The organism is Commensalibacter sp. M0268, from assembly GCF_016101925.1.
Classification (GTDB): domain Bacteria; phylum Pseudomonadota; class Alphaproteobacteria; order Acetobacterales; family Acetobacteraceae; genus Commensalibacter; species Commensalibacter melissae.
The window spans coordinates 173,015-349,097 of record NZ_JACFPQ010000003.1; the positions used below are offsets into that span (position 1 = coordinate 173,015).

162 protein-coding genes and 3 tRNA genes (1 of these 165 only partly in view) are annotated in these 176,083 nt (G+C 38.8%); 93 read left to right on the plus strand and 72 right to left on the minus strand.

Annotation, left to right across the window (positions count from 1 at the left end):
- The 4 genes in view from H3R28_RS06330 to H3R28_RS06345 are tightly spaced (at most 33 nt apart) and all read left to right on the plus strand, a layout consistent with a single transcriptional unit that may run on beyond the window.
- On the plus strand, positions 1–460 hold the 3' portion of the coding sequence (locus tag H3R28_RS06330; protein ID WP_198210260.1) for a hypothetical protein. 152 nt of this gene lie to the left of the window's left edge; the window shows 460 of its 612 coding nt (coding positions 153–612); its start codon lies beyond the left edge, outside the window; its stop codon occupies positions 458–460.
- A 15-nt stretch (positions 461–475) separates the two neighbouring features.
- Positions 476–985, plus strand: coding sequence for a F0F1 ATP synthase subunit B (gene atpF / locus H3R28_RS06335; RefSeq protein WP_230873476.1), 510 nt, complete (start codon positions 476–478; stop codon positions 983–985).
- Between the two features lie 23 nt (positions 986–1,008).
- Positions 1,009–1,734, plus strand: coding sequence for a glycosyltransferase family 2 protein (locus tag H3R28_RS06340; protein ID WP_122124173.1), 726 nt, complete (start codon positions 1,009–1,011; stop codon positions 1,732–1,734).
- A gap of 33 nt (positions 1,735–1,767) precedes the next feature.
- A complete protein-coding gene (locus H3R28_RS06345) occupies positions 1,768–3,453 on the plus strand; it encodes a glycosyltransferase family 39 protein (protein WP_198210262.1) in 1,686 nt (561 codons plus the stop codon).
- A gap of 95 nt (positions 3,454–3,548) precedes the next feature.
- Here the strand turns inward: H3R28_RS06345 and H3R28_RS06350 are convergent, their stop codons facing one another.
- The gene (locus H3R28_RS06350) at positions 3,549–3,851 is read right to left on the minus strand and encodes a YggT family protein (protein WP_110439173.1); all 303 of its coding nucleotides are present in this window, start codon (positions 3,849–3,851) and stop codon (positions 3,549–3,551) included.
- A gap of 109 nt (positions 3,852–3,960) precedes the next feature.
- On the opposite strand from H3R28_RS06350, the gene H3R28_RS06355 reads away from it, so the two are divergent.
- Positions 3,961–4,036 (plus strand) — tRNA-Ala (locus H3R28_RS06355).
- Between the two features lie 40 nt (positions 4,037–4,076).
- On the opposite strand, the gene H3R28_RS06360 is transcribed toward H3R28_RS06355, so the two are convergent.
- On the minus strand, positions 4,077–4,802 hold the full coding sequence (locus H3R28_RS06360; protein ID WP_122124171.1) for a helix-turn-helix transcriptional regulator: 726 nt from the start codon (positions 4,800–4,802) through the stop codon (positions 4,077–4,079).
- Between the two features lie 379 nt (positions 4,803–5,181).
- On the opposite strand from H3R28_RS06360, the gene H3R28_RS06365 reads away from it, so the two are divergent.
- The 4 genes from H3R28_RS06365 to H3R28_RS06380 all read left to right on the plus strand — a co-directional run bounded on the left by H3R28_RS06365 (position 5,182) and on the right by H3R28_RS06380 (position 12,133).
- The gene (locus H3R28_RS06365) at positions 5,182–6,351 is read left to right on the plus strand and encodes an efflux RND transporter periplasmic adaptor subunit (RefSeq protein WP_122124170.1); all 1,170 of its coding nucleotides are present in this window, start codon (positions 5,182–5,184) and stop codon (positions 6,349–6,351) included.
- Between the two features lie 23 nt (positions 6,352–6,374).
- Positions 6,375–9,536 carry an efflux RND transporter permease subunit gene (locus H3R28_RS06370; RefSeq protein ID WP_155567429.1) on the plus strand — a complete coding sequence of 1,054 codons (3,162 nt, stop codon included), beginning with the start codon at positions 6,375–6,377 and terminating at the stop codon, positions 9,534–9,536.
- A 4-nt stretch (positions 9,537–9,540) separates the two neighbouring features.
- Complete coding sequence (locus H3R28_RS06375; RefSeq protein WP_196424175.1) at positions 9,541–11,070, plus strand: efflux transporter outer membrane subunit; 1,530 nt, start codon at positions 9,541–9,543, stop codon at positions 11,068–11,070.
- Between the two features lie 163 nt (positions 11,071–11,233).
- Positions 11,234–12,133: a DMT family transporter gene (locus H3R28_RS06380; RefSeq protein ID WP_110439168.1), complete on the plus strand. Its 900-nt coding sequence runs from the start codon at positions 11,234–11,236 to the stop codon at positions 12,131–12,133.
- Positions 12,134–12,169: 36 nt separating this feature from the next.
- Here H3R28_RS06380 and glpK read toward each other — a convergent pair whose 3' ends face one another.
- The 7 genes from glpK to trpB form a co-directional block, all read right to left on the minus strand.
- Complete coding sequence (gene glpK / locus H3R28_RS06385; RefSeq protein ID WP_198210272.1) at positions 12,170–13,669, minus strand: glycerol kinase GlpK; 1,500 nt, start codon at positions 13,667–13,669, stop codon at positions 12,170–12,172.
- A 27-nt stretch (positions 13,670–13,696) separates the two neighbouring features.
- On the minus strand, positions 13,697–14,485 hold the full coding sequence (locus H3R28_RS06390; RefSeq protein ID WP_110439166.1) for an MIP/aquaporin family protein: 789 nt from the start codon (positions 14,483–14,485) through the stop codon (positions 13,697–13,699).
- A gap of 25 nt (positions 14,486–14,510) precedes the next feature.
- On the minus strand, positions 14,511–16,019 hold the full coding sequence (gene glpD, locus H3R28_RS06395) for a glycerol-3-phosphate dehydrogenase (RefSeq protein WP_122124166.1): 1,509 nt from the start codon (positions 16,017–16,019) through the stop codon (positions 14,511–14,513).
- A 192-nt stretch (positions 16,020–16,211) separates the two neighbouring features.
- On the minus strand, positions 16,212–17,516 hold the full coding sequence (locus H3R28_RS06400; RefSeq protein WP_198210273.1) for a folylpolyglutamate synthase/dihydrofolate synthase family protein: 1,305 nt from the start codon (positions 17,514–17,516) through the stop codon (positions 16,212–16,214).
- Positions 17,517–17,521: 5 nt separating this feature from the next.
- Entirely contained in the window at positions 17,522–18,382 is an 861-nt protein-coding gene (gene accD / locus H3R28_RS06405) for an acetyl-CoA carboxylase, carboxyltransferase subunit beta (protein ID WP_198185071.1), read from the minus strand.
- A 41-nt stretch (positions 18,383–18,423) separates the two neighbouring features.
- The gene (trpA, locus tag H3R28_RS06410) at positions 18,424–19,236 is read right to left on the minus strand and encodes a tryptophan synthase subunit alpha (protein ID WP_198210274.1); all 813 of its coding nucleotides are present in this window, start codon (positions 19,234–19,236) and stop codon (positions 18,424–18,426) included.
- A complete protein-coding gene (trpB, locus tag H3R28_RS06415) occupies positions 19,233–20,459 on the minus strand; it encodes a tryptophan synthase subunit beta (RefSeq protein WP_198210275.1) in 1,227 nt (408 codons plus the stop codon). The genes trpA and trpB overlap by 4 nt, the downstream gene beginning before the upstream one ends.
- 387 nt (positions 20,460–20,846) lie before the next feature.
- Between trpB and rho the strand changes: the two genes are divergently transcribed.
- Positions 20,847–22,118 carry a transcription termination factor Rho gene (gene rho, locus H3R28_RS06420; RefSeq protein WP_110439160.1) on the plus strand — a complete coding sequence of 424 codons (1,272 nt, stop codon included), beginning with the start codon at positions 20,847–20,849 and terminating at the stop codon, positions 22,116–22,118.
- Positions 22,119–22,196: 78 nt separating this feature from the next.
- Here rho and H3R28_RS06425 read toward each other — a convergent pair whose 3' ends face one another.
- Positions 22,197–22,649 (minus strand): methylated-DNA--[protein]-cysteine S-methyltransferase, encoded by a 453-nt coding sequence (locus H3R28_RS06425; RefSeq protein ID WP_110439159.1) that lies wholly within the window; start codon positions 22,647–22,649, stop codon positions 22,197–22,199.
- 106 nt (positions 22,650–22,755) lie between these two features.
- Entirely contained in the window at positions 22,756–23,073 is a 318-nt protein-coding gene (locus H3R28_RS06430; RefSeq protein WP_198210276.1) for a hypothetical protein, read from the minus strand.
- Between the two features lie 199 nt (positions 23,074–23,272).
- Here H3R28_RS06430 and mnmE point away from each other — a divergent pair, with 199 nt between their 5' ends.
- Genes mnmE through H3R28_RS06455 form a run of 5 tightly spaced genes read left to right on the plus strand, consistent with a single transcriptional unit; the run spans position 23,273 to position 28,843 of the window.
- Entirely contained in the window at positions 23,273–24,607 is a 1,335-nt protein-coding gene (mnmE, locus tag H3R28_RS06435) for a tRNA uridine-5-carboxymethylaminomethyl(34) synthesis GTPase MnmE (protein WP_198210277.1), read from the plus strand.
- Positions 24,608–24,628: 21 nt separating this feature from the next.
- A complete protein-coding gene (gene mnmG / locus H3R28_RS06440; protein WP_232351251.1) occupies positions 24,629–26,524 on the plus strand; it encodes a tRNA uridine-5-carboxymethylaminomethyl(34) synthesis enzyme MnmG in 1,896 nt (631 codons plus the stop codon).
- On the plus strand, positions 26,514–27,134 hold the full coding sequence (rsmG, locus tag H3R28_RS06445) for a 16S rRNA (guanine(527)-N(7))-methyltransferase RsmG (protein ID WP_347400703.1): 621 nt from the start codon (positions 26,514–26,516) through the stop codon (positions 27,132–27,134). The genes mnmG and rsmG overlap by 11 nt, the downstream gene beginning before the upstream one ends.
- A 1-nt stretch (position 27,135) precedes the next feature.
- Positions 27,136–27,924, plus strand: coding sequence for a ParA family protein (locus H3R28_RS06450; RefSeq protein ID WP_155581001.1), 789 nt, complete (start codon positions 27,136–27,138; stop codon positions 27,922–27,924).
- Between the two features lie 16 nt (positions 27,925–27,940).
- Entirely contained in the window at positions 27,941–28,843 is a 903-nt protein-coding gene (locus tag H3R28_RS06455) for a ParB/RepB/Spo0J family partition protein (RefSeq protein WP_198210278.1), read from the plus strand.
- A 96-nt stretch (positions 28,844–28,939) separates the two neighbouring features.
- Here the strand turns inward: H3R28_RS06455 and H3R28_RS06460 are convergent, their stop codons facing one another.
- Positions 28,940–30,640 (minus strand): alginate export family protein, encoded by a 1,701-nt coding sequence (locus tag H3R28_RS06460; protein WP_198210280.1) that lies wholly within the window; start codon positions 30,638–30,640, stop codon positions 28,940–28,942.
- 206 nt (positions 30,641–30,846) lie between these two features.
- On the opposite strand from H3R28_RS06460, the gene H3R28_RS06465 reads away from it, so the two are divergent.
- Positions 30,847–31,599, plus strand: coding sequence for a HesA/MoeB/ThiF family protein (locus tag H3R28_RS06465; RefSeq protein ID WP_198210282.1), 753 nt, complete (start codon positions 30,847–30,849; stop codon positions 31,597–31,599).
- On the opposite strand, the gene H3R28_RS06470 is transcribed toward H3R28_RS06465, so the two are convergent.
- The 3 genes from H3R28_RS06470 to H3R28_RS06480 form a co-directional block, all read right to left on the minus strand.
- Positions 31,596–32,252: a response regulator transcription factor gene (locus H3R28_RS06470; RefSeq protein WP_155566077.1), complete on the minus strand. Its 657-nt coding sequence runs from the start codon at positions 32,250–32,252 to the stop codon at positions 31,596–31,598. The genes H3R28_RS06465 and H3R28_RS06470 overlap by 4 nt on opposite strands.
- Positions 32,253–32,270: 18 nt before the next feature.
- On the minus strand, positions 32,271–34,160 hold the full coding sequence (locus H3R28_RS06475) for a histidine kinase (RefSeq protein ID WP_198210284.1): 1,890 nt from the start codon (positions 34,158–34,160) through the stop codon (positions 32,271–32,273).
- A 62-nt stretch (positions 34,161–34,222) separates the two neighbouring features.
- Positions 34,223–36,403 (minus strand): TonB-dependent siderophore receptor, encoded by a 2,181-nt coding sequence (locus tag H3R28_RS06480; protein ID WP_198210286.1) that lies wholly within the window; start codon positions 36,401–36,403, stop codon positions 34,223–34,225.
- A gap of 276 nt (positions 36,404–36,679) precedes the next feature.
- Between H3R28_RS06480 and H3R28_RS06485 the strand changes: the two genes are divergently transcribed.
- The 9 genes from H3R28_RS06485 (at position 36,680) to moaA (ending at position 47,950) form a co-directional block, all read left to right on the plus strand.
- Positions 36,680–38,062 carry a NarK family nitrate/nitrite MFS transporter gene (locus H3R28_RS06485; RefSeq protein ID WP_198210288.1) on the plus strand — a complete coding sequence of 461 codons (1,383 nt, stop codon included), beginning with the start codon at positions 36,680–36,682 and terminating at the stop codon, positions 38,060–38,062.
- Positions 38,063–38,094: 32 nt separating this feature from the next.
- Complete coding sequence (locus H3R28_RS06490; RefSeq protein ID WP_198210290.1) at positions 38,095–41,793, plus strand: nitrate reductase subunit alpha; 3,699 nt, start codon at positions 38,095–38,097, stop codon at positions 41,791–41,793.
- Between the two features lie 10 nt (positions 41,794–41,803).
- On the plus strand, positions 41,804–43,360 hold the full coding sequence (gene narH, locus H3R28_RS06495; RefSeq protein ID WP_198210292.1) for a nitrate reductase subunit beta: 1,557 nt from the start codon (positions 41,804–41,806) through the stop codon (positions 43,358–43,360).
- A complete protein-coding gene (gene narJ / locus H3R28_RS06500; RefSeq protein ID WP_198210294.1) occupies positions 43,360–44,016 on the plus strand; it encodes a nitrate reductase molybdenum cofactor assembly chaperone in 657 nt (218 codons plus the stop codon). The genes narH and narJ overlap by 1 nt, the downstream gene beginning before the upstream one ends.
- Positions 44,000–44,686: a respiratory nitrate reductase subunit gamma gene (gene narI, locus H3R28_RS06505; protein ID WP_110439144.1), complete on the plus strand. Its 687-nt coding sequence runs from the start codon at positions 44,000–44,002 to the stop codon at positions 44,684–44,686. Before narJ ends, narI begins: the two co-directional genes overlap by 17 nt.
- Positions 44,687–44,704: 18 nt before the next feature.
- Positions 44,705–45,481, plus strand: a complete 777-nt coding sequence (modA, locus tag H3R28_RS06510) for a molybdate ABC transporter substrate-binding protein (protein ID WP_198210297.1) — start codon at positions 44,705–44,707, stop codon at positions 45,479–45,481.
- A 6-nt stretch (positions 45,482–45,487) separates the two neighbouring features.
- On the plus strand, positions 45,488–46,165 hold the full coding sequence (gene modB / locus H3R28_RS06515) for a molybdate ABC transporter permease subunit (protein ID WP_198210305.1): 678 nt from the start codon (positions 45,488–45,490) through the stop codon (positions 46,163–46,165).
- A 32-nt stretch (positions 46,166–46,197) separates the two neighbouring features.
- A complete protein-coding gene (locus tag H3R28_RS06520) occupies positions 46,198–46,830 on the plus strand; it encodes an ABC transporter ATP-binding protein (protein WP_232351252.1) in 633 nt (210 codons plus the stop codon).
- Positions 46,831–46,960: 130 nt separating this feature from the next.
- The gene (gene moaA / locus H3R28_RS06525) at positions 46,961–47,950 is read left to right on the plus strand and encodes a GTP 3',8-cyclase MoaA (protein WP_370552831.1); all 990 of its coding nucleotides are present in this window, start codon (positions 46,961–46,963) and stop codon (positions 47,948–47,950) included.
- 10 nt (positions 47,951–47,960) lie between these two features.
- On the opposite strand, the gene mog is transcribed toward moaA, so the two are convergent.
- The 5 genes from mog to H3R28_RS06550 are packed head-to-tail and all read right to left on the minus strand — an operon-like array spanning position 47,961 to position 51,059.
- On the minus strand, positions 47,961–48,527 hold the full coding sequence (mog, locus tag H3R28_RS06530) for a molybdopterin adenylyltransferase (RefSeq protein ID WP_198210309.1): 567 nt from the start codon (positions 48,525–48,527) through the stop codon (positions 47,961–47,963).
- A 24-nt stretch (positions 48,528–48,551) separates the two neighbouring features.
- Entirely contained in the window at positions 48,552–49,760 is a 1,209-nt protein-coding gene (glp, locus tag H3R28_RS06535; protein ID WP_198210310.1) for a gephyrin-like molybdotransferase Glp, read from the minus strand.
- On the minus strand, positions 49,744–50,358 hold the full coding sequence (gene mobA, locus H3R28_RS06540; protein WP_198210312.1) for a molybdenum cofactor guanylyltransferase MobA: 615 nt from the start codon (positions 50,356–50,358) through the stop codon (positions 49,744–49,746). Before mobA ends, glp begins: the two co-directional genes overlap by 17 nt.
- Positions 50,351–50,809, minus strand: coding sequence for a molybdenum cofactor biosynthesis protein MoaE (locus tag H3R28_RS06545; protein WP_155566063.1), 459 nt, complete (start codon positions 50,807–50,809; stop codon positions 50,351–50,353). Before H3R28_RS06545 ends, mobA begins: the two co-directional genes overlap by 8 nt.
- Before the next feature lies 1 nt (position 50,810).
- The gene (locus tag H3R28_RS06550) at positions 50,811–51,059 is read right to left on the minus strand and encodes a MoaD/ThiS family protein (protein WP_155566062.1); all 249 of its coding nucleotides are present in this window, start codon (positions 51,057–51,059) and stop codon (positions 50,811–50,813) included.
- A gap of 56 nt (positions 51,060–51,115) precedes the next feature.
- Between H3R28_RS06550 and moaC the strand changes: the two genes are divergently transcribed.
- Both moaC and H3R28_RS06560 read left to right on the plus strand, forming a co-directional pair.
- Positions 51,116–51,589, plus strand: coding sequence for a cyclic pyranopterin monophosphate synthase MoaC (moaC, locus tag H3R28_RS06555; RefSeq protein WP_198210314.1), 474 nt, complete (start codon positions 51,116–51,118; stop codon positions 51,587–51,589).
- A gap of 77 nt (positions 51,590–51,666) precedes the next feature.
- Positions 51,667–51,742: transfer RNA gene (locus H3R28_RS06560), tRNA-Lys, on the plus strand.
- Between the two features lie 194 nt (positions 51,743–51,936).
- On the opposite strand, the gene H3R28_RS06565 is transcribed toward H3R28_RS06560, so the two are convergent.
- Positions 51,937–53,265, minus strand: a complete 1,329-nt coding sequence (locus H3R28_RS06565; RefSeq protein ID WP_110439134.1) for a lipopolysaccharide biosynthesis protein — start codon at positions 53,263–53,265, stop codon at positions 51,937–51,939.
- A gap of 128 nt (positions 53,266–53,393) precedes the next feature.
- Complete coding sequence (locus H3R28_RS06570; protein WP_122124140.1) at positions 53,394–54,053, minus strand: histidine phosphatase family protein; 660 nt, start codon at positions 54,051–54,053, stop codon at positions 53,394–53,396.
- Between the two features lie 158 nt (positions 54,054–54,211).
- On the opposite strand from H3R28_RS06570, the gene rfbB reads away from it, so the two are divergent.
- From rfbB to rfbD, 4 genes are read left to right on the plus strand one after another with little or no spacing between them, the layout of a single operon-like run.
- Positions 54,212–55,267, plus strand: a complete 1,056-nt coding sequence (rfbB, locus tag H3R28_RS06575; RefSeq protein ID WP_155568600.1) for a dTDP-glucose 4,6-dehydratase — start codon at positions 54,212–54,214, stop codon at positions 55,265–55,267.
- Positions 55,264–56,169 carry a glucose-1-phosphate thymidylyltransferase RfbA gene (gene rfbA, locus H3R28_RS06580; protein WP_155580988.1) on the plus strand — a complete coding sequence of 302 codons (906 nt, stop codon included), beginning with the start codon at positions 55,264–55,266 and terminating at the stop codon, positions 56,167–56,169. Before rfbB ends, rfbA begins: the two co-directional genes overlap by 4 nt.
- Positions 56,170–56,198: 29 nt before the next feature.
- Positions 56,199–56,759 (plus strand): dTDP-4-dehydrorhamnose 3,5-epimerase, encoded by a 561-nt coding sequence (rfbC, locus tag H3R28_RS06585; protein WP_122124137.1) that lies wholly within the window; start codon positions 56,199–56,201, stop codon positions 56,757–56,759.
- 12 nt (positions 56,760–56,771) lie between these two features.
- Complete coding sequence (gene rfbD, locus H3R28_RS06590) at positions 56,772–57,650, plus strand: dTDP-4-dehydrorhamnose reductase (protein ID WP_198210316.1); 879 nt, start codon at positions 56,772–56,774, stop codon at positions 57,648–57,650.
- A gap of 31 nt (positions 57,651–57,681) precedes the next feature.
- On the opposite strand, the gene H3R28_RS06595 is transcribed toward rfbD, so the two are convergent.
- From H3R28_RS06595 to H3R28_RS06615, 5 genes are all read right to left on the minus strand, one after another.
- The gene (locus tag H3R28_RS06595; protein ID WP_232351253.1) at positions 57,682–58,347 is read right to left on the minus strand and encodes an RluA family pseudouridine synthase; all 666 of its coding nucleotides are present in this window, start codon (positions 58,345–58,347) and stop codon (positions 57,682–57,684) included.
- A gap of 17 nt (positions 58,348–58,364) precedes the next feature.
- Positions 58,365–61,049: a DNA translocase FtsK gene (locus H3R28_RS06600; RefSeq protein WP_370552830.1), complete on the minus strand. Its 2,685-nt coding sequence runs from the start codon at positions 61,047–61,049 to the stop codon at positions 58,365–58,367.
- 70 nt (positions 61,050–61,119) lie between these two features.
- Positions 61,120–61,677, minus strand: coding sequence for a 16S rRNA (guanine(966)-N(2))-methyltransferase RsmD (gene rsmD / locus H3R28_RS06605; protein WP_198210321.1), 558 nt, complete (start codon positions 61,675–61,677; stop codon positions 61,120–61,122).
- Between the two features lie 4 nt (positions 61,678–61,681).
- Positions 61,682–62,458: a pseudouridine synthase gene (locus tag H3R28_RS06610; RefSeq protein ID WP_198210322.1), complete on the minus strand. Its 777-nt coding sequence runs from the start codon at positions 62,456–62,458 to the stop codon at positions 61,682–61,684.
- Positions 62,439–63,140 carry a gamma-glutamyl-gamma-aminobutyrate hydrolase family protein gene (locus tag H3R28_RS06615; RefSeq protein ID WP_198210323.1) on the minus strand — a complete coding sequence of 234 codons (702 nt, stop codon included), beginning with the start codon at positions 63,138–63,140 and terminating at the stop codon, positions 62,439–62,441. Before H3R28_RS06615 ends, H3R28_RS06610 begins: the two co-directional genes overlap by 20 nt.
- A gap of 234 nt (positions 63,141–63,374) precedes the next feature.
- Here H3R28_RS06615 and H3R28_RS06620 point away from each other — a divergent pair, with 234 nt between their 5' ends.
- Both H3R28_RS06620 and H3R28_RS06625 read left to right on the plus strand, forming a co-directional pair.
- Positions 63,375–63,806 (plus strand): nucleoside deaminase, encoded by a 432-nt coding sequence (locus tag H3R28_RS06620; protein ID WP_155567400.1) that lies wholly within the window; start codon positions 63,375–63,377, stop codon positions 63,804–63,806.
- An 89-nt stretch (positions 63,807–63,895) separates the two neighbouring features.
- Positions 63,896–65,449 carry a trypsin-like peptidase domain-containing protein gene (locus tag H3R28_RS06625; protein ID WP_232351254.1) on the plus strand — a complete coding sequence of 518 codons (1,554 nt, stop codon included), beginning with the start codon at positions 63,896–63,898 and terminating at the stop codon, positions 65,447–65,449.
- 142 nt (positions 65,450–65,591) lie between these two features.
- Here H3R28_RS06625 and H3R28_RS06630 read toward each other — a convergent pair whose 3' ends face one another.
- Complete coding sequence (locus H3R28_RS06630) at positions 65,592–65,900, minus strand: TRL-like family protein (RefSeq protein WP_198210324.1); 309 nt, start codon at positions 65,898–65,900, stop codon at positions 65,592–65,594.
- 331 nt (positions 65,901–66,231) lie between these two features.
- Between H3R28_RS06630 and H3R28_RS06635 the strand changes: the two genes are divergently transcribed.
- From H3R28_RS06635 to H3R28_RS06650, 4 genes are all read left to right on the plus strand, one after another.
- Positions 66,232–67,527, plus strand: coding sequence for a radical SAM protein (locus H3R28_RS06635; protein WP_198210326.1), 1,296 nt, complete (start codon positions 66,232–66,234; stop codon positions 67,525–67,527).
- Positions 67,528–67,638: 111 nt separating this feature from the next.
- A complete protein-coding gene (gene crcB / locus H3R28_RS06640) occupies positions 67,639–68,025 on the plus strand; it encodes a fluoride efflux transporter CrcB (RefSeq protein WP_110439121.1) in 387 nt (128 codons plus the stop codon).
- Positions 68,026–68,116: 91 nt separating this feature from the next.
- Positions 68,117–68,563, plus strand: coding sequence for an META domain-containing protein (locus H3R28_RS06645; RefSeq protein ID WP_122124129.1), 447 nt, complete (start codon positions 68,117–68,119; stop codon positions 68,561–68,563).
- A gap of 21 nt (positions 68,564–68,584) precedes the next feature.
- On the plus strand, positions 68,585–69,322 hold the full coding sequence (locus tag H3R28_RS06650; protein WP_198210328.1) for a dienelactone hydrolase family protein: 738 nt from the start codon (positions 68,585–68,587) through the stop codon (positions 69,320–69,322).
- 63 nt (positions 69,323–69,385) lie between these two features.
- On the opposite strand, the gene H3R28_RS06655 is transcribed toward H3R28_RS06650, so the two are convergent.
- Positions 69,386–69,628 carry a DUF3297 family protein gene (locus tag H3R28_RS06655; RefSeq protein ID WP_110439118.1) on the minus strand — a complete coding sequence of 81 codons (243 nt, stop codon included), beginning with the start codon at positions 69,626–69,628 and terminating at the stop codon, positions 69,386–69,388.
- A gap of 133 nt (positions 69,629–69,761) precedes the next feature.
- Between H3R28_RS06655 and H3R28_RS09080 the strand changes: the two genes are divergently transcribed.
- Positions 69,762–73,127: a S41 family peptidase gene (locus H3R28_RS09080; protein ID WP_155572344.1), complete on the plus strand. Its 3,366-nt coding sequence runs from the start codon at positions 69,762–69,764 to the stop codon at positions 73,125–73,127.
- Between the two features lie 125 nt (positions 73,128–73,252).
- On the opposite strand, the gene H3R28_RS06665 is transcribed toward H3R28_RS09080, so the two are convergent.
- Positions 73,253–73,615: a hypothetical protein gene (locus tag H3R28_RS06665; protein ID WP_198210330.1), complete on the minus strand. Its 363-nt coding sequence runs from the start codon at positions 73,613–73,615 to the stop codon at positions 73,253–73,255.
- 129 nt (positions 73,616–73,744) lie between these two features.
- Here H3R28_RS06665 and H3R28_RS06670 point away from each other — a divergent pair, with 129 nt between their 5' ends.
- On the plus strand, positions 73,745–74,110 hold the full coding sequence (locus H3R28_RS06670) for a copper resistance protein CopC (RefSeq protein ID WP_155569686.1): 366 nt from the start codon (positions 73,745–73,747) through the stop codon (positions 74,108–74,110).
- A 6-nt stretch (positions 74,111–74,116) separates the two neighbouring features.
- On the opposite strand, the gene ccmB is transcribed toward H3R28_RS06670, so the two are convergent.
- Positions 74,117–74,779 carry a heme exporter protein CcmB gene (ccmB, locus tag H3R28_RS06675; protein ID WP_232351255.1) on the minus strand — a complete coding sequence of 221 codons (663 nt, stop codon included), beginning with the start codon at positions 74,777–74,779 and terminating at the stop codon, positions 74,117–74,119.
- A 12-nt stretch (positions 74,780–74,791) separates the two neighbouring features.
- A complete protein-coding gene (gene ccmA, locus H3R28_RS06680) occupies positions 74,792–75,412 on the minus strand; it encodes a heme ABC exporter ATP-binding protein CcmA (RefSeq protein WP_155569684.1) in 621 nt (206 codons plus the stop codon).
- Between the two features lie 183 nt (positions 75,413–75,595).
- On the opposite strand from ccmA, the gene acnA reads away from it, so the two are divergent.
- From acnA to rbfA, 6 genes are all read left to right on the plus strand, one after another.
- Positions 75,596–78,280 carry an aconitate hydratase AcnA gene (gene acnA / locus H3R28_RS06685; RefSeq protein WP_155568586.1) on the plus strand — a complete coding sequence of 895 codons (2,685 nt, stop codon included), beginning with the start codon at positions 75,596–75,598 and terminating at the stop codon, positions 78,278–78,280.
- A 213-nt stretch (positions 78,281–78,493) separates the two neighbouring features.
- Complete coding sequence (gene rimP, locus H3R28_RS06690) at positions 78,494–79,036, plus strand: ribosome maturation factor RimP (protein WP_155568585.1); 543 nt, start codon at positions 78,494–78,496, stop codon at positions 79,034–79,036.
- 61 nt (positions 79,037–79,097) lie between these two features.
- A complete protein-coding gene (nusA, locus tag H3R28_RS06695) occupies positions 79,098–80,627 on the plus strand; it encodes a transcription termination factor NusA (protein ID WP_198210332.1) in 1,530 nt (509 codons plus the stop codon).
- A gap of 92 nt (positions 80,628–80,719) precedes the next feature.
- A complete protein-coding gene (locus H3R28_RS06700; protein WP_198210334.1) occupies positions 80,720–81,304 on the plus strand; it encodes an RNA-binding protein in 585 nt (194 codons plus the stop codon).
- A gap of 59 nt (positions 81,305–81,363) precedes the next feature.
- Positions 81,364–84,183 carry a translation initiation factor IF-2 gene (gene infB / locus H3R28_RS06705; RefSeq protein ID WP_198210336.1) on the plus strand — a complete coding sequence of 940 codons (2,820 nt, stop codon included), beginning with the start codon at positions 81,364–81,366 and terminating at the stop codon, positions 84,181–84,183.
- Entirely contained in the window at positions 84,183–84,608 is a 426-nt protein-coding gene (gene rbfA, locus H3R28_RS06710) for a 30S ribosome-binding factor RbfA (protein ID WP_198210338.1), read from the plus strand. The genes infB and rbfA overlap by 1 nt, the downstream gene beginning before the upstream one ends.
- Positions 84,609–84,613: 5 nt before the next feature.
- On the opposite strand, the gene H3R28_RS06715 is transcribed toward rbfA, so the two are convergent.
- From H3R28_RS06715 to H3R28_RS06730, 4 genes are read right to left on the minus strand one after another with little or no spacing between them, the layout of a single operon-like run.
- Positions 84,614–85,207: a membrane integrity-associated transporter subunit PqiC gene (locus H3R28_RS06715; protein ID WP_155569680.1), complete on the minus strand. Its 594-nt coding sequence runs from the start codon at positions 85,205–85,207 to the stop codon at positions 84,614–84,616.
- A complete protein-coding gene (locus H3R28_RS06720) occupies positions 85,204–86,154 on the minus strand; it encodes an MlaD family protein (protein ID WP_198210341.1) in 951 nt (316 codons plus the stop codon). Before H3R28_RS06720 ends, H3R28_RS06715 begins: the two co-directional genes overlap by 4 nt.
- Positions 86,151–86,942, minus strand: a complete 792-nt coding sequence (locus tag H3R28_RS06725) for an ABC transporter ATP-binding protein (RefSeq protein WP_122124115.1) — start codon at positions 86,940–86,942, stop codon at positions 86,151–86,153. The genes H3R28_RS06720 and H3R28_RS06725 overlap by 4 nt, the downstream gene beginning before the upstream one ends.
- A gap of 3 nt (positions 86,943–86,945) precedes the next feature.
- Positions 86,946–88,085 (minus strand): ABC transporter permease, encoded by a 1,140-nt coding sequence (locus tag H3R28_RS06730; RefSeq protein WP_198210342.1) that lies wholly within the window; start codon positions 88,083–88,085, stop codon positions 86,946–86,948.
- Between the two features lie 219 nt (positions 88,086–88,304).
- Here H3R28_RS06730 and truB point away from each other — a divergent pair, with 219 nt between their 5' ends.
- The 4 genes from truB (at position 88,305) to H3R28_RS06750 (ending at position 93,477) form a co-directional block, all read left to right on the plus strand.
- Positions 88,305–89,231, plus strand: coding sequence for a tRNA pseudouridine(55) synthase TruB (gene truB / locus H3R28_RS06735; RefSeq protein WP_198210344.1), 927 nt, complete (start codon positions 88,305–88,307; stop codon positions 89,229–89,231).
- A 19-nt stretch (positions 89,232–89,250) separates the two neighbouring features.
- Positions 89,251–89,520 carry a 30S ribosomal protein S15 gene (gene rpsO, locus H3R28_RS06740; protein WP_110439101.1) on the plus strand — a complete coding sequence of 90 codons (270 nt, stop codon included), beginning with the start codon at positions 89,251–89,253 and terminating at the stop codon, positions 89,518–89,520.
- A gap of 237 nt (positions 89,521–89,757) precedes the next feature.
- Positions 89,758–91,926: a polyribonucleotide nucleotidyltransferase gene (pnp, locus tag H3R28_RS06745; RefSeq protein ID WP_198210346.1), complete on the plus strand. Its 2,169-nt coding sequence runs from the start codon at positions 89,758–89,760 to the stop codon at positions 91,924–91,926.
- 132 nt (positions 91,927–92,058) lie between these two features.
- The gene (locus H3R28_RS06750) at positions 92,059–93,477 is read left to right on the plus strand and encodes a nitronate monooxygenase family protein (RefSeq protein WP_155568576.1); all 1,419 of its coding nucleotides are present in this window, start codon (positions 92,059–92,061) and stop codon (positions 93,475–93,477) included.
- Between the two features lie 110 nt (positions 93,478–93,587).
- Here the strand turns inward: H3R28_RS06750 and H3R28_RS06755 are convergent, their stop codons facing one another.
- On the minus strand, positions 93,588–95,378 hold the full coding sequence (locus tag H3R28_RS06755) for an FAD/NAD(P)-binding protein (protein WP_198210348.1): 1,791 nt from the start codon (positions 95,376–95,378) through the stop codon (positions 93,588–93,590).
- A gap of 183 nt (positions 95,379–95,561) precedes the next feature.
- Here H3R28_RS06755 and H3R28_RS06760 point away from each other — a divergent pair, with 183 nt between their 5' ends.
- The gene (locus H3R28_RS06760; protein WP_198210351.1) at positions 95,562–96,596 is read left to right on the plus strand and encodes a nitronate monooxygenase family protein; all 1,035 of its coding nucleotides are present in this window, start codon (positions 95,562–95,564) and stop codon (positions 96,594–96,596) included.
- A gap of 163 nt (positions 96,597–96,759) precedes the next feature.
- On the opposite strand, the gene purD is transcribed toward H3R28_RS06760, so the two are convergent.
- Positions 96,760–98,034: a phosphoribosylamine--glycine ligase gene (gene purD / locus H3R28_RS06765; RefSeq protein WP_198210353.1), complete on the minus strand. Its 1,275-nt coding sequence runs from the start codon at positions 98,032–98,034 to the stop codon at positions 96,760–96,762.
- Between the two features lie 52 nt (positions 98,035–98,086).
- On the opposite strand from purD, the gene xseA reads away from it, so the two are divergent.
- The 5 genes from xseA (at position 98,087) to H3R28_RS06790 (ending at position 101,796) form a co-directional block, all read left to right on the plus strand.
- Positions 98,087–99,538, plus strand: a complete 1,452-nt coding sequence (xseA, locus tag H3R28_RS06770; RefSeq protein WP_198210355.1) for an exodeoxyribonuclease VII large subunit — start codon at positions 98,087–98,089, stop codon at positions 99,536–99,538.
- A gap of 157 nt (positions 99,539–99,695) precedes the next feature.
- The gene (locus H3R28_RS06775) at positions 99,696–100,133 is read left to right on the plus strand and encodes a YcgN family cysteine cluster protein (RefSeq protein WP_198210357.1); all 438 of its coding nucleotides are present in this window, start codon (positions 99,696–99,698) and stop codon (positions 100,131–100,133) included.
- Positions 100,134–100,296: 163 nt separating this feature from the next.
- A tRNA-Leu gene (locus H3R28_RS06780) sits at positions 100,297–100,383 on the plus strand.
- Between the two features lie 126 nt (positions 100,384–100,509).
- The gene (locus tag H3R28_RS06785) at positions 100,510–101,166 is read left to right on the plus strand and encodes a RelA/SpoT domain-containing protein (protein WP_198210359.1); all 657 of its coding nucleotides are present in this window, start codon (positions 100,510–100,512) and stop codon (positions 101,164–101,166) included.
- 21 nt (positions 101,167–101,187) lie between these two features.
- Complete coding sequence (locus H3R28_RS06790; RefSeq protein ID WP_198210361.1) at positions 101,188–101,796, plus strand: hypothetical protein; 609 nt, start codon at positions 101,188–101,190, stop codon at positions 101,794–101,796.
- A gap of 91 nt (positions 101,797–101,887) precedes the next feature.
- Here H3R28_RS06790 and H3R28_RS06795 read toward each other — a convergent pair whose 3' ends face one another.
- Genes H3R28_RS06795 through H3R28_RS06805 form a run of 3 tightly spaced genes read right to left on the minus strand, consistent with a single transcriptional unit; the run spans position 101,888 to position 104,550 of the window.
- The gene (locus tag H3R28_RS06795; RefSeq protein WP_370552834.1) at positions 101,888–103,402 is read right to left on the minus strand and encodes an efflux transporter outer membrane subunit; all 1,515 of its coding nucleotides are present in this window, start codon (positions 103,400–103,402) and stop codon (positions 101,888–101,890) included.
- Positions 103,403–103,413: 11 nt separating this feature from the next.
- Entirely contained in the window at positions 103,414–104,325 is a 912-nt protein-coding gene (locus tag H3R28_RS06800; protein ID WP_198210370.1) for an HlyD family secretion protein, read from the minus strand.
- A gap of 30 nt (positions 104,326–104,355) precedes the next feature.
- On the minus strand, positions 104,356–104,550 hold the full coding sequence (locus H3R28_RS06805; protein ID WP_110439090.1) for a DUF1656 domain-containing protein: 195 nt from the start codon (positions 104,548–104,550) through the stop codon (positions 104,356–104,358).
- 668 nt (positions 104,551–105,218) lie between these two features.
- On the opposite strand from H3R28_RS06805, the gene H3R28_RS06810 reads away from it, so the two are divergent.
- The 3 genes from H3R28_RS06810 (at position 105,219) to H3R28_RS06820 (ending at position 106,815) form a co-directional block, all read left to right on the plus strand.
- Positions 105,219–105,476 carry a hypothetical protein gene (locus tag H3R28_RS06810; protein WP_155566029.1) on the plus strand — a complete coding sequence of 86 codons (258 nt, stop codon included), beginning with the start codon at positions 105,219–105,221 and terminating at the stop codon, positions 105,474–105,476.
- A 30-nt stretch (positions 105,477–105,506) separates the two neighbouring features.
- Positions 105,507–105,944 (plus strand): hypothetical protein, encoded by a 438-nt coding sequence (locus H3R28_RS06815; RefSeq protein WP_110439088.1) that lies wholly within the window; start codon positions 105,507–105,509, stop codon positions 105,942–105,944.
- A 181-nt stretch (positions 105,945–106,125) separates the two neighbouring features.
- The gene (locus H3R28_RS06820; RefSeq protein WP_155566027.1) at positions 106,126–106,815 is read left to right on the plus strand and encodes a response regulator transcription factor; all 690 of its coding nucleotides are present in this window, start codon (positions 106,126–106,128) and stop codon (positions 106,813–106,815) included.
- A 26-nt stretch (positions 106,816–106,841) separates the two neighbouring features.
- Here the strand turns inward: H3R28_RS06820 and H3R28_RS06825 are convergent, their stop codons facing one another.
- Positions 106,842–107,624, minus strand: coding sequence for an NAD kinase (locus tag H3R28_RS06825; RefSeq protein ID WP_198210372.1), 783 nt, complete (start codon positions 107,622–107,624; stop codon positions 106,842–106,844).
- Between the two features lie 481 nt (positions 107,625–108,105).
- On the opposite strand from H3R28_RS06825, the gene H3R28_RS06830 reads away from it, so the two are divergent.
- Positions 108,106–108,609, plus strand: a complete 504-nt coding sequence (locus H3R28_RS06830) for a helix-turn-helix domain-containing protein (RefSeq protein ID WP_122124102.1) — start codon at positions 108,106–108,108, stop codon at positions 108,607–108,609.
- A 13-nt stretch (positions 108,610–108,622) separates the two neighbouring features.
- On the opposite strand, the gene H3R28_RS06835 is transcribed toward H3R28_RS06830, so the two are convergent.
- From H3R28_RS06835 to H3R28_RS06860, 6 genes are all read right to left on the minus strand, one after another.
- The gene (locus H3R28_RS06835) at positions 108,623–109,285 is read right to left on the minus strand and encodes a tyrosine-protein phosphatase (RefSeq protein WP_370552833.1); all 663 of its coding nucleotides are present in this window, start codon (positions 109,283–109,285) and stop codon (positions 108,623–108,625) included.
- 34 nt (positions 109,286–109,319) lie between these two features.
- Positions 109,320–110,102 (minus strand): succinate dehydrogenase iron-sulfur subunit, encoded by a 783-nt coding sequence (locus H3R28_RS06840; RefSeq protein WP_110439083.1) that lies wholly within the window; start codon positions 110,100–110,102, stop codon positions 109,320–109,322.
- A 19-nt stretch (positions 110,103–110,121) separates the two neighbouring features.
- Entirely contained in the window at positions 110,122–111,933 is a 1,812-nt protein-coding gene (gene sdhA, locus H3R28_RS06845; protein WP_198210375.1) for a succinate dehydrogenase flavoprotein subunit, read from the minus strand.
- A gap of 27 nt (positions 111,934–111,960) precedes the next feature.
- Positions 111,961–112,374: a succinate dehydrogenase, hydrophobic membrane anchor protein gene (sdhD, locus tag H3R28_RS06850; RefSeq protein ID WP_230873110.1), complete on the minus strand. Its 414-nt coding sequence runs from the start codon at positions 112,372–112,374 to the stop codon at positions 111,961–111,963.
- Positions 112,375–112,438: 64 nt separating this feature from the next.
- Positions 112,439–112,891, minus strand: a complete 453-nt coding sequence (gene sdhC, locus H3R28_RS06855; RefSeq protein ID WP_230873109.1) for a succinate dehydrogenase, cytochrome b556 subunit — start codon at positions 112,889–112,891, stop codon at positions 112,439–112,441.
- A gap of 351 nt (positions 112,892–113,242) precedes the next feature.
- Positions 113,243–114,265, minus strand: a complete 1,023-nt coding sequence (locus H3R28_RS06860) for an aspartate-semialdehyde dehydrogenase (protein WP_110439081.1) — start codon at positions 114,263–114,265, stop codon at positions 113,243–113,245.
- 216 nt (positions 114,266–114,481) lie between these two features.
- On the opposite strand from H3R28_RS06860, the gene zapE reads away from it, so the two are divergent.
- From zapE to H3R28_RS06890, 6 genes are all read left to right on the plus strand, one after another.
- On the plus strand, positions 114,482–115,585 hold the full coding sequence (gene zapE, locus H3R28_RS06865) for a cell division protein ZapE (RefSeq protein ID WP_198210377.1): 1,104 nt from the start codon (positions 114,482–114,484) through the stop codon (positions 115,583–115,585).
- Positions 115,586–115,719: 134 nt separating this feature from the next.
- Positions 115,720–118,575 (plus strand): 2-oxoglutarate dehydrogenase E1 component, encoded by a 2,856-nt coding sequence (locus H3R28_RS06870; RefSeq protein WP_198210384.1) that lies wholly within the window; start codon positions 115,720–115,722, stop codon positions 118,573–118,575.
- A gap of 44 nt (positions 118,576–118,619) precedes the next feature.
- The gene (gene odhB, locus H3R28_RS06875) at positions 118,620–119,825 is read left to right on the plus strand and encodes a 2-oxoglutarate dehydrogenase complex dihydrolipoyllysine-residue succinyltransferase (RefSeq protein WP_198210386.1); all 1,206 of its coding nucleotides are present in this window, start codon (positions 118,620–118,622) and stop codon (positions 119,823–119,825) included.
- A 45-nt stretch (positions 119,826–119,870) separates the two neighbouring features.
- The gene (gene lpdA / locus H3R28_RS06880; protein WP_198210388.1) at positions 119,871–121,595 is read left to right on the plus strand and encodes a dihydrolipoyl dehydrogenase; all 1,725 of its coding nucleotides are present in this window, start codon (positions 119,871–119,873) and stop codon (positions 121,593–121,595) included.
- 82 nt (positions 121,596–121,677) lie between these two features.
- Complete coding sequence (locus H3R28_RS06885) at positions 121,678–122,688, plus strand: L,D-transpeptidase (protein WP_146206666.1); 1,011 nt, start codon at positions 121,678–121,680, stop codon at positions 122,686–122,688.
- Between the two features lie 92 nt (positions 122,689–122,780).
- The gene (locus H3R28_RS06890; RefSeq protein ID WP_110439075.1) at positions 122,781–123,008 is read left to right on the plus strand and encodes a DUF3126 family protein; all 228 of its coding nucleotides are present in this window, start codon (positions 122,781–122,783) and stop codon (positions 123,006–123,008) included.
- An 11-nt stretch (positions 123,009–123,019) separates the two neighbouring features.
- Here H3R28_RS06890 and H3R28_RS06895 read toward each other — a convergent pair whose 3' ends face one another.
- On the minus strand, positions 123,020–123,550 hold the full coding sequence (locus H3R28_RS06895; RefSeq protein ID WP_158523886.1) for a DUF2939 domain-containing protein: 531 nt from the start codon (positions 123,548–123,550) through the stop codon (positions 123,020–123,022).
- 454 nt (positions 123,551–124,004) lie between these two features.
- Here H3R28_RS06895 and H3R28_RS06900 point away from each other — a divergent pair, with 454 nt between their 5' ends.
- Together H3R28_RS06900 and pyk are read left to right on the plus strand one after the other, a co-directional pair.
- On the plus strand, positions 124,005–124,685 hold the full coding sequence (locus H3R28_RS06900; RefSeq protein WP_162988616.1) for an SH3 domain-containing protein: 681 nt from the start codon (positions 124,005–124,007) through the stop codon (positions 124,683–124,685).
- Positions 124,686–124,773: 88 nt separating this feature from the next.
- Positions 124,774–126,219 (plus strand): pyruvate kinase, encoded by a 1,446-nt coding sequence (gene pyk / locus H3R28_RS06905; protein ID WP_110439072.1) that lies wholly within the window; start codon positions 124,774–124,776, stop codon positions 126,217–126,219.
- 31 nt (positions 126,220–126,250) lie between these two features.
- Here pyk and H3R28_RS06910 read toward each other — a convergent pair whose 3' ends face one another.
- The 3 genes from H3R28_RS06910 to H3R28_RS06920 form a co-directional block, all read right to left on the minus strand.
- On the minus strand, positions 126,251–127,870 hold the full coding sequence (locus H3R28_RS06910; RefSeq protein WP_198210390.1) for an ATP-binding protein: 1,620 nt from the start codon (positions 127,868–127,870) through the stop codon (positions 126,251–126,253).
- Positions 127,871–127,955: 85 nt separating this feature from the next.
- Entirely contained in the window at positions 127,956–128,858 is a 903-nt protein-coding gene (locus H3R28_RS06915; protein ID WP_155566012.1) for a prephenate dehydrogenase/arogenate dehydrogenase family protein, read from the minus strand.
- Between the two features lie 23 nt (positions 128,859–128,881).
- Positions 128,882–129,949: a flippase-like domain-containing protein gene (locus tag H3R28_RS06920; RefSeq protein WP_198210398.1), complete on the minus strand. Its 1,068-nt coding sequence runs from the start codon at positions 129,947–129,949 to the stop codon at positions 128,882–128,884.
- A gap of 156 nt (positions 129,950–130,105) precedes the next feature.
- Here H3R28_RS06920 and hpnA point away from each other — a divergent pair, with 156 nt between their 5' ends.
- The 7 genes from hpnA (at position 130,106) to H3R28_RS06955 (ending at position 138,308) form a co-directional block, all read left to right on the plus strand.
- Complete coding sequence (gene hpnA, locus H3R28_RS06925; RefSeq protein WP_198210399.1) at positions 130,106–131,098, plus strand: hopanoid-associated sugar epimerase; 993 nt, start codon at positions 130,106–130,108, stop codon at positions 131,096–131,098.
- A gap of 49 nt (positions 131,099–131,147) precedes the next feature.
- The gene (locus H3R28_RS06930; protein WP_232351256.1) at positions 131,148–132,404 is read left to right on the plus strand and encodes a glycosyltransferase; all 1,257 of its coding nucleotides are present in this window, start codon (positions 131,148–131,150) and stop codon (positions 132,402–132,404) included.
- Between the two features lie 3 nt (positions 132,405–132,407).
- Positions 132,408–133,295: a squalene/phytoene synthase family protein gene (locus H3R28_RS06935; RefSeq protein WP_198193523.1), complete on the plus strand. Its 888-nt coding sequence runs from the start codon at positions 132,408–132,410 to the stop codon at positions 133,293–133,295.
- Between the two features lie 128 nt (positions 133,296–133,423).
- Complete coding sequence (gene hpnD / locus H3R28_RS06940) at positions 133,424–134,299, plus strand: presqualene diphosphate synthase HpnD (protein WP_198210405.1); 876 nt, start codon at positions 133,424–133,426, stop codon at positions 134,297–134,299.
- Positions 134,300–134,310: 11 nt separating this feature from the next.
- A complete protein-coding gene (hpnE, locus tag H3R28_RS06945; protein ID WP_198210412.1) occupies positions 134,311–135,600 on the plus strand; it encodes a hydroxysqualene dehydroxylase HpnE in 1,290 nt (429 codons plus the stop codon).
- A gap of 90 nt (positions 135,601–135,690) precedes the next feature.
- On the plus strand, positions 135,691–137,655 hold the full coding sequence (shc, locus tag H3R28_RS06950; RefSeq protein WP_155569657.1) for a squalene--hopene cyclase: 1,965 nt from the start codon (positions 135,691–135,693) through the stop codon (positions 137,653–137,655).
- The gene (locus H3R28_RS06955) at positions 137,655–138,308 is read left to right on the plus strand and encodes a hypothetical protein (RefSeq protein WP_155569656.1); all 654 of its coding nucleotides are present in this window, start codon (positions 137,655–137,657) and stop codon (positions 138,306–138,308) included. The genes shc and H3R28_RS06955 overlap by 1 nt, the downstream gene beginning before the upstream one ends.
- Positions 138,309–138,372: 64 nt before the next feature.
- Here the strand turns inward: H3R28_RS06955 and H3R28_RS06960 are convergent, their stop codons facing one another.
- On the minus strand, positions 138,373–138,933 hold the full coding sequence (locus H3R28_RS06960; protein WP_122124083.1) for a TIGR00730 family Rossman fold protein: 561 nt from the start codon (positions 138,931–138,933) through the stop codon (positions 138,373–138,375).
- Positions 138,934–138,957: 24 nt separating this feature from the next.
- Positions 138,958–140,163, minus strand: coding sequence for an MFS transporter (locus H3R28_RS06965; RefSeq protein ID WP_198210414.1), 1,206 nt, complete (start codon positions 140,161–140,163; stop codon positions 138,958–138,960).
- 63 nt (positions 140,164–140,226) lie between these two features.
- Between H3R28_RS06965 and H3R28_RS06970 the strand changes: the two genes are divergently transcribed.
- The gene (locus H3R28_RS06970; RefSeq protein ID WP_155569654.1) at positions 140,227–141,603 is read left to right on the plus strand and encodes a dipeptidase; all 1,377 of its coding nucleotides are present in this window, start codon (positions 140,227–140,229) and stop codon (positions 141,601–141,603) included.
- Here H3R28_RS06970 and H3R28_RS06975 read toward each other — a convergent pair.
- Complete coding sequence (locus H3R28_RS06975) at positions 141,600–142,346, minus strand: methylenetetrahydrofolate reductase (RefSeq protein ID WP_155569653.1); 747 nt, start codon at positions 142,344–142,346, stop codon at positions 141,600–141,602. The two genes, H3R28_RS06970 and H3R28_RS06975, sit on opposite strands and share 4 nt — an antisense overlap.
- A gap of 108 nt (positions 142,347–142,454) precedes the next feature.
- Between H3R28_RS06975 and H3R28_RS06980 the strand changes: the two genes are divergently transcribed.
- The gene (locus H3R28_RS06980) at positions 142,455–142,958 is read left to right on the plus strand and encodes a lytic transglycosylase domain-containing protein (protein WP_155567355.1); all 504 of its coding nucleotides are present in this window, start codon (positions 142,455–142,457) and stop codon (positions 142,956–142,958) included.
- 36 nt (positions 142,959–142,994) lie between these two features.
- Here the strand turns inward: H3R28_RS06980 and H3R28_RS06985 are convergent, their stop codons facing one another.
- The 5 genes from H3R28_RS06985 to H3R28_RS07005 form a co-directional block, all read right to left on the minus strand.
- Positions 142,995–143,588, minus strand: a complete 594-nt coding sequence (locus H3R28_RS06985) for a hypothetical protein (RefSeq protein WP_110439056.1) — start codon at positions 143,586–143,588, stop codon at positions 142,995–142,997.
- A 174-nt stretch (positions 143,589–143,762) separates the two neighbouring features.
- Positions 143,763–144,632 (minus strand): bifunctional methylenetetrahydrofolate dehydrogenase/methenyltetrahydrofolate cyclohydrolase FolD, encoded by an 870-nt coding sequence (gene folD, locus H3R28_RS06990; RefSeq protein WP_198210416.1) that lies wholly within the window; start codon positions 144,630–144,632, stop codon positions 143,763–143,765.
- A gap of 51 nt (positions 144,633–144,683) precedes the next feature.
- On the minus strand, positions 144,684–145,994 hold the full coding sequence (locus H3R28_RS06995; protein WP_198210418.1) for a dicarboxylate/amino acid:cation symporter: 1,311 nt from the start codon (positions 145,992–145,994) through the stop codon (positions 144,684–144,686).
- A gap of 68 nt (positions 145,995–146,062) precedes the next feature.
- Positions 146,063–146,665 (minus strand): NUDIX hydrolase, encoded by a 603-nt coding sequence (locus H3R28_RS07000; protein WP_198210420.1) that lies wholly within the window; start codon positions 146,663–146,665, stop codon positions 146,063–146,065.
- 27 nt (positions 146,666–146,692) lie between these two features.
- Entirely contained in the window at positions 146,693–147,196 is a 504-nt protein-coding gene (locus tag H3R28_RS07005; protein WP_198185008.1) for a protein-export chaperone SecB, read from the minus strand.
- Between the two features lie 570 nt (positions 147,197–147,766).
- On the opposite strand from H3R28_RS07005, the gene H3R28_RS07010 reads away from it, so the two are divergent.
- The 3 genes from H3R28_RS07010 to H3R28_RS07020 are packed head-to-tail and all read left to right on the plus strand — an operon-like array spanning position 147,767 to position 149,550.
- Entirely contained in the window at positions 147,767–148,159 is a 393-nt protein-coding gene (locus tag H3R28_RS07010) for a LapA family protein (RefSeq protein ID WP_198210421.1), read from the plus strand.
- A 52-nt stretch (positions 148,160–148,211) separates the two neighbouring features.
- Positions 148,212–148,913: an orotidine-5'-phosphate decarboxylase gene (gene pyrF, locus H3R28_RS07015; protein WP_155565991.1), complete on the plus strand. Its 702-nt coding sequence runs from the start codon at positions 148,212–148,214 to the stop codon at positions 148,911–148,913.
- 4 nt (positions 148,914–148,917) lie between these two features.
- Positions 148,918–149,550, plus strand: coding sequence for a phosphoribosylanthranilate isomerase (locus H3R28_RS07020; protein ID WP_198210423.1), 633 nt, complete (start codon positions 148,918–148,920; stop codon positions 149,548–149,550).
- 37 nt (positions 149,551–149,587) lie between these two features.
- Here H3R28_RS07020 and H3R28_RS07025 read toward each other — a convergent pair whose 3' ends face one another.
- The gene (locus H3R28_RS07025; protein ID WP_155565989.1) at positions 149,588–149,779 is read right to left on the minus strand and encodes a heavy-metal-associated domain-containing protein; all 192 of its coding nucleotides are present in this window, start codon (positions 149,777–149,779) and stop codon (positions 149,588–149,590) included.
- A 109-nt stretch (positions 149,780–149,888) separates the two neighbouring features.
- On the opposite strand from H3R28_RS07025, the gene H3R28_RS07030 reads away from it, so the two are divergent.
- Positions 149,889–152,111 carry a cation-translocating P-type ATPase gene (locus tag H3R28_RS07030; RefSeq protein WP_198210425.1) on the plus strand — a complete coding sequence of 741 codons (2,223 nt, stop codon included), beginning with the start codon at positions 149,889–149,891 and terminating at the stop codon, positions 152,109–152,111.
- Positions 152,112–152,158: 47 nt separating this feature from the next.
- Here H3R28_RS07030 and bioB read toward each other — a convergent pair whose 3' ends face one another.
- Positions 152,159–153,166 carry a biotin synthase BioB gene (gene bioB, locus H3R28_RS07035; RefSeq protein WP_198210427.1) on the minus strand — a complete coding sequence of 336 codons (1,008 nt, stop codon included), beginning with the start codon at positions 153,164–153,166 and terminating at the stop codon, positions 152,159–152,161.
- A 209-nt stretch (positions 153,167–153,375) separates the two neighbouring features.
- Between bioB and H3R28_RS07040 the strand changes: the two genes are divergently transcribed.
- The 9 genes from H3R28_RS07040 to mltG all read left to right on the plus strand — a co-directional run bounded on the left by H3R28_RS07040 (position 153,376) and on the right by mltG (position 161,849).
- Complete coding sequence (locus H3R28_RS07040) at positions 153,376–154,365, plus strand: enoyl-CoA hydratase/isomerase family protein (protein ID WP_198210429.1); 990 nt, start codon at positions 153,376–153,378, stop codon at positions 154,363–154,365.
- 101 nt (positions 154,366–154,466) lie between these two features.
- Positions 154,467–155,294 (plus strand): ferritin-like domain-containing protein, encoded by an 828-nt coding sequence (locus H3R28_RS07045; protein WP_198210431.1) that lies wholly within the window; start codon positions 154,467–154,469, stop codon positions 155,292–155,294.
- A gap of 34 nt (positions 155,295–155,328) precedes the next feature.
- On the plus strand, positions 155,329–156,090 hold the full coding sequence (locus H3R28_RS07050; protein WP_198210432.1) for a glycine betaine ABC transporter substrate-binding protein: 762 nt from the start codon (positions 155,329–155,331) through the stop codon (positions 156,088–156,090).
- Complete coding sequence (locus H3R28_RS07055) at positions 156,090–157,343, plus strand: bifunctional 2-polyprenyl-6-hydroxyphenol methylase/3-demethylubiquinol 3-O-methyltransferase UbiG (protein ID WP_198210434.1); 1,254 nt, start codon at positions 156,090–156,092, stop codon at positions 157,341–157,343. Before H3R28_RS07050 ends, H3R28_RS07055 begins: the two co-directional genes overlap by 1 nt.
- 24 nt (positions 157,344–157,367) lie before the next feature.
- Positions 157,368–158,324, plus strand: a complete 957-nt coding sequence (gene fabD / locus H3R28_RS07060; protein ID WP_232351257.1) for an ACP S-malonyltransferase — start codon at positions 157,368–157,370, stop codon at positions 158,322–158,324.
- Between the two features lie 24 nt (positions 158,325–158,348).
- On the plus strand, positions 158,349–159,092 hold the full coding sequence (fabG, locus tag H3R28_RS07065) for a 3-oxoacyl-ACP reductase FabG (RefSeq protein ID WP_110439040.1): 744 nt from the start codon (positions 158,349–158,351) through the stop codon (positions 159,090–159,092).
- A gap of 191 nt (positions 159,093–159,283) precedes the next feature.
- Entirely contained in the window at positions 159,284–159,526 is a 243-nt protein-coding gene (locus H3R28_RS07070; RefSeq protein ID WP_110439039.1) for an acyl carrier protein, read from the plus strand.
- Between the two features lie 48 nt (positions 159,527–159,574).
- Positions 159,575–160,855, plus strand: a complete 1,281-nt coding sequence (fabF, locus tag H3R28_RS07075; RefSeq protein WP_155568531.1) for a beta-ketoacyl-ACP synthase II — start codon at positions 159,575–159,577, stop codon at positions 160,853–160,855.
- A 34-nt stretch (positions 160,856–160,889) separates the two neighbouring features.
- Positions 160,890–161,849 (plus strand): endolytic transglycosylase MltG, encoded by a 960-nt coding sequence (mltG, locus tag H3R28_RS07080; protein WP_198210435.1) that lies wholly within the window; start codon positions 160,890–160,892, stop codon positions 161,847–161,849.
- A 38-nt stretch (positions 161,850–161,887) separates the two neighbouring features.
- On the opposite strand, the gene H3R28_RS07085 is transcribed toward mltG, so the two are convergent.
- Positions 161,888–162,748, minus strand: coding sequence for a lipid-binding SYLF domain-containing protein (locus H3R28_RS07085; RefSeq protein WP_230873108.1), 861 nt, complete (start codon positions 162,746–162,748; stop codon positions 161,888–161,890).
- A 70-nt stretch (positions 162,749–162,818) separates the two neighbouring features.
- The gene (locus H3R28_RS07090) at positions 162,819–163,607 is read right to left on the minus strand and encodes an inositol monophosphatase family protein (protein ID WP_198210436.1); all 789 of its coding nucleotides are present in this window, start codon (positions 163,605–163,607) and stop codon (positions 162,819–162,821) included.
- A 166-nt stretch (positions 163,608–163,773) separates the two neighbouring features.
- Between H3R28_RS07090 and H3R28_RS07095 the strand changes: the two genes are divergently transcribed.
- Both H3R28_RS07095 and H3R28_RS07100 read left to right on the plus strand, forming a co-directional pair.
- Positions 163,774–164,070: a putative quinol monooxygenase gene (locus H3R28_RS07095; protein WP_110439034.1), complete on the plus strand. Its 297-nt coding sequence runs from the start codon at positions 163,774–163,776 to the stop codon at positions 164,068–164,070.
- A gap of 13 nt (positions 164,071–164,083) precedes the next feature.
- Positions 164,084–164,974 (plus strand): formyl transferase, encoded by an 891-nt coding sequence (locus H3R28_RS07100; protein WP_155580887.1) that lies wholly within the window; start codon positions 164,084–164,086, stop codon positions 164,972–164,974.
- 60 nt (positions 164,975–165,034) lie between these two features.
- Here the strand turns inward: H3R28_RS07100 and H3R28_RS07105 are convergent, their stop codons facing one another.
- The 5 genes from H3R28_RS07105 to H3R28_RS07125 all read right to left on the minus strand — a co-directional run bounded on the left by H3R28_RS07105 (position 165,035) and on the right by H3R28_RS07125 (position 169,856).
- Positions 165,035–165,808 carry a nucleotidyltransferase family protein gene (locus H3R28_RS07105; RefSeq protein WP_155580886.1) on the minus strand — a complete coding sequence of 258 codons (774 nt, stop codon included), beginning with the start codon at positions 165,806–165,808 and terminating at the stop codon, positions 165,035–165,037.
- A gap of 17 nt (positions 165,809–165,825) precedes the next feature.
- Entirely contained in the window at positions 165,826–166,650 is an 825-nt protein-coding gene (locus H3R28_RS07110; RefSeq protein ID WP_232351258.1) for a sterol desaturase family protein, read from the minus strand.
- Entirely contained in the window at positions 166,647–167,744 is a 1,098-nt protein-coding gene (locus H3R28_RS07115) for an LptF/LptG family permease (protein ID WP_155565976.1), read from the minus strand. The genes H3R28_RS07110 and H3R28_RS07115 overlap by 4 nt, the downstream gene beginning before the upstream one ends.
- Complete coding sequence (locus H3R28_RS07120; protein ID WP_198197713.1) at positions 167,744–168,901, minus strand: LptF/LptG family permease; 1,158 nt, start codon at positions 168,899–168,901, stop codon at positions 167,744–167,746. Before H3R28_RS07120 ends, H3R28_RS07115 begins: the two co-directional genes overlap by 1 nt.
- A gap of 67 nt (positions 168,902–168,968) precedes the next feature.
- The gene (locus H3R28_RS07125) at positions 168,969–169,856 is read right to left on the minus strand and encodes a metallophosphoesterase (RefSeq protein WP_198210437.1); all 888 of its coding nucleotides are present in this window, start codon (positions 169,854–169,856) and stop codon (positions 168,969–168,971) included.
- 195 nt (positions 169,857–170,051) lie between these two features.
- Here H3R28_RS07125 and H3R28_RS07130 point away from each other — a divergent pair, with 195 nt between their 5' ends.
- Both H3R28_RS07130 and H3R28_RS07135 read left to right on the plus strand, forming a co-directional pair.
- Complete coding sequence (locus H3R28_RS07130) at positions 170,052–171,026, plus strand: diacylglycerol kinase family protein (RefSeq protein WP_122124056.1); 975 nt, start codon at positions 170,052–170,054, stop codon at positions 171,024–171,026.
- Between the two features lie 16 nt (positions 171,027–171,042).
- A complete protein-coding gene (locus tag H3R28_RS07135) occupies positions 171,043–171,981 on the plus strand; it encodes a hypothetical protein (RefSeq protein WP_198210438.1) in 939 nt (312 codons plus the stop codon).
- 5 nt (positions 171,982–171,986) lie between these two features.
- Here the strand turns inward: H3R28_RS07135 and spt are convergent, their stop codons facing one another.
- From spt to H3R28_RS07150, 3 genes are all read right to left on the minus strand, one after another.
- Positions 171,987–173,186: a serine palmitoyltransferase gene (gene spt, locus H3R28_RS07140; protein WP_198210439.1), complete on the minus strand. Its 1,200-nt coding sequence runs from the start codon at positions 173,184–173,186 to the stop codon at positions 171,987–171,989.
- A gap of 12 nt (positions 173,187–173,198) precedes the next feature.
- Positions 173,199–173,441, minus strand: a complete 243-nt coding sequence (locus tag H3R28_RS07145; protein WP_198210440.1) for an acyl carrier protein — start codon at positions 173,439–173,441, stop codon at positions 173,199–173,201.
- A 158-nt stretch (positions 173,442–173,599) separates the two neighbouring features.
- Entirely contained in the window at positions 173,600–175,333 is a 1,734-nt protein-coding gene (locus H3R28_RS07150; protein ID WP_370552829.1) for a fatty acyl-AMP ligase, read from the minus strand.
- Positions 175,334–176,083: the final 750 nt, after the last annotated feature.

Consider the following 176,083-nt stretch of genomic DNA (forward strand, 5'->3'; position numbering starts at 1 on the left):
ATTTTTTTGGGTATTGATTATTTTCTTTTGTTTATTTCTGGTGGTGAAATATTTTTCAATTCCTCAGGTTGAAAATGTCATTTCCCATCGTCGTTCAAAAATTGATCAAGACTTGAATTCCGCACGTCAGGCTAAGGCACAGGCTGATAAAGCTGTCGCTGCATTAAATAAAACACGTCATGATGCCGCCTTGGAAGCGCAAAGACATGTTGATGCTATTTTACAGGAAACCAAAGCGGATTCTGCGAAAAAAATGCAGGAATTGCAAGGTAAGCTTGATCAGGAAATGAAGATTACTGAAAAACGCATCATTGAAGCTCGAAATAAAGCCCTGACCCAGGTTGATCAAATGTCAAAAGAGGTTGCGTATCTTTTGGTAAGGAAAATGCTGAATGAAGAGATAGATAGCGGCGTTATTGATCAAAAGATCAGACAGTTTGTCCCTTCGTCTTCACATTAAACAAGCAGAGAGAGTATGATGCTTTTTTTACAAGAACCACGTTTTTGGGCTGCTATTGCATTTATTTTATTCTTTGTCCTGTTTGGTAAAAAGATTTGGCGTCCCTTGGCTGCAATGATGGATAAACGGTCTGCACAGATACAGGCGGCACTGGAAGAGGCCAGCCGTTTGCGTCGGGAAGCTGAAGAAATATATACGAATGCCAGAAAAGAGCATGAGGCTGCCAAAGAAGAGGCAGAGAGAATGCTGCAAAATTCCAAGGAAATTGCAGCCCGTATTGCTGCCAAAGCAAAAAAGGATGCAGAATTTGCGGCTGAACGTCATGAACAGCTTATTCGTCAAAGAATGGCTGCTTCTGAACAAGAAGCCATTTCAGTTGTTCGTAAAGAGGCTGCTGAAATTGCTGTAAAAGCTGCAAGAGAAGTAATTGCATCTGTTATGACTGAGGAAAAAGATAAGTCCTTAATTGATCATGCAATTGCTGAAGTTCCCAAGATGTTGGCCAAAGACCAATATAATGCCTAATTTTATTCGTCTCGTTCATGCACATGAATTATAAACTTTCAATTGTAGTTGCTGTTTTAAACGAGGCGGATAATATTTTACCTGTCTGTCAGGAAATTGCTTCTGTTTTGCCAAAGTTGCCTGATAGTGAAGTTATTTTTGTTAATGATGGAAGTACTGATCATACGCTGGATCAGTTAATCGAAATAAAAAAAACGATTCTTCCCGGGCTTGTTATTTTATCTCATCCCAAATGTTGCGGTAAATCAGCTGCATTATTGACTGCAATCAAAGTTGCAAAGGGGGAATGGATTGCAACTCTGGATGGGGATGGTCAGGATGATCCCATTGATATTGTTGCAATGTGGGATGTAATGCAGCGACATCAAGGAAAACCCCCGTTAGTTGTAGGGGTAAGATTAAAGAGACATGATAATTTTTCCCGTCGGTTTGCAACGCGGTTTGCAAATGGGTTAAGACGCCGTTTGTTGAATGATGGCTGTCCAGATACGGGTGCGCCAATGAAATTGTTTATGAAAAACGATTTTCTTTCCTTACCGCAGTTTGAAGGGTTACATCGTTTTTTACCGGCTTTATTTGCCCATTATGGCGTTCCTCTATTATGTTATCCTGTCCATCACAGGCAAAGACTGAATGGATTTTCTAAATATACCAATTTAAATCGTGCCCTTGTGGGAATAAGGGATTTACTGGGGGTAATGTGGTTGTTAAATCGTATTCATTTGCCTGGTAATATTAGAAAGTCTTAAGACCGAAACAGATCAAGATAAAAAGGGATAAGCATGAGTATTTCTCATCTCTCGGAACCGTCTTTTCGTTTGAAGGCAAGTCATTATTTGTGGCTTGCCTTGTTTGTTTTTGTGTTGTTTTTACCTGGTAGAGCAAGCCTTCCACCACTGGATAGGGATGAGGCCCGGTATATGCAGGCAACATCTCAAATGCTGGAGAGCGGTAATTATGTTGATGTTCGGTTTCAGGACAAGCCTCGTTATCTGCAACCTGCCGGAATTTACTGGTTGGAAGCGTTTTCTGTTAAGGCGGCATATTCCATCAGTCATAAAGAGGTTTGGCCATATCGCATTCCTTCCCTCTTTGCTGCGGTTGGATCTGTTTTACTGACTGTATGGATAGGCAGTCTATTATTTGATTCATGTGTTGGTTTATTGGCGGGTATTTTTCTGGCAGTTTCGGTAATACTTACTGCGGAAGGTCGTATGGCCACAATAGATACGACTTTACTGTTTTTCATTTTGCTTGCCCAAACGAGTGTTGCAAAAGCGTGGTTATCCCGTTCATCTGTGGAAAAATCACCTTTTCACATTGCCGCAATCTATTGGGGCGCAATTGGGTGTGGATTGATGTTGAAGGGGCCAGTTATTCTCATCCCAACCTTATTGACTCCCTTGACTCTAGCCTGGGTTCAAAAGGATAAATCATGGTGGAAACAATTAAGGCCCGGCTATGGCTGGTTAATTTCTGTAATGATTGCCCTACCCTGGTGTATTGCCATTGCCTTGATAAGTCATGGACAGTTTTTCACAAATGCAGTTGGTACGAATTTTTTAGGGAAGGTTGCGTCAGGACAACAGGCGCACGGATTACCACCAGGGTATTATCTTCTGGTTTTTCTAATTGCATTTTGGCCGGGTTCCCTGTTTACGGCATGGTCGTTACCTTTTATATGGATGGAAAGAAAAACTGAATCAGTAAAATTTTTGTTATGTTGGATTATTCCCCATTGGATGGTCTTTGAGGTTATTGCAACCAAACTTCCCCATTATGTATTGCCTACATATCCTGCGATTGCAATTCTTACATCTGCTGCATTATGGAAAATTTCTGAAAGGTGGTATGGTCCAATTTCTGTCTTAGGAAAGGGGCTGTTTTATTTTTATATGATTTTATGGTGTTTGGTTGGAGTCATTCTGGCTGTTGGAAGTGTTATCTGGGCACATTTCATGACAGGGGAATGGTATTATGCCGCGATGATCGGGGCAGTCACTGTATTATGTCTGATTGGGTATGTTATTTACTGTTTCTGCAAACAAAATGTTCAAAGGGCTTCTCTTTTTTCCATATTGGCCGCTCTAATTGTTTATATTCAACTATTCGTAATCTTGATTCCTTCTTTACAACCAGAATGGTTGAGTTATAAAATCGCACGAACTGTTCATTTTCTTAAACCCTGTCAGGAAACGGTTTTGGCCTCGGCCTCTTATTCAGAACCAAGCCTGGTTTTTTTAGTTGGGAAAGAGACACAGCTGATCAACGTGATGAAAACAGCTGCATTTCTTGAAAAGAATAAGGTGTGTGGAATGGCTTTGGTTGATCGGAAAGATCAGAAAGCATTTAAAGAGTATTTGGATAAAGATAATATTTCCGTCGATTTATTGGGAGAAATCAAAGGATTAAATTATTCGACTGGAAAAAAATTGAATTTGGGTCTGTATAAAGTTCATTCATGGTAATTAAAAGAGATTGATACGAAATGCTGTTTTTGAAAAGCAAAGATAATGATTCATTATTGGGTATTGTTTAATTTTGAATAACGGCATTTTTTAATTTAATGGGTAAAAATTGATAAGTTAAAAAAAATACGAAACAATAATGGACGAATAAGATAATCAATAATTAAAAACACAATGATAGGACTGATATCTATACCACCAAGATCCGGTAAAATTCTTTGAATGGGTCGTAAAATCGGCTCGCAAAGCCTGCTTAGGAAAGTGCCGATTACATAAACGGCCCGTGCGTTAGGATTAATGATGTTAAGTGCAAATAAAAAACTGAAAATACAATAGGCAAGCAGGATGAAAGAATAAAGGCTTAATAAGGTTTGAAGTAATTGATATAGTTCAAACATATCTAATTCCTTGATAACGGATTCTGATGGTAAATTATGGTATAAATTATATAATTCTTTCTTGACAGTTTTTCTAGGAATAGTATCAATGAATTAGATTTTACTTTAGGGGGTTATAGCTCAGTTGGGAGAGCGTCTCGTTCGCAATGAGAAGGTCAGGGGTTCGATTCCCCTTGGCTCCACCATAGATGTTAAGACCTGAATTGATTCTCTGGTTTCAATGAATTAAAGAAATCTTGCAACGACGGTAAAATAATTCTGCCACGTTTTTTTACAGATTTTTCTTTCCTTTTCAGGATTGTAATATTTTATTAACCAGAAATTCTGGTGATCCTCTATTAGTTCTCCCATTGTATAGATGTGGAGATTATTATCCACCTTTAAAAAAAGACAGATATTTCCTTTCTTGGCAATTTTACGGGGATGTAAAATTATAATGTCGCCAATTTTAAAGATAGGTTCAATATTACGGTTTGCGATTGAAATACCGAAAGCATCTTTTTCAAATGTTACAACATGGGGACGTTTAACATACTCAATGGGCGTATCCGTCAGAATAAAATCATCATGGATCAAGTTCATTGTACCGAAAACAGGTATTTCTTCATCCAGTTTAAAGTTATCAAAAGAATGATCACTAAAATCAGAGTTATCTTTTTTTGAGTTAACTTTAAAATTTGAATTGAAAAATTGAGTTATTTTTGGGGTAAGTTTAATCTGACTTTTTAATTTCCCCTTGCCGATATTTGGGTTTAGATGGTCGAGTTTAACATTCAGAGCAAGTGCAACATAAGGTAAAAGAGAGCTTTCACGAATATTGCCATTTTCAATATTCGCTATGGTTTGTTGGGAGCATCGACCCGTTAGCTTTCTGACTCTTTCTGCTAATTGGGACTGAGAAAGTTTTAAATATTTTCTAATTTTTTTGACGTTGTTACCAATGGTGGTCATTCTTTTTTTTAAAATAAAATGTTGGAGTTGTATATTTTTACTTTATAAGTTTTAATATTAAAATCAAAACTGGCTATATAGCTTATAAAAATATACGGTAAATAAGATTATTTTTAATAGTTAAATTTATTGGTTAAGTTTTCCAATAATTTGCTGAAAATGAAAAATTTGGATTCAATTTTTTTGTTTGTTGAAAAATAACTGTTGTTTATTCGAAGCATACCGATATTATGGGAAGGCTTTTAATAAGAATATACAATATTATGTATATTATTAAGTGAATAAGCTTAAATTGTTCATATTATAATTTAAAATTTACTTTATTTATAGATAATCAACAGTAAATTTATCTTGATTTTTAAGGAAATAGGGAAGAGAAGTGACAATAACAGATTCTTTCTTTACAAAATGGCATAAAGAATATGCTTTATTATTTGCTTTATTATTGCCACTTAATGCATGTAAAAAACAGCAACCTGCTCGACCCATACCTAGTGCGAATTTTGTAACGGTTCATACTCAAGAAGTTGAGAATTTAGTTGAGCTGACTGGACGTGTTTCTCCGATGCGCGTTTCACAGGTTCGTCCTCAGGTAAATGGATATCTTTATAAAAGGTTATTTGAAGAAGGTACGGATGTTATTAAGGGACAACAGCTTTATGAGGTTGATCCTCGACCCTATCAAGCCGCTTTAAATGAGGCGCGGGGTAAGCTTAACCGTGATTTGGCGACATTACGCACCCAGACTTTGAAGTTAAAAAGATATGGCCCATTGAAAAATATGGATGCTGTCAGTCGTCAGGATTATGATGATACACTTGCTGCACAAGAAGCAACTAAGGCTGATATTGAAAGTGATAAAGCAACAGTAAGACAGGCTGAACTGAATCTTGAATATACGGGAATTAATGCCACCATTTCAGGAAGGATAAGTCGTTCTATCCAAACGCAGGGCGCATTAATGTCTGTTAATCAGGCCGATCCAGTCGCTGTCATTACGCAACTTGATCCAATTTTTGTTGATATTATTGAACCTACCGCAGAACAGTTGCGTTTACGTTCAAGACAGGAAAATGGAAAATTACAGACCTTACGTGGGGCAGCCCATGTTCCTATTGATTTGATTTTAGAAGATGGTTCTCGTTATCCCTTACAGGCGAATTTATTATTTACCGAAGTTGTGACGGATCAGGAAACAGGATCTGTTATTCAGCGGGCAATCATACGTAATCCTGATAAATTATTGTTATCAGGCATGTATGTTCGTGCTGTTATGCATGAAGGATATGAGAAAGGGGCCTTTTTAATCCCTCAGGAAGCTATTATGCGTGGTTTGGATAATGCTCCCTATATTTATATTATTAACAAGGACAATGTTATTGAAAGACGTAATGTAGAATTACAACGTATTCAGGATACATACTGGGTTGTTACAAAAGGTCCAGTAGATGGTGATCGTCTTCTTGTTAGTAATCCAACTTCATACAGGCCAGGTCAAAAAGTCGTTCCTAAAGAAGGACGGACGATTACGGCAGAGGTCCCTAATTAAAGTGTTATAATTGGAATTTTTACATGTCATTGTCGCGTTTTTTTATTGACAGGCCGATTTTTGCTTGGGTTATTGCTATTCTTGTTTCACTGATTGGAACAATTTCTATTATAAGCCTGCCTATTGCACAATGGCCTTCAATCGCCCCTCCACCAATTACATTAAGTTTTACCTATCCAGGTGCTACCGCAGATACGGTTCAAAGAACGGTTGTTGATCCAATCAGTCAAAATCTATACGGTTTGGATAACCTAGAATATATTTCCACTTCCGCTAATGCTGATGGAACCGCATTAGTTACCCTCACCTTTGCACAGGGTACCAGTCCGGATATTGCACAGGTTCAAGTACTGAACCGTATTGATGTTGCCCGTTCATTGTTACCATCAACGGTTGCGTTGCAAGGAATTCGTATTTCGAAATCCAATAAAAGTTACATGATGTTTTTTGCCGTTCAATCTTCTGATCAATCCATGGATGAGGGAGCTCTGGGAGATTTATTGGCAAGTGATATACAGAACCCCGTTACCCGATTGAACGGGTTGGGAGATTATACAGCCTTTTCATCAGAATATGCGATGCGTGTCTGGTTGGATCCAGATAAGCTGCATGATTATCAGCTTAATGCAACGGATGTGATGAATGAAATTGGTTCGCAGAACTCGGAACAGCCTTTGGGTGAATTTGGAAAATTGCCAGCTTTGCCTAACCAGCGTTCTGATATTTATACAGGTGGTGTAAGACGTTTGGTCACACCAGAGGAATTTCAGAATATAGTTGTTAAAACACAGGTAAACGGTGCACGTATCCGATTGAAAGATGTTGCCAGGGTTGAATTGGGACCAATGACTTATCAGCCAATTGGTATGATTAACAATCAGCCTGTTGCTGCTTTTGGTGTCAAGCTTGCTTCTGGGGCTAACCAGTTGGCGCTGTCAAAAGATATTCATAATAAGATTGCAGAATTATCAAAGTATTTTCCAGCAAATACAACCTATTTATATCCACAAGATACCTCGACATATATTATTGAATCAATGGAGGAGGTTGTTGAAACTCTTGTTATTGCGATTTTGCTGGTTATTGTTGTGATGTATGTTTTCTTGCAAAATTTTAGGGCGACGTTTGTACCTGCAATTGCCGTTCCCGTAGTTTTGTTGGGAACATTCGCAATCCTGTTTTTTGCTGGATTTTCGATCAATACTTTGACAATGTTGGCTATGGTGCTTGCCATCGGGTTGCTTGTGGATGATGCGATTGTGGTCGTGGAAAATGTTGAGCGTGTTATGGAGGAGGAACATTGTTCTCCTAAAAAGGCTACTCAAATTTCCATGGATCAGATTAGTGGGGCCTTGGTTGGTATTGCGCTTGTTCTATCCATTGTTTTTATTCCCATGGCTTTTTTCAGCGGTTCTGCCGGGGTGGTTTATCGGCAATTCTCAATTAGCATTGTTGCAGCGATGGCTCTTTCTGTTGTCATTGCATTGATTTTTACCCCCGCTTTGTGTGCAACAGTTTTAAAACCTAAGGAAAAAAAGGAACAGCACGGTTGGTTCTTTACGAAATTTAATAACGGGTTTGATAAAATGGTCAATGGGTATATTCGAGGGGTGAAGCATATGATTCACCATTCACGTATAACCATGATTATTTATGTATTCATTACGGTTGCCGGATTATGTGTTTTTTATATTTTACCTGAAGGGTTCTTACCTGATGAAGATCAAGGGGTTGTTTACATGCAGGCAACATTGAGTCCTGGATCTTCAGCCGCAATGACGTCGAATGTTACCCGAAAAATGACAGATTACTTTGTTAAGCATGAGAATAAATATATCAAGTTTGTTTTTACGGCGATTGGGTTCAATTTTGGTGGTCAGGCCCAGAGTGCAGCTTTTGGTGTTGCCCGTTTGAAAGAATTTGATGAAAGGGGCAGCGATTCCAGGGCAACCGCTCAAGCTATCGCAACAAGGGCGATGCATGCATTGTCTTCTATCCCCGGCGCCAATGTGTTGGCATTTCTTCCGCCTCCCGTTATGGATTTAGGTTCGTCGACCGGGTTTGACTTTGAATTGCAAAATCGTGGACATCTGGATACCATTACCTTTATGAAGGCAAGGGACGCTTTGTTAAAAAAGGCCAGTGCGGATCATCGTCTCGTTGCCGTTCGCCCGAATGGGTTGCCTATTGCCCCGCAATATTATTTCAATATTGATCGTGATAAAGCACATGCCCAGGGGGTTAGTATTGACAGTATCAATCAAACGTTATCCATTGCTCTGGGATCTTCTGATGCGGGATTATTTAACTTACGTGACCGTGTAAAACACGTGTTTGTACAAGGAGATGTCAAGTCGCGAATGAAGCCTGATGATCTAAGGCGTTGGTTTGTCCGGAACAACAATGGCAAGATGGTTCCCTTAACCTCGTTTGTTGATGGTGAATGGAAAATGGCTCCTCAGAAAGTGGAAACCTATAACGGTTATCCATCTTTTGAAATCATGGGGCAGGGAGCTCCTGGTATCAGTAATGGTACAGCGATGAAAATCATTGAGGGTTATGCAAATGAGCTTGGCAAGGGAATAGGCTATGAATGGACGGGCATGTCATATGAACAGGAAAAGTCCTCTGGACAAGCCGGAAAACTATATGCTGTTTCTATTTTGGCAGTCTTTTTATCATTGGCGGCTTTGTATGAAAGTTGGGCTATACCTTTTTCCGTTATCCTGGTGGTTCCCTTGGGAATTATTGGAGCGGCGGCAGCGGTTTATCTGCGTGGAATAGATAATGATATTTATTTCCAGGTTGGGTTGTTAACAACCGTGGGGCTTGCGGCCAAGAATGCCATCCTGATTGTTGAATTTGCTAAGGAACATTATGATACTGGTACCAAAACATTGGAAGAATCAGCGATAATGGCTGCACGTGAACGTATTCGGCCTATTCTGATGACCTCGCTGGCATTTGTGATCGGAACTGTTCCTCTGGCAATTGCAAAAGGGGCGGGTGCTGCAAGTCACGTGGCCATTGGTACAAGTGTGGTGGGTGGTGTTATTACAGCCACTTTGTTGGCCCTCTATTTTGTACCTGTATTTTTTATTGTCGTTCTGGGATTATTCAAGGTGCGTCCTCATCCATTAAATAATAAGAATGTTGATGCAACCGCTGGACAGACAGGAGAGTAAAATAATGATGAAAATAAGAAAGTCATTTCGGTCACCGCTTATATCCATGACTTTAGCTTTAATGATATTTTCAACGACCTCCTGTAATCTTGTTCCAGATTATAAACGCCCAGATGCATCAATTTCCCAGCAATGGCCGATGGGCCCCGCTTATGGGCCCCCCTTGCCCAAGGATTCAAATTTGCCACAAGCCTATAATGTCGGTTGGAAGGTTTTCTTTCGGGATCCAGTCTTGAGTGAATTGATTTCCATGGCTTTGGCTAATAATCGTGATTTACGTGAGGCAATCGAGAATATTACGGCTTCCCATGCCAGTTACATGCGTCAAAGAGGTGATTTGTTTCCAACGGTAAATTATTCTGCGGGGGCTTCCTATCAAACGAGTCCGGGAAAAACCTTGGGCGGTATGCGGGGCTATACGCATTGGAACCAATTATCAACGGGATTTGGTGTATCAAATTATGAAATTGATATATTCGATCATGTTCGGAGTTTGACCAAAGCGGCCAGGGAAAGTTACTTGCAGCAGGTAGAGAGCACTTTATCTGTGCAAATTTCGTTGATTAGCGAGGTTGCTAATACATATATGGCCTGGCTTGCGGATTGTGACAGTCTTCGTACTGTTCAGGAAAGCTTGCATAATCGTGAAAGGAATTTACAATTAATTCAAGGAATGCATACCTATGGTCAACAAAATGCCCAGGCTGTGGCACAAGCAACAGAATTGTTGCAAGAAGCCCGAAGTCAGGAGCAGGTTTATCAAAAAACGGTTGCCAATGATCTGAACAGCCTTACTTTGTTGATTGGTCAGCCTATTCCACAATCTGTCTTGCAAAAGGCCGGTCCTAACCCCTCTCTGGATAATTTTGTTTCAATGCCAGAGGTGGCGTCGGGTATGCCATCGGATCTTCTCGAACGTCGTCCGGATATTTTATTGGCAGAACATCAGCTCAAAGAAGCCAATGCGAATGTTGGATATGCCAGAGCCGCTTTTTTTCCATCCATTCAGCTAACAACATCAGGCAGTACGGCAGGAGCAACTTTTGCACAAATGTTTGGGCCTTATTCTGCGGCTTATACATTTATGCCGAAAATTACCGTACCTGTAATTGATGAGGGGCAAAATCTGGCACAATTGAGAACAGCAAAAGCTAAAGTACGTGCCGCCGCTGCTCATTATCAGAAAGTGATACAATCTTCTTTTAAGGAAGTTGCTGATGCTTTGGCAGCCAGAACAACATTAAAAGAAAAGTGGAAAGCTGAATCTGACAATGTCAAGGCGAGCCAGACAGATTACCGTTTGTCCTATGCCCGGTTCAGAAATGGAATTGATAGTTATATCAGCACATTAACAGCGCAAAGAACATTATTGACCGCCCAAGTTTCATCTATTCAGGCACGTCTTCAATATATGCAGAGTCTTTCAACTTTGTACAGAACGTTGGGAGGAGGATGGAGTGCAGAAAATGCTTTTCAGACCTATCAATCCAATGGAAAGAAATTGAATACTCAGGTAGATAAGAGCAAACAATAAATTTATTATGAATTAAATCGGTTTGCGATTAGAGATTATCTGAAGAGGATAATCTCTTTTTTTTATCCATATGAATTTTATTTTTATTTTGAAAAATTGTATTGAACAGGTGCCGAATTGCAATGGATAGTAAAATCAATCAGTTATCGGTAAAAAAACGGATATGAATATTGGAAAAAAATATATAGGGATAATCTCTATTTTAATGGCTTCTGTTTTATGGGGGACAACAGGGGTTGCCGCTCAATTTGCACCTGAAGTGAGTGCGCTTGCGATTGGGTCAGGTGCTATGGGTATCGGTGGGTTGTTGCAATCAGTGATTGCCTTGCCATGTCTAAAAAATTATCAGGGGAAATTATATAGTCAAAAAGGTTGGATTATATTGGGTGCCCTTGCCGTTATGTTTTACCCTTTGGCTTTTTATGGTTCGATGCGGGTTGCCAGTATTACGGTTGGAACAGTTGTTTCAATTGGTTCAGCACCATTTTTTTCCGCTGTACTTGAAAACATAATGGATCATTTCAAAGTCACCCTACAATGGGTTATTGGTGCCTTTATGGGAGTATCGGGTATCATCTTGCTCTGTTTTTCTGCCCAACATACCTTATATAGCCCAATATCCTTTGCAAGAATCAGTCTGGGTATTTTATTGGGATTGTTGGCAGGGTTTACCTATGCATTCTATACATGGGTTGCAAGACATTTGATACATCATGAAATTCCATCAAAGGCAGCGATGGGAAGTATTTTCGGGGTTGGTGGTCTTTTGCTATTACCAGTTTTATTGATAACGGGCGGAACATATTTGAATTCATGGAGCAATTTATCTGTTGGAATTTATATGGCGACAATTCCCATGTTTATTGGTTATCTTTGTTTTGGTTACGGCCTGTCCTTTGTTCCAACAAGCATGGCAACTTTGATAACCTTGTTGGAACCTGTTATTGCAACATTTCTTGCAGTAATAATTGTAGGGGAAAAATTTTCAGGTTTTGGCTGGTTAGGAATTGGTTTGATTTTTTTATGTCTGGTTTGTATCTCAATTCCCAATAATAAAAAATGAAAAATGCCTTTATAAGGATAAAGGCATAAGAAAAAATTATTCTTTCAGTAAAGCTTTTTTAAAGGCTAGTCGCCAACCTTTGAGTTTTCTTTCCCGTTCTGCTTGTTCCATTGCCGGTTTGAAAGTGGTACCTTCGGACCAGTTGGTCGTAATATCTTCGATATTGTTCCATATACCGCACCCAAGACCAGCAAGATAGGCAGCCCCCATTGCGGTTGTTTCAATATAAGCGGGTCGTTCGACGGTTGTATTCATAATACTGGCCAGGAATTGACAATACCAGTCATTCGCTGACATTCCGCCATCAACACGGATGGATGAAATTTCTTCAAGACTGTCCTTTTTCATTGCCTCGGCAAGATCATAGGTCTGATAGGCAATGGATTCTAGTGCGGCACGGGCTATATGGGCAGCTGTCGCATTGAAGGTTAATCCAGTAATGATTGCCTTGACATCAGGTTCCCAATGGGGGGCACCCAATCCGACAAAGGCTGGAACCATATATACTTCATGGTTGTCGTTAACCTTGGTTGCCATATCATTGGTTTGTGAGGCATGGGTGATGATTCCGATACCATCCCTTAACCATTTGATTGCAGCACCAGCAACAAAGATGGATCCTTCAAGTGCATAGGTTGGTTTACCATTTAGGCGATAGGCCGTTGTTGTGAGCATGCGGTTTTGTGAGGTTACGATTTTGTCCCCTGTGTTTAACAGCATAAAGCATCCCGTGCCATAGGTTGCCTTAACCATGCCAGGTTCAAAACAGGCTTGGCCGATTAATGCGGCTTGCTGATCCCCCGCCATTCCCATAATGGGAATTGAATTACCAAACAAGGCAGGGTTTGTTGTACCGAACAAAGTACTGTTATCTTTTACCTCAGGTAAAATAGAGGCGGGAATATTAAAAATTTTGAGTAGTTCTGGATCCCATGATTGTGTCTGTATGTTAAACAGCAGGGTTCGACTGGCATTGGTTGCATCGGTTGCGTGAACTTTGCCTCCAGTTAGACGCCATAAAAGGAAACTGTCAATTGTACCAAAAGCCAGTTCACCTCGATCTGCTTCAGCTCTTACATTTGGGATGTTATCCAATACCCAGGCAATTTTTGTCGCGGAGAAGTAGGGGTCAAGAAGTAAGCCTGTTTTCTCATAGATTGTTTTTTCCAGCCCTTCTTCCTTTAAAGCTCTGCATGAATTTGCTGTCCGTCGATCCTGCCATACGATGGCGTTGTAGACAGGTTTGCCCGTCTTACGGTTCCAGATAACAACTGTTTCACGTTGGTTGGTAATGCCTATGGCGGCAATTTCACTGGTTTTACCTTCAAGGGAAGCTTTGGCAATGGCGTTTTTAATTGTATATACAGTATCACTCCAGATGTCCTCCGGATTGTGTTCAACCCATCCAAGTTGAGGATAATGCTGGGTAAATTCATGTCGACTGAGCGATATTTCTTGGCCCCGTGTGTTGAAGATAATTGAACGTGTAGATGTTGTGCCCTGGTCAAGGGCAATAATATAATGAGCTTTATTCATGGAAATTATATCCGCTTTGTAATTAGTTTATGATGTACGAGATAAAAAGGGTTTAATGAATAATTGATAGGCACCTCCACCCATGACACCGCCTAGGAGTGGGCCGAAAATAGGACCCCACCAATAAGAAGGTAAACCAGGAAAGGCAGAAGGTCCCCAGCCAGCCAAATAGATGAATATTCTAGGACCAAGATCACGTGCGGGATTGATCGCCCATCCTTCAAGATATCCTGCCGATGCACCAATAGCAGCAACTACAAAACCGATAATCAGTGCACCACTGTTTGCTTGTGGGGCAATGGTATTGTATTCATCAGTAATGGCAAAAATACTGAAAACCAAAAATGCAGTTAAAAGGATTTCGTTAAAAAAAGCATGGATAGGTGTGACTGTTAATCCGGGTGATGTGACAAAAACACCGGCCCCACCACCCAATGGGCGGGTCAGGTGATGGACAACATTATAATGGTCAATAACTGAATAATACATGCAATAAACAAGAACTGCACCGCAAATCCCGCCAAAAACCTGGGCGATTATATAGGCGGGGACTTTTTTCCAAGAAAAATTCCGGAATAAGGCAAGGGCTAGTGTTACAGCAGGATTGGCATGGGTGCCACTTATGCTGCCAGTAACATAGATCGCGAAAGTTACACTTAATCCCCAGGAAATCGCAACACCCCAATAGGCATTTTGATAAGGACTTGGATCATACATAAGAAGCATTGCTGCTGCTGAACAACCAATAAATATGATAATTGTAACTGCAATCGCTTCAGAAATGAGCTCTCCTATAAGATTTTTTGTATTTTGCATATGTTATTGACTTTCTGGGGGGAGGTTATTGAGACTTTTGCAAATATTGAGCCAGTTTTCCTTGCTCTTCTTGGGTGAAATATAATCCCAGTTTTGTTCTTCTCCATAAAATGTCTTCTACAGTCATGGCCCATTCCTTTTCGACAAGGTAATCAACTTCATGCTGTGTCAGACCATGGCCAAAATCAATACCCATATCCGTCTTGCTTTTGGCATTGTGAATAATGTTTATGGCATCTGTTCCATAACTGTGTGCAATGCGTTTGGCAGTGATTTCATCAAGGAAGGAAACAGTATTGCGAAAATCTTTATAAAATAAATCAAAATTGCCATCGGTAATATTTCCACCTGGCAAAGGTTCTTTGTCCGTCCAATTTTGGCGGGTATATTTGAAAAACTTGGCTAGTTTTTCCATGCTATGTTCTGCAAGACGGCGATAGGTTGTAATTTTCCCGCCAAAGATTGAGAGTAAAGGTGCCTGACTGTTTTCCTCATTCAAATCGAGGTGATAATCTCTGGTTACTGCTGAAGCATTGCTGGAAGCATCGTCATATAATGGACGAACGCCAGAATAATTCCAGATTACATCTTTTGGAGCAATGTTCTTATTGAAATAATCGTTCACCGATTTACATAGATATTCGGTTTCATTTTCATCAATCCCAGGTAAAATATCTGGAGATTGATCCCAGGAAATATCTGTTGTGCCAATCAATGTGAATTCTTCGTGGTAGGGAATGGCAAATACAATCCGTTTGTCATCATTTTGTAGAATATAGGCTTGAGGACCTTCATAAAGTTTTTTGACAACAATATGACTGCCCTTGACAAGCCGAACATTCATTTTACTTTGAACATGCAGTTTGTCTTGTAAAAGTTCTGCAACCCATGGTCCGGCTGCGTTCACAATTACTTTTGCTGTTATGGTTGTTTTTTTCTGGGTTTTATTATCTTGGATTGTTGCACTCCATTCATTTGTTGAGCGTTTGGCATCCACAAATTTTGTTTGAGTACGAATGTCGGCACCCAGCATAGAGGCCCCTTTTGCATTTAATACAACAAGGCGGCTATCATCAACGGCGCAATCTGCATAGGTGAAGCCCTTTTTGATGTCATTTCGTAAAGGTTGTCCATATGGAGAGGTTTGTAATGAGATTAATTTGGAGTTAGGCAATTTTGGGTGGCTTGCCAAGTGATCATATAAAAATAATCCGATTCGAATCATCCAGGCTGGTCGAATGGAATTTCGATGAGGAAGAACAAATTCAAGAGGACGTATAATATGAGAGGCCAGGTTAAGAAGACGTTCACGTTCCTGTAAGGCCTCCCGAACCAGGCGAAATTCATAATATTCAAGATAACGCAATCCGCCATGAATTAGTTTTGTGCTTGCAGAAGAAGTATGGCTTGCCAGATCATCTTTCTCAACGAGTAAAACTTTTAATCCTCGTCCTGCTGCATCGCGAGCAATACCTGTTCCATTGACGCCACCACCAACAATTAAAAGATCATAGGTTGTAGGCTGGGTGTTCATTAGTAATCTCCTGAAAGAATATTTTATTTATTTAATTTTATTTTTTTAATATGGTTTCAGGAGATATGAAATATCAAGCAAGAAATGGCCCTATTTGGGCTATTTCTGGTAAAGTATAGTTGTACTAAAAGTAAAAATCATATCTTTAAAAGAAAATAAAAGTTTAATTATAAATAGTTATATAAATAAACCTTAAACAGGTTTCCATCCATCTTGACGTAAAACACTTCCTGCTAAATAAAGACTTCCACAAATAAGGACTCTGTAAGGTTTTTTTTCTGTTTGTTGAAGATGAATTAAAGCATTCTTAATCGTTCCACCGCTAATGGCATGATTTTTAGAAGCCTGGATAATATTATCAATGGACATGGCCATATGTTGATCAGGTTCAATTACAGCCTGTATAGAGGTGCATAACGGGATAAGAGGGGCAAGAAATGCACTGGAATCTTTATTGTTTTTCATGCCAACAATGAGATGAAGGGGCCTGTCCTGCCATTTAGACTTTATAAATCGGGCAAGGATTTGCCCGGCATCGGCATTATGTCCTCCATCCAGCCACAACTCTGTTTCTGGAGTGATATACCTGGTCAATGTTCCTTGTAAGCGTTGCAAACGTGCCGGCCATTGTGCCTCTGCAATACCTTGCCATGCATATTCTGGCACGGCAAGTTGGGTTGCACGTAAAGTGGCAATCGCCAAACTTGCATTATTAACCTGATGAAATCCCATTAGACTGGGTAGAGGTAATTGAAGCGTTCCCTTGGAATCATTATAGACAAGATGATCCCCTTGTCTTTCAATAGTCCAGTTTTTTCCTTGGATAAATAGTGGGGCATTCTTGGTTTGAGCTTCTTTCTGTAAAACGTTCAATACTTCTGGGGATTGATTATAAGTTATAACAGGTATGGATTTTTTGATGATTCCAGACTTTTCCCTAGCAATTTTTACAAGACTGTTGCCAAGAAAAGTTTCATGATCCATTGAGATGGAGGTGATGGTGCTGGCAATGGGATATATGACATTTGTTGCATCAAAGCGCCCACCCAATCCTACTTCAATAATTGCCAGATCAGCTGGATATTTCGCGAATAGACAAAAAGTGGCGGCTGTTAGAACTTCAAAAACTGTGATGGGTTGTTGATTATTAACTTTTTCAATGTAGGACAAGGTATCTGATAATTCTGCTTCATCAACCAGATGGCCTGAAATTCGAAAACGTTCTGTGACATTGATCAGGTGGGGTGAAGTTGAAACATGAACATTCCATCCCGCTTTTTCGCCTATGGCACGCAAAAAGGAACAGGTGCTGCCTTTTCCATTCGTACCGGCCACATGAATTGTTGGGGGAAGATGCCGCTCTGGATTTCCCAGATCGTTTAGCAACCGTTTCAATCGATTGAGGGATAGATCAATCAAAGAGGGATATAGTTTGTTAAGTCGCTCGAGTATTTGACCTGAGCGTCCAGTAAATTCGGTTAAAACAGGAGAATTCATAAAAGCTAGGATGTTTGTGTATTTGTGTTACATAACAGGCTGATGAGATTGGCAAGCGTTTCTCGCATATCTGTTCTTTTAACAACCATGTCAATCATGCCGTGATCAAGAAGATATTCTGAGCGTTGAAATCCTTCTGGCAATTTTTCATGAACAGTATTTTCAATAACACGTGGACCTGCAAATCCGATTAATGCATTGGGTTCTGCGATGTGGATATCCCCCAACATTGCAAAGGAAGCAGTCACCCCGCCTGTTGTTGGATTGGTAAAGACGACAATATAGGGAATTTTGGCCTCTTTCAGCATTTCTACAGCGATGACGGTACGGGGCATCTGCATAAGGCTAATCATTCCCTCTTGCATTCTGGCCCCCCCTGATGCGGTAAATATGATTAAAGGAGATTGTTGTAAAAGGGCAAGACGGGTTGCCGCAAGGAAACCCTCACCAAAGGCGGCCCCCATTGTGCCAGCCATAAATTCAAAGGCCATAACGGCCACCACTGCTTTTTGTTCCAGAATGGTACCATGTGCGACGGCAATTGATTCTTCAAGTTGTGATTTTGCTCGGTTTTCCTTTAGTCGATCGGTATAACGTTTTTTATCCCTGAAATTTAAGGGGTCTACAGGCATTTTGGGGAGCTCTATGCAAGTATAGGAATCCTGGTCAAAAGTCCATTCCAAACGCTGTTTCACAGATGCACGCATATGATGTCCACAATGTGGACAGATATTCATGTTTTTTTGTAAATCCTTGATTAACAGCATTTGGTCACAGGCATCGCAATTGGTCCACAGATTATCAGGTATATCTTTTTTTAAAAATCCTTGAATTCTGGGACGTACATATTCCGTAAGCCAACTCATAACTGATCTTTCATTGATGATGATTAATTTATAAACCTGTTTTACAGGGTATTCGCTGACAGGAGCGCAACATGCTGGATAACTTTTTCAATGGTTGTATCAGTAGAATGATAGTCCTGATTTAAGGTTGATTCCAGTGTTTTTAATAAAGCTGAGGCAACAACGGCAGCATCTGCATGTTTTATAGCGTTTTGAACATGTTCAGCTGTTGAAATTCCAAACCCGATTGCGATAGGGAGGTCGGAAACGGAACGAATGATGGGAATGGTTTTTTCCAGATCTTTCTGGGACGCGGTTTTGGTGCCTGTCACTCCCGTAATACTGACATAATAGATAAAACCACTGGCATCTTTAAGAATTTTTTCCAAACGGTTTTTGGGAGTGACCGGGGTTACCAGTCGAATAACATCAAGATGATGTTTTCCCGCATATGGTAGAATACAGCCTAATTCCTCATGAGGCATATCAACAATGATTAGACCGTCAACACCAGCCTGTTCGGCATCCTGACAAAAACGTTCGTATCCATAATGTTCGATTGGATTAACATATCCCATTAAAATGATAGGGGTTGTTTGGTTGTCCTGACGAAAATCCCGAACCATCTGCAATGTTTTATGCATATTGGTTCCAGCTTTTAACGAACGGTTGGCAGCTGCCTGAACTGTTGGACCATCTGCCATGGGATCACTAAAGGGGATGCCAATTTCAATCAGATCCGCGCCTGCATGTGGCATGACCTTTAGAATATTTAAGGCGGTTTGGTAATCAGGGTCACCAGATTCTATATAAGGAATAAAAGCTCCACGTTTTTTTTGTCTAACAGTTTTGAAACAGGCGGCAATACGGCTCATAATTTTACTCCTAAATAATTTGCGATATTATCAATATCCTTATCGCCTCGACCCGATAGATTGACAATGATGATATCTTCTGACTTCATGGCAGGAGCAATTTTCAATGCATGAGCAAGAGCGTGAGAGCTTTCTAGGGCCGGGATGATTCCCTCTTTGGTTGTGCATTTCTGAAATGCGTCAACTGCTTCATCATCATTGATGGCAACATATTCCACTCGTTTCAGATCATGTAACCAGGAATGTTCAGGACCCACTCCGGGATAATCCAGTCCGGCACTGATACTGTAAGGTTCAGTAATTTGACCATCATCATCTTGTAACAGATACGTACGGTTACCATGCAATACCCCTGATGATCCCCGTTCAATAGAGGCTGCGGTTTTTCCACTATCCAGCCCCTTTCCTCCCGCTTCAACACCAATTAGGGATACGGTAGGATCATCCAGAAAAGGGTGAAAAATACCAATTGCATTTGATCCGCCGCCTATTGCAGCAATAATTTTATTGGGTAACTTCCCTTCCGCTTCCAAAATCTGTTTTTTGGCTTCATTGCCAATAATGCATTGAAAATCTCTGACCATCATGGGATAAGGATGAGGTCCGGCAGCTGTACCCATAAGATAATAGCTGTTATGAACATTTGTTACCCAGTCTCTTAACCCCTCATTGATGGCGTCTTTTAATGTGGCATTGCCAGCGGTGACAGGAATGATTTTTGCGCCCAACAGTTCCATGCGGAAAACATTTGGTTTCTGACGTTCAATGTCAACCTTGCCCATATAGATTACACATTCCATATTAAATAGTGCACAGACTGTGGCTGTTGCAACACCATGTTGGCCAGCTCCGGTTTCAGCGATTATGCGTGTTTTGCCCATGCGTCTGGCCAGCAAGATTTGACCCATGACATTATTAATTTTATGGGCCCCCGTATGGTTGAGATCCTCACGTTTCAGATAGATTTTTGCACCATTGGCAATGTTTGTTAATTGTTTTGCAAACCATAATGGGCTGGGTCTTCCAACATAGTTTTTTAAATAGTAGGTCAATTCATTTTGGAATCCAGGATCTTTCTGAATGGATTGATAAGCTTTTTGCAAATCAAGGATTAAAGGGATAAGTGTTTCGGCAATAAACATTCCCCCATATTTTCCAAAATGTCCATGTTCATCAGGACCCTGTCTTAAACTATTAAAGGATGAACCAGTTTGGGACCCCACGTTTCTCTCCTAAAAACTTGATTGAAATAAAAAATTAACAAAATTATCGTTTGGTTGAGTTTAAATGATTCTGGATTTTACAGCAAATAAATGGAATTGTAACTTAAATGGCTTTTTGAAAAAAAAATAGTTATTTTTCAATTTTATTTAAAAATTAAAGTTCTTGACGTTTTTGATCTTTTTATCTATAAATCCAATCTTATATTTGATATATATATATATCAAAATTTCCTTCGTATGAAATGTGTATTTTATTTTTACGTTTTTGTTTTGAAATGTATGAATAAAGGATCAATATACAATTTGGTAAATGTTTAAGTATTTGATCGCCATATTTCCTTTCCTTATTTATATGATTTAATTTTCTATTATATAGAGCCTCCATCTATGCAACTTGCCGAACTCAAGGCGCAATCTCCAGCAGAACTGCTCAATTATGCAGAAAGTTTGCAGATTGAAAACGCGTCCTCACTCCGTAAACAAGATATGATGTTTGCCATCCTTAAAAAGCTTGCTGAGAACAATCAAGCTATTTATGGAGAGGGAACTCTGGAAATTCTACCAGATGGTTTTGGATATTTACGTTCCTCTGAATCCAATTATCTGCCAGGACCGGATGATATTTATGTTTCTCCCGCACAGTTACGCCGTTTTAGTTTGCGGACAGGGGATACTGTTTCTGGTGAAATACGCGCTCCAAAAGATGGGGAGCGTTATTTTTCCTTGCTGAAAGTTGATACAATCAATTATCAGGATCCGGAAGTGGTTCGTCATCGTATCAATTTTGATGATTTGACCCCCCTATTTCCAAATGAACGGTTACAGATGGAAATTCCATCATTAATGGAAAGCAAGAATCCAAATAAGGATTTTACACCCAGAGTTATTGATTTGGTAACACCCATTGGTAAGGGGCAGCGTGCGCTTATCGTTGCCCCGCCGAGAACGGGTAAAACCGTGATGTTGCAGAATATAGCAACAGCAATTTCAACCAATCATCCCGAGGTTGTCTTAATTGTTCTTCTGATTGATGAACGTCCGGAAGAGGTTACGGATATGATTCGTTCAGTCAAAGGTGAGGTTGTTTCCTCAACCTTTGACGAACCTGCGCATCGTCATGTTCAGGTTACGGAAATGGTTTTGGAGAAAGCAAAAAGACTGGTTGAACATAAACGCGATGTTGTGATTTTGCTTGATTCCATTACGCGATTGGCTCGGGCTTACAATACTGTTGTTCCTTCATCAGGTAAAGTTCTGACTGGCGGTGTGGATGCCAATGCGTTGCAACGTCCAAAACGTTTCTTTGGTGCGGCGCGTAATGTTGAAGAGGGTGGTTCCTTAACCATTATCGCAACGGCACTGATCGATACGGGTAGTCGTATGGATGAGGTTATTTTTGAGGAATTTAAGGGAACCGGTAACGCTGAACTTGTTCTTGATCGTAAGCTTGCTGATAAACGAACCTTTCCTGCGATTGATATTACTAAAAGCGGTACCCGTAAGGAGGAGCTATTGGTGGATCGTTCGAGCTTGTCAAAAATTTGGGTGCTTCGTCGTATCTTGGCGCCAATGGGAACGATGGATGCAATGGATTTCTTGCTTGATAAGTTGAAATACAGCAAAAACAATCAAGATTTTTTTGATGCTATGAATACTTGATCGTAAAAAGTATTGAACATTAGGAAATAGAATAAATCCTATGTATTTATTCTATTTCCTGAATTATAGAGATATTGATTAAGGTGTGTTAAATAATTTTTCAATATTCAATAAATATTCTTTGGTTTTAATCCCTTCCCCTCCAGAATATCCACCTAAAGTTCGTTTACCAATGACACGATGACATGGAATGATAATGGGAATTGGATTTGCGGCGTTTGCATTTCCAATGGAACGGGCACTTCCTCCTATTATTTTGGCGAGTTCGGAATAGGATTTTGTCGTACCAAAGGGAATAGTTTGCAAAAATTCCCAGACTTGTTGTTGATAGGCTGTTCCAGGCGATAGAATGGGTAAATCAAATTTTTTTAGTTTACCATTGAAATACGCGGCAATCTGGTTTTTTGCCTCCTCCAATAAGGGTGTTTTTTCTTCAAGACTACCCCAGCCCCAATCAATTGAGACGATAAGATTATCATTTTCAGCGATACTAAGATCACCGACTGGAGAATGAAAAGATATAAAACCCATGGTGTTATAAAAATCTGAAATTTATTTCTGTAAATGTAGCAATTTACAAAATTAAGATAATTTATTTTATTTATCAATTTATTCTATTGGGGATTGTCTCTAAAATTTAAGCGGGAAGTAAAATCTTCAGATCATTAAGACTATTCGTCACGGCTGCATTAATAAGTTGAGTGATACCTGTTTGAGTGTTATTCCATGCATCCTCCCAAACAGATCGATTATTAAGATTATCCAGAAATTCACCGATTCCATAACCTATATTTATTGCACCTGTTATGTATGATTTCTCTGGCTCTTTTCCAGAGATATTTTTACTCAGCTGATTTAGTCCATTACCAATTCGAGAACCAATTAACGAACCAATTGCGGTAAATGAAGCGGCACCTGATACATTGTTAATTTCATTATTTGTTAGGTCACGCATATTATATCCCTTCAATTTAGTTGCATAATTACAATTATTATAGATAGCGTACAATGATATGTGTAGTAATATTTAGTTTATTGATTTGAAGAAAATTGATTTTATATGAATGAATTTATCTTTTCGTATGTATTAAAAGATTTTTTTATGTTACGACCATATAAAAAATATATATCTTAAGTAGATAAGTTAATATTGTATGGAAAATATTTCATTAAATTCAAATACGACAATTTTTGCCTTGGCAACTGCAATGGGCAGGGGTGCTGTTGCGATCATGCGTTTGAGTGGGCCTTTAACTTATTCTATTTTACACAGAATGTGTCATCAAGTGCCGCAACCACGTTTGGCGTCGGTTCGTAAATTATGGAAAATTCAGGAGGGTCAGAAAGAATTACTGGATGAGGCTTTGCTGCTGTGGTTCCCGGGCCCTAATAGTTATACGGGTGAAGATAGTGCAGAACTGCACTTGCATGCAGGTTCTGCTGTGGTTGATGCTGTTGCGGAGGTATTGGTTTCTTATGGTGCCATTCCTGCCCAGGCAGGTGAATTCACCAAGCGAGCGTTTTTGAATGGCCGAATTGATTTATTACAGGCGGAAGGTATTGCCGATCTTGTTGAGGCGGAAACGCAGGCGCAAAGAAAACAGGCTTTGGAACAAACGGAAGGTGGATTAAGTGACCTTTATCATGGTTGGGCAAAACAATTGCGCGAAGTGTTGGCATTTCAAGAGGCATTAATTGATTTCCCGGATGAGGATTTGCCGCAAGAGATTGAGGAGAATGTGAAGAGGATAATCGTTGATTTGCATTCTGAAATGATTGACCATCTGAATGATCAAGGACGAGGGGAACGTTTGAGAAAAGGACTGACCTTTGCAATTGTGGGGCCACCAAATGCTGGAAAATCTAGTTTATTGAATTATTTGGCTGACCGTGATGCGGCGATTGTGACCGAACAGGCTGGAACAACACGAGATGTTATTGAGGTCAGGGTAGTATTGGGTGATGTTCCTGTAACCTTGGTGGATACCGCAGGGTTACGTGAAACAGAAGATGAAATTGAAAAAGAGGGGATAAAGCGAGCCTACAAGATCGCTCAAAATGCAGATTATGTAATGTGTTTGATGGATGCTGCGGATAAAAATGATTGCCCTGAATTATCTTGTGATCTATTGGTTCGAACAAAAATTGATTTAAATGTTTCACGTGAAACATTATTAAGTCAGTCAGATAAAACCGTGTTAATCAGCGTCAAATCGGGTGAGGGGATGGATAAATTCAAAAGTTTATTGGTTCAGAAAACCAGAGAATTAATATCCCGTCAGGGGCCACCCCCTTTAACACGGGTAAGACATCGATTAGGTATAACAGAATGTGTTCAACATTTGCAAAAAGCTCAAGAAATGGAATGGGCTGAATTGCGTGGTGAAGAATTGCGGTTAGCTATGCAGAGTTTGGGTAGACTAACTGGTGCTGTAGGTGTGGAGGATCTGTTGGATACCATATTTGGTCAATTTTGTATCGGTAAGTAAGGTCGAGTTGAGAAAAGATTAATGATAAATGTAAAATACGATGTAATTGTCGTTGGTGGAGGACATGCTGGAAGTGAAGCGGCTGCAGCTTCTGCTCGGATGGGGGCAAGAACTTTATTGCTGACCCATTCTCTTAACACGATTGGGATCATGTCATGTAATCCGGCAATTGGTGGAATAGGCAAAGGGCATCTTGTTCGGGAGATTGATGCTTTTGATGGTATCATGTCAAAAGCAGCGGATCGGGCGGGTATTCATTTCAAGCTGCTTAATCGTTCCAAAGGTCCAGCAGTACATGGACCTAGGGCTCAGGCTGATCGGATGTTATATCGTAATGCGGTTCAACAATTTTTAAAAGAATTAAGCAACCTGACTATTATGGAGGGTGCGGTTGCTGATCTCAATGTCGATATTGGCAATAAAATATGTGGTGTTATTTGCGAGGATGGTCGTGAATTTCTGTCAGGAGCGGTTGTCTTAACGACGGGAACTTTTTTGCGCGGAGTTATCCATGTTGGCAATAAAAGTCAGCCAGCCGGAAGAGTTGGAGATAAACCTGCCACAATATTGGGAAACCGATTGGAAGCGATGGGACTGCGTATGGGTCGCTTAAAAACAGGAACCCCTCCAAGGCTGTTGCGATCAAGCATCGATATGGAGCGGTTGACAGAAGATAAGGGGGATAAATCTCCTGAGTTTTTTAGCCGATTGACTGATAACGCTTTTAATGAATTTGTTTCCTGCCGGATAACTGCAACCACTCCTGAAACACATCGGATAATAAGGGATAATATTCATACTTCTGCAGTCTATGGGGGGGCAATTACTGGAAAAGGACCTCGTTACTGTCCGTCAATCGAGGATAAAATTGTCCGTTTTGCTGATCGGGAGCGTCATCAGATTTTTATTGAGCCTGAAGCATTGCCTGGACATGAAGGTGGGGATTTGGTTTATCCGAATGGAATATCAACCAGTCTTGCAGAAGATGTTCAGGAACGAATGGTTCATTCAATTCCAGGTCTGGAAAATGCCGTGATTGTCAGGCCAGGTTATGCCGTGGAATATGATTATATTGATCCGAGATCCTTGAATCCGACCTTGGAATTGCCAAATTTTTCCGGATTGTTTCTTGCCGGACAAATCAATGGTACAACAGGGTATGAGGAAGCCGCAGCTCAGGGTTTGTTGGCTGGAATTAATGCCGCAAATCATGCTTCTGGATCAGAAAAAATTATAATTGATCGTAGCCAGGGTTATATTGGTGTCATGATAGATGACCTGACAACGCAAGGGGTGACTGAACCTTATCGTATGTTTACCTCACGGGCAGAATATCGCTTGACTTTACGGGCAGATAATGCAGATATACGGTTAACTCCTTTGGCTGAACAGTTGGGGTGTTTGGGGGCTGAACGATTGGCTTTATATCTTCAGGATATAGATCATATCAAAAATTCTGTTCAGAGAGCGAAGGGAGAGAAATACCTGCCTAAAACCCTGAATGGTTATGGAATGCAGATTTCGTTCGATGGACGCTGGCGGTCATTATTTGAAATTTTATCATTATGCCCTTCTGAGGAGGTAATTGAGAAAGTCGCTCCTTGGTTTCATCAATTAACATCAAGAGTTCAACAATATATTCGTACCGAGGCCCGTTATGAAGGTTACCTTGTTAGACAGGCCAGGGAAATCAGGCAGCTTGACCAGGAGTCCAGAATCAATTTGCCATTGGATCTTGATTATAGGAAAATTGGCGGATTAAGTCGTGAAATGCAGGAACGTCTAGAAGCGGTTCGCCCTGTTTCTTTTGGTGCTGCCAAAAGGATACCGGGGGTAACACCCTCTGCATTGATGGCTATATTGGCATATATTCGAACCCCGCAAAAAGGGGAAAAGGATAATTGTTGTGAATCTTGACGGTTATATAAAAAATTATCCGTTTTTAAAGAGTGTTTCACGTGAAACAATAGAGAAACTGGAAATTTATATCTCTTTGCTTCAGCAATGGAACAAAAAAATAAATTTGGTATCGCAACAGGGTATGGATCAGGTCTGGAAACGTCATGTATATGACAGTTTTCAATTGATTCGGTATCTTGATTCATCTGTAAAATCTATTGCTGATCTTGGATCAGGTGGAGGATTTCCCGGTCTGATCTTGGCATTGTCAACAGATATTCCTGTAATATTGATTGAATCTGATATGAGAAAGACAATTTTTTTAAGGGAAGTTCTGCGACAGACCAAAACACAAGCAACTGTGCTTTGCCAGAGGATTGAAAATGTGAATGCTATCAGTGCAGATGTTGTGACGGCAAGGGCATTGACTTCATTGACTCAGCTTTTGGAATTTTCAAAAAATATTTTAAATAAAAATGGTTATTGTTTATTTTTGAAAGGCCGGTCTGTTAATCTGGAAATTGAAGAGGCACAGAAGAATTGGAAAATAAATTATAAAACCTTTTCCAGTCAAACGAATGCCGATGGGGTAATAGTTAAGATTAATCAATTTGAACGTGTTGAATAAAATGGCGCTTAAAAAGACAAAATCAAAAAAGACTTATATTTTGGCAATTGCAAACCAAAAAGGTGGGGTGGGTAAAACAACGACAGCAATTAATCTTGCCACCGCATTCGCTGAAAAAAAGAAGGTTCTATTAATTGATCTTGATTCTCAAGGAAATAGTTCAACTGCATTGGGAATTGAATATGGCGATCGTGATAAAGGAACCTATCATTTATTAATTAATGGCAAAGTGGTTGATGGAATGATCAAGGAGTCCATGATTCCAGGATTATCGTTGATTACAGCTGATGGCAACCTTGCGGCTGCAGAGCTTGAGTTGATTGATATTGAAAAACGTGAATTTCGGCTCAAGGAGGCAATTAAGCAATTTATAGGTATATATGATTATATTTTGATTGACTGTCCTCCAAGCCTTGGACTGTTAACGGTAAATGCCTTGGCGGCTGCTACTGGTGTTATTGTTCCGTTGCAATGTGAATTTCTGGCACTTGAAGGAATAAGTCATCTGGTTAAAACGGTTACACATTTGCAGAAAAAGGTAAATCCTGATCTGGATATAAAGGCAATTGTTTTAACGATGTATGACAAACGCAACAGACTTTCAGAGCTTGTTGCTGAAGATACCAGGAATTTTTTTGGGGATAAGGTCTGTAAAACAGTTATTCCACGCAATATCCGTATTTCAGAGGCACAAAGTTATGGAAAGCCAATAATGGTGTATGATCCTAAATCAACTGGAGCGCAAGCCTATATAAACTTGGCTAAGGAATTGAATCGTCGATTTGCTTAATTTGAGGGTAGGAAATATGAAGGGTAAGAAAAGGGGTCAGGGTAAAATTCGTTTGGGAAGAGGACTTGCCGCTTTATTAGGGGAGTCGGTTAAAGATGAGGATAATCAGAAAGATATTGGATCCGATCTTGGGATTTCAGATTTGAAAATGCAGATTTTACCTATTGACATAATTGAGCCTGGTCCTTTTCAACCTCGACAAATTATGCAGCCTGAAGCTTTACAAGAGTTGGCGGACTCAATCAGACAACATGGTATTTTACAACCTCTGCTGGTTAAGGAAAAAGATATCCAAAAGGGTCAATACCAAATTGTTGCTGGGGAACGTCGCTGGCGTGCTGCCCAACTGGCCATGATTGATGAGGTGCCGGTTAGGATCTGCTCTTTTACTGATAAAGATGCAATGGCTGTCGCATTAGTGGAAAATTTACAGCGTACGGATTTAAATATTATCGAAGAGGCTGAAGGTTTTTCAAGATTATTAAATGAGTTCAATCTTACTCAGGATGAGTTATCTTCTGCATTGGGTAAATCACGTTCACATATTGCTAATATAATCCGCCTATTGCAATTGCCGGATGAGATTATAAATTATTTGAAAAACGGGATATTAACTCCGGGACATGCAAGAGCCTTGCTTATGCATCCCGATCCTGTATCAGCGGCAAAGGAAATTATTCAAGATGATTTAACGGTAAGACAAACAGAAGCCCTAGTTAAAAATGCCAAAGCGGTTAATAAAAATTTACACTTGAAAAAAAAGCCAATCGATCCTGAGATAGAGTCACTTGAAAAAGATTTGCGTGGCAGATTAGGGTTTAATGTCAAAATTCAATTTGATGGTAAAGGTGGGTCCTTAAAAATATTTTATAAATCCCTTGAACAGTTTGATGAGATTTTAACGTTGTTAAAAAATTAAATGAAATATTGATACTTCATAGACCCATAATAAAAAAAGTCGCTTATTATTAAAAATAAGCGACAAAATAATAAGTAAAGTATAGAATGAAAAAGGTTAAAACCTGAAGTCGAGTGTTTCCATAAGGAAAGCGCTGTCATTGCCACCAGCTTTTTTTATGGATTGTGAGGCTAGAACACCGCCAAAGTCTCCAGTTAAAACAAGATGGGGAGCAATTGCATAAGCGAGAGTAAACTGGGGAATTGCACCAACAAATCCACCAGAATAATTGTCACGCAAAGGATAGTTGAATCCGACACCGTAAATCGTATCATTGGTATTGGCTCTCCAAATTACAGGTGCGTGCAATTTGACAAGTGCTTTTTTTGTTGGATTGTAAGTGATTAAAGGACCTGTACTGACTGTATTGGAAGTTGCCAGATATAGCGTCATATCCTGATAGTTTGCTGTTGTAAAATAGGGAACAGCAAAATTTCTGACCGCGCCGTGATCTTTGTGATAGTTGCCACCAGAAAAATAGTCGCTTTGCAGGCCCAATGACAAATTTCCCGGCACGTTTTTAAAGTTATAAGCAAAAATCGCATCAAATGCATAGGCTCTGACTGGACGTGTTTTACTACCAGAATTTGCGGGACGGAATTCACCACCCTGATATATACCTGTAACATCAATGGTGAAATTGCCAATATTTCCGTTCAACCTTCCGCCGATATTATCACGTCTTGTAGATCCTTGACGGTTTTTTCCGGGTGTTGGTGTGGGAAGACCTGCAGCATTACCGTTATAAAGGTAACCAATATAAAAGGCATCAAGAAATAATTGGCTATTCACATTCTGCACTTTAAAGCTGGGAAGGGCATAACTGGCCAAACCACCAAACATGCGGGCATTATAACTGGGTCCCGCACCAAAAACATGATCTTTGGAAAAGTCAGTTTGCCAGAAGTCAAAAATGTCGACTCTGAAATTTTTCCAGAAAGCATAGCCTCGGAATCCATCCCAACTGTAACGAATATTAGTCAGTTCCCGTGCGGAAGTCATGGAGAGTGGTGCATCAACAAAATATTGACGTCCTCCCATTGCCCCCATTTTTGCACCAAGCAGGTTCCCCTTTATTTCTAAAAAACCTTGCTGCATATCAAGTCGTTTACGTTGAAAACCTGTTTGATAGCCAAAAGTGTTGCTGCCACCAGCAACACCATTAATGAGTTCGGCATAAGCTCTTACGTGGGAACCAATATGCAAATCAGCACCATAAACGCTACGAATCAATAAACGGTTGGAATTTGTTTTGGCTCCAAATCCCATATATGGTTTGCTGTCGAAAACATGACGAAACCGCTCATTGCCGTTTAAACTCAGCCAGATATCCCCAGAATCATTCAGGGGAATATACTTGAGTCGGTTAAACCAGTCATCATTTTTATGGGGATCATTGCATAATCCGCTCCAGTCTTCTGCCCATCTTGCTTGTGCGTATGGGGCATATTGTCCGAAAGCATACCAAGAATAATTACCAACAGGTCCAAAACCGCTGTGTTTGTTGAAGACACCCCAATCCGGATGTCGTGTATTTCCATATTTACCAGCCGCTGTGACAACTTTTGCACAACGGTTATTAAGATTTGAGTAATCAATAAATGTAGAATCGGTTTTATTTTGAATTTTTGAATCTGTTGGAAGTAATGTTTGTTTTGTTTGATCTTTAGCGTAAGTATGTATTGAAGTTAAAAGTAGTAATGAGAAACAAATATGATTAACTACTTTTAAACTAGCCAGAATAGTTGATTTATTCATAGTTTATCATTCATACTAATATTATTGTTTTATTTAATTATATTATTCTTTTAAGAAAAGAATTTATATTATCCACATGTATAGTATTATTTATATTAAGAATAAGATTATATTAATCTTTGTGAATATTTGGTTGCTAGTCTTATGGCTAGTATTCTTTATGACGTTTATCATTATATGGTTATTTATTTGGGTTATTTCAAATAATGCATGAAGATCAATTGGTAAGATACAGTCGCCATATCCTTTTGCCGCAAATTGATTTGGATGGACAAAAACGGTTTTTAAATAGCCGTGTTATGGTTATAGGATGTGGGGGACTGGGTTGTGCAGCAATTCCTATTCTTGCTGCTGCGGGTATTGGCAGTTTAATGCTGGTTGATAATGACAGGGTCGAACTGTCCAATTTACAACGACAGACATACTATACACCTGATGATATTGGTAAATTCAAAAATCATGTAATGGCCGATTTCATTCATAGACAAAATCCGGATATTACTGTTGATACTGTGCCTTACCGTTTATCCGAGGATGAATTATCTTCATTAATTCATGATTATGATGTGATTTTGGATTGTAGTGACAATTTAAAAACCCGACAAATGATCGGGCGGGTTGCATATTCTAGTAAAATACCTTTAATTTATGCCTCAGCCATACGGTTTGAAGGGCAATTAAGTGTATTTGACTCAAATAATGATCGATCACCATGTTACGCCTGTCTATTTGATGGAGCGGAAACAGAACAGGACCTTTGTTCATTTACCGGTGTTTACGCCCCATTGGTTAATACAATGGCAGCTATGCAGGCTTCAGAGGCTTTGAAGGTAATATCCAGGATGGGTCAAGCTCTTACGGGCAGGATACTGCATTATAATGCTTTGAATTTTTCTTTTCATATGCTGGAATGTGATCGCAATCCGCATTGTAACGTGTGTGGTTGTTCGAGGAACTAGGGTGTTTTGTCAAAACCATGTTCTAGGGCGTAAATTGCTGCCTGCACCCTGCTGTGTAAATTAAGTTTTCGTAATATGTTCTGAACATGCAACTTGATTGTACTTTCTGACACGCTCAAAAAACGGGCAATTTCTTTATTACTTATTCCCTTGGTCAGCCAAGCCAATATTTCTTTTTCCCTTGGTGTTAAAGAATCATAGAGATCTTCGTTCTTTTCCTTTTCATTGGGTCGGAATTGATCGATAAGGGTTGATATCATGGCTGGGGAGAGAATATTATTCCCTTCATAAACTTTGTGAATACTGTCCAATAGGAAATCGGTATTGATATTTTTCAAAAGATAGCCTTTTGCTCCAAGTGTCATACATTGAATAAGGTCATCATTATCTTCCGAAACAGTTAAAATTAGGACATTAAGGTCTGGATTAATATTTAAAAGGTTTTGGAGCGTTTCCTTTCCACCCATTCTTGGCATATCCAGATCAAGGAGGATGATATCAGGGTTAAGTTTCTGGGCCAGTTTTATACCTTCTGATCCATTTTGCGCCTCTCCAATAACCTCTATATCTTCCTGATTGTTAAGAAGAAATTTCAATCCTGAACGAAATAAAGAATGATCGTCAATAAGCAGAATTTTAATTTTTGTTTGCATTTTCTTTATACTACCGTTCTATAAGTTTATCGGAATAGTGAGTTCCAAGGTTGTACCATGATTAGGTGTTGAAGTAATGTTTATTTTTCCGGAAATATTTTCTGCCCTCTCTTGGATAATTGATAAACCGATATGGTTCTGTTGTTTTTTTTGCAAGGTATTAAGGTCAAATCCGACACCATCATCATGAATACGCATCATGAAAGAATTATTATAACTAAATTCAATTGTTGCAAGCTTGCATTTTGAATGTTTACGAATATTGGATAAAGCTTCTTGAAGAATAAAAATGATCTGTAATTGCTGTTGTTTTGTAATAAATAAAAATTTTTGCAGATTAATTAATTTTACAGGTATTTTTGTCTGGGCTTTGAAACGGTTCACGACTTTCTTAACAACAGTCTCAAAATCTTCCTTGCCAATCTTGGTTCGAAAATTCATTAACAGTTCACGAACATCGTCATAGGATTCTTGCACGCCACGCTGAATAAAATCCAGATTTTGCTTGGCTTTGTCAAGGTCATTCTTATTGATTGCCTTTTCAAGCATTTGAGCTTGCAAATTAAGAAAGGACAATGCTTGTGCTATGCTATCATGCAATCCCTGTGCAATTAAGTTGCGTTCCTCCATAATGGCAAGCTGTTTTTCTTTGGCAGTTAATTGGTAATTTTCAATGGATACACCAAGTTGACAGGTCAATGTTTCAATCAAGTGGTAGGTTTCTGGAGAAAAAGAAGATTCCCTTTTTTTAAAATATAGAACCATTAACCCTATTTCATTTTTATTATGCCAAATAGGAAAAATGATAAAATGACTAAATAATTTTTTAACGCACGAGGGTATAAGACAGTTTTCCTGCTGATCAGTTTTGACGCAAATAGGATAGGAATTTTTGGGTAGGGAAGAAATATCAAAAAAACAGTTGGCAGAAAAATAACATTGTTCAATGGTGTTTAATTGTGCTGGAAAACCTTTGCTACAAATAAAATTCATGGCGTCTTTCTCTTCGTTAAGAAAGCCGATAAATCCGGCATCCGCTTGACTTAAATCAATAATTTTTTCAAGGAATCTCTCGGTTGCCATATTGGGAGTCAGGCAGGTATGTAAAAAGGTGATCATGTCATAAAGAATAGTTAATTCATGATTCTTTTTCTTTAATGCAAGTGTTTTATCTGAAACTTTATGTTCAAGGTTATTGTATAAGTCCTGCAAATTATGTGCCATCTGGTTAAAACCGGAGGAGACAATATCAAATTCACTATTGCCATTGACAGGAATACGTCTGGATAGATTACCCTGACTTAGGGCTTTGATACTTGATTCAAGATGTTTCAACGGATTGATGACTGATTTATATAACAGGGATATGCTCGAAAAGGCAGTTATCAGTATCATCAGGATAATTGTTGTGATTATGTATCGAAGCCAAATGATGTCTTGCGTATTTTGATTTTCGATCAGTTTGACTAAAAGGTCAATGTCTTCTACGAATGTGTTGAGATGATAATAATTTTTGTCAGTTAGTCTATGATATCCAGAGGACTGGTTTATAAGCGGCAATATCTGGTTATTATAGGTTTTTTCAATATATTTTATTTGCAGGTTTATTTTTTTATTATTTGAAAAAATTAGGGTATTATTATCGTATTTTTTTAATTTATTAAGGATTGTAATAAATTTCGTTTGTTCATGCTGCAGGTTTACATAATCGTTTTGATTAGAAAGTAACATCATGTAATAAACACGCATGCGCAAACTGCCTGTATAATTGATGGCAATTCCAGCATTTTCAAGCTGCCAAAGCAGGGAGAGTGCATATCCCGTAAAGAATATGGCACATACAACCCATGCGATAGTACAGGTAAGCAGTTTGGTTGAAAGCTTGTTAAAATACCGCGTGATTTTCATTATTTGATAATTGTTCGTAAATATTATGATAAGATTATTTTAACATATATTTGAATTAAATATTAGAAATCAACTGCCAATGAAAATTGATATGTTCTGGGTAATCCAGCATAAGCACTGTTATTTGCGGTGCCTCCGTTAATTGAGGATGGATATACAGACATCCAATAATGTTTATTGGTTACATTATTGACATTAAATCGTGCCGCAAGTGGGGTGTTAAAGACATTGAAGGCGTAGCGCATTCCGACATCTGTCGTAAAATACCCTTTGGCAAAAGTGGTATTGTAATTATTGGCAGCCCGACGATCTGTATAGTGAAGATTGATGTTGAATGCCATACCATACAGGATGTGATCTTTTGCGACAGGTAATTGGTAGTCAATCAGCAGGTTGGCCTGAACAGGGGGGACACCAACAATTTGTTTATGAGAGGTGGCAATATTTCCTGTTTTTCCCAGTTGTGCATCAAGCCATGTAACACCTCCAAGAATAGACAGACTATTCCATATCTGTCCTGCGACCTGAAATTCAACCCCATAATTGCGCTGTTGTCCTGCGACGGCAAAAATATGGGTTGTTGGATTGATAAATGCATATGGACGTGTCATACGGAATGCAGCAACATTTAACCACAGGCGGTTGAATTTGACCTTATAGCCTACTTCATATTCTTCACTACGATAGGGAGCCATGATCTGGTTTGGATTAATTACTCCCGTCGCTGGGGCAATATCTCCCGCCTGCAGACTTCTTGCCCAAGTGAAATAGGCGGTATGACCTTCAAGAGGATGATAAATCAGGCTTGTTGTTGGACTAAATGCCGCATCATGTGAATTGTGTGCGGTTTTCTTTCCTTTCATGTTCCAGCTGTCATTGCTTAACCAGCTCCAACTGAAAACACCCATAATGGCCCATTGTTGATTAAAATGGATTGTATCGCCTGCAATCAGGGCTTGTTGTTGGATTAAGGCCGATTGATAACGTCCCCATCCTTTTGGTCTATGACCCGGTAATGGACGAGGATTGTGTATGTTGCTGGTTCCAAGATTGATTGTTTCAGTATGAGTGGGGTTGTAATTACCTCTCATATATCCATTGGTGCCCAAAACAAGTTCATGTTTTACAAAATCTGTATTTACTTCTCCATTCACATAGGCAAAATTGCTCCCTACCTGAAAAACGTTTGCCTGACCGGCCACCGAAATAGATTGTTGATAATCACCCTTGCTGTTTAGGAGTCGATTGCTGTTGTTGAACATCTCTCGTTTGGCATCCTGATAGAGCCCTCCCGCAGTAAATCTCCATTTTTTATTGATTTGGTGTTTGATTTTTCCGAGAAAGGTATTTGTTTCCGTATTAAATCCGGCATATTTTTGCCCAAGATAGGCCTTGCCCATATTGGGTGCGGATGGCAGCTGAATGGAATTATCAAACGAAAAATTCGTTGCTGTTCCCCTTTCATTATAGGTATAATGGCTGGCATCTATCTCAATAACGGTTTTGGAGGAAAGATGAATATCAAAATCACCACTGACCAGATTACGTTTTAACTGACTGTGTTCCACATAGGCGGTACCTTCATCATGCAGAAGGTTTAAACGATATCCAAACCACCCATTTTTACCGACTCGACCAGATACATCCGCATATTCCGTCACGGCACCAATTGAATCGTAATTGACTGAAAGATGTTCCGTACGACGGTCAGTGGGACGTTTGAGCTGGTAACTGAAAATGCCGGCTGGATTTTGTGGGCCATACATAGCCCCGGCCAACCCGTTCAGAACCTGCAAATTTTCAAACATTTCAGTTGGATAGGGGGTGGTGGATGTCATATTGAGCCCGTCAATACGGCTGTTTGCTGTTACGTCCCCCTCAAACCCTCTGGATTGCGGCCTGGCCATGCCTGCAGATCCACGGGCCTCGAGTTGTACGGAAGGAAGGTATTTCATTAGATCATTAACGTTTCTTGCCTGTTGATTGGCAATAACGTCATGAGGAACTGACAAGATTGAAAAAGGCGCGTCTTCAGATTTCATGGAACCCAAGGGGCCCAAGGTAACGTCTGGAGTACTCATTACAGCAACTGATCCGTCAGCCCTTCTTTGCCCCCTTACTGTAATTTTTTCGGATTTTTCATCATCTCTTTCCATATTGGTCGAGGTTGAAATCTTTTGTGCCATTGTTTGAAGAGGGAAAAGAAGAAGCAGAGGTAGAATATATTTTTGTTTTCTATTCATGCAAATTCTTCATGGATTAATAATTCAAGAAATTATTCTAATAATGGAAATGAATATGATATATTAATAGTAGGAAAACGACTAATTATACTTAGCCAAATGGCTATAAACAACCTAGCCATTATTCCAGATTTCTATAAGCTTTTGACTAATTGGTTCGATCTTGCGGAAGATGTAAATATTATTAAAACAATTATGCGTTTTATTTAACTTATACAATAAAGATCAAAAACAATACAGATATAAACGTATTGGTTCATCAACCAAGGAAAAAAAATGTCTCATTTACTAACAAAATGGGAACCGGAAAATCAACAGTTTTGGGAAAAGCAAGGACGTGTTGTTGCTTTACGGAATTTATGGATTTCCGTTCCTGCTCTTTTACTTGCTTTCGTTGTATGGCAATTATGGAGTGTCGTTGTTGTCTATCTACCAGAAGTTGGGTTTAAATATACTCAAAATCAACTAATGCTTTTAACGGCATTGTCTGCATTGTCAGGGGCAACCCTGAGAATCATCTATGCCTTTATGGTTCCCATTTTTGGTGGAAGAAGATGGACGGTTTTTTCAACAGCCACCCTTTTGATTCCAACCATTGGTTTTGGTATATGCATACAAAATCCAAATACCAGTTTTGCAACAATGGTGATCTTGGCCCTGTTGTGTGGATTTGGTGGGGCAAATTTCAGCTCCTCTATGGCAAATATCGGATATTTTTTCCCTAAATCAAGAAAGGGATTTGCCACGGGGGTAAATGCTGGACTGGGAAATCTTGGTGTACCGTTTGTACAATTTGTTACCTTGTGGGTTATTGGCGTCAGTATCTTTGGTGCTTTGGGGGGTGGACCAGAAACACGTATTCATAACGGTCAGCAGAGTCTTGTCTGGTTACAGAATATCACCTATATTTGGGTACCTTTTATTGCGGTAACCGTTATCGCTGCCTGGTTTGGGATGAATGACCTTGCCACGGTCAAGGCATCTTTTTCAGAGCAATCAATAATTTTCAAGCGTAAACATACCTGGGTTGCCTGTTTGCTTTATCTGGGTACATTTGGATCCTTTATCGGTTTTTCAGCGGCATTGCCCCTGTTGATAAAGCATGAATTCGTTGATGTTAATCCAATAAAATACGCCTTTTTAGGCCCTTTGCTAGGGTCCATATTTAGAGTTGTTGGGGGAATTGCCTCTGACAAATTCAAGGCGACACGGGTAACTCAAATCAGTTTCCTGGGTATGATTGTTTTTTCCTTATGTATCGTTTTCTTCATCTCAGCCCCGGAAGAATCAAGAAGTTTTGTCGGCTTCCTGATAAGTTTTATGATCCTGTTCATTTTTGTTGGATTGGGAAATGGATCCGTATTTGCCCAAGTTCCCGGAATATTCACAATATTTTACCAGAAATACCTTAAAAAACAAAAAGCTGAATCTGAAGAGCAGATGAATGAGGATGCTGCCAAGGAAACCGGTGCGGTTCTTGGTTTTATGGGGGCTATTGGTGCCTATGGTGGATTTATAATTCCAAAACTGTATGGAACCTCTTTAAGTTATACCGGATCGTATAATTTAGCTTTTTATATTTTTGTGGGATTTTACGTATTTTGCCTTTTGATAAACCGTTGGTACTACCTTCGCAGAAATGCTGAAATACGTTGTTAAGACAAATTTGATTTAGAATTTGGAAATTGATTATGAGCCATATATTAGATCGTTTAAACTTTTTTAAAAAAACGAAAAGCAGTTTTGCTGACGGGCATGGCGCTGTTGTTAACGAGGACAGAAAATGGGAAGACGCGTATAGACAACGTTGGCAACAGGATAAAATCGTAAGATCAACTCACGGTGTGAATTGCACCGGATCCTGCAGTTGGAAAATCTATGTTAAAAGTGGATTGATTACCTGGGAAACCCAACAGACAAATTATCCGAGAACTCGTGCGGATCTACCCAATCATGAACCCAGGGGATGTCCTCGCGGGGCATCTTACAGCTGGTATGTTTATTCTGCCCAACGTGTTAAATATCCAATGCTGCGTGGACAGCTGGCTAGATTATGGCGTGATGCACGTCAGAAGATGGATCCGATATCCGCCTGGGAATATATCAGTCAAACACCAGAATTGGCCAGTTCTTACAAGAAAAGACGTGGATTGGGCGGATTTGTCCGATCAACCTGGCGGGAAGTCAACGAGCTTGTTGCCGCGGCAAATAACTTTACCATCAAAAAATATGGTCCCGACCGTATTATCGGATTTTCTCCTATTCCGGCTATGTCGATGGTCAGCTATGCTTCCGGATCCCGTTATCTTTCTCTTATTGGGGGTGTTCCGCTATCTTTTTATGATTGGTATTGCGATCTGCCACCAGCAAGCCCACAAGTATGGGGCGAGCAAACCGATGTTCCGGAATCAGCCGATTGGTATAATTCAACCTATTTACTAGTGTGGGGATCAAATATCCCCATGACTCGCACGCCAGACGCTCATTTTTATGCCGAAGTTCGTTATAAAGGTACAAAAACGGTCGCTGTTTCATCAGATTATGGTGAAATGGTAAAATTCAGTGATATATGGCTCTCTCCCAAACAAGGTACGGATGCTGCCTTGTCCATGGCGATGGGGCACGTAATCTTCAAAGAATTTCATCTGGACCGTCCCTCTGAATATTTTACGTCATATTGCCGTCAATATACAGATATGCCAATGCTGGTTATGCTTGATGAAAAGAATGGCCAACTGGTTCCCGGATATTTCTTGCGTGCCAGTCATTTGGCAGATCAGCTTGATGAAAAAAACAATCCTGAATGGAAAACGCTTGTTATTGATGAATTGACGGGACAGATTGTAACCCCCAAAGGATCAATTGGTTTTCGCTGGGGTGAAACAGGTCAATGGAATCTTAAAGAACAGGATAGCAAAGGACAGACCGTTAAGGCCCAACTTAGTCTGCTGGGTAAGCATGATAATGTTGCGGAGGTTGTGTTCAATTATTTTGCTGGAGAAAGCAAAAATGAACAGATGCTCCGAAAGGTTCCGGTTAAAACCATTACCTTGGCTGATGGCAATCAGATAAAGGTTACTACAGTTTTTGATTTAATGGCTGCCAATTACAGTATTGACCGTGATCTAGGTGATGGTGCTAGAGATTATATGGATGATGTTCCCTATACTCCTAAATGGCAGGAAAAACATACTGGTGTAAAACCTGAATTGGTTATTCAGGTTGCTCGTGAATTTGCCCAAAATGCCGATAAAACTCATGGTAAAAGCATGGTCATCGTGGGTGCCGGATTAAACCACTGGTATCATATGGATATGTCCTATCGTGGCATTATCAACATGTTAATGCTTTGTGGATGTATAGGTCAAAGTGGAGGTGGCTGGTGCCATTATGTTGGTCAGGAAAAACTGAGGCCACAAACCGGTTGGGCTCCATTGGCATTTGGATTGGATTGGAATCGTCCATCTCGTCAGATGAACGGAACATCCTTCTTTTACAATCATACAAGTCAATGGCGTCATGAAAAGCTGGCTATCAATGAAGTTGCCTCACAAAATAGCCTGAGTGAATTTGAAGGTATGGCGCTGATTGATTGTAATGCCAAGGCTGAACGGATGGGATGGTTACCTTCTGCACCGCAATTGTCAATGAATCCGTTGACGTTGACACAAAATGCAATTGCTCAAAATAAAGATCCCATTGACTATGCGGTTGAAGGATTGAAATCAGGTGCAATTGACATGTCTTGTAATGACCCTGATAATCCAGCGAACTTTCCACGCAACATGTTTGTATGGCGTTCCAATATTCTTGGTTCTTCAGGTAAGGGACATGAATATTTCCTTAAATATCTTTTGGGTACTCAGAATGCAGTTTTAAGTGAAGAGCAAAATTGTATTAAACCGAAGGAAATCAAGGTAAGAGAAGCCGCAGAAGGTAAACTGGATCTTCTGGTCGTCTTGGATTTCCGTATGTCAACGACTTGTTTATATGCAGATGTAATTCTTCCGACGGCCACCTGGTACGAGAAAAATGACTTGAATACATCGGATATGCATCCCTTTATTCATCCTTTAAGCGAGGCTGTACAACCTTTATGGCAAAGTAAAAGTGATTGGGAGATTTTCAAAGGACTGGCTGGAAAATTTTCTGAACTCGCCGCAGGATATCTTGGAAATCAAAAAGATCTTGTCTTGACACCCTTAATGCATGACACTCCACAAGAGTTGGGACAGCCTTTTGACGTTAAAGACTGGAAAAAGGGTGAATGTGATCCTATTCCTGGTAAGACAATGCCAGCCATGAAAGTTATCGAGCGAAATTATGGAGCAATTTATGAACAGTTTACATCAATTGGTCCTTTACTTGAAAAACTCGGTAATGGTGGTAAAGGTATAAGTTGGGATACCAAGCATGAGGTTGATCAATTACGTAATTTAAACAAGGTTGTTGGTCAGGGTATTGCAAAGGGACAGCCGAGACTTGATACTGCTATTGATGCGGCTGAAATGATCCTGAATCTTGCTCCTGAAACAAATGGGCATATCGCTGTCAAGGCATGGGGGGCATTATCAAAAGTAACAGGTATTGACCATACGTATTTGGCCACCCCTCGTGAACATGATTCCATTCGTTTTCGTGATATACAGGTTCAGCCACGTAAGATTATATCTTCCCCAACCTGGTCAGGCCTGGAAAGTGAAACGGTAAGTTACAATGCTGGTTATACAAATGTTCATGAACTGATTCCTTGGAGAACCCTGACCGGTCGGCAGCAGTTTTATCAGGATCATCAATGGATGCGTGCATTTGGTGAAATGTTGTGTGTCTATCGTCCAGCGGTTGACTTGAAAACAACTCAAAAGGTTTTGGGACAGCATGGTAACGGAAATCCAGAAATAGTCCTGAATTTTATCACACCACATCAAAAATGGGGCATCCACAGTACTTACTCCGATAATTTACGGATGTTGACATTATCGCGTGGCGGGCCACATGTCTGGCTTTCCGAAATTGATGCACAAAAGGCTGGTATCGTTGATAATGACTGGATTGAGGTTTTCAATCTAAATGGAACTTTAACGGCCAGAGCAATTGTAAGTCAGCGCGTTCCAGAAGGAATGACCTTGATGTATCATGCTCAGGAAAAGATCATCAATGTTCCCGGTGCAGAAGTTTCAAAAAAACGCGGCGGAATTCATAATTCTGTAACAAGAACAGTCTTAAAACCGACACATATGATTGGCGGTTATGCGCAATATTCCTATGGTTTTAACTATTATGGAACAGTTGGTTCAAATCGTGATGAATTTGTTGTTGTCCGTAAAATGAAGCATGTCGATTGGCTTGAAGAGACTGTTAGCGTTAATTACCCAAAAGTTGAGGCATAAGAGATTACCAATGAAAATTAGAGCTCAAATTGGCATGGTGTTGAATCTGGATAAATGCATAGGATGCCATACTTGTTCCGTGACATGTAAAAATGTATGGACCAGTCGAGATGGTGTTGAATATGCATGGTTCAATAACGTTGAATCAAAACCAGGGGTTGGATATCCCAAGGAATGGGAAAACCAGGATAAATACAATGGTGGATGGGTTTTAAAAGGTGGCAAGTTGCGTCCCCGTCAGGGTGGCAAGTTGCACATTATGGCAAATATATTTGCCAATCCCAATCTTCCGCAAATTGATGATTATTATGAACCCTTTACATATGATTATGAACGTTTGCAAAATTCTCCGGATGTAAAAACCCCCCCTGTTGCCCGACCAGTTTCGGTCCTAACCGGACAAAAAATGGAAAAAATAAATTGGGGACCAAACTGGGAGGATGATCTTGGTGGAGAGTTTTCAAAGCGTGCAAAAGACAAGCTTTTTGATGGTATTCAAAAGGATATGCTGTCAACTTTTGAAAATACATTTCTTATGTATTTACCAAGATTGTGCGAGCATTGTTTAAATCCAGCCTGTGTTGCAAGTTGTCCTTCAGGTTCAATTTATAAACGTGAGGATGACGGTATTGTCCTGATAGATCAGGATAAATGTCGCGGCTGGAGGATGTGTGTCTCGGGCTGTCCCTATAAAAAGATATATTTTAACTGGGTTTCTGGTAAAGCAGAAAAATGTATATTCTGTTATCCACGTATTGAAGGTGGACAGCCAACCGTTTGTTCCGAAACATGTGTAGGGCGTATTCGTTACCTGGGTGTTTTACTTTATGATGCAGATAAAATTAAAGAGGCTGCATCTACGGAAGATACCCAGGATTTGTATGAATCCCAACTTGATGTTTTTTTAGATCCCAATGATCCGGCAATTATTGCGGAAGCTCTTAAACAGGGTATACCCCAAAGCTGGCTGGATGCGGCAAGAAATTCACCGGTCTATAAAATGGCAGTAGAATGGAAAGTTGCTTTCCCTCTGCATCCAGAATACCGCACCTTACCAATGGTTTGGTATATTCCACCTTTATCGCCTATTCAGTCTGCAGTAGCGAATGGCATGATTGGCAAGAATGGAATTATTCCTGGTATTAAGGATTTACGTATTCCAATTCGCTATTTGGCTAATTTGCTTACGGCGGGGAAAGAAGAACCCATTATTAATGCCTTGGAAAACATGATCGCGATGCGTCGTTATATGCGTAGCAAGTCTGTTGATCAATGTCCTGATCGTTCTGTCTTGAAAGATACGGCTTTGACTGAAGTCCAGATTGAAGAAATGTATCAGATTATGGCGATTGCGAATTATGAAGATCGTTTTGTCATTCCATCATCTCACAAGGAAATGGTTGAAAACGCATTCCAGGATAAGGCTTCCTGTGGATTTACTTTCGGGAATGGATGCTCTGACGGGGTGAATAAGGCAAGTCTTTTTGGCAAAAAGGTTTCTCCAATTATCTTTCACGACGCTGTAGAGGATCGTGAACAGAACAAGGCAAAAGAAAGCAATAGCTGATGGAAATTTTTAAGATACTTTCAGTTTTATTATGTTATCCAGAGCAAGAATTGGTTGATGCACTCCCTTCAATTTTGGGACGTTTAAAAACGCTTGAGAATGAATGGAGCTTGCTTTCTCCCTTATTGGAACATTTGCAAGAAAAAGATTTGATTGACTTGCAAGAAGAGTATGTTTCACTTTTTGATCGTAATCCATCATGTTCATTGCATTTATTTGAGCATATTCACGGTGAGGACCGTCTAAGGGGGCAAGCCCTGGTCAATCTCATGTCAGAATATAAGGCAAACGGTTATGATATTTCAGTAATTGATGAATTACCAGATTATTTGCCTTTATTTTTAGAGTTTTTATCTGTCTGTAATGAAGGTGAAGCAAAGGATTTACTGGCGGCATCAATTGACGTGATTGATTACATCGGATCAAAATTGCGGGAAAGTCAGTCTGTCTATGCGGGTATTTTCACTTTACTTGTCAATTATTCTTCTGTTCAACCTCAACCTTTAAAAGTTCCCCCAGTTAAAGATATGGAGGAGGCAATGGAGAAATTTGGCCCAAATATTGAGGGAGTTGAACCTCTTTTACAAACGAATGCCTGTAATCTCTGTTCTGTAGACAATAAAAATAAAGGGGCAAGTCATGCATTATCTCGATAAATTTATTTTTGGAATTTATCCGTATATCGTATTAACAATTTTTGTTGTTGGATGCTTGGTACGTTTTGAACGTGAACAATATTCATGGAAAAGTGATTCCAGCCAGATTTTATATCGTGGACAATTAAGATTTGGAAATATCTGTTTTCATATTGGTATTTTAGGTCTGTTTTTTGGGCATCTTTTCGGTCTTTTAACACCCATCTGGGTTTGGGATACACTGGGAGTTACCCATTCAGCAAAACAGATTTTCGCCATGATGGCTGGCGGCATCATGGGCAGTATCTGTTTGGTTGGGATTTTGATCCTTATTCACAGAAGATTTGTTTCAGCCCGTATATTGGCAAATAGTACCTGGCGTGATAAATTGTTGTTGGTCTGGTTATTATTGACTTTGCTACTTGGTTTATCAACAATTTTTGTTTCGGCTCAGCATACGGACGGTCATGAAATGGTTCAACTTATGACATGGGTGCAGCATACAATTACCTTTCAAGGTGATGCCGTGGCCTATATCATGAATGCGTCACCAATCTTCAAATTCCATCTTTTTATGGGAATGACGGTATTTGCTATTTTCCCATTTACCCGTTTGGTTCATGTATTTAGTGGCTTTGCCATGGTCAGTTATGTAACTCGACGCTGGCAGTTGGTAAGACCACGTTCATGAACGTGAAGATGTGAACTGATGAAAAATCCCAAAATACTGGAATTAAGATTGCTTAAACTATTGGCTGTTGTTCTGGCTTGTTTTGGATTTTTTCATTCCGTTCAGGCAAAAGAGATTGTTGTTTCTGCGGCGGCTAGTTTAAGCGATGCTTTTAAAGATATAGCTAAAATTTATGAAACATCGCACCCTCAGGATAAAATTTTATTTAATTTTGGTTCTTCGGGCAGTCTGTTAAATCAAATAGCACAGGGTGCCCCGGTTGATCTTTTTGCATGTGCCGATGAAAGCACAATGGATATGGCAGAGCAAAAAGGATTGATTTTTCCTGGATCAAGACAGGATTTTATTAATAATTATTTGGTTCTTGTGACTTTTATTCATAGCAAGTTACAGATACGTGAACTGGCAGATTTAGATAAACCCTCGATTAAGTGGATCGCGTTGGGACAAGTTGTAACTGTTCCAGCGGGTCGTTATACAAAACATGCATTGCAGGCTGCAGGTTTATGGCATAAATTACAAGATAAATTCATTCCTGCGCAAAATGTCCGTCAGGTTCTGGATTATGTTGTCCGTAATGAAGTGGATGTCGGTTTTGTTTATGAAAGTGATGCAAAACTTTTTTCAGATAAAGTTAAAATACTTTATCGGCTTCCTTTGCCAAAACTCGTTCAATATCCAGTTGCCTTGGTTAAAAATACTCAAAACCCAAATCAGGCTAAGGCATTCATGGACCTGTTATTTTCAGTTAAAGGTCAGAGAATTTTTAGACAATACGGTTTTGCTGTTCGGTAATTGTTCATGGGAATAAATTTTACTTGGCCGGCTCTTTTTCTATCCTTGAAAATTGCCGTTTTCGCAGTCGCGATCAATATGTTTCTGGCAATACCTGCAGGATATTTTATTGCTCGATATCGTTTTTATGGTAAGGAATTTTTAGATATTGTCTTTACATTGCCAATGGTTATGCCGCCGACTGTATTGGGATACTATTTGTTAGTATTGTTTGGACAGCATGGTTGGATAGGACAAATATTGGGAAAATATTTTCATCTTAGTCTTATATTTACGTGGCAGGGGGCTGTTTTAGCCGCTATTGTCGTGACTTTTCCTTTGATATTCAAACCCGCCAGAAGTGCCTTTGAATCAATCAATCCTTGTTATGAACAGGCTGCACGGGTATTGACTATTTCTGATATGGCGATTTTTTTCCGTATAACCTTACCTTTGGCTTGGCGTGGTATTATGGCAGGTTTATTACTGGCATTTACCAGAGCTTTGGGTGAATTTGGTGCAACCCTGATGATTGCCGGAAATATTCCCGGAAAAACGCAAACCCTATCTTTGGCAATTTATGAAGCCGTTGAGGCGGGACACGATCATGTCGCAAATATATCCGTCTTGATTTTATCCGCTGTTTGCATTTTTGTTTTATTTATGGCTAAACGGCTGAATATTACGCATAATTCAATTTATTGATCATGATATTTCAAATAAACCTCAAGAAATTAATGAAAAATCATCATCATATGTTTCAGCTCAATGTTGATTTTTATTCTCAAAATCGTTCAGTGGTGATATTTGGTCCATCTGGATCTGGAAAAACAACATTGCTTAAAATAATAGCGGGATTAAATTCACCAGATTGCGGGTTGATAAAAATTGATAATAAAATCTTTTTTGATCAGAAACGTAAAATCAATCTGGCCCCCCAGGAGAGGAAACTTGCTTATCTTTTCCAAGGTTATAGTCTTTTTCCGCATTTAACAGTCAAACAGAATATTTCCTTCTCACTTGTCAAGGGAATATTTAATCCCCGTGTCAGTCAGGATTTTGCAATTGTTAAGGACTGGATGAATCGCTTGGAAATCCTGAACTATGCTGAATATTATCCATATCAATTGTCGGGGGGGCAACAACAGCGGGTTGCATTGGCCAGAGCATTGGTTGCGCAACCCGATTTGTTGTTACTAGATGAACCGTTTTCAATGCTTGATAGTCGCTTGCGACGCAAATTGCGGTATGAAATAAGAGATATTCAACAACGGTTACAATGCTTGATGATGGTTATATCGCACGATGATGAGGATGTAGAGTGTTTTGGTGAGGATATCTTACATTTGGGAAAAAATAGTAATTATTAGATGAATTAATAAATAATAGTCTGATTGTATTTTATCTATAATGATTTTTTAGAAATATTTAAGTCTTTTTTTTGATTTTTAAACACATATATAAAATTCATAACTACAAAGTCTTTATTGCAATTATGACGTGGCCGAGCTTCTGATGCTGATTGATAAATTTGGTAGAACAATTGATTATTTAAGAATTTCTGTTACGGATCGCTGTAATTTAAGATGTTCTTATTGTATTCCGAAAGGATTTAATGATTTTGAAACTCCAGACCATTGGCTCACTTTTGATGAATTAATGCGTGTTGTTCGTGCGTTTGTAAGATTAGGTGCAAAACGTTTTCGCTTGACTGGTGGTGAACCGTTGGTTCGCAAAAACCTAACAGATCTGGTGCATCGAATTAAAAAAATTGATGAGGTGGAGGATTTATCCATTACAACGAATGGAACCTTGCTGACATCCCATGCCAAATTATTGTTTGAGGCTGGCTTAGATCGTTTGAACATAAGTCTTGACTCCTTGAATCGTAAAAATATAGAGGATATTACAGGTCTGGATTGTCTAGAGCAGGTTATGGAGGGTCTGCGAACAGCAAAACAACTCGGTTTTCATAAAATAAAGATTAACATGGTTGTATTGCCAGACAAGAATATGGCAGAAATTGAACGAATGCTCGAATTTTGTATTGAACACGGGTTTATTCTGTGTTTGATTGAAGTCATGCCAATGGGAAAAACCGGGCAAAATATGACAACTGTCTCGCTACAACCCATTATACAAGGATTAAGGAAACATTACGATTTGCGTTCAACGATGAAGATAATAGGAAATGGTCCGGCGCGTTACTGGGAAACAGCAACAGGTAATGTATGTCTTGGATTAATTACACCGTTATCACAGCATTTTTGTGCGACATGCAATCGGGTTAGATTGTCGGTTGATGGAACCCTTTATATGTGTTTGGGACAGGATAACAGCTTTGCGTTAAGGCCGTTATTAAGAAATCATTGTAGTGATAAAGAACTGGATCAGGCCATTCAAGAAGCGATAGAATTAAAGCCAAAAGAACATGATTTTTTAAAACAGCCCAATAAAATTATGCGTATTATGTCAAAGACAGGAGGATAGGTTGACAGTCCTATTTTTTAGGTAAAAAAGCTTTTACGACTTTTTCATCTGTTTCAATCCTGGGTCCACCAATTACATCGATACACATTGGAACCGCGGCAAATACTCCATGTATAAGAACCTTGCCATTTTGATCTTTTACCCCTTCCAACGTTTCACGAATGGCATTCGGACGTCCGGGCAGGTTTAGTATCAGGCTTTTTTTACGGATTACGCCCACTTGTCGTGACAGAATGGCGGTTGGCACGAAATATAAACTGACTTGACGCATTTGCTCACCAAAACCGGGCATAACTTTATCTGCGATGGCCAGAGTTGCATCAGGTGTCACATCTCGGATGTAAGGGCCTGTACCGCCCGTGGTTAAAACAAGGGGACAATCTTGATGATCGACCAGATCGATTAATGTTTTTTCAATCAGATCCTGTTCATCAGGAATTAAATGCTCAATATATTGTTTTTCGTTAAGAACCGCTTTATCCAGCCAATTTTTCAAGGCAGGTAAACCTTTATCTTCATATATACCCTGACTGGCTCTATCACTGACAGAAACCAAACCAATTTTTATTGCTGTCATTTTATATTTTCCTATCAATAAAGTCTAAAGAGAATAGTCAAGTGGATAAATTTTTATAAAGTCTCCTTTATGAACAGGGGTATTTTCCGGAATTTCTGCCAATCCATTTGCCTGGGAAAATGTTGCCAACATGGCAGAACCCTGATTATTTAAAAGACTAACATGAGCAGGTGATTGAGAATAATCAACCCGCACCCGTAAAAACTCCCGTCTTGCTTGGGTTTTCCTTTTTTCAAATTGGGCTTGAGCAAGAATAGTTTTTGGCAGGCAATTCTGTAATGTTTCGCCGGCAAGATGTCGTAAAGCGGGAATAACAAGTTGTTGAAAGGTGACGAGGGTGCTGACAGGATTACCGGGTAACATAAAGAATATTTTGCTATTGATTTGTCCCCAGGCAAAAGGTTTGCCGGGTTTAATGGCAAGTTTCCAGAAAATGAGTTGGCCAAGCTGTTGTAAGGCGGCATGAACGTGATCCTCTTCACCAACCGAAACTCCACCAGATGAGATAATGATGTCTGCTTCTTTACCGGCTTTTTTTAATGCGATTTCAGTTTTATCCCGATTATCGGGAAGAATGCCTGCATCAATGACATGATGTCTGGTTTTTTGAAGCCAGGTTATCAAAAGATAACGGTTTGCATCAAAAATCTTGCCAGAAGATAGAGGCTGACCTGGGTTGATCAATTCATTTCCTGTGGAATAAACCCAAATGGTTAAAGGTTTATATATTTTGACATTTTGATAGCCTTGACTTGCCAGTAAGGCAACACTTGCGGGCGTAAGCCTATGGCCTTGTGTAAGCAGTATATCACCTTTTTTTAGTTCTTCCCCTTGATAGCGTATATTTTGTCCTTTTTTGATCTGCGAGGTAAGAGTTAGGGTGTTGTTTTCAATTTTTGTATTTTCTTGCTGGATTACAGCGCTGGTTCCGGGGGGAATTGGAGCTCCGGTAAAAATTCGGGCGGCTTCACCAGTTTGAAGGGTGGCATTGGACAGGGGATCTCCTGCTGCAATCCGGTTTGTAATTTGCCATTCAGAACATTGACAAGGATCACCACCCAGAGCATAGCCATCCATGGCACTATTGCTGAAAAAAGGTGTGTCATATTGAACATAAATATTTTCAGCAAGAACTAGATGATTTGCCTTTAAAAGGGGATAATCTTCTATAGGTTGTTTAATAGAGGTTCTTTGCAGAAGTTCTTCAAGGGCCTCATCATAGTTTTTTAGCATGGTGCCTGCCTTGTTGATAACGGGTTAATGTGTCAAGGTCGTTAATATTGGTAAATTCATGTTCATCATGAAAATTCACTTTTATATTTGGGTGTGCAGATATCCATGATTTAAGGCTATAATGCTGATGATTTAAATGATTGGCAAGATAGTCATTCGTACAGGGTTTGCATAAGAGGATACTTGGATGAATCTGTTTTGGTGTCGCTGCGTACGCAATTAGCAAGTCTGGATTTGATATCAATGCGTGATAAAGTGAGGAAACTAGATTTGCGGGTAAAAAGGGAGTGTCGCAGGGAACAACCAATATGTAATCTGTATGAGCGGGAATAAAGGAATAAAGACTGACAATGCCAGCCAGGGGACCTTTTCCTTTCCATTGGGGGAGATCCTGGTAGACTGGAAAACCAAAAGATTGATAAGTTTCAATATGATTGTTTGCGCTTATCAAAATGTTTTGAACATGCGGTTGAATACGTTGGATAACATGATTGACAAGGGGATGACTATTAAGAGAAAGTAATCCTTTGTTTTGACGTCCTACACGCCGACCTTCCCCACCTGCCAGAATAAAGGCGGCAATATTTTTATCATTCATGACTGGACCATCGTTCTTTTTCTTTTAAATCGTATGATTTAGCCCTGACCCATCTTGACTGTCCGTTTCTAAAAAATTCTTTTTTCCAGAATGGAGCTTCTGATTTTAAATAATCCATTATGAATTCAGCAGATTCAAATGCAGCCTTTCTATGACTGGCCGCTGTCAGAACCAAAACGATTTCTTCTCCTACCCGTAAATTCCCCACGCGGTGTATAACCTGACAACCCTGTATATCCCATCGTTTTTTTGCCAAATGAATTATTCGTTCAATTTCTTGTTCAGTTACAGACGGAAAATGTTCAAGATAAAGATAATCAAGCGGTTCTTTTTCATCAAACCCCCTGACGATACCGGTAAAGCTGACAATTGCACCACAATTGAAAATGTGAATCTTTTTTCGGAATTCCTCTTGTGAAAAAGGTTGGGTCTGTATTTTGACAGAGAACAATTCAACCTCCTGTAACAGGAGGTAGAATGGCAACTTCATCATCAGGATGAAGGGGAGTGGGTTGATAGATAATGCGTTGATTAATGGCCAGGCGGAAAATGTTTTCTTCTGCCAAGGCGTCCGACCAAGAGGCATTGCGGCTTCTTAAAAAATTGAGTAAATCTTGTGAATTACCTTTGTCCCAGGTAATTTCTTCCTCTTCAATTTGTAAAATATCTTTAAGAAAACCAAAATAACGGATTTTTATCATATTATATATATAGCATCTGCTAGAATGAGTTTAAAGATTAATATAGGAAGAATATCATGAGTAAATTGACGCATTTTGATGAGTCTGGGCAAGCTCACATGGTTGATGTCGCAAATAAGAAAATTTCGAAAAGAACTGCCATGGCTGGGGGGTCAATCCAGATGTCTCAGGAAGCTTTTGAACTTTTGAAAAAAGGAAACAGTCATAAGGGTGACATATTAGGTATAGCAAGAATTGCCGCCATACAGGGCAGCAAACAGACTTCAAATTTGATCCCTTTATGTCATCCATTATCGCTAAATCATCTAAAAGTGGAATTTGAATTGGATGAACGCAAACATATTGTGCATATGCGGGTTACTGTTGACACAGAGGGCAAAACAGGAGTTGAAATGGAAGCGTTGACAGGGGTTTCTGTCGGATTGTTAACTGTTTATGATATGCTTAAAGCGGTAGATAAAAGAATGGTCATGCATAATATTCATCTTGTTTCTAAAAAAGGTGGGAAAAGCGGCGAATTTAATTTTTAAATTTTATAAGGAAAGTTCAGTCTAATTACTGAATTCATCTTGTATTTTTGATCACTTCTTGATAAAAGTTCTGTGTGGGGCGCATAGCTCAGTTGGTAGAGCAGCTGACTCTTAATCAGCGGGCCCAAGGTTCGAACCCTTGTGCGCCCACCATTTTCTTGATACAGAAATTTTTATTTATCAAATATAATGTTGAGAAATATGCATTTTTAAGTTAAAAGCCCCATATTATGAGCTTAAAATTCATGTTTTTGAATTTTGGTTATTTAAATAATAAAAAAATTAATGAGCATTAAACAATATTATAATATTTAATAAGAATATTATTCATAATAATGCAGGATTTATTATTGTGTTATAGTTTTCTTTTTATATTTTATAACAAAAAGGATTTGGGAAATAACCAGTAATACAGATGAAATTAGGGTGGCTGGTCCAATCCCCTGTATCCCCCATTTTTGAATAAAAATAATCAACATTGGTATATAAATGAAACTGTTTATTCCACGAGAAATGGATGCCCCTTTGGTATTTCCTGTTGTGATTAAAATGGGTTCCAAAGAAATCCCCCATAGGATAACTGCTTTTGCACCAGCCAACCAATATAGTAAATGAAGGGTTTCAGGTGTGGTGGATTTATGAAGTAATAATGAAATGATATATGGTGCAATATAAGGTAGAATGAGAAAAATAACGGAAATGATACCGCCGGTTAAAAGAGTGATTTGCAAGGCCATTTTATAAAGGTGCGATGGTTTGCTGCCCTGCCATGAGCGGGTCATTTCTGGATATAATGTAGATTGTAGCATAATGACAGGTTTTGCAATCGCTTCTGAAATTTTATTGGCAATCGAATAGCGTGCATTTTGAACAGTACCAAGCATACTTCCAATAATTTGAGCGGTTATATGGGCGGAAACAAGGGAAAAAGTCATGTTTATATTGGTATTCCAGGCAAATTTCCATATCCCGGGTAAATCTTTGGTAAGCCCATCATTAATACGATTGAAAAATCCTTTTAAAAAACCTTGCTTGTAAAGTTGGTACAAAGCGGTGACCAAAATAGTAATGAAATTCATGAAAGTGGCAAAAGTCCAGACAATAACTGCTCCCAACATACCACCATGAATAAGGGTAAGAAAAGCGATGCCCAAGAACCGAACTGTTGTTGTTGTTGTCCCTTGAATGGCCAGTAAATCATAACGGTTCAATAATAATAAAACGCCATTGGCTGTTGCACTTGTCGTAAATAAAACAGAAAAACTGAAAATGATACCCAGATAATGCCATTCAGGTGGCCACCCCAAAATATTGCTGAAATTTATGGCAATCAGAACACTGACGACCAAGGCAAAGGTAGCACTGCATGCATCAAGTAAAAAAGAAAATCGCAACACTCGTTGAAAAAGGGGAAGATCTTTATTTTGATAGGGTTTAAGACCGTAATGCAAGACAGTCTGCCATGATTGAAATTCTGCCACATCGCCCACAAGCTGGCCAAAAGCGTATATAAGAACCAGAAAACCGTATCCTTTATCGCCAATGAGTCGGGTTGTTAAATAAATTTGGGCTAAACCAAGAGGAACATTGATGATCTTTCCGCTTAATAATTTTAATACGTTATATCCTGACCGCCTTAAACTGCCTCTGTAGGAAGGGATTTTATTCTTTGGCACTCTTTATTCCATAGTTTCAAGTAAACAGATTTTGTTATTTTCAGTTTTTCAGGGCATTAAAGAGATAATGCCTTAGCAATTTTTTTTAAGTTAAAATATATAGTAATTTTTTTTAGAAAAATAAAAGGCTAAATCATATCATTTACCGTAATAATATGCCAATGTTCACGTGTTTTTTCTATCAGAGTAATGGAAAGGTTATAAATGGCAAAGGATAATGCTGAATTAACCGGGATTTTTGAGGCATAGGCAAGGGCAGCCCGAATAGCCCCGCCATGAGATATGACAATAATATCTTTATTTGTGTATATTCTGCTAAATTCCTCCATTTTGCAACTGACTCTTTGATGGACATCATTCATGTTTTCACCTTTGGGTGGAGTTTCTTCGGCTGAGAAGGGCCAAAAAGGATGCGCAGAAAATTTTCGGTGTTTTTCAACTGTAACATGTGATAGACCCTGCCAGGCTCCAAGATTCTGTTCCAGAAAAGCATTTTCGATTTGTAAATTCTCAGATCCATAACCCGCCTTTTGAATTTGTAAGGCCGTATCTCTTGTACGGGACAGGCTGGTAATGAACCAAAGTTGTGTCTTGGGTAATTTCTTGGCCAGAAACTGATAGTATGTTTGTTGTTTTTTTAAATGTGTAGGACAGATTGGAACATCTTTAGTGCCATAAAGATAAGAACGGTCCTTTTCATTAACAATTGCATGACGAATAAACCAGAAACGTGTCGTATCACCAATAGAATCAGGATGGTCTATGAAACTAAAATTATTGTTAGACATAAGCAATGATATACTTTATATAGTCAAAAAATATGGGTATTTATATCATAAATTGCAAATTGGTTTGATTTAATTATTATAAATTTTTAAGATATTTTGAAGATATTCAATAAATTTATAATATAAAATACAAAAAAATTATTTAAGGTACATTAATAATGTTGATTTTAGTCACTGGAGGATGTGGTTTTATTGGTTCAGCTGTGATTCGACATCTTATAAAAAATACGCAGCATGAAGTGGTTAATATCGATATCCTAACGTATTCGGCTTCTCTTGATAATGTGGCAGAAATAGCCGGAAATAGCCGGTATTCTTTTTGCAAAACTGATATTACTGATTTTATTTCATTAAAAAAAATATTTAATCAATTCAAGCCTGATGCAGTAATGCACCTGGCTGCAGAATCTCATGTAGATCGTTCGATTGATGGGCCAGAAGTGTTTATTCGGACCAATATTCATGGAACATATTGTTTATTACAGGCTGCTTATGAATATTGGAGAGCAATGTCAGTAGATAGACAAAGAAAATTCCGTTTCCATCACATTTCAACAGATGAAGTTTTTGGTGCTTTACAGTCTGGAGATCCCCCATTTACAGAACAAACTCCCTATGATCCGCGCAGTCCTTATTCTGCTTCAAAAGCAGCTTCAGATCATCTGGTTAGGGCTTGGTTTCATACATATGGACTTCCAACTTTTGTGACAAACACAACAAATAATTATGGCATTTGGCATTTTCCAGAAAAGTTAATCCCGTTAATGATTATCAATGCCTTGGAAGGCAAGGCTCTACCAGTTTATGGTAAGGGAGATAATATAAGAGACTGGCTGTATGTTGAAGATCATGCTGAAGCGCTTGTAAAAGCTATAGAGCTTGGAATTCCGGGAGAAACTTATGCAATTGGTGCCCAACAACCCAGAACTAATCTGGAGGTTGTGCAAACAATTTGTCATATTCTTGATGAACTGAAGCCTGATCCTCAGGGAAAATACGAGCGGTTGATTCATTTTGTAACGGATCGTCCAGGTCATGATTTTAGATATGAAATAAATCCAGTCCATGCCCAAACCGAATTAAAATGGAAAGCAAAACACAATTTTGAAGAAGGAATTCGTAAAACGATTCAATGGTATTTGAATCATGAGGATTGGTGGAAGAATATTCGTCAAAAACATTATGCTGGACAACGGTTGGGAATAAAACAATGACAAATCAGCATGAAAAATCAATAAAGGGTATATTACTGGCTGGTGGATCAGGTACAAGGTTATATCCTTTGACAGCTGTTTCCAGTAAACAGCTATTGCCTATATATGACAAACCCATGATTTATTATCCGCTGACAACATTAATGCTGGCAGGTATTCGGGAAATCATGATTATCTCTACCCCTCATGATATACCACAAATCAAAAGATTATTGGGAAACGGTTCTGATATTGGAATGAAGTTTGACTATTGTGTTCAACCCAAACCTGAAGGTATTGCACAAGCCTTTGTTTTAGCTGAAGAGTGGTTGGATGCTTCCCCTTGTGCTTTGGTGCTGGGGGATAACTTGATCTTTGCTTCACATTTAAGTCAGTTGTTGCAAAAGGCGGTTCAACGAAAATCCGGTGCAACGATATTCAGTTATCAGGTTAGTGATCCTGAACGGTATGGTGTTGTGACATTCGATGAAAATGGCAAGGTAACCCAGATTGTAGAGAAACCGAAAGATCCTCCTTCAAACTGGGCTGTGACAGGACTGTATTTTTATGATTCAAGGGTTACAGAATATGCAAAAAAAATTAAACCATCAGCACGTGGTGAATATGAAATCACGGATTTAAATAAAATTTATTTTGAAAATGACAATTTACATGTAGAGCGTCTGGGTCGGGGTTGTGCTTGGTTGGATGCCGGTATTCCCGCCAGTTTGATGCAGGCGGGAAATTTTGTGCAAATGATTCAGGCAAGACAAGGGATTTTGGTGGGATCTCCTGCTGAGGTGGCCTACCATAGAGGATTTATTAATGCGGAGCAATTACGTACAATTGCAAAAAAATTGAATAAAACAGACCTTGGGAGAATGTTGATGGATGTTGCAAACGAAGGTTTTAATCAAAAGTAATTAATTATTAAAAGTAAGAAATATTTGTCATGAAAATAGAAAAATTAGCCATTTCAGAAGTATTATTGATAACACCTCCTCGCTTTCAGGATAATCGTGGATTTTTTTCAGAAACCTATAATGCACAGCGATTAAAAGAAGTCGGGATTGATTTGCCTTTTGTGCAGGATAATCAAAGCCTTTCTGTTCAGAAAGGTGTTGTGAGGGGTTTGCATTGTCAGTTGGGCCCTTATGAACAAGGGAAGTTGGTAAGATGTACGCAAGGTTCGATTTGGGATGTGGCTATTGATGCGCGAACGGGTTCTCCGACATATGGGAAATGGGTTGCTGCGGAATTATCAGCTGACAATTGGTCTCAATTGTGGATACCACCAGGATTTTTACATGGTTTTTGTACGTTAACAGAAAACGTTATGGTACAATATAAATGTACAAATTTATATAATAAAGCCAGTGAGCGTGCTGTTTTATGGAATTGTAAAGAAATTGGCATTGAATGGCCAATCGCTGGAAATGATGCGATTTTATCAGAAAAAGATATGCAAAATCCATCATTTTCAGCAGCAAAGAATTGGTTTTCATATTCATAAAAGGATAAACTGGTGACAATTCTAGTAATTGGCGGGAAAAATGGACAATTGGCAGAATCTTTACGGAATTTGCATGATAAACGCTTAAAGTTCATCGGCCGTCCACAGTTTGATTTTACACAACATAATACGATTTGCGGAGTTTTTGAGCAAGATAGACCTGACCTTGTTGTAAATACGGCAGCATGGACGGCTGTTGACGCGGCAGAGGATCATCGAGATGAAGCCTATTTGGTCAATAGCGATGGGCCTGCCTATTTAGCTGAATTATGTGCAGGATGTAATATTCCCATGATTCATATTTCAACAGATTATGTATTTTCTGGTGAAAAGGGGACTCCTTATGTTGAAACGGATCCAATTTCTCCCGAAACAGTATATGGGGCAAGTAAGGTTGCAGGAGAGAAGGCTATTTTACAGGCTCATCCTCATGCAATTATATTGAGGACAGCTTGGGTTTATTCGGAACACGGAAAAAATTTTGTTCGTACTATCATTAATGCGGGAGCCAAAAATCCAGCGCTTCGTGTTGTAGGGGATCAGAAGGGAAATCCAACCTGTTCTGATGATTTGGCTTGGACGATTATGAAAATAGCAGATCGGATTGTCGGTCAAAAATGGCAGGATAATTGGAGCGGTATTTATCATGCTGTTGGAACGGGTGATGCGACTTGGTATGATTTGGCTGTATATGCATTGAAACAGGCAGAGCGTTATGGACAAAAAATGCCTTCCATTACTTCTATAAAAACTGAAGATTGGCCAACTCCTGCAAAAAGACCGCAGGATTCAAGGTTGAATACGGACAAGCTTTATAAAACTTTTGCCATACGGTTACCAGATTGGCATAAAAGTGTTGATAATGTCATTAAAAAAATTTTCTCGACATAGAATTTAAATATAAAAGTCTTGATCTTGAGGGTTAAGACTTTTTATATATGCTGAATTTATTTATGTAATGTAGCATATGTTGTGGTGGCTGAGCCGTAGCAGAAATGGCTGTTTCCAATTGAAGCGTTAGGGTTCGACTCAATAATGATAATGGAATGGATGAATATTTCTTGGCACCATATATTGTATCACCGATAATTGGATGTCCCATAATGGAACAATGGGCTCTGGCCTGATGGGTTCTACCCGTTTGTAAATTAAGCTCAATTAAACTGCAAGCATTATCGCCTTTCAAAAATTTCCATTTTGTCAGTGCATTCTGACCCTTATTATCTTGTATCATTTTCCATTGGCCCTTTTGTGTTATTTTTAAAAGGGGGGATGTAATGATACCGGAATATTTTTTCGGTCTACCCTGAACAATGGCCCAATAGACTTTATTTACTTTATGTTGCGCAAAACAGGCTTGGGCCTTGATTAGGGCTTGCTTGCGTAGGGCTATTAATAAACATCCAGCTGTATCTTGGTCTAAACGGTGCACTAGCCATGGCCCTTCCTTTCGTCTTGATAACAGGGGAAAAAAATTTTCGACAGAGGGAATGGAATCATTTTTATCGCTCGAATACACAGGCATTCCAGCAGGTTTGTCAATGATAATATAATAGTTATCTTGATAAAGAATTCTAAAAGGAAGCAAGGTAAAGAATCTTCCCCTTATTCTGATCTTTTAATAAGGATCTCACGTTTACCAACATGGTTGGCAGGACTGACAATCCGTTCTTTTTCCATTTGTTCAATAATTTTGGCTGCTCGATTATACCCGATGGATAAATGACGTTGAATAAATGAGGTGGAAGCCTTTCCCTCTCTTAAAACAAGATTGATTGCCTGGTTATATAATTCATCATTATTACCGCCTGAACGTCCATTATTATCTTCCACAGGGTCAACGGTAACATCTTCAACATAAATCGGTTCACCCTGCGTGCGTAAATGCTGAACAACCCGTTCAACTTCTTCATCAGAGACAAAGGGACCATGAATGCGTTCAATACGTCCACCCGCCTGCATGAATAACATGTCTCCCTGTCCCAATAATTGTTCGGCTCCTTGTTCACCAAGAATAGTTCGGCTGTCAAATTTGCTGATTACCTGAAAAGAGATACGAGTGGGGAAATTGGCCTTAATAGTCCCGGTAATTACATCAACGGAAGGACGCTGTGTTGCCATGATAACATGTATTCCGGCAGCTCGAGCCATTTGCGCAAGACGTTGAACGGCAGCTTCGATATCTTTGCCGGCCACCATCATGAGATCAGCCATTTCATCAATGACGATAACGATATAGGGAAAATGTTCAAGGGGAATTTGCTGTTCCTCAAATGTTGGTTTACCAGTTTCAGGATCAAAGCCTGTTTGTATGCGTCTTGTCATGACCTTGCTTTGATTTTTTGCATTGGTTATGCGCTGGTTATAACCATCAATATTCCTGACTCCAAGCTGGGACATAAGACGATAACGTCTTTCCATCTCCCTTACCGCCCATTTCAAGGCAGACAAGGCTTTGTGTGGATCTGTGACAACAGGGGTCAAAAGATGGGGAATACCTTCATATACAGAAAGCTCTAGCATTTTTGGATCAATTAGGATTAAACGGCATTCATCAGGAGACAGGCGATATAATAAGGATAGAATCATGGCATTAACGCCCACTGATTTCCCTGAACCGGTGGTTCCAGCAATTAATAGATGTGGCATTTTTGCAAGATTTGCATAAATTGGCTCACCAAAAATGTTTTTCCCCAAAGCCAGACATAAACGTGCAGAATTTCTGTACCAGTTTTCTGTATTAAGCAGTTCGGAAAAATATACAATTTCACGAATATTATTGGGAACCTCAATCCCGATGATATTTCTGCCTGGAACTGTGGCAATGCGCACTGATATAACGGAAAGAGAGCGGGCGATATCATCGGACAGGCCAATGACACGAGCAGACCGGATACCTGGAGCCGGTTCCAATTCATATAAAGTTACTACTGGGCCATGTAGAATATTACCTATAGTGCCTTTTACCCCGTAATCATCCAAAATGGTTTCCAGCATGCGAGCATTGGCATGAAGCATTTCAGGTGTAGGTTTATTGCTTTCGTGATTTAAATTGGGTTTTAACAGGGAAAGGGAAGGAAAAGACCAACCGTTTCCTGATTGTTCTTCAAATGAGGGAGGGTGAGATTCAGATGCATTATTGGAAGATACAAAGTGTTCCTTAAGAGGTTTATGGAGCAGGGAAAAAATACCTTTATTTTTTATGGGCGTAGTTTCCCTTTTTTCATAAGGTTTGTCAGGTTGCCGGGTGTCTCCATATTCTATTGATTCGGTGGGTTTTGTTAATTCTCTCAGAGGTTGTTCGTTTTTATTAACTGTGGTGGATACTGTTGTTTCTTGCTTTGTTATCAAGGACTGCGATGCCGGCCGATAATTATTCTGGGCATCTTCCTGATCGTCCTCCGGGTTGAAAATAGGTGTGTTGTCTGGTGCCAGTGAAGAGGGTTTCTGTTTTTTTGCATAAGGCTGAATGGCATGGGTTGTTTCCCTGACAGAATCCTGATAGGCGGGAGGGGTATAGGTTTGTTCTTCCTTCAGGATATCTGGATTGGATTTAAAAGGCGAATGGTTGTAGGTCCGTAAAGGGACATTATAAGAATTATTGATATAATGATCAGTTTCTGGTTCGGCAGGTTTAGATTTCCTGAGTAAAGTATAATAGAAGAATTGAAAGATCTTTTTGAAAAAACCTATGATTTTTTTCCATTCCTGTTTTGACAATCCCATTGTTAGAGGGATTAACAGCAAACAAAATATGGCGCTTAAAACCCAGATCAAGATTCTTCCCATAATGCCAAGTGTATCCTGAGCCGCTATCAAAGATGTTCTCGCGATCACGTAACCAATTGATCCCCCCAATCCAGGTGGAATAACAAGCGTAGGAACTTTGTTGCCTGAAAATAGCAGGATGGTTGCCACAATTAGCGCAGCCATGACTGGTATGGCAATAATCATGGCTATAAAACGGATAATTATTCCTTTTAAATATTGAAACCGTATGATGCGCCAACCCCATGCAATAAAAACGAGCACTGGGAAAAAACTGGCTATTCCAACCCATTGAATTAAGATATCTGACAAATGGGATCCAATATAACCGAGCAAGTTGCTGGGAGGCTGGTTTGACGAGGTATTGAATGAAGGGTCATAAGGATTGTAACTGATCAATGCCAGCATAAGTAACAAGGCAAATATCCATAGAATCCAGCCGCTTGCCTGTATCAGCCTTTTACTGAATGAAGATTGAAATTTTGAAGTCGTGTTTTTTCCAATTTTATTCTGGTTAGGCACAGTAATTATCCAAATCCTTACAGGGGTTTATTTATTTTTATAGGGTTATAAAACTGAAATATACCCTTGGTTATTTTCTTTTTACCCAAAATTTTAGGTATGTATTTTTGAAATTTCGTTCAGCTAACATATGATAATTATCATTTAGCATAAGATTTTCATCTTGTGCAATTTCTGTAATGATAATGGATCGGGTGGAAAGCCAATTTTTATTTTCTAGCGTCTGGAGTGTATAAGGTATAAGGTTTTTTCGATATGGGGGATCCAAGAAAACCAGGTTGCAGGGGTGTTCAGTTATTGGCAGGGCCTGATAATCACTGTAAATTACACTATTCAAATGGCAATGACAACGGGTCAAGTTTTTTTCTAAAACCTGACGAGTTGATTTATTTTTTTCACAAAAAAAACCTTTTCTTGCCCCCCTGGACAAAGCTTCAATACCCAAGGCACCCGTTCCGGCAAAAGCATCGAGAACAAGGCTGTCCTGCAAAAAATATTGTCCTCCCCATTCTGCATGTATAAGCATGTCAAATAATGTTTGTCTTACACGATCGGCCGTTGGACGGGTTTCCAGACCAGCAGGGGGGTACAAATGTGTACCCTTATATTTACCGGCAATAATTCGCATGTATCTATTTATTTCTGGATAAAGGTATGTGTTTACCCGTTTGTTCTCTAATGACTTTTCCCGAAACCTCATCAAGGCTATTTTTTGGTAATGAACCTAGCTGGAAAGGTCCATAGGCAATTCGGATTAGACGATTAACTTGTAAATCAAAATGTTGCATAACACGTCTGATTTCCCGGTTACGACCTTCCTGTAATGAAACTGTAAGCCAAGCATTCATTCCTTTTTGTGAATCGATTTTGGCAATGATTGGGGAATAGTGTATTCCTTCAACTGTAATGCCATATTTTAGCTGATCCAGTTTTGCTTGTACGATATGACCAAATACCCGGACCCGATACCGACGCACCCAGTGATTGGAGGGAAGTTCCAGCTGCCTTGCTAGGGAGCCATCGTTGGTGAGTAGTAGAAGGCCTTCACTATTTAAATCCAATCTACCTACACTGATAACACGCGGCATGTTGGGCGGGAGTGCACCGAAAACAGTGGGTCGTCCCTCTGGGTCTTTGTGGGTGGTTATCAGGCCAACAGGTTTGTGATATCGCCACAAACGAGAATGTTCTGGATAAGCAATGAGTTTTCCATTAACATAGACATTGTCATTATTCGAGACAAAGGTGGCGGGTTGGGTGATTTGCTGTTGGTTAATAAAGACTTTACCTTCCGAAACCAGTTTCTCAGCATCTCTTCTGGATGCCACACCTGCACGTGCAAGCCATTTGGCAATGCGTTCTCCTTTTGAAAATGAGAGATTGGGAGAATCAGGATCTGTTTTGGGCATAGGTTCTGGCCTTGGCAATTAGTGCTGAAAATAATTTGCGATCAGTATAATCAACAGCAAATTCAGGATGCCATTGTACACCAACAAAAAAAAACCTTGAAGGATCTTCAATTGCTTCGATAGTGTTATCTTCGGCAAGGGCACTTGGGATCCCTTTTCCTGCAGATTTTATTCCAGATTGATGAAAAGAATTTACCATCCATTTTGTTCGCTTGGTTAAAGAATATAAACAGCTTTTTGGCTGAAGTTGAATGCAGTGACTTCCTTGATAGGGAGAATTTATTTGAATATGGGGAAGGCTTTCAGGCAATTCCGTTTGAATATTTTTATATAATTCCCCTTGGAGAAAAAAGGTCATGTGACAGGCACCACCTGCAATAGCCAGAATGGGAATGTTTTTTTCCCAAGCATATTGAAGAAGATTTTGTTCAAAGGGATCATGATTTTTTGAAGAGTTGGAAAATTTATTTTTATAAAGGACAAGCCCATCCATTTTGTCAAGAATCATTGATAAATTCTTTTGATTGACTGGAAAAATACCCAACGGAATTCCACCTGCCTCAAGAACACTTGTTTTTAAGTTTCTGTCCAGAATATAGGAACAAATGTTGTGATTATCTGTAAAGGGAATTGTACTACTATCCAGCGTGATGCCAATCAAGGGTAAAGAAGAATTTGTCATACAAGAATCATGGAGGTGGTGAATGTTAAGGGGGAATATATTGGATAGACGTTTTTAATAAGAAAAAGATATTTTTGTCAAAGTATCTTTTAATTAAAGATGAAAATAGTTCTTCTAATTGAAAGAATTGGTGATTTAGATGACATATTCTATATTTAAAATTTACTATAGAATTATAACATGTATTAATTTTAAGGTATGATATCATTGTATCCTAAACAATCTTACTGGAGAATGGATCAGGCTCTGCATCTTGCGAGGAAAGCATATCAGCAGGGAGAGATTCCGGTTGGAGCGCTTGTTTTATCACCGGAAAACAAGATTGTTGCGCAGGCTTTTAATCAGGTAGAGGCTCATCAAAATCCTTTGGCGCATGCCGAAATGATCGTTTTGAAAAAAGCTTGTCTAAAAGTCAAGAGTAAACGGCTTATGGGATATAGTCTGGTCGTTACATTAGAACCCTGTCCTATGTGTGCCGCTGCTGCAATGCATGCTCGGATCGCAAGAATTGTATTTGGAGCATATGATTCAAAAGGTGGGGGAATAGAGCACGGGGCGCGTATATTTTCACACCAGCAAACGATGTATCATCCTGAAATAATTGGAGGTGTTCGGGAGCATGCCTGTCAAAAATTATTAAGAAATTTTTTTATGAATTTACGGTAAAAAATTTTTAATTTTTGCCATAATTGATCATCATATTATTTCTTAAATAATTAATTTTATGTAAAAATAAAGAAATTACGAGGGATTTTATGGATAAATATTCTAAAAAAAAGCAAATGGTTCTAGAGCTTATAAATCATGTTTGTGGAAAAAAAATTAAACAGGGTTTATTGGCTTCTTTAGTATTGGGCAGTGCAGTCACAGGTTATAATTCAGCCCAGGCAACAGATTTGTTAAAGGATCATTCTGATGCGATCAAGCCGGTAACCTCAACGCAAAATCTGCCTAATTTTGTAAATTTGGTCAAACAGGTCAAACCTGCTGTTGTATCCATTACTTCACGGGTTGTTGTCGGAGACAATGATGATTCAATGATGGGAAATGGATTTCCCAATGGCGATGATAATATGAATCCTTTTCCTTTTCCTTTCCCCTTTCCCATGTTTCCACAACAAATGCCCAAGCAGGTGGCTGAGGCACGTGGATCAGGATTTATCATTTCGCCTGATGGTTATATCGTAACCAATAATCATGTTGTTAAAGGGGCGAAGAAAATAACGATTGCCCTGGAAACTGGTGCGAAATATCAGGCAAAAATTATTGGAAGGGATTCAAAAACAGATTTGGCGTTGTTAAAAATCCAGTCTGAAAAACCTTTGCCATTTATCCAGCTTGGAGATTCAAATGGTATTGAACCTGGTGAATGGGTAATTGCAGTTGGAGATCCATATGGTTTGGGGGGTACCGTTACCGCAGGGATTGTATCTGCCCGGGGAAGGGATATCGGTGATACTCCTTACGATTCCTTTATCCAGGTTGATGCTCCAATCAATCGTGGAAATTCGGGAGGGCCTCTTTTTTCTCAAGATGGTAAGGTTATCGGTGTTAATACAGCAATTTTATCTCCTTCAGGAGGGTCAATCGGTATCGGGTTTGCCATTCCATCAAATACGGTGAAAAATGTCGTTACTCAATTGGAAAAGACAGGACATGTTACCCGTGGTTATTTAGGGGTTATGGGCCAGATGATCACACCTTCAATGGTGAAAATGTTAAAATTGCCTCCCTCTGAGCATGGTATTCCACCAAAAGGGGTTTTGATTGCATCTGTTGCAAACAATAGTCCTGCTGAAAAGGCCCAATTGAAGGTTGGGGACGTCATTCTTTCTTTGAATGATAAAAAGGTTGAAAATCCGAGGGATCTTGCCAATCAGGTTGCGGCTATTACTCCCAATACAATGATTGATTTGAATATTTTGCGAAATGGCACGCGGAAAGTTGTAAAGGTTCAGGTAGGTAATCTAAACGAGGATACCAAGAGTAAAAAAACACCAGCTCCTGCTCCTGGCAGTTTAGGTGTCTCCTTATCATTATTAACCCCTGAAATAAGGCAACAGGCTGGTATTGATGAAAAAATCAAGGGGGTAATTGTTACCTCGATTAAAAACGATTCTCCAGCTGATCATGCCGGATTGCAGAACGGTGATGTCATTGTATCCGTTAATAACCAAGATGTTGATAAACCGGAAATGGCGAACCGGTTGATTAGTTCATCTCTAAAAACAGACAAAACTGTTTTATTGAGGATTTTAAGAGATGGCCAGTCCATATTTATCGCTGTCACACTCGGAGATAATGATTAAATCGCATGATTATCAGTAAGTCAAAAGTAATCGCAAAGTGTTGTTTCTTATTTATAAAGCAAAAAAAACACTTTTTAGAAATTGTTTATATTAATAATTTATAAACAACTTCCAAAAAAGTTAATTATTTATATAAAGGAAGTTATTCCCCTTTTATATTGACACAGGTTTTTCCATAAAAGGGGAAAATACCTGTGGTTTTATAATCAACAGAAGAAACTTTTGTTATGCCTGCCTTCTTTTTGGCAGAATCTATTGATGCATCCCCGCTTGCAACAATACCTAGTAGATTATGGGCACAACTTGCACCTTTTTTTGAGGTGACAGTGTGATCAGTTGCTGAAATAGGGCCTTTTACATTACTGATTAAAGCTAGTCCCACTGGTGATTTACCACCCGCACATCCGGCTAGTAATCCCGTGGTTGCTAGTAAAAAAAATATTTTTTTCATTATAAATCCAATAATATATTAAAATAAGTACTAAAATATGTAATTATTTATCAATAAATTAATTACGGGTTTTTAATAGCGGTTCTTTTATTGAATTTCAATCATAAATATTGCATATTATAAATATAAACATTATGAAATTATTACTGGTTTTGTACAGGATTGATCAATCAAGCTGAAGATCATACATAACTGTTTATGAAATTTTATAAATAATTTATTGTTTTTTATGGCTCACCAATTTTATTTCTGTACAAATATATTTTATTTATCGTAATTTTTTCGAATATGTATTATATAAAGCCAGCCTTCATTTTTATGAATCTGCATAATGTACAATATTTCTAAAAAACTATTAAAGAAATTAAAATCCTTATTTACAGTTCATGAGCCTTTTATAGGATTTGTAGATGAATTGAGTGATTCATATGCATATGGTTGGGTATGCAATCAGGATTTTCCTAATCAGCGTTTGATTTGTGAAGCAATTTTGCAGAAGACAAATGAAATACTGGTCTCTTCTGTAGCTGATAAATTGCATTATGAAACGATTAAAGAAATTGGAGATGGGAGCTGTTATTATGCATTCTATATGAAATTCCCACGTGTACTCAGTGTGAAAGAGCATGAAAATGTTGTTATTCGAGTAAAAAATTCAAATTATAAAATACCTTTTGCATCAAATATTAGATTGGAATTTCAACCATTTGTACATATGGCAATGGATATTGTTAATAATTGTAACTTACGCTGCCCATTCTGTTTGTATGATTATACCTCGACAAATAAAACATATTTTATGAGTGAAGAGGTTATAGAGTCAGCTTTACGTTTTTTGCCTTATATTCGGAACAGTGAATTTTGGTTTTCATGTCTGCATGAACCTACTCTTCATCCCAAATTAAAGGATTATATTGAGAAGGTTCCTGAAATTTATAGAAATAAAATTTTTTTTACAACTAATCTGGCCAAGAGAATGTCAGATCAGTTTTTTAATTGGCTTGTTAATTCCGGGATAGATCATATCAATATTTCTCTTGAATCCTTTGATTCTGTAATTTATGAACAATTGAGAAAAGGTGCCAAACAACATATTTTTTTGGAAAATATGGAGAAGTTGAAAAAAGCGGTCCTGACATCTGTTCATCCAATTAGAATACAATTTATAATCATGGCATATCAGTCCAACGTGAAAGAATTGCCAGATTTATTTAATAGGCTTGTTAATGATTATAATGCTTCTAAAGTGGAAATTCGCAATACATTCGATACCCCTTATCTTTCAAAAGATTTCAAAGAGAGAGAATTTTTAAATGATAGTGATTGGGTGAATTTAAGAAGGTTGTGTAAGACTTTGCCAAATAATGACAAGTTATTTTTTTTACAGGATCTTCAGGTTGAAGAGGCGGATCAAAGGAGAATATCAGTAAATAGATTTGTCGGTCAATTTATGCTTAGATTATCATGGGATGGTCATCTAAAGGTATTTGTTGAGGCCTATTCAAATATACAGGGAAAAAAAGTGGAGAGAAATATCTTTGAAACTAATATAAAAGATATTGTTAATATTCATGATTTTTATGATCAGTTAATTGAAATAAGTAATAATATGATAATAAAAAAATAAATTATATCAATTTGATGAATAGTTTTATTTATGATTATCAAATTATTATTAATATTTTGAATGATTTATTTATAGGATTGATTCAATAAATTGTATGAACAAGGTAAATGAATGATCAATTCAATTATGATGGTCAGTATAGGTGGGGCCTTGGGTTGTCTGTTGCGCTGGTGGTTGGGGATTGCCTTGAACGCTTTTTTTCCTTATTTACCCCTTGGAACTTTGGCTGCCAATTGTCTTGCTGGTTATTTTATTGGTATTGCCGTGGCAATTTTTGTGGTAATTCCAGTCCTGCTACCATGGCGCCTCTTCATTATTACGGGTTTTTTGGGTGGTTTATCAACCTTTTCATCTTTTTCTGCAGAAGTTGTTCTTTCCATGCAAGAAGGGCGTTTTATGTGGGCAGGAATTATAGTGTTTACGCATCTTATTTGTTCAATAGGGTTGACCATTCTCGGAATTGCAACGGTCTATATGATGAGATCTTGTTTTCATTGATTGTTTCGTATTCATTTTGTTTACTTCAACTCATTCGTATGATTAGGTAGATTTACTTGAATGGGAAAGCGCAATAGAAGGATAAATTTAAATGAAAAAAATTATTGTAATGATTTTCGGTATGGGGTTATTGGGGGCAGGAATAAATTCAGCTTTTGCCCAAGATTCAAAAAGTAAAGCTCCTTTTGATGAATCAATATGGCGTGTTGAACATTTAAGTCATCAAAAAACATTTATTAAATCCTATCAAAATGATCAGAAATTCACATATTTAAGTTTTAATCCTTATACACATCGAATTAATGGAAGTGGTTTATGTAATAAATTTCTTGGATTTTTTCAAAACAATGGAAACCAGATTACAATCAGTAAAATTGAACGTCAGCAAAATACCTGTTTGGATCCCCAGGTTAATGCGCAGGATGAATTTTTCTTTGACAAGTTAAAATTGGTTAAATCAGTTTCCATTGGTGGAAAATATCTAAGGTTGCTTGATGAAAATAATAAGATATTAATAACCGCAAAATATTTTAAATAATGATAACAAAAGGATGAATGGGTGATTATTTATTCGAATGAGGCAGAGGATCTTAACACTCCAACAGGCTTGATGCGTTGCCATATTTTCCGACCTGTCAAAGAGGGAAAATATACGGCGATCATATTTTACACCGAAATTTATCAGGTAACTCAGCCAATTCGTCGTTTGGCATCTTATATAGCAGGGCAGGGTTATATTGTTATTGTTCCAGAAGTCTATCATGAATATGAAAATCCAGGGGTTGCCTTGGAATATGATAAGGAAGGGACGGATCGGGGTAACTGTTTGAAATTTGAAAAACCTGTTTCAGCTTATGATTCCGATACGATGTCAGTTATTGAATGGTTAAAAACCTATCCTTATTCTAATGGCAAGATTGGATCAATGGGGGTATGTCTAGGAGGGCATTTAGCGTTAAGAGCTGCCCTGAACCCTGAAATATCAGCAGCTGTCTGTTTTTATGCCACCAATGTGCATGATGCCACCCTTGGTAAGGGGCAAAGGGATGATACCTTGAAACGATTTAAGGATATCAAGGGAAAGGTTATGTTTACATGGGGAAAACAGGATCCCCATATCCCTTTTGCGGGTCGGCAATTGATTCGTGAAGCCCTGGAAAAAGCAGAGGTTCAGTATGAATGGCATGAATTCAATGCCCAGCATGCTTTTTTAAGGGATGAAGGGCCACGCTATGATCCCGCCCTGTTTCAAACGTGTATGGGGCTTGTCATTCGGTTTTTAAGGGATTCTTTTTAGATTGCTGTCGATAAAAGTAACGTATGAATGATATTTAAATTTACGTTACTTTAATTTTTAATATTATTTTTCCTCTTTGAGGTATGCCTCAACGGGGCCGTTGAGTTTCATGCTCATGGGCTTGCCACTGCGTGTCAATGTATTGCCGATGGATACCTTGACCCATTGTTCGCTCAGACAATATTCAATAACATTATCTTTTTCCACTCCTTTAAAGCGAATACCAACTCCACGGTTTAAAAGCTCTTCATTATAGTATGGGCTTTGTGGATCGGCAGAAAGGCGATCGGGAAGCGCGTCTGACATTTTTAGGTTTCCTTGTTGTGATTTTAGCGATAAGTTTTTAACTTATTACAAAAAAATGATTCGGCCTGACAAGCAATTTTGCGATTGAAGATTTTAATGGCTGAAAAGGGCATGAACAGATGGAGATAATAAAGTGCGTGGATTTGGCATGAACAGATGGAATAGTTTATTAGTAAATACGATATTGTTTCATGTCGGAATGATCGGTTGTGCAGGAACTTTTTTTCCAGGTCTTGCCCAGGAAAGTCAAACTTTAAACAATCAAGTTCTCATGCGTTATCCAACTTTACATGGGAATAAAATTGTTTTTTCGGCACGGGGTAATCTTTGGCAGGTTTCAAAATCAGGTGGAACGGCCGTTCGGTTGACTTCCGAACAGGGTGAGGATTTGATGCCGAGATTTTCACCGGATGGTCAATGGCTAGCTTTTACAGGAAGCTATCAAGGCAATAGAGACGTCTATCTCATGCCCGCTGCGGGTGGAGAGGTCAAACGATTAACCTATCATTCTGACATTGTTGCTTCTGCACCGGAACGTTGGGGACCTGATAATATGGTTGTCACCTGGACACCGGATTCGAAATCAATCGTATTTTTATCTCGTCGCAATGCGTGGAACAGCTGGATGAGTTTGCCTTTTTCCGTATCCATAAAAGGTGGTCTGCCAAAAACGCTTCCCCTGGATCGTTCTGGATTTTTAAGTTATGATTGTGATGGAAAAAAAATTGCTTATACCCGTATCTATCGTGATTTTCGAACCTGGAAACGTTATGATGGTGGTCTGGCACAGGATATTTATATTTATGATTTTGATACAAAAAAACTGGAACAAATAACTCATTGGAAAGGCACAGATACCATTCCGATGTGGTATCAGGACAAAATTTATTTTTTATCTGACAGGGATGCCAATCGACGCGTTAATTTATGGGTTTATGACAAAACGACAGGAAAAAAACGCCAGGTAACACATTTCACCGATTATGATATTGATTTTCCGTCATTGGGTGATCAAGGCATTGTCTTTCAACAGGGCGGTCATTTATACGTGCTTGATCTTCCATCGGAGCACCTGCATGAAATCCATGTTATTGTACCGGATGATGGTATAAAAATCATGCGTCGTCATGTGTCTTTGACTGATGATGTACGTAAAACTGATTCTGCCCAACAACCTGATTTCTCGATTGCTCCAAATGGAAAACGGGCCGCTTTTGCCGCAAGGGGAAATATATTCACCGTTCCTGTTGAAAATGGAGCTATCCGAAATTTGATTAATGCAAGTAATGTAGATGCAGATCATCCCGTCTGGTCACCGGATGGAAAATGGATCGCCTATACAACAGATAGTGATGGTGAACAGAATATTGCCGTTCGTCCATCTCTGGGAGGGGCCGAACGGCTTTTAACCCATTTCAAGTCAGGTTATTATTATGCTCCGCGTTTTTCTCCCGATGGAAAACAGCTTGCCTTTTCAGATGGCAACCATAATTTATGGACAGTTGATTTTGAGGGTAAATCCGTAAAAAAAATTGCCACCGATATTCATGCGGAAATACATGATTTTAGTTTTTCTCCTGACAGTCATTGGTTGGTTTATAGTTTAACTCAATCCAATCAGCAACGGGCAATTTGGGCTTATAACTTTGCTACGAATAAGTTTGTTCAGCTAACATCTGGAAACAATAATGATTATTTGCCACTATTTTCTGCTGATGGAAAATATTTATATTTTGTTTCCAATCGTCATGAAAATACTGTTTTTGCTGACAACGAAATGAACGCCCTGACGGTTAAAAGCGCGGGAATATATGTGGCAACCCTACAGGTTGCAACCCCATCCTTATTCGCCCCTCGTTCTGATGAGGGAATTGTAGATAAAGATAGGGTTATAAGAGAGAAGGATGGAAAAACGATCTCTTCAATTCAGATCGATGAAAAAGGATTGGAAGATCGAATTGTTCCCCTACCAATTGAAGGTGGCATGATTACAGATATGCAGATTGCAGGGGATAAGGTTTATTACTTGATGAGTCCTCCACAAACGATTTCTAGTGAATTTCCGGGTGAAAAACCTGCGTTGCATGTTTATGACGTTAAACAGAGGAAAGATACCATAATTGAACAGGGTATTCAGAATTATAGTCTTTCGTATGACGGTCAGAAATTTTTATATAACAAGAATAACCAGTGGGTTATTAGTGATGCCAAGGAAAAACATACGGAAGATAAATCATTAAAGCTTGAATCCTTAACAAGTTTTGTCATTCCGTCTGAAGAGTGGCGGGAAATGTTTGATAATGCCTGGCGTCTACAGCGTGATCTTTTCGTTAATCCCCAAATGAATGGACAGAACTGGCATGAAATTCATGATCGTTATGCCAAATTATTGCCATTGGCTGGATCAAGGTCGGATATCAATTATCTTATTGGTCAGATGGTTGGAGAAATCGGTAATTCACATACATATGTTGGGGGTGGAGATCAACAGAATTTGATAAAAACAGTTCCTACAGCCTTATTGGGGGTTGACTTTGCCTATGATGCACAGAAGCAGCGTTATTATTTGGCAAAAATATATTCCGGGGATAATAGCCGCAAAGCCTATCGCAGTCCTCTATCTGAACCAGGATTTAATATTCATGCAGGTGATTATCTGTTAACGGTAAATGGTCAAGAGGTAAAGAGTGATACCAACCCTTACCGGTTTTTTGTCGGGCTCGAAAATCCTGTCCAACTCTCTTTTGAGGATCGGCAATCAAAAGCCGTGAAAAATGTAACAGTCAATACGATTAAAAGTGAACTGTCATTAAGAGAGAAAGACTGGATTGAACATAATCGTCGACTGGTTGATCGTTTATCAGGTGGGAAAATAGCCTATATCTATCTTTCAGATATGGAAGAGCTTGGATTGCAGCAGTTTATCCGTCAGTTTTATGCCCAGCTGGATAGACAGGCAGTTATTATTGATGATCGCTGGAACGGTGGTGGTTTTATCGATGAAATTCTTCTTGAGCGTTTAAGGAGAATCTTGGTGGGAATGACCACAAACCGTGAAAAAATGGCTCATTCCTTGCCTGAACAGTTGATTGTTGGACCTAAGGTCACGTTAATCAACCAGTATTCTGCATCTGATGGTGATATCTTTCCTTATTATTTTCGTAAATATGGTTTGGGTAAACTGATTGGCAAGCGAACCTGGGGTGGCGTACGTGGTATTCGCGGTTTTTGGCCTCTAAGGGATGGAGGATATATTACTATTCCAGAAGAAAGCTTGTATGGATTACAATCAGAATGGATTATTGAAAATCACGGGGTCGATCCAGATATTGAAATTGAGAATACTCCAGATGAATTACAGCATGGGCATGATAGACAATTGGAAACGGCAATAGATTATTTGCTAAAAGAGTTAAGGGATCATCCTGTATCTATGCCTCAGTCTCCTTCCTGGAAAACCGCTTATCCTGAGAACGGTATCCCCTTTAACAGGAAATAGGGTTCAAACTGTATGGTATCTTAATATAAGCCATACAGTTATCATTTTTAGAGTTTATATAAGCAGTAAGAAGAGATAACAGCCGTCATATTTGACTTTTGAATGTTCAAAACGTTGAAAGATTGTTAGTCTTTTAAAAAAGTTTGATGCAGTTTAACAATCTGGTATCCGGAAGCCAAAGTACAATGATCCAATTTTTTACCTTGTTGTACGGGACATTGATACCAATGATAATTTTTATAAAATAACCCATAACCATCTTCTATATTGCAGGATTTTTTTAAAATACCTGCAACTATTGGACATTTTTTATATATATTTTGTTTATTTATGAAAAAATAACCATCAGCAGGGGCGCAGTTGATAGTAACAACACCATTTTCCAGCCAGCATCGTTTATATTGGGCGACAGCTTTACAGGTAAACAGGATATTTAGACTAATTCCAGCAATTATGGTTACAGCCAAAGAGCGCAGATGAAAGATCATTTATCTTTCCAGTTGAGATTAATAGGTAAGTGATCGCAGTCATTATTGTAAGGACTGGTTTTAACCATTTTATAGGGCTATAGTTTTTTTTGAAAGATTTGAAAGAATAAATTTAAAAGGGCTTTCAAAATGAGTAAAAAACAAAATAAATTAATTTTTATGGCCTGCTGCACTGTCTTGTTATTATCGACTGGTACAGCTAATGCAATTGGTTTAAAGTTTTCCAATCCTCAGCCACATCAGAAAATTAAGGCCGGGAATCAAGAAATTCATTTGGTTTATGACCATGAATTTGATCCTTTCCGCAGTCGTTTGTTATTGATAAATCAATCTGGACAACCTGATTTGATTCCCGCAACAACTGCTTTAAATCACAGGGAAGTTAAAACATCATATCCGTTAAAGGCGGGGCAATATATCTTGCAATGGCATGTTTGGAATTGGAAAGGGGAGGAAAGTACAGGTGAAATTCCTTTTGAGGCTGTTAATCCCTGATTTTGTTTATTCTATTGCCAATCGTAAACCTGCCCCAGCAGCAAGTGGGCAAAAAGGTAGAGCAATAGCAAAACATGCCCCGAGTAATTGAAGATTGGGTAGGAATGCGAGATTATTTAATTTTGCATCAATAAGCATGGTGCCAAAAATAAGGACGGGGGTTAACAAGGGAAAAGTTAATATAGGGAGCAAAAAAGAGTTTTTCTTGGCTCCAAGGGCAATAGAATTTGTCATTCCCCCAACAAGAGATTGACAGGCGGTTCCAAGTGAAAGGCTGATAATAAAAATGGGCAGGATTGATATGGGTAAGTTATATAAAATTGTTAAGGGGATACTGGCGCAGAGAAGAGGGATTCCTGTACATAACCAGTGGCCTGTCATTTTGGTGAAAGCCAAGGTAGAGGGAGATATTCCAAGCAAAAAAAATTGATCCAGGGATCCATCCTCATAATCTTGCTGGAATATGCGTTCCATAGGCAACAAAGCGGCCAACAGGGCGCAAACCCACAAAATGGCGGGGGCTATTTGCTGAAGTCTTTGAGGTTCTGGTCCAAGCGCAAGTGGGAAAAGAGTCGATGTCAAAATAAAAAACAGGATTGTTCCAACGGTATCACTGGCATGCCGGAAAGAAAGTAATATTTCTCGTTGTAAAAGAAGAATGAAAGGCATGGGAATGATCTCTTAATGTAAGGAAGGGAGTGAAAGATTAAGAGATCTTGCGTTGATCAACGGAAGATCTGTATGTGTACTGACTAAAATCATGCCACCGTTTTTTTGAAAAGAGGCAAATATTTCAGCAAGATTGATCATGTTTTCTCTATCCAACCCAACGGTTGGTTCATCTAGCAACCAAATTGTTGCAGGTTTAAGCAAAATGCGGGCCAAGGCTGTGCGACGTTTTTGACCAGCGGATAATAATCGAACGGGAGTATCAATTAAATGGTATAAATTAAATTTTTTCAAACAATCGTGAAGATTGGTTTTGTAAAATTTTGAATATAACTGCAGGTTCTCTCTCACAGTCATAATCGGTTTTAAGGCGTTTGAATGACCCAACCAGGCAATAGTTTGAAGATAATTTTCATAAATTTCATGATGTTCAAAGATGTTTCTGGAGTTCCATAAAACATTACCTGAATCTGGTTTTCTGAACCCTGCGAGAATTCTTAATAACGTACTTTTGCCAACGCCATTTGGACCATGGATACAGAGACTTTCCCCTGCAGATAGAGAAAAATTGATATTGTTCAGGACCAGTTTTTCATTTCGAAATGTGGTTAGATTGACAATAGATACGGTCATGAAAAGGGTTTCAAAAATGATTTTAAGTTACAAAAGTACACTGTTTAGTGAAATTGTAAAAGCCCATGAATAATTGCTTTTATGATATTCAAGATATAATAAGTATAGTGTAATTGGCGAGATAACAAATATAAAATGTTGTTTATACACGATTATCTAACGACATAATTTAAGGATATCATTATGAAACTGATTGGTCAGGATAATTTAAAAACATGTAAAACGTTGGAAGTCGATGGAAAAACCTATCATTATTTTTCACTGGTTGAAGCAGAGAAAAAATTGGGTAATTTTCGTCGTTTACCAAATACCTTAAAAGTATTGCTGGAAAATGTTTTACGCTTTGAAAATGGTCAATCTTTTACGGTAGACAATGCCAAGGCAATTATAGAATGGCAAAAGAATCATCATAGCCAGTCCGAAGTGCCTTTTCGTCCTTCCCGTATTTTGATGCAGGATTTTACAGGGGTTCCAGCTGTTGTCGATTTGGCTGCCATGCGTGAAGGAATGACCCAGTTAAAAGGTGATCCGCAAAAGGTTAATCCACTAATTCCGGTAAATCTGGTGATTGATCATTCTGTAATGGTCGATAAATTTGGATCTGATGCGGCACTGAAAGAAAATATAACGCTTGAATTTGAACGAAACGCTGAGCGGTATGCTTTCCTTCGTTGGGGACAAGAAGCGTTCAAGGGCTTTTCCGTTGTTCCACCTGATACTGGAATTTGTCATCAGGTTAATTTGGAACATATTGCCAAGGTTGTTTGGCTTCGTGATGAAGATGGAAAAACCTATGCCTATCCAGACACTCTTTTTGGAACAGATTCCCATACAACAATGGTCAACGGATTGGGTGTTCTTGGCTGGGGTGTTGGAGGTATCGAAGCTGAAGCAGCCATGTTGGGGCAACCGATTACAATGTTAATACCGGATGTTATCGGCTTCCGGTTAACAGGAAAATTGGCAAAGGGTGTAACTGCAACAGATCTTGTTCTGACAATTACACAGATGTTACGTAAGAAGGGTGTTGTTGGCAAGTTTGTTGAATTTTATGGTCCGGCTTTGGATCATTTACCACTTTATACACGGGCTACAATTGCAAACATGGCACCTGAATATGGCGCAACATGTGGGTTCTTCCCGGTTGACCAGCAAGCTTTGGATTACCTCAAATTAACCGGTCGTGACGATCATCAGATTAAGTTGGTGGAAGCTTACCTTAAAGCACAGGGTATGTTCCGTGAAGCGAATGCGGAAGAACCAGAATTTACTGATACTTTGGAACTGGATATTGGTAATGTTGTTCCCTCTATTTCAGGTCCTCGTCGTCCACAAGATCGTATCAGCCTCAGCGATGCAACCTCTGCATTCGTCAAAGAGCTGTCTTCAGGATTCCATGTTGAAGGTAAAGATCAAGATGTCGCTTGTGCTGTTGCCGGTAAAGATTTTAAACTCGAACATGGTTCAGTTGTAATTGCGGCAATTACTTCATGCACCAATACCTCTAATACGGAAGTGATGATTGCTGCTGGTTTATTGGCAAAAAAAGCACATGCTTTGGGGTTGAAGCGGAAGCCTTGGGTTAAAACGTCTCTTGCACCTGGTTCAAAAGTTGTTACTGAATATTTAGAAAAGGCCGGGTTAATTCCATCTCTTGATGCGCTTGGATTCAATATTGTTGGATATGGTTGTACAACCTGTATCGGAAATTCTGGTCCTCTGGCACCAGAAATTGTTGACACTATCGAAAATAACAATTTGGTGGCAACAGCGGTTCTTTCGGGAAACCGTAACTTTGAGGGACGTATTTCTCCAAACGTTCGCGCAAACTATCTGGCAAGTCCACCGTTGGTAGTCGCTTATGCTTTATTGGGAACCTTGCGTAAGGATATTACAAAGGATCCTATTGGTGTTTCCAAGGATGGTAAGGAAATTTATCTACATGATATTTGGCCTTCAACAGAGGAAATCAAAGAGGTAATGGCAGCAGCGATTACGCGTGAAGAATTCCGTAAGGGATATGATAATATCAGTAAAGGTACGGTTGAATGGCAGAGATTGGCTGTGGCAACTGGATCTCAGACTTATGATTGGGATTCAAAATCAACCTATGTTCGTAATCCTCCCTATTTTGAAGGAATGAAGCGGCATCCTGAAGCCCGTCATGATATTAAAGGGGCAAGAATATTGGCGTTATTAGGGGATAATGTTACAACAGATCATATATCTCCAGCTGGTTCCATTCGTAAAGATTCCCCTGCTGGCAGATATTTGACTGAACATGGAGTCAGGGTGGAGGACTTTAACTCGTATGGTTCACGTCGTGGTAATCATGAGGTCATGATGCGTGGCACTTTTGCCAATATCCGTATTCGTAATGAAATGGTTCCAGGAGTTGAAGGTGGATATAGTAAGCATTATCCTGATGGTAAGGAAGGAGCAATCTATGATGTTGCCATGGAATACCAAAAAGAAAATACACCATTGGTTGTTTTTGGCGGTAAAGAATACGGAATGGGTTCCTCCCGTGACTGGGCGGCAAAAGGTACGACGTTGTTGGGAGTAAAAGCCGTTATTGCTGAAAGTTTTGAACGTATTCATCGTTCTAATCTTGTTGGAATGGGTGTATTGCCACTCTTATTTGAAGAGGGTACAACACGTAAAACGTTGGGATTGAAGGGTGATGAAAAAATCGATATTTTGGGTATCGAAACTTTAAAACCGCGTCAAAAAATGATTATGAGAATAACTCGCAATGATGGTTCACATCAGGATATTCCTGTGATCTGTCGTGTTGATACACAAGAAGAGGTGGAATATTATCGTAATGGTGGCATTTTGCCTTATGTTCTCAGACTAATGGCCTAAGTCTTAAAATCTGTTTTAAAGTGTAAGTGACCTGTTTATTTGTTAAACAGGTCACTTTTCATTTGTAATATATCCAAACATAACATGTCATTATCATGGAATTATAAATATTTGGATTTGTTACTTGTAAAGCATTTATAAGATTGTTAAATTAATACAAAATTGTCTTCCGTTAGATGTGGGGGGTGGCCTTAGTCGGCCGCCTTTTTTATTTTGGAATCCGTAGAAAATATTTCTGATGTACGTATTGAACAACGTGTTATCGCTTTGATTGAACCCATTTTGATTGATATGGGATATGAGTTGGTTAGAGTGGCTTTGTTGGGCAAACAAGCTTTAACCTTACAGATTATGGTGGATCGGGCTGATGGTAGTCTGATTAATGTTGAGGATTGTGAACAGATCAGTCATGCTGTAAGTGCTGTAATGGATGTTCATGATCCTATGGAAGGTCCCTGGACATTGGAGGTTTCCTCCGCCGGAATCGATCGTCCCTTGGTGCGTGTAAAAGATTGGAACCGTTTTGCGGGTCATCTTGCCAAAGTGGAAATGATGATTCCAATTGAAGGCAGAAGACGGTTTTCCGGGATTGCCCTGGGAGCGGATGAACAGAATGCGCGTATGCGTTTAGATACAGGTTCTGAAATTGAATTGCCTTTGTCAGAAATACGCAAGGCTAAATTGGTGCTGACTGATTCTTTAATTGATGCATGCAGTCATATGGTCAATGCTTTATCTGGGTCGGAAACTGAATAAAGTATAAGTGAAAATAAAATCAAAACCGGTTTAATCTGGTATAATAGATTGTGAGGTTAAAATGGATACGTCTGTTGCTCGTCCTGAATTGTTATTGGTTGCTGATGCTGTTGCACGTGAAAAAGCCATTAGCCGGGAAGAGATTCTCGAAGCGATGGAACAGGCCATTCAAAAGGCTGGACGCGCTAAATATGGTCATGAAAAAGACATTCGTGCGATAATTGATCGTAAGACGGGAGAGGTGCGCCTTTCCCGATGGACAGAAGTCGTGGAGGAAGTTGAAAATGAGGCTTCACAAATTCCATATAAAATTGCGCTCAAGATACAGCCTGATATTAAGATTGGTGAATATCTTATTGATCCATTGCCACCCATAGATTTTGGCCGTATCGCTGCACAGACTGCAAAGCAGGTTATCGTGCAACGTGTTCGTGAATGTGAACGGAATCGTCAATATGAGGATTTCAAGGACCGTATTGGTGAAATTGTGAATGGAACAGTGAAACGAACTGAATATGGCAATCTGTTGGTGGAAATTGGCTGTGTCGAAGCTTTGTTAAGGCGTGATGAATTGATTCCAAGAGAAAACTTTCGGAATTCAGAGCGTGTAAGAGCCTATATTTGTGATGTTCGTAAGGAGCCACGTGGTCCACAGATCTTTTTATCTAGGACGCACCCCGCATTTTTGGCGAAATTGTTTGCACAGGAAGTGCCTGAAATCTATGATGGTATTATCGAGATTAAGGCAGTCGCCAGAGATCCGGGTTCCCGAGCGAAAATGGCTGTTATTTCAAAAGACAGTACCATTGATCCTGTTGGTGCTTGTGTTGGGGTCAGGGGGTCTCGTGTACAAGCTGTAGTACAGGAATTGCAAGGGGAAAAAATTGATATCATTCCTTGGAGCGGTCAGGCAGCCACCTTTGTCGTGAATGCCTTGGCACCGGCGGAAGTTACAAAAGTTGTCATGGATGAGGAAGCTGGGCGTGTGGAGGTTGTGGTTCCAGATGATCAATTGAGTTTAGCTATTGGACGTCGTGGACAAAATGTTCGTTTGGCCAGTCAATTGACACGATGGGACATTGATATTCTGACCGAAACAGAAGAATCAGATCGTAGACAAGAAGAATTCCGTCGCAGATCCGCTATTTTTGCCGAAGAGCTGGATGTTGATGATGTGATTGCCGGCCTGTTGGTTACAGAAGGTTTTCATACTATTGAGGAGCTTGCTTTTGCCGATCCCCAGGAATTGGCTGAAATTGAAGGTTTTGATGCAAATATCGCGCAAGAGCTTGTCCAGAGGGCAGAAGAATGTTTGGAAAAACAACATCGTTCTCTGGATGAGAAAAGGCAGGCTCTTGGGGTTTCGGATGAGCTTGTGGAACTTGATTGCTTTACACCACAAATGTTGATCTTATTGGGTGAAAAAGGGGTGAAAACGCTTGATGATTTAGCTGACCTTGCCAGTGATGAACTGATCGAGATTCTTGGTGCAGATGCAATTGATGAAGAAACAGCCAATGCAATTATTATGCAGGCCAGAGAACATTGGTTTGAAGAAGAGGGAAGCGAGGAAAGTCAAGATAAAGAATAAAATTTGATAATGATATTTAAATGATTAGGCTTCATGGGAGGCCTAATCATTTTGATTTATTATTTTCTTTTAATTTTGAATAGTTTACGCTAATGAATAAAAGGCCTGATAGCTCGGCGAATCGTCAACGTTTCTGTGTGGTTACAAGGGAAAGAGATGATCCTGAAAATTTAATTCGTTTTGTTTTGTCGCCAGATGGATATATTGTTCCAGATTTGACAGAACGGCTTCCTGGAAGAGGGATGTGGTTGAAAGCCGATAAAAATATCATACATAAGGCGATAGAAATGCGTTCGTTCTCACGTGCAATGCAATGTCAGGTTACGGTTCCGGAAAATTTGGTGTCAATAATTAGGGATGGTTTGCGGAATAAAATTAAGGATACATTTGGTTTTGCGAGACGTGCTGGACAGATTACGTACGGTTTTGTAAAAGTAAGAGAAAAGATTTCTCAGAATATTGCTGGATTGATTATACAGGCTATAGATGGTAGTGAAGAAGAAAAAAAGCGTATATTATCAGGAACGGGTCTTTTACCTGTCATGGCAGTTTTTACGGCAAAAGAATTAGGAATGATTTTTGGTCGAGAATATATAGTTCATGCAGCAATTTACAAGGGACCGTTTGTAAAACAAATTCTTTTTGATAATAAACGGTTATCAGGAATAATAAATTAGGGTATAAATCGATGGAATAAGTCAACCCATCGAAAATGGATTTAAGAACAGGCAGGTATATGAGCGAAGGCAACGATCAAGAACAAGGACAGGGTAAAAAACGTTTATCTTTACGTTCATCAGTAAAAAGGGACGTGGGGCAGATTGTCGATGCCGGATCTATTAGGCAAAGTTTTAGCCATGGACGCAGCAAGGTTGTCCAGGTTGAAGTACGTAAAAAGCGTAGTGCGCCTGGCAGTAAGGAAAAACAGGTTAATAGTGTCCGTAAACCTGCGGCAAAAAAAGCATCTGCTGGTTCGAGTAAACGCTCCTTGACAGCTGCAGAATTAGCCATCAGACAGCGTGTTCTGGAAGAACAAAAGCTTGAACAGCAGCGTAAAAATCTTGAACGTCAAGAACAGGAAAAAATATCTATTCTTTCAGAAGCGGAGAGATTACGTAAAAAACAGGAAGAAGAGAAAGTTCTAGCCAAGGCTCAGGCAGAGGCTGAAAAGGCTGCGCAGGAAGAAGGCAAAGAAACTGTTGAGCAGGGAAAAATTGCTGTATCTGAGACAGAAGAAGAATCTAAAAAAACTATAAAATCCAAAAAAACGAAAACTGCATCTGAACCTCCATTACGTCGGGTCAAGGTTTCCAAGGTTCCTATTCCTGGTGAAATTACCTTGGCACCAGAACCTGTTCCTGTGGAACCTTTGGCAAAAAGGGCTATTTTGCCTGAAAAACCTGTGGTGAGTGAGTCTGTTAAGAATGGAGAATCCGTTTCTGGTAAAACCTCAGTAAAAAATTCAAGTGAATCTGTTCTTAATGTCAAAACATCTGAAAAAGACGGAAAAATAAATAAGAAATCTGTTGAATCTTCACGCAGGATTAATGTTCAGGATGATATGGATTCTGATGAAGGGGAAGGTCGTCGTGGTTCATCCCGTCGTGGAAGCGGTGTAAATCGTAAAAGCAGTAGTCGAAACAAGGGGGATGGTCGACGTTCTGGTAAAATAGATATTCAGGCAGCGATTGAGGGCGAGGATGATAATAAAGTTCGTTCATTGGCTTCGGTACGTCGTCAAAGAGAACGTGAACGCCGTCAAGCAGAGTTGGAGAAATTACGTACGGATCAGGTAAAGGTTGTTCGTGATGTCACTCTTCCAGAAACAATTACCGTACAAGAACTTGCCAATCGTATGGCGACACGCCAAGGAGTCGTTATTAAAGCCCTGATGAAAATGGGTGTGATGGCAACAGTTAATCAGTCATTGGATGCAGACACGGCCGAATTGATTATCGAGGAATTTGGTCATCGTGTGCATAGGGTTGCCGATAGTGATGTTGAACTTGGTATTGAAGGTGTAGAGGATAAGGATGAGGATAAATTGCCTCGTCCACCTGTTGTAGCGGTGATGGGACATGTTGATCATGGTAAAACCTCTTTGCTGGATGCTCTGCGGACAACGGATATTGCGCATAAGGAGGCTGGTGGGATTACCCAGCATATTGGCGCCTATCAGGTTAGAATGCAGTCAGGTGCTAAAATCACCTTTTTAGATACGCCTGGTCATGAGGCATTCACGGCGATGCGTTCCAGGGGAGCGTCAGTGACAGATATCGTGGTGCTTGTTGTTGCTGCGGATGATGGGGTCATGCCTCAGACAATTGAGGCAATTAAACATGCTAAAGCTGCAAATGTTCCAATTATTGTCGCCATTAATAAATGTGATTTACCTGGAGCCAATCCTGACCGTGTAAGACAGGAGCTTTTGAATCATGAAATCGTCGTTGAGAAAATGGGGGGTGATACTCAGGATGTTGAAGTTTCGGCTAAAAAACATATCGGTTTGGACAAACTGGAAGAAGCAATCATTTTGCTGGCTGAATTGTTGGAATTAAAAGCAAACCCGAATAGAGTGGCAGAGGGTGCTGTTATTGAAAGCCGTTTGGACAAGGGACGTGGACCTGTTGCGACTTTATTGGTTCAGAAAGGAACCTTGAATAAAGGAGATGTTATTGTCGCTGGTTCTGAATGGGGTCGTGTTCGTGCGATGCTGGATGATAAAAGCAAGAATATGAAAAAAGCTGGACCTTCCACACCCGTAGAGCTTTTGGGTTTAACGGGTGTACCTCGTGCTGGTGAGCCTTTTGTTGTTGTGGATAATGAAAGTAAAGCTCGTGAAATTTCTGAATTTAGGCAACGTAAGGCTCGTGAAAAACAGGCGGCGGTTAGAATGGCTGCACGTGGAACCTTGGATCAGATGCTTGCGCGTATTCAAGCAAATGAGCAAAAAGAAATTGCTGTCTTAATCAAGGCTGATGTTCAGGGATCTGCTGAGGCTATTCAGGCAACAGTTCAGAAACTTGAACATGAGGAAATTAAAGTTCGCGTTTTATCCGCAACAGTTGGTCAGATTACGGAAAGTGATGTTCAACTTGCCAAAGCATCACAGGCTATCATTATCGCCTTTAATGTAAGGGCAACAACGCAGGCTAGAGAACTTGCACAGCATGAAGGTGTTGATATTCATTATTATTCAATTATTTATCAGGTGGTTGATGATATTGAACAGATTATTAAAGGACGTATTGCACCAAAACAGCGTGAGAAATTCTTGGGTTATGCAGAAATTCGTAAAGTCTTTACCATCAGTAAAACTGGTAAGGTTGCAGGATGTTACGTAACACAGGGTGTGGTTCGTCGAGGTTGCGGTGTTCGGTTGTTGCGTGACAATGTTGTTATTCATCAGGGTAATTTAAGCCAGCTTAAACGTTTCAAGGATGATGTCAAAGAAGTGGCACATGATTATGAATGTGGACTTTCTTTTGCAGGATACAATGACTTGCGAGAGGGAGACGTTGTTGAATGTTATGAAATTGAAACAGTACAGGCTTGATGGATAAATTTATAGTAACTGGGAAGGATTTTTTGAAAAAGGATTCAAAAGGCCCTTCTCAACGGCAATTGCGCGTTGCTGAAGAAATCAGGCATATTTTGGCAGATTTATTCATCCGGATTGAATTTCGTGTGCATGAACTTCAGGGACAGAAATTTACAGTAACGGAAGTGCGCATGACGCCTGATTTGCGTCATGCAATTGTATATATTTCTCACTTAGGGAAAAGTGATGTAGGGGATTTTTTACCTGCGTTAAAACGAGTTGCACCTTATTTGAGAAACCAGCTGTCACAAAAAATTAGACTTAAATTTTTACCTGATTTGAGATTTCAGCCTGATACAACTTTGGACTATGCAGCTAAGATTGATGCAGTGCTGAATAGTCCGGAAGTTTTGAGAGACCTTGAAAAAGAAAATCAATAATCAAGTTAGTACAAAGGATTTTTACTGATTTGATTAACCAGTTGGATTAATAGAGCCTGTTCTATTTTGATTACATCACTGTCAGAAGCAATGGAACCCGATGCAAAAAAGGTTCCTTTTTGTTTGTTGATGGGTAGATGTTCATTTCTGGGAATAATGGACCAATCAGCTTCCAAGATTGCTGAGCCATTTTGATTCCCCAGATTTTGTACATCCAAGTGGCTGATATTGATCAGGATCTGACTTGTTGGCATACCAACCTGTCTTTGATTGGTTATGAATAGAGTTGGATTTTTTACGGATAGCAAATGTGTAACATAATCGGTTACGGCAACGGATAAAACGCTACTCATTCTTCCGTTGACACTATGATGAAGATTGCTGTTTTCTCGGGTAACAATATCGGTTGTGTCAAGGTAATCCGGTACTGTGATCGGTGTAATGATAATAGTGGGGGAAGTTTCAGAATATTGTGTAATTTTGTTTGTCGACTGATTTATAATATTTTCATTGAAAGTGTAATATTTAAGAGGGGGAGCACTGCATCCCCCGAGAATAAATAAGGTACTTAATGAGGATAAAGCGATGAATTTATTCATTGTTTTCGACCAATCAGTAATAATTTAGGATTACGTTCTATTTCCCGCGAAAATCCTCGAAGTGAAGTGGAAGCATCAGCAAGGTTCTTCAGGATAATTTCAAGATTGTTTCGTGAAGGTGAACGGGATGAGGTAAGCGTTTTCACATTATCAATCATTTCTGATGCTGATGACACGGCTTTGTTTGAATTGTTTAATAGAATGTGAAGCTCTTTTCCGCGTGAACGAAGTTGGACATCTCCATCAACAAGCAATTTATTAAAGTTCTTCAATAAACCCTCTATGTTTTTGTTGATATGAGTCACCAGAATATTTGTACTATCTGATGTTTTCTTGACGCTATTAATAAGATCAGGAGTTTGTTTGTTTAAAGTTTCGGCAAGTTGTCCTATTTTTTGTGCAGTGTCATTTAGGTTTCTGGAAAGTTGTTCAAGTTGTAGATTCATTAATTCGGATTTGATTTTTTGAAACGTAGAGGGACGGGAAGGTATTTCTGTAAGATTTTTTGCAATCACAGGATGAAAGTGAGGGGCATTCTGCAAATCAAAATCAAGAAAAATATTGGACGTACCGGTAACAAAACTTTCTGTGCTAATTTCTGCACAAAGTCCATTTTCTATCATTTTTTCCAATAGTTTTTTAAAATTATTATATTTATATCCTATGCGGATTTTTCTGGGATCAATATTGATTACTACAGGGATATAGGCTTTGTGACTGCCTTGATCGAATTGGAGATTAATGGAATCAACGGTTCCTACCTGTACTCCTCTAAACGTAACAGGCGCTCCAATGGATAATCCTGATATTGAGCTTGGAAAAACGATTATGGCATGCTCTTTTTTTGAAAAAAGATTAAAATTACTGAAAAAAATAACAGCACAAAGAGCAAGAATTATTCCTCCCAATACAAAAGCCCCGATTGTGGTTTGTTTATTAATGGTCATCTTTGTTCTTCTTTCTCTTCTGCATTTTCATAACGTTGTCTATGCATAAAATCGTATACCAATTGACAGGATGGATGATCGTGCATTTCTTGTGGTGAACCATGGGCAAGGGGTGTCTTTGATTCCGCGTCAAGGAATATACCATCATCTGCAATTGTAAATAAACTTGATAATTCGTGACTGACTATGATGATTGTGGTTCCCAATCCATTTCGTAAGGTGAGAATTAAATCATCAAGTCTCTTAGAAGTGATGGGATCAAGTCCGGCTGAGGGTTCATCAAAAAATAGGATTTCTGGATCAAGGGCAAGAGCTCTAGCCAAGCCACACCGTTTTCTCATTCCTCCGCTTAATTCAGAGGGATACAGGTTAATGGCATATTCCATTCCAACTAGCCCCAGTTTTAATTCTACCAATCGATGAATCATTTCTGGAGAAAGGTTGGTAAAAAGTTGCAATGGAAGTGCAACATTTTCACCTACTGTCATAGAGCTCCATAGAGCAGCATTTTGAAACAAAATACCAAAATTATGCGCGATTTTTATGCGATGTTTTCTCGAAACTCTCCAGTAATTTTCATTCTTGACAAGATAATCACCCGCTATTGGTTCTAAAAGCCCTATCATGGATTTAAGAAGTGTACTTTTTCCACATCCACTACCACCCATTAGGGCAAAAATGCTGCCTTGCTTAACGTCAAAATTAATGTTTTTCTGGATAACCTTTGTACCGTAACCAATGGTGAGATTTTTAACGGATAGAAGTATATTGCTGGATTGGTTACTCATTATTTATATTCCAATCATGTCAGCAATAACGGCAAATATGGCATCAATAGCGATCACCCCTACAATGCCAGTAACCACAGCTTTGGTCGCAGCCAAGCCGACATCAACCGCACTTCGTCCTGATTTTAACCCGATGTAACAGCTGCTTACCCCTATAAATATTGCAAATGAAACGGTTTTGAGACCACCAAACACAAATTGGTTGAAAGCAACCGCTCCGAAACTTTGTTGTAAAAATCCTATGATTGAAACTTTTAACATGAAAATGGAAACAATCAATCCGCCAAGAATTCCCATAAAACAGCCATAAAGATATAAAATCGGCATGGTGATTACAAGTGAGAGCATTGATGGAAGAATAAGATATTCCATAATGGAAACACCCATGACTTTTAACGCATCGATTTCCTCATTGCCCTGCATTGTTGAAATACGGGCTGCATAGGCCCCACCTGTTCGGCCTGAAATAACAATAGCACTCATGACGGCAGCCATTTCCCGAACAGTTGCAATGCTGACCAAGTTTGCCACATAAGCGTCAGCTGCAAACCTGCGTAATTGTACTGCACCGACAAAACCAAGAATTGCCCCGACTAGAAAATTAACAACACTGATGATTAAGAGGGCAGACGGACCAGCGTTCTGGACATCAGAAATCAAATCCACAATTCGCATGTAAGAACGGCCGGTGAGGGATTTTAAAATACCAATAATAACTTCCCTAAGCATCTGGACAGTTATGCCAAGATTGGTCAGTCCGTTGATAGTCCATTCACCAATCATATATAACGGACGAAAGGGAGATGAATGTTTAACAGGTGCCTCATCTTTGCTTTCGTGCAAGAGGGAAAGAAGTTCTTGTGCGGAAGCAGGCAGATCCTTGTCAAAGAATTTTATGGAATGTTTGGTGGCCTGACATTTGATATCCCAAAGAAAGACAATCAATCCACTATCCCAGTTTTTAAGATTTCTAGCATCAAAATAAAGCGTTTGATGAGCAGGGATCCTTTCTAGATTTTTTGGAGAAAATCGGGGAATGTTATTGTTTTTTGCTAACCATTGCCCACTTAAGGAAATAATATAATGATTTTCTTGCTGCTCTAGTTTCCACTGAGGCTGCTGATCTGAATTTATATCGCTCATGCTTTGTCTGAATAATGTTGAATAATTTTATTTCATAAAATTATACTAAAAAGGTAAATATATAAAACATTATATACTTATATGAAATGTAGGTGAATTTATTATCATTTTAATTTTTTATATAATATGGTTTTTTTTGTAAAAAGTAACTATGTAAAAAAGAGAAGTATTGGTAATATAAAAGTTACTTTTCAGAGAATTAGGATTTTTGATTGATTGATGCATACAAAACGTAAACAGAAGTTGGATGGATGGCTTCTTGTTGATAAACCATTAAATGTGACATCTGCTTACGTTGTAAATAGGGTGAAATATGTTTTTAATGCCTGTAAGGTAGGGCATAGTGGTACCTTGGATCCATTGGCGACAGGGTTGTTACCCATCGCTTTTGGCCAGGCAACCAAAACAATCCCTTACATTATGGATAAGACAAAAGTTTATCATTTTGAACTTACTTTTGGAGAATCTCGTACAACGGATGATGCTGAAGGTGAGGTTCTTGACCATTCAGAGTTCAGACCGGGTGATGAACAAATCAATAAGGCTTTACAGTCCTTTCAAGGAGAAATATATCAGGTACCTCCTATTTACTCAGCGGTAAAGGTGCAAGGTAGACGTTCTTATGACTTAGCACGTCAAGGGGAAAAACCTCAACTAAAAGAACGGTTGGCACGTATTGATTCTTTTCGAATGATAGAACGGATTGATAAAGATCGTGCAAAGTTTGAAGTTGTTTCTGGTAAAGGCGTTTATATGCGTTCTTTAGCCAGGGATTTGGCGGTTGCCTGTAATACAGTTGGTTATGTTTCTGAATTACGCCGCCTTCGCGTGGGTCCATTTGATATTGCAAATGCTTTTTTACTGGACAAACTCGTTGAAAATGGCAAAAAAGGAATTGTTTCTTTAGATATGCTTCTTCCCGTTCAAACTGCGCTGGACGACATCCCGGCTCTAGCTATGACTGAAGAGGAGGCTGAATTCCTGAATTTTGGCAAATCTATTGATCTGACCGATATACGGAATCGTTTTGCACTGGATGTGAATTCATATGATGGCATTGTTCGTGCAATGAAAAAGGAGCATTTTATAGGATTGTGTCATTTAAACAATAAATGGCTGCGTCCTGTTCGTATTTTTAATATTTAAATTGATGAAAGGATATACGATGTCGATTACACCGGATCGTCGTACCCAGCTAATTAAAGAATACCAAACCAAAGAAAATGATACAGGGTCTCCTGAGGTTCAGATTGCTTTGTTAACAGAAAGAATTAATAATTTAACTGAACATATGAAAGAACACGCCAAGGATTTTCATTCCCGGCGTGGGTTATTGAAATTGGTTGGTCAACGTCGTCGTTTGCTGGCTTACATCAGTCGGGTTAATAAAAGCCGTTATGAAAACCTGATCAAGCGTCTAGGTTTGCGTCGTTAAAAAATAAAGACTGGTTTATCTATTAAACCAGTCTTTATTTTATAAATTAAGAATATTGAGTATATTATAATCAAAACAGGAAAGTTTTTTGAAATCCAGCTTTACAGCGTTTCAGGCCACATGGTGTGAAAATAACAAAATATAAATGCTCCATGCCGTCCGAAACGCTGTTATTTACAGCATTGAATGTAATGATGGTTAAAAAATTTTCTTGCGTATAACTTCATAGGATAAAAAATGTTTAAATATTATCGTAAGGAAATTGAATGGGGGGGACGTCCTCTTATTCTGGAAACAGGTAAAATAGCGCGTCAGGCAGATGGTGCAGTGATGGCTACTTATGGCGGGACTACAGTATTATGTACAGCTGTTGGAAATAAGAAAGCCAATCCAGATCAGGATTTCTTTCCATTAACCGTGCATTATCAGGAAAAGGCTTTCGCAGTTGGAAAAATTCCTGGCGGTTTTTTCAAACGTGAGGGGCGCGCTTCTGAAATCGAGACATTGATCTCTCGGCTTATTGATCGGCCTATTCGTCCATTATTTCCTGATAATTTTTGTAATGAAGTGCAGGTTATAGCGACTGTTTTAAGTCATGATATGGAAAATGATCCTGCCATTGTTGCCATGATTGGCTGTTCTGCAGCGCTGACCCTGTCCGGTATTCCTTTCTTTGGACCGATTGCGGGTTGCCGGGTTGGATATATTGATAATGAATATGTTCTAAATCCGGTTTTGGCGGAAATGGATCAAACCAAATTGGATTTGGTTGTGGCGGGTACTTCCGAAGGGGTTCTGATGGTTGAATCCGAAGCCCAGGAATTAAGTGAAGAAGCAATGTTGGGGGCTGTTAATTTTGGTCACGAGGCCTGTCAGCCTGTTATTGATGCAATTATCGCTTTGGCCGAGCATGCTGCCCGTCAACCTTGGGAATTGTCTGAACCTACTGCAGAAGAGAAGAAATTAAAAACTCGTATTGACAAGATTGGACGCAAACCTTTGGCGGAAGCCTATAAGGAAAAGGAAAAGCAAAAACGTTACACTTTACTGGATGCGGCACGTGCCAAAATTATTGATAAGCTTGTTGAGGAAGAATTTGATACAGCCAAGGCGGGTTCCTTGATTGATAAATTGGAAGCCGATATTGTTCGTAATTCAGTGTTAAAGACAGGATTGCGGATTGACGGACGTGATTTAACCACGATTCGACCCATTATCAGTGAGGTTGGTGTTTTACCTAGAACACACGGATCCGCTCTTTTTACCCGGGGTGAAACGCAAGCTCTGGTTGTGACAACTTTAGGTACAACTCAAGATGAACAGGTTGTGGATGCGTTAGAAGGGGAATATCGTTCTAATTTCATGTTGCATTATAATTTTCCTCCTTATTCTGTGGGGGAATGTGGACGGTTGGGTTCACCTGGGCGTCGTGAAATTGGTCATGGAAAACTGGCATGGAGAGCTATTCATCCTCTGTTGCCAAGCAAGGAAAAATTTCCATATACCATGCGTGTAGTTTCTGAAATTACGGAAAGTAACGGTTCGTCCTCTATGGCTACGGTTTGTGGAACCTCTTTATCCCTGATGGATGCAGGTGTGCCACTGGAACGTCCTGTAGCGGGAATTGCCATGGGATTGATCAAGGAGAAAAAGGGTGTTGCTGTATTGAGTGATATCCTTGGTGATGAAGATCATCTGGGAGATATGGATTTTAAAGTTGCTGGTACTGAAGTTGGTGTCACCGCTTTACAAATGGATATTAAAATTACATCCATTACACCAGCAATTATGGAACAGGCCTTGGAACAGGCTCGTGAAGGAAGAATTCATATTTTGGGTGAAATGGCAAAAGCCTTGACAGAAAGCCGTAATGACATTGCAGAGAATGCACCACATGTAATCATTATGAATGTGCCCAAGGAAAAGATCAGGGATATTATTGGATCTGGCGGTAAAACAATTCGTGAAATTGTTGAATATGCAGGTTGTAAAATTGATATTGATGATGATGGTACAATACAAATTGCTGTTACATCGAATGAACAGGCGGAAAAAGCCAAGGAGCGTATCAATGCAATCATTGCTGAACCAGATGTTGGTCGCATTTATACAGGAAAAGTTGTAAAGGTTGCCGATTTCGGAGCATTTGTCAATTTTATGGGGGCTCGTGACGGGCTGGTTCATATTTCTGAATTATCAGCCGGGCGTGTCGGTCGTACAAGTGACGTTGTCAAAATGGGGGATACTGTCAAGGTAAAGGTTGTAGGTTTTGATGATCGAGGAAAAATCAAGCTTTCCATGCGTGAGGTAGATCAGGAAACAGGTGCTGACATCAGTGAAGCCGTTGGAGTCAAAAACAGCTCATCATCTCGTAATCGCAATGATAACCAGTCCAAACGCTCATAGGTTTTTATGTGTATCATTTTTTCAATAAAAAGATGATTCTTGATTTTTTTATTGGAATAAATATAAGTGGGCTATTCAAAGTTTTTTTTGGTTTAGATTGTTTAGTCCACTGCATATAGAGCAGGAGTAATAATGAAAGCAGTTAATTCAATTCGTATGGGAAATAAAGAAGTCCTCCCTTTGATTGAAGGGGGTAAAGGGGTTTCTGTTTCTACAGGAGTATCTGCTGGTCATTGGTCTGCTGCGGGTGGAATTGGAACCATTTCCATTGTAAATGCTGATAGTTATGATGAAAATGGCAATGTTATTCCCCAGATCTATCATGCAAAAACACGGCGTGAACGACATGAAGAACTCATTCAATATGCAATTAAGGGCGGAATAACCCAAATAAGGGTTGCCCGTGATATTGCGGGGCCAAAAGTGCCTCTTCATGTCAATATTATGTGGGAAATGGCAGCAAGTGAACTGATTGCATCTCAGGTTTTGGAACAATCAAAAGGTTTGATTAATGGTGTTACCTGTGGAGCGGGAATGCCCTATCGTTTATCAGAAATTGCTGCAAAACATGCATTATATTACTATCCCATTGTTTCCTCTGGACGTGCTTTCAATGCGTTATGGCGTCGATCTTATAGAAAAACGCCAGAATGGCTTGGTGGGGTGGTTTATGAAGATCCATGGAGGGCTGGGGGGCATAATGGGTTATCAAATAGTGAAAATCCATTAGAACCGCAGGATCCTTTTCCACGCGTTGTAGAGTTGAGAAGAGTCATGCGCCAATATGGACTGGATCATGTTCCAATCATTATGGCAGGTAATGTCTGGTGGCTTTCTGAATGGGAAGATTGGATTGATAATCCAGATTTGGGTATGATTGCATTTCAGTTCGGTACAAGACCTTTATTAACGAGGGAAAGCCAAATCCCTCAAGCTTGGAAAGATCGTTTGCGGACATTGAAAAAAGGTGATGTATATCTTAATCATTTTTCTCCTACAGGTTTTTATTCATCGGCAGTTCAAAATAGTTTTCTTAATGAATTGAGGGAACGGTCTCAAAGGCAAGTTCCTTTTTCAAGGGAAGCTACAGAAATGATGAATGTTCCATATGAATATGGGGTTAGAAAACGTTTGATTTATGTTACCCAGACGAGTTTTGAAAATATTAAGAAATGGGAAAGCGAGGGATTTACTCAGCCTCTCCGGACTCCAGATCATACATTCATTTTTGTAACTCCTGAAAAAGCAGGAGAGATACAACAGGATCAGAATAACTGCATGGGATGCCTGTCAATGTGCCAGTTTTCAAATTGGTCACAGGTTGGTCCCAGTTATACGACAGGAAATCGACCCGATCCCCGCTCTTTTTGTATCCAGAAAACATTACAGGCAATAGCTCATGCAAATGGTCCTGACGCAAAGGAGGTGGTTGATCATAATTTGATGTTTAGTGGAACCACAGGGTGGCGATTTGGATCTGACCCATTTTATGATAATGGGTTTATTCCAACAGTTAAACAGTTGGTTGATCGAATTATAACCGGATATTAATGATAAATTTATCCAGTATCGAATGTTAAATTCTAAATTACTGTTCAAATAATTTAGAATTTTTTGGATTAAACTAGTTTTTAAAAAACTATTGAATATTTGTTAAAATATTATCTGGCAATTTGCGATAACAAATTATTGGTACAGACTTCTGCATCAAATAAAGCTGTCGAATTAACAAAAGGTCTTGGTAAAATATAAGTATAAAATTTACTGCCTTCAGTGGGAACTCCTAGAGCATAAATAGACTTGATTATCTGATTGTTTTGATTGATCAAATTGAAGTTTGCATTGACATTAAATTCTCCTAGAGCATAATTGCCAATATGGAATTGACAGCCTATATTGTTTTTCAGGATATTTTGAAAAAGAATGTCTTTGCTTTCCTTTGCAATGGGTGCATTGACCATGGCAACAATATAATAATCAGCACGAATGACTTCGTTAAATTGTGTTGTTAGGTAAAAGCTTTCCTTTTTTTCTTCTACTTTAACATTCGGCCCCAAATCTATGCGCAATATGTTGGCCTTGATTAAAGCGATCATTTGCTGAATTCTCTCAAGGGGTGGACCAACACAAATTCGGATCATGATAGGTTTAAATACTTCATTGAACCATATAGCACTTTTTTCCGACAGGCCACAATGGTCAACGGTTAATCTGATCCAATCACGTACATCCCTTAAAATATCAGTGCTTGCCTTGGTGGGATTGTCTATATTGCCCTGTAAAGCGTTATGTATATCTTCCTGTAAATAGTTTAAAAGCCAGTCATGAAATTCTTCTTGACTTTTGAAGGAAGTATGGGCAAGCGGATCGCTAATTTTTTCCCATGAGAATCTTTCTTTTTCATCGGGAATATAGGCTTTTACAATCGCGTTTCTTTGTGATTTGTTTCTTAGATAGTCATTAAGGAAATTATAAGCCTTGATTATGTCCTGATTCTTGAGATAGGTAAAACTGTAAACACATTCCATTTCTTCAATCAATAACGGGAGATAATCCTTTTCAAAATCAATTTTTTTATTGTTTTTTAACTCAATTATTTTTTCTTTGGTAAAAATTTGGGGCTTGTATTGTTCTCTTAATTCTTTTTGCGTTCTCCCCCGTGCATTCAAGGGCAATCCTGATCTGGAAAAGGCTATAATTTTAGGTTCCTTTCCAGAGGGTTGATAGATTAGGTGATCTTTTTCCTTAATGAATTTCCCCCCTCTGTCTTCAGTCAATTTGGAAATAACGTCAAATGTGGTCAAGCCAAGTCCCTGTATTGCAACGGTTTCTTTATTCGTAATGATATGGTCTAATTTTTCCAAAGGATATGCATATATTTTTTTCTTATTTGGAAATTCGCAATTTTGGGTATCGTGACCGGTGGTTATACAAATAATATCAGATGAGTAAGTATTATTTTTCGTAACGATACTCCATTTTTTTTTATCACTTCCGGAAATGTTTATAACTTTTTCCTGTATTTTGATGATCTGAAGGTTTTGTACCTTGATAGAACATAAATAATTAAAGACCCAGCATAGATATTCGCCAAGATCCTTTCGTGAATAATAGTTTAAAGGGTTGATTGTTTTATTTTGTGATTTATATTTGATTTTTAACCATTCATAAAAGGTTGGTCCCCGGATTGCATATTTGTAGTTTTTAACCGTATCATCAGGGAAAACAGTAATCTGACTGCAAATAGTGTTAACCAATAAATTTTCTGATTGATTGATATCATGACAACCGGCACCATAATCTTTATTTTCGTTAAATAGTTGTAAAATAATCTGCCTATCTTTTAGTTTCTCATCCCAAATACAATGGGATATAATTCTTTCAAGTACGTTGAGGCCTCTTGATCCCAATCCTATTATAGATATCTTAATTTTATTATAATCATTATTCATAATTTTTTCTTCTATTAATATATTAATATTTTTAAATAAAATTAATGCATTATTAATATAATTATAATTATATAATAAATAACACATTGAAACGAAATATAATACAAATTAAAATAACTAATAAAGTTATAATTTAATTGGTTTTATTAAGAAGTATATTATTAGTATTTAAGTGTATAAAAAATGTTACGAAAATTTTTGAATATTCAATATCCTATTTTTCTTGCACCAATGGCGGGTATATCAACACCAAAACTGGCAGCTGAGGTTTCAAATTCTGGTGGATTGGGATCGTTGGGACTGGGATCCTGCAATCATGTAGAGGCGAAAAAGCAAATTGAACAGCTGAAACAGCTGACCTCCTTACCTTTTCAGGTCAATTTTTTCTGTCATCAACCAGAGAAATCAGACGCTACACTTGAAAATCAGTGGGTTCAATATTGCTGTTCAAAATTTGGCAGGATAGATCTGATGAATAATTTTAGTCAGGCTTTTTTCTGTCTTTATTCCAGTTTTTTAGAGAATGACAATTTTCTGGATTTAATAATTCAAGAAAAAGTTCCCGCTGTTAGTTTTCATTTTGGAATTCCAAGCAAAAGTCAAATTCACAGATTGAAACAAGCCAATATTGTTACGATGGCTTCTGCGACAAATTTGATAGAGGCTTCATACATAGCAAGGTCTGGTATAGATATAATAATAGCGCAGGGTATAGAAGCGGGTGGTCATCGGGGTGTTTTTAATCCAAATATTGATTCGGCGATACCAACACTAGAACTGGTTTTTCTGATTAAAAATAATTTATCAATACCAGTTGTGGCTGCCGGTGGTATTATGGATGCACGAGATATTCATGATTGTCTTAGAGTGGGGGCAAATGGTGTTCAGTTAGGAACGGCATTCGTCCAATGCAGTTCGTCAAAAGCGAGTGAAACCTATAGACAATCATTATTTAATTCTAAAGTTACGCAAATTACTGCGACCATTTCTGGTCGACCTGCCAGAGGGTTGGTCAATGATTGGCATTTAAAAATTGATTCACCAGATCGGCCTTTAACACCACCTTATCCTTATACTTATTATTTTGCCAAGAAAATTTACGAATATACTAGACAACCTCAGTATGCCGCATTTTGGGCAGGATCAAAGGTTTCAAAAATTAAAAAAATGGAAGCGCCAGATCTAATGAAGTCTTTTATTGAAGATGTTGATTTTTGATCTTAATCATTATTTAGAGTATGAAGATAGAGTTAAATTAAATAGCAATATTTTTTACTATAATTTGTAGAAAATAAAATGCATATTTGCTGAATTGTAAAAATTGAACGTATTTTAAGATACATTCAATTTAACCTGTTTTGAATATCGTTTTTATATTATTCTACTGTTTTAAAGCTTTATTACCGATATCCGTGCGCCAGATACCATCTTTCCAGTTAATTTTGTTAACGGCATTATATGCGGTTGTCTGTGCTTGTTTGAGTGTTTTATCAAAAGCGGCAACGCATAAGACACGACCTCCTGCTGCACAAAGTTCTTGTTGAGCGTTATAATTGGTTCCAGCATGAAAGACTTTTACATGGGGTAGGGATTCAGCTTGGTCAATATTTTGGATAATTCCGCCTACAACTGGTGTTCCCGGATATCCTTTTGCCGCCATAACAATACAAATCCCTGCTTGATCAGAGAATTTGATTTCTGATTTTTTTAATTTTCCCTGACTGAGATTATAGAGAATATCTAACAAATCTGTTTCCAGTCGAGGAAGCAGAACTTCCGCTTCCGGGTCTCCAAAACGAACATTATATTCAATTAGATAGGGCCCCTCATTTGTAATCATCAGTCCGGCAAAAATGATGCCACGGAAAGGAATTCCACGTTTTACCATTTCGCGCAGCATGGGTCTGACTGTTATATCCAACGCTTTCTCTTGGGCTGCGTGATCAAAAAAGGGTGGTGGGGATATTGCACCCATTCCGCCAGTATTGGGTCCCGTATCATTATCGCCAATGCGTTTGTGATCCTGAGCCGCCCCGATTAAAACCGCATGTTCTTCATCGCAAAAGGCAAATAGGGAAATTTCCTCTCCTGTCAGAAATTCCTCGATAACGATTTTATTGCCTGCTTCGCCAAAACGGTTATCTTGCAGGATTGTTTCGATCGCTTCTTCAGCTTCCTTAAAGGTATAGGCGATAATAACGCCTTTTCCTGCCGCCAAACCATCTGCCTTGATAACAATCGGAAAAGAATGGGTTTTCAAATAAGCAATCGCTTGTTCACTATCTGTAAACTCTTTCCATGCTGCAGTTGGGATTTGGGCGGCATCGCTGATCATTTTTGTGAAACTCTTGCTTCCCTCCAGCTGTGCAGCCGCTTGGCTGGGACCTGCACAGAGGATCCCGGCGTGCTGGCAAGCATCGGTTAATCCTTTAACCAAAGGTAATTCTGGTCCGGGAATAACAAGATCAATATGATTGTCTTGTGCAAATTTTACTAAATCGGTAATATTATCTACCTTAATGTTTATATTTTTACCATATTGTGCAGTACCTGGGTTTCCTGGTGCGATAAAAAGCTCGGTAAGATTGGGTGAGCAAGCAAGAGCCATGGCAAGGGCGTGTTCTCTTCCCCCAGAACCGACGAGTAAAACGCGCATAGAGATTTCCTTTACTGATGTTTCTTTTTTGGGATAAGGCTGTATCATATTTATGTCGATAGATGAGCAACTTTCTGATCGAATGACGGATAATATACCAGAATTTAGTGTAGGGGATATTTCTACAGCGATTAAGCGCGTTTTGGAAGGAAATTTTTCTCGGATTAAAGTGAGGGGGGAAATTACCGAGTTAAAACAGTATCCGTCTGGACATATTTATTTTTCCCTAAAAGATGAAAATGGAAAACTGACAGCAATTATCTGGCGGTTCAAGGCGGCAAAACTTACTATAAAACTCGAAAACGGTATTGAGGTTATTGCAACAGGCAAGATTTCTTCTTATGGGGAACGTTCATCATATCAGCTTATTGTCGATCAGATTGATTATGCCGGCGAAGGGACTTTATTGGCCTGTATCGAAAAATTAAGAAAGAAATTGGAAGCTGAAGGTTTATTTGACCAGAAAAAAAAGTGTCCTTTTCCTCTATTGCCAAAAGTAATAGGTGTGATTACATCCTCTAAAGGCGCGGTTTTGCACGATATTCGCACAACAATTCAACGACGTTTTCCCAGGGATATCCTGGTCTGGCCAGTGGCGGTTCAGGGAGAGGGGGCAAGTGAACAGATTGTCAGGGCTATTATTGGATTTAACGCTCTTTCTGTTAATGGTAAAATTCCACGTCCTGATATCTTGATTGTTGCACGAGGGGGTGGATCACTGGAAGATTTGATGGCCTTTAATGATGAGGCTGTTGTAAGGGCCGCAGCAGAGTCAAAAATTCCCCTGATCTCAGCAGTTGGACATGAAACAGATACAACCTTGATTGATTTCGCATCTGACCGTCGGGCCCCGACTCCAACTGCAGCTGCGGAAATGGCAGTTCCTTCGCAGGTTGATCTTGCTGCTGGAATAATGCAGCTGGTTACGCGTTTGAATAAAGCATTAATACAGATTATTCAATCTTATCAACTGCGTTTGAACAAGGCCATTACCAGACTGCCGGACGTTCCCACTCTATTGGCGCAAAACCGTATGCGCCTGGATGACCGTTCCTATCGTCTGGATTTGGCGCTTCCAGCATTGGTTCTGAAAAGGAGACATCAGCTTTCTTCCATTCAGGCTGTTGATCAATATCTTTTGGGACTGATTGATCGTTTCAAGAGACAACTGGCCTTTAATGAAAAACAATATGCAATTTCTTGGCTGCATTATATGCGTCAGCTGGAAAATAATTTACCCCTGTTCTCCATATCGAATGTACGTAATTTATTGAGAGAAAGGCAGCTGAAACTGGAAAGTGTCACGGCAAGATTGGAAGCCCTTTCCCCCAAGGCTGTATTGGCGCGGGGATATGTCTTGGTACAGAATAAGAAAGGTCAGGCTGTAACTGAAGCAAGAGGATTGAGGGCTGGATCTGATTTGATCTTAACTTTTTATGATGGGCAGAAAGACGTACGTGTTTTGAAGCGGCAGGAAAACTGTCAGGAAAGTTTTGATCTGTAAATTGATTAAACGGTTTATAATCAATCCTGTTGAATTATTCAATTTAATTAAATCGCAACCTGAATTATATAAATTGAGATGAATGTTGATTTATTGAAAAATTGAATTTTGAAATATTGTAAATTATTTTTTTGATCAGAATATTATATTGGTTGTTATGGTTACGGATCGTTATTGGGAAAACTTGTCAATTCAAGAAATGAACAAGGAGCAATGGGAGGCTTTATGTGACCGTTGCGGTCGGTGTTGCCTGCATAAATTGCGGGATGATGATACGAATGAAATTTATTATACAAATGTTGCCTGTTGGTTGCTGGATATAAAAACAGGACAATGTTTGGATTATTGTCATCGTAAAATCAGGATTCCGGACTGTATCCAATTGACCCGAAAGAATTTATCAAGGATTGACTGGCTGCCCTCCACCTGTGCATATCGTTTAATAGCGGAAGGCAAGACACTTTATCCTTGGCATTATTTGATTGCCGGTAATTTTGAAGCCATGCATAAAGCCGGTATTTCTGTGCGGGGAAAGGTTGTGAGTGAACATGATGCAGGGGAATTGGAGGATTATATAGTGGAATGGATTGATTGAAAAACATAATGAGCGGTTTTCTTTCTTCATTGTAGGCTGTATATTTACTTGTATTGGAGAATTTTACATGGATTTGAAATCTTTTATAAAATAATTAATTTTTTTTAAATTTACTCTTTGACCTTTTCGTTCTTCATGCTATTAATCCTTTTACAAAATATGGGCGAGCTTGGCGGAATGGTAGACGCTCAAGACTTAAAATCTTGTGTCCGTTTTGGACGTGTGGGTTCAAGTCCCACAGTTCGCACCACCTGAATAATTTATTGATTTTTCCCTTTTTTTAAAATTTTAGAAATTTAATTAAAATAATACAATAATTTTTTGTTACGTTTTATATATAATTTGAAATTAATGTTAACTGAAAACGGGGAAAAGGATGGAACAATTAAATCAATTAATTGAATCTTTTCTAAGTCATTATAAACAAAAACGTGTTTTTTTTAATGAGCTTGCCCGATTAGCAGCTAAACAATGTGAAAAAGCATTAAAGAGTGATGGTATCAAAGCCATTGTTACATATCGTGCAAAAACATCTGAGCGATTAAAAGAAAAAATTATTCAACGCTGCAAAGAGAAACGTTACCAAAATGAAGAAGCTATTAGTAAAGATATTATTGATTTGTCTGGTGTTCGAATAGCACTATATTATCCTGCAGATCGTATGAGAGTGAGTCAGTTAATTGAGAAGAATTTTAAGATTATTAAAGATAAAAAATTTCCTAATGAAGTAAAACTGGTCAACAATAGATTTGATGGTTATCATGCAGATCATTATCGTGTTGAAATCAGATCTGACACTTTAGAAGAGAATAAAGAATATTCTGATCATATTGTTGAGATTCAAGTTGCTTCAGTATTAATGCATGCTTGGTCAGAGGTTAATCATGATCTAGGCTATAAGCAATTTAATGGTGAATTGTCTCAACAAGAAAAATCAATCCTGGATGTATTGAATGGGTTGGTACTAGTAGGAGAGGGATTGCTTGAACAATTGCAAACTGCTTTTCAAAATCGTGTTTCATATCAAAAATAGCCTTTTATTAACCAATATGAATTGGCAGCATATCTTTTTGAAAGAATAAAAAAAATAAAAGATATAGATAAAGGAATTGAGCCTTTAATGGAAAAGGTTGATGAATTATTTGATTTGCTCCAAGATACAAAGTGGAATAATGCAAATGGATTGGATCAATTACTAAATGAAAAATTAAATGGAAATATTATTAATTTTCCTATTTGTGAGCAAATATTAGATATTATTTTTGAGAAAAATATAAATCAATTTGATAAATATTATAGTTTATTTGATGATGATCAAACGTATAAAAATATTTGTAAGGATATAGTGAAGAAAAGACTTTTATTTAAACGTTACATTACTTGTATTGCTTATTACAAAAATTATAATACAAATCATATTTTAAAACAAGTTAAACAGTTACAGGGATTACCGGGTAGTTTACATTTTATTTCATCAGTTTATCATTGGATTTTAGATAATAATATTTATTCGGATTATTACAATGTTATAAATGATTTAGATACAGTTAAAGGTGATTTTAATTTAATATTGACGAAAATAAAAAATTTTAAAGATTCAGATTCAAAAAAAGCGTTAGAGTGGGCTAAATCTGGACAATTGAAATTACCAGAAAAAGTATAAATTTAAATAATTTTTAAATTAAAACTATAAAATTGGATCAGGTTATACGTTAATATAATTGAAGTATAATTTTTAAAACTGCTTTCGAATTTTATTGTTTAACCAGTTTCGCTAACAGATTTTGTTGTTCGATGGTCATGGGAAGTTCCGTTTTTGTTATATCCACACCCTGCCAGCCGGCTCCAAGGGCCGTGAACAAATTGATGGAATCCTGGAAACGTTCCAAAATGGCTACAGCCTCTTCATTGGCGGCATTTGTGGCTGTTCGTTGCGCGGTCAGGACATCCAGATATCCTGTAAGTCCTGCTTTATAGAGTTTTTGGGCACGAATAAGGGCGGTCTGGCTGCTTACTTTGGATTTGTGCAACAGATCAACATGTTCGGAATCATCACCCCAGGCCGCGATAACATCCTCGATTTCTTTCAGGGATGTCAGGATTGTTTGACGGTAATTTAACCGTGCCTCTTCTGCCTGAGCCTGCGCTTGCTTAACCGCGGCACTAAGGCGGCCACCATGCAGACCTGGAATGGAAAGATTGATAAAGCTGCTGGATACCAGACTGGCAATATTGGCCATTTGACTGGTAAAAGAAGTCGTTGGCATCGCACTCATGTCAATGGTGAATTGTGGATAGAGTTCTGCAACCGCAACACCGATATTTGCCGTTGCCATGGCGTATTGCCTTTCGGCCATACGTATGTCTGGACGATTGGCCAGGGCAATGGAAGGAATGGAGGGTGGAAATGGGGGTAAGTCTGGTAAAGGCTGTTCTATCTTAAGAAGTGTTTCCGTGGTTCCCGGTGTTTGTCCCAGCAAAACATCAATTGTATGGGTAATCTGGGTAATGCTGGTTTTCAAGGGCTCTCGACTTGCTCGCTGGGTTTCAAGCTCGGCTTCTGCCTGGGCAGTGCTTAGAGTCGTGCCTGTACCCTCAATATACTGTTTTTGTGCCAGATTATAGATATATTGGGCGATCGCAACATTTTCATCCGCTATGCGTAACCGTAGCTGCATGGTGCGGAGGGTTACATAGTTATTGGCCAGTTGAGAAAGCATGGCTAAAAGGACGGCTCTTCTATCCTCGATCGAGGCCTTTACAGCCTCTTCTTGGGATTGAACCATTCGTCTGATCAAACCGAATGTATCCAGTTGCCAGCTGAATGTCGCGCCATAACGACGTATAACGGCATTATTTGGATTTCCTTTTGATATCGAGATATTGCTGGATAAGGTATTGGAAGATGTCTGATATCCAAATCCGCCAGAACCATCCAGTTGGGGATACCATTTAGACGCCTGCTGATCACGCAAGGATTGAGCGGCCAAAATCCGTTGTCCCGCCATCTGAAGGTCATAATTGTTCTGGATGGCCTTTTCAACAAGTTGATTTAACAATGGATCATGAAACTGTTCCCACCAACGACGCATGTTGTTCGCTGCCTGGACAATCTCTTGGGCTGTGGCTGGTCTTTTCCATACTTTTTCAGTCCATTGTTCCGGAATTTTCATGCGATCCCGATGAAAATTGGGGCCAACCGTGCAGGCATTCAATCCAATCAAGGAAAATGTAATTGCTTTCTGCCAGATAGATTTTAGACGGAACATGTTTGAAATACTCATAGATGATCTTGTAACCAGGTGGCCAGTTTTCCTTTTCTGCCACTTGTTTGTGGGCCGACACTGATTGTGGCGGTCATGCCGGCGGAAAGATGGATCGTGTCTGGAATATGATCAATATGAATTCTTACGGGAATACGTTGAGCCAAACGAACCCAGGTAAAAATGGGATTAACATTTTGCAAACCAAAATTATCAGCGTTGGCATTAGAGTCATTGATACCACGGGCAATACTGACAACATGTCCGGGCAGTATCTGTTTATATCCCATTAACTTGATCCGGGCGACATCGCCGACATGAATGCCCCACATTTTGGTTTCTTCAAAATAGCCATAGACCCAGAAAGAATCGGCATCAATAACGGATAAATATGAATTGCCTGTATTGACGTAATCACCAACCCGTAAATTAAGATTTGTAATATAGCCATTGACAGGTGAATAAAGTATGGAACGCTGCAAATTTAACCTGGCTTCTGTCAGGGCTGCTTTTGCTGTATCTACACTTGCCTGTGCGGTTCTAACCTTTGTATTGAAATCTTCTTTTTCTTCTGTTGAAACAATGCCTTCCAATCCTTTGCGACGCATTGCATTACGACGTTGTAAGGCAAGATTGGCCTCCGCATTTTCCAAATTTGCCTCTGCCTGTTGAATGGCGATTTTAAAACGTAAGGGGTCAATTACGAAAAGGGGATCCCCCTTGCGAACAAACTGGTTGTCCCTGACAGGAACCTGTACAATGGTGCCCGAAATTTCCGGGGCGATTTTAACGACGTATACTCTGACACGACCATCACGGGTCCATGGGGCAATCATGTAAGTGTCCCACAAGGCTACCCCTAGAATTATAGCCATGGCTACAATGATTAGGGTCAAGATGATGCGGATGATATTACTAATGGGTGCCATGATTGAAAAACAAATTCTTAAAGTCAGAAGTTATACATATAAGATAAGCAAACATAGGATACTGAAATATAAAGCTACTTCAAATAAAGCAAGATGCCAAAATAATTTTATTAAACCTGTTTTCCACAGGAAAGAACGGATAATAACAGTTAAGGCGAATGCAAATAAAGCATAAACAACAAAAGGGGCGATATAGACACCAAAAAAATCAAATTCTGCGATCATCTTGTTGCACTCAGAAAAAAGGAAACATTTTTACTAATTTTTAATGGATAGTTTGTAAATTCCCAGAAAAATAAAAAAGAGTAATATAAATTTGTTTTTTTTATGGACAAAATTTTCTTTAAAGCACAAAACATGAATCAATCAATTTGATTTAAAAAATTAACTCTAATATTGTTTATAATATAATCCATTTATGATAGAAACGGATAATGATATGGGTAGCATTTAAAACATATTTAAGTAAGGGAATAAATCAAGAATTATTAAATGCTCTCCGTGCGGATTATGCCTAAATTATTTTCAAGTCAAGATATTTTCATTGTATATGTACATTAATTTTATTTTACAATGCGTTTTGCAGTAAATAAAATTTCGGTTAAAATAGAAAGGAAATATTTGGTCCATAATTGGAAAATTTGAATAGAAAAAATTAAATTGCATATTAAAATCAAGTAATTTTAATATGCAATTATAGATAAAAAAAGCATTTTATGAGTTATATCATTTATTAGTAATAAATCTAATTGTATGTTTAGATCTTGTCATTAAGTCTTATTACATTATTCAAAGTAAAATAAATAATATTTCTTGTCTTTTTTTATTATTATTAATTTAAATATATATTAAACTTGGAAACAAGTTTTATCGGATATGTAGAAGGAATTAAAATGTTTTTTTGCAAGAAAAAAAAAACAAATTTAAAGCAAATTAAAAATCAGGTTCAAGATAATGTCATGGCTTCAAAAGAACAGCTTAATCCTGCTCTGGCTGAAATGGCAGATAAAGCAGATAAGATTAAGGATGATATGAAGGATGTTGCAGAAGAACAAGTAGAGCAGCTTTCTAAAAAAGTTCAATCCAAACCGATCAAAGCGGTTTTGATCTCCACGATTATAGGTTTTGTATTGGGTCGGATGACGCGCTAGTAATATTTGTTGTAGAAATGGTCTATATACATGAAGATTGTTGAATTTGGCAAAGCAGCAGCGGATGCAGAGCTCCTGCTTTTGAAAAAAAAGTCAATTAGAGTAAGCAAGCAAATCCTGTTATGCTGTATAGGGGCAGTATTTGGGTTATTTGTTTTAATTTCCTTGCATGCTGTTTTGGCGGCGCTATGTTGCTGGTTGTTTCATATTGGTTTTTTGGGATCATCATTAATTATCCTAATTTTTGATATTTTGTGTGCTGGTATCTTTTTCTATCTGGCCTTGCAGGCAAAAATTGGTGAAGAAGAGATAGAAGCCAAGGTGATTCGGAACCATAATTTAAAGCAATTGCGTGATTCAATTGCCCTGACAACTTTAATTACTGCACTTACAGGGCCGTTGGGTGGATATTTACGAAGTTTTATATGGCAGTTTATTAAAAAGAAATTTAGAAAAAAATCTGAATAGATTTTATTTATAATGTTGGGGTTTTTATAATAAATACTTCAACATTATTTACGAAGTTGTTGAAAAAAAATTGTTTTTCCAAATTTATCATTATCATTATTAAGTTTTTGTTGATTTTTTTTATAAACTTATGCACTTTATAGTAGTATTTTAAATTCATTTTATAACCTGGAGTAGAAGTATGCACGTTCTTCTTATGGGAGAAATCTTTTTTTTAGAGCATGAATTCTACCAAAAACTTAAGGTAACAGACTTTTCTATCGATAGGGTATCGTTTGATATTGAGGTATTATCAACGGCTCATCTGTATGAATATGATCTTATTATAGTTGAAGGAAATAATTTGGATAAATTGTTTTTTTCGACCATTAGAGAATTGCGCGCATTAAATGAAAAGATTTCTATTATTGTTGTTTCCAGACAAAATAATCTGGAAAGTAAGATAAAAGCTTTTCAGGCAGGTGTGGATGATTATGTGTTAATTCCATTTTATGAGGATGAGCTGATTGCAAGATGCAAGGCGGTTTTGAGACGTGTCCAAAAAGTATTTTCCAAAAAAATTATTCATATTGATGCATTAAGTATCAATTTGGAAACGCATGAAGTATTCGTTAATAAAGCATTGGTTCATTTGACAGGCAAGGAATATCTTATTTTGGAATTGCTTATTTTACAACGGGGCACTTTAATTACAAAGGCGGCACTTTTAAACCATTTATACAAATGCAATGTAGAACCCGATATTAAAATTATTGATGTCTTTGTATGTAAATTAAGAAAAAAATTACAAGATGCTGGTGCGGAAGATTTTATTTCAACAATATGGGGACAAGGTTATATCTTCCGTAAATCAACAATGGATAGTGAATGAAAATAGATATTACGTTTCACCAATCTTTATTCGGAAAATTGTTCTGAAATAATCCGTTCTGACAAGCTTTGATTTGGATTGAATAGTAAACAAGATTTTATAGATTTGTTTTCTTTGACAGTAATCTCGACAACGTCACGTATTTCTGTGAAATCGGCTACAGCTGCTATAGGGCGTTTATTTTCTTCCAGGGTCAAGAATTGAAAAAGAGTTGTTGAAGGAAGTAATGCGCCTCTCCATCGGCGTGGCCGAAAAGGACAAATAGGAGTTAAGGGTAACAAATCAGAATTTAAGGGAACGATTGGACCATGTGCTGATAAATTATAGGCTGTCGATCCTGCGGGTGTTGAAAGAATAATACCGTCGCAAATCAGTTCGTATAACCTGATCTTATGATTAATTATCACCTTTATTTTGGCGGCCTGTCTGGTTTGCCGGTATAAAAATATATCATTAAAAGCTAGAGCTGTGTGTGTTTTACCATCAACTGTTTTAGCTGACATGGCCAAAGGATGAAGGCAAGTTGGTTGGGTTTTTTGAAGTAGTGATGGAAGATCCTCCTTGATCTTGGGATTTGTAAGGAAACCAACAGAACCGAAATTGATACAATAAATGGGAATCTGATAATTAATATAAGTATGAAGTGTTTCTAGAACAAAACCATCACCACCAATACAGATAATGACTTCGGCTTGGTCGATACTTGCGTTTCCATATTGTTTTACCAGGTCATTTTTATATTGAATTGCCTCGGGTTTATCCATGGATAAAAAATGAAACTTTGTGGGTGGATTATCAAAAAACCTCATAAATAGTTCTCGGCAATTATACAGATTTCATTAATTATAAACATTACGGAACATATAAACAATATTGTTTTAGTTTAATTAATTTTTTTTTTAATCAATCAAAATTATTAAATCAAATATAATTTATTATTAAAATTTTACTAGAACTACTGGATTGAATAGATAGATTTGTAAGCTGAATAATACTTAAAAAAGGATTGATATACCAAAATTTAAAATTTATTTGCTAATTTTAGGTAAACAATTTAATTATTTATTAATATTTATAAATTAGGTAAAAATTATGCAATTAGAGATAATGGTGTTGAATTAAAATTATATTTCATGGCTGAATGTAAATATATATATATTTATTAGTTTAGAATAATGTAAACAATCATATTTGTCTAGTAATATATAATGTTTTGAAAGAGTTATTTAATATAAATATTTATTGTGGATATGATTTTACAAGTATTTTATTGTGAAAGTTTATTATTTGATGAAAGCAAATGAGTTGCTATCAAACTGTATTTCAAAAGAAAAAAAAATTCCTCCCAATCCTATAGATAAACGAGTAGGAAGCCGTATCCGGTTAAGAAGAAAGTTATTGGGCTTTTCCCAAGAAAAACTTGCTATAGCTTTAGGTTTATCATTTCAACAGATTCAAAAATATGAAAAGGGATTTAATCGTGTTGGCGCTTCGAGACTTTATTATATAGCACAGTTTTTGCAAGTTCCGATTAATTTTTTCTTTGATGAGTTTTTGACCGGAAACGAAGAAAATAAAAGTCAGGTTCCTCCATCATTTTCAACGGCATTAGATGTTAAAAAAATATTAATTACCAAGGATAAGGAAAATGCCATTAAGGAGGAAATTAAAATTACAGATTTGAATGTTATGAATAATAAGGAAACGGTTGATTTGTTAAAGGCGTATTATCATATTAAAGATAAGGAAATCAGGAAAAAGTTGCTACATCTTATTAAGGTTATGGCAGAATGATTTAAAAAATATTTCATTCTCTATGTAAAATGTTATCTGTAATAAAAGAGGATATTTTTTTCGATTTGAAAGAATCTTTTAATTGCTTTTCATTATATTGGGATTGAAGCCAATATAAAAAATTCACTTTTCCATGCGTTTGCTGAAGATATTGGGTAAAAAAAGCATCAAGAATTCCTGTTCTGGAATATTTAAAATGACCGTATTTCCATGAAAGCTGTCGCATTGCAGAATGAATATCGTAGTTTTCAAATAGAAGAATTAATGCGGAAACTAAACCTGCACGATCAGCTCCAGATTTACAGTGGATTAAAAGAGGGAATTCAATAGCTTTATAAATATTTGCAAGATTTAGAATTCGATCGATATGTGGTGCTCCACGGCTTTCAAAAGGGAGGTCGTAATGTTTTAAATTTAATTTATTACTGATATGGCGGGATAGCGCATCAGAACCACAATTTCTTTTCCCCCGTAAATTGATAATTGTTTTAAGATGATATTTGTTTGTTAAATTCAATAATCTGGTTGGAGTGGGATGGTTGCTGCGATATACTTTACCGGGGATAACTGTCTGAAAATTTGACCAGAATAAACGAAAAATCGCATGGTCAACAAATAGGCTGTTGAGCCATGCGATATGATAATCCCGACGATTTGAAAATGATGAGTCAAAAATATATTTCTTTTTCATGACTCATCTTTTAGCTTATTTAAAGTTTACGTTCAATTTGTAATCTTTTCAATTCAGCAATTGCATGAGCTGGATTAAGCCCTTTTGGACAGGTCTGTGTACAGTTCATGATAGTACGGCATGCATACAAACGCATTGAATCCTCTAATTCATCAAGGCGTTCGCCTTTATACTCATCACGGCTATCAGCAACCCAACGCATGGCAGCCAATAAGACGGATGGGCCTAAATATTGGTCCCCGTTCCACCAATATGAAGGACAAGAGGTTGAACAGCAAAAACACAGGATACATTCATATAAACCATCCAGTTTTTTACGTTCCTCAATGGATTGTAACCGTTCTTTGTCAGGGGGTGGAGGGGTATCAGCTTTAAGCCATGGATCAATTTCCCTTAATTGTGCATATGGACCATTAAGATCAGGTATCAAATCCTTAATGACGGGCATATGGGGGAGAGGATAAATTGCAATATCCCCTTCATATTCATTAATATGTTTTGAACAGGCTAGGGTATTTAATCCGTTAATGTTCATGGCACAAGATCCGCAAACCCCTTCACGGCAAGAACGACGGAATGATAAAGTCGGATCAATTTCATTCTTAATATGAATTAACGCGTCTAAAACCATTGGGCCGATTTTGTCCAGATCAACCTCGTAAGTGTCGATGACTGGATTTTTGTTATCATCAGGGCTCCAACGATAGATTCTAAATTTCTTGATATTTTTTGCCTGTGAAGAGGCATAAAATACTTTTCCAATTCCAATTTTACTGTTTTTGGGTAGTCTTAACTCAACCATTAGTCATCACCTTCTCTGATTAATATACCCGTTTTTTAGGAGGGAAAACCTGAACTTCATCGGTTAAAGTTCTCATATGGACTGGGCGATAATCAAGTGAAACCTCTCCCTTGTCATTAAGATATGAAACAGTATGTTTCAACCAGTTTTTATCGTCACGTTCAGGATAATCATCATGGGCATGTGCGCCACGACTTTCATGACGTGCGGTTGCACTTACCATGGTTACGGTACCATTTGCCAATAGATTCTCGAATTCCAAGGCTTCCATTAAATCTGTATTCCAAATCAGGGATTGATCGGAAACAGAGATGTCCCCCAGACCAGACCAGATATCCTTAATCTTTTCAACGCCCGCTTCCATGTTTTTAGTGTTCCGGAAAACGGCTGCATGACGTTGCATGGTTCTTTGCAGGGTGTCACGCATTTGAGCCACACGGGTTCCACCTTTGGCAAATCTTAGTTTATCTAAACGGCCAAGTGCATTTTCCCCGGCATTTTTAGGGAATGGAGCAACAGGAGCGCCAGGTTTAAGAATATCTTTTGCACGTAAGGCAGCTGCACGACCAAATACAATCAAGTCAAGTAATGAATTCGTACCAAGGCGGTTTGCACCATGAACGGAAACACAGGCACATTCACCGATTGCCATTAATCCCGGAACGGTTGCATCTGGATTGTCTTTGGTAGGTCGAATAACTTCGGCCTGAAGATTTGTTGGGATACCACCCATATTATAATGGACAGTTGGTAATACAGGAACGGGTTCCTTGGTTACATCAATTCCGGAGAAAATGCGCGATGTTTCAACAATACTAGGTAAACGTTCGTGTAAAAGGTCTGCCCCCAGATGTTCAAGATGTAACATGATGTGATCTTTATTAGGACCACATCCGCGTCCTTCATTGATTTCCACAATCATGGCACGAGAGACAACGTCACGAGAAGCAAGGTCCTTTGCATGTGGCGCATAACGTTCCATGAAACGTTCACCTTCACTGTTTGTCAGATAGCCGCCTTCTCCGCGACATCCTTCTGTTAACAAACAGCCGGCTGGGAAAATACCGGTTGGATGGAATTGAACGAATTCCATATCCTGTGTTGGGATGCCAGCACGCATGACCATGGCATTTCCATCACCTGTACAAGTATGGGCAGAAGTACAGGATTGAAAAGCGCGTCCATATCCTCCTGTCGCCAAAACAACCAGATTTGCACGGAAACGGTGTATACTGCCATCCTCCAGACACCATGCCGTAACACCACGACATGTGCCATTTTCATCCATGATAAGATCAATAGCAAAATATTCAACAAAGAATTCAACATTGTGTTTCAAGCATTGTTGATAAAGTGTATGCAATATAGCGTGACCAGTTCTGTCTGCCGCAGCACAAGCGCGTTGAACGGGTTCCTTTCCGAAGTCGCGCATGTGTCCACCAAATGGACGTTGATAGATTTTACCATCTTTATTCCTGGTAAAGGGTACTCCCATATGTTCCAGTTCATAAACGGCAGGAACCGCTTCACGGCATAAATATTCAATTGCGTCCTGATCACCAAGCCAGTCAGAGCCCTTTACGGTATCGTACATGTGCCATTGCCAGTGATCCTCTCCCATATTTCCAAGTGAAGCCGCAATTCCCCCCTGGGCTGCTGTTGTATGACTGCGGGTTGGAAATACTTTTGTAATACAGGCTGTATGAAAACCGGCCGCACCCATTCCCAATGTTGCCCGCAAGCCAGAACCGCCAGCCCCTATGACAATGACATCATAGGCATGATCCACGATACGATACGTATCTTTTAATGATAAAATAGTATCAGTCATTACGATATATATCCTTTAAATGCTGAATTATTTACTGGCGGATGCAGTAAAAAATAATTTTAATATAGAAATTACGGATAGAATTCCTAAAAATAAGGCCCCACCTTTAATACAGTAATTAAGAGCCAATCTTTTTCTTTCACGTGCGTAATCTGATGTAATGACTTCCAAGCCGAGTTGCATATGACGGAATGTTAGCAAGACAAGTGTGAGTAATAAAATTGTATTCGTAGGTTTTCCAGCCCATTTTACAACATCCTTATGATCTGCATCACCCAATCTTAGCATTTGGATAATAAACCAGATTGATAAAGGGGCACTGCCTGCCGCGGTTATGCGTTCGGTCCACCAATGTTCGAAAATATTGTGTCCTGTCCCCAATCCACGCATACGTCCAAGGTAAGATCGTAGAATGGTGGGGCGTTCTACAGAGGTATTCATTGGAGTTTCTCCTAATTGTTTATAGAAAATTATTTTGATATTTTTTAATCAATACGAAGGTTGTCTATTTTTTTCTTTTTTTGATTTTTTTACCAAGAATAATGGTCCATAAAGCTAAAGTTAAAGCAGCAACACCGATAACCTCTGATTTACTGTCTTGATTAATTTCAGGTTTTTCAAGACGTTTGCCACTTAAATCCCAAATAAAATGACGAATACCGCCAATAAAATGGAGAAAGAATGCTGATGAAAAACCAAATAAAATAATTTGTCCTAGAAAACTTCCTGTAAATTTTTGAGTTTTTTGAAAAGATTTTGGTCCTTTTGCGGCTGAAACCAGCCAGGCAACCATTAATGCACTTCCTGCGGAAAGTGCACCGCCTGTAATGCGGTTACTGATTGACAAGACCATTGATAAAATGGGTTTGTAAACTTGTAAATGGGGCGACATTGGTCGGTTTCGATATGATCCGTCACTTTTGTAACCTACATAAAAAGTTTTGCGTATATCCGACATTCTTGATTTCCTAATTAATCCTTATAACACGGCTGATACCGATTTAAGTTAATTGCACTTTATACCCCACTAAAAGATTGATCCAGTCAATTTTTGGACATTCAATTGATTGTGTATGAAGTATTCGGGGTCTTTGTTATTTGATGACTAAACAGTTTTTTGTTTTATTTCTAAAGTAACAATAAGAATATGATAATAACAATTTTCAGGATAATAAAATAAATATCAAATTAATTTGTATAAATTGGATTAATGGCTATAGAAACGTGAAATTGGTAATCATTAATTTATTTATGTTTTTAATTTCGATACCAACAAATCATATCAATTTTATGATCTGTTGGTTAAAAATTACCGTTTAGAAATTAGATTCATTTCTATTAATTTTTCGGCAATCTGTACTGTATTCAATGCCGCACCCTTACGTAAATTGTCGGAAACGCACCATAGTCCTAAGCCATTTGGAACTGTTGGATCGATACGGAGTCGTGAAACATAGGAGGCATCTTCTCCTGCCGCCTCAATCTGGGTAATATAGCCGCCATCTTCCTGTTTATCGAATAGAATGACACCTTCAGCGTTGCGTAAGGCTTTTTGTGCCTTGGCAAGATCAACAGGGCGTTCACATTCAATGGTAATTGCCTCGCCATGTCCAATAAAAACAGGAACCCGAACACAGGTTGCAAAAACATTGATATCTGGATCAAGAATTTTTTTGGTTTCCACATTCATTTTCCATTCTTCTTTTGTCGATCCGTCTGGCATGAATTTATCAATATGAGGTATACAGTTAAAGGCAATTTGCTTGGTAAAATTGTTTATTGAAATGGAATCCCCAACCAATGATGATTTGGTTTGGATATATAATTCGTCCATTCCTTTTTTGCCTGCCCCGCCTGTGGCTTGATATGTCGAAACAACAATTCTTTTAATTTTGAACAGGTCGTGCAAAGGTTTTAAGGCAACAACCATCTGAATGGTTGAACAGTTTGGATTTGCAACAATATTCCGCTTGATTTTCTTTAAATCTTCCGGATTAACCTCTGGAACCACTAATGGAACATCAGGTTCCATACGGAAATGGGAAGTATTGTCAATCACGATACAGCCTGCCTTGGCTGCTTTGGGTGAATAGACGGATGATATGGATGCGCCAGGAGAGGATAAAGCGATATCCCATCCCTTAAAATCAAAGGTTTCAAGATTTTGGACTTTTAGAATTCTTTTGTCACCAAAGGATATTTCTTTTCCTGCCGAACGTGGAGAAGCCAAGGCAACAATTTCCTTAATTGGAAAATCACGTTCCGCCAGAATTTTTAAGATTTCTCTACCTACCGCCCCTGTTGCTCCAATAACGGCTATGCGATATCCCATAGTATATAATCCTTAGATAATAAAGTTTAATAAATTTTAAAGAAGTCTTTAGAAACCAGCCAAATATTTTAACTCTTTTATTATTTATGTAAATAAATTTTATCAAAATTGTTTGAAAATAAAGAAAATTATTAGAAAAAAAAAAGAAGCTATGTTCTTCTTAGAAATAATTTAAAAGGTCTTTAATACTAATTGTTAACCAGGTTTTTATTATTTATGAGTCGTTTAAATGTGTTGTATGCACAAAAAGTAAAGAATGGTGAGCTTAAACCAGACAAGGCACAGGAACAAATTGCAGATCGACTGGATCATCTTTGTGTTGAATTGTCTGATTATGTGCCAGAACAGACTAACGTTGGCGGGCTTTTGAATTCATTTAAAAAATTGTGGAAAAAGCCCATTGTAAAACCCAAGGGTATATATCTTGTAGGGCCTGTTGGTAGAGGTAAATCAATGTTGATGGATTTATTTTACAGTCAGGCCCCTGTTGAAAAAAAGATGAGAACACATTTTCATGTTTTCATGCAGGAAGTGCATAAGAAATTTCATGCGTTGGAAATACAGTATCCAAAGGGTGAAGACCCCATTCCAAAACTGGCTGAGGAAATTGTCGAAAAGACATGGTTGCTTTGTTTCGATGAATTTCAAGTCAATGATATAGCTGATGCAATGATATTGGGACGACTGTTTGAATATCTTTTTAAATTAGGTGTTATCATTGTTGCCACTTCGAATGTTCACATCAGGGATTTATTTCAAAACAGACCGGGAGCTGATGCTTTCAAGCCGTTTATTGCTTTATTATCACAAAATATGATTGAACTTGAATTATGTTCGGTACATGACTATCGATTGGGTCGCAAGGAAATTGAAACCAAATGGTTGATCGGCTGTAATCCGGAAAACCATGCTCTTCTGGATAAAATCTTCCTACAGGAATCAGGTGGCAAAGAGGGCGAAAAGACAATCTTAACCGTTATGGGACGTCAATTTATTATACCTTGCGCAGCAGGAAAGGTGGCCCGGTTTCAATTTGAACAATTATGTGATGCGGCACTGGGAGCTGGTGATTATTTGGTTTTGGCTCAAAAATATGAAGTATTGATTATTGATAACATACCGATATTTAACCCTGAAAATATGAATGTAATTGAACGGTTTACCACTTTGATTGATGTATTGTACGAACGGCATACAATTCTTTATGCATCTGCGGAGACGGATTGGGAGCATATTTATCCTGAGGAAAATAGGGCGGCTTTTTTTGAGCGTACTGTTTCACGTTTGTATGAAATGCAAAGTCTAGATTGGACAAAATAGGCATTCGAGAGTAAAGGTTCTCTGACATTTGTTAAAGAAAAATTGAAGTGGCTTATAGGTGCACTTGTTATATTAATAGGTAAATTAAACTCTGAATAGTGAGTTTTTAGTAGAAATAATTAAGGGGAAATATTATGGCGATTGCTGATCAAATTGCCAGTGTATTCAGTGGATCGAATGCTGCGTATCTTGCGGAATTATATGCAAAGTGGAGGCAGGACGCTAATAGTGTTGACCCGTCATTTGCACAGATTTTTTCTGCGATGAATGATGATAAGACAGTTGTAATGGATGATATAAGGGGACCTTCATGGGCCCCTCGCAAACCTGTAAAAATTGAATTGGAGCCCGATGACAAGCCCGCTTTGACGAAAGAGGGAAAAGTAACGGCCAAACAACTTTATCAGGCCGCGAATGACAGTCTGCGAGCCGTAGAGCTTATAAATGCATATCGGAGCTTTGGTCATTTTAATGCTGTATTGGATCCCTTGTCCATTCATAAGCCTACAGAGTGCAAGGAATTAAATCCTGAAACTTATGGATTTAAAAAAGAGGATTTGGATCGCCCAGTTTTTATGGGAGATGTTACTAAGAATTTCCTTCCAGGTGAAATTCATACTCTTGGTGAAGTCATTCCTGTATTAAGGCGGATTTATTGCAGTTCAATTGCCTGGGAATATACATATCTGCAAAATAGTGAACAACAGCAATGGTTTCGTGAAAAGGTTGAAAGTCAGAAAAACCATGTTCTGAATGCGGATGATAAGAAAACAATCTTACAGGAACTTGCAGAAGCTGTAGGGTTTGAAACTTTTTGTCAAAAACGTTACGTTGGTGTAAAGCGGTTTGGATTGGATGGCGGGGAATCACTTATTCCTGCCTTACGTACCCTTATTCGACATGCAGTTGCAAATTATGATATTCAATCTGTGGCGATGGGCATGGCACATCGTGGACGTTTAAATGTTTTAACCAATATCGTTGGCAAGTCTTTTCCTGCCTTATTTAGTGAATTTGCAGGAAAATCTTATAAATCTGACGATATTCCTGGTGTTGGAGATGTGAAATACCATCTTGGATATCGAAAACAGGTTCAAATGAATGGACAGGATGTCGATCTTGTCCTGGAATTTAACCCGTCCCATCTTGAGGCGGCTGATCCTGTTGTAGAGGGAAGGGTTCGTGCCATGCAAGATGCTAATGGTCAGAAACATCTGGCTGTTTTAATGCATGGAGATGCTGCCTTTGCCGGACAGGGTGTGGTTTATGAAACTTTTGCCATGTCCAGGCTTCCCGGATATAAAACAAACGGGACAATTCACGTTGTTACAAATAACCAGATTGGATTTACCACATCTACAGAATATGGACATTCTGGATATTATTGTACGGATGTCGCTAAAGTTGCTAAAGCTCCCGTCATTCATGTCAACGGGGATGATCCTGAGGCTGTTGTTTCAGTCATGCGGCTTGCCGTTGATTATCGGGAACGTTTTGCGACGGATATCGTTGTTGATATTGTCTGTTATCGTCGATTTGGACATAATGAAACAGATGAACCGACATTTACCCAGCCAATTATGTATCAGGCTGTTCATAAACATAAGGATATTTATCAGCTTTATGCAGCGAAATTACAAGATGAAGGAGTGATTTCTGCTGTAGAAACGGAAAAATATTGGTCTGATTTCCAGAATTATTTACAAAAATCCTATGAAGAGGCTGATAATTATCATCCCGGAACTCCAGAATGGTTAAAAGGTGACTGGAAAAAAATGCAATGGCGTGGAAAAAATCGTAAAGATTTTTCCACGGCAGTTTCAATTGATGATTTAAAGCGGATTGGTAAAGCGATTAGCTCATACCAAACAGGGTTTAATTGCCATCCGAAATTGGTTCGTCAACTTGAAGCTAAGGCCAAAATGTTTGAAACAGGAAAAGGGTTTGACTGGGCGACTGGTGAAGCCTTGGCTTTTGGTAGCCTTTTGTTGGAGGGGCATCCGGTTCGTCTTTCCGGCGAAGACTGTCAACGGGGTACATTCAGTCATCGTAATGCAATGCTGTTTGATCAGAAGACGCAGCAACCTTATATTCCTTTAAATCATATTGCCACTGATCAGGCGAAATTGGACATCTATAATTCATTGCTGTCTGAATTTGCGGTTCTGGGATTTGAATACGGTTATTCTTGTGAAAATGCAAATGCCTTGGTCTTGTGGGAGGCGCAATTCGGTGATTTTGCCAATGGCGCACAGATTATCATTGACCAGTTTGTTTCGGCTGCTGAAAGTAAATGGCTCCAGCAATCGGGGTTGGTGCTTTTATTGCCACATGCCCAGGAAGGACAAGGGGCTGAACATTCATCTGCTCGACTTGAACGTTACTTGCAGCTATGTGCAGAGGAAAATATGCAGGTTTGTAATTTTACAACTCCCGCAAACTATTTTCATGCCTTGCGTCGGCAGTTGAAACGGAATTATCGTCAACCGTTGGTTGTCATGTCCCCGAAATCTTTATTAAGACATCCTCTTGCACAATCAACATTGGCAGAATTTGCGGATAAAACAGAATTTTTACAAGTTATTGATGAAATAGATGCCTCTGTAAATCGTCAAAAAGTCAAACGAGTTGTATTCTGTTCAGGTAAGGTTTATTACGATTTGTTGATAGCTCGTCGTGAAGTCAAGAAAAATGATGTGGCTTTGGTTCGTGTCGAACAATTATATCCATTCCCAATCGATATTGTTAAGAAATTGATACAATCATATTCTGGGGCACAGGAATTTGTATGGTGCCAGGAAGAACCTCAGAACATGGGGGCATGGCAGTTTATTTCTGGTAAGATTGAAGCGATTGTGCAAACGGTTAAAAATAGTCCAATCAAAATTGAATATGCCGGACGTACGGCTCAGGCAAGTCCTGCAGCAGGGTTGATGTCTGTTTATAAGGCAGGTCAGGAACAATTGGTTAAACAAGCCTTGAATTTATAAGAACTATATTGAGAAATAATAAGATTTAATTAGGAAAAACAAATATGTCCATTGAAATTAAAGTACCGCAATTAGGCGAAAGTATCAGTACGGCCACAGTTGCCAGATGGCTAAAAAAACCTGGTGAGGTTGTGAATATGGATGAAGCGATTGTAGAGCTTGAAACAGATAAGGTCAGTGTAGAGGTTCCGTCGCCTAAAACAGGTGTGATGGGTGCACAGCTGGTACAAGAAGGGCAGGAGGTCAGTGTTGGGACCTTATTGACTGTATTGGAGGATGGGGCTTCGGTTATTGAATCAGCTCAATCCAAAAGTGTGTCTGTACAGGATGTTAAACAGGCAGAACCCTCGGTTTCAGTGCCTGCTGATAATAAGCCAGTTTCAATGCCGGCTGCCCGTAAAATGATGGAAGAAAAAAATATTACGGTTGATCAGGTGGCTGGTACGGGACGGGGTGGCCGGATTACACGGGATGATGTGGTACAATTTCTGGATCAAAAGGAAAATCCGGCCAAGGCATCTGGTCCTGTTGTATCCCGTCAGGATGATCCTCGTGAAGAGCGTGTCAAAATGACCCGGTTACGTCGTACGGTTGCGCGTCGCCTTAAAGAAGCACAGGAAACAGCGGCAATGTTGACGACCTTTAATGAGGTTGACATGTCTGCCGTCATAAATATGCGGACCCTGTATAAGGAAGCCTTCAATAAGAAACATGAAGGTAGCCGTTTGGGATTTATGTCTTTTTTTGTAAAGGCAACTGTATCTGCCCTTCAGGAATATCCTGCAATCAATGCACAAATTGATGGTGAAGATATTATCTATCGTCATTTTGTGAATATGGGAATTGCGGTTGGTGGCCCAAATGGGCTGGTTGTTCCCGTGCTCAAAGATGCGGATCAAATGAGTTTTGCTCAGATTGAGGGGCAGATCATTGATTTTGCAAAACGTGCACGCAGTAATACGCTGAAATTAGCTGACCTTTCAGGGGGTACTTTCTCGATTACAAATGGAGGAATTTACGGTTCTCTGATGTCCACCCCAATTTTAAATATGCCGCAATCAGGAATTCTGGGGATGCACGCGATCAAAGAGCGTCCAGTTGCAGTCAATGGACAGGTTGTTATCCGTCCAATGATGTATCTTGCTCTTTCTTATGACCATCGTATCGTGGATGGTAAGGAAGCGGTCAGTTTCTTGGTTCATATCAAGGAACGTATTGAAAATCCAGAACGCTTGTTGTTGGATGTTTAAGGGGTCGTGTGAAATTTATTATAAAGGATAGGAAAGGTAAAAAACATGACCATAAATATTGTCGTACCTGTTTTGGGGGAAAGTATAACATCTGCTGTTGTTTCAAAATGGTTGAAACAGCCAGGCGATCAAGTTGCTGCGGATGAGGCGATTGTTGAGCTTGAAACGGATAAAGTAAATGTTGAAGTGCCGGCCCCCTCTGCGGGAATTGTCGGCAAACATGTTGTCGAAGCGGGCAGTGAGGTTTCAGTAGGTGCATTATTGGTGACATTGGAACCATTGGGAAAAGGAGAAACAGTCACAAGAAATGATACAAGAGTGTCATCTGTTTCGGGCTCAAATCCTGAGCAAAAACCAGTTGACGCTTCCGCGCCAGCAAGTGAATATGATTATGATGTTCTTGTAATTGGTGCGGGACCAGGAGGATATGTTGCCGCCATTCGTGCCGCACAACTGGGCATGAAAGTCGCATGTGTAGAAAAACGGAAAACATTGGGTGGAACATGCTTGAATGTTGGCTGCATCCCTTCAAAAGCTTTATTATATGCTTCCGAGCAATATGAAGCTGCCCGGCATCAATTTGAAAAATTGGGGGTTGTTGTTAAGAATGTCTCAGTTGATCTGAAAAAAATGCAGGAGCACAAACAGTCAGTCGTTGAGGCGAATGTTAATGGAATCGAGTTCTTATTCAAAAAGAATAAGGTAACGCGTATTGAGGGCGAGGCAACCATTGTTGCCGCAGGAAAAGTCTCCGTTAATGGGCAAAAGATTAGCGCGCGTTCCATTATCATTGCAACTGGCAGTGAGACGGCAGGATTGCCGGGAATTGAAATTGATGAAAAACAGGTTGTAAGTTCAACAGGAGCCTTGGCTCTTTCTGAAATACCTCGTCATATGGTCGTTATTGGTGGTGGTGTGATCGGGGTTGAACTTGGAAGTGTTTGGAAACGTTTAGGTGCCAGGGTTACTGTGGTTGAATATTTTGATCGGTTGGTGCCTGGTTTTGATCAGGAAATTTCATCTACATTAGCCCGTCTTTTGATCAAGCAAGGTTTTGAACTGAAACTGTCTCATAAAGTTAGTAAAATTGACAAGATGAATGGACAGCTTAAGATCGCAATTGAAGCCGCTCAAGGAGGGAATCAGGAAACTCTTGAGGCAGATGTAGTCTTGATGGCAGTTGGTCGCCGTCCTGTAACTGCAGGTCTGGGACTAGATAAAATTGGTGTGGAATTGGATGAAAGGGGAAGAATTAAAACAGACGCTCAATTCCAAACCAATATTCCGGGTATTTATGCGATTGGAGACGTGATAGCTGGTCCAATGTTGGCGCATAAAGCAGAAGAGGATGGTGTGGCAGCTATAGAATTTATTGCAGGTAAAAAGCCGCATGTTGATTACAACCTTGTTCCAGGTGTTGTTTATACAGAACCTGAGGTTGCCATGGTTGGTAAAACAGAAGAAGTATTGAAAAAAGAAAATGTAGCCTATACGGTTGGCAAATTTCCATTCAGCGCTAATGGTCGTGCCCGTGCAATGGGTAAAACAGACGGTTTTGTAAAAATTCTGGCCGATAAACATACCAACAGAATTTTGGGTGTTCATATGATTGGTCCAAATTGCAGTGAAATGATTGCGGAAGCCGTATTGGCAATGGCTTTTGGTGCTTCTGCCGAAGATATTGCCTTGACTTGTCATGCGCATCCTACCTTGTCCGAAGCGGTTAAAGAGGCGGCCTTGGCAACACAGAACCAGGCAATCCATATGTAAACTAAATTATTCTGTTTTTATTTGTAAAATATTATATATAATTAATGAATAATTGTAATATTTTACATAATAAGGAGAGAGGATGAAGCTTTATCGATTAAGGGTTTGCATATTATTGTGCTCTTTAATCTTTATTATGCAGCCTTTTGCTAAAACATCTCTCTCCTCTTTCAATGTTACTGATCAGTTGAACTCTTTAAGACGACATTATTATTGTCCAATTGATGATCGTGATTTTTCTCCAATTATATATGACTGTTTTTCAAGTCTGACAGGAAATCAATGTCATATTGATTATACTCAGTTTGAAAATAAATTCTCGATCTTTGGTAATAATCATTTTGTTACTTTACCTCCTTTACCAGTCCTTGCGCCGGATAAGGCCTATTTAGAGGCCAGAAGGCTTCAGCGTTTATTAAGCAAGAATGTTCCCCGTGCACGAATTTATAGCAATAAACAAAATATGGAATGGATTAGACTGGCCAAAAAAGAAGTTGAAAAATCAGGTATTCTCTTGAAACGGGCGCAGATTTTAGTTGTGGTTGATCGCAATCCAAAGGTTCAAGCTTTATGTTTTGTGCTGGCGTTTCCTCAAGGCACGGATCAATGGATGGCATTTGGGGGAGGACATGTATCTACAGGAAAAAAAGGACGTAAATTATATTATGTCACACCGACAGGTGTATTCATGAATACTACGGAAAGGTTGGGATATCGCGCGTTGGGTACCAAGAATAAATTAGGGATTCGTGGTAACGGAACGAAAGGAATGCGAGTATGGGATTTTGGTTGGCAATGGGCCGAAAAAGGGTGGTTGCCTAATCATGTAAAAGGTCAGATTCGGTTGGAAATGCATGCAACAGATCCTGTATATTTGGAACCAAGACTGGGCAATTCTGCATCTGAAGGATGCGTTCGTATTTCTGCCCATATGAACCGTTTTATAGATCATTATGGTATCATAGATGTTTTATATGAGCAGGCTGCAAAACAGAATAAACGGTTTGAAGCTATTTTATCTAGAAATCGCCAGGTTACACCAATTGCTGGTGACCTGTTGGTTGTTGTTGATTCTTCAGAGAAAATTAAATGATAATTTCAAATAAAGAACTGGTAATTTGGTAAAGGGTTGGTTAACTAATATGGAATCATTTCAATTTTCGATTTCAAGATAAGGTAAAGTCTATGAATATTACTGAAAAAGAAGGCAAGTCATTACAGTCATATTTACAGAAAAAATTAGGGAATAACAATTTGAAGGTTATTTTGCCTAAACGTCAGGGACAGCCTGTTGAATTATGTATTCAAGAGGGAAAAACACTTGAGTCAATTGGAACAGTTTATCGTGATGAGGATGAAGGTGAAATTTCTTATGCGATCTCAATGACAATATTAGAAGAAGATCTTGTATAATCAGAACTAGTCTATTTATTCTGTTGGAAAAGTTGGGCAATAACCTGATCAGGTAAAGATATGTTTGTAATTTTCCAACGCCATCTTTGTAATTTCATTGTCAGGCTTAAGGGTGGCATGTTTTCACCAGGAATGATAATTCTTGCGTGCATTGTAAAAGGCGAAGAAAAATAGATATGGCTCGACATATAAATTTGTAATGCATTCTTCTTATTTTTCAAAGAAGAGGATGATGGCAATGTAGGCGGGGATATATAATCAAGTAAAACATGTAAACTATTGTGATTGATATGATGATCAATAGCATTACTTATCGCTTCAGTCGCAAAAGACGTTCCAAAATCCGGTAATTCATCCAGGTCTTCTTTTGAAGGGCTGTGAAAATCCTGAGTGAGATATTTTTTTAAGTGATCTTGAATAGAATGCCAGTTCAAACTTTTGGTTAGATATTTAGTATCGTGGGTCTGTATCGCCTTAGAAATTGACCATAGGGTCAAATATGGATAGGCAACGTATATCGTACATAATACAATTATAACCATTAACCATTTTATATATAAAAACAGATTTTTTCTATATTTTTTTGGGGATATGTATAAAAAAGTCATATTCTTGTTATTTAACCTGTTTGAATAAGATTTATGGTAATATGTCTCTTGCCTTTTTGAAAGAAGGCATTGAATTTATTATAACATAATTATTATTTTATATTATAGTAACGATTTGATCCCTTGATTTATATTTGAAAGACAAGATAAAATGCAATGCGGTTTTTTAGATCATCTTATTAAAAAAAGCTTAAATTGTTTTTTATACATTTCATTTTTTATATCAATATTTTGTTTAAATATTTTATGTTTTTCCTCGACCGCTTTTACTCAGGAAAAAAATCAGCATAAACAGCTTGTTCATAAAAAAAGTATCAGGAAAAAAAGTCACCCAGTTTCTCACAAGAAAAAAAAGGTTCATATACAGGAAAACTCTCAGACTCAATCTGTGAATAATAATGAGGGGGGGGGCACAGCTGCAGCTGGAACAGCAGTGGGAGTCGCAACCGCTTCAGCGGCCGCAATCCCTGCTGCAAGCAGCATTCCATCTCAGGAACCAGAAAAGGGTTCTGTAACAGGTTTGCCTATTCCTCATTTTCTTTCTTTACGTGCGGATGTGGTGAACATGCGAGCAGGCCCTGGAACCCGTTATCCTATTATCATGATTTATCACAGACGTCATATGCCAGTAAAAATTCTTAGGGAATTTGATGTCTGGCGTCTTATTGAGGACGTGGATGGACAAAAAGGATGGATCCAGCAGGCTATTTTATCCAGAGAGCGTTTTTTCATTACAACTGGAATGCCGCTCAGTGTCATGGATGATAAAGATAAATTACAAGATGAAACAAAAGAGAAATCAGAAGTAAAAAGCACAGACAGCTATATTTCAGAATATGTATCCAAAACACAAAATTCCCAATTATCGGGTCAGGGTGTTATTGTAAGGACTGTTCCACAAGAGTCGGCTGATCCAGTTGCGATTTTGAAACCCGGAGTTGTTGGAAGTATAAAAGAATGCCAACCCAACGCCAGTTGGTGTAAAGTTAAAATCAATACCTATATAGGATGGATACCAAGATCAAATATCTGGGGCTTGCTTCCCCAGGAAATTATCCAACCTCATTAATTTTCTTATTGAATAATGATATATAGGAATAAAGAATTCAAATTTGATACGTTTGAATTCACAATTAAAAATGTAAGGAACTAATATTATGAAAGATAAATCATTAATCTTAAGAGATCGTCGGGCAAAAATTGTATCAACTTTGGGACCCGCTTCCTCAACAAAAGAAATGATCAAGGCTTTGTTTTTGGCCGGGGTTGATGTTTTTCGTTTGAATTTTTCCCATGGTACACATGAGGATCATGCAGAACGATATCGTATTATCCGTGAAATCGAAGAGGAAACAGGTAAGGTTATTGGTATTTTGGCCGATATTCAGGGACCTAAACTGCGCGTAGGGAATTTTGCAAATGGTAAGGTTACTCTAAAAAATGGAGCAATTTTTCGTTTAGATTTAGATCCGGCATTAGGTGATGAACATCGTGTCTGTTTACCTCACAAAGAGATTATCCAAAGTGCAAAGCCAGGGGCAAGATTATTGCTTGATGACGGTAAGTTACGTTTGACGGTTCGGAATGTTGGTGCGGATTATTTGGAAACCGAAGTTACCGTCGGCGGTGTTTTATCTGATCATAAAGGTGTGAATGTTCCTGATATGGTTTTGCCCATTCCAGCATTGACAGAAAAAGATCATAAAGATTTACGTTTTGCATTGGATCTGGGTGTTGATTTTATCGGGCTTTCCTTTGTTCAGCGTCCAGAGGATGTTCAGGAAGCCAAGGCTATTTCCAATGGTAGAGCCTGGATTATCACTAAAATGGAAAAACCACAAGCAATTGAAAATCTTGATTCAATTCTTGAAGTTACGGATGGTGTAATGGTTGCCCGTGGTGATCTTGGTGTTGAAATGCCTCCTGAAGAGGTGCCCCTGGTTCAAATTCAGATTATTCGCAAGGCGCGCAGTCTTGGTAAACCAGTGATTGTGGCCACTCAGATGTTGGAAAGCATGATTTCATCACCAACACCTACCCGTGCTGAAGCTTCTGATGTTGCAACTGCTGTATTGGAGGGCGCTGATGCGGTCATGTTGTCTGCTGAAAGTGCGGCAGGTCAATATCCGAAAGAAGCAGTTTCCATTATGAACCGTATTATTACACGGGTTGAAAAAGATAAAGAGTGGACAAAATTAATGGAAGCCACGCGTGAACAGCCTCAACGTAATATTGCTGATGCTATTGTTGCCGCTGCCCAGAAAATTTGTGCGACTTTGTCTGCACCCGCTGTTGTTGCCTATACGCATAAGGGAACAACTGCCCTGCGCATGTCGAGAGAACGTCCAAACAGTATGATTTTCAGTCTAACGCCAAGTGTTGAAGTGGCTCGTAGATTGGCATTGGTTTGGGGTATTCATCCATGTACAACAAATGAGGCTTGTATACCTTCCTGTACTGTTGAACATATTGTTGATGAAGCCCGTAAAACGACGCAAGAACACAATATTGTCAAAAAGGGCGACCAAATTGTTGTTGTTGCTGGTGTTCCTTTTGGTCAGACAGGCAGCACGAATTTGATTCGTGTTACGGAAATCAACTAGTATTTTAATAAAAATAAAATAATTCCATTTTTTAATACGGGAATTTCTTTTCCCGTATTTTTTTTATTGTTTCAATTTGATCGGCAAGAAGAGAATATGTTATCGGTTGTCGAATAATAAAATTTTTCTCGTCTGTAAAATTAGATAAATTTACAAAGTTCTTTTCATAACCGGTAATGAAAAGAATTAGTAGATCTGGATAATTGTTGTGAAGTGTTGAAATTATATTTTGATTGTTGAATTGCTGTAATATCCTGGTATCAATAGTGATAAAATCGAAATTTGAGCTATTGTTTAGTAATGTTGTCGCCTCTGGATAAGTTTTAACCATGGTCGCTGTATAACCAAGATCTTCAAATGCCTCGCCTAAAAGTGTACGAAGATGGTAATCTTGTGAAATAATTAATGTTTTATAGCATAATTGCCGGGTATCATTTGTGAAAAAATTTTCCACAACCAAAGGGCGTCGATATCGTGGAAGATATAAATCAATAATAGTGCCTTCCATATACCTGGAATGCAGCTTTAAGTATCCGCGTGACTGTCTGGTAAAACCATAAGCCATTGAAAGGCCGAGTCCGGCTCTTTTTCCCAAGGGTTTGGTTGTAAAAAAGGGATCTGTAACACGGTCAATATATTCAGGCTTGATGCCTTTACCATTATCCTTTATACTTATTTTTACGTAGTCATCAGGTTTAATGGAAAGCTGATTGGCAAGAGTATGGTCAATAGATAAATTTTTACTGGATATATTTATTCTTCCTGTCAGGGATTGTATCGCTTCACAAGCATTTGTAAAAATATTGATCAGTGCGGTTTTAAATTGTTCTGGATCGCAAAAAACAGGCCAAATATCTTGACTCAAAGAACAATCAAGAAAAATGGTTTTATCTGAATTCTTATGAAGTATGTTTTGAAAAACATCAGTCAGAATTTGAATGATGTGATTGGGGTTCGTAACGTGCGGAATGAGAGTTTGCCTTCTTGAGAAGGAAAGAAGCTGATTTGTAATGACTGAGGCTTGGGATGCCGCTTGTTGGGCAGCATTGATATAAGTGGGTAATTTTTCCAGTTTTTTTTGTTGAATTCTCAATTCCATTAATTCCAGATTTCCAATTATTCCACCAAGCAGAGTGTTGAAATCATGAGCTATGCCACCGATTAAATGCTCGATTGATTCTGTTTCTGGTTTTTTGTGATCGGTTATATTTGTAATGATTCCAAGGATACCGCTTATTTTATTATGTTCATTATGAACAGGATTAAAGGTAATGGTAATTTTTTGTAAGGGATGATAGGGTGAATTTTTGGCGTGCTGCTGTTGAAATGTGTAACTGAAGGATTCTCCTTGATAAACAAGTTTGATGATTTTATTGAAATTCTTGTTCTGTTCTGGCCAAACCTCCAGTAGAGGACGCCCTAAAAGGGCAGGATGTTTAAAATCAATAAAGGGAATGTAGGCTTCATTATAAAACGTGATATATTTTTCTCCCCAAAAAAGAATCATGGGAAGTGAAGAATTCATTAACAGGGAAATTGTTGTATGTAATGTGGACGGCCAATTTTTTTGTTCTCCCAGCGTTGTGTGTTTCCATTCAAATGTATTCATCAGTTTTTGAATCGATGGGAGTTTTGATGGCAATACGTTCATTTTATGATTATCTTATTTTAGGGTGCTAAGGAAAAAGCCGATAAATTAAAATAAGATATCTTAATGAATAAGACCAATAAAATGATTATGCTTGCTTATTATTGATAAGGGATTTACGAATTTCCCGTCCTTTTTTAATTGTTTTTACAATATAGTCCTCATCTTGCCAGCGAATCGCTTTTGCCATTGCCTGGGCATCTTCGGTAAAGCGAGCCAGCATTTCCAGAATGGCTTCACGGTTATTGAGAAAAATATCCTTCCACATAATTGGATCAGATGCTGCAATCCGTGTAAAATCCCTAAATCCGGATGCCGCATAATCCAATACCTCGGAACGTGTTTCATCGGCCAGACTATCTGCTGTATTGCAGATAGTAAAGGCAAGTAGATGTGGCAAATGACTTACAATTGCGCAGATTTTATCATGATGTCTTATATCAAGAATGCGCGTATTCGCCCCCATGGCCTGCCAGAATCGCTCGATCTTATAAACACTTTCTTTTCCGGTTGAGGTGGTGGGCGTTATCAGGCACCAACGATTTTCAAACAGAGATTCAAAACCAGCATCAGGACCGGAAAATTCTGTTCCGGCCATGGGATGTGCTGGAACAAAGGAAATATCAGAAGTTAGATAGGGAGTAATGGCGGCGATGACAGAAGCCTTGGTGGATCCTGTATCGGTAAGAATGGCTCCTTTTTTCATATGTGGAATAATTTGTTTGGCAACTTCTTGCATGGCACCAACAGGTATTGCGAGGATGACGCAATCTGCATTTTTAACTGACTCAACAGGGTCTGAACTGACTTTGTTGGCGATTTTTAATTTCTTAACGCGATGACAAACTTCAGGGTGATTATCAACAGCAACCGTATATTCTGAAATAGTGGGATCTTTTTGAATGCGTCGAAGAATTGAAGAACCGATTAATCCTGGGCCAATGACGGTGATATTTTTAAAAATTGGAATTGATGTAATTTTATTGGTCATAATGTTAATTTGTTTACTTGAAATTATTCAGAAGAGGGATCAACAACTTTTTTATTTTTTGAATATTTATTCAAATAATGAATTTCAGTAATTTGCCATAATAGAAGGGTTGGCACCCCAATTAAAATATCTCTGGTCCTGCGCAAGAGAGAGAGGCTGAAGGATAAATGGGGATCAATGCCAAATATACTGCCTAAAAGAACGTATGCGCCTTCTTGTATACCAACACTAGCGGGAACAAGAAACCCGATGGAAAGGGCAACACATACAAAAGCCTCGATAATAACGGCCTCCTGAATGTTGATTGAAGCTCCCAGGAATTTATAGCAAAGCCATGTTCCAATTGCACCAGCCAACCAGCCTATTAAATGGATAATACAGCTTAACAGAACATTTTTTGGATTCGACCAGATTTGATTGATTGAATTTTGAAAGGAATCTGCATTGGCATTAACTTGATCCTCCCATTGTTGGGCAATATTTTTGCTGAGAAAATTGACAAGTTTTTTAATTAAGGCGCTTCCTTGTCGTTGGGACCAAATAAGGGAAATGCTGCCTATCAACAGAAAAAAAATTCCAATGATGATAAACCATTTAAGATTGAGTTTGGTGCCGGGAACGGTAATATTTTGTAAGGTCTCATGATATTGTCCAATTATCAGGAAGCATATGCCAACAATGATAAAAACAATTTGTCCAAGTGTCTCGGTGGTAATATCAACGATATTCGAGCTGACGGCATGGGCGATTGAAAGATCTTTAGGGTTTTTAATATAACGGTAACCTTTAAAACATACGGCGCGGATACTTAAAAGAATTCCGCCAACTTGTGAAAAAGGTAGACAGGTTGCCGCAGATTCCCGTAAGAAACGGGCCCATATCAAGCGCAGCATGCCTATATCAGGACAGATGACATGCCAGGCATAACTTAGTAAAAGAATGACAATAACCTGCCATGAAGAAAGAATGAGTAATCCTTTTATTCCCACCGAGGAAAAAGATTGAACAATACTGTCCATACCAACCCAGACAGCTCCGCCAATGAGAAGGGTAAGTCCGAGAAAGAACAAAATAATTGAGATTTTTTTCAAAACAAACCGTATGTTATTTTATTAGAAAGTTATTTTATATTATTAAATTATTTGCATACTAGTTAGAAATAGAGCTAATTACAATACACGTTCCTACGTATCTTAGTTATTGATTTGCAAAACTTAAAAAATATAAACATGATGAATGAGGTCGAGATGGTCGCGCCAACGTTTGTGACAGGAGCAACAGGCTTTGTAGGTTCTGCCGTAGCCCGCAATTTAATTGCCCATGGACATCAACTTAAATTATTGGTTCGGGCGAATAGTAATCGTCAAAATGTGCATGGATTGGAAGCTGAATTGGTCGAGGGGGATCTGGCTAATCCCACAAGTTTTGCCGATGCGTTGCAAGGGTGTCGATATCTTTTTCATGTGGCAGCTGATTATCGGTTATGGGTACCGGATCCTAACAGAATGATGTATATTAATGTCGAAGGCACACGTCAGCTGATGCTGGCCGCAATGGAAGCCGGCATTGAAAAAATTGTTTACTGTTCTTCTGTGGCAGCCCTTGGATTGGTTGGGGACGGCAGTGTTGCTGATGAAACAACACCTGTTCATCATATAATTGGTGCTTATAAACAGTCCAAATATCAGGCTGAACAGGCTGTGTTGGAGCTTGTAAAAAACAAAAAATTGCCGGCGGTGATTGTTAATCCCTCTACCCCCATTGGTCCTGGCGATATAAAACCCACTCCTACGGGAAAAATGATTTTGGACTGTGCCTCTGGAAAAATGCCCGCTTATGTTGATACAGGCTTGAATATTGTGCATGTTGATGATGTTGCCAATGGGCATCGGTTGGCTTTGGAAAAAGGACGTATTGGTGAAAAATATATTTTAGGTGGTGAAAATATGTTATTACGGGAACTCTTTTCAATTGTCGCTGAAATTGCTGGTGTAAAACCTCCCTTAATAAGACTTAATCAGAAGGTTTTGTGGCCGGTAGCTGTTATTTCAGAGTGGTTGGCTCGTACATTCAATATAGAGCCACGGGTTACGCGTGAAATGCTGATGATGTCTTATAAAAAAATGTTTTTCTCTCCTGCCAAGGCAGAAAGGGAACTCGGTTATACATTCAGGCCTGCAAAAGAGGCCTTGAAAGATTCCCTGTTATGGTTTTGGAAGCAAGGATATCTTAAACAATAAAATAATTTAAAGACTTGAAATTTAAGATGAATATAAATGGTGCAATATTATGTTAGTATTGGCAGGTGTTTCTTTTGCAATCTGGATAGGATTGATTTTTTTTCATGGTCGTTTTTGGAGTAGGGGACCGATTTTATATCCTCTATCCCGGGAAGAGCAAAAGAAGCAGGATTGTTGGCCAGAATTGCATGTTATTGTCCCGGCGCGTGATGAGGCGGAAACAATCGAGAACGTCATTTTATCCTTGTTAAATCAGGATTATGCTGGACGGTATGATGTTACATTGGTTAATGATGGAAGTACTGATGGAACCGGAACACTGGTCAGGAAACTGAGGGAGACCTTGTCGGAAGATCAACGTGAAAAACTACAAATTGTTGATGCATCTTTTCGTCCCAATGGATGGAGTGGTAAATTGTGGGCCTTGTCACAAGGAATAACAAAAGTTACCCAACAGAGGTCAATGAAAAATTCTTTTTTCTTTTTTACTGATGCCGATATTTTTCATGAACCGACTCATCTTTCCTCTTTGGTAAATAAGGCTTTACGAGATAATTTGAATTTAGTATCCGAAATGGTAAAGCTTCGTTGTGAAAGTTTTTTTGAAAAAGCCTTGATTCCTGCCTTTATTTTTTTCTTTTGTATGCTTTATCCCTTTTCAAGGGTGAATAAAGCTTCGAGCACTGTTGCGGCAGGGGCAGGCGGAACAGTTTTGATTCGAAAAGAGGCCTTGGATCGGATTGGTGGTATTGCAGCGTTGAAAGATGCATTGATTGATGATGTAACCTTGGCGTCTTTGGTTAAAAGAAATTGCGGAAAAATTTATCTGGGACATAGTTCTCAAGCTGTTTCATTAAGGCCTTATGAATCTGTTGAATCCATTTGGAACATGATTGCACGTTCTGCTTATGTTCAGTTGAATTATTCATTGGTTTGGTTAATGGTAACCATTATCTTGATGACGCTGATTTGGTTCACGCCTTTTATACAGGTTATTTTTTCCCAGGGGCGTGTGCAGCAACTGGCATTTATCACCTATATGATGTCAATTTTGTCATTTGTTCCGACCTTATCTCGTTTTCAAATTTCCTATTTATGGATTTTGGTTTTACCATTTATTGCTTTGTTCTATTTGTTTGCGACAATTGGTTCAGCAATTAATTATTACCGGGGGAAGGGAATGGTCTGGAAAGGCAGGGCTTATACAGACAATTCCGGTACAGCTCATGAACAGGAAACCGGTATGGGTTTAGGAGATCTGGTTTCAGTACGGAATGGGCACAAAAATGCAAAACAGAAGGATTAATTTATGCGTTCAGTGAATAATCATTGTGATCTGTATGATTTTTCAATTTGGGGGAATGAAGATGTTTCTTCTGGCAAGGGGGCAAAAGATGAGAATTTTCCAGTAGGATCTTTATTGATTAGCCGTAAATTGAGACCTCATGTACAGGCATATTATAATTTCGCAAGGGTTATTGATGATATCGCTGATTCCGAAATGTTAAGTTCGGAAGAAAAAGTTAAACGATTGAATGGAATGCAGGCTGTTTTATGTGATGATGTGCCGGCACCCGATCGGGCTGATGTCCAGTCTGCAAGATATTTACGTAACAGTTTGTTGGAAACGGGTGTATCTTTTGACACTGCAACGGATTTATTGATTGCATTTCGTCAGGATGCAGTAAAAAATAGGTATGAAACTTTTGCCGAGCTTCTCGAATATTGTCGATATTCTGCCAATCCTGTTGGTCATTATCTACTTGATCTTCATAAGGAAAATGCTGATACAAGGCCAGCTGCAGATGCGTTATGCACCTCTTTACAAATTCTTAATCATTTGCAGGATTGTAGGGCTGACCTCATTCGTCTTGATCGCTGTTATATCCCGTTGGATATGCTGCGTGCAGAAAATGTTGATGTGCAGGCGGTTAAAGACGAGGGAACAATAAGCGGATTAAGGAATGTATTTGATTATATTCTTGACTATATTGATGATTTAAACAGGGAAGCCGAACAATTAATACGATTGACGTCCAATCGACGGTTAAGAATGGAGAGTTCTGTAATTCTTACGCTTGCATGTTCCTTGACTGAGCATTTGAGAAAAGAGGATCCATTGGCAACAAGAGTGAAACTGAATTATAAGGATGCGATCAAGGCTGTTCTATATGCTTGTCCACATATTTTAAGATAATAGTCCTGAAAAAGATAAATTATTGATATAGGGTAATAGATTATCCTATTATTTAATTTGCTAATTTTTGTTTTCTTGCTTAAAACTGTCTTAATTTATTTTTAACTATGGAAAGGTCCGATCAAATTATGCAAAAGCCGCTAGCTGAAACTGCACAGATAATGGGATGTGGCGAGCTTGATTTGATCTTTGTCGAGGCAATCGTTCGTCATGCCAAGACATCTTTTGCCGCAGGCATGAAAATGTTATCTCCTGAGCGTCGTTACGGTATGTTCGCCTTGTACAGTTTTTGTCGCATTGTTGACGATATTGCGGACGATATGGGTGAACCTGAGGTTAAACAGAAACAATTGCAGAAATGGCGCGATAAAATTGAGCTTCTGTATAATGGAAAGGCTGATAGTTCCGTTGAGAATGTGTTGCTGGGCTCAATTCAACAGTTCGGATTGAGGAAAGAAGATTTTCTTGCCATTATTGATGGTATGGAAATGGATGTATTAAATCCTGTTATTGCTCCTGATGAAGCCAATCTCGATTTGTATTGTGATCGGGTCGCTTCGGCAGTGGGTCGTTTGGCAATCCGGATTTTTGGGGATTCATCAGAAGCGGCTGAAAAAGTCGCTTATCATTTGGGCCGGGCACTACAGATAACAAATATTTTGCGCGATCTAGAGGAAGATATCGAACGAGGGCGCTTGTATTTACCGAAAGAATTGTTGGAACGTTTTCATATTTCCCTGATTCCTGAACGATGTATGGAGAATCCCTCAATTCAAGAAGTTTGCAATATTATGTCATATCGTGCCCTGGATCATTTTCATTCTGCCGCGAACTATATGAGGCAATGTAAAGTTGATGCCATTCGGCCTGCAAAAATTATGGCAGCTACTTATCGCTTTTTATTGGGTAAACAAAAAAAATTGGGGTGGAAAAAACCTTTTAAAAGAGCATCCTTATCGACAGGGGAAAAAGTTATTGTTGGTATGGTTGGATTGATGGTATAGCGTTCAATAATATGGCAAAGAAACATATTCATATTATTGGTGGGGGGCTGGCTGGCTTGTCTGCCGCTGTCTTTTTATCTTCAAGGATAGATGCGCAAATCGCGCTTTATGAAGGAAGTCCAACATTTGGTGGGCGGGCCCGCTCTTTTTATGATTCAAAATTGGATCGTTTGATCGATAACGGTAATCATTTAATTCTTTCTGGAAATGATGCCGTTTTTGATTATTTGAACAAAATAGATTCCATGAATAGTCTGACCAGTTCAGGAATTCCCCTATTTCCCTTTTTTGATCTTGATGAAAACAAACATTGGGATGTTAGTTTATCAAATGGAAGATTCCCTTGGTGGCTATTTAGTAAAAACCGTCGGGTTCCAGGTTTTAAATTTCCCGAATTGATGGCTTTGTGGCATTTAATTAAGGCAAATCATAGTCAAACTGTTGCCGATTGTTTGGTAAATGGTGAATTTTCCCGTCGTCTTCTGAAACCGTTTGCCATTTCTGTTTTGAATACTTCTTGTGAGGTTGGTAGCGCAATTTTGCTGGGTTCTGTTGTGCGTCAGTCTTTGCTAAAGGGAGGAAAGGCCTGTGTTCCCTATTTTCCAAGGGAGGGATTGTCAGAAACCTTTGTAAAACCGGCTTTATCTCTGATAAAATTGCAAGGGGGCAAAGTTCATGCGACATCCCGTCTTTCTGAATTGCATCGGAAAGACGGATATATTGATTATTTTATCGTGAATAATGAAAAAATAGAACTTAATTCAGAGGACCAGGTTATTCTTGCGGTTAATCCTTATACGGCAAGACAGGTTTTATCTCCAATTTTACCTGACATTCCCTTGCCAGATGAATTTGAAAGTATATTGAATCTTCATTATAAAGTTGATTTTGCCTTGCAAATGAAGGGGAGTGTCGAAAAGGCAAGGTTCATCGGTGTTATTGGTGGAATTAGTGAATGGATTTTTGTTAAAGACGGGGTGATTTCGGTAACTGTAAGTGCCGCCAATCGTTTTACGGGGTCCGATCCTGAAAATTTATCAAAATTAATTTGGCAGGAAATCAGGAAAACCCTTGAACCTTTCCTTTTTTCCCTTTTGCCTGAATACGTACCGTCCTATCGTCTGTTGTGGGAAAAAAGGGCCAGTTTTGCTGCAACGATAGAACAAAATAAACGTCGTCCTTCCTGTTATACGATATGTCCAAACCTGTTTTTGGCAGGAGACTGGACCGCTACAGGTCTTCCTTCAACAATTGAGGGGGCTATCCGTTCGGGATATAAGGCGGCTCAGGCTATTTTATAGCTTATAAACTCGGGATAATTAAGGTTAGATTTTTTATCAAAATTCAAATAGTAATGGTTTATTTATAATAAAATAAGGAAATATTCAATTATGCTAGATCATACTGGTGATTTGGGAAAGGGAATAGATAATGACGATTTGGACGCAGCAATTTCTCGAGCACAGCATGTATTAACTGAACATCAGAATGAAGATGGACATTGGGTATTTGAACTGGAGGCGGATGCAACTATCCCTGCTGAATATGTATTGTTGGAACATTTTCTGAATCGTATAGACCGGGATTTGGAAAATAAAATTGGCGTTTACTTGCGCCGTATCCAAGGGGATCATGGTGGATGGCCTCTTTATTATCAAGGAAAATTTGATCTTTCGGCTTCCGTAAAGGCTTATTTTGCTTTAAAGGCTATTGGGGATGATATTGATGCACCCCATATGAAACGTGCCAGAGAGGCCATTCTTGCGCATGGCGGTGCGGAAAGAACCAATGTTTTCACACGTATTCAAATGGCGTTGTTTGGTGAGGTTCCATGGCATGCCACTCCTGCAATGCCGATTGAATTGATGCTGATGCCCAAGAAAGCATTGTTTTCCATTTGGAATATGTCATATTGGTCCAGAACAGTTGTTGTTCCTTTATTGATTCTGGCCGCTTTGAAACCCAAGGCGATTAACCCTCGTAATATTCATATTCAGGAATTGTTTGTAACTCCGCCTGATCAGGTCAGCGATTGGATTAAGGGTCCGTTCCGGTCTTATTGGGGACATGTCTTTAAAGGACTGGATAAAGTTGTAAGACCTGCTGAAAAATATATTCCATCTGTTTTACGAAAAAAATCCATTCAGAAAGCATTGGAATTCGTTGATGCACGATTGAATGGGGAAGACGGGCTGGGAGCAATTTATCCAGCCATGGCAAATTCTGTGATGGCATATCATGCGTTGGGAATTGCCGATGATGATCCACGCGCTGCGATTGCCTGGCGTTCTGTGAAAAAATTATTGATTGAGACGGATACAGAAGCCTATTGTCAACCTTGTGTTTCACCTATTTGGGATACTGCCTTGACTGGCCATGCCGTAATTGAAACCATAAGTCATAATCGAGCAGTGGATCGAGAGGTAACCTCACAAAAATTGGCGAAAAGTTTGAAATGGCTGAAAGATCGCCAGATTTTGGATGTAAAGGGAGACTGGATTATTAACTCTCCCGAAACAGCTCCTGGAGGATGGGCATTTCAATATAGAAATGATTATTATCCAGATGTTGATGATACGGCTGTTGTCGGTATGTTGCTACATCGTGATTGTAATCCGGAACATGCCGAATCAATTGAACGTGCCCGTCAGTGGATAATTGGCATGCAGAGCTCGAATGGTGGTTGGGGGGCCTTTGATATCGACAATAATAAAATGATCCTGAATCATATCCCTTTTGCCGATCATGGCGCGTTGCTGGATCCTCCTACGGCTGATGTAACGGCGCGTTGTGTTTCTTTCCTGGCACAGCTTAATTATCCCGAAGATAAAGCGGTAATCGATAAGGCAATTCAATATTTACGTTCTGAACAGGAAGATGCAGGTTGCTGGTTCGGGCGTTGGGGAACGAATTATATTTATGGAACATGGTCAGTTTTATGCGCCTTAAATGCAGCTGGAATTTCTCATGAAGATCCAATGATAAAACGTGCGGTTAAATGGTTACTTTATGTACAGAGACCAGAGGGAGGATGGGGTGAAGATGAAGCCTCCTATGAGGATGCGCCAAAAGGCGTTTATAATCAAGGCATGCCTTCTCAGACTGCCTGGGCATTACTCGGATTAATGGCAGCGGGACAAGTCAAACACCCAGCGGTGCAAAAAGGGATGGCCTGGCTGATGAGCGCCCAGAAAGAAAATGGTCACTGGGAAGAAAATCCTTATAATGCCGTGGGGTTTCCAAAAGTGTTTTATCTTCGTTATCATGGATATAAACAGTTTTTTCCTTTATTGGCCTTATCACGTTTTCGCAATCTTCAAGCGAGTAACAGTGGAAAAGTCGAGGTTGGGTTTTAATGATATACAACCGCCTTGGTATTTTGGTTGGAATGGATTTTGAGGCAAGATTAGCCTCAACTTTAGCTCCCGCTGCTGTTGAAACGAGCGGGGCTACCTATCTGGGTGCAAAAAAGGCCCTTGAGCGATTGTCGGTGGAAAAAATTGATTCAATCGTATCTTTTGGATTTGCTGCCGGTTTGGATCCCGTTATTAAGGCAGGTACAATATTATTGTCGCATAGTGTAGTTGCCGAGAATAGGGAATATCATGCGGATGCCGAATTAAGGACTTGGTTGGGGGCGGAAAAATCAGAAGTCAAGCTCGGAAGTTTATTGCATAGCAATGAAATTGTGACCTCTGCCCAAAAAAAAGAAAGGCTTTTTAAAGATTCGGCCTGTTTGGCAGTTGATATGGAAAGTGGTCTGGTTGCGCAGTTTGCTCAGGAGAAACATATTCCGTTTGCTGTTTTACGTGTTGTATGCGATACGGCAAGTCGGAATCTTCCACCTCTTGTTTCTTCAGTCTTGACACAGGATGGTAAGTTGAATTTTTCCAGGATTGCCGGAAGTCTGTTAACCTGTCCATTCCAGATTAAGGATTTGTTTGGCGTGGGTATGGATATGGCTCGAGCATACTGGCATTTAAAACGGTATCTTGCCAATTTTCATTAGAAAATATTGTATAATATGTGAAATCCCTGTTACAGAATTTTATGGTAACAGGAATATTTATTTTCTAGAATTTCATCTGTTTTTTCAAAGATTCTATCGCTGAAGGTACATCAGGAACAACTTCAAAGAGTTTCAACAGGGACTTATCTGCAAATCCCTGTTCGATGGTATTGTTTAATTGATCATGAATGCCCCTAGCCCAATTATCGACATTTACAATGATGATCGGTTTATTATGGAGCTTTAGATAGCGCCAAGTAAGTATTTCAAAGAATTCGTCAAAAGTCCCGATACTTCCAGGCATAATCAGATAGGCATCTCCTTCGTCATAAAGAATCTTTTTTCTGGAATGCATATCTTCGGTAACGGTTAAATCATTTACACGAGAATGTTGCCCCTCTTTTTTGATAAGGAATTGCGGGATAATACCTTTGACGGATCCACCAAGGTCAATCATGGTATTTGATATTATTCCCATCAAACCCACACTGCCACCGCCAAAGACAAGTCGTAATTGATTGTGAACAAAATGGCTTGCCAATTCTTTTGCCGCCTGAATGTAGATGGATTTGTTTCCGCATTTTGAACCGCAGAAAACGGTAATTGAGTAATTGTAATGAGTCATGAAATTTTCTTTAATATATCATTGTTAAATAGAGGCTGTTTTATTCTGATAATATAGCCCATAGGTTAACAGAACACTACAAAAAGCAAAAAAACTGGCTGACAAATAAAGATAATCATATCCAAGATGACTTTGGATTAGACCCAGTAGGGGACCGGAAATAAAAAGGGCCATATCCAGAAATAAAGAAAATGAGGCAAGGGCCGCTCCTTTATTTTCACTACTGACTTTTGATATGGCAATAACACCCAAGGCTGGATAGATGAGTGAAAAACCACATCCTGTCAAGGCTGCTCCGATATATGCACCAATTATTGAGGTTTGTGTGGCAAGCAGAAGAAGACCAATGGTTTCTGTAATTAGGGAGATGATAGAGACAATATAACCACCATATTTTAAAAGTGAATTTTTGAAAATAAATCGGATCATGACAAAGGAAACGCCAAAAATTGTCAAGGCAATGGCAGATCCTGTCCAGTGGTTGCTAATAAAATATAAGGCAATGAAAGTTTGAATACTGCCAAATCCGATAGTTGATAAACCAAGACAGCAGCCGTAAGCTGAAATTCGTTTGAAAACCTTGGTAAAAGGTAAACGTCTAGCGGTTGGAACGGGAATGATGGCTGGATAGGTTGATGCTAGAAGCATTGATGCTGAAGCCAGAATGACAGTAAGAATAGAAAATCCAGATAACCCTCCAATAAAACCGATGGGTTGTGAAGCAAGATAAACCCCTAAGGGGGCACCAATAGCCATGCCGCCATAAGTGGTTACGCCATTCCATGATATGACATGGGTTGCGTTTTCAATTCCTACCCTGCCGATATTCCAGACATTAACACCTGTTGATGCCCAGCTTTCTGAAATACCCATGCAAAAGCGGCCTAGAAGGATGATTATTAACGCCATAAGAGGTTGATGGATAAAAAATAAAGCCAAAATTGTCAAAAGTCCCCCGCATGCACTAATTCCCAAACCTATAATGACTGCACTTTTGGCCCCTTTGGTATCCAGCCATTGACCCGCTCCCGGGCGACTTATAAAGGTGGCAAGATAGGCTGCGGAAACAGCAATTCCGGCAATTATACTATTATATCCGAGTTGTCTGTGAACAAATACAGGTATTGTAGCCAAAGGCATACCGATATTTATGAAACATACAAGATTAAAAATGGCCGCGGCAAGAATCTTTAATGTAATGGGTTTTGGTTTCAGATAGGATAAAATCATTATTGGTTATTAAATAAAAAAGTATCTCTTTAAAATAAAATTTTATGATAATAGGAGTTTATTTTGCAATCAATTCTTTGCAATGTTGATCATAGGATAACAGAATCTCTTGATCGTTTATTCGAATTTTTACGCATTCCAAGTATTTCAGCTATTCCAAGCTATAACCAAGACTGTCGAAATGCAGCACAGTGGTTGCATGATTACTTGCGTAATATGGATTTGGATGTGCAGATTTGTGAAACTGGGGGACATCCAATCGTCATGGCAAATTCTCCTGAAATAAAGGGAGCCCCGCATGTTTTATTTTATGGACATTATGATGTACAACCTGTCGATCCACTGGAATTATGGGAAATACCACCTTTTGAACCTTGTATCCGAACCGACGCAACAGGAAAAGAGGTTATTCATGGGCGTGGATCATCAGATGACAAAGGTCAAATTCTTACTTTCCTGGAAGCCTGTCGAGCGATTTATATGAAAGACAAGCAATTTCCATTGAATATCACCTTTATTTTGGAGGGTGAAGAGGAAAGTGGAGGAGAACATTTACCTATCTTTTTAGCGCAACAGAAAGAAATCTTACATCCTGATATTGCTTTTATTTGTGATACGGATATGGCTACTCCGGATGTGCCAGCAATCACTGCCATGGTTCGTGGCTTGGTTGGGGAAGAGGTTACCGTTTACGCGGCTAATCGGGATTTGCATTCGGGATTATACGGAAATGCCGCTCAAAACCCTATTCAGGTTTTGGCTGAAATTATTGCAGCATTACGTGATAATACAGGAAAAGTCACCATTCCAAATTTTTATGAAGGGGTGCCTGAAATTGCTGAAACGATTCGTCAAAAATGGCAGGAAATTGGTAAAACCGATAGTGAACTGCTTCATCCAATCGGTTTGCAATATCCGGCGGGTGAGATTGGATTCAATGCCGTTGAACAGACATGGTGTCGTCCTTCGTGTGAAATCAATGGAATTACGGGGGGATATGAAGGACCTGGCTTTAAAACAGTTATTCCAGCTCAGGCTTCAGCCAAAATTTCTTTTCGCTTGGTTGGGGAACAGGATCCAATTCAAATTCGGAAAAATTTTCGGCAGTTTGTAAAATCGAGAATACCCGAAGATTGTAAAGTTGAATTTGTTTCCCATGGTGTTTCAAATGCAAGTATGGTTTCCCTTCAAGGAAAGAATTTAAGTAAAATTAGTCAAGCGCTCGAAGATGAATGGCTTCATAAAACAGCCATTATTGGCAGTGGAGGCGCCATACCTGTGGTTAATGATTTACAGCGTGAATTCGGAATAGAATCTTTTTTAATCGGGTTTGCAAATGCTGATGATTGCATTCATTCCCCGAATGAAAAATATAATCTTCGTTCATTTCATAAGGGGATACGATCTTGGATTCGAATTTTATATGCGTTGGGAGACTAGTTTTGAAAAATTTCCTGTAATGGTGATAGATAGGTGGTTAATTTGACGCGTAAAGGCATTAAATAAGCATTCTGGTTTGTTTTTTTGATCATTTGTAAGGCTTTTTTTGCAAAATCAATGTTAGCCTGTAAACTTGTTTCAAAATTATGTGGAAAGACAACTTTGTTGGTAATTTCCCAATATGATTTCGATTTTGGTCCAATGACAGGTGACAAACCCCAAAAAACGGTTTTGTTGTGTAACCAATCCATACAGAGTTCAAGCATTTTCTCATCAAAAATGGGTTGTGTAAAAAAACCACAGGCTCCCGCTTCTTTTTTTGACAGGACATGTTCAAGTTCTTCCTTGGGAGAACGACGGTATGGGTCAAAGGCAGCATACAATTTCAGATGCGGGAGTTCCCTTCGATATCGTCTTAAAATGCTTTCAGTTGAATTGGGATATGTATGTTTGTTGAAATCGGAGGGAGGGTCTCCCTGAATAACCAGAATTTCTTGTAAATTATTGATATCATGGCCGGGCAATGGAAGATCGGGATTAATATCAATTGCTCTTATATGAGGAATGGAACGTGTATAATATGAAGAGGTAATCTGAAAAGCGTTCCAGCTTCTTAAAGAAAAACGCATGAGATCTGGAATATTGATGCTGTCGGCAATTGGAAAACATTCCTTGACTTGTTTCATGTCACTAATGATATGATTTCTATCTCTAGGAATTAACTCTACCGAGATTCGTGTCATAACGAATTCCTTGTAATGAAATAAATGGATTTGAATTAATAGATTTAATTTCTTTAATGTTAAAATTGTTAATAAAAAAATAAAATAGAATAAAGTTAATTTAGTTAAATGGTTGCGACATATTTAAAATGTATGATGATGGTTGCTGCATTTCATCATTTGCCTTCCTCTGTTTTACCGGCAATACAACGTGTGGAGGGTGGGGCTCCTAATCTTGTCTCCAATAACAAGAATGGCACGCAGGATTTGGGGGTAATGCAGATCAATACACGTTGGATTGTTCCATTGATGGAAACAACGCATGAAACTGGTCAAGTCATCTATCAACGATTAAAACAGGATAATTGTTATAATATAGCCGTGGCGGGGGCGATTCTTAAATTGTATCTTGCAGAGACAAATGGAAATTTAATGCAGGCGATTGGCAATTATCATTCTCATACACCTGATCTAAACAATCATTATCAGTTTCAAATCATTCAAGCCTCTTATTTGAACAATAATTTTTCAATAAGGAGAAAAAAAGCTGGAAAATATCTCTCTCCTTATCAGCATCGTTTAATGAATGTAAAAAAAAGAAGAAAATTTAAAAAGAAAACCGTTAGAAACTGATTATTTATCTAGTTTTGAATTTATACAAAAATCAGCCTATCTGCTTATACTATTACCATGTGCTACGCGTTGCGTTTTGACTCTCGGACTTCGTTTTCGAGAGGATGCTACCGATGAGTTTTTTGGTTTTACAGTCGTTTTCTTGTTTGGTAATTTTGTTGTAACCTCAGATGCGGCATTCAAGGTTAATTTATCATAGGATGCAGTTTTTTTATCTTGTAATTGCTGGGGAGGTTCTGAATCACTAATTTTAAAACTTAAATTAATTTCAGATTTAGATTGTGGGTTGGGCTCGGTGGCAACCATATACGGAATATCGGTCCCGGTTGATAATTCCGTGCTTACCGTTGTAGAAGGTATAGGTGGTTGATCAGAAGCCCTGGGTAATCTCCCTTCCGCGGCACCATACATTATATAATGGATAAAAGGGTTAATAGTGCTTGCAGCAACGTCAGGATAGGTATTCAGATAAAAGGTGGTATTAAAAAAACGGTTAGGATTTCGTCCCTCTCGAAATCCGAAAAACAGATAATGTTCAACAGGATCTGCATTGGCGGCTGCAATATCTGGGTAGGTTTTTAAATACCAGGCTGAATCAAACAGTAAAGAGGGAAAATCAATTTCAGTCATTTTAATTGTTCACTTAAATATTATATTAGCAAGTTTTAGTTTCGTTTATAGAAAACAATCTAATAAATTGTAAACCGCTTTTAAATGATTTAGTTATTAATATTAATCAAGCGGTTTAAGAAATTATTGTTATATTATTGCAATAATTATAATAAGAAATAGTTCTGGTGTAAATTATTTTATCGTATTTCTTGCTGCTTGTAATGTATTATGCAACAAACAGGCAATAGTGACAGGACCGACACCACCAGGGACAGGTGTAATTTTTGCAGCTTTACCCAAAACCTCTTCAAAAGCGACATCACCTATCAGTTTGGTCTTGCTATCTTTTGTCGTGATACGGTTAATGCCGACATCTATAATAGTCGTACCTTCACTGATCCATGATTCTTTAACGAGTTCACTGCAACCAGTCGCAACAATAAGAATGTCTGCTTGACGGGCAAGTTTTTCAGGATTGCGTGTATGAATGTGGGCAATAGTTACAGTGCAACCTTCTTGTAATAAAAGTTGTGCCATGGGTTTGCCCATCAAGTTTGACGCTCCAATAATGACTGCATGTAATCCTTTCAAACTGGAAAGTTCTTTTTGCAATAACATTAGACATCCAAGTGGGGTGCAGGGTATAAATCCGTCTTTATGTCCAAGTGCAAGTTTTCCTGTATTATAGGCTGTCAAGCCGTCAACATCTTTATGAGGGGTGATTGCCTGAATAATGGTGTCTACATTCAACCCTTTTGGAAGAGGTAGTTGTACGAGAATTCCATGAATATCAGGATCTTTATTCAATCTTGCAATTAGATTCAGGATTTCTTCTTGTGTGGTTGTTTCAGGAAGAAGATGCATGAACGAACGCATTCCCACCCTGTGTGTCTGTTTTGTCTTGTTTCTGACATATACCTCGCTGGCAGGGTCATTGCCGACCAAAATGACGGCAAGACCAGGGGTTACATTTTTTTCCTGCTGCAGCTGCTTGACTTCCAGAGCTATTTTCTGGGTCATGTTTGTGGCAAAGCCTTTGCCATCAATTAATTTCGTTTTCATAAGATATCAGTGACCTTTATTATATTCAACTGGTTTTGGGGAAAGATAAAATCATATTGTTTCTTTTGTATTGTTTGCCCTGATGTCCCATTCATTGGCGATTGCTGCAATAATTCCATTACCCAAAACACTTGTTGCAGTTCTTGCCATATCAAGAAACTGATCAATTCCGACAATTAATAGCAGTCCAGCTTCGGGTATTCCAAAACCTGGCATGACAGCGGCGAGCATTACCATTGAGGCTCGTGGAACTCCTGCGATGCCTTTACTGCTGATCATCATGACCAGGAGCATCATGATTTGTTTTTCAATGGGCATATGAATACCATAGGCTTGTGCGATGAAAATGGCGGCAAATGAAATGAACATCATGGTTCCACAAAGGTTAAAGCTATAACCTAAGGGAACGACAAAGCTAGATATTTTGGGTGGAACACCGAATTTTTCAAGTTGTTCAAGTAATCTTGGAAAGGCAGACTCACTACTGGCGGTTGCAAATCCCACCATTACAGGTTCGGCTATGAATGGAAGAAGTTTAAACACTTTTTTCCCCATCATGAAATAACCAGTTCCGATCAAAATAATGAACATGACGAGAATGACAGCATAAAACTCGATTAAAAACAGTCCATAGCTTTCAATTACATGTAATCCATTACGGGTTGCTATTGAAAGAAGTGAAGCAAAGACAACCAATGGTACAATAATCATGACCATATCGGTGACTTTCAGCATAACTTTGCCTACACCATCTGTTACATCTCTTACCAGTTGACATTGTTTGTCAGGTAAAGCGGCTAAAGACAAACCGAAAAAGACAGCGAAAACAACCAACTGTAACATATCGTTATGAGCCATTGCGTCAATGACACTATCAGGAACGATATGAAGTATAAATTTAATAAGGTCAAAATGATAAATTGCATGAGATTCAGAGACAGGTGGTAAATTATGCGTAAAATTCTTGCCTGGCTGGATGATATTGGCGGCAAGCATTCCAACACCCAAGGAAACGATAGAGGCACCGATAAACCAAAAAATAACCTTGATCCCGATGGTTTTTATGGTTTTAGTATCTTGAACGTTCCCAATCCCGGCAATAAGCGTGGCCAGAACCAGAGGTGCCACGATCATCTTTATCAGGCGCAAAAACAAATTGACAATTAATTCAGACAAGGTCAGAATAAAATTTGATAACGTTATTGAGCCATTTGCTGACTTATAGATAATAACATCTCCAAAAGCATGACAGATCAACCCAAAAACAAGTCCCAAGACCATGGTGGAACCAATTGTAACCGCATGTTTGACAAGGGTACGTGATGTAGAAGGGTTATTGTATTGGAGCTGGGTTTCTGCCATACTTTATATTTCCTCAAGTCATAAATTACACGATTAAATCTTTTTTTAGGTAATGATAGAAGAGAGAGTCAAACTAATTTTTTACTACGTAACAAACAGAATGCAGCGATTGTGACCATACAAGTTATTTGTCCGGTTTGAATCATTTCCTCAAATTGAGTTAACGGGATTGTATGACAGGTCATATGCTGTTCTGTCTCTTCGCGTTTCGGGGAATGTTGTGTTAAATCAGTGGCAAGGAAAACGTGACCTTTTTGGGTTGAATAGCCTGCCCCCTGATATAATATACCTCCATGTACCATATTGGCGGCACGCAAACCTGTTTCTTCCTCCAGTTCTCCGGCAGCAACCATCTCGGGGGTGGCATCTGGTTTTAATTCCCACATTCCCATCGGCAATTCCCACATAAATTTACCCACAGGATATCGGTATTGTCGAATAAGGGTGACTATTTTAATTCCCTCATTATTAATATGCAGTGGTAAAATAACAGCGAATTCGTTTCGTTCTACAACACCAAACATGCCTTTTAACCCGTTGGGATAGCGTATGATATCCTCACGGATCTTTAGCCAACGGTTTTCATAGGCAATACGTGATGATTCCGGAACAATTCCGCCTGGATCTGCTTGACCAATAATTTTTTTGTCCGTGTCTAGTTTTTGGGGCATTGTTGTATCCATTTTTGTAGGGGTTTCTTAATCTTTGTTTTTCATGGTGGATTTTTTTTCTTTCCATAATTCTGCGAAATCAATGGGTTGCAAAAGAATAGAGGGTAGATTGGATGTACGACTTATATTCAGGATGATATTGCGAATTTCTGGAAATAATAATTCTGGAGCATGTATCATCAACAATTCTTCTATATTGGCAGCCTTTAAAGTGGGAAGGGTCACAACTGCACCATATTGTAAGTCAATTTCAAAAATAGAAGTTGGTTCATCATCATCTTCAAGTTGTTTTTGGCTGGTACAATTTAGGATAACGATAATTTCGAATTGGGGGTAATCCTTTTCAATTTGCTGGGCATTGACATTAACGGTTACGGTAATGTCGGATTTAGGAGATACCTTAAGAAAAACTTTGGGTGTATTAAAAATTTTTACGTTTAATTCTCGAATATATTCAATGTTGGTGACTAAATCCTTAACTGGGATGATAGGTAAAAAAAATGTTTTTTCTTCATGTTGTTTATTAGACATTGAGCATTCTCTTTTAAATTAAATATTTATAGGTATAAAATTATTAATAAATTGAATCGAAAGACCTGTTTATAAAAACAAATTGTTTTTTTTGAAAGTTTTTTTGAGGAAAGCAAAAAACCGAATACAGGCAAAGGTTGCCAATTTTTTGGAATCTCTGATTGGTGAATCGGGATTGTCAAATATTGTGGTACGGGTTGTTCATGATTGATTAATAAATGTCTGTAGGCAGTAATTTCCTGTTTCCGCCATTCACAATCCTGATATGCTTTTTCATAAGAATGATAAATATTAGCGATGTATCGTTTGTTTCCGATATAAAAAATGTTGGCCCATATTTTGTTCTTTATTTTTTTAAATGAAACAACTTCATGCATAGCTTTTTGATTTATATAAGAAAAAACGATTTATCTTTTTATAACTATATGGTTATTTTTTGTTTTTTTTAAATTATTATTTTAAATGTTTTTTTTATCTGGATTAAAATTCCTTATTTATGTAGGGGTTTGTGTATTATATACTAGTCATATTCATAATGTTTGATTATGATTGGGTTAGGGAGATCATATCGTGTTGCGATTAATTATCGTTGTACCATTCCTGGTACTTTTAATTATCTTTTTCTTGTTAAATATGACGCCTGTGCCAATGAATTTCTTTTCTGCTAATTGGCAAAGTTCTGTTGGAATGATTGTATTGCTGGCTGGAATCATTTCTTTTGCAATAGGAGCTTTAACAGTTTTCACCTCCTTGGTCAGTCAATGGAAAAGAGCCAGAAAGGCAGAACAGAAGATACGTGATTTGGAAACACAGTTAAATGAATTGCGGGCCCAGTATATAGCCCTGACTCAAAAGAATACAACGCAGCAGGGAACAGGACAGAATGGGACCCCAGTTCCAACAGCAACGTCTGCCCTTTCCCCTGCCGGGGTTGAACCTTCGCAACAGAATTCAGAAGAATAGATTTATTTCCACATATTATAATAAATAATTGATAGATCACTTAAGAAAAATAATGACAAAAACCGGCTTGATTCTTGCGATTGACACAAAAGATTATGATTTAGCTGAGCAATGGGCTCAAATTGCTGATTTAACAGGGCAAATGATTAAAATAGGTATGGAGTTTACCTACGCTTGCGGATTTGATGCGGTAAGGAAACTGGCTAGGGGTCGGCAAGTTTTTCTTGATCTGAAACTGCATGATATTCCCAATACCGTTGCATCCGCAATTGCCAGTTTGGTTTCTGTAAAACCAGCCATGTTGACTATTCATACGTTAGGCGGAAAAGACATGATTAAAGCCGCACGTAAGGCAATAGATGTCAATTTTCCTGATAATCAGAAACCGTTATTACTTGGGGTTACGGTTCTGACCAGTATGGATCAGGAGAATTTAAATAGTGTAAATCTTCATACGACACCTCTTGAACAAGTAATGAAACTGGCAGGAATGGCTTTGGACGCTGGTGTCGATGGTCTTGTTTGTTCATCTGAGGAAGTTGCAACTTTGCGTAAGATTTATGGAGATAAAGTTGTATTAGTGGTGCCGGGAATAAGGTTGGAAAATGCCAAAACAGATGATCAAAAGCGAATCATGACACCCGCGTTGGCACATAAGGCGGGTGCAAATTGGATTGTAGTGGGTCGGCCAATAACACAGTCAGCTAATCCACAACAGGTTGCTGAGGAAATCATTTGTCAGTTACAAGATTAATTTTATGGTTTCTATCAAGATATGTGGTGTAAGAGAAACGGCGACTTGTGATTTATTGTTAAAATTACGGGTCAATTGGGTGGGATTGGTTTTTTATCCAGCATCTCCGCGTTTTTTATCTGTTACCCAAGCGAGACAGTTGCCTGATTATGGTAAGGAAGGTCTGTTAAGGGTTGGTTTGTTTGTTAGGCCAAAATTAGATGATATAAGAAGAATTCTTGACAAGGTTCGGCTGGATATTCTGCAACTTTATTGTTCTGACAAGCAGGCGGCAATTATTCGAGAGGAAATCGGTCTGCCAGTTTGGTTGGCAAAGGGGATTAAAACGCGTGATGATTTGCTTGAACCTTGCCAGGTTGATGGAATGGTGATTGAGGCGCCATTTTATGAATCGGATACAAGACCGGGCGGTAATGGACGCAAGTTTGATTGGTCCCTGACTAAAAACTGGAATCCGGCAAAGCCATGGTTGCTGGCAGGTGGATTAACGCCCGATAATGTGCAAGAAGCCATTCAGCAGTCAGGTGCAGAGGCAATTGATGTCTCATCAGGGGTTGAATCTGTATTGGGGAAAAAGGATCCAATCCTAATTCAACATTTTGTAAAAAATGCCAGACAAGAATATAATTGCGAATAATTATTATTGGACCTGAAACGCCCATTATGGGATTATTTCAAGAGAGTGTGTATCCTTCCTCTTCAATCGCTTTTTTGAGTTCATTCTCATTGACCGAACCGGTGATTTTTAATGTTCCGGTTTTCAAGTCGACATTGGCCTCCTGAACATCTGGAAGGGCTTCAACGGCTTCTTTTACGGCGTGGACACAATGTTGACATGTCATTCCTTCGACATGATATATTTTCATGATGAAAATCCTATTTAGTTAATGACTATGAAAGTTGATTATTATAGCATGTTTTATATTTTATACTAATTCTTATTTGCATACCGATAAAGTGTAGGATTGGTCGATCATGTCTGCAGCATTGGAAAATAAAGGAATTGATTTTGTAATTCGTGGAATGACATGTGCATCTTGTGTCAGACGTGTTGAGAAAGTCATTAAGCGTGTTGCAGGAGTTGAAGATGTCAATGTGAATCTGACATTGGAACAGGCCAGGGTAATTCCTAAACCAGCTATCCAACAACAAAATTTAATTGCTGAGATTGAGACGGTTGTCACAAAGGCTGGTTATCATGCGGAATGGCTTGATCCTGGTCATGCAGCTATCAACCTGAATGGGGATCGTGATGAAAAGGATTTATATCATTGGATTATCGCGGCTTTATTTTCCGCACCATTATTGGGTTCAATGATTGCTGGCGGTTTCAACCATCATTGGATGCTTCCAGGCTGGGTTCAGTTTTTATTGGCAACTCCTGTGCAATTCTGGTTGGGAAAACCATTTTATATTGCTGCTTATCGTGCGGTAAAATCAGGAAATGGAAATATGGATTTGCTGGTGATACTTGGTTCAAGTACCGCCTGGATTCTGAGCACATGTTTATTGCTTTCCTGGTTGTTGGGTTATTGCAAGGTTGAGCCTGATCTTTATTATGAAAGTGCTTCATTGATTATAACTTTTATTTTACTGGGACACTGGTTGGAAAAGCGGGCAAGATATAAAGCCGCTGATTCAATTAGGGCATTACAGGCTCTGCGTCCTGATACAGCTTGTAAACTTGTTGATGACAAAGAAATATCAGTTCCCCTCGATCAATTAATGGTTGGTGATCAGGTTGTTGTTCGTCCAGGTGAAACAATTCCTTGTGATGGTGTGGTCATACAGGGTGAAAGTGCGGTTGATGAGTCGATGCTGACTGGGGAAAGCCTGCCAATCGAGAAAAAAATTGGGGATAAAGTTACTGGTGGTTCATTAAATGATAATGGGCGTTTATCAATTAAGGTTGAAAAAATCGGGAGACAGACAAGATTGTCCGCTATTATCCAATTGGTTGAAAATGCACAAGCCTCCAAGGCGCCAATCCAAAAAATGGTGGATCGGATAAGCAGTATTTTTGTACCTGTTGTTATTATTCTAGCATTATTAACCTTTCTGGGTTGGTGGTTGATAAACGGTCTTTTTGTAATAGGGTTAATGCATGCCGCTGCCGTATTGGTGATTGCCTGTCCTTGTGCATTGGGTTTGGCAACGCCGACAGCTTTAGCCACTGGATGCGGGGCAGCAGCTCGTTCTGGTATTTTAATTCGTGATGCTGAAACTTTAGAGAGAGCGGTGCATGTCAAAAAGGTGGCATTTGATAAAACAGGAACCTTAACAGAAGGAAAACTGTCAGTCGTTTCAATTGTTTCCTTATCTGATTTTTCAAAAAAAGAAATTCTCTATCATGCAGCCAGTTTGTCTTTATCAAGCGAACACCCTTTGGCAAAGGCACTGCTATCTGAAGCCTTCTCTTATACTATTTCTTTGAAACAACCAGAAGAATTTCGGGTTATAAAAGAACAGGGACGTGGTGTCATGGGAAAGATAAAAGAACGGGTTTTCTTATTGGGCAATCAGCAGATGGTTGAATCGCATGGGTGTAAAATTCCTGATGTACCGTTAGAAATTCGATCATCAACTTTATCCTGGCTTCTTGAGAAGATACAAGATTCCTATCGTTTATTGGGTATTGTAGCTTTTGAGGATCATGTACGGTCTGGTTCGGTAGAGGCGGTTCGACGATTGAAAGAGCATTCAATCCAATCAATTATGTTGACGGGGGATAATGAAGCTGTCGCCAAAAAAATTGGTAATATATTGAGAATAAATGACGTTAAAGCGAATTTGACACCAGAAGATAAACAACAGTTTATCAAGAAACATGGTTCAAAGGGTATCGATCATCAGTCAATTGCCATGGTTGGAGATGGAATAAATGATGCTCCGGCTTTGGCAGAGGCGGATCTTGCCATTGCAATGGGCGAGGGGACGGATGTGGCGGCCGAGGTGGCTGGGATCGTATTGATGCGGAATAATCCTGAATTGGTCGCTGATACGTTGGATATTGCCAAAAGAACTCGTCAGCGTATCAAGGAAGGGTTGTTTTGGGCGTTTATCTATAATATTACCGGTATTCCTTTGGCAATGCTCGGATTTTTAAATCCGGCTATTGCAGGGGGAGCCATGGCTTTAAGTAGCGTATGTGTTGTTATGAACGCTTTAAGGTTATTACGCTGGAAAGCAAGAATCTAGATAAGATTTCCAAAATTCAAAATCTTAATCCTTATAGTAATGTTAATTTAGGATATGGCCCGGTTTTGCTGGTTGGCAATTTGCAGTCCTAATTTGTTGAATAAAGTCAAATCACTGCTTTTTTCTGGATTGGGACAGGTTAGCAAACGTTCACCCAGAAAAATAGAATTGACTCCAGCCAGATAGCACAAGGTCTGCATTTCATTACTCATCTCCGTTCTGCCGGCTGCCAATCGAACATAGCTTTCAGGCATCGTGATTCGGGCGACAGCAATTGTACGAATAAAATCAATAGGATCTATGGGGTCTGCATTACCCAAAGGTGTTCCTTTGACGCGGATAAGCATATTGATAGGCACGCTTTCCGGATGTCTGGGTAAATTGGCAAGGGTTGCAATCATGCTGACACGGTCTGCTTCATCTTCATTCATTCCGAGAATACCTCCACAACATACTTTGATACCGGCATCACGAACAAAAGCGAGGGTATCCAGACGATCCTGGTATGTACGGGTTGAGATGATCTTTTCATAATGTTCTTCAGAAGTATCAAGATTATGATTATAATAATCCAGTCCAGCGTTTTTAAGTTTTTCAGTTTGTTCCAGATTAAGCATTCCTAAGGTTACGCATGTTTCCAGCCCAAGATTTTTAATGCCTTCTATCATGGCACAAATGGTCTCGAGATCGTGATCTTTCGGGGAACGCCAGGCGGCACCCATACAAAAACGTGTCGCACCTTCCGCTTTGGCAGCGCGTGCTTTTTCAAGCACTTTTTCAACGGACATAAGACGGTCTGCCTTAATTTTTTCTTCATGTTTTGCACTTTGTGGACAATAAGCACAGTCTTCGGGACATCCTCCACTTTTGATCGAGAGCAAGGTTGAAACCTGAATTTGCGTTGGATCGAAATTTAATCGGTGGGCAGTTTGTGCTTGGTAAATAAGCTCGGGCAACGGGAGCTGAAACAAAGAAGCGATTTCCTCCTTGGCCCAGTCGTGACGAATTGGAAAATGATATTTTGTCGCTAGTTTATGGCCTTGCTTATGTGACATTCATAAATCCTTGATGAATAAATTAGATATATGATTATGAAATCAAAATCATTATATATCGTATATTGTTGTAAAATTATATGAATATATATATGGAAAAATGGGATAAAAAAGGGTTTTGAACAAGGATAAGTGATTTTTGGGTCGTATAATTCCTGATTATATTCATGTGTAAGGATCGTAACTAAAAGTGACATAAGAGATTTTAAATGGATGAATGGATTATTACACAGAAACAAAAAGGGATAGGAATTTTAATATTAAACCGTTTCAAAGCTCTGAATGCAATTAATGATTTATTTCAGAGACAAATAATAACAATTTTAAAAAAATGGCAAGATGACCCTTCCATTCATGCTGTATTAATTAAAAGTAGTCAAAAAAAAGCTTTTTGTGCAGGTGGTGATATTCGCCAGATTGCCAATTTTGTACGAGAGGGAAATTATAAAAAAGCATTAAGTGTTTTCCAGCATAATTATCAGCTTGCATGTTTTGTTGCCCATTATGAAAAACCGATAATTTCCTTGATGGATGGAATTGCGATGGGGGGTGGGATTGGTCTGGGGTCATATGTTCCATATCGTATCGTTACTGAATGTTCAATTTTGGCAATGCCAGAAGTCATGATAGGGATTGTACCGGATGCAGGAACAAGTTTAATTTTTCAAAAAGCTCCAGGTTTTACGGGGTTGAGAGCTATGCTTACCGGGCAGCGTTTAAATGAAGAGGAAGCGATTCAGCTTGGTTTTGCTGATTATTTTATTTATTCGTCTGAATTGGAAACCGTGTTATCAGAATTGGAAAGTAATAATATAAAGCAAGTTTTGGCTCCTTACAAAAAAGAAAACCGAATTGATCATGGATTTCTGGGACAAATAAAACGAGTGTATGATGCCTCTTCAGTTGATATGATAATCGAAAGATTAATGGGGAGCGTGTATGAATGGTCAAGAAAAGATTTATTCTCTATTTTAAAGGCCTGTCCTTTTTCTTTAAGAGTTGCGTTTCAGGCATGGCATCGTAAATTATATAATTTCGAATCTGTTATTAAGCGTGATGAATGTGTGATAAACCATCTTATCCAACGGGCCGATTTTTTAGAAGGGGTGAGGGCTGCAATTATTGACAAGGATCATAACCCAAGATGGAATCAGGCGCCAATTTCAGAGTCCGATATTAATTCCTGTTTTGACTATTGAATTTAATAAAAATATCTAGTCATTTTCTCATACTACGGTTTACTATAGTCATTTTATAATTTCTGAATTAAAAATAAAATTGATAAGGAAAGCGTGGCACTATGAAACATTGGGATATTGAACGGGTTAACTGGGATAAATTTGACCCTTCATTAATAGATGCTGATATTGTTCCTTTGATAAAAACAGCGGCTGTTGTTGAACGAAATAGTGTAGACTATACGGTTTATTTGACTAATGTATTTGGTCATGATCCTGAATTGACAAAGCTTTTCAGTAAATGGGAAGATGAAGAGGTGCAACATGGTGAAACATTGGGACGATGGGCCATGATGGCTGATCCTGCTTGGGATTATCAGGAAAGTTATAAGCGTTTCAGAAATTTTTATAAAATTGACTTAAAGACGGATCACTCAATCCGTGGATCACAGGCGGGAGAATTTATCGCCCGGGCTATGGTTGAGGTTGGCACTTCATCTTATTACAGTGCCTTGGCAGATTATGTAAAGGAACCTGTCCTGAAGGAGATATGCAGACGGATTGCTGGAGACGAATATCGTCATTATAAATTGTTTTATGATTATGCTAAATTATATTTGAAATCTCAAAAGCTCTCCAGGTTGCAACGAGCCAGGATTGCCTTGGGTCGTATAATTGAAAGTCAGGATGATGAGCTTGCCTCGGCCTTTCATGCCACCAATGAGCCCCATGGAATGCCATATAATCATAAACGATGTATAGCCCTTTATATGGAAAAGGCCATGTCATTATATAAAATCCATCATATTGTCAGGGTGGTTAATATGGTTTGTAAGGTTATTGGGTGGATGCCTTCAGAAAAATGGCAAAGATATTTGTCTAAATTGATACTAATGATTATTAATAAACAACAGAAAGCCTATACCAAACAAGTTTTATCTATAATATAACAATTTTCTGAACAAGAGTGGGACATTAACAGGGATGGATTCTTTAAAGCTTGGTTTTTTTGATAATTTGATACATGAAGCAACAGCAGCGGTTATAACACGTGTGTTAGAGGCCCATGGAATAACGGATATAGAATTAATTACCGGTGAATGTAGGGATTTGATGCAGGAGCTGACTGCTGGGAAAATTGATTTGTTTGTAAGTGTATGGTTGCCTGATATTCATGCCGATATCATTCAATCCAATCCGAATTTCAAGGTGATTGGAAATCTTTATCAACCCTCTATCTCTTTTGCTTTGCCAAAAAAGTTTCAAGAACATGTGGGTTCTATTGATCAACTTATAACAGCTTCATTTCTTCATCGTGAAATCACGGTATGTGAAACTTTGCAGGTTTTCGCGAATAAAATCATGAAAGAATATGGTTTGATCGAGGCTGGTTATCAATTGAAATCTATTGCAGATGAAGAGACGTTGACTCATTATCAGGAAATAATCCACTCACAAGAACCCGAGTTAATGATGCTTTATGAACCGGCATTGTTCACGGATTCAGGAAATTTTTATCATCTGAGGGAACCCGAGAGTATTTTTATCCGGAAACAAAAAGCGGCCATGCTATTAAACCCCAATTGGATTCAGCGATTTGGGGGTGACTTGATTGATGAGCTTGAGGAAATGATGTTGGGTAATCAGATTGTTCAGTTCATGGAAAATGCAATACGCAATCAGGGGATGAGTGCCGATGAGGCGGCAGAAGCTTGGCAGCGTGGTAAATTGGTTGTAAGAGCATAATGGCCCATAAAAATGATCAGCAAGATTTGGGGTTGGCAAGGCAATATGAGGCCTATCCGTATCCCGAACGCAATCCAAAGGATGAAACCAAACGCTTATTAATAGGCAGTCCAAGCCATTTGAATGAAATTGATTATTGGGTATTTGGAGGATATCGTTCTTATACGCAATCATTAAGGATTTTGATTGCTGGTTGTGGAACCGGTGATGCAGCAATCATGGTGGCTCAACAAATGGCACGACACCAACGTTCTGGTGAAGTGATCTGTTTGGATCGGGCCGAGGCAGTTTTGAAAATTGTTAAAGAACGGGCAGCTACACGGAAATTGAATAATATTCGTTATGTTCAGGGTTCAATTCTTGAATTGCCAGATTTAAATCTCGGGTTGTTTGATTATATTGATTGTTGTGGTGTTTTGCATCATTTGCCTGATCCTGCTGCTGCCCTGCAAATATTAAGGGAACAACTAAATCCTGGCGGCGGGATGGGATTGATGGTTTATGCTCCCTATGGTCGTACTGGCGTTTATATGGTGCAGGAAGCATTATCCAAACTGACCTCTTTGTCAGATCCACCAGTAAAGCGTTTGGATGTTGCAAAAAGAATCATGAAGCATCTTCCATCGACTGCCTGGCTCAGATTTAATGGAAATTTTGGTGATCATTTAACTGGAGGTGACGCTGGTCTGTATGATCTTTTATTAAACCCGCGTGACCGATCCTATAAAATTGCCGAATTATGGGATCTGTTGGATAAAAATGAGTTGGCGGTAAACTGTTTGGTGGAGCCTGCGCGTTATGATCCTGCTTATTTAATAACAGATCCAAAGATCAGAGAAAAATTCAGGCAGTTTGATATAAGAACACAGGCTAGTCTGGCTGAATCTTTGGCTGGGAATATGTCAACGCATGTTGTGTATGTGCGTCGCGCGGAAGATAATATACAATTTGCTGATCCATGTGCCTCTGATTCAATTCCTTTTATGCGGGAAACGCCTGGAGAAATACTTGCCAATCAGATTTTACCATCCAATCTGCTTCCTTATTCTTTTGGAATGTTGACGATTATGCTTCCTTTACCTGCACAGGCACGCGGGTTTTTGGGACTTGTTGACAATCGCCGTTCGGTTGGAGAAATAATTGAGATTGTCAAAAAACGGGGTATTGAGGAACACCGTATTTTACCTTTGTGGAAGCAGACTTTTGAAATTTTACGAAGTATTAACCAGCTTTTTGTAAGATCTGCCGTTTAATTTATTTTATTGGAATCATCTATTATGAAATGTGCATTTTTATTCCCCGGTCAGGGAAGCCAATATGTTGGTATGGGTAAGGCATTGGCTGAAGCATTTCCAATTGCCAGAGAAGTCTATGAAGCGCTGGATGAAACGTTAAAGCAGCCATTATCCAAAATTATGATGGAGGGGCCTGTGGAAGCGTTGACTTTAACGCAAAATACACAACCTGCATTAATGACACATTCCATGGCCGTAATCAGGGTTTTGGAAAAAGAATTTAATATTGATGCCAATCATCTGGTTTCAATGGCAGCAGGACATTCCTTGGGTGAATATTCTGCTCTTTGTGCTGCCAATGTGTTTGATTTTGTTACAACTGTCAATTTGTTACGGACTCGCGGCAGTGCAATGCAAAATGCGGTACCGGTTGGTCAGGGAGCAATGGCTGCACTTATAGGCGTCACGATTGGACAGGTTCAGGATTTATGTAAACAGGCCACGCAGGAAAATTCAATTGTTGTAGTTGCCAATGATAATGGTGCGTCTCAGGTTGTGGTTTCTGGTCATATGGACGCGATTGAACGGATTATAGCCATAGCCAAGGAAGCTGGTATCCGTAGAGTTGTTAAATTGCCTGTGTCAGCACCATTTCATAGTCCGTTAATGGAACCCGCTGCCCGGGAAATGCGGGATGCCTTGGCTAAAACAAATCCCAAACCATTTAATTTTCCTGTTATCGCAAATATAACCGCCTGCCCTTATGAAAATTCTTCTTCTTTTGTCAGGGATTCATTGGTTAGACAAATAACAGGTTCTGTAAGATGGGAAGAAACTATGCGATATATGATTGATCAGGAAGTTGATTTTTTTGTTGAAGTTGGTGCAGGTAAGGTTTTGTCTAAAATCATGCAGCGTACTGCACGGGATAGCAAGGTTTGTTCTGTTGATACACCTGCAGATCTTGAAGAATTTGCAAAAATTCTTTCTGCTTTTTAAAAGAACACAAGGATTATGAAGATTATGTTCAGACTAGATAATAAGGTAGCGTTGGTTACTGGTGCCTCGGGTGGAATTGGTCAAGCGATTGCCAAGGCATTTGTTCAGCAAGGGGCAAGGGTTGTTTTGTCGGGAACCAGGGAAAACGTTTTAAGAGAGGTTCAAAAAGAGTTGGGTGAACAGAACGCATTTGTTCAAACAGCCAACCTCAAGGATCAGGAATCTTTAAAAGCGCTTATCCCGAATGCAGAGAGGCAGGCAAATGCACCTGTCGATATCCTGGTTAATAGTGCCGGATTAACGCGGGACAATCTTTCAATCCGAATGAAGGAATCGGAATGGTCCGAGGTTCTGGATGTGGATTTGTCTGTGCCCTTCCAATTATGTCAGATTGCGTTAAAGGGAATGGTTCGCCGGCGTTCAGGACGCATTATCAATATCGCTTCGATCATTGGGTTTATTGGTAATGTTGGTCAGGCCAATTATTCAGCTGCAAAAGGCGGATTAATCGCTATGAGTAAAAGTCTGGCGTTAGAAGTGGCGAAAAAAGGCGTTACCGTTAATGTTATTGCCCCCGGTTTTATTGAAACACCAATGACTGCCGTATTATCAGAAGAGCAACAATCTAGATTATTACAAAGAATTCCAAGAAATAGAATGGGACAGGTGGAGGATGTTGCATCCGCAGCTGTCTATCTGGCTTCTGAAGAGACAGATTGGGTTACTGGAACATGTTTGCATGTTAACGGTGGCATGTATATGGTGTAAAGATCCTTGCTTTGTGAACCATTTGAACATTTTATAAAATTATAATATTGCTTTTGCTTGGTTATTTGGGGGAAATGTGATATTTCCCCAATACCATTGTGATAAAATCGTATAAAGTTCTAAAAATTCTTTGGAACTTTGGTAATATAGTATAAACATGTAAGCTTTATAGCTGTAAAAGGACGAATATAATGAGTGAAATTGCTGACAAAGTAAAAAAAATTGTTGTTGAACATCTTGGTGTTGAAGAATCAAAGGTAACGCCTGAAGCTTCCTTTATTGATGACTTGGGTGCGGACAGCTTGGATACAGTTGAACTTGTTATGGCTTTTGAAGAGGCTTTTAATGTGGAAATTCCTGAGGATGCCGCAGAAAAGATTGCAACAGTCAAGGATGCTATCGATTATATTGAAAAACAGAAACAAGCATCTTAATTAAAAGTCTATAACATTATCGATTCATAAAACTTACAGGATAATTTAATGACGAGTACAAGTTCATGGCCACACCGCAGGGTAGTTGTTACTGGAATGGGGATTGTAAGCCCTCTTGGAATTGGTATCGATAATGTTTGGAAAAGACTTGTTGCAAGCGAAAGCGGCATTGACAAAATCAAAAGTTTTGATGCTTCACGTGTTGCTGCACGTATTGCCGGGGAAGTTCCTGAAGGTTCAAAGGGAGAGGGCAGGTTAAACCTGTCTGAATGGATCCCGGTTAAAGATTTAAAGAAAATGGACCGTTTTATTCAATTGGGTTTAGTGGCGGCTATTCAGGCAGTGGAGGATTCTGGCTGGACACCCAAAAATGAAGCGGATCAAATGGCTACCGGTGTCATGATTGGTTCAGGAATTGGTGGGCTGCAAACCATTTATGAAACCTCAATCAAGGTTAATGAAGGTCAGGCTCGAAAAGTTTCTCCGTTCTTTATTCCATCTGCCTTGATTAATTTGGTTTCAGGATATGTTTCCATCAAATATGGCTTTAAAGGGCCCAATCATGCGGTAGTGACAGCCTGTGCAACAGGAGTGCATGCTATTGGAGATGCAAGCCGTTTGATTGCGCTTGGCGATGCTGATGTAATGATTGCCGGAGGAGCGGAAGCGGCTGTATGTGAATTGGGTATTGCAGGGTTCTGTTCTGCCAGAGCATTATCCACGGGGTTCAATGATACACCTACAAAAGCGTCAAGAACCTGGGATAAGGATCGTGACGGATTTGTTATGGGAGAAGGTGCCGGTGTTCTTGTGTTAGAAGAATATGAACATGCGAAAGCCCGTGGCGCAAAAATTTATGGTGAGGTGGCTGGATATGGCATGTCAGGTGATGCGTATCATATCACTGCTCCAGCAGAAGGGCATGAAGGTGCTTATCGTGCAATGGCATCGGCCATTAAGCATTCAGGATTATCATTGGAAGATATCCATTATATTAATGCACATGGTACATCAACCATGGCGGATGATCTCGAACTTGAAGCTGTCGAGCGGTTGTTTGGGGATGCAAGCAAACATTTGGCAATGTCTTCAACAAAAACGGCTATTGGTCATTTATTAGGTGCAGCAGGTGCGGTTGAGGCGATCTTCTCTCTATTATCAATATGTAATAATGAGGTACCTCCCACTTTGAATCTTGATAATCCATCAAGGGAAAGTGTCATTGATCGTATAGCTCATACTGCCCAGCAAAGAAAAGTTGATGCCGCCCTATCCAATAGTTTCGGTTTCGGTGGCACGAATGCGAGCCTGATTTTTAAAAGAATATGAAAATTTACTAAGATATATCATGGGTTAAATTGTAATGCGTCGATTGTTATATGGGGTCAGTGCATTACTTGTATGCCTGCTTGCTGTATTCTTTTACGGAAAATATACCTATTTTGCTCCCGGTCCTTTGGATAATGCTAAAAATGTGGTTATTGCCAAGGGAAATGTCGCGGCAATATTAAACCAACTTCAGAAAGAAAAGGTTGTCACTCAATCCTATTGGGGCGGTTTTATTTTTCGTAGTGGCATAAAGCTGACAGATAAGGCCGGGACGTTACACGCGGCTGAGTTTTCTTTTCCAAAGCAGGCATCGATTCAACAGGTTATCGATATCTTGCGGTATGCAAAACCTGTACAGCATAAATTAACCATTCCAGAAGGGCTGACAGCCTATCAGATTACGAATTTGGTTAATGATGCCCCCTATATGACAGGACAGATACAGCCACCAGAAGAGGGAACGGTATTGCCCCAGACCTATGCCTATGAATGGGGTATGTCTCGTGAAAAGATGATATTCCGTATGCAACAGGCAATGCAGAAAAAACTGCAAAAAATCTGGGGTGAACGACAGGTTCTTGCTGAGATAAAAACGCAACAGGATTTGGTTACCCTTGCCTCAATTGTTGAGCGGGAAACCGCTTTAAAACGCGAACGTCCCTTGGTTGCCCGTGTATTTATCAATCGCCTGCATCTTGGTATGCGATTACAATCAGATCCCACAGTGATTTATGCCCTGACTGATGGAAAAAATGATTTTGATCGCAGGTTAACTCGACAGGATCTGGAAATTGTCAACCCATATAACACTTATTGGACCAGCGCTTTACCGCCTACACCAATATGCTCTCCTGGTGAAGCCGCTATGGAGGCTGTTGCACATCCTGCAGAAGGAAAAATATTATATTTTGTTGCAAATGGAACGGGTGGACATAGTTTTTCAACAAGTCTTGCAGAACATAATCACAATGTTGCCGCAGAGAAAAAAAGATAGTTTTTAAAAACTATCTTTTAAAATATAGTATGGTTTTTTTATTTTCTGGATTTTGAAGGGGCGGGCAAATTTTCAGATTTAATATTATGTGATGAGGAGCCTTTTTGTGGGGCAAGGTCAATCGCACCTGAATCATCATTGGTATTGGCATCGCCATTATCATCCTCTACATTATGATTTTTGGATGATTTTTTTTCAGGTTGGACATTTTTTGCCATATTTGAATATTTGATCAGGATTTTACGCAGACGGTTTGCCGCTGGATTATTAACGCGCATTGCCATGACAATATCTTCTGGTCCCACAATCTGGTTATAATATTTATGATTGGCACTACTGTTAATTTTTAATTTAGATCCTTTTAGAGAGGCTCCGACAAATAATCCTGATGCTTTTTGCAGGTTATAAATATCGGCTGTATCCTTGTTGGCATCGCTACTGGATTTTGCTGCTGTTGCAGAGGCACTGGCTCCCATTGTGAATTGGCTGTCCAACAATTTGCGCAAACTGCGTTCGTTCATGATGAAAAGCATGACTTCTGTATTTTGTACACCAAGCTGTATACCAAAAGAGCCACTTGACATTTTGTAAAAAGCAGGACTGGACCAAGAATTTCTTGCATCCCTAGAAAGAAGCACACAATCTCCCCCGGAGCCTCCAAACACGAGGGAGATATGTGTAATATTTGGGCAAATCATCACTGCCCTGGCGTTTTTTAAACGGGTATAGACACGGCTGGATGTGGGAATATTTGCAAAGACATCCTCAACTGTTAAAAGAGAATGGTCCACAATAGATTGTACTTTGTCAGTTTTGGCCTTGGCATGCTGAAGAGAAAATATTGACAGCATTGAAAAGCAAAACATCGTACCATATTTAAAGATGAAATTATTTTTCATAGGATTAAACAATATAGTTCAGGTTTGACGAAAAAGAAAAGACAGATCGGTAGTTTAACATAAAAGCGATTTATGATAAGAATATATGAAGTGTTTTCGAGAGGATATCCGAAATTCCTGGAGCTGCGGTTAAAATAGGTGTCATTTGATGAAGGCCACCATTTTCCAAGAAAGGTGAAATACAGGCACCAGCTTCTCTAAGCAAAACGAGTGCTGCCGCCACATCCCATAAATTAATGGCCATTTCAAAATGTCCATCAAGTCTACCGCTCGCAACATCGACGAGGGACATGGTGCCAGAACCCAAAGTGCGAATCATTGCGCCAGTTTTTAAGATAGCTTCTGCATTTTTTAGAAATTCATCGATTTTACTGACGTGACTCCAGCCCAGTTCAATCATGGATATTTTTGGATCTTTAACATCGGAAACATGAATGGGCTTTTCATTCATGAATGCCCCTTTTCCTAGACGGGCAGTATAGAATTCGTTTACGCATGGAGCTGCAATAATACCGAGAGTGGGAACATTTTCTTCCATAAGGCCAAGAGAAATACACCACCGATTTCTGCCACGTGCATAGTTTGATGTTCCATCGATAGGGTCGACAATCCATCTTAACGACCCTGAACGTGTTTCCCCCTTTTCCTCTCCTTGAAAACCATCTTCGGGAAAGAGGGATTGAATTGCTTTTGAAATATAGGTTTCGATCTTGCCATCTGTTTCGGTCAACCAGTCTTGGGCATGTTTGAGGGATCCTTGGGGTCCCCCTGGACTGGGCCGCATTTGTAAGGCAATTTCAGATGCATTTTTGACAATTTCTTGTGCAGCTATAAAACGACGTGAAAGTGCGTCACTCATAATTGGTCTTAACCTTAAATGATTGAATGAATTTAAATCATATGATTATAGTGAATTTTATCAGAAATATTTAATTTTTTATAGAATCAGATTATTTACTATTTTAAGATAAAAACCTGATAAAGATGAAACGTATTATTTTTATTTAAAAAATAAGGAACAAATTATGTCTCAGGAAGTTAATTTGGTTGCTATACTGGAAATTGATGAAGGGGCCTGGTCAAAAATTTCAGATGCTGTGAATGTGTGTGTTTCTCGTTCAAGAGAGGAAAAAGGAAATCACAGCTATACAGCCTATTTTCAAAGTGACAAGCCTAATAAAATTGTTTTTATTGAATGTTGGGCAAATCAACAGGCTTTGGATGCGCATTGCGAAACGGAACATTTCCAGAATCTGATGCGCGTGGTAAAACCTTTTGCTGTGAAACCCCTTGAATTACTGAATTTAATACCCGCAAAATAAATTTGTATTTCTGATGTCGATTTTTGAAACGGATATATGGCGCATTGGTATTGTCAAGGCACCGGTTGAGGATGTGATAGCTTGTGATATTTGCGATATTCATTGGATAAAAGAGGAGGATACGTTCAAATTTCTTGCTGATCCTTTTGGCCTCTATAGAGATAATAAACTATATGTTTTTGCGGAAGCATATGATTACAGAGATCGTCATGGCCGTATAGAGGTATTAATTCTTGATCAACAGCTTTCACTTATTGATCGAAAAATTGTATTGGAGAAACCCTGGCATCTATCCTATCCAATGTTAATTGAGGATCAGGGATTGGTTTACATGCTGCCAGAGGCATACAAATCAGGTGAAACCAGTTTATATAAAGCAGTTGAGTTTCCATTTCATTGGGAGAAGGTATCCTCTTTTTCTTTTCCTGAAGTGGCCATTGATCCGACTGTATTATTTTATAATGATTTATGGTGGATGTTTTATACCCCTGTAAGGGAAGGGTTAAGTCGGCAAAGCGTTTTATCTGTTGCCTGGTCGGAAAGTCTTACAGGAACATGGCATTCTCATTCACTTAATCCCGTAAGGATTTCCCCCTCAAGTGCACGTCCTGGTGGTAATGCAGTCATTACATCTCAGGGTATTATTTTACCGACACAGGATTGTAGCCTGACGTATGGAGGGGGACTGACATTTTTAAACATTATTGAATTAACCCCTGATCAATTTGAAGCAAGAATTACAGGCCAGTTCAATAAAGGTTCAATATTTGGCGAATATAATCAAGGGGTGCATACATTAAGTAAGGCTGGCCCCTATAGTCTGATAGATGGCAAAAAAATACTTAGACAGCCTGTGAGGCGTTTCTTGATTGACATGCGATATCAAATACATGGAATATTTTAAAAAGCTTGGAATATTTATTGATTTTTTGATTTTAAACCAATGAAATGTGTAAGAATTGATTTAGTTTGATCGGTCAGACATCAAATTATTAACCAAATGGAGATCATCAGGTTTATCCACATCCACGGCAGCCTGCCCCCAGGGTATAATTACAAAATGGATCTTAACCTTGGTTAATTTGAAAATTCTTTTTTTAAGTGCTTTTCTAGTCAAGCGATGCAGGATATATCGCAAGATTATCGAATATCCCAATAGCAAGCCCATTTTTACTGGACTTTTGCGATAACTTTCCAATTTTTGCCAAAGTTTCGCGACTTGAATGGACCTTGGTGTTCGAAACATAAAAATATTGCAACCAGAAAAAGAACCGTCAGCCAATTTGATGTAAGTTCTTTTTGTGTTTGGAACATCTTTTTCAATCTGTTCCTTTAGGGCGATACCAACAGCAAGGTCACATTGTGAGGCCTCCGCTTCCTGTATGAAATATTCCACCCATTCCGGTTGAAGTAAGGGGTTATCAGCGGTTGTTATTAATAGGGGGGTTCCCAACGCTTGAATGGCTTGGATGATGCTTGCACTTGGACCAGGACAGGTGGGAAGATACTTAATAAAGTTGGGTAGAATATTCCTAACAACCTCGAACTTTTCAATTGAAACAGCAATTTTATTAATGGATTCTATTTTTGCAAGGGTTTCGGTAACATATTCGATCATTGGTTTTCCCAATACGGGAATAATCGCCTTGTGCGAAACGTGAGCATGCAAAGCCAAAGGATCTTGTTTCCCTTGCCTTGACCCAGCCAGAATTAAAGCATTGATGGGTTCACGTTCCATAATGGCCCCAATTCCTTTTAGGCTGCTTTTTGAGTGTGTTGGGTGCAATCTTTTTTATGCTCCCGAAAATTAGATCCTGCGGGACGATCACGTGGAGGAGCCCCGGTTTTTAGCATAACCCAAGGATAATGTTCTGCTTCTTTCACAGTATATCCCATGTTAAATACAGTTGGGCTCCGTGGGCGTGCCTTGGCATCTTCATAATAGGTACCGAAGACTTTATCCCAAAAATAGTTGGTAATACCAAAGTTTCCCTTTTCATAATGAAAGTGGTGTAAAACATGAACCTGTTTAATATGACTTACATACCTGGATTTTGGTTTATAATTCAAATGTTGAATGCAATGAAAAAATTCATAAAAACATGACATGTACACAGCTGTACCAATAGAGGCAAAGAAACCGCAAAATCCACCAACTAAATATCCCAAGCCGCCCCCAATGATAATGATGGTTGGTATGGTATTCAAGGGTGATCCAAATAATACATTTAAAAGATGGGGATCCTGATGATGATCAAAGTGAATGCGTTTCCATAGTGAAGCCGACCATTTCATTCTGTATAGTAACGAAACATGCATGATCCAGCGATGGATAATATACCAGATTAATGGAAAACCAAATATCATGACGATAATTGAACTTAAGACAGGAACCCATCCATTGAACGTGTAGCAGACGGCGACAATACATCCAATAATAAGGATGAAATATAATAGGATGGTTGGATGCGTCAAATAGGCCACCCATAATTGTTTTAGTCCCATTTTACCTAAATCGTAACTACGTCCGGAACGTAGGTCTTGATTGCGCATAATTTGAAAGATAGATTGGTTGCTCATTGTTTTTCTTCAACTGATAGAATGATAGTGCATGTAGCTAACATAAAGACAAGGAAGGCAGAAAGTGAAGCCACTGGGGCGGGTATAGTTCCTGCTTTCCCCAAAGCATGCAGGACTTCTTGGAATATAATAAATAACAATCCATATCCCAAACAATAGATGGGGATCCAGCTACGTAACCCGGCACGTGGCGGGATGTAGGTCACAAGTACAGTAATAATTAGCATCATGATAAAAGTAAAGGGTAAACACAATCTTCCCCAAATTGTTGTTTTTATATAATTCGTAGGCATTTTGAAAGGTTGTTGATATGATAATTCTAGAACCATATTATGGATGGATTGTGGCATTGATTTTGAAGATAGTCTTATAAGGGTATGTGGTGTCAGGTTAATATTCCATATTCTTTCTTTTTCATTTGTTAATTCATGAAATTTTAATGGAATATCCGGTTTGTTTTGCAGGAATTTTGCATGAGAGAAAATCCATTGGTGGTTTTTATGAATGACTTCATCAGCAATAAGCACCGAGTCAATATGAGATAAATCACGACGCTTGATGATCGTCAGTCCTGTAATTTTATTTCCTCCATAGGCAATATGATCAATATTGATGATATCAAGATTGCTGTAAAAATAGAAATTATTTTCTTTTTCGGGATGCGGGTTGGTTTTGTTCCACCATGTTGCCAGATCCAGTTCCGTTTTGGGTGTAATTTGGTCAGACATAATAAAACATAGAAAACTTAGCAATAGCGTAACAGGTATTAATTTTTTTATCAGTCCCCATGTCGATAGGCCTATGGATCGTAGGATGGTTATCTCATTGTTGATTGTCAATTGAGTGAGGGCGATCAAGAAACCGATAAGGGTACTTAAGGGTAAAACAGAATTAAAAAGTAAAGGTAATTTCAGCATCATGAAATGAACAACCCCTTTTAGCCCAAGTTGTCGTTCCAAAATGGAAGAGGTTTGTTCCAATAGGGTTAAAACCTCCATGATTGCTGTTAAAATAATGACAGTAGTAAAAGTCGTTGCTAACAAGCGACTGGATAAATAAAAGGTTAATACATAACGTTTCAATAATTTTTTCATTATTTATCCGAAGACTTTGAAAAGTGTCTTAACAAATTGCGAGAGGTAAGGAGAAAAGGATTGTTTTTTAAGAATAGACAGCCAAAGCAAAAAAACAAGAATATAAAAAATGGTAGCCATAAAGCGACAAAAGCATTGTCATGTCCGTGTGAAACAAGGGTTAAACCCAGTTGTTGAATATGATCATAGGCAACAAGAATGATTGCCGCGATTCCAAGACCTAAATTTCTTTTACGACGTTTTGGTGTAATGGCTAAGGCGACAGCAAGAAAAGGAATGGCAATAATTGATAAGGCGCGGACTAAACGAAAATGAAATTCAGCCTTTATATCTAAAATTGGGATGTCTTGATAGGTATGGTGCTGAATTTGTTCATAGAGATTTGTCAGGGTTAGTTCGCGTTCATCGCTGCCTCTTTCCCTAAAAATGTTTTTCTTGTTTGTGTTTTGTATTATTCGTGAAGCATTGGAAAAATCTGTTATATTATTGTTGTTATTCGGATTTAATGTAAGATTTTGACCATCATAAAGGGTCAGCATTATTTTTGAATGATCGGCCAGTGAATAAAAATTCCCTTTATCGGCCAGAATAATTTGTTCAACCAGTTGTTTTTTATCATTTAATTTTGTTTGTCTTATGAAGATTCCTGAAAGCTGGGTTCCGTTTTGGCTAGCTTTGTCAACGATCATAACAGTGTGGTTATTGGGTTGAACAATCATATGGCTTTGAATATGGGGTGCCCATCCAGCATGAGAGGCATAAAAAAAAGCTGCGCGAAAATCATATCGGGCATATGGCTGAATATAACCATATAATATTATACAAAAAAAACTGACGGCAATACCACTTATGATGTAAGACCGTGTACATTGAAAAAGGGATTTTCCAGCATTTAATAGTGCATCAATTTCATTATTAAGATTTAACTGACGAATACTTGAAAAAATTGATACGCAAAAGGCTGCCGGAATGGCAAGACCAAGATAATGAGGGATCAGATCTGCCAGCAAGCCAAGAAAAGTACTGAGGGGGCTGCTGTCTGCCGCTAATAGGTCAAGTAATACAAGCAATCTTTCCAGCATCAAGGCGGCAAGGATAACTCCAAGAGAAACAATAAAACTTGGGAGAGCTTGCGCAAAAAGATAGGAATCCAACATCTTGATGTGGATTGTTAATAAAAATCTGGTCAAACTCTGGTTTTTTAAATGAAATTTCAACAAGGATTTACTGAAAATAATGATTTATATAAAAGGAATGGGTTTGAGAAAAATCACCATTTTTATCTATAAAGCGTACCGTTGAAAATGTATGAAAGTGATCATCCAATTTTTCAATTACGATTTTACGCCAAGCGGCTTGGTGATACGGACGGTTTGAATTTGAAGAGGCCGAAGCAATTCCCAGCATCGGTATATTGGTGTTAAGAAATTTTCGGGTAATGGTACGATGGACATGCCCAAAAAGAATAATCTCGACACCCTCTTCATATAATATTTTTTGCAATTTTTTCCTGTCTTTTAAGGCCTTTCTTTCCGAAACAATTCCTGATACAGGGGGATGGTGCAAAATCACAATCCTGAATAAATTATCTTTTTTAAGTTGTTGGAGTGCATATCTGATTTGATTCAGCTGATAATTTCCAACCTGGCCATTTGCAAAAAAGGGAGGCGTGGGAACAGCTGTATTAATGCCAATGACAGCGATAGAACCATAACGGGTTATGATAGGGTAATCGTCATGATTGTAAGCATGTGACCAAGGTGACCAGAAAGCGTAGCTATTGTGCCATTGTGTTTTAACAAGCGCATCATGATTCCCTGGGATAATATTTATATTTTTAAAAGGAAGATGATGCAACCAGTCAGCTGCCTGTTTAAATTCCTCAGGCAGAGCCAAGTTGGTGAGATCTCCCGATATCAACAAAAGATCGGGAGATTCTCTGGAAATATCGTCAATAATGATATCAAGTCTCTTTTTTTGCAAAGAAAGGCGTCTTTTTTTCCAGGACAGAAAACTTAAAAATCGTTTATTGACAAGGGATAATTTCGGAAATTGAATGCTTTCCAAGGGAAGATGAATGTCCGAAATATGGGCAATTGTAAAGCGTTTCAAAAGAGACTATCCTTAAATATATTCTATGCTATTTTATGTAACATACTTGAAATCATGATAATATAGTTGATTTTTGCACAATTTTTTTCATAAAAGAAGCAAATGGGAAGGAATGATAACATCAAAACTATAAAAACGTTTATTACTCCTCATATTAAATTAAAACAAGATACTATAGAATGTTAGAAGCAATCCGTGAATCAGAATATTGCCTTAATTAAAAATCCTGTCAGTCGATTAAATCAGAAAGAGGATAAGGAATTTACAGATTTTGCCTTGAACTGGTTAGGTGAAAATTATTCTACGCCACGAACTGTTGATGATATGATGCAAACGTTAAATCGTTTTGTCGCAACAGGAGTTGATTGTATCATTATAGATGGTGGGGATGGCACGATTAGTCATGTCATGACAGCTATTTATAGCTGTTATCCACATGATAAATTGCCAAGCCTCATTATTCTTCCTTCAGGAAATACAAATTTAATAGCCAAGGATATTGGATTCGGTATTCGGGGAATCAATGCTCTTAAGCGTATCAGGACTTTGGCAGAACGTCAGCGATTGCATTTTATGGTTCAGCATCGTCATGCATTAAAAATTGAATGGTCTGATCCCTCTCGCCCGCCTGTTTTGGGAATGTTTCAAGGTGCAGCGGCATTTACGAAGGCTATTCAGATTGCACATAATCCGACGATTTTAAAAAATTTTCCTCATGATGGTGCTGTGGCAATCACCATTATAACGTCTTTACTAAAATTATTTTTTTCAAAAACACGGGATTTGTGGCTTAACGGTAATGTATGCTCTTTTTTCATTGATGAAAAGAAATCATATCAGGAGAATTGCTTTTTGTTTTTATCGACGACTTTACAGAGCCTATCTCATGGAATGTGGCCGTTTTTTAACCGATATGCAGGGGATGATAGTCTTCATTATTTGAATGTTAAAGCACGTCCTCCACATCTGTTGGCGGCATGTTTCGCCTTATTAAGAGGTAAAACGCCGGAATGGTTATTGAATGATCCTAATTATCTTAGTGGTACCGCCAATAAAATAAAACTGTCAATCAAAGAGGATATTATTCTTGATGGAGAACAGTTTGATACAGGCGAGGATCATTGTATCCTTCTTTCGACCGGTCCCAAATTTTCGTTTGTCCGTTTATAGATAATGTCGGCTGTTTATGTCATCATCCTTGTCACAATTATTAGCCACTTCATTTGATCAGCATTCTGTTCCAGAATCTGTTACCGCCTTCGTTAAACAGATCATAGGAGATCGGCAACCCATAGGTGTTATCTATTACGGTTCTTCTTTATGGAAAAAAGAACTGACAGGTTTGCTTGATTTTTATGTTGTTTGTCAAAATTTGTCTGATTGGTATCCGGAAGATTGTTTTAAAATTGTGATTAATTATTGTCTACCTCCGAATATTGAATATCATGAATGGAGTGAGGGGAATGTTAATTTAAGGGCCAAAGTTGCGATATTATCAATAGATCAATTTCAAAAAGCTACTGCTTTACAATCCATTGATACAACGATGTGGGCGCGTTTTTGTCAGCCTGTTAAGATTCTTTGGTGGAAGGATGAAAAAGGAAAACAGGCATTGTTGGATTGTCTCATAAAAGCGGTAAATACAGCTATATGGTGGGCCACTTTTTTGGGGCCAGAATATGGGACTGCGGAAAAATATTGGTGTTCATTATTCCGTCATACTTATGATGCTGAGCTAAGGGTGGAATCAAATAATCGTCCAATGTTGATTTTGGAAAATAGAGAAGATTACTTTAAGCAACTTTTAAAACTGGGCTGGCAAAAAGCAGGAATATCCTATAACGAGACAAAAAATTATTTTCTATTTCCATCTGTGTCAAAGGATCAACGAGAATATGCTAGAAAACGCTGGAAGATTCGGAAAATATTGGGTCGACCCTTGAATATTTGCCGATTAATTAAGGCCGCTTTCACGTTTGAAGGGGGGGCGCAGTATATTGTGTGGAAAATTAATCGACACCGTGACATTAATCTTGAGTTGACAGCGTTCCAAAAAAAATATCCCCTTATAAATGCACCCTGGATATTATTCAAATTATATCGACAGGGTTTATTCAAACGATAAAGATTTTAATTAAGAGTTAGCCCTACATCTTTAGCCGCCTGAATGTAGATTTGAACTAGTCGGTCAATCTGTTCTTCTGTATGGGCCGCGGCGATACTCGCTCTTAATAAAGGTCTGTTATCTGGTGTAGCGGGAGGCAGGCTAAGATTAATATAAGCCCCCAATTCTAACACCCTGTTCCAGAAATGAGCAGCCTGAGGTAATTCATTCAAGATGACAGAAACAACAGAGCTGATATCTGGACCAGTTTGAAAACCAGCATTCTGTAATGCATGATAAAACCGGGAGGCATTATTCTTTAGTTTATTTCTCAATTCAGGACGGTTAGCGATGATTTTCAAGTTTTCACGTGTTGCGGCGATTACTTCGGGAGGTAAAGAGGCCGTAAACATGTAGGGTCTGGTACAAAGACGTAATTTATCCATTTGTGGATAATCGGAAACACAATATCCTCCAACAGTACCCAAGCTTTTAGAAAAAGTTCCCACGATGAAGTCAACGTCTTGTTCCACGTTTTCACGTTCTGCAATTCCTCGACCATGTTCACCAAAAACACCAAAAGAATGTGCCTCATCAATCATGAGATAAGCATTTTCCTCTTTCTTAACCTGGATAAATTCTTTGAGGGGAACGATATCTCCAAACATGGAGTAAACTCCTTCCACAACAACCAGTTTAATACCGTTTATATTGCCAACTCGGCGTAATCTCTTACGTAAGTCGTCAGCGTCATTGTGTCGGAAACGTATAATTTGTGCCTGACTGAGTCTGCTGCCATCATAAATACTGGCATGACAGTCCGCATCCAAGAAAAGGTAATCATCCTTACCGGCAAGAGTTGATACCATGCCGAGGGTTGCTTGATATCCTGTTGAAAAAACCATGCAGGAACAACGGTTGAAGAACTGAGCCAGCTCTTGTTCGAGTGATTGATGTAAGGAATAAGAGCCATTGGCAATTCTGGATCCCGTTGTTCCAACACCATATTGCATAGCTGTTTCAGCAGCTGCTTTTCGTGCCTCTTCGGATTGACTGAGGCCTAGATAATTGTTTGTTCCAAAAAGAAGTGTTTCTTTCCCGTTGATAGTACCAACTGTTGCAGAAAGTGTTTTCTCGATTGTAACCCCAAACGGATTGTGCGGGGCAAAGGAAATAAGTTGGCTGAAAGCAGTTTCAAGTGGCTTGAATTTTGTAAATATATCCATAGGAGAGAGCTTTTATTTAAGGGAAACGATAGCATCTGCAAGATCATGAATCGTTCTTACGTCTGTCAGGCGATCCAAGGGAACGGATACGTCTAGTTTATCTTCAATTTCCATGACGAAATTCATGACAGCAAGAGAATCGAATTCCAAATCTTCAATAATTTTGCTGTCTGGTGAAATGTTTTTGGGAACTTTTGGGTTTTCTAATAATGTATCAATAATTATTTTTGAAATTTCTTCAACCGTTTCAGTCATAGTGTTACCTTGTTAAATATCAATATTTGAACGATTATGACTGATTGGATGACATTTAACGCAATCAGTCGCATATCCTAAGGAAAGAATTGATTTATTGTAAATAGCTTTTAAATTCTGTTCAAGAGGCCATAAAATTTCATTTCATACCTGAATTTTTAAAAATGAAATCCGAATTCTCCTTTTAAAAGCATTTGTCTTGCTTTTGCCCGTGTCAATTTTCCAGAGGAGGTTTGCGGCAGGCTATGTGGAGGGACTAACAGGACAGATACTTCTACACCATTTTGTCTTCTAAACAGACTGGTCATATCTTCTTGAAGTCTTTTTCTTTCAGACTCATCAATGGCACGGCATTGGACAAGTGCAACGACAGTTTCCTGATTATTCTTATCAACCGAGAATACAGCGACATCGCGGCTTCTTAGCGAGTTAAAAGCATGTTCAGCCGCCCATTCCAAATCCTGGGGCCATATATTTCGCCCATTAATGATAATCAAATCTTTTTCGCGTCCAATTATGACAATTTCGTTATTTAAAATATAACCTAGGTCACCTGTTTTTAACCATCCTTCTTTGTCAAGAACGGCTTCTGTTTCTTTTTCTTTATTGAAATAACCTTTCATAAGGCTTGGGCCTCGCACGTAAATGCTGCCCGCTATTCTTTCAGGAAGAATATTTCCATTTTCGTCCCGTATTTCAATTTCATGATCAGGAAGTATCGGACCACAAAGAGTAAAAGTCCTGGTTGTAACGCAAGGATCATTGGAAGGTTTTGCTATACCTGTCGTTTCAAGAAGGGGCAAATCAATAGTATCGGTTTTAAGTCCCTCTCCCAAAGGTGCGAATGAAAGGGCTAATGTCGCTTCCGCCATACCATAGCTTGCGACAAAAGCTTTTGAATCAAAACCATATTTTTGATATTGTTCGGCAAATTGTTCTAAAATATGAGAACGTATCATATCTCCGCCAATACCTGCCGCACGCCAAGAGGATAAATCAAGTTCTAGGGTTGAAGAAGGCATACGGCGTGTACAAAGTTCATACCCAAAAGATGGACTATAAGATAGGGTCCCTTTGTTACGACTGATCAGATCCAACCAGACATGTGGACGCCTTGCAAAATCCCTGGTAGGCAAAAGATCAATGGTTAACTGGCATGTCATAGGGGTTAGAAAAAATCCAACCAGTCCCATATCGTGATACAGGGGTAACCATGAAACGCATCGGTCTCCTGTTTCTTTTACTGCCAATCCATAATATGAGATTGCATGAGCATTGGCCAAACAGGCTTTTTGGGTGACAGCAACCCCCATAGGAAAGCGAGTGCTTCCTGAAGAAAATTGAAGATAAGAAAGATCATCAGCCTGAATAACTGGTAATTCTATGGCGCTATTAACTTTTATTTCTTTTAGCTGGGCAGGACTTCCTCCGAATAATAAGGGAAATTTTTCAATAATTTCCCGCGTCCAGCTTTGAATTGTTTGTGGAATAATAACCGCTTTTGCGGAAGAGTTTTCAATCATTCCCCGCAAGGTGTTGATATAAGAAGATTTTCCAGCAAAAGCAACAGGCAGAGGCATTGGGGCGGGAACAATACCTGCATATTGGCAGCCAAAAAAGATACGGCTAAAGTCACTGTCACTTTCTGCAACAATGGCCAGGCGATCGCCTTTCTTTAGTCCCAAGGTCAAAAGTTGCTTGGCAACATGTATAGCTTGTTGTCGCAGGTCAGAATAGGGTAATGATTCTAATAAAACTCCCTTGGCTGAATAAAAATTAATACCGCTTTTTCCTTGAGCGGCGTAATCTAAAGCCTCAGAAAGAGAAACAAAATCACCAAAACGTCGTTTAAGACCAGAATCCGTTGGTGTTGGATGTTTGTTTATGTCCACAATTAAAATTCCACCAAGTTTTTTACAAAACAGTATATATAAATTGCTTTTGTTAAGTATACCTAAAGATAAATAATAATCACTTCATTATGATTATAAAAGAGCAATCCTGTTTGGCTGTTGCCAAACATATTGTGTATAGAAGCTTTCTACAAATGAAGAAAGTATTTTTTGCAACATGTAAAACTCATTGTTATGGTTATGTATTTACGTTTAATAGGGCTTATAATAAAAAACAATCTTGTTTTTAAAAAAAAATAAAGATTTCGCAAGTTTTTTATGCAAATATACATTCATATGAAACAGTTTTTTTTAAAACCAGATCTGTTTTGGACTGATTGTTGTCTTGTTAATCAAATCCCATTATTGCAATCAGTTTAAATGAATGAACAGCGTTTTATGTATGTATAATACTTTATATACTAACAAGTGGGAAATATATTTCATTTTCAGTATGAAAATAGTCAATTTTTTAAAAGAAAAGAAGTAAACTTGATATCTTATTCTATAAATTGTTAAATGAGCGGATTTACATTGTTAATTAAAAACGGTTTTTTAGATTAAAAAAGGATTTAAAATTAAAAACAAAAAAATAAAATTTAGGGGTTGATTCTTAGATTTAAATTGTATAGATAAGATCACACAGACATTGAGAGAACAAAAGGTTTTTGATGTGTTTTACGGTTTTGTTCATTGACAATTGTATAGGATGAGAAGGGGATATGCTGGTGGCGTATTGGTTGTAGTGTT

Bases quoted from the DNA above. Each gene is read 5' to 3' on its own strand.
- atpF (WP_230873476.1), top strand. From the start codon at position 476: ATGATGCTTTTTTTACAAGAACCACGTTTTTGGGCTGCTATTGCATTT.
- H3R28_RS06340 (WP_122124173.1), top strand. From the start codon at position 1,009: ATGAATTATAAACTTTCAATTGTAGTTGCTGTTTTAAACGAGGCGGAT.
- H3R28_RS06345 (WP_198210262.1), top strand. From the start codon at position 1,768: ATGAGTATTTCTCATCTCTCGGAACCGTCTTTTCGTTTGAAGGCAAGT.
- H3R28_RS06350 (WP_110439173.1), bottom strand. From the start codon at position 3,851: ATGTTTGAACTATATCAATTACTTCAAACCTTATTAAGCCTTTATTCT.
- H3R28_RS06360 (WP_122124171.1), bottom strand. From the start codon at position 4,802: ATGACCACCATTGGTAACAACGTCAAAAAAATTAGAAAATATTTAAAA.
- H3R28_RS06370 (WP_155567429.1), top strand. From the start codon at position 6,375: ATGTCATTGTCGCGTTTTTTTATTGACAGGCCGATTTTTGCTTGGGTT.
- H3R28_RS06375 (WP_196424175.1), top strand. From the start codon at position 9,541: ATGATGAAAATAAGAAAGTCATTTCGGTCACCGCTTATATCCATGACT.
- H3R28_RS06380 (WP_110439168.1), top strand. From the start codon at position 11,234: ATGAATATTGGAAAAAAATATATAGGGATAATCTCTATTTTAATGGCT.
- glpK (WP_198210272.1), bottom strand. From the start codon at position 13,669: ATGAATAAAGCTCATTATATTATTGCCCTTGACCAGGGCACAACATCT.
- H3R28_RS06390 (WP_110439166.1), bottom strand. From the start codon at position 14,485: ATGCAAAATACAAAAAATCTTATAGGAGAGCTCATTTCTGAAGCGATT.
- glpD (WP_122124166.1), bottom strand. From the start codon at position 16,019: ATGAACACCCAGCCTACAACCTATGATCTTTTAATTGTTGGTGGTGGC.
- H3R28_RS06400 (WP_198210273.1), bottom strand. From the start codon at position 17,516: ATGAATTCTCCTGTTTTAACCGAATTTACTGGACGCTCAGGTCAAATA.
- accD (WP_198185071.1), bottom strand. From the start codon at position 18,382: ATGAGTTGGCTTACGGAATATGTACGTCCCAGAATTCAAGGATTTTTA.
- trpA (WP_198210274.1), bottom strand. From the start codon at position 19,236: ATGAGCCGTATTGCCGCCTGTTTCAAAACTGTTAGACAAAAAAAACGT.
- rho (WP_110439160.1), top strand. From the start codon at position 20,847: ATGCAACTTGCCGAACTCAAGGCGCAATCTCCAGCAGAACTGCTCAAT.
- H3R28_RS06425 (WP_110439159.1), bottom strand. From the start codon at position 22,649: ATGGGTTTTATATCTTTTCATTCTCCAGTCGGTGATCTTAGTATCGCT.
- H3R28_RS06430 (WP_198210276.1), bottom strand. From the start codon at position 23,073: ATGCGTGACCTAACAAATAATGAAATTAACAATGTATCAGGTGCCGCT.
- mnmE (WP_198210277.1), top strand. From the start codon at position 23,273: ATGGAAAATATTTCATTAAATTCAAATACGACAATTTTTGCCTTGGCA.
- mnmG (WP_232351251.1), top strand. From the start codon at position 24,629: ATGATAAATGTAAAATACGATGTAATTGTCGTTGGTGGAGGACATGCT.
- H3R28_RS06450 (WP_155581001.1), top strand. From the start codon at position 27,136: ATGGCGCTTAAAAAGACAAAATCAAAAAAGACTTATATTTTGGCAATT.
- H3R28_RS06455 (WP_198210278.1), top strand. From the start codon at position 27,941: ATGAAGGGTAAGAAAAGGGGTCAGGGTAAAATTCGTTTGGGAAGAGGA.
- H3R28_RS06460 (WP_198210280.1), bottom strand. From the start codon at position 30,640: ATGAATAAATCAACTATTCTGGCTAGTTTAAAAGTAGTTAATCATATT.
- H3R28_RS06465 (WP_198210282.1), top strand. From the start codon at position 30,847: ATGCATGAAGATCAATTGGTAAGATACAGTCGCCATATCCTTTTGCCG.
- H3R28_RS06470 (WP_155566077.1), bottom strand. From the start codon at position 32,252: ATGCAAACAAAAATTAAAATTCTGCTTATTGACGATCATTCTTTATTT.
- H3R28_RS06475 (WP_198210284.1), bottom strand. From the start codon at position 34,160: ATGAAAATCACGCGGTATTTTAACAAGCTTTCAACCAAACTGCTTACC.
- H3R28_RS06480 (WP_198210286.1), bottom strand. From the start codon at position 36,403: ATGAATAGAAAACAAAAATATATTCTACCTCTGCTTCTTCTTTTCCCT.
- H3R28_RS06485 (WP_198210288.1), top strand. From the start codon at position 36,680: ATGTCTCATTTACTAACAAAATGGGAACCGGAAAATCAACAGTTTTGG.
- H3R28_RS06490 (WP_198210290.1), top strand. From the start codon at position 38,095: ATGAGCCATATATTAGATCGTTTAAACTTTTTTAAAAAAACGAAAAGC.
- narH (WP_198210292.1), top strand. From the start codon at position 41,804: ATGAAAATTAGAGCTCAAATTGGCATGGTGTTGAATCTGGATAAATGC.
- narJ (WP_198210294.1), top strand. From the start codon at position 43,360: ATGGAAATTTTTAAGATACTTTCAGTTTTATTATGTTATCCAGAGCAA.
- narI (WP_110439144.1), top strand. From the start codon at position 44,000: ATGCATTATCTCGATAAATTTATTTTTGGAATTTATCCGTATATCGTA.
- modA (WP_198210297.1), top strand. From the start codon at position 44,705: ATGAAAAATCCCAAAATACTGGAATTAAGATTGCTTAAACTATTGGCT.
- modB (WP_198210305.1), top strand. From the start codon at position 45,488: ATGGGAATAAATTTTACTTGGCCGGCTCTTTTTCTATCCTTGAAAATT.
- H3R28_RS06520 (WP_232351252.1), top strand. From the start codon at position 46,198: ATGAAAAATCATCATCATATGTTTCAGCTCAATGTTGATTTTTATTCT.
- mog (WP_198210309.1), bottom strand. From the start codon at position 48,527: ATGACAGCAATAAAAATTGGTTTGGTTTCTGTCAGTGATAGAGCCAGT.
- glp (WP_198210310.1), bottom strand. From the start codon at position 49,760: ATGCTAAAAAACTATGATGAGGCCCTTGAAGAACTTCTGCAAAGAACC.
- mobA (WP_198210312.1), bottom strand. From the start codon at position 50,358: ATGAATGATAAAAATATTGCCGCCTTTATTCTGGCAGGTGGGGAAGGT.
- H3R28_RS06550 (WP_155566062.1), bottom strand. From the start codon at position 51,059: ATGATAAAAATCCGTTATTTTGGTTTTCTTAAAGATATTTTACAAATT.
- moaC (WP_198210314.1), top strand. From the start codon at position 51,116: ATGAGTAAATTGACGCATTTTGATGAGTCTGGGCAAGCTCACATGGTT.
- H3R28_RS06570 (WP_122124140.1), bottom strand. From the start codon at position 54,053: ATGTCTAACAATAATTTTAGTTTCATAGACCATCCTGATTCTATTGGT.
- rfbB (WP_155568600.1), top strand. From the start codon at position 54,212: ATGTTGATTTTAGTCACTGGAGGATGTGGTTTTATTGGTTCAGCTGTG.
- rfbA (WP_155580988.1), top strand. From the start codon at position 55,264: ATGACAAATCAGCATGAAAAATCAATAAAGGGTATATTACTGGCTGGT.
- rfbC (WP_122124137.1), top strand. From the start codon at position 56,199: ATGAAAATAGAAAAATTAGCCATTTCAGAAGTATTATTGATAACACCT.
- rsmD (WP_198210321.1), bottom strand. From the start codon at position 61,677: ATGCGAATTATTGCCGGTAAATATAAGGGTACACATTTGTACCCCCCT.
- H3R28_RS06610 (WP_198210322.1), bottom strand. From the start codon at position 62,458: ATGCCCAAAACAGATCCTGATTCTCCCAATCTCTCATTTTCAAAAGGA.
- H3R28_RS06615 (WP_198210323.1), bottom strand. From the start codon at position 63,140: ATGACAAATTCTTCTTTACCCTTGATTGGCATCACGCTGGATAGTAGT.
- H3R28_RS06620 (WP_155567400.1), top strand. From the start codon at position 63,375: ATGGATCAGGCTCTGCATCTTGCGAGGAAAGCATATCAGCAGGGAGAG.
- H3R28_RS06625 (WP_232351254.1), top strand. From the start codon at position 63,896: ATGGATAAATATTCTAAAAAAAAGCAAATGGTTCTAGAGCTTATAAAT.
- H3R28_RS06630 (WP_198210324.1), bottom strand. From the start codon at position 65,900: ATGAAAAAAATATTTTTTTTACTAGCAACCACGGGATTACTAGCCGGA.
- H3R28_RS06635 (WP_198210326.1), top strand. From the start codon at position 66,232: ATGTACAATATTTCTAAAAAACTATTAAAGAAATTAAAATCCTTATTT.
- crcB (WP_110439121.1), top strand. From the start codon at position 67,639: ATGATCAATTCAATTATGATGGTCAGTATAGGTGGGGCCTTGGGTTGT.
- H3R28_RS06645 (WP_122124129.1), top strand. From the start codon at position 68,117: ATGAAAAAAATTATTGTAATGATTTTCGGTATGGGGTTATTGGGGGCA.
- H3R28_RS06655 (WP_110439118.1), bottom strand. From the start codon at position 69,628: ATGTCAGACGCGCTTCCCGATCGCCTTTCTGCCGATCCACAAAGCCCA.
- H3R28_RS06665 (WP_198210330.1), bottom strand. From the start codon at position 73,615: ATGATCTTTCATCTGCGCTCTTTGGCTGTAACCATAATTGCTGGAATT.
- H3R28_RS06670 (WP_155569686.1), top strand. From the start codon at position 73,745: ATGAGTAAAAAACAAAATAAATTAATTTTTATGGCCTGCTGCACTGTC.
- ccmB (WP_232351255.1), bottom strand. From the start codon at position 74,779: ATGCCTTTCATTCTTCTTTTACAACGAGAAATATTACTTTCTTTCCGG.
- ccmA (WP_155569684.1), bottom strand. From the start codon at position 75,412: ATGACCGTATCTATTGTCAATCTAACCACATTTCGAAATGAAAAACTG.
- acnA (WP_155568586.1), top strand. From the start codon at position 75,596: ATGAAACTGATTGGTCAGGATAATTTAAAAACATGTAAAACGTTGGAA.
- nusA (WP_198210332.1), top strand. From the start codon at position 79,098: ATGGATACGTCTGTTGCTCGTCCTGAATTGTTATTGGTTGCTGATGCT.
- H3R28_RS06700 (WP_198210334.1), top strand. From the start codon at position 80,720: ATGAATAAAAGGCCTGATAGCTCGGCGAATCGTCAACGTTTCTGTGTG.
- infB (WP_198210336.1), top strand. From the start codon at position 81,364: ATGAGCGAAGGCAACGATCAAGAACAAGGACAGGGTAAAAAACGTTTA.
- rbfA (WP_198210338.1), top strand. From the start codon at position 84,183: ATGGATAAATTTATAGTAACTGGGAAGGATTTTTTGAAAAAGGATTCA.
- H3R28_RS06715 (WP_155569680.1), bottom strand. From the start codon at position 85,207: ATGAATAAATTCATCGCTTTATCCTCATTAAGTACCTTATTTATTCTC.
- H3R28_RS06720 (WP_198210341.1), bottom strand. From the start codon at position 86,154: ATGACCATTAATAAACAAACCACAATCGGGGCTTTTGTATTGGGAGGA.
- H3R28_RS06725 (WP_122124115.1), bottom strand. From the start codon at position 86,942: ATGAGTAACCAATCCAGCAATATACTTCTATCCGTTAAAAATCTCACC.
- H3R28_RS06730 (WP_198210342.1), bottom strand. From the start codon at position 88,085: ATGAGCGATATAAATTCAGATCAGCAGCCTCAGTGGAAACTAGAGCAG.
- truB (WP_198210344.1), top strand. From the start codon at position 88,305: ATGCATACAAAACGTAAACAGAAGTTGGATGGATGGCTTCTTGTTGAT.
- rpsO (WP_110439101.1), top strand. From the start codon at position 89,251: ATGTCGATTACACCGGATCGTCGTACCCAGCTAATTAAAGAATACCAA.
- pnp (WP_198210346.1), top strand. From the start codon at position 89,758: ATGTTTAAATATTATCGTAAGGAAATTGAATGGGGGGGACGTCCTCTT.
- H3R28_RS06750 (WP_155568576.1), top strand. From the start codon at position 92,059: ATGAAAGCAGTTAATTCAATTCGTATGGGAAATAAAGAAGTCCTCCCT.
- H3R28_RS06755 (WP_198210348.1), bottom strand. From the start codon at position 95,378: ATGAATAATGATTATAATAAAATTAAGATATCTATAATAGGATTGGGA.
- H3R28_RS06760 (WP_198210351.1), top strand. From the start codon at position 95,562: ATGTTACGAAAATTTTTGAATATTCAATATCCTATTTTTCTTGCACCA.
- purD (WP_198210353.1), bottom strand. From the start codon at position 98,034: ATGCGCGTTTTACTCGTCGGTTCTGGGGGAAGAGAACACGCCCTTGCC.
- xseA (WP_198210355.1), top strand. From the start codon at position 98,087: ATGTCGATAGATGAGCAACTTTCTGATCGAATGACGGATAATATACCA.
- H3R28_RS06775 (WP_198210357.1), top strand. From the start codon at position 99,696: ATGGTTACGGATCGTTATTGGGAAAACTTGTCAATTCAAGAAATGAAC.
- H3R28_RS06785 (WP_198210359.1), top strand. From the start codon at position 100,510: ATGGAACAATTAAATCAATTAATTGAATCTTTTCTAAGTCATTATAAA.
- H3R28_RS06795 (WP_370552834.1), bottom strand. From the start codon at position 103,402: ATGTTCCGTCTAAAATCTATCTGGCAGAAAGCAATTACATTTTCCTTG.
- H3R28_RS06800 (WP_198210370.1), bottom strand. From the start codon at position 104,325: ATGGCACCCATTAGTAATATCATCCGCATCATCTTGACCCTAATCATT.
- H3R28_RS06805 (WP_110439090.1), bottom strand. From the start codon at position 104,550: ATGATCGCAGAATTTGATTTTTTTGGTGTCTATATCGCCCCTTTTGTT.
- H3R28_RS06810 (WP_155566029.1), top strand. From the start codon at position 105,219: ATGTTTTTTTGCAAGAAAAAAAAAACAAATTTAAAGCAAATTAAAAAT.
- H3R28_RS06815 (WP_110439088.1), top strand. From the start codon at position 105,507: ATGAAGATTGTTGAATTTGGCAAAGCAGCAGCGGATGCAGAGCTCCTG.
- H3R28_RS06820 (WP_155566027.1), top strand. From the start codon at position 106,126: ATGCACGTTCTTCTTATGGGAGAAATCTTTTTTTTAGAGCATGAATTC.
- H3R28_RS06825 (WP_198210372.1), bottom strand. From the start codon at position 107,624: ATGAGGTTTTTTGATAATCCACCCACAAAGTTTCATTTTTTATCCATG.
- H3R28_RS06830 (WP_122124102.1), top strand. From the start codon at position 108,106: ATGAAAGCAAATGAGTTGCTATCAAACTGTATTTCAAAAGAAAAAAAA.
- H3R28_RS06840 (WP_110439083.1), bottom strand. From the start codon at position 110,102: ATGGTTGAGTTAAGACTACCCAAAAACAGTAAAATTGGAATTGGAAAA.
- sdhA (WP_198210375.1), bottom strand. From the start codon at position 111,933: ATGACTGATACTATTTTATCATTAAAAGATACGTATCGTATCGTGGAT.
- sdhD (WP_230873110.1), bottom strand. From the start codon at position 112,374: ATGAATACCTCTGTAGAACGCCCCACCATTCTACGATCTTACCTTGGA.
- sdhC (WP_230873109.1), bottom strand. From the start codon at position 112,891: ATGTCGGATATACGCAAAACTTTTTATGTAGGTTACAAAAGTGACGGA.
- H3R28_RS06860 (WP_110439081.1), bottom strand. From the start codon at position 114,265: ATGGGATATCGCATAGCCGTTATTGGAGCAACAGGGGCGGTAGGTAGA.
- zapE (WP_198210377.1), top strand. From the start codon at position 114,482: ATGAGTCGTTTAAATGTGTTGTATGCACAAAAAGTAAAGAATGGTGAG.
- H3R28_RS06870 (WP_198210384.1), top strand. From the start codon at position 115,720: ATGGCGATTGCTGATCAAATTGCCAGTGTATTCAGTGGATCGAATGCT.
- odhB (WP_198210386.1), top strand. From the start codon at position 118,620: ATGTCCATTGAAATTAAAGTACCGCAATTAGGCGAAAGTATCAGTACG.
- lpdA (WP_198210388.1), top strand. From the start codon at position 119,871: ATGACCATAAATATTGTCGTACCTGTTTTGGGGGAAAGTATAACATCT.
- H3R28_RS06885 (WP_146206666.1), top strand. From the start codon at position 121,678: ATGAAGCTTTATCGATTAAGGGTTTGCATATTATTGTGCTCTTTAATC.
- H3R28_RS06890 (WP_110439075.1), top strand. From the start codon at position 122,781: ATGAATATTACTGAAAAAGAAGGCAAGTCATTACAGTCATATTTACAG.
- H3R28_RS06895 (WP_158523886.1), bottom strand. From the start codon at position 123,550: ATGGTTATAATTGTATTATGTACGATATACGTTGCCTATCCATATTTG.
- pyk (WP_110439072.1), top strand. From the start codon at position 124,774: ATGAAAGATAAATCATTAATCTTAAGAGATCGTCGGGCAAAAATTGTA.
- H3R28_RS06910 (WP_198210390.1), bottom strand. From the start codon at position 127,870: ATGAACGTATTGCCATCAAAACTCCCATCGATTCAAAAACTGATGAAT.
- H3R28_RS06915 (WP_155566012.1), bottom strand. From the start codon at position 128,858: ATGACCAATAAAATTACATCAATTCCAATTTTTAAAAATATCACCGTC.
- hpnA (WP_198210399.1), top strand. From the start codon at position 130,106: ATGGTCGCGCCAACGTTTGTGACAGGAGCAACAGGCTTTGTAGGTTCT.
- H3R28_RS06930 (WP_232351256.1), top strand. From the start codon at position 131,148: ATGTTAGTATTGGCAGGTGTTTCTTTTGCAATCTGGATAGGATTGATT.
- H3R28_RS06935 (WP_198193523.1), top strand. From the start codon at position 132,408: ATGCGTTCAGTGAATAATCATTGTGATCTGTATGATTTTTCAATTTGG.
- hpnD (WP_198210405.1), top strand. From the start codon at position 133,424: ATGCAAAAGCCGCTAGCTGAAACTGCACAGATAATGGGATGTGGCGAG.
- hpnE (WP_198210412.1), top strand. From the start codon at position 134,311: ATGGCAAAGAAACATATTCATATTATTGGTGGGGGGCTGGCTGGCTTG.
- shc (WP_155569657.1), top strand. From the start codon at position 135,691: ATGCTAGATCATACTGGTGATTTGGGAAAGGGAATAGATAATGACGAT.
- H3R28_RS06955 (WP_155569656.1), top strand. From the start codon at position 137,655: ATGATATACAACCGCCTTGGTATTTTGGTTGGAATGGATTTTGAGGCA.
- H3R28_RS06960 (WP_122124083.1), bottom strand. From the start codon at position 138,933: ATGACTCATTACAATTACTCAATTACCGTTTTCTGCGGTTCAAAATGC.
- H3R28_RS06965 (WP_198210414.1), bottom strand. From the start codon at position 140,163: ATGATTTTATCCTATCTGAAACCAAAACCCATTACATTAAAGATTCTT.
- H3R28_RS06975 (WP_155569653.1), bottom strand. From the start codon at position 142,346: ATGACACGAATCTCGGTAGAGTTAATTCCTAGAGATAGAAATCATATC.
- H3R28_RS06980 (WP_155567355.1), top strand. From the start codon at position 142,455: ATGGTTGCGACATATTTAAAATGTATGATGATGGTTGCTGCATTTCAT.
- H3R28_RS06985 (WP_110439056.1), bottom strand. From the start codon at position 143,588: ATGACTGAAATTGATTTTCCCTCTTTACTGTTTGATTCAGCCTGGTAT.
- folD (WP_198210416.1), bottom strand. From the start codon at position 144,632: ATGAAAACGAAATTAATTGATGGCAAAGGCTTTGCCACAAACATGACC.
- H3R28_RS06995 (WP_198210418.1), bottom strand. From the start codon at position 145,994: ATGGCAGAAACCCAGCTCCAATACAATAACCCTTCTACATCACGTACC.
- H3R28_RS07000 (WP_198210420.1), bottom strand. From the start codon at position 146,665: ATGCCCCAAAAACTAGACACGGACAAAAAAATTATTGGTCAAGCAGAT.
- H3R28_RS07005 (WP_198185008.1), bottom strand. From the start codon at position 147,196: ATGTCTAATAAACAACATGAAGAAAAAACATTTTTTTTACCTATCATC.
- pyrF (WP_155565991.1), top strand. From the start codon at position 148,212: ATGACAAAAACCGGCTTGATTCTTGCGATTGACACAAAAGATTATGAT.
- H3R28_RS07020 (WP_198210423.1), top strand. From the start codon at position 148,918: ATGGTTTCTATCAAGATATGTGGTGTAAGAGAAACGGCGACTTGTGAT.
- H3R28_RS07025 (WP_155565989.1), bottom strand. From the start codon at position 149,779: ATGAAAATATATCATGTCGAAGGAATGACATGTCAACATTGTGTCCAC.
- H3R28_RS07030 (WP_198210425.1), top strand. From the start codon at position 149,889: ATGTCTGCAGCATTGGAAAATAAAGGAATTGATTTTGTAATTCGTGGA.
- bioB (WP_198210427.1), bottom strand. From the start codon at position 153,166: ATGTCACATAAGCAAGGCCATAAACTAGCGACAAAATATCATTTTCCA.
- H3R28_RS07040 (WP_198210429.1), top strand. From the start codon at position 153,376: ATGGATGAATGGATTATTACACAGAAACAAAAAGGGATAGGAATTTTA.
- H3R28_RS07045 (WP_198210431.1), top strand. From the start codon at position 154,467: ATGAAACATTGGGATATTGAACGGGTTAACTGGGATAAATTTGACCCT.
- H3R28_RS07050 (WP_198210432.1), top strand. From the start codon at position 155,329: ATGGATTCTTTAAAGCTTGGTTTTTTTGATAATTTGATACATGAAGCA.
- H3R28_RS07055 (WP_198210434.1), top strand. From the start codon at position 156,090: ATGGCCCATAAAAATGATCAGCAAGATTTGGGGTTGGCAAGGCAATAT.
- fabD (WP_232351257.1), top strand. From the start codon at position 157,368: ATGAAATGTGCATTTTTATTCCCCGGTCAGGGAAGCCAATATGTTGGT.
- fabG (WP_110439040.1), top strand. From the start codon at position 158,349: ATGTTCAGACTAGATAATAAGGTAGCGTTGGTTACTGGTGCCTCGGGT.
- H3R28_RS07070 (WP_110439039.1), top strand. From the start codon at position 159,284: ATGAGTGAAATTGCTGACAAAGTAAAAAAAATTGTTGTTGAACATCTT.
- fabF (WP_155568531.1), top strand. From the start codon at position 159,575: ATGACGAGTACAAGTTCATGGCCACACCGCAGGGTAGTTGTTACTGGA.
- mltG (WP_198210435.1), top strand. From the start codon at position 160,890: ATGCGTCGATTGTTATATGGGGTCAGTGCATTACTTGTATGCCTGCTT.
- H3R28_RS07085 (WP_230873108.1), bottom strand. From the start codon at position 162,748: ATGAAAAATAATTTCATCTTTAAATATGGTACGATGTTTTGCTTTTCA.
- H3R28_RS07090 (WP_198210436.1), bottom strand. From the start codon at position 163,607: ATGAGTGACGCACTTTCACGTCGTTTTATAGCTGCACAAGAAATTGTC.
- H3R28_RS07095 (WP_110439034.1), top strand. From the start codon at position 163,774: ATGTCTCAGGAAGTTAATTTGGTTGCTATACTGGAAATTGATGAAGGG.
- H3R28_RS07100 (WP_155580887.1), top strand. From the start codon at position 164,084: ATGTCGATTTTTGAAACGGATATATGGCGCATTGGTATTGTCAAGGCA.
- H3R28_RS07105 (WP_155580886.1), bottom strand. From the start codon at position 165,808: ATGGAACGTGAACCCATCAATGCTTTAATTCTGGCTGGGTCAAGGCAA.
- H3R28_RS07110 (WP_232351258.1), bottom strand. From the start codon at position 166,650: ATGAGCAACCAATCTATCTTTCAAATTATGCGCAATCAAGACCTACGT.
- H3R28_RS07115 (WP_155565976.1), bottom strand. From the start codon at position 167,744: ATGAAAAAATTATTGAAACGTTATGTATTAACCTTTTATTTATCCAGT.
- H3R28_RS07120 (WP_198197713.1), bottom strand. From the start codon at position 168,901: ATGTTGGATTCCTATCTTTTTGCGCAAGCTCTCCCAAGTTTTATTGTT.
- H3R28_RS07135 (WP_198210438.1), top strand. From the start codon at position 171,043: ATGTCATCATCCTTGTCACAATTATTAGCCACTTCATTTGATCAGCAT.
- spt (WP_198210439.1), bottom strand. From the start codon at position 173,186: ATGGATATATTTACAAAATTCAAGCCACTTGAAACTGCTTTCAGCCAA.
- H3R28_RS07145 (WP_198210440.1), bottom strand. From the start codon at position 173,441: ATGACTGAAACGGTTGAAGAAATTTCAAAAATAATTATTGATACATTA.